General features: G+C 68.3%; 231 protein-coding genes and 1 pseudogene (2 of these 232 cut by a window edge). 117 read left to right on the top strand and 115 right to left on the bottom strand.

What is annotated here, in order from left to right; all coding sequences use genetic code 11:
* Both dapD and DL990_RS08795 read left to right on the top strand, forming a co-directional pair.
* A protein-coding gene (gene dapD, locus DL990_RS08800) for a 2,3,4,5-tetrahydropyridine-2,6-dicarboxylate N-succinyltransferase (RefSeq protein ID WP_125798340.1) crosses the window boundary here: on the top strand, positions 1-778 show its 3' portion. It extends 209 nt beyond the left edge of the window; only the last 778 of its 987 coding nucleotides appear in the window; its start codon lies off the left edge, out of view; it ends in the stop codon at positions 776-778.
* 282 nt (positions 779-1,060) lie between these two features.
* Positions 1,061-2,032: a CHAD domain-containing protein gene (locus DL990_RS08795; RefSeq protein WP_125780835.1), complete on the top strand. Its 972-nt coding sequence runs from the start codon at positions 1,061-1,063 to the stop codon at positions 2,030-2,032.
* Here the strand turns inward: DL990_RS08795 and DL990_RS08790 are convergent.
* Entirely contained in the window at positions 2,008-3,411 is a 1,404-nt protein-coding gene (locus DL990_RS08790; protein ID WP_125798339.1) for an FAD-dependent monooxygenase, read from the bottom strand. The genes DL990_RS08795 and DL990_RS08790 overlap by 25 nt on opposite strands.
* Positions 3,412-3,491: 80 nt before the next feature.
* On the opposite strand from DL990_RS08790, the gene DL990_RS08785 reads away from it, so the two are divergent.
* Entirely contained in the window at positions 3,492-4,100 is a 609-nt protein-coding gene (locus tag DL990_RS08785) for a TetR/AcrR family transcriptional regulator (RefSeq protein WP_125780831.1), read from the top strand.
* Between the two features lie 108 nt (positions 4,101-4,208).
* Here the strand turns inward: DL990_RS08785 and dapC are convergent, their stop codons facing one another.
* The 3 genes from dapC to DL990_RS08770 all read right to left on the bottom strand — a co-directional run bounded on the left by dapC (position 4,209) and on the right by DL990_RS08770 (position 5,919).
* The gene (gene dapC, locus DL990_RS08780) at positions 4,209-5,300 is read right to left on the bottom strand and encodes a succinyldiaminopimelate transaminase (protein ID WP_125780829.1); all 1,092 of its coding nucleotides are present in this window, start codon (positions 5,298-5,300) and stop codon (positions 4,209-4,211) included.
* Complete coding sequence (fdxA, locus tag DL990_RS08775; protein WP_125780827.1) at positions 5,297-5,617, bottom strand: ferredoxin; 321 nt, start codon at positions 5,615-5,617, stop codon at positions 5,297-5,299. Before fdxA ends, dapC begins: the two co-directional genes overlap by 4 nt.
* Before the next feature lie 110 nt (positions 5,618-5,727).
* Positions 5,728-5,919, bottom strand: a complete 192-nt coding sequence (locus tag DL990_RS08770) for a hypothetical protein (protein ID WP_125798338.1) — start codon at positions 5,917-5,919, stop codon at positions 5,728-5,730.
* A gap of 53 nt (positions 5,920-5,972) precedes the next feature.
* On the opposite strand from DL990_RS08770, the gene DL990_RS08765 reads away from it, so the two are divergent.
* From DL990_RS08765 to DL990_RS08735, 7 genes are read left to right on the top strand one after another with little or no spacing between them, the layout of a single operon-like run.
* Positions 5,973-6,707, top strand: coding sequence for an N-acetyltransferase (locus tag DL990_RS08765; protein ID WP_125798485.1), 735 nt, complete (start codon positions 5,973-5,975; stop codon positions 6,705-6,707).
* A complete protein-coding gene (gene cofD, locus DL990_RS08760; protein WP_125798337.1) occupies positions 6,704-7,702 on the top strand; it encodes a 2-phospho-L-lactate transferase in 999 nt (332 codons plus the stop codon). Before DL990_RS08765 ends, cofD begins: the two co-directional genes overlap by 4 nt.
* Before the next feature lie 37 nt (positions 7,703-7,739).
* Entirely contained in the window at positions 7,740-9,077 is a 1,338-nt protein-coding gene (locus DL990_RS08755) for a coenzyme F420-0:L-glutamate ligase (RefSeq protein ID WP_125781170.1), read from the top strand.
* A complete protein-coding gene (locus tag DL990_RS08750) occupies positions 9,074-9,619 on the top strand; it encodes an NUDIX hydrolase (protein ID WP_125780821.1) in 546 nt (181 codons plus the stop codon). The genes DL990_RS08755 and DL990_RS08750 overlap by 4 nt, the downstream gene beginning before the upstream one ends.
* Before the next feature lie 30 nt (positions 9,620-9,649).
* The gene (locus tag DL990_RS08745) at positions 9,650-10,348 is read left to right on the top strand and encodes a hypothetical protein (RefSeq protein WP_125798336.1); all 699 of its coding nucleotides are present in this window, start codon (positions 9,650-9,652) and stop codon (positions 10,346-10,348) included.
* Positions 10,349-10,370: 22 nt separating this feature from the next.
* Entirely contained in the window at positions 10,371-10,721 is a 351-nt protein-coding gene (locus tag DL990_RS08740) for a GntR family transcriptional regulator (protein ID WP_125780817.1), read from the top strand.
* A gap of 51 nt (positions 10,722-10,772) precedes the next feature.
* Entirely contained in the window at positions 10,773-11,009 is a 237-nt protein-coding gene (locus tag DL990_RS08735; protein WP_125798335.1) for a hypothetical protein, read from the top strand.
* Positions 11,010-11,022: 13 nt separating this feature from the next.
* Here the strand turns inward: DL990_RS08735 and DL990_RS08730 are convergent, their stop codons facing one another.
* On the bottom strand, positions 11,023-11,919 hold the full coding sequence (locus DL990_RS08730; RefSeq protein ID WP_125780813.1) for a DNA-3-methyladenine glycosylase: 897 nt from the start codon (positions 11,917-11,919) through the stop codon (positions 11,023-11,025).
* Between the two features lie 74 nt (positions 11,920-11,993).
* Between DL990_RS08730 and DL990_RS08725 the strand changes: the two genes are divergently transcribed.
* Together DL990_RS08725 and DL990_RS08720 are read left to right on the top strand one after the other, a co-directional pair.
* Positions 11,994-12,446: an adenylyltransferase/cytidyltransferase family protein gene (locus tag DL990_RS08725; protein ID WP_125780810.1), complete on the top strand. Its 453-nt coding sequence runs from the start codon at positions 11,994-11,996 to the stop codon at positions 12,444-12,446.
* 212 nt (positions 12,447-12,658) lie between these two features.
* Positions 12,659-13,093, top strand: a complete 435-nt coding sequence (locus DL990_RS08720; protein WP_125798334.1) for a hypothetical protein — start codon at positions 12,659-12,661, stop codon at positions 13,091-13,093.
* 82 nt (positions 13,094-13,175) lie between these two features.
* Here the strand turns inward: DL990_RS08720 and DL990_RS08715 are convergent, their stop codons facing one another.
* The 4 genes from DL990_RS08715 to DL990_RS08700 form a co-directional block, all read right to left on the bottom strand.
* Entirely contained in the window at positions 13,176-14,216 is a 1,041-nt protein-coding gene (locus DL990_RS08715) for a serine hydrolase (RefSeq protein WP_125798333.1), read from the bottom strand.
* Between the two features lie 58 nt (positions 14,217-14,274).
* Positions 14,275-15,138, bottom strand: coding sequence for a glycosyltransferase family 2 protein (locus tag DL990_RS08710; protein ID WP_199746265.1), 864 nt, complete (start codon positions 15,136-15,138; stop codon positions 14,275-14,277).
* A 205-nt stretch (positions 15,139-15,343) separates the two neighbouring features.
* Positions 15,344-16,480 carry a glycosyltransferase family 1 protein gene (locus DL990_RS08705; RefSeq protein ID WP_125798483.1) on the bottom strand — a complete coding sequence of 379 codons (1,137 nt, stop codon included), beginning with the start codon at positions 16,478-16,480 and terminating at the stop codon, positions 15,344-15,346.
* Positions 16,481-16,517: 37 nt separating this feature from the next.
* Positions 16,518-17,606, bottom strand: a complete 1,089-nt coding sequence (locus DL990_RS08700; RefSeq protein WP_125798332.1) for a glycosyltransferase family 1 protein — start codon at positions 17,604-17,606, stop codon at positions 16,518-16,520.
* A 19-nt stretch (positions 17,607-17,625) separates the two neighbouring features.
* Between DL990_RS08700 and DL990_RS08695 the strand changes: the two genes are divergently transcribed.
* The 3 genes from DL990_RS08695 (at position 17,626) to DL990_RS08685 (ending at position 22,346) form a co-directional block, all read left to right on the top strand.
* Positions 17,626-18,552: a glycosyltransferase family 2 protein gene (locus tag DL990_RS08695; RefSeq protein ID WP_125798331.1), complete on the top strand. Its 927-nt coding sequence runs from the start codon at positions 17,626-17,628 to the stop codon at positions 18,550-18,552.
* Positions 18,553-18,751: 199 nt separating this feature from the next.
* The gene (locus DL990_RS08690; RefSeq protein WP_125798330.1) at positions 18,752-21,265 is read left to right on the top strand and encodes a glycosyltransferase; all 2,514 of its coding nucleotides are present in this window, start codon (positions 18,752-18,754) and stop codon (positions 21,263-21,265) included.
* Positions 21,258-22,346 carry a glycosyltransferase family 1 protein gene (locus DL990_RS08685; protein ID WP_125789925.1) on the top strand — a complete coding sequence of 363 codons (1,089 nt, stop codon included), beginning with the start codon at positions 21,258-21,260 and terminating at the stop codon, positions 22,344-22,346. Before DL990_RS08690 ends, DL990_RS08685 begins: the two co-directional genes overlap by 8 nt.
* A 303-nt stretch (positions 22,347-22,649) precedes the next feature.
* On the opposite strand, the gene rfbD is transcribed toward DL990_RS08685, so the two are convergent.
* Positions 22,650-23,531 (bottom strand): dTDP-4-dehydrorhamnose reductase, encoded by an 882-nt coding sequence (gene rfbD, locus DL990_RS08680; protein WP_125798329.1) that lies wholly within the window; start codon positions 23,529-23,531, stop codon positions 22,650-22,652.
* 4 nt (positions 23,532-23,535) lie between these two features.
* Positions 23,536-24,519 (bottom strand): dTDP-glucose 4,6-dehydratase, encoded by a 984-nt coding sequence (rfbB, locus tag DL990_RS08675; protein WP_125789924.1) that lies wholly within the window; start codon positions 24,517-24,519, stop codon positions 23,536-23,538.
* Positions 24,520-24,671: 152 nt separating this feature from the next.
* Here rfbB and DL990_RS08670 point away from each other — a divergent pair, with 152 nt between their 5' ends.
* From DL990_RS08670 to DL990_RS08660, 3 genes are all read left to right on the top strand, one after another.
* On the top strand, positions 24,672-26,204 hold the full coding sequence (locus DL990_RS08670; protein WP_125789923.1) for an LCP family protein: 1,533 nt from the start codon (positions 24,672-24,674) through the stop codon (positions 26,202-26,204).
* 89 nt (positions 26,205-26,293) lie between these two features.
* Positions 26,294-27,619: an LCP family protein gene (locus DL990_RS08665; protein WP_199746264.1), complete on the top strand. Its 1,326-nt coding sequence runs from the start codon at positions 26,294-26,296 to the stop codon at positions 27,617-27,619.
* Positions 27,620-27,629: 10 nt separating this feature from the next.
* Positions 27,630-28,337: a TIGR03089 family protein gene (locus DL990_RS08660; RefSeq protein ID WP_125798328.1), complete on the top strand. Its 708-nt coding sequence runs from the start codon at positions 27,630-27,632 to the stop codon at positions 28,335-28,337.
* Between the two features lie 63 nt (positions 28,338-28,400).
* On the opposite strand, the gene DL990_RS08655 is transcribed toward DL990_RS08660, so the two are convergent.
* Complete coding sequence (locus DL990_RS08655; protein ID WP_125789921.1) at positions 28,401-28,826, bottom strand: DoxX family protein; 426 nt, start codon at positions 28,824-28,826, stop codon at positions 28,401-28,403.
* A 184-nt stretch (positions 28,827-29,010) separates the two neighbouring features.
* On the opposite strand from DL990_RS08655, the gene DL990_RS08650 reads away from it, so the two are divergent.
* The gene (locus tag DL990_RS08650; RefSeq protein WP_125798327.1) at positions 29,011-29,463 is read left to right on the top strand and encodes a hypothetical protein; all 453 of its coding nucleotides are present in this window, start codon (positions 29,011-29,013) and stop codon (positions 29,461-29,463) included.
* On the opposite strand, the gene DL990_RS08645 is transcribed toward DL990_RS08650, so the two are convergent.
* Positions 29,411-29,839: a hypothetical protein gene (locus tag DL990_RS08645; RefSeq protein WP_125789919.1), complete on the bottom strand. Its 429-nt coding sequence runs from the start codon at positions 29,837-29,839 to the stop codon at positions 29,411-29,413. The genes DL990_RS08650 and DL990_RS08645 overlap by 53 nt on opposite strands.
* 136 nt (positions 29,840-29,975) lie before the next feature.
* Between DL990_RS08645 and DL990_RS08640 the strand changes: the two genes are divergently transcribed.
* The 4 genes and pseudogenes from DL990_RS08640 to DL990_RS08625 all read left to right on the top strand — a co-directional run bounded on the left by DL990_RS08640 (position 29,976) and on the right by DL990_RS08625 (position 33,302).
* Positions 29,976-30,233, top strand: a complete 258-nt coding sequence (locus tag DL990_RS08640; RefSeq protein ID WP_199746263.1) for a DUF3027 domain-containing protein — start codon at positions 29,976-29,978, stop codon at positions 30,231-30,233.
* A gap of 702 nt (positions 30,234-30,935) precedes the next feature.
* Positions 30,936-32,066, top strand: a complete 1,131-nt coding sequence (locus tag DL990_RS08635) for a toll/interleukin-1 receptor domain-containing protein (protein WP_125798326.1) — start codon at positions 30,936-30,938, stop codon at positions 32,064-32,066.
* 148 nt (positions 32,067-32,214) lie between these two features.
* A pseudogene (locus tag DL990_RS08630) lies at positions 32,215-32,544 on the top strand (helix-turn-helix domain-containing protein); the annotation flags it as partial.
* A 197-nt stretch (positions 32,545-32,741) separates the two neighbouring features.
* Positions 32,742-33,302: a flavoprotein gene (locus DL990_RS08625; protein WP_125798325.1), complete on the top strand. Its 561-nt coding sequence runs from the start codon at positions 32,742-32,744 to the stop codon at positions 33,300-33,302.
* Between the two features lie 117 nt (positions 33,303-33,419).
* On the opposite strand, the gene DL990_RS08620 is transcribed toward DL990_RS08625, so the two are convergent.
* Positions 33,420-35,054, bottom strand: a complete 1,635-nt coding sequence (locus DL990_RS08620; protein WP_125798324.1) for a P-loop ATPase, Sll1717 family — start codon at positions 35,052-35,054, stop codon at positions 33,420-33,422.
* Positions 35,055-35,432: 378 nt separating this feature from the next.
* Here DL990_RS08620 and DL990_RS08615 point away from each other — a divergent pair, with 378 nt between their 5' ends.
* From DL990_RS08615 to DL990_RS42375, 3 genes are read left to right on the top strand one after another with little or no spacing between them, the layout of a single operon-like run.
* Positions 35,433-35,729 carry a hypothetical protein gene (locus tag DL990_RS08615; protein WP_125798323.1) on the top strand — a complete coding sequence of 99 codons (297 nt, stop codon included), beginning with the start codon at positions 35,433-35,435 and terminating at the stop codon, positions 35,727-35,729.
* A gap of 22 nt (positions 35,730-35,751) precedes the next feature.
* Positions 35,752-36,213, top strand: a complete 462-nt coding sequence (locus DL990_RS08610) for a hypothetical protein (protein WP_125798322.1) — start codon at positions 35,752-35,754, stop codon at positions 36,211-36,213.
* Positions 36,213-36,998: an AMED_5909 family protein gene (locus tag DL990_RS42375; protein WP_370451273.1), complete on the top strand. Its 786-nt coding sequence runs from the start codon at positions 36,213-36,215 to the stop codon at positions 36,996-36,998. The genes DL990_RS08610 and DL990_RS42375 overlap by 1 nt, the downstream gene beginning before the upstream one ends.
* 542 nt (positions 36,999-37,540) lie before the next feature.
* On the opposite strand, the gene DL990_RS08595 is transcribed toward DL990_RS42375, so the two are convergent.
* A complete protein-coding gene (locus tag DL990_RS08595) occupies positions 37,541-38,713 on the bottom strand; it encodes an acyl-CoA dehydrogenase family protein (protein WP_199746262.1) in 1,173 nt (390 codons plus the stop codon).
* Positions 38,714-38,817: 104 nt separating this feature from the next.
* Here DL990_RS08595 and DL990_RS08590 point away from each other — a divergent pair, with 104 nt between their 5' ends.
* A complete protein-coding gene (locus DL990_RS08590; RefSeq protein ID WP_125798319.1) occupies positions 38,818-40,467 on the top strand; it encodes a class I adenylate-forming enzyme family protein in 1,650 nt (549 codons plus the stop codon).
* 29 nt (positions 40,468-40,496) lie between these two features.
* Here the strand turns inward: DL990_RS08590 and DL990_RS08585 are convergent, their stop codons facing one another.
* The 10 genes from DL990_RS08585 to DL990_RS08540 all read right to left on the bottom strand — a co-directional run bounded on the left by DL990_RS08585 (position 40,497) and on the right by DL990_RS08540 (position 48,292).
* A complete protein-coding gene (locus tag DL990_RS08585) occupies positions 40,497-41,117 on the bottom strand; it encodes a DUF3558 domain-containing protein (RefSeq protein WP_125789906.1) in 621 nt (206 codons plus the stop codon).
* Positions 41,101-41,802, bottom strand: a complete 702-nt coding sequence (locus tag DL990_RS08580; protein ID WP_125789905.1) for a hypothetical protein — start codon at positions 41,800-41,802, stop codon at positions 41,101-41,103. Before DL990_RS08580 ends, DL990_RS08585 begins: the two co-directional genes overlap by 17 nt.
* Before the next feature lie 2 nt (positions 41,803-41,804).
* Positions 41,805-42,161: a hypothetical protein gene (locus tag DL990_RS08575; protein ID WP_125789904.1), complete on the bottom strand. Its 357-nt coding sequence runs from the start codon at positions 42,159-42,161 to the stop codon at positions 41,805-41,807.
* The gene (locus DL990_RS08570) at positions 42,158-42,466 is read right to left on the bottom strand and encodes a YbaB/EbfC family nucleoid-associated protein (RefSeq protein WP_125789903.1); all 309 of its coding nucleotides are present in this window, start codon (positions 42,464-42,466) and stop codon (positions 42,158-42,160) included. Before DL990_RS08570 ends, DL990_RS08575 begins: the two co-directional genes overlap by 4 nt.
* A complete protein-coding gene (locus DL990_RS08565) occupies positions 42,463-42,933 on the bottom strand; it encodes a YbaB/EbfC family nucleoid-associated protein (RefSeq protein WP_125789902.1) in 471 nt (156 codons plus the stop codon). Before DL990_RS08565 ends, DL990_RS08570 begins: the two co-directional genes overlap by 4 nt.
* A 138-nt stretch (positions 42,934-43,071) precedes the next feature.
* Positions 43,072-43,569 carry a 5-(carboxyamino)imidazole ribonucleotide mutase gene (gene purE, locus DL990_RS08560; RefSeq protein WP_125789901.1) on the bottom strand — a complete coding sequence of 166 codons (498 nt, stop codon included), beginning with the start codon at positions 43,567-43,569 and terminating at the stop codon, positions 43,072-43,074.
* Positions 43,570-43,582: 13 nt separating this feature from the next.
* Positions 43,583-44,767: a 5-(carboxyamino)imidazole ribonucleotide synthase gene (locus tag DL990_RS08555; RefSeq protein WP_125798318.1), complete on the bottom strand. Its 1,185-nt coding sequence runs from the start codon at positions 44,765-44,767 to the stop codon at positions 43,583-43,585.
* Positions 44,768-44,811: 44 nt separating this feature from the next.
* Positions 44,812-46,017 (bottom strand): glycosyltransferase 87 family protein, encoded by a 1,206-nt coding sequence (locus DL990_RS08550; RefSeq protein WP_125798317.1) that lies wholly within the window; start codon positions 46,015-46,017, stop codon positions 44,812-44,814.
* Positions 45,992-47,338, bottom strand: coding sequence for a glycosyltransferase 87 family protein (locus DL990_RS08545; protein WP_125789898.1), 1,347 nt, complete (start codon positions 47,336-47,338; stop codon positions 45,992-45,994). Before DL990_RS08545 ends, DL990_RS08550 begins: the two co-directional genes overlap by 26 nt.
* 81 nt (positions 47,339-47,419) lie before the next feature.
* Entirely contained in the window at positions 47,420-48,292 is an 873-nt protein-coding gene (locus DL990_RS08540) for a GGDEF domain-containing protein (RefSeq protein WP_125789897.1), read from the bottom strand.
* Between the two features lie 258 nt (positions 48,293-48,550).
* On the opposite strand from DL990_RS08540, the gene DL990_RS08535 reads away from it, so the two are divergent.
* The 8 genes from DL990_RS08535 to DL990_RS08500 all read left to right on the top strand — a co-directional run bounded on the left by DL990_RS08535 (position 48,551) and on the right by DL990_RS08500 (position 56,830).
* On the top strand, positions 48,551-50,791 hold the full coding sequence (locus DL990_RS08535; RefSeq protein WP_125798316.1) for a sigma-70 family RNA polymerase sigma factor: 2,241 nt from the start codon (positions 48,551-48,553) through the stop codon (positions 50,789-50,791).
* 10 nt (positions 50,792-50,801) lie between these two features.
* Positions 50,802-51,302 (top strand): GtrA family protein, encoded by a 501-nt coding sequence (locus DL990_RS08530; RefSeq protein ID WP_125789041.1) that lies wholly within the window; start codon positions 50,802-50,804, stop codon positions 51,300-51,302.
* A 277-nt stretch (positions 51,303-51,579) separates the two neighbouring features.
* Entirely contained in the window at positions 51,580-52,119 is a 540-nt protein-coding gene (locus tag DL990_RS08525) for a GtrA family protein (protein ID WP_125789040.1), read from the top strand.
* Between the two features lie 246 nt (positions 52,120-52,365).
* Positions 52,366-53,724: an MDR family MFS transporter gene (locus DL990_RS08520; RefSeq protein WP_125798315.1), complete on the top strand. Its 1,359-nt coding sequence runs from the start codon at positions 52,366-52,368 to the stop codon at positions 53,722-53,724.
* Between the two features lie 12 nt (positions 53,725-53,736).
* Entirely contained in the window at positions 53,737-54,573 is an 837-nt protein-coding gene (locus tag DL990_RS08515; RefSeq protein WP_125798314.1) for an NAD(P)H-binding protein, read from the top strand.
* Between the two features lie 414 nt (positions 54,574-54,987).
* A complete protein-coding gene (locus tag DL990_RS08510) occupies positions 54,988-55,635 on the top strand; it encodes a response regulator transcription factor (protein ID WP_125798313.1) in 648 nt (215 codons plus the stop codon).
* A gap of 144 nt (positions 55,636-55,779) precedes the next feature.
* Positions 55,780-56,412, top strand: a complete 633-nt coding sequence (locus DL990_RS08505; RefSeq protein ID WP_125789036.1) for a response regulator transcription factor — start codon at positions 55,780-55,782, stop codon at positions 56,410-56,412.
* Between the two features lie 4 nt (positions 56,413-56,416).
* Positions 56,417-56,830, top strand: a complete 414-nt coding sequence (locus DL990_RS08500; protein WP_125789035.1) for a hypothetical protein — start codon at positions 56,417-56,419, stop codon at positions 56,828-56,830.
* Here the strand turns inward: DL990_RS08500 and DL990_RS08495 are convergent.
* From DL990_RS08495 to DL990_RS08485, 3 genes are all read right to left on the bottom strand, one after another.
* Positions 56,808-57,320 (bottom strand): hypothetical protein, encoded by a 513-nt coding sequence (locus tag DL990_RS08495; protein WP_233599218.1) that lies wholly within the window; start codon positions 57,318-57,320, stop codon positions 56,808-56,810. The genes DL990_RS08500 and DL990_RS08495 overlap by 23 nt on opposite strands.
* Before the next feature lie 63 nt (positions 57,321-57,383).
* Positions 57,384-58,667, bottom strand: a complete 1,284-nt coding sequence (locus DL990_RS08490) for an ATP-binding protein (RefSeq protein ID WP_125798312.1) — start codon at positions 58,665-58,667, stop codon at positions 57,384-57,386.
* A 1-nt stretch (position 58,668) separates the two neighbouring features.
* Positions 58,669-59,373, bottom strand: a complete 705-nt coding sequence (locus DL990_RS08485; protein WP_034304815.1) for a response regulator transcription factor — start codon at positions 59,371-59,373, stop codon at positions 58,669-58,671.
* 42 nt (positions 59,374-59,415) lie between these two features.
* On the opposite strand from DL990_RS08485, the gene hisN reads away from it, so the two are divergent.
* Complete coding sequence (hisN, locus tag DL990_RS08480) at positions 59,416-60,201, top strand: histidinol-phosphatase (RefSeq protein WP_125798311.1); 786 nt, start codon at positions 59,416-59,418, stop codon at positions 60,199-60,201.
* A gap of 10 nt (positions 60,202-60,211) precedes the next feature.
* Here hisN and DL990_RS08475 read toward each other — a convergent pair whose 3' ends face one another.
* The 6 genes from DL990_RS08475 to DL990_RS08450 all read right to left on the bottom strand — a co-directional run bounded on the left by DL990_RS08475 (position 60,212) and on the right by DL990_RS08450 (position 64,310).
* Positions 60,212-60,487 carry a hypothetical protein gene (locus DL990_RS08475; protein ID WP_125789032.1) on the bottom strand — a complete coding sequence of 92 codons (276 nt, stop codon included), beginning with the start codon at positions 60,485-60,487 and terminating at the stop codon, positions 60,212-60,214.
* Positions 60,484-61,308, bottom strand: coding sequence for a TNT domain-containing protein (locus tag DL990_RS08470; RefSeq protein WP_125798310.1), 825 nt, complete (start codon positions 61,306-61,308; stop codon positions 60,484-60,486). The genes DL990_RS08475 and DL990_RS08470 overlap by 4 nt, the downstream gene beginning before the upstream one ends.
* Positions 61,309-61,590: 282 nt before the next feature.
* A complete protein-coding gene (locus tag DL990_RS41715; protein WP_233620421.1) occupies positions 61,591-61,791 on the bottom strand; it encodes a hypothetical protein in 201 nt (66 codons plus the stop codon).
* Between the two features lie 79 nt (positions 61,792-61,870).
* Positions 61,871-62,803: a hydroxymethylglutaryl-CoA lyase gene (locus tag DL990_RS08460; RefSeq protein WP_125798309.1), complete on the bottom strand. Its 933-nt coding sequence runs from the start codon at positions 62,801-62,803 to the stop codon at positions 61,871-61,873.
* A complete protein-coding gene (locus DL990_RS08455; RefSeq protein ID WP_125789029.1) occupies positions 62,803-63,387 on the bottom strand; it encodes a PH domain-containing protein in 585 nt (194 codons plus the stop codon). Before DL990_RS08455 ends, DL990_RS08460 begins: the two co-directional genes overlap by 1 nt.
* A 98-nt stretch (positions 63,388-63,485) precedes the next feature.
* A complete protein-coding gene (locus tag DL990_RS08450) occupies positions 63,486-64,310 on the bottom strand; it encodes a biotin--[acetyl-CoA-carboxylase] ligase (RefSeq protein ID WP_125789028.1) in 825 nt (274 codons plus the stop codon).
* Positions 64,311-64,390: 80 nt separating this feature from the next.
* On the opposite strand from DL990_RS08450, the gene DL990_RS08445 reads away from it, so the two are divergent.
* Together DL990_RS08445 and DL990_RS08440 are read left to right on the top strand one after the other, a co-directional pair.
* Entirely contained in the window at positions 64,391-65,506 is a 1,116-nt protein-coding gene (locus DL990_RS08445) for a C40 family peptidase (protein ID WP_199746261.1), read from the top strand.
* Positions 65,507-65,556: 50 nt separating this feature from the next.
* Entirely contained in the window at positions 65,557-66,048 is a 492-nt protein-coding gene (locus tag DL990_RS08440; protein WP_125798308.1) for a hypothetical protein, read from the top strand.
* A 68-nt stretch (positions 66,049-66,116) separates the two neighbouring features.
* On the opposite strand, the gene DL990_RS08435 is transcribed toward DL990_RS08440, so the two are convergent.
* Positions 66,117-66,668, bottom strand: a complete 552-nt coding sequence (locus DL990_RS08435) for a histidine phosphatase family protein (protein ID WP_125798307.1) — start codon at positions 66,666-66,668, stop codon at positions 66,117-66,119.
* Complete coding sequence (locus DL990_RS08430) at positions 66,665-67,495, bottom strand: alpha/beta fold hydrolase (RefSeq protein ID WP_125798306.1); 831 nt, start codon at positions 67,493-67,495, stop codon at positions 66,665-66,667. Before DL990_RS08430 ends, DL990_RS08435 begins: the two co-directional genes overlap by 4 nt.
* A gap of 27 nt (positions 67,496-67,522) precedes the next feature.
* On the opposite strand from DL990_RS08430, the gene DL990_RS08425 reads away from it, so the two are divergent.
* From DL990_RS08425 to DL990_RS08405, 5 genes are all read left to right on the top strand, one after another.
* Positions 67,523-67,918, top strand: a complete 396-nt coding sequence (locus DL990_RS08425) for a nitroreductase/quinone reductase family protein (RefSeq protein WP_125798305.1) — start codon at positions 67,523-67,525, stop codon at positions 67,916-67,918.
* A gap of 41 nt (positions 67,919-67,959) precedes the next feature.
* A complete protein-coding gene (locus DL990_RS08420) occupies positions 67,960-68,355 on the top strand; it encodes a MerR family transcriptional regulator (protein WP_125789024.1) in 396 nt (131 codons plus the stop codon).
* The gene (gene trxA, locus DL990_RS08415; protein ID WP_125798304.1) at positions 68,356-68,691 is read left to right on the top strand and encodes a thioredoxin; all 336 of its coding nucleotides are present in this window, start codon (positions 68,356-68,358) and stop codon (positions 68,689-68,691) included. It abuts the gene before it with no gap.
* 263 nt (positions 68,692-68,954) lie between these two features.
* On the top strand, positions 68,955-69,578 hold the full coding sequence (locus DL990_RS08410) for a LysE/ArgO family amino acid transporter (RefSeq protein ID WP_125798303.1): 624 nt from the start codon (positions 68,955-68,957) through the stop codon (positions 69,576-69,578).
* A 52-nt stretch (positions 69,579-69,630) separates the two neighbouring features.
* On the top strand, positions 69,631-70,065 hold the full coding sequence (locus DL990_RS08405; protein WP_125798302.1) for a VOC family protein: 435 nt from the start codon (positions 69,631-69,633) through the stop codon (positions 70,063-70,065).
* Here the strand turns inward: DL990_RS08405 and DL990_RS08400 are convergent.
* From DL990_RS08400 to DL990_RS08380, 5 genes are all read right to left on the bottom strand, one after another.
* Positions 70,062-71,825, bottom strand: coding sequence for a prolyl oligopeptidase family serine peptidase (locus DL990_RS08400; RefSeq protein WP_125798301.1), 1,764 nt, complete (start codon positions 71,823-71,825; stop codon positions 70,062-70,064). The genes DL990_RS08405 and DL990_RS08400 overlap by 4 nt on opposite strands.
* Before the next feature lie 19 nt (positions 71,826-71,844).
* The gene (locus tag DL990_RS08395) at positions 71,845-72,282 is read right to left on the bottom strand and encodes an SRPBCC family protein (protein ID WP_125789019.1); all 438 of its coding nucleotides are present in this window, start codon (positions 72,280-72,282) and stop codon (positions 71,845-71,847) included.
* Positions 72,279-72,596 carry a helix-turn-helix transcriptional regulator gene (locus tag DL990_RS08390; protein WP_125798480.1) on the bottom strand — a complete coding sequence of 106 codons (318 nt, stop codon included), beginning with the start codon at positions 72,594-72,596 and terminating at the stop codon, positions 72,279-72,281. Before DL990_RS08390 ends, DL990_RS08395 begins: the two co-directional genes overlap by 4 nt.
* 67 nt (positions 72,597-72,663) lie before the next feature.
* Complete coding sequence (locus DL990_RS08385; RefSeq protein ID WP_125798300.1) at positions 72,664-73,371, bottom strand: lysoplasmalogenase family protein; 708 nt, start codon at positions 73,369-73,371, stop codon at positions 72,664-72,666.
* Between the two features lie 52 nt (positions 73,372-73,423).
* Positions 73,424-74,434 carry a GlxA family transcriptional regulator gene (locus DL990_RS08380; protein WP_199746260.1) on the bottom strand — a complete coding sequence of 337 codons (1,011 nt, stop codon included), beginning with the start codon at positions 74,432-74,434 and terminating at the stop codon, positions 73,424-73,426.
* Positions 74,435-74,477: 43 nt separating this feature from the next.
* Between DL990_RS08380 and DL990_RS08375 the strand changes: the two genes are divergently transcribed.
* From DL990_RS08375 to DL990_RS08325, 11 genes are all read left to right on the top strand, one after another.
* Entirely contained in the window at positions 74,478-75,260 is a 783-nt protein-coding gene (locus DL990_RS08375) for an NAD(P)H-dependent oxidoreductase (protein ID WP_125789016.1), read from the top strand.
* Positions 75,261-75,367: 107 nt separating this feature from the next.
* A complete protein-coding gene (locus DL990_RS08370) occupies positions 75,368-76,186 on the top strand; it encodes an SRPBCC family protein (RefSeq protein WP_125798299.1) in 819 nt (272 codons plus the stop codon).
* Positions 76,187-76,254: 68 nt separating this feature from the next.
* Positions 76,255-77,406 carry a sensor histidine kinase gene (locus tag DL990_RS08365; RefSeq protein WP_125798298.1) on the top strand — a complete coding sequence of 384 codons (1,152 nt, stop codon included), beginning with the start codon at positions 76,255-76,257 and terminating at the stop codon, positions 77,404-77,406.
* Positions 77,403-78,068, top strand: coding sequence for a response regulator transcription factor (locus tag DL990_RS08360; RefSeq protein WP_125789013.1), 666 nt, complete (start codon positions 77,403-77,405; stop codon positions 78,066-78,068). The genes DL990_RS08365 and DL990_RS08360 overlap by 4 nt, the downstream gene beginning before the upstream one ends.
* 135 nt (positions 78,069-78,203) lie before the next feature.
* Positions 78,204-79,841, top strand: a complete 1,638-nt coding sequence (locus DL990_RS08355; RefSeq protein WP_125789012.1) for an acyl-CoA carboxylase subunit beta — start codon at positions 78,204-78,206, stop codon at positions 79,839-79,841.
* Complete coding sequence (locus DL990_RS08350) at positions 79,838-80,056, top strand: acyl-CoA carboxylase subunit epsilon (protein ID WP_125789011.1); 219 nt, start codon at positions 79,838-79,840, stop codon at positions 80,054-80,056. Before DL990_RS08355 ends, DL990_RS08350 begins: the two co-directional genes overlap by 4 nt.
* 85 nt (positions 80,057-80,141) lie before the next feature.
* Complete coding sequence (locus DL990_RS08345) at positions 80,142-80,975, top strand: helix-turn-helix transcriptional regulator (RefSeq protein WP_125798297.1); 834 nt, start codon at positions 80,142-80,144, stop codon at positions 80,973-80,975.
* Between the two features lie 197 nt (positions 80,976-81,172).
* Positions 81,173-81,379 (top strand): DUF397 domain-containing protein, encoded by a 207-nt coding sequence (locus DL990_RS08340; protein ID WP_125789009.1) that lies wholly within the window; start codon positions 81,173-81,175, stop codon positions 81,377-81,379.
* On the top strand, positions 81,376-81,696 hold the full coding sequence (locus tag DL990_RS08335; protein ID WP_125789008.1) for a hypothetical protein: 321 nt from the start codon (positions 81,376-81,378) through the stop codon (positions 81,694-81,696). Before DL990_RS08340 ends, DL990_RS08335 begins: the two co-directional genes overlap by 4 nt.
* 171 nt (positions 81,697-81,867) lie before the next feature.
* Positions 81,868-82,494 (top strand): PadR family transcriptional regulator, encoded by a 627-nt coding sequence (locus DL990_RS08330; RefSeq protein ID WP_125789007.1) that lies wholly within the window; start codon positions 81,868-81,870, stop codon positions 82,492-82,494.
* Entirely contained in the window at positions 82,475-84,088 is a 1,614-nt protein-coding gene (locus DL990_RS08325) for a DHA2 family efflux MFS transporter permease subunit (RefSeq protein WP_125798296.1), read from the top strand. Before DL990_RS08330 ends, DL990_RS08325 begins: the two co-directional genes overlap by 20 nt.
* Before the next feature lie 125 nt (positions 84,089-84,213).
* Here DL990_RS08325 and DL990_RS08320 read toward each other — a convergent pair whose 3' ends face one another.
* Positions 84,214-86,019 carry a glycoside hydrolase family 3 protein gene (locus DL990_RS08320; RefSeq protein WP_125798295.1) on the bottom strand — a complete coding sequence of 602 codons (1,806 nt, stop codon included), beginning with the start codon at positions 86,017-86,019 and terminating at the stop codon, positions 84,214-84,216.
* Positions 86,020-86,186: 167 nt separating this feature from the next.
* Here DL990_RS08320 and DL990_RS08315 point away from each other — a divergent pair, with 167 nt between their 5' ends.
* Entirely contained in the window at positions 86,187-86,813 is a 627-nt protein-coding gene (locus DL990_RS08315; protein WP_125798294.1) for a nucleoside triphosphate pyrophosphatase, read from the top strand.
* Positions 86,814-86,913: 100 nt separating this feature from the next.
* The gene (locus DL990_RS08310; RefSeq protein WP_125789003.1) at positions 86,914-88,278 is read left to right on the top strand and encodes a dicarboxylate/amino acid:cation symporter; all 1,365 of its coding nucleotides are present in this window, start codon (positions 86,914-86,916) and stop codon (positions 88,276-88,278) included.
* A 423-nt stretch (positions 88,279-88,701) separates the two neighbouring features.
* Here DL990_RS08310 and DL990_RS08305 read toward each other — a convergent pair whose 3' ends face one another.
* Complete coding sequence (locus DL990_RS08305) at positions 88,702-89,385, bottom strand: hypothetical protein (protein ID WP_125798479.1); 684 nt, start codon at positions 89,383-89,385, stop codon at positions 88,702-88,704.
* A gap of 83 nt (positions 89,386-89,468) precedes the next feature.
* Here DL990_RS08305 and DL990_RS08300 point away from each other — a divergent pair, with 83 nt between their 5' ends.
* The 5 genes from DL990_RS08300 to DL990_RS08280 all read left to right on the top strand — a co-directional run bounded on the left by DL990_RS08300 (position 89,469) and on the right by DL990_RS08280 (position 93,167).
* Positions 89,469-89,753 (top strand): SAV_915 family protein, encoded by a 285-nt coding sequence (locus tag DL990_RS08300; protein WP_125789002.1) that lies wholly within the window; start codon positions 89,469-89,471, stop codon positions 89,751-89,753.
* A gap of 150 nt (positions 89,754-89,903) precedes the next feature.
* The gene (locus DL990_RS08295) at positions 89,904-91,694 is read left to right on the top strand and encodes an acetyl/propionyl/methylcrotonyl-CoA carboxylase subunit alpha (protein WP_125789001.1); all 1,791 of its coding nucleotides are present in this window, start codon (positions 89,904-89,906) and stop codon (positions 91,692-91,694) included.
* Positions 91,695-91,740: 46 nt separating this feature from the next.
* Complete coding sequence (locus tag DL990_RS08290; protein ID WP_125798293.1) at positions 91,741-92,199, top strand: DUF1707 domain-containing protein; 459 nt, start codon at positions 91,741-91,743, stop codon at positions 92,197-92,199.
* Positions 92,200-92,240: 41 nt separating this feature from the next.
* Positions 92,241-92,615, top strand: coding sequence for a DUF1707 domain-containing protein (locus DL990_RS08285; protein WP_125789098.1), 375 nt, complete (start codon positions 92,241-92,243; stop codon positions 92,613-92,615).
* 21 nt (positions 92,616-92,636) lie between these two features.
* The gene (locus DL990_RS08280; RefSeq protein WP_125788999.1) at positions 92,637-93,167 is read left to right on the top strand and encodes a GNAT family N-acetyltransferase; all 531 of its coding nucleotides are present in this window, start codon (positions 92,637-92,639) and stop codon (positions 93,165-93,167) included.
* Positions 93,168-93,315: 148 nt separating this feature from the next.
* Here DL990_RS08280 and DL990_RS08275 read toward each other — a convergent pair whose 3' ends face one another.
* Both DL990_RS08275 and DL990_RS08270 read right to left on the bottom strand, forming a co-directional pair.
* On the bottom strand, positions 93,316-94,779 hold the full coding sequence (locus DL990_RS08275; RefSeq protein WP_125788998.1) for an aldehyde dehydrogenase family protein: 1,464 nt from the start codon (positions 94,777-94,779) through the stop codon (positions 93,316-93,318).
* Positions 94,780-94,876: 97 nt separating this feature from the next.
* Positions 94,877-96,616 (bottom strand): glycerol-3-phosphate dehydrogenase/oxidase, encoded by a 1,740-nt coding sequence (locus DL990_RS08270; protein ID WP_199746259.1) that lies wholly within the window; start codon positions 96,614-96,616, stop codon positions 94,877-94,879.
* Between the two features lie 234 nt (positions 96,617-96,850).
* Here DL990_RS08270 and DL990_RS08265 point away from each other — a divergent pair, with 234 nt between their 5' ends.
* On the top strand, positions 96,851-97,606 hold the full coding sequence (locus DL990_RS08265) for an MIP/aquaporin family protein (RefSeq protein ID WP_199746258.1): 756 nt from the start codon (positions 96,851-96,853) through the stop codon (positions 97,604-97,606).
* A 13-nt stretch (positions 97,607-97,619) separates the two neighbouring features.
* A complete protein-coding gene (gene glpK / locus DL990_RS08260; RefSeq protein WP_125788996.1) occupies positions 97,620-99,134 on the top strand; it encodes a glycerol kinase GlpK in 1,515 nt (504 codons plus the stop codon).
* A 304-nt stretch (positions 99,135-99,438) separates the two neighbouring features.
* Here glpK and DL990_RS08255 read toward each other — a convergent pair whose 3' ends face one another.
* The 4 genes from DL990_RS08255 to DL990_RS08240 all read right to left on the bottom strand — a co-directional run bounded on the left by DL990_RS08255 (position 99,439) and on the right by DL990_RS08240 (position 102,731).
* On the bottom strand, positions 99,439-99,954 hold the full coding sequence (locus DL990_RS08255) for a hypothetical protein (protein ID WP_125798292.1): 516 nt from the start codon (positions 99,952-99,954) through the stop codon (positions 99,439-99,441).
* A gap of 5 nt (positions 99,955-99,959) precedes the next feature.
* Positions 99,960-100,634, bottom strand: a complete 675-nt coding sequence (locus DL990_RS08250) for a class F sortase (RefSeq protein WP_125798291.1) — start codon at positions 100,632-100,634, stop codon at positions 99,960-99,962.
* A gap of 152 nt (positions 100,635-100,786) precedes the next feature.
* Positions 100,787-101,248, bottom strand: a complete 462-nt coding sequence (locus DL990_RS08245) for a hypothetical protein (RefSeq protein WP_370451270.1) — start codon at positions 101,246-101,248, stop codon at positions 100,787-100,789.
* Positions 101,249-101,327: 79 nt separating this feature from the next.
* Positions 101,328-102,731: an NAD(P)H-quinone dehydrogenase gene (locus tag DL990_RS08240; RefSeq protein ID WP_125788993.1), complete on the bottom strand. Its 1,404-nt coding sequence runs from the start codon at positions 102,729-102,731 to the stop codon at positions 101,328-101,330.
* 127 nt (positions 102,732-102,858) lie between these two features.
* Here DL990_RS08240 and DL990_RS08235 point away from each other — a divergent pair, with 127 nt between their 5' ends.
* Entirely contained in the window at positions 102,859-103,311 is a 453-nt protein-coding gene (locus tag DL990_RS08235) for a gamma-glutamylcyclotransferase (protein WP_199746257.1), read from the top strand.
* An 84-nt stretch (positions 103,312-103,395) separates the two neighbouring features.
* Here DL990_RS08235 and DL990_RS08230 read toward each other — a convergent pair whose 3' ends face one another.
* The 6 genes from DL990_RS08230 to DL990_RS08205 form a co-directional block, all read right to left on the bottom strand.
* Positions 103,396-104,295 carry a DUF559 domain-containing protein gene (locus DL990_RS08230; protein WP_125798290.1) on the bottom strand — a complete coding sequence of 300 codons (900 nt, stop codon included), beginning with the start codon at positions 104,293-104,295 and terminating at the stop codon, positions 103,396-103,398.
* Between the two features lie 182 nt (positions 104,296-104,477).
* Positions 104,478-105,776: an amidohydrolase gene (locus DL990_RS08225; protein WP_125788992.1), complete on the bottom strand. Its 1,299-nt coding sequence runs from the start codon at positions 105,774-105,776 to the stop codon at positions 104,478-104,480.
* A 238-nt stretch (positions 105,777-106,014) separates the two neighbouring features.
* On the bottom strand, positions 106,015-106,314 hold the full coding sequence (locus tag DL990_RS08220; RefSeq protein ID WP_125798289.1) for a hypothetical protein: 300 nt from the start codon (positions 106,312-106,314) through the stop codon (positions 106,015-106,017).
* Between the two features lie 57 nt (positions 106,315-106,371).
* Positions 106,372-107,370 carry a methylmalonyl Co-A mutase-associated GTPase MeaB gene (gene meaB, locus DL990_RS08215; RefSeq protein WP_125788990.1) on the bottom strand — a complete coding sequence of 333 codons (999 nt, stop codon included), beginning with the start codon at positions 107,368-107,370 and terminating at the stop codon, positions 106,372-106,374.
* A gap of 3 nt (positions 107,371-107,373) precedes the next feature.
* Entirely contained in the window at positions 107,374-109,542 is a 2,169-nt protein-coding gene (gene scpA, locus DL990_RS08210) for a methylmalonyl-CoA mutase (RefSeq protein WP_125798288.1), read from the bottom strand.
* A complete protein-coding gene (locus DL990_RS08205; RefSeq protein WP_125798287.1) occupies positions 109,542-111,422 on the bottom strand; it encodes a methylmalonyl-CoA mutase family protein in 1,881 nt (626 codons plus the stop codon). The genes scpA and DL990_RS08205 overlap by 1 nt, the downstream gene beginning before the upstream one ends.
* Positions 111,423-111,538: 116 nt before the next feature.
* Between DL990_RS08205 and DL990_RS08200 the strand changes: the two genes are divergently transcribed.
* Both DL990_RS08200 and DL990_RS08195 read left to right on the top strand, forming a co-directional pair.
* Complete coding sequence (locus DL990_RS08200; RefSeq protein ID WP_125798286.1) at positions 111,539-113,299, top strand: serine/threonine-protein kinase; 1,761 nt, start codon at positions 111,539-111,541, stop codon at positions 113,297-113,299.
* Between the two features lie 284 nt (positions 113,300-113,583).
* Positions 113,584-114,327 (top strand): cyclopropane-fatty-acyl-phospholipid synthase family protein, encoded by a 744-nt coding sequence (locus DL990_RS08195; RefSeq protein WP_125798285.1) that lies wholly within the window; start codon positions 113,584-113,586, stop codon positions 114,325-114,327.
* A 69-nt stretch (positions 114,328-114,396) separates the two neighbouring features.
* On the opposite strand, the gene DL990_RS08190 is transcribed toward DL990_RS08195, so the two are convergent.
* Positions 114,397-115,083, bottom strand: a complete 687-nt coding sequence (locus DL990_RS08190) for a MerR family transcriptional regulator (RefSeq protein ID WP_233599216.1) — start codon at positions 115,081-115,083, stop codon at positions 114,397-114,399.
* A 75-nt stretch (positions 115,084-115,158) separates the two neighbouring features.
* Here DL990_RS08190 and DL990_RS08185 point away from each other — a divergent pair, with 75 nt between their 5' ends.
* From DL990_RS08185 to hisS, 11 genes are all read left to right on the top strand, one after another.
* Positions 115,159-116,133: a hypothetical protein gene (locus tag DL990_RS08185; protein WP_125788985.1), complete on the top strand. Its 975-nt coding sequence runs from the start codon at positions 115,159-115,161 to the stop codon at positions 116,131-116,133.
* On the top strand, positions 116,130-116,561 hold the full coding sequence (locus DL990_RS08180; RefSeq protein ID WP_125788984.1) for an ABA4-like family protein: 432 nt from the start codon (positions 116,130-116,132) through the stop codon (positions 116,559-116,561). The genes DL990_RS08185 and DL990_RS08180 overlap by 4 nt, the downstream gene beginning before the upstream one ends.
* Positions 116,554-117,339, top strand: coding sequence for a purine-nucleoside phosphorylase (locus tag DL990_RS08175; protein WP_125798284.1), 786 nt, complete (start codon positions 116,554-116,556; stop codon positions 117,337-117,339). The genes DL990_RS08180 and DL990_RS08175 overlap by 8 nt, the downstream gene beginning before the upstream one ends.
* Positions 117,340-117,525: 186 nt before the next feature.
* On the top strand, positions 117,526-119,172 hold the full coding sequence (locus DL990_RS08165) for a phospho-sugar mutase (RefSeq protein WP_199746256.1): 1,647 nt from the start codon (positions 117,526-117,528) through the stop codon (positions 119,170-119,172).
* A 2-nt stretch (positions 119,173-119,174) separates the two neighbouring features.
* Positions 119,175-119,627, top strand: coding sequence for a flavodoxin family protein (locus DL990_RS08160; RefSeq protein WP_125798282.1), 453 nt, complete (start codon positions 119,175-119,177; stop codon positions 119,625-119,627).
* Between the two features lie 393 nt (positions 119,628-120,020).
* Complete coding sequence (locus DL990_RS08155; RefSeq protein ID WP_125788981.1) at positions 120,021-120,413, top strand: helix-turn-helix domain-containing protein; 393 nt, start codon at positions 120,021-120,023, stop codon at positions 120,411-120,413.
* Positions 120,410-120,931, top strand: coding sequence for a hypothetical protein (locus tag DL990_RS08150; RefSeq protein ID WP_034304696.1), 522 nt, complete (start codon positions 120,410-120,412; stop codon positions 120,929-120,931). The genes DL990_RS08155 and DL990_RS08150 overlap by 4 nt, the downstream gene beginning before the upstream one ends.
* Positions 120,928-122,061, top strand: a complete 1,134-nt coding sequence (locus tag DL990_RS08145) for an MAB_1171c family putative transporter (RefSeq protein WP_125789091.1) — start codon at positions 120,928-120,930, stop codon at positions 122,059-122,061. Before DL990_RS08150 ends, DL990_RS08145 begins: the two co-directional genes overlap by 4 nt.
* Positions 122,058-123,257 (top strand): amidohydrolase family protein, encoded by a 1,200-nt coding sequence (locus DL990_RS08140; protein ID WP_125798281.1) that lies wholly within the window; start codon positions 122,058-122,060, stop codon positions 123,255-123,257. The genes DL990_RS08145 and DL990_RS08140 overlap by 4 nt, the downstream gene beginning before the upstream one ends.
* 199 nt (positions 123,258-123,456) lie before the next feature.
* Positions 123,457-123,846, top strand: a complete 390-nt coding sequence (locus DL990_RS08135) for a hypothetical protein (protein ID WP_125788979.1) — start codon at positions 123,457-123,459, stop codon at positions 123,844-123,846.
* Positions 123,847-123,882: 36 nt separating this feature from the next.
* On the top strand, positions 123,883-125,169 hold the full coding sequence (gene hisS / locus DL990_RS08130) for a histidine--tRNA ligase (protein ID WP_125788978.1): 1,287 nt from the start codon (positions 123,883-123,885) through the stop codon (positions 125,167-125,169).
* A gap of 63 nt (positions 125,170-125,232) precedes the next feature.
* Here the strand turns inward: hisS and DL990_RS08125 are convergent, their stop codons facing one another.
* Genes DL990_RS08125 through DL990_RS08115 form a run of 3 tightly spaced genes read right to left on the bottom strand, consistent with a single transcriptional unit; the run spans position 125,233 to position 127,639 of the window.
* Positions 125,233-126,234 carry an aldo/keto reductase gene (locus DL990_RS08125; RefSeq protein ID WP_125788977.1) on the bottom strand — a complete coding sequence of 334 codons (1,002 nt, stop codon included), beginning with the start codon at positions 126,232-126,234 and terminating at the stop codon, positions 125,233-125,235.
* Positions 126,235-126,257: 23 nt separating this feature from the next.
* Entirely contained in the window at positions 126,258-127,241 is a 984-nt protein-coding gene (locus DL990_RS08120; RefSeq protein WP_199746255.1) for an aldo/keto reductase, read from the bottom strand.
* Positions 127,238-127,639, bottom strand: a complete 402-nt coding sequence (locus tag DL990_RS08115; RefSeq protein WP_007032012.1) for a MerR family transcriptional regulator — start codon at positions 127,637-127,639, stop codon at positions 127,238-127,240. Before DL990_RS08115 ends, DL990_RS08120 begins: the two co-directional genes overlap by 4 nt.
* An 84-nt stretch (positions 127,640-127,723) precedes the next feature.
* Between DL990_RS08115 and DL990_RS08110 the strand changes: the two genes are divergently transcribed.
* Positions 127,724-128,317, top strand: a complete 594-nt coding sequence (locus tag DL990_RS08110) for a TetR/AcrR family transcriptional regulator (RefSeq protein ID WP_125796471.1) — start codon at positions 127,724-127,726, stop codon at positions 128,315-128,317.
* Between the two features lie 39 nt (positions 128,318-128,356).
* Here the strand turns inward: DL990_RS08110 and upp are convergent, their stop codons facing one another.
* On the bottom strand, positions 128,357-128,980 hold the full coding sequence (gene upp, locus DL990_RS08105) for a uracil phosphoribosyltransferase (protein ID WP_037332384.1): 624 nt from the start codon (positions 128,978-128,980) through the stop codon (positions 128,357-128,359).
* 18 nt (positions 128,981-128,998) lie between these two features.
* Entirely contained in the window at positions 128,999-129,442 is a 444-nt protein-coding gene (locus DL990_RS08100; protein ID WP_199746254.1) for a protein-tyrosine phosphatase family protein, read from the bottom strand.
* A 105-nt stretch (positions 129,443-129,547) separates the two neighbouring features.
* Between DL990_RS08100 and DL990_RS08095 the strand changes: the two genes are divergently transcribed.
* From DL990_RS08095 to DL990_RS08075, 5 genes are read left to right on the top strand one after another with little or no spacing between them, the layout of a single operon-like run.
* Positions 129,548-130,156, top strand: coding sequence for a DUF1707 domain-containing protein (locus DL990_RS08095; RefSeq protein ID WP_125789088.1), 609 nt, complete (start codon positions 129,548-129,550; stop codon positions 130,154-130,156).
* A 22-nt stretch (positions 130,157-130,178) separates the two neighbouring features.
* The gene (locus DL990_RS08090) at positions 130,179-131,336 is read left to right on the top strand and encodes a serine hydrolase (RefSeq protein ID WP_125788975.1); all 1,158 of its coding nucleotides are present in this window, start codon (positions 130,179-130,181) and stop codon (positions 131,334-131,336) included.
* A gap of 19 nt (positions 131,337-131,355) precedes the next feature.
* Positions 131,356-132,330 carry a deoxyribose-phosphate aldolase gene (gene deoC, locus DL990_RS08085; protein ID WP_125788974.1) on the top strand — a complete coding sequence of 325 codons (975 nt, stop codon included), beginning with the start codon at positions 131,356-131,358 and terminating at the stop codon, positions 132,328-132,330.
* 3 nt (positions 132,331-132,333) lie between these two features.
* Positions 132,334-133,767, top strand: coding sequence for an aldehyde dehydrogenase family protein (locus DL990_RS08080; protein ID WP_125798280.1), 1,434 nt, complete (start codon positions 132,334-132,336; stop codon positions 133,765-133,767).
* Positions 133,760-134,626, top strand: coding sequence for an aldehyde dehydrogenase family protein (locus DL990_RS08075; RefSeq protein ID WP_125798279.1), 867 nt, complete (start codon positions 133,760-133,762; stop codon positions 134,624-134,626). The genes DL990_RS08080 and DL990_RS08075 overlap by 8 nt, the downstream gene beginning before the upstream one ends.
* A 94-nt stretch (positions 134,627-134,720) precedes the next feature.
* On the opposite strand, the gene DL990_RS08070 is transcribed toward DL990_RS08075, so the two are convergent.
* On the bottom strand, positions 134,721-135,359 hold the full coding sequence (locus tag DL990_RS08070) for a TetR/AcrR family transcriptional regulator (protein WP_125788971.1): 639 nt from the start codon (positions 135,357-135,359) through the stop codon (positions 134,721-134,723).
* Positions 135,360-135,576: 217 nt separating this feature from the next.
* Between DL990_RS08070 and DL990_RS08065 the strand changes: the two genes are divergently transcribed.
* Together DL990_RS08065 and DL990_RS08060 are read left to right on the top strand one after the other, a co-directional pair.
* Positions 135,577-136,791, top strand: a complete 1,215-nt coding sequence (locus tag DL990_RS08065; RefSeq protein WP_125788970.1) for a cytochrome P450 — start codon at positions 135,577-135,579, stop codon at positions 136,789-136,791.
* Between the two features lie 8 nt (positions 136,792-136,799).
* Positions 136,800-136,994, top strand: a complete 195-nt coding sequence (locus tag DL990_RS08060; RefSeq protein ID WP_125788969.1) for a ferredoxin — start codon at positions 136,800-136,802, stop codon at positions 136,992-136,994.
* A gap of 70 nt (positions 136,995-137,064) precedes the next feature.
* Here the strand turns inward: DL990_RS08060 and DL990_RS08055 are convergent, their stop codons facing one another.
* From DL990_RS08055 to DL990_RS08040, 4 genes are read right to left on the bottom strand one after another with little or no spacing between them, the layout of a single operon-like run.
* The gene (locus DL990_RS08055; RefSeq protein WP_125788968.1) at positions 137,065-137,880 is read right to left on the bottom strand and encodes a carbohydrate ABC transporter permease; all 816 of its coding nucleotides are present in this window, start codon (positions 137,878-137,880) and stop codon (positions 137,065-137,067) included.
* Positions 137,877-138,815, bottom strand: a complete 939-nt coding sequence (locus DL990_RS08050) for a carbohydrate ABC transporter permease (RefSeq protein ID WP_125798278.1) — start codon at positions 138,813-138,815, stop codon at positions 137,877-137,879. Before DL990_RS08050 ends, DL990_RS08055 begins: the two co-directional genes overlap by 4 nt.
* Positions 138,815-140,155, bottom strand: coding sequence for a sugar ABC transporter substrate-binding protein (locus DL990_RS08045; RefSeq protein ID WP_125798277.1), 1,341 nt, complete (start codon positions 140,153-140,155; stop codon positions 138,815-138,817). The genes DL990_RS08050 and DL990_RS08045 overlap by 1 nt, the downstream gene beginning before the upstream one ends.
* Positions 140,148-141,152, bottom strand: a complete 1,005-nt coding sequence (locus DL990_RS08040) for a zinc-dependent alcohol dehydrogenase family protein (protein WP_125788965.1) — start codon at positions 141,150-141,152, stop codon at positions 140,148-140,150. The genes DL990_RS08045 and DL990_RS08040 overlap by 8 nt, the downstream gene beginning before the upstream one ends.
* Positions 141,153-141,281: 129 nt before the next feature.
* Here DL990_RS08040 and DL990_RS08035 point away from each other — a divergent pair, with 129 nt between their 5' ends.
* Entirely contained in the window at positions 141,282-142,262 is a 981-nt protein-coding gene (locus tag DL990_RS08035) for a sugar-binding transcriptional regulator (RefSeq protein ID WP_125798276.1), read from the top strand.
* A gap of 69 nt (positions 142,263-142,331) precedes the next feature.
* On the opposite strand, the gene DL990_RS08030 is transcribed toward DL990_RS08035, so the two are convergent.
* On the bottom strand, positions 142,332-142,616 hold the full coding sequence (locus tag DL990_RS08030) for a helix-turn-helix domain-containing protein (protein WP_233620420.1): 285 nt from the start codon (positions 142,614-142,616) through the stop codon (positions 142,332-142,334).
* A gap of 118 nt (positions 142,617-142,734) precedes the next feature.
* Here DL990_RS08030 and DL990_RS08025 point away from each other — a divergent pair, with 118 nt between their 5' ends.
* Together DL990_RS08025 and DL990_RS08020 are read left to right on the top strand one after the other, a co-directional pair.
* A complete protein-coding gene (locus tag DL990_RS08025; protein WP_125798275.1) occupies positions 142,735-143,325 on the top strand; it encodes an NADPH-dependent F420 reductase in 591 nt (196 codons plus the stop codon).
* Between the two features lie 53 nt (positions 143,326-143,378).
* Complete coding sequence (locus tag DL990_RS08020) at positions 143,379-144,014, top strand: hypothetical protein (RefSeq protein WP_125798274.1); 636 nt, start codon at positions 143,379-143,381, stop codon at positions 144,012-144,014.
* Positions 144,015-144,110: 96 nt separating this feature from the next.
* On the opposite strand, the gene DL990_RS08015 is transcribed toward DL990_RS08020, so the two are convergent.
* A complete protein-coding gene (locus tag DL990_RS08015; protein ID WP_125798273.1) occupies positions 144,111-146,615 on the bottom strand; it encodes an RNA helicase in 2,505 nt (834 codons plus the stop codon).
* A gap of 151 nt (positions 146,616-146,766) precedes the next feature.
* Between DL990_RS08015 and DL990_RS08010 the strand changes: the two genes are divergently transcribed.
* Positions 146,767-148,008 (top strand): primosomal protein, encoded by a 1,242-nt coding sequence (locus DL990_RS08010; protein ID WP_125798272.1) that lies wholly within the window; start codon positions 146,767-146,769, stop codon positions 148,006-148,008.
* Positions 148,009-148,068: 60 nt separating this feature from the next.
* Here the strand turns inward: DL990_RS08010 and DL990_RS08005 are convergent, their stop codons facing one another.
* Both DL990_RS08005 and DL990_RS08000 read right to left on the bottom strand, forming a co-directional pair.
* Positions 148,069-149,271 (bottom strand): MFS transporter, encoded by a 1,203-nt coding sequence (locus DL990_RS08005; protein ID WP_125798271.1) that lies wholly within the window; start codon positions 149,269-149,271, stop codon positions 148,069-148,071.
* A gap of 56 nt (positions 149,272-149,327) precedes the next feature.
* A complete protein-coding gene (locus DL990_RS08000; RefSeq protein WP_125798270.1) occupies positions 149,328-150,437 on the bottom strand; it encodes an adenosine deaminase in 1,110 nt (369 codons plus the stop codon).
* Positions 150,438-150,647: 210 nt separating this feature from the next.
* Between DL990_RS08000 and DL990_RS07995 the strand changes: the two genes are divergently transcribed.
* A complete protein-coding gene (locus tag DL990_RS07995; RefSeq protein WP_125788956.1) occupies positions 150,648-151,736 on the top strand; it encodes a PA containing protein in 1,089 nt (362 codons plus the stop codon).
* 389 nt (positions 151,737-152,125) lie between these two features.
* Here the strand turns inward: DL990_RS07995 and DL990_RS07990 are convergent, their stop codons facing one another.
* From DL990_RS07990 to DL990_RS07965, 6 genes are all read right to left on the bottom strand, one after another.
* Positions 152,126-153,406: a thymidine phosphorylase gene (locus DL990_RS07990; RefSeq protein WP_125798269.1), complete on the bottom strand. Its 1,281-nt coding sequence runs from the start codon at positions 153,404-153,406 to the stop codon at positions 152,126-152,128.
* Entirely contained in the window at positions 153,403-153,792 is a 390-nt protein-coding gene (locus DL990_RS07985; RefSeq protein ID WP_125788954.1) for a cytidine deaminase, read from the bottom strand. Before DL990_RS07985 ends, DL990_RS07990 begins: the two co-directional genes overlap by 4 nt.
* 1 nt (position 153,793) lies before the next feature.
* Positions 153,794-155,068, bottom strand: a complete 1,275-nt coding sequence (locus DL990_RS07980) for an ABC transporter permease (RefSeq protein ID WP_199746253.1) — start codon at positions 155,066-155,068, stop codon at positions 153,794-153,796.
* Complete coding sequence (locus DL990_RS07975) at positions 155,065-156,162, bottom strand: ABC transporter permease (RefSeq protein WP_125788953.1); 1,098 nt, start codon at positions 156,160-156,162, stop codon at positions 155,065-155,067. The genes DL990_RS07980 and DL990_RS07975 overlap by 4 nt, the downstream gene beginning before the upstream one ends.
* Entirely contained in the window at positions 156,159-157,736 is a 1,578-nt protein-coding gene (locus tag DL990_RS07970; RefSeq protein ID WP_125788952.1) for an ABC transporter ATP-binding protein, read from the bottom strand. The genes DL990_RS07975 and DL990_RS07970 overlap by 4 nt, the downstream gene beginning before the upstream one ends.
* Before the next feature lie 82 nt (positions 157,737-157,818).
* Entirely contained in the window at positions 157,819-158,958 is a 1,140-nt protein-coding gene (locus tag DL990_RS07965; RefSeq protein ID WP_125788951.1) for a BMP family protein, read from the bottom strand.
* Positions 158,959-159,501: 543 nt separating this feature from the next.
* Here DL990_RS07965 and sdhC point away from each other — a divergent pair.
* From sdhC to DL990_RS07940, 5 genes are all read left to right on the top strand, one after another.
* Positions 159,502-159,945, top strand: a complete 444-nt coding sequence (gene sdhC / locus DL990_RS07960) for a succinate dehydrogenase, cytochrome b556 subunit (protein WP_125788950.1) — start codon at positions 159,502-159,504, stop codon at positions 159,943-159,945.
* Positions 159,946-159,947: 2 nt separating this feature from the next.
* Positions 159,948-160,367: a succinate dehydrogenase hydrophobic membrane anchor subunit gene (locus tag DL990_RS07955; RefSeq protein WP_034304594.1), complete on the top strand. Its 420-nt coding sequence runs from the start codon at positions 159,948-159,950 to the stop codon at positions 160,365-160,367.
* Between the two features lie 28 nt (positions 160,368-160,395).
* Entirely contained in the window at positions 160,396-162,150 is a 1,755-nt protein-coding gene (sdhA, locus tag DL990_RS07950; RefSeq protein WP_125788949.1) for a succinate dehydrogenase flavoprotein subunit, read from the top strand.
* Positions 162,150-162,920, top strand: coding sequence for a succinate dehydrogenase iron-sulfur subunit (locus DL990_RS07945; protein WP_125680091.1), 771 nt, complete (start codon positions 162,150-162,152; stop codon positions 162,918-162,920). Before sdhA ends, DL990_RS07945 begins: the two co-directional genes overlap by 1 nt.
* Positions 162,921-163,087: 167 nt before the next feature.
* Entirely contained in the window at positions 163,088-164,056 is a 969-nt protein-coding gene (locus DL990_RS07940; protein ID WP_125788948.1) for a hypothetical protein, read from the top strand.
* Positions 164,057-164,117: 61 nt separating this feature from the next.
* On the opposite strand, the gene DL990_RS07935 is transcribed toward DL990_RS07940, so the two are convergent.
* Positions 164,118-165,341, bottom strand: coding sequence for a M14 family zinc carboxypeptidase (locus tag DL990_RS07935; protein WP_233599215.1), 1,224 nt, complete (start codon positions 165,339-165,341; stop codon positions 164,118-164,120).
* Between the two features lie 162 nt (positions 165,342-165,503).
* Between DL990_RS07935 and DL990_RS07930 the strand changes: the two genes are divergently transcribed.
* On the top strand, positions 165,504-166,421 hold the full coding sequence (locus DL990_RS07930; protein ID WP_125788946.1) for a DUF4064 domain-containing protein: 918 nt from the start codon (positions 165,504-165,506) through the stop codon (positions 166,419-166,421).
* Positions 166,422-166,742: 321 nt separating this feature from the next.
* Here DL990_RS07930 and DL990_RS07925 read toward each other — a convergent pair whose 3' ends face one another.
* A complete protein-coding gene (locus DL990_RS07925; protein WP_125788945.1) occupies positions 166,743-168,155 on the bottom strand; it encodes a S8 family serine peptidase in 1,413 nt (470 codons plus the stop codon).
* A gap of 79 nt (positions 168,156-168,234) precedes the next feature.
* Entirely contained in the window at positions 168,235-168,489 is a 255-nt protein-coding gene (locus tag DL990_RS07920) for an SCO4848 family membrane protein (protein WP_026467335.1), read from the bottom strand.
* A gap of 43 nt (positions 168,490-168,532) precedes the next feature.
* Here DL990_RS07920 and DL990_RS07915 point away from each other — a divergent pair, with 43 nt between their 5' ends.
* Both DL990_RS07915 and DL990_RS07910 read left to right on the top strand, forming a co-directional pair.
* Positions 168,533-169,771 carry a D-alanyl-D-alanine carboxypeptidase family protein gene (locus DL990_RS07915; RefSeq protein ID WP_199746252.1) on the top strand — a complete coding sequence of 413 codons (1,239 nt, stop codon included), beginning with the start codon at positions 168,533-168,535 and terminating at the stop codon, positions 169,769-169,771.
* 120 nt (positions 169,772-169,891) lie between these two features.
* The gene (locus DL990_RS07910; protein ID WP_125788944.1) at positions 169,892-170,122 is read left to right on the top strand and encodes a hypothetical protein; all 231 of its coding nucleotides are present in this window, start codon (positions 169,892-169,894) and stop codon (positions 170,120-170,122) included.
* A gap of 1 nt (position 170,123) precedes the next feature.
* Here DL990_RS07910 and DL990_RS07905 read toward each other — a convergent pair whose 3' ends face one another.
* Positions 170,124-171,146, bottom strand: coding sequence for a YhjD/YihY/BrkB family envelope integrity protein (locus tag DL990_RS07905; protein WP_125788943.1), 1,023 nt, complete (start codon positions 171,144-171,146; stop codon positions 170,124-170,126).
* A 41-nt stretch (positions 171,147-171,187) separates the two neighbouring features.
* Positions 171,188-172,207, bottom strand: a complete 1,020-nt coding sequence (trpS, locus tag DL990_RS07900; RefSeq protein ID WP_125788942.1) for a tryptophan--tRNA ligase — start codon at positions 172,205-172,207, stop codon at positions 171,188-171,190.
* Between the two features lie 163 nt (positions 172,208-172,370).
* On the opposite strand from trpS, the gene DL990_RS07895 reads away from it, so the two are divergent.
* Complete coding sequence (locus DL990_RS07895; protein ID WP_125788941.1) at positions 172,371-173,117, top strand: trypsin-like serine protease; 747 nt, start codon at positions 172,371-172,373, stop codon at positions 173,115-173,117.
* Positions 173,118-173,621: 504 nt separating this feature from the next.
* Here the strand turns inward: DL990_RS07895 and DL990_RS07885 are convergent.
* Entirely contained in the window at positions 173,622-173,951 is a 330-nt protein-coding gene (locus DL990_RS07885; RefSeq protein ID WP_125798476.1) for a hypothetical protein, read from the bottom strand.
* 398 nt (positions 173,952-174,349) lie between these two features.
* Here DL990_RS07885 and DL990_RS07880 point away from each other — a divergent pair, with 398 nt between their 5' ends.
* Positions 174,350-175,237, top strand: a complete 888-nt coding sequence (locus DL990_RS07880) for a glycoside hydrolase family 19 protein (protein WP_125798268.1) — start codon at positions 174,350-174,352, stop codon at positions 175,235-175,237.
* Between the two features lie 56 nt (positions 175,238-175,293).
* Here DL990_RS07880 and DL990_RS07875 read toward each other — a convergent pair whose 3' ends face one another.
* Positions 175,294-175,797 carry a MarR family winged helix-turn-helix transcriptional regulator gene (locus DL990_RS07875; RefSeq protein WP_125788939.1) on the bottom strand — a complete coding sequence of 168 codons (504 nt, stop codon included), beginning with the start codon at positions 175,795-175,797 and terminating at the stop codon, positions 175,294-175,296.
* A gap of 65 nt (positions 175,798-175,862) precedes the next feature.
* Between DL990_RS07875 and DL990_RS07870 the strand changes: the two genes are divergently transcribed.
* Positions 175,863-176,363 (top strand): cupin domain-containing protein, encoded by a 501-nt coding sequence (locus DL990_RS07870; RefSeq protein ID WP_125798267.1) that lies wholly within the window; start codon positions 175,863-175,865, stop codon positions 176,361-176,363.
* Here DL990_RS07870 and DL990_RS07865 read toward each other — a convergent pair.
* From DL990_RS07865 to DL990_RS07855, 3 genes are all read right to left on the bottom strand, one after another.
* A complete protein-coding gene (locus DL990_RS07865; RefSeq protein WP_125798266.1) occupies positions 176,357-177,223 on the bottom strand; it encodes a hypothetical protein in 867 nt (288 codons plus the stop codon). The genes DL990_RS07870 and DL990_RS07865 overlap by 7 nt on opposite strands.
* A 29-nt stretch (positions 177,224-177,252) precedes the next feature.
* A complete protein-coding gene (locus DL990_RS07860) occupies positions 177,253-177,474 on the bottom strand; it encodes a nucleotidyltransferase family protein (RefSeq protein ID WP_125798265.1) in 222 nt (73 codons plus the stop codon).
* Between the two features lie 88 nt (positions 177,475-177,562).
* Entirely contained in the window at positions 177,563-178,369 is an 807-nt protein-coding gene (locus DL990_RS07855) for an exodeoxyribonuclease III (RefSeq protein ID WP_125788936.1), read from the bottom strand.
* 56 nt (positions 178,370-178,425) lie between these two features.
* Here DL990_RS07855 and DL990_RS07850 point away from each other — a divergent pair, with 56 nt between their 5' ends.
* Complete coding sequence (locus DL990_RS07850; protein WP_125788935.1) at positions 178,426-179,169, top strand: MBL fold metallo-hydrolase; 744 nt, start codon at positions 178,426-178,428, stop codon at positions 179,167-179,169.
* Between the two features lie 105 nt (positions 179,170-179,274).
* On the opposite strand, the gene DL990_RS07845 is transcribed toward DL990_RS07850, so the two are convergent.
* Both DL990_RS07845 and DL990_RS07840 read right to left on the bottom strand, forming a co-directional pair.
* Complete coding sequence (locus tag DL990_RS07845; RefSeq protein WP_125788934.1) at positions 179,275-179,580, bottom strand: SH3 domain-containing protein; 306 nt, start codon at positions 179,578-179,580, stop codon at positions 179,275-179,277.
* Between the two features lie 193 nt (positions 179,581-179,773).
* Positions 179,774-180,997, bottom strand: a complete 1,224-nt coding sequence (locus DL990_RS07840; protein ID WP_034304555.1) for an NADP-dependent isocitrate dehydrogenase — start codon at positions 180,995-180,997, stop codon at positions 179,774-179,776.
* Positions 180,998-181,236: 239 nt separating this feature from the next.
* Here DL990_RS07840 and DL990_RS07835 point away from each other — a divergent pair, with 239 nt between their 5' ends.
* From DL990_RS07835 to DL990_RS07825, 3 genes are all read left to right on the top strand, one after another.
* Positions 181,237-181,749 carry a hypothetical protein gene (locus tag DL990_RS07835; RefSeq protein ID WP_233620419.1) on the top strand — a complete coding sequence of 171 codons (513 nt, stop codon included), beginning with the start codon at positions 181,237-181,239 and terminating at the stop codon, positions 181,747-181,749.
* Positions 181,750-181,831: 82 nt separating this feature from the next.
* On the top strand, positions 181,832-182,422 hold the full coding sequence (locus DL990_RS07830) for a hypothetical protein (protein WP_125788933.1): 591 nt from the start codon (positions 181,832-181,834) through the stop codon (positions 182,420-182,422).
* 21 nt (positions 182,423-182,443) lie between these two features.
* A complete protein-coding gene (locus DL990_RS07825) occupies positions 182,444-183,439 on the top strand; it encodes a DUF2203 family protein (RefSeq protein WP_125788932.1) in 996 nt (331 codons plus the stop codon).
* A 3-nt stretch (positions 183,440-183,442) separates the two neighbouring features.
* Here the strand turns inward: DL990_RS07825 and DL990_RS07820 are convergent, their stop codons facing one another.
* Both DL990_RS07820 and DL990_RS07815 read right to left on the bottom strand, forming a co-directional pair.
* On the bottom strand, positions 183,443-184,300 hold the full coding sequence (locus DL990_RS07820) for a triacylglycerol lipase (protein WP_125788931.1): 858 nt from the start codon (positions 184,298-184,300) through the stop codon (positions 183,443-183,445).
* 110 nt (positions 184,301-184,410) lie between these two features.
* A complete protein-coding gene (locus DL990_RS07815; protein WP_199746251.1) occupies positions 184,411-184,845 on the bottom strand; it encodes an Lrp/AsnC family transcriptional regulator in 435 nt (144 codons plus the stop codon).
* Positions 184,846-184,960: 115 nt separating this feature from the next.
* Here DL990_RS07815 and DL990_RS07810 point away from each other — a divergent pair, with 115 nt between their 5' ends.
* Together DL990_RS07810 and DL990_RS07805 are read left to right on the top strand one after the other, a co-directional pair.
* Positions 184,961-185,800: an NAD-dependent epimerase/dehydratase family protein gene (locus DL990_RS07810; RefSeq protein ID WP_125798264.1), complete on the top strand. Its 840-nt coding sequence runs from the start codon at positions 184,961-184,963 to the stop codon at positions 185,798-185,800.
* A 4-nt stretch (positions 185,801-185,804) separates the two neighbouring features.
* The gene (locus DL990_RS07805; protein WP_125788928.1) at positions 185,805-186,629 is read left to right on the top strand and encodes an aldo/keto reductase; all 825 of its coding nucleotides are present in this window, start codon (positions 185,805-185,807) and stop codon (positions 186,627-186,629) included.
* On the opposite strand, the gene DL990_RS07800 is transcribed toward DL990_RS07805, so the two are convergent.
* Positions 186,630-187,244, bottom strand: coding sequence for a LysE/ArgO family amino acid transporter (locus DL990_RS07800; protein ID WP_125798263.1), 615 nt, complete (start codon positions 187,242-187,244; stop codon positions 186,630-186,632).
* 66 nt (positions 187,245-187,310) lie between these two features.
* Here DL990_RS07800 and DL990_RS07795 point away from each other — a divergent pair, with 66 nt between their 5' ends.
* Together DL990_RS07795 and DL990_RS07790 are read left to right on the top strand one after the other, a co-directional pair.
* The gene (locus DL990_RS07795) at positions 187,311-188,189 is read left to right on the top strand and encodes a LysR family transcriptional regulator ArgP (protein WP_125798262.1); all 879 of its coding nucleotides are present in this window, start codon (positions 187,311-187,313) and stop codon (positions 188,187-188,189) included.
* 38 nt (positions 188,190-188,227) lie between these two features.
* Complete coding sequence (locus tag DL990_RS07790; protein WP_125788925.1) at positions 188,228-188,815, top strand: HhH-GPD-type base excision DNA repair protein; 588 nt, start codon at positions 188,228-188,230, stop codon at positions 188,813-188,815.
* On the opposite strand, the gene DL990_RS07785 is transcribed toward DL990_RS07790, so the two are convergent.
* From DL990_RS07785 to DL990_RS07775, 3 genes are read right to left on the bottom strand one after another with little or no spacing between them, the layout of a single operon-like run.
* Positions 188,816-189,382, bottom strand: coding sequence for a GNAT family N-acetyltransferase (locus DL990_RS07785; RefSeq protein WP_125798261.1), 567 nt, complete (start codon positions 189,380-189,382; stop codon positions 188,816-188,818).
* A gap of 7 nt (positions 189,383-189,389) precedes the next feature.
* The gene (locus DL990_RS07780) at positions 189,390-189,971 is read right to left on the bottom strand and encodes a hypothetical protein (protein ID WP_125798260.1); all 582 of its coding nucleotides are present in this window, start codon (positions 189,969-189,971) and stop codon (positions 189,390-189,392) included.
* On the bottom strand, positions 189,953-190,597 hold the full coding sequence (locus tag DL990_RS07775; protein WP_125798259.1) for a spermidine synthase: 645 nt from the start codon (positions 190,595-190,597) through the stop codon (positions 189,953-189,955). The genes DL990_RS07780 and DL990_RS07775 overlap by 19 nt, the downstream gene beginning before the upstream one ends.
* 128 nt (positions 190,598-190,725) lie before the next feature.
* On the opposite strand from DL990_RS07775, the gene DL990_RS07770 reads away from it, so the two are divergent.
* Positions 190,726-190,914 carry a DUF1918 domain-containing protein gene (locus DL990_RS07770; RefSeq protein ID WP_125788921.1) on the top strand — a complete coding sequence of 63 codons (189 nt, stop codon included), beginning with the start codon at positions 190,726-190,728 and terminating at the stop codon, positions 190,912-190,914.
* Between the two features lie 3 nt (positions 190,915-190,917).
* Here the strand turns inward: DL990_RS07770 and DL990_RS07765 are convergent, their stop codons facing one another.
* Entirely contained in the window at positions 190,918-192,087 is a 1,170-nt protein-coding gene (locus tag DL990_RS07765) for an MFS transporter (protein WP_125798258.1), read from the bottom strand.
* A gap of 196 nt (positions 192,088-192,283) precedes the next feature.
* Between DL990_RS07765 and DL990_RS07760 the strand changes: the two genes are divergently transcribed.
* Positions 192,284-192,601 (top strand): helix-turn-helix transcriptional regulator, encoded by a 318-nt coding sequence (locus tag DL990_RS07760; RefSeq protein WP_125788919.1) that lies wholly within the window; start codon positions 192,284-192,286, stop codon positions 192,599-192,601.
* A gap of 185 nt (positions 192,602-192,786) precedes the next feature.
* Complete coding sequence (locus DL990_RS07755; RefSeq protein ID WP_125798257.1) at positions 192,787-193,959, top strand: MFS transporter; 1,173 nt, start codon at positions 192,787-192,789, stop codon at positions 193,957-193,959.
* A 6-nt stretch (positions 193,960-193,965) separates the two neighbouring features.
* Here DL990_RS07755 and DL990_RS07750 read toward each other — a convergent pair whose 3' ends face one another.
* Positions 193,966-194,265 carry a DUF3017 domain-containing protein gene (locus tag DL990_RS07750; protein WP_125798256.1) on the bottom strand — a complete coding sequence of 100 codons (300 nt, stop codon included), beginning with the start codon at positions 194,263-194,265 and terminating at the stop codon, positions 193,966-193,968.
* Between the two features lie 117 nt (positions 194,266-194,382).
* Between DL990_RS07750 and DL990_RS07745 the strand changes: the two genes are divergently transcribed.
* Complete coding sequence (locus tag DL990_RS07745; RefSeq protein WP_370451265.1) at positions 194,383-197,088, top strand: glycohydrolase toxin TNT-related protein; 2,706 nt, start codon at positions 194,383-194,385, stop codon at positions 197,086-197,088.
* 69 nt (positions 197,089-197,157) lie between these two features.
* On the opposite strand, the gene DL990_RS07740 is transcribed toward DL990_RS07745, so the two are convergent.
* The 7 genes from DL990_RS07740 to DL990_RS07710 all read right to left on the bottom strand — a co-directional run bounded on the left by DL990_RS07740 (position 197,158) and on the right by DL990_RS07710 (position 205,985).
* Complete coding sequence (locus DL990_RS07740; RefSeq protein WP_125788916.1) at positions 197,158-197,745, bottom strand: pentapeptide repeat-containing protein; 588 nt, start codon at positions 197,743-197,745, stop codon at positions 197,158-197,160.
* A 22-nt stretch (positions 197,746-197,767) separates the two neighbouring features.
* Positions 197,768-198,835: a reverse transcriptase family protein gene (locus DL990_RS07735; protein ID WP_255431320.1), complete on the bottom strand. Its 1,068-nt coding sequence runs from the start codon at positions 198,833-198,835 to the stop codon at positions 197,768-197,770.
* A gap of 139 nt (positions 198,836-198,974) precedes the next feature.
* A complete protein-coding gene (locus DL990_RS07730; protein ID WP_125788915.1) occupies positions 198,975-199,457 on the bottom strand; it encodes a VOC family protein in 483 nt (160 codons plus the stop codon).
* A gap of 67 nt (positions 199,458-199,524) precedes the next feature.
* Positions 199,525-200,034, bottom strand: coding sequence for a hemerythrin domain-containing protein (locus tag DL990_RS07725; RefSeq protein ID WP_125798255.1), 510 nt, complete (start codon positions 200,032-200,034; stop codon positions 199,525-199,527).
* 106 nt (positions 200,035-200,140) lie between these two features.
* On the bottom strand, positions 200,141-203,494 hold the full coding sequence (locus DL990_RS07720) for an error-prone DNA polymerase (RefSeq protein WP_125798254.1): 3,354 nt from the start codon (positions 203,492-203,494) through the stop codon (positions 200,141-200,143).
* A 158-nt stretch (positions 203,495-203,652) separates the two neighbouring features.
* Entirely contained in the window at positions 203,653-205,263 is a 1,611-nt protein-coding gene (locus tag DL990_RS07715; protein ID WP_233620418.1) for a DNA polymerase Y family protein, read from the bottom strand.
* Entirely contained in the window at positions 205,260-205,985 is a 726-nt protein-coding gene (locus tag DL990_RS07710) for a hypothetical protein (protein WP_233620417.1), read from the bottom strand. Before DL990_RS07710 ends, DL990_RS07715 begins: the two co-directional genes overlap by 4 nt.
* Positions 205,986-206,162: 177 nt before the next feature.
* Here DL990_RS07710 and DL990_RS07705 point away from each other — a divergent pair, with 177 nt between their 5' ends.
* Positions 206,163-207,002, top strand: a complete 840-nt coding sequence (locus tag DL990_RS07705; protein WP_125798253.1) for a hypothetical protein — start codon at positions 206,163-206,165, stop codon at positions 207,000-207,002.
* A gap of 445 nt (positions 207,003-207,447) precedes the next feature.
* Here DL990_RS07705 and DL990_RS07700 read toward each other — a convergent pair whose 3' ends face one another.
* Positions 207,448-208,794 carry a hypothetical protein gene (locus tag DL990_RS07700; protein ID WP_125798252.1) on the bottom strand — a complete coding sequence of 449 codons (1,347 nt, stop codon included), beginning with the start codon at positions 208,792-208,794 and terminating at the stop codon, positions 207,448-207,450.
* 57 nt (positions 208,795-208,851) lie between these two features.
* Complete coding sequence (locus DL990_RS07695) at positions 208,852-209,379, bottom strand: pyridoxamine 5'-phosphate oxidase family protein (protein WP_125798251.1); 528 nt, start codon at positions 209,377-209,379, stop codon at positions 208,852-208,854.
* A 181-nt stretch (positions 209,380-209,560) separates the two neighbouring features.
* Here DL990_RS07695 and DL990_RS07690 point away from each other — a divergent pair, with 181 nt between their 5' ends.
* Positions 209,561-210,265 (top strand): SRPBCC domain-containing protein, encoded by a 705-nt coding sequence (locus DL990_RS07690; RefSeq protein ID WP_125798250.1) that lies wholly within the window; start codon positions 209,561-209,563, stop codon positions 210,263-210,265.
* Here DL990_RS07690 and DL990_RS07685 read toward each other — a convergent pair.
* From DL990_RS07685 to DL990_RS07645, 9 genes are all read right to left on the bottom strand, one after another.
* Complete coding sequence (locus DL990_RS07685) at positions 210,262-211,026, bottom strand: hypothetical protein (RefSeq protein WP_125798249.1); 765 nt, start codon at positions 211,024-211,026, stop codon at positions 210,262-210,264. The genes DL990_RS07690 and DL990_RS07685 overlap by 4 nt on opposite strands.
* 178 nt (positions 211,027-211,204) lie before the next feature.
* The gene (gene purH / locus DL990_RS07680; RefSeq protein WP_125798248.1) at positions 211,205-212,767 is read right to left on the bottom strand and encodes a bifunctional phosphoribosylaminoimidazolecarboxamide formyltransferase/IMP cyclohydrolase; all 1,563 of its coding nucleotides are present in this window, start codon (positions 212,765-212,767) and stop codon (positions 211,205-211,207) included.
* Positions 212,764-213,381 carry a phosphoribosylglycinamide formyltransferase gene (purN, locus tag DL990_RS07675; protein ID WP_125788906.1) on the bottom strand — a complete coding sequence of 206 codons (618 nt, stop codon included), beginning with the start codon at positions 213,379-213,381 and terminating at the stop codon, positions 212,764-212,766. The genes purH and purN overlap by 4 nt, the downstream gene beginning before the upstream one ends.
* A gap of 76 nt (positions 213,382-213,457) precedes the next feature.
* Positions 213,458-214,948 carry a DUF6350 family protein gene (locus DL990_RS07670; protein WP_125798247.1) on the bottom strand — a complete coding sequence of 497 codons (1,491 nt, stop codon included), beginning with the start codon at positions 214,946-214,948 and terminating at the stop codon, positions 213,458-213,460.
* 143 nt (positions 214,949-215,091) lie between these two features.
* Positions 215,092-215,910, bottom strand: coding sequence for a DUF5336 domain-containing protein (locus DL990_RS07665; protein WP_125798246.1), 819 nt, complete (start codon positions 215,908-215,910; stop codon positions 215,092-215,094).
* 346 nt (positions 215,911-216,256) lie between these two features.
* Positions 216,257-217,144 carry a succinate--CoA ligase subunit alpha gene (gene sucD / locus DL990_RS07660; RefSeq protein ID WP_125788903.1) on the bottom strand — a complete coding sequence of 296 codons (888 nt, stop codon included), beginning with the start codon at positions 217,142-217,144 and terminating at the stop codon, positions 216,257-216,259.
* A 1-nt stretch (position 217,145) separates the two neighbouring features.
* A complete protein-coding gene (gene sucC, locus DL990_RS07655; RefSeq protein ID WP_125788902.1) occupies positions 217,146-218,315 on the bottom strand; it encodes an ADP-forming succinate--CoA ligase subunit beta in 1,170 nt (389 codons plus the stop codon).
* Between the two features lie 117 nt (positions 218,316-218,432).
* A complete protein-coding gene (locus DL990_RS07650; RefSeq protein WP_125788901.1) occupies positions 218,433-218,792 on the bottom strand; it encodes a hypothetical protein in 360 nt (119 codons plus the stop codon).
* A complete protein-coding gene (locus DL990_RS07645) occupies positions 218,789-220,648 on the bottom strand; it encodes a hypothetical protein (protein WP_125798245.1) in 1,860 nt (619 codons plus the stop codon). Before DL990_RS07645 ends, DL990_RS07650 begins: the two co-directional genes overlap by 4 nt.
* A 632-nt stretch (positions 220,649-221,280) precedes the next feature.
* Here DL990_RS07645 and DL990_RS07640 point away from each other — a divergent pair.
* The gene (locus DL990_RS07640; RefSeq protein WP_125788899.1) at positions 221,281-221,967 is read left to right on the top strand and encodes a M23 family metallopeptidase; all 687 of its coding nucleotides are present in this window, start codon (positions 221,281-221,283) and stop codon (positions 221,965-221,967) included.
* Positions 221,968-222,644: 677 nt separating this feature from the next.
* Here DL990_RS07640 and pcrA read toward each other — a convergent pair.
* Positions 222,645-225,062, bottom strand: a complete 2,418-nt coding sequence (gene pcrA, locus DL990_RS07635) for a DNA helicase PcrA (protein ID WP_125798244.1) — start codon at positions 225,060-225,062, stop codon at positions 222,645-222,647.
* A 90-nt stretch (positions 225,063-225,152) separates the two neighbouring features.
* On the opposite strand from pcrA, the gene DL990_RS07630 reads away from it, so the two are divergent.
* Positions 225,153-225,164: the start of a DUF1707 domain-containing protein gene (locus DL990_RS07630; protein ID WP_125798243.1), read on the top strand. It continues 408 nt past the right edge of the window; the window shows 12 of its 420 coding nt (coding positions 1-12); it begins with the start codon at positions 225,153-225,155; the stop codon falls past the right edge of the window.

The raw sequence follows: 225,164 nt of genomic DNA, 5'->3' as shown, positions 1-225,164 counted from the left end.
CACCGACCGCGGTGTCGAGGTCGTCGCGGTCCGCACGACCATCGCCCGCCTCGTCGACGCCCCCGGTGACACGCACGACGTCTACCTGCGTCTTCACCTGCTGTCGCACCGCCTGATCCGGCCGCACGGCGCGAGCCTCGACGGCATGTTCGGTCTGCTGGCGAACGTCGTATGGACCAACTACGGGCCGTGCCCCGTCGAGGGCTTCGAGGCGACCCGGCTGCGGTTGCGGGCGCACGGCAACGTCACCGTCTACAGCGTGGACAAGTTCCCGCGGATGGTGGACTACGTCATGCCGACCGGCGTCCGCCTCGCCGACGCCGACCGCGCCCGCCTCGGCGCGCACCTGGCCAACGGCACCACGGTCATGCACGAGGGCTTCATCAACTTCAACGCCGGCACGCTCGGCGCCTCCATGGTGGAAGGCCGGATCTCGGCGGGCGTGGTGGTCGGCGACGGCTCCGACGTCGGCGGCGGCGCGTCGATCATGGGCACGCTGTCCGGCGGCGGCAAGGAGACCATCTCGATCGGCGAGCGCTGCCTGATCGGCGCGAACGGCGGCGTCGGCATCTCACTCGGCGACGACTCGGTCGTCGAAGCGGGCCTCTACGTCACGGCCGGCACGAAGGTCACCTTCGAGGGCAAGGTCGTGAAGGCGCTGGAGCTGTCCGGCATCTCGGGCGCGGTGTTCCGGCGGAACTCCGGGACCGGCGCCGTCGAGGTCGTCGCGGGCACCGGCGTCGGCATCGAGCTGAACGCGGCCCTGCACGCCAACTGACCTGCGGAAAGAGAGCAAGGGACCTTTGCTGTCGCCCGGGTCTCCCTGGGTGACGCTGGGTGACGCTGGGTGAGCAAGCCCGGGTCACGTGTGCAATGAAAGGCTCCTTCCTTGCGAAATTTGCAAGGAAGGAGCCTTTCATTGCATCGGCAGGGGGCAGGGCGCACGCGCAAAAGAGAGCAAGGGACCTTTGCTCTCACTCTCCCCCGGAGAGCGAGAGCAAAGGTCCCTTGCTTCTCTCACGGCCTGGACCACCTTGCCGGTTCACCTAGAATTCATCTTGTGACAGCCGAGGTCCCGCCGCGCAAGAACGCCCCTTCGACCACTCCGGCCGCGCTCGGGCTCGGTGACCGTCCCGCGCAAGCCGGGCCGGACGATCCGGCGGCCACCCACGTCCGGGTCAAACTCGACGTCGAGGTCCGGGCGCTCCTCACGCACGAACCGGGCACCAAATCCGGCACCGACCCCGAAGACCTGCACCAGATGCGGGTCGCGCTGCGTCGCATGCGGAGCGTCCTCAAGCTCTCGGGCCGCCTCGTCGGCCCGGACGCCGAGCCCGTGCGCGCCGAACTCGGCTGGCTCGGCCAGTCCCTCGGTGACGTCCGCGACTACGACGTCCTGATCGGTCATCTCCGCGAGGTCGTCGCCGAATTCGAGGTGCGCGACCAGCCCGCCGCGCGCCGTCTGGTCTCGATGTTCGTCACCGAACGCGGGGGCGCGAAGCGGCGGCTCACCCGCGCGCTCGCCAGCCCCCGGTATGCCTCGATGCTGCTGGACATCGGCCGTCTCGCCCGGCAGCCCGACGCCGAAGAACCCCGTTCCGGCGCCGAGTCCACCTCCGCGGATCTCGTCGCCGGTCTCGCGAAGCCGCATCGAAAGCTTGCGAAGGCCGTGAAGGCGCTTCCCGCCGATCCCCCGGACGACGACCTTCACGCGCTTCGCATCTACGGCAAGAAACTCCGCTACGCCGCCGAGATGGCCAAGCCCGCAGCGAAGAAGAAGCAAGCGGAGCGGATCCAGCGGCTGATCAAGGCCACGAAGAACTTCCAGACCGTCCTCGGCGACCATCAAGACGCCTGCGTCGCCGCTGATCGCATGCGAGGAGCCTTGGACACGACCGACACCGAACTCGCCTTCATCGCGGGCCGGGTCGCGGAGAAGGAACTTCTGCGCCGCGCCGAGGTCCGTGCCGTGTGGCGCGACGTCTGGGCGGAGGTCGACGAGGCGGCTCAGGCGGTCATCTCGCGGACGTAGCCGTCCGGGCGGATCAGCACCCGCCTCCCGTTTTCGGCTTCATACGCCGCGAAGGCATGCCCGCCGACGTCCTCGAAGTCCACATCGGACAGTGCGCTGCCCGCGGGCAGGATCCGCCGCGCGCCTTCGGGAGCCGGGCCGTCCCCGAACACCAGCACGGTCGCCTGCGGTCCGCGCAGCAGCTCGAACAGCCGGACGGACTTGCCGTTCGCGTCCTTCAGCGGCGCGTCCGGCGCGCGGTCGCCGGGCCGGATCCGGCCGGTCGCCGCGGGTGCGAGCGGACCGCCGCGATACCCGATGTCGAGCTGACGCGTGTTCTCGCCGCGCTCGTGCGCGTCTTCCGAGCCGTTCTTGTACTTCTCGAGGATTTCGGTGCTGATCTTCAGCACTCTCGCGGCGACCCCGCGTCGCTCGGGCTCGTAGCTGTCGAGCAGCTCCGGTGAACCGTCGGCGAGCTTCCAGCCCAGGTTGTATGCGTCCTGGACGCCGGTGTTGAGGCCCTGGCCACCGGTCGGCGGATGGACGTGCGCCGCGTCGCCGGCGAGGAACACGCGGCCGTCCCGGAACCGCGCGGCGAGCCGGATGTTGGGCCGCCACACCGTCGACCAGGCGAGATCGTGCAATCGGACCCCGCCACCGGACAGCTCGTCGAGCCGGAACTGCAACGTCTCCAGCGACGCCTCGACCTGCTCCTCACCCAGCAAGGCGCCGAACTGGAAGTGCGGCACCCCGGGCAGCGGCGTGAGCACGATCCCCGACATCGGATCCTCGGGCTTCGCGAACCAATGCCCGTACGCGCGATCGAGCCCCTCCGCCTGGACGTCGCCCAGCAGCATGCGGATCGATTCGTCGGTGGTGCCCTCGAACGCGATCCCGAGCGCCTTGCGCACGAAGCTCTTCCCGCCGTCCGCGCCGACGAGATGGCCGACCCGCACCCGCTCACCGGGCAGCTCGGCCGTCACGCCGTCGGCGTCCTGCTCGAAACCGAGCAGGGGCGTGCCGAGCTCGACCTGAACGCCGAGCTCGGCGAGCCGGTCCCGCAGGATCCCTTCGGTCCGCGACTGGCCGAGGAAGTGGCCGTTCGGGTACGGCACGTCCGGGGTCGGGTCGCCGAGTTCGGCCATCATCCGCTCGCCGACGACCTCACCGCCCAGGTGGATCCGAATCGGCACGGGTGCCTGCCCGGCGGCCAGCACCGCGTCCAGCACGCCGAGGTCCTCGAAGACCTCCAGCGTGCGCGGTTGCAGGCCGTCTCCGCGCGAGCCCTCGAAGAACGTCTCGGCCTTCTCCACGATCCGCACGCCGACGCCGCGGCGCGCGAGGTCGATGGCCAGCGTGAGCCCGGTCGGCCCGGCTCCCGCGATCAGTATCTCGGTCATCTTCGCCTCCAGTGAATTAGAATTCAGTGAATCTTGATTCAGTGTGGACGTTGCTAGCCTTCCGTGTCAAGGAGGTGCCGATGACGGCGACGAGCCGCAAGGAGAAAGCGGCGGAGACCGAGGCCGCGCTCAAGGACGCGGCGAAGCGCGTCTTCGCGGCGAAGGGGTACCTGAACACCAAGATCACCGACATCACGGCGGAAGCCGGACGCGCGGCGGGCTCGTTCTACAACCACTTCGCGAGCAAGGAGGAGCTGCTCGAAGCGCTCCTCGCGGACCTCGCGGCGGCAAGCGACGTCAACGCGTCCTCGCCGGAGCACAAAGCCGACTTCACCGACCCGGACGCCGTGCGCTGGCACGTCCGCGAGTACTGGAACTTCCATCGCGACAACGCCGCGACGATGCTCGCGCTGCGCCAGGCGGCGATGGTCAGCGACGACTTCGCACGCACCTTCGCGCGCTTCGGCGCCGATCAGGCGGAGGACATCCTCGGCCACCTCGGGTACATCACCGCGGCGGGGATGGAACTACCGGCGTCGGAACGGCTCTCGCTCGCGATGATGGGCGAGCTCGTCAACGGTTTCGCGCACACGTGGCTGCTGGACCCGTCGTCGGTCTCCGAGGAGGAAGCCGTCGAGGCGCTGACGCGGTTCATCTACCGGGGTTTCACCGGTCGCGACGTGCTCTGAAGTCCCCGTCACCGCTTCCGCGCGTGCAATGAAAGGCTCTTTCATTGCAAATTTTGCAATGAAAGAGCCTTTCATTGCACGCCGCACCGGACGCAAACCGCGCCGAAATCAGGAAGTGAGCCGCTCCACGGCCGCGTCGATCCGCTCGTCCGTCGCCGTCAGGGCGATCCGGACGTGCCGCCCGCCGGTCGGCCCGTAGAACGTGCCCGGCGCGGCGAGGATGCCGCGATCGGCGAGCCAGTCGACCGTGTCGAGCGCGGATTCCCCGCGCGTGGACCAGAGATACAGTCCTGCCTCGGAGTGCGAGATCTCGAAACCGCTGTCCAGCAGCGCCTTCCGCAGCACCAGCCGGCGGCGTGCATAGCGTTCCCGTTGCACGGCAAGTGCTTCGTCGTCCTTCAGCGCGGCGACCATGGCCTCCTGCACCGGCCGCGGCATGATCAGCCCGGAATGCTTGCGGATCTCCAGCAGTCCGGCGACGAGCTTCGGGTCACCGGTGACGAATCCGGCGCGGTAGCTGGCGAGGTTCGCGGACTTCGACAGCGAGTGGACGGCCAGCAGGCCGTCGAGTGAGCCGCCGTGCACGGACGGGTGCAGGATCGACACGGGCTCGCTTTCCCAGCCCAGCGCCAGATAACACTCGTCGGAGACCACGACGACATCGCGTTCCCGCGCCCATTCGACGACCTTGCGCAGGTGATCGACACCGAGCACCCGCCCTGTCGGATTGGACGGCGAGTTGATCCACAGCATCGAGGGCCGCTGCGGGCCGAGCGCGAAAGTGCTGTCCGCACGCAGCAGAGACGCACCCGCCAGCAGCACGCCGACCTCGTAGGTCGGGTATGCCACCTCGGGGATGACGACGAGGTCACCGGGGCCGAAGCCCAGTTGCCGCGGCAACGACGCGACCAGTTCCTTCGAACCGATCGTCGGCAGCACAGCCGCCTCGGGAACACCTTCGATGCCGTGCCGCCGCGAAAGCGCGTCGATCGCTGCGGCCCTGAGCTCGGGAATCCCGTGCGTGGTCGGGTACCCCGGGATCTCCGACACGGACGTGAGCGCCGCGCGGATGCTCTCGGGGACCGGGTCCACCGGCGTGCCGATCGACAGGTCGACGATGCCGCCGGGATGCGCCTGGGCCTTCGCCTTGGCTTCGGCGAGGGAGTCCCAGGGGAAATCGGGAAGAGCGACCCGGCTCATTCGCCCTGCGGGGGAAGAGCCTTGATGAAGGCGGGGTCGTGGCTGGTCTTGCCGACCTTGGAGGCGCCACCGGGCGAGCCGAGTTCGTTGAAGAAGTCGACGTTGGCCTTGGTGTAGTCGTTCCACTCGTCGGGGACGTCGTCCTCGTAGTAGATCGCCTCGACTGGGCAGACCGGCTCGCAGGCACCACAGTCGACGCATTCGTCCGGGTGGATGTACAGCATGCGGTCACCCTCGTAGATGCAATCCACGGGGCACTCGTCGATACACGCCTTGTCGAGCACGTCGACGCAGGGCTCGGCGATCACGTAGGTCACTGCGCACTCCTGCTTTATCTCTGCTTCACCAGTCTGCAACGGACATTACGCGCCCACGGGCGCGACCGGCCCGCTTAGGCCACCCTTATTCGTACCCCGGGTACGGGCTTTCAGCGGTCTTTCCGGCGCGGCGGCGGAGTGGCCCTGCTGTCCCCAGTGATGACGAACTTCGGCGCGGCGGGCTTCGCCGCTTCCGTGTCCTTCTCGACGACCTCTTCCGCGCCCAAAGCCCGGTTGAAGCCGTCGGAGATCTCGCGGACCAGGTCTTCGTTGTGCCTGTCGTCCTTGCGCGCGATGCTCATCGGGGTCCCTCCACTGCCTTCCTTGGCACAATCTAACCGTGAACAGTGCGGAAATGCTCGAGCTCACCTGTAGCCGGGCTTGGACTCCCCTGCTGGAGAGCCGGATCGGGGACTGGAGGCTGCGCTGGGCGGACGGGTTCACCGCCAGGGCCAACAGTGCCCTGGCCATCGGCGACCCGGGAAAACCGCTGCCAGACGCCCTGCGGACGGTCTGTGACTTCGCCCACGATCATGCCATCCCACCGGTCGTTCAGGTGATCCAGGACACGTCGCTCGAAGACGCCATCGCCTCCCACGGCTGGGTCCACTATGTGGAACACCGGCCCGCGCACGAGGTTCGCGTGCTGACCGGGCCGCTCTCACGCGGGACCACGGCGGGAGCGGTGATTCTCGACGAACCGACGTCCGGATGGTGGGAGCTGACGGCGGGCGGCCCGGATCCGGCGGAGGCGCCACGGCATGTCCTCGGCACCGGCAAGGTCGGCTTCGGCGTGGTGGAAATCGACGGTGTCACGGCCGGGGCGGTGCGCGGCGCCGTCGTCGGCGAGTGGCTGCACATCGCCCGTTTGGAGGTACGGTCCGAGTTCCGGCGGCGGGGGCTGGCGCGCGGGCTGATGAACGCGGCGGGTGGCTGGGCGGCCGCTCAGGGCACCACCGGCGTCGTGCTGCAGGTCGCGGAGGCGAATTCCGGCGCGCTGAAACTGTACGAAAGCCTGGGCTGTACGGAGCACCACAGGTACCGCTACTGGGCCCCGGCTCCGGGGGCGTGCGAGGATCGCCCGTCGTGAAGGTCGTCATTTTGGTCGGCGGAGTGGGCGGGGCCCGCTTCCTGCTGGGGGTCAAACAAGCACTCGGTCTGCCCGCGATCGGTTCCGCGCCGGAATCGCCGCATGAGGTGACCGCGCTGGTGAACACCGGGGACGACGTGTGGATGCACGGTCTGCGCATCTGCCCGGACCTGGACACCTGCATGTACACGCTCGGCGGGGGGATCGACGAAGAGCGCGGCTGGGGCCATTCCGGGGAGACCTGGACGGTCAAGGAGGAGCTCGCCGCCTATGGCGCCGAGCCGACCTGGTTCGGCTTGGGCGACAAGGACATCGCGACGCATCTGATCCGTTCGCGGATGCTGCGCGCGGGTTATCCGCTCTCGCAGGTCACCGAGGCGCTGTGCGACCGCTGGCAGCCGGGCGTGCGCCTGCTGCCGATGTCGGACGACCGCGTCGAAACGCATGTCGTGATCGACGATCCAGACGATGCGGACCAGCGCAAGGCGATCCACTTCCAGGAGTGGTGGGTGCGCTACCGCGCCGAGCCGAAGGCGCATTCGATCATCGCCGTCGGCGCCGAGGAGGCCAAGCCGGCGCCGGGTGTGCTCGACGCGATCGCGGGCGCCGACATCGTGCTGTTCGCTCCATCCAATCCGGTGGTCTCGGTGGGCACGACGCTCGGCGTCCCGGGAATCCGCGACGCGCTGCGGAAGACGCGGGCAAAGGTCGTCGGTGTCTCGCCGATCATCGGCGGGAAGGCGTTGCGCGGTATGGCCGACGCGTGCCTGAGCGCGATCGGTGTGGAGACCTCGGCCGAGGCCGTCGGACGGCATTACGGTTCCCGCAAGGAATCCCCGGACGGCGTGCTCGACGGCTGGCTGGTCTCCGAAGGTGAAACCGTCGAGGTGCCGGGAGTCGCCGTCCGTGACGTGCCCCTGCTGATGTCCGATGTGGACGCCACGGCGGCCATGGTGCGCGCCGCTTTCGATCTGGCAGGAGTTTCTGTTGCCTGACAAGAATCAGCCGGAGTTTCCCTTGCCTGAAAAGAAGCTGCGTGACCACGCTTCGGCGAAGATCGAGATCCTTCCGGTCGAAGGCCTGCCGGAGTTCCGCCCCGGCGACGACCTGACCGGGGCGATCGTCGAGGCGGCCCCCTGGCTGCGGTCGGGCGATGTCCTGGTCGTGACGAGCAAGATCGTCTCCAAGACCGAGGGCATGCTGATCCGCGTCCCCGCCGACCTGGAAGAGCGCGACGCTGCCCGGCGCAAGCTCGTCGAGGAGGAGTCGGTCCGCGTGATCGCGCGGATCAACCGGACGGTGATCACCGAGAACAAGCTCGGCATCGTGCAAGCCGCCTCCGGGGTGGACGCGTCGAACGTGGCCTCCGGCGAGGTCGCGCTGCTGCCGTCCGATCCGGACGCTTCCGCGCTCGCGCTGCGGAACGGGCTGCGTGAACGGCTGGGCGTCGAGGTCGCCGTCGTGGTCACCGACACGATGGGCCGCGCGTGGCGGGTCGGGCAGATCGACGCCGCGATCGGCGCGTCCGGCCTGCGGGTGCTGCATTCGTACGCGGGCGAGGTCGACAGCCAGGGCAACGAACTCGCGGTCACCGAGGTGGCGATCGCCGACGAACTGGCCGCCGCGGCGGACCTGGTCAAGGGCAAGCTCGGCGGGACACCGGTCGCCGTCGTGCGCGGACTTCGGCTGACCGACGACGGTTCGACCGCCCGCAAACTGCTCCGGCCGACCGATGAGGACCTGTTCCGCCTCGGTACCAACGAAGCCATCGCGCAGGGCCGCCGGGAAGCCGTGCTCGCGCGGCGTTCGATCCGGTCGTTCACCGGCGAACCGGTCGATCCCGAGGTGCTGCGCCGCGCGGTCGGGACGGCGCTCACGGCGCCCGCGCCCCACCACACGAAGCCGGTCCGGTTCGTGTGGCTGCGCGAGGAAGGCTTGCGCCGCAAGCTTCTCGACGCGATGAAGGCGTCGTGGCAGGCCGATCTCGAAGCCGACGACTTCACCGCCGAACAGGTCGCGAAGCGCCTCAGCCGCGGCGACATCCTTTACAACGCGCCCGAAGTCGTGGTGCCGTTCCTCGTCGCCGAGGGCGCGCACACTTACCGCGACGACCGGCGAAACGCTTGTGAGCACACGATGTTCACCGTCGCCGGTGGCGCGGCGGTGCAGGGCCTGCTGGTCGCGCTCGCCGCCGAAGACCTCGGCTCGTGCTGGATCGGTTCGACGATCTTCGCGGCGGACGTCGTGCGCGACGTGCTCGGCTTGGACGAGCGCTGGGAACCGCTCGGCGCGGTCGCGATCGGACATCCCGCCGCGCTCCCGCCCGCGCGCGGCCCAGTCGAACCCGGTGAAGGACTTCTCGAACTGTGACCCTGCACGACGACGTTGTGTCCACTTTGTCCGGTTGGCGACCGGCGGACGCCGCCCAGGAATCCTTGCGCCAGGCCTATCTCGGCTTCCTCGCCGCCCGCGAGGACGTCTGCCGCCGCGAATGCGCGGCCGGGCACATCACCGCGTCGGCCGTCCTTCTCGACGCCGACGCGGAAAACGTGCTGCTCACCCTGCATCCGCGAGTCGGACGCTGGTTGCAGCTCGGCGGGCATTGCGAACCCGGCGACGCGACGCTCGCGGACGCCGCTCTTCGTGAGGCACGCGAGGAATCCGGCATCGACGACCTGGTGATCGAACCGGCCCCGGTGCATCTCGACGTCCACCCGATCACCTGCTCGCTCGGTGTGCCGACGCGGCATTTCGACGTGCGTTTCGTGGTGCGCGCGCCCCGGGGAGCGCAACCGGTCCAAAGCGACGAATCGGACGATCTTCGTTGGTGGCCGGTGGATTCCCTGCCGAAAGGGTCGGAAGATCTCGCCGAACTGATGGAAGCCGCCGTGCCCGTGGCGTCCGGCCGTTAGGGTGTCGGCTGACGTCCTAAAGGGGGAACGATGCTGACGGCGCTGACGCCATACCTCGACCGGGTCCGGGTCCACAGCAGCGGTGACGGTGACGGCTTCGGCTGGTTTCTGCTGATCCTGGCGATCATCGTCATCATCATCGTGGTCGTAGTGATCATCGTGAAGGTCAATCAGGCGAAGAAGCCGCCGATGACGTTCCCCCAGAACCCGAACTTCGGCGGTGGCGGCCCGGCTCCGGGCTTCCCGCCGCCTCCGCCCGGCGGCGGCCCCGCCCCGCAGGGCAACTGGCAGCAGCAGCCCGGTTTCCCGCCGCCTCAGCCCGGTTACGGCCAGGCGCCCGGCTTCCCGCCGCCGCCCGCCCCTGCCGGTTTCGCACCGTCGCCCGCCGGCTTCGCACCGTCGCCCGCAGGCTTCGCGCCGCCTCCCGCGGGTTTCGCACCACCTCCCGGCGCCCCGGCGCCCAATCCGTTCGGCGCGCCCGGCATGGCCCAGCCCGGTTTCCCGCCGCCTCCCCCGCAGGCCGGGCCGCCGATCGACGGCAGCGCGGACCGCACGCAGGTCGTGTCCCCACAGCAGCAGGCGAACGCCGGCGCCGACCGCACCCAGGTCGTGTCGCCCGCGGGCGCCGACCGGACGCAGGTCGTCTCCCCGGCGGGCGGCGGTGACCGGACACAGGTCGTGTCCGGTGGTGCCGGCGACGCCACCCAGGTCGTCCCGCCCCGTCAGTAGTCCCCAGCAGGGAGAGAACCGCATGGTCAGGGTCGACCCGAACTCCTCGGTCCCGCCCTTCGAGCAGGTCCGCATCGCCTACGCGGAGCGGATCAACGAGGGCACCCTGCCCGTCGGGGCGAAACTCCCGACCGTGCGGAAACTCGCCGAAGACCTCGGCATCGCCCCGAACACGGTCGCCAAGGCCTACCGCGAACTCGAAGAAGCGGGCCTGATCGAGACTCGCGGCCGGGCGGGGACGTTCGTCAGCGCCATCGGCGACGAAACCCGCGAACGCGCGAGGCAGGCGGCCGCCGACTACGCCGCGCTGACCAGGAAGCTGGGTCTCGGCCGCGACGAGGCCAAGGCGATCGTCGACGCGGCGCTCGGCTGATCCGCTCCTCGTGACCGGTCACGAAAATCGTCGACCGGTTAACCTCACCGCATGGGAGTCTCCGTGTTGATGCTGCTGATCATCGTCCTGGTCCTCGCCGGTGTCGGCGTCGGCATCTTTTTCCTGGTGAAGGCACTCAACAAGCCGAAGCCCCCGGTGTACCCGCCGCACCAGTACCCGCCGCACCAGTACCCGCACCAGCAGTACCCGCAGCAGCAGTACCCGCAGCAGCCGCCGCAGTACCCGAGCCAGCAGCAGCCCTACCCGCCGCAGGGCTGGGGCAACTGACCGGCAGGCGCGATCACATGGCGCGGTAGTCGCGGAGCTCGATCTTCGGCCCGAACCTGGGGCGGCGGAATCCGGCCGTCGACAGGTAGCGCACGGCACGCTGGCGCTGCGGCGAATACGGCGCCAGCACCTCGGACATCCCGACATCGTCGAGTTTCGTGCCGACGAGCGCGTGCCCGACCATCGACGGGATGTTGTAGTCGCCGAAGCTCACCGCGTCCGGGTCGCCCCAGGCGCGTTGCGCGATCTCCGCCGCGGTCCACACGCCGATGCCGGGCACCTTCCGCAGCCAGGCCCGGCCCTCGACACCCCTCAGCTCGACGGCCTTTTCCAGCCGGGACGCGACACGGGCCGCGGCGATCAGCGTCGTCCGCCGTTTCAGGTCCACCCCGGCGCGGTGCCATTTCCAGTCCACAATGGATCGGATGGCGACGGGTGTCGGCGGCACACGCAGCCGTGCGGGCCCCGGCCCCGGTGCCTGCTCGCCGAACCAGCGGCACAGCTCACCCCATGAGCGCAGCGCCTCCGTGCTGGTCACCTTCTGCTCCAGCACGGCGAGCACCAGGGCGTCCCACACCCGGCCGGTCGAGCCGAGCCGCAGTCCCGGGTTCCGTCGCCGCGCCGACGCGATGACGTCGTGATGCGCGACGAATTCGGAGTCGTCGTCATGCGCGCCCAGCATCGCCGGGACGCCGTGGAGCAGCCTGTCCGCGCCGGGCCCCCAGGCCTCCGCCTCGATCTCGCCGTCGGCGCGCCGCAGCAGCGCGAGCGTGCCCGCGCCGTCCTCGGTGTTGGCGGCCAGCCAGGTGACCCCGGCCTCGGTGCGGACGACGTTGGGCGACCGTGACCCACGGCTCAGCGGACCGAGGACCGTGTCCAGGTCCAGTTCGAAGCCGGGGCGGAACAGCACACGATGAAACTACCCGGCACTCGGCTAGGGTTAGCGGGCCACCTGAAACCGTAAGCCTATGGAGGACACCGACGATGACCGAGCGACCGGCGAAGGCCTCGATCGTCAGCGGGTACTTCAACCCGCTCCACCAGGGCCATCTCGACTTGTTCGAGGACGCGCAGGCACGGTCCGGCTACCTGATCGTCATCGTCAACAACGATCACCAGCAGGTCCTCAAGAAGGGCAGGGTGATCCAGACCGAGGACATCCGGGCCCGGATCGTCCGCGCGCTGCGCATCGTCGACGACGTGTACATCGCCGTCGAGCAGGGGCCGGGCATCAACGAGTCGTTCGACCTGATCCGCGCGGCGTACCCCGACACGGAGCTCGAGTTCTGCAACGGCGGCGACAGGCGCAGCGTCGACGAGCTGCCCGCCGACGAGATCGAGGCCGGAGCACGCAACAACATCGCGTTGCTCTACGGCATCGGCGGCACGGACAAGGCGGACTCCAGCACCCGGATCCTTTCGGACATGGAAGCCTGAGTTCCTCACGGCCTGCCAGGTGCCTGCCAACTTTTGTCGGACGACGTTCGCGGGTCTGCTGACGGCGGCCACTCCCAGGGCCTACCCTGGACATCACACAGTCGGCCCTGAACCCAGAGGGCCCCAGGTCAGTCGGGAGGCCTAGGGGAATGGACCCCCGTGCTCGGGCGGACGCCTTGCTCGCACGCGCAAGCGCGCGTGGAGCCTTCGTCGTGACACCGGACAACGCGACGTCTCCGATGGACTCCGCGAACACCCAGCAGATCCCCCGATCGGTGGTCGCCGAGATCGACCGATCATCGGACCCGGACACGACCACTCAGCTACCGGCTTCGCTGATCGCGGAGAACGACCACCCGCTCGCGGGACCCGAGCCGACGACGCGGCTGGATCTGCCGCCGGCGCGGGGCGAAGGTTCGACTCAGCCGCAGCCTTATCCTCGCCGTCCCGGCACGCAGCCGACCAGACCGCTGCCGCAGGCGACGACCCCGCTCACCCGGCGCCCGCCGGCCGCGCCGGTGCAGAGCCCGGTGATCGAGCGGCCGGAGCCGGAGACCGTCGAGAACGAGGTCGGCGGCCTGGTGCCGACGGTGAAGCAGAACCCTTCGGGACGGTCGAACCTCTCGCGCCGTCTGGACGGGATTTAGCCCTCGACACGTGCAATGAAAGGCCCCTTCATAGCAAAATTTGCTATGAAGGGGCCTTTCATTGCACGCGCGAGGACCGGCCTCAGGAAGCCCGGATCACCCGATCGATCTCCTTGATCGCCGCGCCCCCGCCATACGTGGCGTTCGACAGCATGGCGACGTCCAGCCCCTCGGCCGGATAGTGCCGCATGAGCGAGCAGACGCCGATGTTCCCGCCGTCCTTGTAGTAGTGCCGCACCGAGCCATCCGGCTCCAGGACGAATTCGAGGCCGAAGCCGTACCAGACACCGCTGTTGTGGAGCACCTGCGGCGTGAGGAACTCCTTCGTGCGCGCGGGGCTCAAGAGTCGTTCTTCGCGGATCGCGCGCAGAAGCCGGACGAGGTCGCCGACGGTGCAGTACACACCCCCGTCGGGTGACCCGATCGGCGGGTAACTGAAGATGTTCTGCTTCCAGCCGGTGATCCGCTCGCCGTCGAGGATCGGGTCCCAGCCTTCGGCGACCCTGGGCGCCGGATCACGCCGGTCGAAGAAACCCGAATCGGTCATCTCCGCGCGGTCGAGCACGGTCTCCCGGACGTGGTCGCGATACGGCCTTCCGGTGCACTCCTCGATCACCAGCCCGGCGAGGACGTACCCCGAATTGCAGTACCGGCAACCCTCGCCCGGCGCGAAATTCGGTGCCCTGTAGGCGAAATTGGGCAGATGGTCGCGTGTGTCCACCACCGAGTACACCGGTTTGTCGACCCACAGCGCCTCATAGCTCTCGCCTGCTTCCTCGTCGGCGTCGTCGGCGATCCCGGACGTGTGCGTGAGCAGGTGCCGCGTCGTCGCACCGGGCGCGATCGCCGTGCCGCCGAGGTCGACGATCTCGCCGATCGGGCGATCGAGGTCCAGCCGTCCCTCGTCGGCGAGGCGCAGTGCGGCGATCGCGGTAACGACCTTGGTGATCGACGCGGTGTCATAGCGGATGTCCGGCGCGTTCGGCACCGACCAGCGGCGGCTGGCCAGGCCGTATCCGCGTTCGAACAGTGTCTCGTCGCCGCGCCGGATCAGCACGACCCCGGAGAAGCGATCCTCCCCGGCGCGTTCCGTCAGCCAGGTGTCCAGTTCGGCGAAGTCCATGCACCGACGGTAACGACGGCGGGGAGCGGAGTCGCGCGAGTTCCGGTGGCCGGAACGGCTACTTCCGGCGCGTTTCGAGCTTGAGCCGCAGCGCGAGACCGGCCTTCACCGCGAGCATGACCGGCTTCCACGGGAGACCGCGGTGACGGTCCGCGAGGTAGCGGTACGCGCTTTCGTGGTGCACACGCAGCATCTTCTCCGAAGCCTGCGAAGTCGAATGCCCGCCGATGTGCATGACGCTCGACGAAGGGGCGTACACGTTCAGCCAGCCCGCGCGGGTCAGCCGGTCACCGAGGTCGACGTCCTCGAAGTACATGAAGTAGCGCGTGTCGAATCCGTCGACCGAGTCGAATGCCTCGCGGCGCAACAGCTGGCACGATCCGGAAAGCCAGCCCGCCGTGCGCTCGACCGGGGTGCCGGTCTCCTGCCGGTACTGCCGCGTCCATGGGTTGCCCGGCCAGATCTTGCCGAACGCCGCGTGCCCGATCCCGCGGCCGAACGACGGCAGCAGCCGGGCCGACGGGTAGACCGTGCCGTCGAGGTCGTGGATGAGCGGCCCGAACGCGCCACCGCGCGGCCAGCGCTCGGCCACTTCCAGCAGTGCGTCGAGCGAACCGGGTTCCCATTCGAGGTCCGGGTTCACCACGACGACCCAGCCGTAGCTGTCGTCGAGTTCCGCGACACCCCGGTTGGCGGCCGTGCCGTAGCCGACGTTCTCGCCGATGCTGAGCAGCTTGACGTTCTCCCGGCGGGCGGCCTTCTCCGGGGCGCCGTCCGTGGAGGCGTTGTCGGCGACGACGACCTGGACGTCCCGATCCGTCGCCTTCTCGAGCGTGTCGAGGAACTTCTCGAGGGTTTCGCCGGGGAAGTACGTCACGGTCACGACGGCGATCCCGTCGCCGTAGCTGGGGTGCTCAGTCACGGGGCCATTGTCCACCCGTCACCGAACGCGACCGCGCCGCACCCACCCCGAGGCGATAGCAAAGGTCCCTTGCTCCCCCGCTGCTCCGGAGCGCCGAATCCGGCGGACACGCTCCCAATGTGGCATTGGGGACACTCAGCGACCCCAATGCCACATTGGGAGCATCCGCACGGACGCGGGAGCGGCGGGAGCGGAGCGGGGAGGCTCAGCTCGCCCGCCGCTGCGCATGCCGGTGCCAAGCCTTCGCGTAGGCCTCCCGGTGCCGCTCCGCGGTCGTCGCCCACGAGAACTCCTTCGCCCGCCGAAGCGCGGCTTCGGCCAGCTCGGCCCGCCTCGCGGGAGCGTCGAGCAGCTCCGAGATGGCCGCGGCGACGTCTCCGGCGCCGACTCCGCAGTAGGCGACCGCGTCGCCGCCGACCTCCGGCAGCGAAAGCCGCCGGGTCGTGAGCACGGCCGCGCCGCACGCCATCGCCTCCAGCACCGGCAGCCCGAATCCCTCACCGAGGCTCGGGTACGCGACCAGATCGGAGCCGCCGAGGAAGCCGGCGAGCGTGTCGAACGGCAGGTATCCGGCCCGGATCACGCGCAACCGATGCGGCACAGCGTCGAGGGCGCGTTCGACCTGCGAATCCCAGCCCGGTTGTCCGGCGAGCACCAGCGCCGGCGGGTTCGGCCTGCCGATCACGGCGTGTGCGAAGCCGCGGATCAGCGCGGGCACGTTCTTGCGCGGTTCGAGCGCGCCGAGGAAGGCGACGTACGGCGTCTTCCCCAGTCCGACGGCCTGCCGCGCGGCCTCGATCTCGGCGGGTGAGGGTGGATGGAACCGATCCGGTTCGACGCCGTGGTGGATGATCTCCAGTTCCGAGGTGCGCACCTGGCCGACGCGCTCGAGTTCGGCCGCCGTCGCGATGCTCGGCACGACGCACAGCGTCGCGCGGCGAAGCGCCGTTGCGGTCCAGGCGCGGAAGAAGCGCGCCTTCACCGAAGAGTGCAGGACGGCGTCGGTGAAGAAGGTCGCGTCGTGCAGCGTCACCACCGAAGCGGCCGGGCTGGCCAGCGGCATCGTGTAGTGCGGCGAGTGGACGACGTCGACGGCGAGCCGCCGGACCAGCCGGGGCAGGGTCGCCTGCTCCCAGGTCAGCCGGGCCGTCCTGGTCGAAGTCGACGGCGAGGTCGGCACGATCCGCGCGCCGGGCGCCAGCCGGTCGTACAGCACCGCGTCCCGCGGCTGGCAGACGACGGTGATCCGCGCGCCGTCCTCGTCCAGCGCCGCGACCAGGGAATCCACGTAACGTCCGACGCCACCCCGGTCCGCGGGGACGGCGGTCGCGTCGATCAGCACGCGAGGGTCATCGGTCACCCTAGGAGGGTACGGCTGCTCACCGGCTCCGCGGTGGGGAACCGGGAAACTGATCGCGCTGGTGGAGGCCCCAAACGGCCGAAGCGGCGCGTTGCCAGGTGAACTCACTCGAACGGCTGAGACCACTGTCACGCAGCGCTGCCGCACGCTCCGGGTGGTCGAGTACGTCGCGAAGGGCATCCGCAAGCGCTTGCGCCTCGCCGACGGGGACGGTGACGCCCGCTCCCCCGGCCACCTCGACCAGGGCGGGGACGTCCGAATGCACCACCGGCACCCCGGCCGCCATCGCCTCGATCAGCGGCAGCCCGAAACCCTCCGCCCGGCTCGGCATCGCCAGCACCGACGCGCCCCGCAACGCGAACGCCAGTTCCGCGTCGCTCACCTTCCCCAGCAGCCGGACGTCCGCGCCGTGCTCGCGTGCCAGCGCCGCCGGATCGACCCCGCCCCAGCCTGGCTGACCGGCCAGCACCAGTGGCACCCCGACCCGGCCGGCGGCGTCGATCAGCACGTCGATGCCCTTGCGCGGCTCGATCGTCCCGATCGCGAGCACGTACCGCTCGGGCAGCGCGACCTCGGTGAACGCGGCGGGCGGCCGCACACCGTGCGGGATCACGTGCAGCGGAGCCGAAACCGGAACCAGCCCGGCGAGCTCGTCCGCAATCGCTTGCGTCGGCACGGTCAGCGCGGTCGCCCGCGCCGCCGCTCGCGCGATCATCGCCTTGTGCCACGCGACACCGCGCGGGGTCAGCGTCTCGGGATGCGTCCACGGCACGGTGTCGTGCACCGCGACCGACAGCGTCCGCCCCTTCGGCACGCGGGCGGGCGCGAGCGGCGTCGGCGCGTGGACCGCGTCGCCACCCGGCCACCACGGCAGGCCCAGCTGCCAAGCGGCGATCAGCGCCCGTGGCGGGATCGGCAGCTCACGCGGTCCGTCGACACTCTCGACGACCGCGGCCTCGATGTCGGCATGCCGTGCGACCACGCTCGACACCGTCCAGCCCGGCGGCGCGGTCTCGGCGAGCGCCCGCAGCAATTCGCCGGTGTAGCGGCCTGTCCCGCCGGGGACCGGCGCCAGCAGCTGCTCGGCGAGCACGACCAGTTCGGGCATGGTCTCTATTCTCTCTGGTATGCCCAGCACCACCGTCGTCGTGGTCACCTGGCGCGGCGCGGCGCACATCATCGCCTGCCTCGACGCCCTCGCCGCGCAGTCCCGCCCGCATCGCACCCTGGTCGTCGACAACGCCTCCGACGACGGCACGGCCGCCCTGCTCGCCGCCCATCCGTCGAAGCCCGAGGTGCTCCGGCTGCGGCGCAACACCGGTTACGCGGGCGCCATGGCCGCCGCACTGGACAAAGTGGACACCCCGCTGATGGCGTGGCTGAACGACGACGCCGCGGCGAGCCCGGACTGGCTCGCGACCTGCGAAGACACCCTCGCCAAGGCGCCGCTCGCCGCCGCCGTGAGCGCCCGCCTGACGCTGGCCGATGGGACCGTCCAGTCCACCGGCGTCCGCCTGACCGCCGACGGCCACGGCGCCGACCTGCCGGAACCCGCCGAAGAGGTCTTCGGTTTCTGCGGCGGCGCGGCCGTGCTGAACGTCGAGGCGCTCCGCTCCGTCGGCGGCGTCCCGGCGTCCTACTTCTGCTACTACGAGGACACCGACACCGCGTGGCGGCTCCGGCTGGCGGGCTGGGACGTAGTCGGCGCCGAAGCCGAGGTCACCCATCGGCATGGCGCGAGCACCCGACCGGGTTCGGTCCAGTTCCACCTGTGGAATGAACGCAACCGCCTGCTGACCCTCCTGCGGTGTGCTCCGCGTGAAGTCGCGCTCCGCCAGCTGCTGAAGTTCGCCGCCCTGACCGCGATACTCCCCCTTCGAGGGCTCCGTCACAACAAGAAGGCTGCGGCGCCGAACTTCCGTCCGAGCCTGCGGTGCCGGGTGCTGGGTGCCGTCGCCGCCCGCCTGCCGCGCACACTGCTCGAGCGGCGGGCCATCGGGCGGCGCGCGACACTCGGCCGAGGCGCGGTCTGGGACGCGTGGGCGGGCAATTAAGCTCTGACAGAAGACGGAGATGAAGGTTGAGTCCGAGAAGGGCCCTCACAGGAGCCCGCCCCGGCCGAAGGCCCCGCTTCGCGGTGGCAGGGCGCACCATCACCAGAGGTGGTGGGCAGGCGAACGAGCGCCCTGGCGACGCGAAGCGGTCGCGGGCTCTTCATTGACGCTGCCCCAATCGAGAGCAGGGAGTACGGCTTTGGCGCAGGGGGAAACGCAACCGGTCGTCTCGGTCATCGTGGTGAACTACCGGGGAGCCGCCGACACCGTTACCTGCCTGCGCGCACTCGCCGAACACGATTACCCGAACCTCGAAGTCATCTGCGTCGACAACGCCTCCGGCGGCTCCGACGTCGCCGAGATCAAGGCCGCCGCCCCGGGCGTCAAGCTCGTCGAGTCCCCGGTGAACTCCGGCTTCGCGGGCGGCTGCAACCTCGGCGCGGAGCACGCGACAGGCACCGTGCTCGCCTTCCTCAACAACGACGCCCGCCCTGCTCCCGGCTGGGTGGGCACGGCCGTCGCCGAACTGCGCGCGCAGCCGACGGTCGCCGCGGTGGCCAGCAAGGTCCTCGACTGGGACGGCACCGGCACCGACTTCGTCGACGCGGGCCTGACCTGGTTCGGCATGGGCTACAAACGCCACGCGGGCAGCCCGCTGGCCGATGTCCCCGCCGCCGAACACGAGATCGCCAAGGACGTCCTGTTCGCGACCGGTTCGGCGATGTTCGTCCGCGCCGGGGTGTTCGCCGAACTCGGCGGGTTCGACGAGCGGTTCTTCATGTTCTACGAAGACGTCGACCTCGGCTGGCGGCTGAACCTGCGCGGCTGGCGCGTGCGCTACGTGCCGGATTCGCTGACCTACCACAAGCACCACGCCACTATGTCCACAGTGGACGCTCCGGCCTCCGGCCGCGAGACGTTCCTGCTGGAACGCAACGCCTTGGCCGCGCTGTACAAGAACCTCTCCGACGAGACACTCTCGCGCGCGCTGCCCGCGGCGCTGGCACTGGCCGTCCGCCGGGCGACCGCTCGCGGAGACCTCGACGCCACCCAGCTCGATCTCGCCAAGGGCGTCGGCCCGGCCGAAACCGGTCCGGTCGAAGTGCCGAGGACGACGTTGGCCGGCGTGCTGGCGATCGACCAGTTCGTCGAGCTGCTGCCGTCGCTGGCCGAGTCGCGCGCCGTCGAACAGGCCGCCCGCGTCCGCACAGACGCCGATCTGCTTCCCTTGCTGCGCAAGGCGTTGGAGCCCGCATATCCGCTGCCGCGCTATCTCGCCGCGCACGACATCCTGGTCGAGACGTTCGGCATCGACCCGCTCTTCGGGCAGCGTCGCAAGATCGCGGTGATCACCGGTGACGCGATCACCGAACGGATGGCGGGCCCGGCGATCCGCGCCTGGAACATCTCCGCGACCCTGGCCGCCGAACACGACGTCCATCTGGTGACGGTCAATCCACTCGCCGATCCGCCGCCCGCGCCGTTCCGGGTCAGCGCGGCGACCCGGCGCGAGCTGGAGGCTCCGATCGCGTGGGCGGACATCATCGTCCTGCAGGGCCACGTGCTGGAACTCGCGCCCTCGCTCAAGAAGCAGTACGCGCACAAGATCGTGGTCGCGGATCTGTACGACCCGATGCACCTCGAACTGCTCGAACAGGGCAAGGGCGTTCCCGACGACAAACGCGCGCTCGACCTCATCGGGGTCACCAAGGTCCTCGACGCGCAGCTGGAACGCGGAGACTTCTTCCTCTGTGCCTCGGAGCGTCAGCGGCACTTCTGGCTGGGGCATCTCGCGGCGATGGGCAGGCTCTCGCCGCGGCTGTACGACGCGGACCCGACCACCCAGTCGCTGCTCTCCATCGTCCCGTTCGGCCTCTCGCCCAACGCGCCGGTCCGCACCGGCCCCGGCCTCCGGTCCACTTTGGACGGCATCGGCGAGACCGATCACGTCGTGCTGTGGGCGGGCGGGGTCTACAGCTGGTTCGACCCGCTCACGCTGGTACGGGCGATCGAGCAGCTGCGGCAGCGCCGCGGTGACGTCCGCCTGGTGTTCCTCGGGATGAAGCATCCCAACCCCGAGGTCACCGAGATGGACATCGGCGCGCGCACGATGCTGCTTTCCGACTCGCTCGGGCTCACCGGCAAGCACGTGTTCTTCAACCAGCAGTGGGTGCCGTACGAGGAGCGCCAGAACTGGCTGCTCGACGCGAACTGCGGCGTCACCACGCACTACGAGCACGTCGAGACGACGTTCGCCTTCCGCACCCGCGTGTTGGACTACCTGTGGGCCGGGCTGCCGATCGTCACCACCGACGGTGACTCGTTCGCGGACCTGGTCCGCGAGGAACGGCTCGGCGTCGTCGTCCCCGCCGAGGACGTGGACGCGCTGGCCGACGCGCTGGAAAAGGCGTTGTACGACGAAGAATTCGCCGCGGGCTGCGTCGAGCGGATGGCCGCGGTCGCTCAGCGTTACGCCTGGCCGGAAGCCCTGAAGCCGTTGGTGGAGTTCTGCCGGAACCCGCGGCCCGCCGCGGACCGGCTGCCCGGCTCGGAGGACCTCGTGGTCACCGCACCGGTGCGGGGCAAGGAAATGCTGCGCCGCGACGTCGACCTGATCCGCGAATACCTCGCCGACGGCGGCCCGAAGGAACTCGTGCGGCGCGTCGGCGGCCGCGTGGTCAAGGTCGCCAAGCAAAGGCTCGGCCGTGGCTGACCGCCCCTTGCGCGTCCTGCTCGACGGGACCCCGCTTCTCGGTGCCAGGACGGGTATCGGCCGGTACACGGTCGCACTGTCCGAAGAGCTCGCGTCGATGTCCGAAGTGGACACTCGCGCGGTCGCGTTCACGCTGCGCGGCTGGCGGCGGCTGCGGCACGTGCTCCCGCACGGTGTCCGGGCCCGGGGCATGCCGGTGGCGGCGCGGTTGCTGCGGAAGGCGTGGCTGCGTTCGCAACTGCCGCCGGTGGAACTGTTCGCCGGACCGACTGATGTCGTGCACGGCACCAACTTCGTGTTGCCCGGCCGGTTCCGTGCGGCGGGTGTGGTGACCATCCACGACCTGGCCTTTTTGGACGCTCCCGAGGAACTCGCGCCGAGCGATCACGAACTGCCGCGCCTGGTCCGGCGCGGCGCCCGGCTCGCCGACGCGATCTGCACGCCCACCAACGCCGTCGCCGACCAGGTCGCCGAACGGCTCGACGTGGACCGCGGCAAGATCATCGTCACCCCGCTCGGCGTGAACCCGGCCTGGTTCACCGCGCGCCCGCCGGACAAGGAACGCCGCAAGGAACTCGGCCTTCCTGACAAGTACCTGCTCTTCGCCGGCGCCCCCGGACCCCGCAAGGGCCTGCACTGGCTCCGGCAGGCGCACGAGGCGGCGCCGGATCTGCCGGAACTGGTGTTCGTCGGCCCCGGCTCGTTCGCGGTGGGCTCACGTTCGCGACACGTGGGCTACCTGTCCGACGTGAACCTCCGCCGGGTCGTCGCCGGGGCCAGCGCGCTGGTGCTGCCGTCGCGCGACGAGGGTTTCGGGCTCCCGGTGCTGGAAGCGATGGCGTCGGACGTGCCCGTGGTGTGCACGGACATCCCGGCGCTGCGCGAGGTCGCGGGGAACTGCGCGAGCCTGGTCCCCTACGAGGACGTCGACGGGCTCGTGGAGGCGCTGCGGATCGCCGTCAGCGACCCGCACGCCGTCGCCACTTCGGCCGCGCGCCGCGCCCACGTCGCGAACTTCACCTGGCGCGCCTGCGCCGAACTCACCGTCGCCGCGTACCGCCAGGCCAGCACGAAACACTGACCACAACAGCCCCACGCGTCACTCCAGAGCGAAGCAAGGGACCTTTAGTATCGCTAGCTTTCCTAGCGCCGCTAGCGACCTGGTCCCGTGTTGCGCCCCCAATCACGTGAGTTCGCCTCCTGATCACGCGAGTTCGCTCCTCAATCACACGAGTTCGCCGCCCAATCACGCGTGGTCGACGTGCGGGAAAGGCGAACTCGCGTGACCAGACGGCGAACTCGCGTGATTGAAGACGCAACTCGCGTGATTGGGCGGCGAACTCACGTGACCAGAGGCGAAGCGGCGCCAGGCGGCGAAGCGGCCTCAAGAAGCGAAGTAGGCCTTAAGCGCGTCAGACCAGCCCCGAAGCGGCGTGAGACCTGCCTCGCGCCACGAAGCGTTCGACAGCACGCCGTACGCCGGACGCGCCGCGGGACGCGGGAATTCCGCCGTCGTGCAGGGCTTCACCCGCGCCGGGTCCGCGCCGAGTTCCGCGAAGATCGCGCGCGCGAACCCGCACCACGTCGTCGACCCGCCACCCGTGCAGTGCAGCACCCGTCGCGCAGGCCCGTCGCCGGCGGCAACGCGACCGGCCAGTTCCAGCAGCCCGGCGGCGAGATCGCGGGACCAGGTCGGCGAACCGGTCTGATCGTCCACTACGGACAGTTCATCGCGTTCCTTTTCCAGGCGCGCCATGGTCTTCACGAAGTTCGCTCCGGTCTTGCCATACACCCACGACGTCCGCACGATCCAGGACCGGGCGCCCGACCCGAGAAGCGCGTCCTCCCCCGCCGCCTTCGTCCGGCCGTAGGCGTTGAGCGGCCCCAGCAGATCATCGGTCTCGTACGGCGAAGTCGCGTCACCGGCGAACACGTAGTCCGTGGACACGTGGATGAGCGGCACTCCGCGCGACGAGCACGCCGCGGCGAGCACCCGGGGGCCGTCGGCGTTCACCGCGAACGCCCGCGCCTCATCGGTCTCCGCGGCGTCCACCGCGGTGTAGGCGGCCGCGTTGATCACCACCGGCGTCTTCCCCGCGGCCCGCGCCCGGCCCGCCAGTTCGGTCACCGCGGCGACGACCTGCCCGGTGTCGCACACGTTCAACTCCGACGACGACGGCGTCGAGGCGTCGATGGAGTCCACAGCCAGCGCCGCGATGTCCTGCCCCAGCTGGCCGGATCCGCCCGGTACGAGAATGCTCAGCACGTCGTCACTCTCCCGCACGGTTCTTCAGCGGCTCCCACCACGCCCGGTTTCCGCTGTACCACGCGACCGTGTCGGCCAGACCGTCCTCAAAGGACTTCCGCGGCGCGTACCCGAGCTCCCGCGAGATCTTGGTGATGTCGACGGAGTACCGGCGATCGTGCCCCTTGCGGTCCTCGACCGGCTCGACGCTCTCCCAGTCGGCGCCGACCGCGGTCAGCAGCCGCTCGGTCAGCTCGCGGTTCGTCAGTTCCGTGCCACCACCGATGTTGTAGACCTCGCCCGGCCTGCCGCCGTCGGCGACGAGCTGGATGCCGCGGCAGTGATCGTCCACGTGCAGCCAGTCACGCACGTTGAGCCCGTCGCCGTAGAGCGGGACCTTCTTGCCGTCGAGCAGGTTGGTCACGAAGAGCGGGATGACCTTCTCAGGGAACTGGTACGGACCGTAGTTGTTCGAGCACCTCGTGACACAGACAGGCAATCCGTGCGTACGGAAGAAGGAACGGGCCAGCAGATCGGAGGACGCCTTCGACGCCGAGTACGGCGAATTCGGCTCCAGCGCGTGGTCTTCGTCCCAGGATCCTTCGTCGATCGAGCCGTACACCTCGTCGGTGGACACGTGGACGAACTTCCCGACCTCGGCCTCGAGCGCGGCCTGCAGCAGGGTCTGCGTGCCGAGCACGTTGGTCAGCACGAAGTCGGCCGCGCCGGCGATCGAACGGTCCACATGGGACTCGGCGGCGAAGTGGACGACCAGGTCGATACCCCGCATCAGCTCGCTTACCAGGGCGGCGTCGCAGATGTCGCCCTTTTCGAACCGGTAGCGCGGGTTCTCGCGCACTGGCTCCAGGTTCGCTTCGTTGCCCGCGTAGGTCAGCTTGTCGAGCACGATCAGCTCGGCGTCGGCCAGGCTCGGGTACGCCCCTGTCAGCACCTGCCGGACGTAATGCGAACCGATGAACCCGGCACCCCCGGTGACCAGCACTCGCATGCCGCGATCCTCCCTTTACGACTTCCCTGACCGGCCGAGTGTGTCACGACCGGGGCAACCTTTCACCAGCCTACGGACGTCTAACACAGGGGTCAGTAGAGTTGTCGGCGAGGCACGCAGGTGCCCTGGGGAAGATTCGTGGAGGACCGCACGTGACCGAGTGGCCCGGGCCACCCATTCCGGCGCGCCGTGGCGGCGGTGTCGTGGTGTTCGCCCGCCGTGGGGTGAAGGTCGTGTTCAGCCTGGTCTCGATCACGATCCTGGCGCTGACCTGGTGGGGCTGGCAGTTCATCGGCGACCCGTCGAAGGGCTTCGCGACCACGAACATCTTCGAGGACAACGGCCACCCGCCCGCGAAGCCGCTGGACGGCGCGATCGACATCCTGCTCGTCGGCCAGGACAGCCGCACCGACGCGCAGGGAAACCCGCTGCCGCGCGAGGTCCTCGACATGCTGCACGCCGGTGTTTCCGAGGGCGAACGCCAGACCGACACGATGATCCTGGTGCACATCCCCCAGAACGGTAAGAAGGCGGTCGCGATCTCCTTCCCCCGCGACTCGTGGGTCGAGATCACCGGCGGTTTCGGCAAGCACAAGCTCAACAGCGCGTACGTGTACGCCTACAACGACACGTCGAAGACGCTGCAGCAGCAGGGCAACTCCGATCTCAAGGACGTCGACGCCAAGGCCAAGGACGCCGGCCGCAAGAACCTGATCGCGACGCTGGAGAAGTTCATCGGCAAGCCGAAGATGATCGACCGGTACGCCGAGGTGAACCTGTCGAGCTTCTACGAGATCACCAAGGCGATCGGCGGCGTCGAGGTCTGCCTCAACAACGCGGTCAAGGAGAAGAAGTCCGGCGTGGACCTGCCCGCCGGGAAGTCGACCGTCGAAGGCGTCCAGGCGCTCGCGTTCGTCCGCCAACGCTACGACCTGCAGAACGGCGACCTCGACCGGATCGCGCGGCAGCAGGCCTTCCTGTCGGGGCTGGCGAACAAGGTGCTCTCGTCCGACGTCCTGATCAACCCGGCGAAGATCGCGGACCTGATCGAAGCGGTGAAGAAGTCGGTCGTGCTGTCGGCCGGCTGGGATCTGCCGGAGTTCGCCGCTCAGATGCGTGGGCTGACCAGCGGAAACGTCGAGTTCCACACGATCCCGACGCAGGGCGACGCGACCATCGGCGGCGCCGCCGTGCTCCGGGTGGACCCGGCGCAGGTGCAGGCCGAAATCAGTCGCCTCACCGCCGACGGCGAGACGGCACCCACCTCGGCCCAGCCCACCCTGCCGGGCGCGGAAGCGGTGACCGTCGAACTCTTCGACGGATCCGGCTCCCCCACGTTGGCCACCGAGACCCGGAATCTCTTGCAGGGCAAGGGTTTCAAACTCGCACCCGACACCAAGCTCAGCACCCGCAATTCGACGGTCATCCGGCACGCGCCGGGCGACGAAGCCGCGCTGGCCCTGATCAAGCAGGTCTTCGGCACCGCGGTGCAGGCCGAAGCGGACCGTGACGTCGCGCCCGGCAAGGTGCGGGTGCTGCTCGGCAAGGACTTCAAGGGTGCGACCACGACCACCGCCCCGTCGAAGACGTCGACTCCCTCGAAGCCGGCTCAGCCGCCCTCCAGCGCTCCGCCGGCGCCCACCACGACGCCGATCGTCGCGGGCAATGTGCCCTGCGTCAATTAATGTCCGGGTACTGAGCGTGGCCGACCTCACGGTGGCCTAGCCTTCTCCTACGATCGGACAAGCGGCAGCGCCAGGGGAGGTGAACAGGGATGGGCGACGAGGACAAGGGTGTCAACGAACGTTCTGAGCAGTTGGACGACGAAGAGCCGAAGTCCGAAGAGGACACCAAATCGGACACCGAGAGTGACGAGAAGCCCCGGTTCATCCCGACGCCGTACCCCCGGAATCCGCCGCTCCCCCAGCCGTCCGCCCCGGCCGAAGACGAAGACGGACCGGCCTCGGGTGTGCTCGCCGTACCCGAGCGCCCGCTGCGCCGCGCCGGCCGGATCACCCGCCGGATCGCGCTCGGCCTCGTATCGCTGCTCGCCCTCGGCACGACGGGTTACGCGTACGTCACCAAGGACCAGTTGCAGAACAACGTCCCCACGACGAACGCGCTGAGCAAGGCCGACGATCCCGCCGCACCGCCCGCCGACGACGGCGCGAACGACATCCTTCTCGTCGGCAGCGACGCGCGGACCGACGCGCAGGGCAATCCGCTGCCGCTCAGGGTGCTCAAGGAACTGCGTACCGAGGAGAAGCCGGGCGTCAACACCGACACCATCATCATCCTGCGCATCCCGAAGAACGGCGGGAAGCCGTCCGGTGTCTCGATCCCGCGCGACACCTGGACCGACATCCCCGGCCGTGGTCTCGGCAAGATCAACTCGGCGTATGGCTCCGCGAAGGCCGACTACGCGAACGCGCACCGCGGCGAAGGCGATCAGGCGAAACTCGAACGCGATTCCGATCAGGAAGGCCGCAAGGCACTGGTCCAGACCGTTCAGGATCTGACGAAGATCCGCATCGACCACTACGCCGAGGTCAACCTGCTCGGGTTCTACCTGCTGACCGAGGCGCTGGGCGGCGTCAAGGTCTGCCTGAACCACTCGACCGAGGACAAGGACTCCGGCGCGGACTTCCGGCGCGGCGAACAGACCGTGTCGGGCGGCGAGGCACTTTCGTTCGTGCGACAGCGGAAGAACCTGCCGCGCGGCGATCTCGACCGCATCGTGCGACAGCAGACGTTCCTGTCCTCGGCGCTGAACCAGGTGCTCTCGGCCGGCACGCTGACCAGCCCGTCGACGATGGCGGGCCTGATGGACGTCGTGCGCCGGTCGATCGTCCTGGACGAAGGGCTGGACCTGCTGGAGTTCGCGCAGCAGGCGAAGGGGATCGCGTCCGGCGACCTGACGTTCACGACCATCCCGGTGGTGAACATCAACGGTCGCAGCGCGGACGGTCAGAGCATCGTCGAGATCGATCCCGCCGCCGTGCGGACCTTCGTATCCGGCCTGGTGGGCCGGGGCGGTGGTGGCGGGGCCCCCGGTGCCGCTCCGCTGCTCGCCGCGTCGAGTGTTCCCTGCGTGAACTAGCGTTGGGGGCGTGAGCCTCACCGAACTGCTGCTGCGACCCCTGCTCGGGTCGCCCGCGAAACCGCTGATCACACACTACGACGACAAGCAGGGCAGCCGGGTCGAGCTGTCCGTGGCGACCACGGTGAACTGGGCCGCCAAAACGGCGAACTGGCTGGTCGACGAGTTCGACGTCGAGCCGGGAGACGAGGTCGCCGTCGTGCTGCCGTCGCACTGGCAGACCGCCGGTGTCCTGCTGGGCGCCTGGTGGTGCGGCGCCAGGGTGGTGACGGAGACCGCGGGCGCGCGGGTGGCGTTCGTCGCGCCGGGCGGCGAATCCGACGCGGCCGCGACGGCCGTCGTCTCGCTGCACCCGATGGGCCTCGGGCTGCCCGCCGGTTCCGTACCCGACGGGGCGGTGGACTACGTGACCGAAGCCAGGCTTTCGGGTGACCAGTTCAGCCCGCTGTTCCCCGTACCCGGCGACACTCCCGCACTGGGTTCGTCCACTGTGGACGAAGTTCTCGCCGAAGCTCGTTCCCGCGCTTCGGCGGCGGGTTTGTCCGCGGCGGACCGCGTTCTGTCCACTGTGGAATGGATTGGCGAGGAAGGGATTCTGTCGGGATTCCTGACGCCGCTCGCGGCCGGCGCACATCTGGTCCAGGTCACCGACGCGGATCCGGCCAAACTCGCTGCCCGGCGCGAAGCCGAGCGGACGACCGCGGATCTCCCCTCCTGACGCGCTATGAAAGGACCTTTCCTTGCAAAATTTGCAAGGAAAGGTCCTTTCATAGCAACCGGGTCAGGCGTCCTGGAGCTGCTTCGCCTCACGCTTGCGTCCGAAGAGCACGTGGTCGAGCGACAGCTTGCCGGCGTTGAAGCCGAGCGCCAGCCCGGCGACCGCCAGAACGAGGACGAGTTCGTAACCGCCCTGGCCGGTGAGGCCGTTGTCGAGGTGCACCGAGAGCAGGGCGCCGACGGAGACCACGACGAAGCCGAGGCCCACCAGCGGCGTCAGGAAACCGACGATGAACAAGATCGCGCCCACGATCTCCACCGCGATCGCGAAGATCGCCGCGAGCGTCGGCAGCGGGATTCCGGTCTGCTCGAAGAACTTCGCGGTGCCGTCGATCCCGTTTTCCCACTTCTGCAGGCCGTGTGCGAGGAAGACCACACCGACACCGATCCGGCCGAGCAGGAGGGCGACATCCTTGAAACGAGCGAACATCGGGTATCAGCTTTCTGGTCGGTGAATATTCAACTTACCCGGATCACGGTAGGGCACCGGGTGCCTCGGATGGCACCTCCGGAGCGTGATCGACAGGTACCCGACAGGAAGCGGACCCGGTCGGCGGCATGTCCTCTGTGGAAGGCCGCGGATGTTATCTCCCCCGGACGGCAGAATCCCCTCCGTGGTGGACGAACGGCTGACCGGCCTGTGGTCGGACGAGATCCTGCATCCGGGCAGCGTCGAAACCGTCGACTTGGTGTTCCGCCGCGACGGCATCGGATGGCTCTACTGGGCGAGCTGGAGCACCGAGTTCACGGTGTCCCGCTTCACTTGGTCGACGCCGGGCGAACTGGTCTTGAAGTTTCATCGCACCCTCGGGGGCACGTGGTCGATCGACAACGATGTCACACGGCACGACGTCGAGGCCGACGCGAAGGAAGCGTCGGTGTTCGAGACCGGCTACGCGATCGTGCCCGGCGAGGACCCGTACGGCACCCCGGTGACCCTGCTCTCGCTGGACCGCCCGATGACCGAGCACCTGGCGGGCTCGCGGTTCGCGTGGGTCGAGAAACCGGAATCGCTCAGCGATCCGTCCGCCGATGCTCCGCGGCCAGACCCGTCCAGCCCCCGCTGACGGCCAACACCTCGAGCACTCGCTCGGCCTGCTCGGCGAATCCGGCCAGATCGGCGTGCAGCAACGCGATCCGCTCGGCGTCGAGCGGGACCTCGTCGTCGGCCCACAGCTCGATCACCGTGCTCACGGTCCACACGAGGAACTGGATGATCCGGATGAACTCCTCCGACGGCTCGTCGACGGCCTCGCGGTAGCCCGTCTCGATGTCGTCGCAGGCCGCGACCAGCTCACGCAGCGGCTTGACGACGTCGGCCGCCGTCCCGTCCCACGCGGCCGACGGCCACGTGCGATCCCCGAGTTCGAGCCACAACCGCCAGCCGGCGATCAGCTCGGCCTCGTCGTGCGGTGTCCACGACACCGGAGCGAACCAGAACATCCTTCGAGAGTGACACCGTGCGGCCATGATCGCCGTACTTCCGTGAAGCATCTCACCGAGGGTTAATCGATCGCCTGTGCCAAGGCGCGTCTCTAACCTGACGCCGTGCCCGCCACGAATCCGCCCTGGTCGGGCGATGACGAGAAGTACAACCGCGCCTGCCATGCGCGCTGGCGCGAACGCCTCAATGGAGGAGCGCCCGGGGAGCCTTACCTCCGACGACTGGCACGGCGAGCAATGCGGCGGATGCGTGTTTTGGGTCGCCTTGCACGGCCGGCTCGGCCAGGACTACGGCGCCTGCACCAACGCTCACTCGATCTTCGACGGAATGGTTCGATTCGAGCACGACGGCTGCGCCGCTTTCGCCGGCCGCGGCGACGACTCATTCGGCTGATCCATCGCGCAGGCGTAGGTACATGAAGGCCCCCTTCCTGTAGATCAACTCAACCCTTGAGCAGGGCGCGCGCCATGACCATGCGCTGGATCTGGTTGGTGCCTTCGTAGATCTGGGTGATCTCTCGGCCGGTTTCGGCCGCGCTGGCGATCTTGCCTGAGAACGGCCTCTGAGCTGCAGAAACGTCTCTCGACAGTTCTCGGTGGATCTTGGCCCTACCCGGCGTCTGACGGCCTGTAGACGGCCTGGCGAAACCCTGCCCACACCTCTCCCTTCATCCCGATACGAAGCCAGCACGCGGCCGGTGGCATCGGGTCAAGGCACGCTTTCCAGCCTTGGCGCGGTGTTACCGGCCGTTGTCACGATCAGGCGTCGGGGTGGGGGGAATCGACGACTGCGCGTAACAGGTGGCGATGCATCGTCGACCGGTATTCATTGAGGAGGGCCGACGTTGACTATCGGGACATGTGCGCCGCTGCTGGGTGGCGCTACGCAAGGTGACCCGCTGGCGGCCGCGTCGCCCGGCCGGTGGGCGGAGCGGAGCGGCAGCCCACCGTCTCGGGAACGGCGCGGTCGCCCAGGCGACGGGCTACCTACGCGCCCGGCGCGCCGCCCGGCGGCGCGCCCTTGATCCCATAGAGCCAAGTTCGGCAAGTCGCGTCCGATCGCCCAACTTGAGAGACAACCGTTGGAGGCTATTCAGTGGCAACGCCGCAGGACGACCAGGCAGTAACCCAAGTCTTCGTAAGTTATGCACATGACGACGATGCGGTATTGGACTTCGTAGAAAAGTTTGCCAATGATCTTAAGTACTACGCCTTCGCTGATCACGGACGAGAAATTAAGGTTTTCGTCGACAACCAATCCATCATCTGGGGCGAAGAATGGCGTGCGAAAATCTACGACAGCGTCAAGGGTGCTTCCGCGTTCGTGCCTCTTGTAACAATGAGGTACCTCGCAAGTCCAATGTGCCGCGAAGAGCTTCAGCTCTTTGTCGAGTCGGCGCAAAATTTGGGCGTCAAGGAGCTATTTCTTCCGATTGTTATACTTGGAAACAAGATGATCTCTGAGGATAGCGACAACCTAGCCACCCGCCACGTGGCCAGTCGTCAGTACATTAAACTAAAAGACGCCGTCCTGGATGGAACAACTTCTTCTACGTGGCGAAAGGCGTTAGTTGAGATCGCCAGCAGGCTAGTAGACGGCATTGAACGCGCCGAGGAGCACCTGACACAAGACGCGGAACAGCTCGCCGACGAATCAACTCCAACGAGGACAGGAAGTCCAGACACCAGGCCAGATGACGCACCAGGCTTACTAGAGGTCTACGAAATCGCCGTAGAGAACGTCAACAAGTTCGGACCACTCTTGGCCTCGTTCTCCGCAATCTTGGTCGAATTCAAAGAAAAAGCAGACAAACTTCAAAGGCAGGCTCCAAAAGCAGGTGGCAACATTGACCAGCGAGCACTTCTTCGCTTTGCCAATGATTTTTCACCCAGGGCAGTTGAAGCCGAATCGCTAGCTAACGAACTGGAACTAAGTGCGACTCAAGCAGACCAGAGTCTCCGCGAAGTTCACCGCATGTTATCCCAATATGGTAGCGATCAACAAAAAGAGGAATTTAGCGCAGACGTCAACGGCGCGGTCGAAGCGATGACAATAATCGCAGAGGCGCAGCGCGGGGCAGACGAAGCCTTGAAGCAATCGAGGTCGATTGAAACTCTAAACGTTCCCGTGCGCGCCGCCCTGAAGCCACTGAGAAACGGGTTGAACTCTACAAGTGCAGCTCTAAGGACAATGCTTTCATGGAGAGAACTGGCAGATTTCATGTAATCCAAGAAGAATGAGCAGCTGACTTCGTCTGCCGCTCTCTCCGCTAGTTGGCCCAGAATTGCATATGTCTTGTCGGCGCGACATGAGCGCTCCCACTGTCCTGTACTCGAACCTGCGACCAATCGCGCCTCGCTGTTAGCCTGGCAGTATGCGTGGTGCGGGTGATCAGCTCAGCATCGGGGAGCGTATTGCCTTCTACCGGCGGCGGCGTGGTCTGTCGCAGGCGGTTCTTGCTGACTTGGTGGGCCGTACTGAGGACTGGCTGAGCAAGATCGAGCGTGGTGAACGTGAGATCCGGCGCCTGGATGTGCTGGCTGACGTGGCGCGGGGTCTGCGGGTGACGCTGGGAGATCTCCTCGGCGAACCCGTGCTCATGGAGGACGAGGACAAGAACGACGACGTCCCGGCCATCCGTGACGCCCTGATGGCACCGCGGCGCCTGTCCCGCACCCTGTTCTCCTCGGCCATGTCGCCGGAGCCTGGTCGCGAAGGATGATGAGGCGTTGTCGGCGCTGCTGACGGCGGAGCAGAAGGCGCCGGGGATCGTCCGGCACAGTACAGCGGTGCGGGAGGTCGTGCGGTCGATGTATCGCCGTGCTCCGGCGACGGCTGGTAAGAAGTCCTCGCCCTTGTTGGCGTTGGCTGAGCGCTGCGGCGCGGTGAGGTAGGTCGAGTTTGGCGTCGCGTGTTCTGGGCCTGGTGGGCTCGGGTGCTGGTGGTGTTGAGGACCTTCTTCCGCGCGTCATCCGGCCCCTCCAAGAGGACGGCTGGACGGTCGCGGTGACCTTGACCCCGACGGCGGGGCGCTGGCTGGACGAGAACGGCGGCCGCGCCGAGATCGAGGAGGCCACCGGGTTCCCGGTCCGGGTCGAGCCGCGCTCGCCGGCCGAAACCAGCCTGCATCCGGCCCCGGACTGCTACCTGGTCGCCCCGGCTTCGGCGAACATGGTCGCCAAACTCGCGATGGGCATCGCCGACAATCAAGCACTTACGCAGGTCAACGAGGCCATCGGCACGCTCAACCTGCCGGTCGTGGTCTTCCCGCGCGTGAACGCCGCGCGCGCTCGTCACCCGTCCTGGGACACCCACATCGACGCGCTGCGGCGTGCTGGTGTGCATCTCGTGTACGGCGACGATGTGTGGCCGCTGCATGAACCGCGGAGCGCCCCGGACCGAGAACTGCCCTGGTCGGCAATACTTTCCGCGGTGAACGGAGCAGTACCCCTGCCGCGTTAGCTGATAGAATCCGAGCTACGACACGGACTGCGGTCGGTGCGAGGCTAGAAAACCCGCATCCGACCAGCCAGTCCGTCGCAAGAAAGATGGAAGGCAGGCGACTCCTTCAGCACACGGCTATCTAATATCTAAGGCACGATGAAAAGCGCGGTGCACAAAGTAGAAGCGAGTCGTCTGAATATTACTTCTCTGATCTATAAACAGTGGATCATCTGAATAGAACACAGCGCGCCGCATGTCACTTCTAGAACAGCCTATCAGGCCAACCGTAAAGATGACCTTCAGAAGAGGTTGATAGAGCTCGAACCACTGTGTCTCAGGGCCAGAATTCCACATTACATCAGTTACATCTGTCATCCATCGAATGCCTGTAAATTTGGGCTCCGAGAGGAGAAGCATCGCCGAGTCGAGACGTTCCTGAAGATCCTGCCTGGACATTGCAATAGGGCATTCTCGAAACTTCTCGAAGACCTGATCAATGCCAGGATAGGTTTGCTTCCACTCATCTCGTAGAGCGAGAAGCCTTTTTGACGAGTACGACTGCTCCGCAAAAGATATGTCTGACCAACTAAGACGATCGCTTCCCACACCCAGCGCCAGACACTCGTTCACGAAGGAAATCGCATCGCGCGGCCTCAGCAGAGTCCTGTCCAACATATAGTCCAACGGATTGCCGCGCGCCTTATTTGGATTAGGAAGAAGAGCAGATACTGAGTCTACTTCTAAACCTACCTTCGGAGCGGAAGCCTTTACTCGCTCGTCGAGCATCTCCGCCAAGTCTGCCTTCGTCCACTTCATCAGCAGGACAAGTGCACGGAACTTCTCCTCCTGACCACCTCCTCGACGGCCGAACTGAAGCTCTTGAAAGATGTTGGTGCGCAGGGCCACAAGAACCTTGAGGTGCCGCACGCGCTTAAGGTCAATCACAGTACGAAACAGGCAGCGAATAAGATCATTGGCGATTCTTTCGTCGACCCAGTCTCGATCCAGGTCGTCGATTACGACGTAAGTAAAATGCTGGGGCCGGTTTAGCACCTCGTCATCCAAAACATTAATCATCTTGTTAAGCCTGGCCAATTGAGTATCATTCACAATACGCTGAAAACGATCTACCCTCTCTTCAGTAAACTCACTTGAAGTCTCAAAGCCTTCTTTGCCGCCGACTTTTACGCTGGCGACGCTACCAATTTTCGCTTCGGCAGCCGCTTCCGCATCGATTCTTTCGGTGAACTTCTGCGTAATTTCCCTAACCCGTTGATCCGCTTCCTCCCAGAAACGCCCCTCATACTCATCAAGATAATCGAGTGCGGCTCGCTTTGCTTGGTCACGCCGAACCTTATCGCGAATCTCAGCCAAAAAGCTTTGCTTCGCGGCTTGCGAATTTACTTTGTAGCGGTGTCGAATGATTTCGACCAACAGCACATGCTTCCAGAGAGTAGTCCAGAAATTATCTAGATTGATTTCAAGCGAATCTAAGTACCTAATTGCTTGAAGATTGGTAATATAGGGCAGCGATAGGTCTTCAGGGCTGATTCGAATTACATGGTCCGGGTTCAGTTCCTCAAGCCGCTTTAACGCGGCAGACTTCCCAGAGCCAGTCCTTCCTACCACAAAGCAACGCTTGTCTTCGCGCGAAGATATTACGGCAAAGTCATCCGATTCGTAAAACGCATTGTCAAGGAGAGCATCCGCTTCGGCTTGCTCGCCTCCTAAAGTAAACGTGCTTCGGAGGCGTTGGCGCTTTGCTCCCACGTTTGGTCTCCTCTCATGTGACGCACAACTCAGGGCATCTCTTTGACCTTAGGTCGTGAACACACCCTGGGTTGTTACCAGCGTCGGCGGATCTCCAAAACGACGTGTTCACTACGCCGTTTGCAGGAACGCCACCCGCAAGGCGCATGTCTGCCCTCCTCCAGCCGCGTGGTTGAAATCAAACACAGGAGTGACTGCCAAGCATCCTCGTTGCGCGGCTCCCAGCTACGTGGGTCCCGCTGCCCGACAGGCGACCGCAAATGCCCCCGCTAGTACCTACCCGGACAGTTTGTCCGGGGTGAGGCTCCTCACTGGGTGTCTCCTGTGTCCAGCGCGCCCAATCGGGCTCGCCGAGACCGAGACATCGGGAGAGCACACATGGGCATTCACGTGGTGATTCAGCCCCTCGTCGGCTACGGCGCGGCGGTGGTTTCACCCTCTCCTGGCGTTCGTCAGCTCGTCGCCGGAAGCGAAGAGACCTCCTTCATCGTCCAGGTGCCCGCCCGTATCGGCGGCCTGATGGACACCGCACGGTTCGCGCAGAGTCTCGCGACCGCTGCCAGCGAGTTCAGCGAGTGGTGCGAAACCCAGCACCGCACGCGCTCGCATTCCTCCTCCTTCCATGACCAGTGGTCCGACGCTGCCGATGACGCCGTCACGCGCAAGAACGACTGATCAGACGCACCTAGGAGCAAAAATGGCTATCTACAAGGGTTTCCGGTTCCCCATCGACTTCGACGAGGCGCTCGGACAGGGCTTGGTCATGGTCGGCGAGGTATCGCCCGACAACGAATACCAGTCCCGGGAGGACCGGGCTGCGGGGCGTCCGGCTCGGCAGCGGGTCGACGAGGTGACGGGCAAGCGTCAGTGGAAGGTCACCGTGACCGACCCGGACGAGGTCAAGGCGAAGCGGGCGTCGTTCGAGATCACGTTGCTGGCGGATGTGCAGCCGGTGCCGACGACGTCGGAGGTGCTGCCGGGTATGCGGCCGATCGAGCTGGAGGGCCTGACGGCTGAGCCGAAGGTGGCCGGTCAGGGCGAGTTCAAGTACCAGTCCTACATGTTCCGCGCGACCGGCTTCAAGGCTGCGGCTTCGGGTGGGGCGTCGAAGTCGTCGCGGACCTCGGGCGCTGCCGAGTCGACACCCAAGGCTGCGTGATGCCGGGCGGGGTGCCGGGGAGCCACCGTGTGGCCGTGGTTCCTCCGCACCTGGTCCAGGCGTGGGAGATGGCCTACCGCCACTACAGCGCACTAACGGCCAGGACGACATCCGGCGCTGATGCGTTGGCGGCTCATGACCTGGCCGTCGCCTCGGTGGCGGTGGCGGCGTCCTGGCGGGACCTGGCCGCCCATGGCCAGTTGCCGTGGTGGGTTCTCGCGGCCGTGACGGCTGCGGCAGAAGGTTTCGAGGAGAACGCGCGGTCGTGGGAGATGCGCGCCTACAGCGAGGAAGGGCAGGTCCGTGGCGTTCAACGCGATGTGGAAGCCGGGGCCGCAAGCGGTCGCGGGAATGCAGGGCAATGGTTCGGCGAACCCGGCCTTGGTGATCTACCTGGATCCGGACGGCCTGGCGATCCTGCCGCCGTCCGACCCCGGCCGTGTGGCCGGAGTTCATCCGGCTCCTTCGCCAAATCCGCGACAGCGCGGACGAACTGGCCGTCTTCCTCGACAAGCACAAGGCGGTGCGCGATGACGACCCCGGGCCGGAATGAGCCACAGACATTGGCGGACGCGCACCTGGTCGCCTCGGCTCATCGTCCGAAGCCGGGATCGAATTTGACGACCTGGCTGAAGTTCCATCAGGCCAACGCGCGCATGTACCGGGCCGTGTCCGATGTGGACCGCGCGCACCACCACGAACTCCGCTACTGGGTGGGCTACGAGGAACGCAAGGCGGAGGAGGTGGCCGCGAAGATCCAAGAAGGGAAGTCGCAAGCCAGCTGAAAACTGAATGACAGAGCGAAAACGCACGTGGGGACGTGCGGCGAACAAACTCGTCGGGCGGCCTGGCACCTATGACAACCTGGAGGCCGCATGATCGAGGTGCCAGACCGGCCGAACATCAAACGGGCGAAGTTAGCGCTTCACTCGAAGGCGGAACGCCGAGTCCTTCGAAGCGGTGACGACGGCAGCTACGTCTTCCGGTCGACAGCGAGTGACCGCCAGATAGACGATCCAGACTCGCGTCAGCCCGCGAATACAGACAGTGAGAACGAACGAAAGAGCAAAAAGGTTGGCATTCATTATGGTCTCCAGGCATCGAAGGACGATGCCCGAGATCAAATGCCGACAGGTCGACAGCTCTCCGGCCCCTAAGAGGGCCGTCCCGAGCAGGGCGCAGCGGGCGTTTACAGGGTTAACCATACTCGCGACGGTGCGACGTGCGCCATCGGAATAATGCTCGGGCGGCCTGGTGCCCATGACGGCCTGGAGGCGGCCTGATCATGAGCAGCCAGCGCCGCCCGAACTACCGGATCAAGATCAAATCAGCCCTTGAGCAGGGCGCGCGCCATGACCATGCGCTGGATCTGGTTGGTGCCTTCGTAGATCTGGGTGATCTTCGCGTCGCGCATCATGCGCTCCACGGGGAAGTCGCGGGTGTAGCCCGCGCCGCCGAAGAGCTGCACGGCGTCCGTCGTCACCGACATCGCGATGTCCGACGCGTACGCCTTCGCGGCCGCGGCCATGTAACCGCCGCGCTTGTCGCCGCGTTCGGTCGCCGCGGCGGAGGCGTAGACGAGGTTCCGGGCGGCTTCGATCTTGATGCCCATGTCGGCCAGCATGAACTGGACGCCCTGGAACTCCGAGATCGACTTGCCGAACTGCTTGCGCTCCTTGACGTACGCGATCGACGCGTCGAGTGCGCCCTGCGCGATGCCCAGCGCCTGCGCGCCGATGGTCGGGCGGGTGTGGTCGAGGGTGCGCAGCGCGGTCTTCAGGCCGGTGCCGGGCTCGCCGATGATGCGGTCGGCCGGGATGGTGCAGTTCTCGAAGTGGATCTCGCGGGTCGGCGAGCCCTTGATGCCGAGCTTCCGCTCCTTCGAGCCGACGGTGAAGCCGGGGTCGTCCTTGTGGACGACGAACGCGGAGATGCCGTTGGCCTTCTTCTCGGCGTCGGGGTCGGTCACCGCCATCACGGTGTACCAGGACGATTCACCCGCGTTGGTGATCCAGCACTTGGTGCCGTTGAGCACCCAGTGGTCGCCGTCGAGCTTCGCGCGGGTGCGCATCGACGCGGTGTCCGAGCCGGCTTCGCGCTCCGAAAGCGCGTACGACGCCGACGCCTCGCCGGAGGCGATCGAGGGCAGCACGAGCTTCTTGAGGTCTTCCGACGCCGAAAGGATGATCGGCACCGTGCCCAGCTTGTTCACCGCCGGGATCAGCGACGCCGACGCGTCGACACGCGCGACCTCTTCGATCACGATGCAGGCCGCGATGGCGTCCGCACCCTGGCCGTCGTAGGCCTCGTCGATGTGGACGGCGTTGAAACCCGATTTGACCAGGGCGTTGTACGCCTCGATCGGGTAGCGCTCGTCCTCGTCGACCTCGGCCGCGTACGGCTCGATTTCCTTCTCCGCCAAGGCACGGACCGCGGCCCGCAGCTCTTCGTGCTCCTCGGCAAGCTGGTAAAGACCCGGGCCGTCAGACACCTTCGTCACCTCTTCTAACGCGTTTGAGAGTTCGACCGATGTTAGCGCTCGTTCACATTGTGCGACATCGCGTGCGCTTGTGTCTTTGACCGCAAAGTCCGTACGTTCGAGTGATGCAGCTCACCCCGTTCCCCCGGTCGCTCGAATATCCCGAGGTCCCGGTCGGCTCGGTGCTGGCCGGCGCCGCTGCTCGATGGGGCTCCCGAACCGCCTTCGCCCACGGAGACCAGAGCCTCACCTTCGCCGAGACGTACAGCGCGGCCTGCCGGTTCGCGAACGCCCTGCGCGCGGAGGGCATCGGCCGCGGTGACGTCGTGGCCCTTCACCTGCCGAACTGCCTGGCGTACCCGATCGCGTACTACGGCACGCTGCTCGCGGGCGCCACCTTCAGCCCGGCGAACCCGCTGCTGCCGCCCGACGACCTCGCCTTCCAGCTGGCCGACGCCGGAGCGGTCGCCGCCGTCACCGTCGGCCCGGTCGCGCGCGTACTCGCCGCGGTCCGTGACCGGACGGCGGTCCGGCTGAGCGTCGTCGTTCACCCGCCCGAGGAGGTGAGCGAGAACGAAGTCGAGTTCACGCGGTTCTACGCCGCTCACTCCGACGAGCGGCCGGACGTCGAGATCGACATCCACCGCGACCTCGCCCATCTGGCGTACACCGGCGGCACCACCGGACGATCGAAGGGCGTCTGCCTGCCGCACCGGAACGTCGTGGTCAACAGCCTGCAGAGTTCCTGCTGGCGGCTGGGCGCGATCCCCGCCGTCGACGACTCGGGAGAAGTGATCGTCGACCAGCTCGGCGGTCCGGACGAATGGCCGTCCCGGATCGGCACCGGCGTCGCCCTCAACCTGACGCCGTGGTTCCACGCCATGGGCACCATCGCCGCGCTGAACGTCCCGCTACTCGATGGCGGCACCGTCGTCCTGCACGACCGCTTCGACCCGGCCGCGTACGTGGCCGACGCAGAGCTGCTGCGGGTCACCACCATCGGCGGGGCGCCCGCGCTGTTCGCCGCCCTGCTCGCCTGCCCCGATTTTCACACGGCCGACCTGTCTTCGGTACTGACCATCGGTTCCGGTGCGGCGCCGATGAACCACGAGATGATCCGCGCCCTGCAGAAACGCTTCCCCGGCGTGATCATCACCGAGGGCTATGGCCTCACCGAGGTCACCATGGGCGCCATCATCGCGCCGTCGTATCGCTCCGCCACCCGGAAGGTCGGCTCGGTCGGCCTTCCGCTGCCCGACACCGAGATCAAGATCGTCTCGGCCGAGGGCGGCGAGGATCCGTTGCCCGCGGGCGAAAGCGGCGAGGTGTGCCTGCGCGGCCCGCAGGTGATGACCGGCTACCGCAACCGCACCGAGGAGACCGCGGCCGCGCTCGTCGACGGCTGGCTGCACACCGGCGACATCGGCATCCTCGACGAGGACGGCTATCTGTCCATTGTGGATCGCAAGAAGGACATGCTGCTGTACAAGGGATACAACGTCTTCCCGCGCGAGCTCGAAGAGCTGCTGATCACCCTGCCCGGCGTCTCCGCGGCGGCCGTCGTCGGCAAACCGGACACCGAGGTCGGCGAGCTGCCGGTCGCGTTCGTGGTGCGCAGCGACGAGAACGTCACCGCCGAGCAGCTGCTGGAGGCGGTCGGTGCTCGCGTGCTGCCCTACAAGCGGCTGCGGGCGATCCACTTCGTCGACCAGATCCCGGTTTCGGCCGCCGGGAAGGTGCTCAAACGAGAGCTGCGGAAGCAACTCGCCGAGTGAACCACCGCAAGTAGGTGACTAATCGCGTGTCACCGGCCGCGGAGGTTGCCGATCACCAGCTCCGCGGCCTTGAGCACACCCGCACACCGATCGGTGCCCCAATACTGCGAATCAACCCCGTCTGGAACCATGTAGTCGAACTCGAGAGCCGCGTCGTCCGACACGCCGACCACCATCGCGCACGACTTCATGTCGCCGAACAAGTGGTACTGCGCCGCAGGCAGGCCTTCGATCGACAATTCCCTCCACCCGGAGTATGTGCCCTGATTACTTGCACTGAGCGCCGTCAGTCCGGCAAGGCTTTTTTCTTTCACTGCCGGGATCTGCACACGCAACTGCGGCGCGTCCCGGGTGACCCACGCACACCCCAGCAGAGGAGAATCCGCCCGACTGGGCTTGACCCGATCCGGCGGATCGATGACCAACGCCGCTACATCCTCACGTTTCAGCGAGCCACAAGGGTCTGCCCGAAAAGACGCGAGATCAACAGGTTGCTCGACCGGCGTAACCGGGATCGCGTCTCCTGCCCTGGCAGGCGCCGGCCGCTCCTTGAGCAACGGGTCGGGCTTGCCCGGACCGCACCCGCCTGCGAGCACGACTATCGCGAATACGACGACAGATACGAAACTCACACTATTCCGGGACAGCATCCGGCTCGACCTTCCATTGCTTCTGCTCGTCCATTCCGGAACCTTCGCGAAGGTCAGGAACCTCCACGAAATTCGTCTGGATCTGCACGAGACTGATAGCACCCGCCTTGAAAGCGCCGATTGACTTGAGCGCCTCGTCGAACAGCGAGCTGATCTTTTTGACGAGTTCACCGAGTGCCTCGATAACCGAATCTATGACGTCAGCGAAGGTGAACAGATTCACCCCGGGAATAACAGAAGTCAGAGCGGCTACCAGTGCCTTCAAATCTATCTTGGCAAGCTCTCCGGCACATTCGCCGAGGAGAGTGATCGCCGTACCGTAGGTTTTGATCACCTCGTTCGCGATGCCCGCCATCACTCCGGAAATTCCGGCTACCGCCTCCTGTTCCGACTTGAGCGCATTGGTCACGTTCGCGGCATGCGCGACGAACTGGTCGGCCGCCCGGCCGGTCCAGGTGCCCGCCAACGCCTGCACCGCATCGCCGATGTCGTCGTGCGCGCCTTGGATCGCGGCATTACTTGCAAACCGGAACGCGATCTCTTGAATCCCGACGGCGTTACCGAGAAGCCGCGTTCGAATATCATCGAGCATGCGGAAAACATCCGGACGACCGATAAGCGGAAGCCCGGCGAAATCGCGAATTTTCTGGTCTGCGGCGAGCGGGTATGCCGGCAAATCACTCACGATCATTTCCCGTCTTTCTCGATGTCCTGGAGGCGCTTGTAGTACTCCTCGTCCTGCGCGTCGTAGTAGTCGGCGGCCTTGTCCATGGCGTCCCCAAGCTTGATCAAGCGATCGAAGCCACGAGTGCTCTTTGCCTGCAACTCGGCGATCATCCCGTTGAAGGCTTCGATGATTCCGGCCTCTTCGCCGAGCATGCCGACGTCATGAACATTGAGGCGCAGTCCTTCGATGTCGACATTCGCGAAATCACGGATACGCCCGGCAGCATGAAAGACGTCCTCGGTCGCCCTTCGAAGGGCTTCCGGATACACCTCGTAGCCGGAGCCATTGGAGCCGAGCGGCTCGAACGGGCCGCTCATCGAAAGCCTCCCTTCTCCGCTTCCTCGATCAGTGCGTCACGCCTCGTACGCGCTGCACGCTCGGCATCATTGATCGCGCGCAGGATGTGCCGGGCCAGGCTCGCCGCCGTCTGTGTTTCCACGGCGTCGGGGTTCAAGTCGACCGACCTCAACGAGCCCATCCCGTCCACCGTGACCGTGCCGAGTCCGGTAGGAATATTCCAAGTCAGGATCGCCGCACGACCACTGCTCGCGGCATGCTCGATCGCGGTGACTCTCGTATCGATTTCCTTCGCAAGGTGGTACAGCCTGTCGTGGGTGTTCACCTGTGGCCACCCCGATCGTCGAAGTCCTCATCGGAGAGGAAGTCGACTTGGTCGTAGCTCTCTTCATCGGGCACTTCGCCCCGTGACGCCCGCGCTCTCCGGCTGGCAGTGGACATCTCCACCGGTGGCGTCGGCGGTGGCCGATCCGGACTCCCCGCTCCCCATTCCGACATAGGCGGCGAGGCCGGTTCTTTGCCGATCACGGCCGCAAGCTCCGGGACCGCGGCCGAGTGGGCGGCGCCACGCGCGGCGTGGACAGCCTGCACGATGCTGTTTCCGAGCAGTTGAGGGTGTGCGCGGTTCAGTGCGTTGTCCGAGATCCGCAGATCGACGAGTTCGCCGCGTCCGGTCACCGTCGCGGCCACCGCTTGATCCGCGGACCGTCCGATGTGCACGGTCCCCGTGAGTCGGGCTTCCATGGCCCGCACCCGATCGCGAAACACTCGCGGATCCTGCGGCGCCGTCATGACGGCATCACAAAGCAAAGCATCGTGCTCCCTCCTTCACCACCGGACGGTTCTGACCGGCAGTGCCCGCCTGACACCTTACTGTGACGGCCTACGCCCGCAAGCAAGTTCCAAAGAATCGGAGGAAGTGGAGCAGATTCAGCCTTCGACGCGTTTGCGCAGTGCGGCGTCCTTGTCGAGCACCAGCTGTTCCAGGTCCGCCTGGAACCGCGCCATCTTCGCCTGCAAGCCCTCGTCGGACGCGGCGAGGATGCGCACCGCGAGCAGCCCAGCGTTGCGTGCGCCGCCGACGGAGACCGTCGCGACCGGGACACCGGCGGGCATCTGGACGATCGAGAGCAGCGAGTCCATGCCGTCGAGGTACTTCAGCGGCACCGGCACGCCGATCACCGGCAGCACCGTCGCCGACGCGACCATGCCCGGCAGATGCGCGGCCCCGCCGGCGCCCGCGATGATCACGCGCACACCGCGCGAAGCGGCCGACGTCGCGTAGTCGAGCATCCGCTGCGGGGTGCGATGCGCCGAGTAGACGCCGACCTCGTATTCGACGCCGAACTCGGCCAGCGCCTGCCCGGCCGCTTCCATCGTCGGCCAGTCCGAGTCGCTGCCCATGATCAGGCCAACCTGCGGCGCCATATTCGATTACTCCCTAGTGAATTTCGTAGCCGTCGAGCCAGACGGCGTGGGAAAGCCAGTGCGCGGCGAGCAGCGCGCGGTCGCGCAGCTCCTCCATGCGTTCGCCGACGAGGTTGACGTGGCCGAGTTTGCGGCCGGGACGCTCGCCCTTGCCGTATAGGTGGACACGGATGTCCGGGTACCGCGCGAACAGGTGGTGCAGCCGTTCGTCCGGCCCCATCTCGGGCGCCTCGGGGGCGCCGAGGACGTTCGCCATCACGCAGGCGGGGGCGATCAGGTCGGTCACGCCGAGCGGGTAGTCGAGCACGGCACGCAGGTGCTGCTCGAACTGCGACGTCTTCGAACCGTCCTGGGTCCAGTGCCCGGAGTTGTGCGGGCGCATGGCGAGTTCGTTGACCAGCAGGCCTTCGTCGGTCTCGAACAGCTCGACGGCGAGCAGGCCGGTCACGTTCAGTGTCGCGGCGATCCGCAGCGCCAGGTCCTGCGCCTCCTGCGTGCGCTGGACGCTGAGCCCCGGCGCCGGCGCGAGCACCTCGGTGTTGATCCCGCCGGACTGCACGGTTTCCACCACCGGCCACGCCGCGCCCTGTCCGAACGGCGACCGGGCGACGAGCGCGGACAGTTCGCGCCGCATGACGACCTTTTCCTCGACCAGCAGCGGGGTTCCGGCGTCGAGCAGTTCGGGGACGGTCTCGCGGGCGTGCTGTGCGGTGTCGAGCATCCAGACGCCGCGGCCGTCGTAGCCGCCCTGCGCCGCCTTGAGCACCACCGGCCAGGAGTGCTTGCCACCGAAGGTGATCACGTCGTCCACAGAGGACACTTCAGCGAACGCGGGGCCGGGGATCTCGAGTCCGGCCATCATCTCGCGCATGATGAGCTTGTTCTGCGCCATCGACAACGCGGCCGGATCGGGCCGGATGGTGACGCCTTCCATCGCGAGCGTCAGCAGGTGCTCGCCGGGGACGTGCTCGTGGTCGAAGGGCATCGCGTCGACCTCGGCGGCGAACGAGCGCAGCGCTTCGAGGTCGGTGTGGTGCCCGTGCACGACCTCACCCGCGACGAGGCCGGCGGATTCGTTCTCCCCGGCGGCCAGCACGCGCAGGGACTGGCCGAGGGAGATCGCCGCCTGGTGGGTCATCCTGGCCAGCTGTCCGCCGCCAACCATGCCCACGATCGGAAGACCGGTTCGCTTGTCCACTACTGCCGCACACTCCCGCTCAAAAGCCGATTCCGCGGATGAGATTACTTGGCCGCCACGGCCACGACCTGGGCGGACCCGCGTCGCAGTTCCCTTGCGGCCAGGCCTGTGATGGCGATCGCAGCCGTGAGGACATAGATGTTGCCGAGCAGTGACCAGCCCATCCCCCAGCCGAACTCGGTGTCCCCGCCGTTGGGCACGAACATGATCACCCCGCTCGCGAACAGCACCGCGACCCCCGCGGCCGGAACCCACGATCGGCGGAGGACGAGCAGGACGAGCAGCGGCACCGTCCACACCCAGTGGTGTGACCAGGACACCGGCGAGAGCAACAGCCCGTAGAACGCGGTCACCAGCAGCGCGCCGACGGGATCGCCGCGGCGATGCAGGCGCACGACCAGCCAGACGGCGGGTACGGCGAGGACGGCGGCGATCGCGATGGCCACGGTCAGCGACCACGGCGCGAGTTCCGAAGCGCGGTTCACCAGTCCGTTGAGTGATTGGTTGAAGATCCAGTGCACGGAGCCGACCCGGCTGGGGTCGGTCGCCGACTCCGTCCAGAACCGGACGGCGTCCCCTGGGATCACCGCGAACATCACGGCTTCGAGCGCGACGAACGTGCCGAGGGCCCGCAGCGCGTCCTTCCAGCGGCCGGTGAACAGCAGATGCGGCACGAAGATCAGCGGCGTCAGCTTGATCGCGGCGGAGATCCCGATCAGCACGCCCGCCCAGCGCGAACCACGGGCCGAAAGCACCAGGACGTCGAGGACGATCAACGCCATCAGGATGAGGTTGATCTGCCCGAGGAAGATCGTCTTCCAGACCGGCTCCAGCGCCAGCGCGCCCGCCGTGGCCAGCGGCAGCACCCACCAGCAGGTGATGGGGGCACCGCAGGCGCGGGCGACCACGGAGATCACGACGCTCAGGCAGACCAGGGAGAGCGCGCCCACGACGCCCCAGGTCAGCCCGGCGGGGACGATCGCGAGCGGCAGGAACAGCGGCGCGGCGGCCGGGGTGTAGGTGAACGGCAGCAGTACCCACGGCGGCAGTGTCGTCAGCGCCTCGCGGGTGTAGAGCGGTTCACCCTTCAGCAGGGTGAGGGCACCGGCGCGGTAGACGGCGCTGTCCGCGCCGAGGTGCCATTCCCCCAGCCAGGCGACGACGCCCAGCGCGAGCATCGCCAGTGCGAGCACACCCGCCAGCGCCGCCCCGACGATCCGGGGGTCAGCCGCCTGCCGTGACTTCAGCATGCTTGTCGTCGTCGCTCCGCTTCCGCCGCAGATACCACCAGCGCCCGGCGAGCGCGAGCGCCAATACCAGTGGCATGAGGATGTACGCGCTGCCGAGGATGTTCTCCCACACCTTCCAGTGCAGCTCGACATTCCGGCCGTTCGGCAAGATCAGCAGCACGCAGCTGATGAAGACGAAGAACACCGCGAAGGTGCCGAGCCAGCGTTTCCACGCGGTGGCGGGCGTGGTCTTCGGCAGCCGCGAGACCAGCAGGACGACCAGCGGCGCCACCCACACCCAGTGATGTGTCCAGGAGATCGGCGAGATCAGCAGGATCCAGAACGCCGTCACGAGCATCGCCGCGAGCGCCTGGCCCTTGCGGTGGAAGCGCAGCACCAGCCAGATCGCCGGGATCGCGAGCAGCGCGCCGATCCCCATCGCCGCTTTCGACGCCCAGGGCGCGAGCTCGGTGAAGCGGTTCATCAGCGCGTTCAGCGACTGGTTGCCCGCCCAGTGCACCGGGCCGATGCGGCCGGTGTCGGGCAGCGTGTAGGTCCAGTACCGGGCCGCGTCGTGCGGGATGATCAGGAACATCAGGCCCTGCATCACGACGAAGGTGATGAGCCCGCGGATGGCGTCCATCCGGCGGCCGGTGATGAAGAGATGCCCCAGGAACACGATCGGGGTGAGCTTGACCGCGGCCGCGACGCCGACGAGCACGCCGCCCCAGCGGCTGCCCCTCGCCCCGATGACGAGGATGTCGAGCATGACCAGCGCCATCAGGATGATGTTGATCTGGCCGAGGAAGATCGTGCGCCACACCGGCTCGAGGCCGAGGAAGACCAGGAAGAACGCGATCGTCGAGCGGGCGGGCGAGGCCCACCAGCGGGGGCCGTCGGTCGAGGGCTTCGGCAGTGCGCCGATGGCGATCCGGACGCACAGCGCCAGCGCGAGCAGCGAGACCGCGGTCAGGAGCCCCCAGGCGACCTGCGTCGGGACCAGCGCGAGCGGGATGAACAGCAGCGCGGCGGTCGGCGGGTAGGTGAACGGCAACAGCGCCCACCACGGTTCCACCGGAAGGGTGTTCGCGTCGTACAGCGGGTCGCCGTTCAACAGCGTCTCGGCGCCGGCGCGGTAGACCGCGCTGTCCACGCCGAGCACCCATTCGTGCTGCCAGCCCCAGATACCGAAACCGATCGCGACCAGCGGGATCACCGACAGGATCAGGATCGATCTCGGCCGGACGGACAAGCGGGCGAGCGACCTCCGCAGCGAGAGACGATGCTGCGGGCGGCTCGCCGAAACGTCGCCGTTGGCGTCGGCGGGAACAGTCCGGGTCACGCAAACAGGAAATCATGAACCGGGTCGTGCCTGGTCGACAGGGTCGGCCGTGACCTGGAGAACGTCTTACGCTACCCCGCGTCAGGAGCGCGCGAGACTACCGAGGAGATCGCACGCCAGATCGTAGGTCGCCGGGAGCCGGACGGCCGAGATCTGCGGGCGGCCGGTGTCCCGAAGCTGGGCGTCCACCGAAAGCCGCTCGTTGAGCGCCCTTCGCAACGCGACGCCGGACGAGGCGAGCCGCACGTCCTTCGGGACGAGCACGCCCGCGACGGACGGCCCGATCGAGGCGACGCTTTCCCCACCGTCGAACACCTGCTTCAAGGCGTCCGCGACCAGGATCATCCCGGTCAGCCGGGGCCAGCCGGCGACCGAGCTGAAGTCCATCGACACCACGAGCAGCGTGTGCGCCTCCGAGACCGGCCGTTCGTCACGACGGGCCTGGCGGTACAGCTCGCTCAACCGGGTCCTCAGGTACGCGGCCGTGGGCAGCCCGGTGAGCGGTTCGGTGACCTCGGTGTTCACGAGCTGGTCGGTCGCGACGTCCGCCCACGCCAGCGCCGTCACCCGGAGTAACCGGGAGGGTGTGGAGTCGACATCCGGTTCGAGGAAGCCGTCGACCGCGTCCGGATCGGCGAGCACGGCGTGCAACGCCGCGAGGTCCGCGAGCGTTTCGGCCAGCCCGGCACCCGCGGCGGCCCGTGCCCGGCCCAGCCCCGCGAGGGCGGTCTCCGCCACCTCGGCGGGAGCGACCCGGCCGTTCTTGATCACCGCCGCGCAGACGGCGTCGACCTCGGGGAGGCCCCAGTCACTGGGGAAACGCCAGCCCGCGGCCAGGCTGGCCGTGCGCCAGCGGGCTCGCAGTGCGCGGAGCGTGCGATCTCGTTCGAACCGGTTCCAGGCGGTTTGCCCGTCGGATCCCCCGGACGGCGCACCGGTGGCCGGTACGTCCACTGCCCACCGCCCCTTTCCGTTCCGATCTTTTCGATCTTGCGATCGCTTCACGGTGGGGACGCCGGTCCACGCCGCGCGTGACGGCGTTTTCCAAGGATCTTTCCGAACTCTTCGGTAACCCCGGTGCGGGTGAAGGTGTTGCGCTCTCCGGGTCATCGACGGGGCCGCGAGGTGACGTGCGTCGCCCAGTCCGTCACACTGAGCGGGTTCGGGCGTTTAAGAAAGTAGACCCGCCGAACCAGCAGATGAAGGAGCCCCGTGTCCACCGTTCCCGCCGATCTCTCCGGTAGGAGTGACGCCGAGCTGATCGCCGAGGTGCGTGACGGGAAGATCGCGTCCTACGGAACCCTGTACGAGCGCCACGCCGGCGCGGCGCACAACCTCGCCCGCCAGCTCGCCCGCTCGAGTTCCGAGGCCGACGACCTCGTTTCGGAAGCCTTCGCGAAGGTGCTGGACACGCTGCGCGTCGGCAAAGGCCCCGACGCCGCGTTCCGCGCGTACCTGCTGACCGCGCTCCGGCACACCGCCTACGACAAGACGCGCAAGGACAAGCGCGTCGACCTGAACGAGGACATGTCCGACGTCGGCGGCGCCGTCGGCGAAGCGCTGACGGTCCCCTTCTCCGACACCGCCGTCGCCGGGCTGGAGCGCACGCTCGCCGCGAAGGCGTTCGCCCGGCTGCCCGAGCGGTGGCAGGCGGTGCTGTGGCACACCGAGATCGAGGGGCAGACACCCGCCGAGGTCGCCCCGCTGCTGGGGCTGACCGCGAACGGGGTCTCCGCGCTCGCCTACCGCGCACGTGAAGGTCTGCGGCAGGCTTATCTGCAGGTCCACCTGGCCGAGAACTCCGCCGAACGGTGCCGCGCGAGCGCGGACAAGCTCGGCGCGTGGACCCGCGACGGGTTGTCCAAACGCGAACGTGCCCAGGTCGAGAGCCACCTGGACGAATGCGAGAACTGTCGCGCGCTGGCCGCGGAACTGGCCGACGTCAACACCGGTCTGCGCGGGATCATCGCGCCGATCGTGCTCGGTGGCGCGGCTCTCGGTTATCTGGCGACGACCGGCGCGGGCAAGGCGGGCGCGGTCACCGCGGCCGCGACGGCCGCCGCCGCGGGTTCGAGTTCGGGCGGGGCCGCCGGTGCGGCCGCGGCCGGACCGCGCCAGTTCGCCGGAGTGGCCGGATCGAGCGCGGCCATCGTCGCCGCGGTCGCGGTGGCGCTCGCCGCCGGCGGCGGTACGCAGGAGATCCCGGCGGCCGCGGCGGTCCCGCCGCCCGCCGTCGTCGCACCCGCGCCCACCCCCGGGGCCCCGCCCGTGGTGGTGCCTCCGGCCGTCCCGCCGGCGCAGCAGCCCGTGCCGCCCGCGCAGCAGGTGCCGCCTCCGGCTCCTCCGGCCACACCCCCGGCGCCGACCCCGACGCCCGCCGAGCCGCCCGCGCCGACGCCGGTGATTCCGGCGCCTCCGGTGATGACGGCGTCGACCCCGGCCGGCGGTGTCCAGCTCCAGCCCGGTGAAGAAGCCAGCCTGCCGATCACCGTGCGCAACGACGGGGGATCGAAGTCCGAGCCCGTGGCGGTCTCGCTGAACCTGCCGAAGGGTGTGCGGGCCGTTCCCGCCGCCGGCGGCGGCGCGATGGGCGTCAACGGCTTCCGGCAGCAGGCGCCCGCTCCGATCGCGGTCAGCTGCCCCGGCGGCACCGGCACGGTGACCTGCCGGACCGGTACCGGCCTCGAACCCGGACAGTCCGCGGTGCTGACCTTCCGGCTGCTCGCCGATGAAACGGCCGTGGACGGCAGCGTGGTGACCGGTTCGGTGACGGCGGGCGCGCAGATCAAGGTGTCGGTCGCGGTGAAGGTCAAGGTGCCCGCCCCGCCGGACGGCGTCGACCTGAGTGCCGAGGGCGACGGGCTGTCGGCGTTCCCGTGGAACCACCATCCGCTGATGAAGATCCGGGTGAAGAACACGGGAAAGACGACGAAGCCGGTCACGATCACCATCGACCACCGCGTGTTCTACTCCTGGAGCGCGTACGGCATCCGCTGCACCCCGACCGGCGAAGGCGCGTCGTGCACTTCGCGCGGCTCGCTGGCCCCGGGCCGTGAGGTGGGGCTGCTGGTCCGGTTGAAGGGCCGCCCGGCGGAAAACGTCCCGGTGACGGTGAACGCCACCCTCGGCGTCGCCAAGGCGAAGCCGGTCGCGGTCTACTTCGGCTGCTGGCACCACTGGTGTGACGACAACGCGCTGCTTCCGCCGACCACGGTGCCTTCGCTGCCTTCGATCACTTCGAAGCCTTCGGGCACGCCTGAGACGACGAAGCCGGGGCGGCCAGGGTGGCCTTCTCCGTCGAAGAAGCCTTCGCCGTCAGCGACGCCTTCGGAGCCTGCGAAGCCACAGCCCGCCCCCGCGGAGCCGACCACGACCACGAGCGCGCCGCCGAGGCCGGACAAGACGAAGCCGTCCACTCGCCCCAACGGAGTGGTCGACCGTATTTTCCAGTAGCGTCGCGCGCATGCGGGGGAAGCATCGCGAACTGCTGCGATTCGTCTTGGTCGGGGGCGCGAGTTTCGTCATCACGATGACGATCACCTATGGCCTGAAGTTCACCGTGCTGACCGACAAACCGGTGACCGCGCTGATCATCGGCGTGCTGGTGGCGACCGTTTTTTCGTACGTCGCGAACCGTGAATGGTCCTTTCGCACCCGCGGCGGCCGTGAGCGAGCCCACGAAGCGGCGCTTTTCTTCCTGATCAGCGCGATCGCGCTCGGCCTCAACGCGCTTCCGCAACTGGTTTCGCGGTACGTGTTCGACCTGGAGCAGCCGCATGTCGGGCTGCTGACCCAGGAGATCGCCGACTTCGTCAGCGGTGTGCTCATCGGGACCCTGCTCGGCACGCTGTTTCGCTGGTGGTCGTTCAAGAAGTGGGTCTTCCCGGAGGCCGACGCGCGACCGCGGCTGTTGCGGGGCGGCGGACCGGAGATTTCCGACATTCCCGACGACTCGGCTGCCTGACCGTCACGCGACAGCAAAGGTCCCTTGCTCTCTTTCCGCAGGTCAGCGGACCGAGTGGCAGCAAAGGTCCCTTGCTCCCCCGGGCGGCCGGGCACAAGGGTGGCGTGTTGCGAAAGCCACTTTCGCAACCTTCAACGTTGCGAAAGTGGCTTTCGCAACACCAGCGGCGGCATGGCCGGCGATCAGCCCACGTCACAGAAACGCCCAAAGCGTCATATAACGCACTGTCCATCCCCTCCCGGCCCATTCGACGGGCGAAGCGAATTAGACTGATCCGGTGACCGTGGTCGAATCCGTCCTTTCGAGGACGCCCGAGCCGTTCCGATCCGTGCTGATCAAGCACCGTGAGCTGTTGAAGTTCGCGATCGTGGGCGGCACGACGTTCCTCGTCGACAACGGCGTCTGGTACCTGCTGAAACTCACCGTGCTGGAGTCGAAGCCGACCACGGCGAAGGCGATCGCGATCATCGTCGCGACGATCGTGTCGTACATCCTGAACCGCGAGTGGTCCTTCCGGACCCGAGGCGGCCGCGAGCGGCATCACGAGGCGGCGCTCTTCTTCGTGATCAGCGGGATCGCCGTGGTGGTCAACCTGATCCCGCTCTACACGTCGCGCTACATCTTCGACCTCGAAGTGCCGCATGTGACGCGGTTCGTCCAGGAGTTCGCCGACTTCACGAGCGGGTCGATCATCGGCATGCTCCTGGCGATGTTCTTCCGCTTCTGGGGCTTCAAGAAGTGGGTCTTCCCGGATGAGCTGGGCAAACGCCGCCGGGACAGCGACGAACCGGACGACGACGTCGTTCCCCTCCGCTAAGTACTTGTCAAACGACATGTGATTGTCTAGGGTCATCCATGTCAACGTTCCTTCACTGATGACGCCGGCCGGGTTCGTACGGTCGAGCGGGACGAATCCGAGGTGATCGCCAAGCGCGAAGAGGACCGCATCCGGTTCGGATGACGGTTGAGCCTTTTCCCGTCTTGGCGGGGATCCGGGGCTGCTTTCGAGCACCGCTCCGCGTCCCTCGCGTTCCCTCGTTTCTTCCAGTGAACGGATCTTTTCTTGAGCACCGCTCTCGGCGCGCCTCCGCGCGCCCGAAACACCCTTGCCCTCGTCGGGCTCTTCGCCGCCGTGTTCCTGGCGATGCTCGACGCCCAGGTCGTCGCGACCGCGCTACCGCGCATGGTCGGCGAACTCGGCGGCGCGACGTCGTTCGCCTGGGTCACCACCGCCTACCTGCTGGCGGGCAGCGTCAGCGCGCCCGTCTACGGAAAACTCGGTGACCTCTTCGGCCGCAAGCGCGTCGTGCTCGTCGCGATCGCGTTGTTCGTCCTCGGCTCCCTCGCCTGCGCGCTCGCGCCGACGATGCCGCTGCTGATCGCCGCCCGCGTCCTGCAGGGCGTCGGCTCCGGCGGCCTGTTCGTCGCGGTCGCCGCGATCATCGGCGAACTGTTCCCGGGTCGCGAAGGCGCCCGCTACTTCGCCTGGTTCTCGATCTGTTTCGCCGGGTCCTCGCTGGCGGGCCCGGTCGTCGGCGGCGTCCTGACCGACCTCGCCGGCTGGCGATCGATCTTCGGGGTCAACGTGCCGATCGGGGTGGTCGCGTTCGGCATCGTCGCGCGATTCCTGCGGCTCGAACGACGCCGCAAGACCGCGCCGTTCGACTTCGCGGGCATCGTCGTGCTGTCCGGCGCGATCGTCGGCTTGACCCTGGCGACGCCGCTTTCGGCGTCGATCGGCGCCGTACTGCTCGTCGCCTTCCTGGTCATCGAACGCCGGGCGGCCGAACCGATCATCCCGCTCCGGCTCTTCCGCGCCAGGATGTTCAGCCTGAGCGTCCTGGCCAGTGCGGCGGCCGGGTTCGTCTTCCTGGGCTCGGTCAACTACCTGGCGCTCTTCCTGCAGACCGCGGGCGGCGCCGGACCTTCGGAAGCCGGACTCCTGCTGCTGCCCATGACCCTCGCGGTCGCCGCGTCGTCGATGGTCGCGGGCCGGATCATCGCCAAGACCGGCGCCTACCGCTGGGCGCCGATCCTCAGCATGACCCTCGGCCTCGCCGCCGCCCTCGCCATGTCCACAATGGACGAAACGACGCCGCTGCCGCTCGTCGTCGCCTATCTCGTCCTGTTCGGCGCGGCGGCCGGGCTCAACATGCAGATGCTTTCCATGGCGGCCCAGCAGGACGTCGCCCGGACCGATCTCGGCGCCGTTTCGGCGACCGTCGGTTTCCTGCGTTCACTCGGCACCACGGCCGGGTTGACCGTCTTCGGCGCGGTGTTCACGCAGGCGTTCACCGACGACAGTCCCGCCGGATACGCGTCCGCGCTCGGCGGCGTGTTCCGGGCAATGGTCCCCGCACTGGCCATCGGACTCGCCGCTTCCCTCTTCCTGCCGCGCGTTTCCTTGCGGCGCAACCACTAAAGGAGTCTTTCGATGATCCTCGTACTCGGTTCCACCGGCAAAATCGGCCGCGAACTGGTTCCCGCCCTGCTGGACAAGGGCGCCCGCGTGCGTGCCCTGACACGCGACCCCGCCCGCGCCAGGATCGATCCGCGTGCCGAGGTCGCCGCCGGCGATCTCGACGCCTTCGACCCGGCACTGCTCGATGGCGTCGACCGCGTGTTCGTCCTGACCTCCGGGCACGGTTCGGACCCGCTCGCCCAGGAACGCACCGTGCTCGAGGCCGCCACCGGTGTCGCGCACGTCGTCAAACTCTCCACCACCGGAGTCCACTTCGGACAGACCGACCCGATCTCCCTCTTGCACGCCGAGGCCGAACAGGCCGTGCGCGAAGCCGGGCCGGCCTGGACGATCCTGCGACCCGGCACCTTCATGGACAACCGGTTCGCGTGGCTGCACGCCGTCCGCGGCGACGGGGTCATCCGCGTCCCCGAGGGCGATCCGTCGTCCGCGCTGGTGCACGCCCGCGACATCGCCGAAGTCGCCGCGACCGTGCTGACCAGCGACGGGCACGCGGGCAGGACGTACCCGATCACCGGCGGCGAAGCGCTCACGACGCGGCGGCAGGTCGAAATCCTCGGCGACGCGCTCGGGCGGCGGCTGACGTACGTCGAAGAGCCCGAAGCCGATTCTCGGGCTCGGATGCTCGGGTACGGCTGGCCCGCTTCCGCGGTCGACGGGATGTTCGAGCTCAAACGGCAGTCCGCCGGGAATGAGGAGATCGTGTTCGACACCGTGCGCGAACTGCTCGACCGGGCGCCGCTGACGTTCGCCGACTGGGCCCGCGAGCACGCCGCCGCCTTCGCCTGACCTGCGGAAAGGGAGCAAGGGACCTTTGCTGTCGCCTGGCTCTTGAGTCCGTGAAGGCCTCCTTCCCTACCTTCAGAGTAGGGAAGGAGGCCTTCACGGTCACGCGTGCAATGAAAGGCTCCTTCCTTGCAAATTTTGCAAGGAAGGAGCCTTTCATTGCATCGGCGGCGAGCGGGAGGTACGGGCGGGAGGGACAGGCGCGAGAGCAAGGGACCTTTGCTACCACCCGCCCGCGACTCCTTCGCGTACTTGTGACCCAACACTGCGCCGAAAGGGTTAATGGGTTGGGCGTATCCCGGCGATACGCGACACTCATCAGGCGTTTAATTCTCGCCGGTCCGCTGTCCGGACCACGCGTTGTCCACGTCCGGCCCTCTCGCTAACGTGCCGCGTCGGGGAGACAGGGGGAACCAGATGAACGAACGCCTTAGCGTGCTCGTGGTCGACGACCATCCGTTGTTCCGGTTCGGGGTCTGCACGCTGCTCGCCAACGAGCCGCGGATCGACGTGGTCGGCGAGGCCGCGAGCGGCGCGCACGCGATCAGCGCGGCGAGCGCCCTCGCGCCCGACGTCGTGGTCATGGATCTGCATCTGCCCGACATCAGCGGCGCCGAAGCGACCCGGCACATCGTCGCCGAACGGCCCGGCGTCGGGGTGCTGATGCTGACGATGGCGGACGAAAGCGAATCGGTTTTCTCCGCGATGCGTGCCGGAGCCCGCGGATATCTGCTCAAAGACGCCGAGCCCGACGAAATCATCCGTGCCGTTCACGCCGTCGCGAGGCGCGAAGCGATCTTCGGGCCCGACATCGCGACGCGGGTTCTCGGCTTCTTCAACCACACTCAGCCGAGTACGGACACGGTGTTCCCGGAACTGACCGTCCGCGAACGAGAGGTCCTTTCGCTCATCGCGGGCGGGCACAGCAACACCGCCATCGCCAGCACCTTGTGTCTCAGCCCGAAGACCGTGCGGAACCACATTTCCAACGTCTTCAGCAAACTCCACGTCGCCGACCGCGCCGAAGCCATCGTGCGCGCCCGCGAAGCCGGGCTGGGTCGTTGAAAAGCGGAATTTGAAAACCCCGATAAGGGCGGCTTTTCGGGCAATGTCGGGACCGGAGTCCCATGCGCCCGGGACACCTCACCCGGCAGGGTGAGCAGTGCGAGGGGTGGGACCCTCGCACCGTTCGAGGGGAATGGGAATCACATGTTCGAACCGAACCGGACGCCAGTGGTCGTCCGCGCCACCGATCCGATTTTGCACAACGGCGTCTGCATGACGCTCCGCTCCCGTGACGATGTCTGGCTGGTGGACGGGGAGACCGCCGACCCGACGATGGTGGCCCTCCTGGTCACCGACCGCCTCGACGAGGCGATGACGCAGCTGCTGTCCGCACTGCATCACCAGGGGTTCACCCGCATCGTGCTCGTCGCGGGTGAAGTCGACGACAACGAGATCCTCAGCGCCATCGAGCACGGCGTCTGCGCGGTCGCCCGCCGTTCCGAGGCGGGCGCCGACGTCCTGGTCCGGCTGATCAAGGCGGCCGCGGCCGGGGAAGGCGCGTTGCCGCCCGACCTGCTCGGCAGGTTGCTGCACCGGGTCTCACGGCTGCAACGCCAGGTGCTGCAGCCGCGCGGCCTGCAATTCGGTGGCATGAGCAGCCGGGAGACCGAGGTGCTCAAACTGGTCGCGTCGGGGTTCTCGACGCAGGAGATCGCCGATCAGCTCTGCTACTCACAGCGCACGGTGAAGAGCATCCTGCACGACGTGACCAACCGGTTCCAGCTCCGGAACCGCTCGCACGCGGTGGCGTACGCACTGCGTGAGGGATTGATCTGACCCCGTGATCACCCAGGTCGACGAGGCGTTGTGCCTGCTCATCGCGCCTCATCTGCCGGAGGGGACGGTGGTCCGGCTGGATCCGCCGAAACCCACCTGGCAGACCGAGACGCGGGTGTCGAGCGTCGATCTGTTCCTCTTCGCCCTGCACGGCGCCGGCCCGGGAACCGGCGCCGTGCGGGCGAAGCGGTGCGAACTGTCCTATTTGGTCACGGCGCGGGCGGACAAGGTCCGGGACGAGCACACCTTGCTCGGCCGGTCGTTGCGGGCGCTGCTCGGGGCCGAGTTCCTCATGGTCGGCGAGCAGCCGTTGCGGATGGCTCTCGGGGAGACCGATCCGACCGGGCTGTGGGTCAGCCTCGGTCTGCCCGCCAGGGCGGCCTTCGTCGTCACGGTCACGGCGGAGTACCGAGACTGAGCAGCGAGGACCGCCGCAGGACCACTCCGCCGATGGACGCCAGCTGCCCGCCGAAGAGTTCGGCCCATTCGGCGGCCGTTCCGGGCGGCCCGCAGTCACCCGCCCGGCCGGCCCACCCCGCGCGGACTTCGAGCCGGTAACCGATCATCCCGGTCAACGTCAGCCCGTTCCGGCTGGCGCCGACCCCGCACCTGCCCCGGTAGAGCCGGCTGTCCGGCGGCTGGAACACCGCGCTCTCCTGGATGAACCGGTGGCCCGCCGCTCCGGTGACGGTCGCGACCGAGGTATCGATCCCGCTGACGAACAGCCCCTTCGAGAGCAGGTCCAGCGCTTCGGCCTCCATCCGTTCCACCACGCCGGGCGGTTTGCGGCACGCGTACAGAGCGCCGTCGAAGGACAACCGCACGGAGATCGCCACCTTGCCGATCTCCAGGGTCGCCGCGGCCACCGGACTCACCGGTGGGCGGTACCGGAACGCCGTCGCACGCACCCCCCGACGGTAGGTCGGCGCGCTTCCTCGGCATCGCCCGATCGGGAGATCCTTCGGGAGGTCTTAGCGCGGGACCCGCTCGGCCGGCCAGCGCACTTCGGCCACATCGCCCGGCCGGGGCACCTTCAGGAAGAGACTGAACACCGCCGGCTGCTTGCTCGACAGCTCCAGCCGTCCCCCGTCGGCCTCGATGAGCGCGCGGGCGAGCGCGAGCCCGACACCGGTCGAGCCGCCACCGGAGAAGCCGCGTTCGAAGATGTGCGGCGCCAGCTCGTCGGGCACGCCCGAGCCGGTGTCGGCGACTTCGATGACGACGGTGCCCTCGGTGTCGCCACGCCGCGCGGCGAGCGTGACCGTACCCGCGCCGTGGCGGAGCGCGTTGTCGAGCAGGACGCCGACGACCTCGCGCAACCGGCCCGGCGTCGCCCTCGCCCTCAGCCCGTCGGTGACCCGGATCCGCAGATGCCTGCCTTCGGCGCGAAGCAGCTGTCGCCACTCTTCGGAGACCTCGGGAAGCACTTCCTGCAGGCTGACCGGCTCCGCGACCACCTCCCGCGCCGCCCGCGCGGCGGCCAGCAGCTCGTCGAGGGCCTCGGCGAGCCGGTCCGCCTGTTCCTGCGCGGCCTTCGCCTCGTCGACGACGTCCTGGTCGGGGTAGACGGTGAGTGGTTCGAGCCGCAGCTGCAACGCGGTCAACCGGCTCCGCAGCTGGTGGGAGACATCGCCGACGAGCTGGCGTTCCCGCTGGACGAGCTGCGCGAGCGCCGAACCGGACGCGTCGAGCGCTTCGGCGACCATGTCGAGCTCGCCGACGCCGTAGCGCTTGGGATCCGGCCGGAAGTCGCCGCCGCCGAGTTTGACCGCGCGATCCGCGACGTGTCTCAGCGGTTTCGCGAGCCTTCGCGCGGTCACCGTCGCGACCACCGTTCCGGTGCCCACCGACAGCACGACCAGCAACAGCACGAGCAGCGTCACCTGAGTCTGGCGAGTGCGCATCGGCCCGGCGGGCACGGCCAGCTCGACCTCGCCGTGCAACGCGATCGGCGCCCGCTCGGACACCACGTCCGAACCGGGGTCGGAGCCGTACCGCTTCTCGATCTGCCCCTGCGCGCGGACGGTCAGCAAACCGCCCTGCGGGACGGCGACCCGGACGAGGTCGAGGTTGATCGGCTGGCCGACGGCGATCTCGTTGTCCAGTGTCGCCGCGATCCCGCGGGCCGAGGAAGCAAGGTTCTCGCGGTTGAGGTTCTCGACCAGCTGCCAGGCGGTGATCCCCAGCGGGATGCCCAGCACCGCCGCGGTGACCGCGACGGCGAGCAGGATCGCCAGCAGGATGCGACGGCGCATGCTATTCCGCGTTGAAGCGGAAGCCGACGCCGCGGACCGTGGCGATCCGCCGTTCGCCGTCGCCGTTCCCGCCGGGTTTACCCGCTCGACCGGCGGCTTCGTCGGCCGCGATCGCGAGCTTCCGCCTGAGCCACGACATGTGCATGTCGAGGGTCTTCGAGGTCTTCGATTCGAGGTCGTTCCACACCTCGGCGAGGATCTCGTCGCGGCTGACCACCTGGCCCGCGCGGCTCATCAGCACCCGGAGCAGCTCGAACTCCTTGTTCGCCAGCTGCACCTCGTGCAGGTCCACGGTGACCATCCGGGCACCGAGGTCCATCCGCACTCCCCCGGCTTCGAGCACGTCGGGGGCCCGGCGGCGGAGCAGCGCCCGGATGCGGGCCAGCAGTTCGGCGAGCCGGAACGGCTTGGCGACGTAGTCGTCCGCGCCGGCGTCGAGCCCGACCACGAAGTCGACCTCGTCGGTGCGCGCGGTGAGCATCAGCACCGGCACCTCGGTGCCGCTGGCGCGCAGGCGGCGGCACACCTCGAGCCCGTCCATTCCGGGCAGGCCGAGATCGAGGACCAGCAGGTCCACCCGATCGCTCTCGGTCGCGTCGAGAGCGGCGGGACCGTCGCCGACGACACGCACGTCATACCCCTCCCGCTGGAGTGCGCGGGAAAGCGGATCGGCGATGGCCGGGTCGTCCTCGGCGAGTAGCACCATGCTCACCTGGCCAACTCTACGACTGCCGGGCGTGAAAGCATCGTGACCGTGCCTGGCTACGAGAATGATCTGGAACTCGCCACCCGGCTGGCCGACGCCGCCGACGCCATCACCACCGCCCGGTTCCGCGCGCTCGACCTGGCCGTGGAGCGCAAACCCGACCGGACGCCGGTGACCGACGCCGACACCGCCGTCGAAGACGCCATCCGCGCGATCCTCGCCACGGACCGGCCGGAAGACGCGGTGCTCGGCGAGGAACGCGGCGGCACCGCGGCGACCGGCCGCGCCTGGGTGCTCGACCCGATCGACGGGACCAAGAACTTCCTGCGCGGCGTCCCGGTCTGGGCGACGCTGATCGCGCTGGTCGAAGACGGCGACCCCGTCGTGGGCATGATCAGCGCGCCCCTGCTCGGCCGCCGCTGGTGGGCCGCCACCGGCGACGGTGCCTGGATGAGCGACTCCGCCGGTGAGCGCCGCATCTCGGTGTCGAAGGTCGCGTCCCTCGAAGACGCGTATCTGTCCACAACGGACCTGAACTCGTGGTCGGAGTACCACTCACGCGAGAAGTACCTCGACCTCGTCGACGCGTGCTGGGAAAGCCGCGCTTTCGGCGATTTCTGGCACCACTGCCTGGTCGCCGAGGGCGCGCTCGACGTCACCGCGGAATGCATCGTGAACCCGTGGGACGTCGCGGCTGCCCAGGTGCTGGTCACCGAAGCCGGTGGCCGGTTCAGCGACCTCGACGGTGAGGCGCGCTACGACAACGGCTCGGCGCTTTCGACGAACGGCCTGGTCCACGACGAGGTCTTGGCGATCCTGAAGCGCTGAACGCGCGGAGTCACTGCGCCCCGGGCAGCAGGCCGACCGCGCCGCGCGCGACCTGAGACCAGGCGAGGCGGCCGAAGAGGTAGTGGCAGGCGACCTGTTCGCTGGTGAACCGCGCCCAGTCGTACCGGTTGCCCTGCTCACGCCAGAAGACCTCCCAGGCTGGCTCGGCGTCTTCTTCCTCGGTGCGCATGAGGCACCAGGCGTTGTCCGTCTCCGCGCCGACCGAGACCACCTCGGCGGGCACACCCAGCGCGGCCAGCCACCGCAAGATCGTCCCCGTGTTCACCGAACCTCCCCCGTGACGTCCGCCAGGAAGCCCAGCGTGACGAGTTCATCGGCGCCCAGCACCGCGCGAAAGCGCACCCCGCCGCCCGGCTGGCCGAACCATTCGGCGGTCACCGACCGCCAGACCGGCAGCGGCCGGACGACGCGGTAACGCCGGTACGTGGTGACCTGGTCTGACGGCAGCGAGCGCATCGGGAACAGGGTCCCGTCCTCTTCGAACACCCGGCCGTGCTGATCCCCGAAGCGGTCGAGATGAGTGCCGGCTTCGAGCATCGTCGGCGTCGCAGGATCGATGCCGCCCTCGGGAAAGAGCTCGGCGGGCGGCCACAGATAACCGTCTTCTCCGGCGAAGCGCGCCGTCCAGTCCTCTTGGGACGCTCCGCCCCACGGGTCGTGTCCCCTGGTCAACGCCGGCGGGGGCACGACGGCCGGAGTCGTCGGCGATCGCCGGAAGCCGCTGCTGACGTGCGACAACGCGTCCAGATCGTCCAGCACGTCCGCTTCGGGGTGATCCTGCGGGCCGGAACCGCCTTCGGGGAGCGGCAACTGGCGCGCGGGTTTCCCCATCGCGACCGGCAGATGCCCGATGGGGAACATGTGCACGAGGAACAGCGCGATCACGCTCTCCCGTTCGGTCCGCAAAGCCCCCATGGGCGGCGGGGCGACGGGCCGGGGCGGGAACGGCACCCGCAGCGGCGCCATCGCGGGCGGCCACGGCGAAGGCGCGTACGGAGCGCGCGCCCCGTGCGGCGGTGTCGGGGCGTCGTCGTACTGGACGGGCAGCCGGATCGGGCCCGTTCCGGCCTCGCTCGGATCGGTCACCGCACCTCCCCCAAGGAATCGAACCCCACCGGTGACGGGGGGAGGCAGCGGACAGGACGCGTTACGACCTTAGCGCCGACCGGCGTTCTCGTCGGCGGATACCCGAAAGCGCATCAAGGCCCGCGCGGGCGGGCGACGTTCGACGAGGGCGAAACCCGCCTTCGTGAACGTGCTCACCGTGCCGTGGTACGGATCCGCTCCCGGCCGCGAAGTCGACCGCGGCCTTCAGCAGGGCGACGGAAACCCCTTGACGACGGCTCTTCCTGCCGATGTAGAAGCACGTCACCGACCAGACCCCGGTCTGGTCGCCAGCCGGGGGTTGTCCAGCCGGGGCGGGACGGCGACCCAGCCGACCGGCTCGTCGTCGGCCAAGGCCAGCAGCCCCAACGGTTTCCCGGCGGCAACCTCGCCGCGCACGTATGCCTTGCGGCCGTCCTTGCCCGCCTGTTCGAACTCGGGACCGGTCAGCCGGAGAAGGCGCACCAGCAGCCGCCCTGCACTCCGCCGGGCCCGGACAACCGCTCGAAAAGCGGCCAGGTCTCGTCCGTGAGTTCGGCGAACCTCATCCGGCGAGTGCGTTGACCACCCGGGACGGGCTCGGCCTGCCCAGCTTCCCTGCCATCCACTTGCTCGTCGCCACCAGCGCGTCGAGGTCGACGCCGGTTTCGACGCCGAGACCGTCGAGCATCCACACGAGGTCTTCGGTGGCGAGGTTCCCGGTGGCCGATTCGGCGTACGGGCAGCCACCGAGCCCGCCGGCCGAAGAGTCCACAGTGGACACACCGCAGCGCAGGGCCGCCAGCGTGTTCGCGAGTGCCTGGCCGTAGGTGTCGTGGAAATGGACGGCCAGCGCGTCGACATCGGCGAACTGCCCGATCAGCGCCTCGACCTGGCCCGCGGTGGCGACGCCGATGGTGTCCCCGAGCGAGAGCTGCGAGCAGCCCAGGTCCAGGAGCCGCTTACCCACTCCGGCGACCTGCGAGGCCGGGACGGCGCCCTCCCACGGGTCGCCGAAGCACATCGACACGTAGCCGCGGACGTCGAGACCTTCGGCCCGCGCCCGGGTGACGACCGGCTCGAACATCGCGAACTGGTCGTCCACCGTCGAGTTGAGGTTCTTCTCGGCGAAGGTCTCGGTGGCGCTGGCGAAGATCGCGATCTGCGAGACGCCGGCCTCCAGCGCCCTGTCCAGCCCGCGCTCGTTCGGGACGAGCACCGGATACCGGACGCCCTCGCGCTTTTCGAGCCCGGCCAAGAGCTGCTCGGCGTCGGCCAGCTGCGGCACCCATTTCGGGCTCACGAAACTGGTCGCCTCGAGCGTGGTCAGCCCGGCACCGGCGAGCCTGTCCAGGAATTCGAGTTTGACCTCGACCGGGACGATCGACTTCTCGTTCTGGAGGCCGTCACGCGGACCGACCTCCCAGATCGTCACCCGTTCCGGCAACGCGGCGGCCGACGGGACGCGGTCGGGCAGCCCCAGCTCTCGCGTGCCCATCAACGCCGCCGGTTTCCGCGCGGCGGGGGCCCTTGCGGCGGCAGGGGTTCGGTCTGCTGCGGCGCGCCGGCGGCAGGCGGCGCGAAGTCGTCGTACGGGTTGTCGTTGACTTCGCGGTAGATCACCGTGTGCACGCGCTCGACCTTGGGGATGTCGTCGAACTTCAGCGGTTCGTCCGAAGCGGACTCGATCACCAGCGTGCCGCAGCCGAACACGCGGTCCAGCAGGCCGTGCTCGAACTGGACGCTGTTGATCCGCGACAACGGGATGTCGATCCCGGTCCGCTTGAGCACGCCTTCACGGGCGATCAGCCGATCCGTGGTCACGATGAAATGCGTGGTGCGCCAGCGGACGAACGGAGCGAGGAAGAGCCATACGACGAGACCGAGCCCGACCGCGGCGATCGCGATCTCCGAGATCAGGTCCCACGGGGCCGTCGCCTCCCTCGCGATCACAGCCAGCCAGATACCCACGCCGAGCGTGACGATCAGCGCGAGGAACGGGAAGATCAGCATCTTGAAATGCGGGTGACTGTGCACCACGACGTGCTCGTTTTCGCTGAGCAAATCGTCCGGATAGGCCACGACGGACGCTCCCAAAAGTATGTTCGGCGCTGGTGAGCTCACCGTACCGGCGAACGGTCCCGGTGGAAGAGGAGACGCCGGAAATCGAGACGCACGGATCAGGCCCCGGCCTGCCGGACGTGCACGACGTCGCCGGCGAACACCGTGTACCGCTCACCACCGGGAACGTCGACCTGGAGCTGGCCGGCGGGATCGATGTCGGCGGCACGGCCGGTCAGCGCCGAGCCGTCGGGCAGCTGGACCTCGACATCCTGGCCGAGCGTGGCGCAATGCCGCCGGTAGTCCCCGAGCAGACCGGCCTCGGCCAGCGACCCGCCGGCGAGCCGCCAACGGCGTTCGAGCTCGTCGAAACCGGTGAGCAGCCGCGTGGCGATCTCGGCGCGATCGGTCTCCGTCGCCCCCTGCTCGGCCAGCGAGGTCGCGGGCAGGCCACCGGGCCCGGCCGGAACGTTCTCGCCGAGCGGCAGCACGTTCAGGCCGATGCCGAGGACCACGGTGGTCTCGTCACCGGCGGCGGCCTCCGCCAGGATGCCCGCGCATTTCGCGCGCCCGGGACCGGCCAAGACGTCGTTCGGCCACTTGAGGACGGCGTCGACACCCACGCTCGCGGCGACCTCCCGGACCGCGAGACCCGCGACCACGGAAAGTGAACCCAAATTGCTGAACGGAACCCCGTCCGGCCGCAGCAGCACACTGACGTAGAGGCCGGATCCCTTCGGCGAGGACCACTGCCTGGCGCGGCGGCCGACGCCGGCCGTCTGCTCCTCGGCGATCAGCACGGTGCGGTCTTCGGCCCCCTTCGCGGCGGCTTCCCGCAGGTCGGCGTTGGTGGACCCGGTGCTCGCCACGACCTGGATCGCGGCGTACCGGCCGGACAGCGCGGCACTCAGACGCCCGGCGTCGAGCGCTCCCGTCTCACTCATTCGTCCAGAATATGAGAGTCCCCCTAACGTGCAAGGCGTTCGCTCGTTACGCAGAGGTGGTCTCCAATAACCTGGACGGCGTGACCGAGCCCGATTCCGCCCCGAGCGCGCCCGAAAACAGCAAGAAGAAGTCGTGGGCGCACGGCGCGGCGATGCGCGGCCTGGTCGCTCTCCCGCTGGTCGCGGGGCTCGCGACGGCGGGCTGGCTGCTCGCCGGCGGCAACGATCCGGCACCGGCCGACGGCAACCAACCGGTCCCGGTACCGGCCGCCAAACAGGATCCGGCCACCGTCGGCGGCGGCGCGGGTCCCTCGGTCCTCGAAGTCAGCGCACCGGTCAAGGCCCAAGAGACACCGAAGGGCGTCCGGCCGCTCGAAGAGTGGGCGGCGAAACTGGCCGGGCCGCTCGACATCCCGGCGAAGTCGCTCATCGGCTACGCGAACGGTGAACTGGCGCTGCGCGGCGAGCAGCCGAACTGCCACCTGTCGTGGGTCACCCTGGCCGGAGTCGGCGCGGCGAGCTCGAACCACGGACGCGGCGGCGACAACCCCCTCGGCCTGTCGGCACAGCAGTGGAAGAAGCACGGCGCGTCGATCCCCGGGATCACGAAACCCGCGCTCACCGACCCCGACTCCGCGTCGGTCGCCGCAGGCCGCGCACTGTGCGCTTCCGGCACCGACCTCGGCGGCGGCAACGGCTGGTGGAAGGCGATCGCCGGCTACCAAGGCGGCAAGGGCAACGAGGCCGAACTGTTCCGCCAGCGGGTCCTGGGCAACGCGCAGCTCTACGCGACCCTGTCCCTCGACCCGGCGCGATCCGGCAGCCCCGCCGTGAAGGCGACGCGGTTCGCCCTCGGCCAGCTGGGCCTCCCGTACGTGTGGGGCGGCAACGGACCGGACGCCGGCGCGGCGGGCTTCGACTGCTCCGGACTGACCAAGGCGTCCTACGACGAAGCCGGAGTCCCGCTCCCGCGGACCGCGGACAGCCAGTTCCGGGCGCTGCCGCAGGTGCCCGGCGAACCGAAACTCGGCGATCTCGTGTTCTACGGCAACCCGGCGACACGGATCCATCACGTCGGGCTGTACCTCGGGAACGGCCTGATGATCAACGCGCCCACCCAGGGCCAGGCGATCCAGATCCACACGTACCACTCGAAGGGCGACGACTACACCGGCGCCGGACGGCCCGCGGCCTGAACCGGCCAAACCACCCTCTGGCCCCGGCACCGGCGGTTACCTTGGCGCCCATGCGTTCGATCGAGTTCCGCAGGATCTCCGACGTGACAAGGCGATCGGCCAAGGAGAGAACGACAGCCGCGCTCGAGCTGCTGATCGATGGCGTCTCCTTCCTGGAACTGGTGCGCCGGGCCGAACTTCCCGGCGCGCTCGCGGAACAGCGGGAGCTCGCCGAGGAGTTCGCGCCGGAACCCGCACCCTTGCTCGCCGGGGATTACGGCCCCGTGACCAGTTGCTCCGCCGAGCATCTTCTCGGGGAAACACCGGATGACGTTCCGCATGGCGTCGAAGACGACGAACACCTGCTGCTGGGGTGCTCGTGCGGCATCGTCGAATGCTGGGCGTTGGTGGTGAAGATAGCGACCGACGACGAGACGGTGACTTGGTCGGGGCTTCGCAATACGTACCGGGAATGGAATTACGACGCCATCGGTGTACTGACGTTCTCGCGGCAGCAGTACGAAGAGGCGCTGCACGCCGCCTTCGGTGCTGTGGGCTCATGAGTGTTTTGGGGAGGTGTGTGGAAATAGAGACGTTGAGTGTCCCTATTTCCCCACACCGTCACGTTCGGTTATCGCTCGCTGGTGCGCCCTGGATGGATTTTGAGCCGGTGGACGGCGGGCATCGGCATGTCCCGGGAGAACGGCCAGTCGATCCCCGGCCTGATCCCGGCCAGCAGCCGAGATACGAAGGTCCCGTGACTGCCCACCAGTACGACACCGCCGTCATGCTCTTCGGCGAGCCGATCGACGGCGGCCATCGCACGCACCGTCAGCTGCCGCAGGCTCTCGGCGTCCGGCCGCACGAAATCCGGATCGGCCCAGCTGCGCTCGTAGTGCGCGGCGTAGTCCGGTGTCGGTTCCAGGCCCGAGTCCCACTCACGTAACTCCCAGCGGGTGGTGACCTCGAGTCCGGCCCTTCTGGCCGCGGGCGCGACCGTGGCGGCCGCTCGCCGGTACGGACTCGACACGACCGCCGTCGGGTTCATCGCGACGAGCTCGTGCGCGAGCTGTTCCGCGGCCGCCACGCCCGCCGCGGTCAAGGGTCGGTCCGGGTCTTCGGGCTTTCCCGGCGAAGGCGGAACGGACTCGGCGTGCCGGACGAGCACGATGTCGCAGCTCACGGGCGCTCGGCCAGCCACTCGAGCGCGGCCTCCCCGTGGCGAAGAACCGAAATGTGCCCCTCCTCGGGAAAAGTGCGCGACTCGGCCGCGGCGCACTGCCGGGCCAGCCACTCGCCGTGCGCGAGCGGCGCGATCCGGTCCGCGCCGCCGTGCAGGAGCAGCACCGGGGTTTTGACGTCGGACGGCTGGAAGCCCCATGGCGCGACGTACGCGAGATCGTCGTCGATCAGTCCGCCGGGGCCGCCCTCGACCGCGGGGCCGACGACATCGAGGAACCATTTCCAGTCACCGGCAAGGGCCGCGTGGTCCGAGGCGGTGAACATCTCGGCGTCGTATTCGGCCGACGCCTCGTAGTCCGCCTTTGCCTCCCGCCCCGCCAAGGCGGCCGTCAGCGAGCCCACTCCTGCCGCACTCATGCCCGCGAAGTAGTCCAGGCCGTCGGCGTCGTACGGGGCCATGCTCGCGACGGCGACCATCGCCGAGACCCGTTCCGGCAGCAGAGCCGCGCAGGCGAACGCGTGCGGTCCGCCACCGGAATGCCCGAAGACCGCGAACCGCTCGATCCCCAGTGCATCGGCGACCTTCTCGACGTCCGACGCCGCCGACGCGACGTCTCGGCCGGGGCGCGGCGACGAGCCGCCGTAACCGGGCCGGTCGTAGGAGACCCACCTCAGCCCGAGTCGCTCGGCGGCCGCGAACAGCGGGGCAGGCGGGGCGCCGACGTTCGGGGTGCCGTGGTGCCAGAAGACCACCGGGCCGGCTCCGCCGGTGTCGTACGTGTGCAAGGTGGTCCCGTCCCCCAGGTCCACGTCGGACTCGTTCACCATGGCCCGAGCGTAGGGCACCCTGGAACCATGTCCCGCTATCACGAGATCAAGCACCGGGTGGCCACGACCTTCCAGCGCCACGTCGGCAACCCGATCCTCGTCCGCCTGCCGAACCAGCCGGTCCTGGAGACCACCGGCCGCAAGTCCGGGGTGCCCCGGCAGACGCCGATCGGGGGCCGCAGGGTGGGCCGCTCGTTCTGGATCGTCTCCGAGTTCGGGGAGAAATCGCAGTACGTCCGCAACATCCAGGCCGATCCGCGCGTCCGGGTCCGGCTCAAGGGCCGGTGGCACGCCGGCACGGCGCTCCTGCTCCCCGACGACGACCCCCGCGCCCGGCTGAAGACCCTGCCCACGGTCAACAGCGCCGCCGTGCGGGCGATCGGCACGAACCTCCTCACCATCCGCGTCGATCTCGACGACTGAACGTTTGCCTTGACGCCAAGGGCAAGGTTTACGCTCGGACCATGCGGATCGGCGAGCTCGCCGCGCGCACCGGGACCACCACGCGCGCGCTGCGTTTCTATGAGTCACAAGGGCTTCTCGACGCACGGCGCGCGTCGAACGGCTACCGGGAGTACGACGAGGACGACTACCGCCTGGTGCACGAGATCCTGACCCTGCAAGCGGTCGGGCTCAGCCTCGAGGACACCAGGCCGTTCGTCGAATGCCTGCGCGCCGGGCACGAGACCGGCGACTCGTGCGCCGATTCGATCGAGGTCTACCAACGCAAACTCGCCGAGGTGGACGCCTGTCTTGCCAGGCTCAACGACGTGCGGGACAGCCTGCTGACCAAACTGGCGGGCGCGTTGAAAACGCCGCCGGGACCGTGCGTCGTCGTGCCGCGAACCGAGGAGGCCTGAATGTCCCTTTCCGTCGTCACCGACGAAACCTTCCAAGAACTCGTCCTCGACCAGGACAAGCCCGTCCTGGTGGACTTCTGGGCGCAATGGTGCCCGCCCTGCCACATGATCGCGCCGGTACTCGCGGAAATCGCCGAGGAGCGTGCCGGCGCACTGCTCATCCGCAAGCTCAACTCCGACGAGAACCCGCTCACGGCAAGGAACTATCAGGTCATGTCCTTGCCGACGCTGATCCTCTTCCGCGGCGGGAGTCCGGTGTGGACGACCGTCGGCGCCCGGCCGAAGGCCAAGTTGCTGGCCGATCTGGACGCCGTTCTGGAGCCCGCCCACTCGTGAGTGGCAGGGACGGTTGAGGGGTAAGGCGAAGGTGGCGTGGCCGGTGCCGGGGGTCGTGAGTGGCGATTCGGGTTCTAACCCGAATCGCCACTCACGAGGCCCATCGCGAACCGGCCGTTAATTGTGTTGCGCGCCGGGCCGTCCGTTCGCATCCTTCACCACATGACATCGACCCGCACCTTCCTGTCCCCGTCCTCCGTCGTCCGACGGGTGCGGGTGCAGCAGCAGGCCGGGTCCTGGCGGAGGCCGACACCAGTCCTGCCGTGAGCGCCGCGCTCGTCGCGGGCCTGCTCGCCGGGTATGGCATCGCCATCCCGGTGGGCGCGGTCGCGACCTATCTGGTGGTACTGACAGCACGGGCAGGGCTCAAGATCGGCGCGTACGCCGCCTTGGGAGTCGCCACGGCCGACGGGCTGTACGCCCTGATCGCGGTCCTCGGTGGCGGCAGCCTGATCCCGATCATCGAGCCGATCGCCGAACCGTTGCGCTGGGTTTCGGTGGCGGTGCTGCTCGGGCTGGCCGTCCACATCGGACTCACCGGGATCCGGAACTTTCGCGCCTCCGCCAAAGCAGAGGTGAGCCAGCCGGTCGCGATCGGCCCGGCGAAGGCGTACGTGAGCCTGCTCGGGATCACGCTGCTGAACCCGACGACGGTGGTCTACTTCGCGGCGCTCGTACTCGGCAGCGAGGACATGGCCGCGGCGAGCGGGGCGGAGCACGTGGTCTTCGTGCTCGCGGCGTTCGCCGCTTCGGCCAGCTGGCAACTGTTCCTCGCGGGCGGCGGAGCCGTCCTCGGCAAGGCGTTGACCGGACGCCGTGGACGGCTGGTGACCGCGCTGGCGTCCAGTGCGCTCATCACCGTGCTCGGCCTCCGTCTCCTTTGGTGATCGCCGGCAATCCAGGACCGTAGTTGTCCGCATCGGTTGCGAGGCTGCCCCCATGACCGAAACCAAGGAACGCCTCGCCTCCCTCCACTCCTACCTCGCCTATCACGATGCCCCGAAGGCGCTTCGCTGGCTCGAACGCGCCTTCGGGTTCGAGACCACCATGGAGTTCGCCGACGACAAAGGGTTGATCCAGCACTCGGAGCTGCGGCTCGGCGGCGTCGGGATCATCGTGTTCAGCGCAGAAGAGGACTACGACCGCCCGGCCCGCAAGGGCGAGACGGTCGGCCACGGCCTCTACGTGAGCCTTCCGACGCAAGAGGCCGTGGACGCCGTCTTCGCTTCCGCCGTCGAAGCCGGCGCGACTCCGGTCTGGAATCCGGAGAACACCGAATGGGGCAATTACCGCTGCCGCGTCGACGATCTCGAAGGCTACGAATGGACTTTCGGCACGCACATCCCCGGCGAACCGCAGACCGATTGGAGCTAAAGCAACCGCGCGAACCACTCGCGAGTCCGGCGGAGCAGGTCCAGCTGGTGATCACGTCCGCGGAGCGAATGCCCTTCACCGGGATACACGACGAGGTCGTGTTCGACGCCGAAGTGGCGTAGCGCGCGGTGGAAGAATTCCGCCTGGGACAAGGGGACGTTCGTGTCTGCCGCACCGTGCACGATCAGCACGGGGGTCTCGATCTTCGACGCGAAGGAGATCGGGCTGAGCTGATCGTGCCGGTGCGGGCCTGCCCCTTCCCAGCCGATACTCCCGCTGTGCGCGGATTCCACCAGCGGACCGAGTTCACCGGTCGCGGCGAGCATTCCCCAGTCACAGATCCCGGCGACCATCAGCGCCGCCTCGAACCGGCGGGTCTGCCCGACGGCCCAGGCCGTCATATATCCGCCGTGACTCCCGCCTACGATCCCGAGCCGCTCCGGATCGGCCACCCCTTCGGCGATGAGGAGGTCGATCCCGGTCTCGATATCGCTCCATTCCTCCATGCCTACCCGTCCCGCGACGGAAGCGGCGAATTCATGCCCATGGCCTTGTCCCCCACGGGGATTCGGCAGGAAGACGGCGTGCCCTGCCAGGGTCAGCCACTGCGCGGACGGGTACCAGTTGAGCATGAAGCGGTCCGCGTGCCGGTCGTACGGTCCGCCGTGAACCCGCGTGACCAGCGAGAAAGGCCCGTCGGCCCGGGTCTTTCCCGGCGGCAGGACGAGCAGGCCGTCCAACGCGAGGCCGTCGGACGCCTTGTAGGCCAACCGTTCCTGGGAGCCCCACGAAATCCCGGCGAACTCCGGCGCCGTGTCGCTGACTCGCGTCAACGCCCCACCCACCGGTCCACAATGGACATCCTTCGGCCGGTACGCGGTACTCAGCACGGTGACCACGATCTCGCCGTTCGAGGCGAGCGCGTCGGCTTGCCCGCGCCAGAACGACACTTCGCCGCCGCCGAGCCGATGGAGGGCCGAGTCGAGCCCGTCGGCGACGAGCACCAGCGGAGCACCGGAATCGACCTGCGCGAGCTTGACCGGGCAGGTCGATTCCTCGGTCAGGTTCCGATGTTCCCCGGTTTCCACGGAAACGTCGAAGACCGCCCGACCACCCACCGGTTCCGGGTTCCCGAGGTACGCGATGTGCCAGCCGTCCTCGTCCCGCCACCAAACCGGGCCGGCGGCTTCGAACGCGACCCGGCCGAGATCACGCCGCTCACCGGTTTCCAGGTCCAGCAAGGAAAGCCGGGGTTCGAGCCCGCCGGGGTCGACTTCCGGCGTCGGCCAGGTGACGACGGCGAGCGCTTTGTCGTCCTGGCGGCAGGCGACGTCGACGACGTGGTCTTCGATCAGCGTCGTGATCTCGCCGGTTCGAGGGTCGAAGCTCCGCAGCCGCGCCGGGCGAAGACTCTCACTCCAGACCCAGACGGCCGGAGCGGGCGTCTCGTCTTCGGCGATGAACACGATCCTGTCGCGCAGCGGAAGGAATCCGGTGATCTCACTCCCCCAGGCGAACAGCTCCTCGTCCCGCGAACAGACACGGCCGTCCCGGAGGAAATAGAGGGCATCCGCGGACCACCGGGGTGAGGATCCTTCGGCCAGCTTCCGCGGCTTTTCGCTGCCGTCCACAGCGGCGAGCCAGATCTCGGGGACGCCTTTCGCGATGGTCGAGACCTGGTAGGCCACCCATTTCCCGTCGGGGGAAAGCGCGGGTTCCGACGGGAAATGGCTGTCGACGATCAGCTCAGCGGTCAGCATGTCCCCATCCTGCCGGAAATCATCGCGACAGTGTTTTGCCCAGTTTGTCGAGCCAGTCGCCCGTTCCCTGTTCCCGCCAGCTCGGTTCTTCGTGCCCGTCAAGGAAGGTGCCCTGCTCGATCAGCGTCAGCCGTGTTCCGTCCGCCTCGGCTTCGAGCAGCACCGTCGTGACCGACACGGTCGCCAGAACGTCGTTCGCGGAGAGTGTGCCCGCGTAGACGATCCGCTCGTTCTCGGCGATGTCCTCGTAGCGCGCTTCGAAGACCATCCGCTTCCCGTCATCGGGAGGACCGCTGGTGACCTCCTGGCCGCCGACACGGAAGTCCAAGGAATGCCCGCCGCCCGGCACGGTGAACCAGCCCGCTTTCGCGGCGGGATCGGACCAGGCGGCGAAAACGCGTTCCGGCGACACCGGATAGACGCGTTCGAGGGTGAAAGTGGCGTGTTTGACGGTCATGACCGTTTCCCTTCATCGGAGTTCAGAAAGCCACCAAGGCGATCGAGCCGGTGTTCCCAGCCGGTGCGCTGCTCGCCGAGCCAGTCCTCGGCCATCCGCAGGCCGTCCGGTTCGAGGTGGCAGGTGCGGACGCGACCCGCCTTTTCCGACCGGACCAGCCCGCCGGCTTCGAGCACCTGGAGGTGCTGCATCACGGCGGGCAACGACATCGACAACGGCTGCGCGAGCTCCCCCACCGAGGCGGGCCCCCGGGTGAGGCGCTCGATCATTTCGCGGCGCGTCCCGTCGGAAAGCGCCTTGAACACCTGATCCATCTGTTGGTTAGGCACATGCTTAACTATGCACCCATGCCGAGCAATAGTCAAGTATCTGCTTAACTTTCTACTTCTCCGCGGTCATGCCCTCTACGAGCAGCCACTGGGAGGCCAGATACGAGGTCAGCACGAAGGTTTCGAGATTGGCCCGCACCCGCTCACTGGTCACGAAGTTGCGGCGGATCAGGATCGCCAGATCCGACGCGGAGAACAGCAGCGCGCCGGCGGCGATCCAGGTCCGGCGATCACCCGACGGGACCACCATCCCGCCCGCGACCTTGGACTTCGGCGCCAAGGCCGGGTCGGCCGCGAGGGTCGACGTCGTGCTCAGCAGGCCTCCGTAGACCGAAAGCACCGAAGACACCGGAGACGGCTTCGGGAGCGTCATCGCGACGGCGGCCGCAGCCCACGCCCCGAGCCGGGGCGTCGCGGTCGCGGCACGCGGACGTGCGCCGCGGCGCCACAGGAACGCGGAGTACAGCACCTGCATCACGCCGAACGACGTCGCGCCCTTGATCAGCTCACGGTCCTCATGCGACCGGCCCATGAAGTGGTCGCCCGCGCCTGCCGCGACCAAGGCGGCGACGAGCAGCCCCTTCTCCCCTGGTGCAAGCGTTTGTGCCCGGGCGACGCGAGCCGCGAGCACGGGGACCGCGGCCGGTTTCGTCACCAGTTGCAACCGCCGGTTGCCTGTCCTGGCGGAGTACACCGTGCCGATCGCGGCGGCGCCGAACAGGATCCGTTCGGCGAGCTTGAGGGCCTTCGCTGTTGACACTGACCACCTCCGGAACTTATTTCTGGGTAAGTTACCAGGCAGTCAGCCGTTTCTAGACGGCTTCGCGGAAGGTACTCCGGTACGCGCTCGGCGAGACACCCAACGCGGCCTGGAGATGCTGCCGCAGCGACGCGGCCGTGCCGAACCCCGCCTCGGCCGCGACCTTGTCCACCGGCAGGTCGGTTTCTTCGAGCAGCTGACGGGCCCGTTCGATCCGTTGCTGGGTCAGCCACTGCAGCGCCGAAATCCCGACTTCGTCGCGGAACCGCCGTGTGAACGTCCTCGTGCTCATCGCCTCTTTCGCCGCCAGCTCGCGCAGCGTCAGCGGCCGGTCGAGGTTCTCCAGCGCCCAGGCCCGCGCCGCCGCCGTCGACGAGGACTGCGGTTCCGGCACCGGACGCCGGATGAACTGCGCCTGCCCGCCCTCGCGATGCGGCGAGACGACCGTGCCGCGCGCGACCTCGTTCGCGACCGCGGCGCCGTGATCACATCGGATCATGTGCAGGCAGAGGTCGATCCCGGACGCGACACCCGCCGCGGTCAGGACGTTCCCGTCGTCGGTGTAGAGCACGTTGGGATCGAGGTCGACCTTCGGGAACTTCGCCTGGAAATCCAGCGCCGAACGCCAGTGCGTGGTCGCCTTCCGGCCGTCGAGCAGTCCGGCGGCGGCGAGCACGAAGGCACCCGTGCAGATCGACGCGATTCTCGCCTCCGGCCGGATCAGCTCCAGCGCCCGCGCGAGCGGCTCGGTGAGGTCGTGCCCCGACGGTTCGTATTCGGTGGACGAGGCCGGGATGACGACGGTGTCGGCCTCGGCCAGCACCTCCGGGCCGAGCGGGACCGAGATGGCGACATCGGCGTCGGTCCGGATCTGGCCGGGTTCCGGCGTGCAGGTGACGACTTCGTAGAGCGGCTCGCCGTCGGCCGATTTGGCCGTGCCGAAGAGCCGGATGACGATGCCCAGCTCCATCACCAGCATTCCGTGCCGGACCAGCACGGCGACCCGATGACGGCCGGGATACCCGAAAAAGCCCATGGCCTGATTCTTGCACATGTTGGCCATCGGGCCACTCGCGTCGACCGCCGGGCCGCGCGACGGTGGACACATGAACGTGTTGTGGATCTTCGCCCATCCGGAACCCCGCTCCCTCGGCGGCTCACTGCGTGACGAAGGCGTGCGCACCCTTCGCGCGCAGGGCGCCGACGTCCGGGAATCCGACCTGTACGCGATGAAGTGGAAGGCCGTCGTCGACGCCGACGACTTCGGCCGGGCCGCTTCCACAGACCGGCTCGTCGTCGGCTCGACGTCGAAGAACGCCTTCGAGACCGGCGAACTCGGCGAAGACATCCGCGCCGAGCACGAGAAACTGGCATGGGCGGACACGGTGATCGTCCAGTTCCCGCTGTGGTGGTACGGGATGCCCGCGATCCTCAAGGGCTGGTTCGACCGCGTTTTCGTCAAGGGTTTCGCTTACGGCGTGCAACGCCCCGACGGCCGGACGTCGCGCTATGGCGAAGGGGTGCTGGCCGGAAAGCGCGCCATGGTCCTGCTGACCGCGGGCGCGCCGGAAGCCACCATCGGACCGCGCGGCGTGAACGGCGAGATCAACGACGTGTTGTTCCCGCTACAGCACGGAACCCTTTGGTACGCCGGGATGTCCGTCCTCCCTCCGCTCACGGTCTGCGGCGCCGACCGCGTTTCTCCCGAGCAGTACGAGGCCGCCGCCGAGACACTGCGCGAACGGCTTCGAACACTGTCCACTCGCGACCCGATCCCGTTCCGCTCCCAGAACGGCGGCGACTACGACGAGAACCTCGTCCTGCGCGACGACCTCGCTCCCGGCCGGGGCGGCATCGGCGTCCACGTCTCCAGGCCGGAACTCGCGTGATTGAAGGCGGAACTCCGTGTTACGGCTCCAATCACGCGAGTTCCGTCCCGGTTGACCCTGTATTACGTCGCGGTTATATTCCCCTTGAGGCACATTAGGAGGTAACCGTGAACCCTCGCGCCCGGTTGGAAACCGTCGGAGAGCGCCCAGCGCTGCGGATCGAACGCCGTCTCGCGCATCGGCCGGAGCGCGTCTGGCGGGCGATCACCGAACCGTCGGCGCTCGCGAAGTGGTTCCCCGCGGCGGTCGCCGTCGACCTGCGACCGGGCGGGACCATCGAGTTCACTTTCGAAGGCGAAGAGACTCCGACAGCGGGCGAGGTGCTCGAAGCCGACGAGCCTCGCGTGTTCGCGTTCAGCTGGAACGACGACGTGCTGCGCTGGGAGATCACTCCGGCGGGCGACGGCAGCCGTCTGCTGTTCACCCATACGTTCGGCCGGGGTGAACCCGCGATCGCCAGGATCGCGGCGGGCCGCACGGCCGCCGGCTGGGACAGCTGCCTCGTCGCGCTCACCGCCCTGCTCGACGGCGAGGACCACGAGCCGCCGCAGGACTGGGTCGGCCCCATCGAGGCCTACATCGAGGAGTTCGGGCTCGCCGACGGCGAAGTACTGGAAACCGGCGAGGGCAAGGTGATCCGCTTCCGCCGCGACCTGATCTGGAAACCGCTCGACGACGTCTGGCCACTTCTCACGCACGAAAAGGCGTCGGGCACGGTCATCCGCGAAGAACCGCCGCGGCTGCTGGAGCTCTCCCTGCCGCGCGGCGGCGTCGTGCGCTGGGAGTTCAGCCATTCCGAACTCGACGGCACCATGGTGGAGCTGACGCAGACCGTCCCGGACGGACAGGACGATGTCGTGCCCGAGGCGCTGCGAAGCTGGCGCGAGAAGCTGAAGGAGTTCTTCGCGTCGGCTCACGGAGGCTGATCTCCACCCTGGGGATGACCTCCGCCGGACGGACGCGCACCCGCCACCCGTCCGGCTAAGTTCGCCGTATGAAACAGCCGTCGGCGCTCCCGCAGCGGGTGGCGTACCTGATCGACGCGCTTCTCGCGGTGGTCCTCGTCGTGGCCGTCGGCGGGAACCTCGCCGCGCGGACCTGGACGTTCCTCATCGCCATCCCGATGTGGCTCGCCTGGGCGACGGTCGCCGCCAGCGGCATCGCGATCGCGTTGCGGCGCCACCGGCCCTTGGTCGCCTACGGCCTCGGCCTCGGCAGCCTGATCCCGGCCCTGCTCGCCGGCAACGGGCTTGGCCCGGCCGCGCTCCTGGCCACCGCGTGCGCCCTGTACACCGTGGCGCTGGAACATCCGCGGCCCCGCTCGCTGATCGCGATGGGGCTCGGCCTGGTCGTCGTCATGATCTTCGAGTTCCTGCGGCTCGGGCCGAACACGATCGCGTCGACGGCCTTCGCGGGCGGCGGGGTGGCGGGCTCGTGGGCGCTGGGCTGGATGACGCGGCAACGGCGCGCGAATCTGGCCCAGCTCGCCGATACCCAGGCTGATCAGGCGGTTTCCGACGAACGGCTGCGCATCGCGCGCGAAATGCACGACGTCGTCGCGCACAGCATGAGCCTGATCGCGGTCAAGGCGGCCGTCGGCAACCACGTCGCGAAGGAACAGCCCGAAGAAGCCCGCGAAGCGTTGCGGGTCATCGAACTCACCAGCCGCGAAACCCTCGTCGAACTCCGGCGGATGCTCGGCGTCCTCCGCTCGGGTGACGGGACGCCCGAAGCGGCGCTCGGGCCCGCGCCGAAACTCGCCGATCTGCGGACCCTCGCCGAACGGGCCGGACAGGCCGGGGTGCGCGTCGAGTTGTCCGGCGAGGCGGTGGACGACCTCCCCGAAGGCGTCGCGCTTTCGGTCTACCGCATCACCCAGGAGGCGGTGACCAACGTCGTGAAGCACGCGGGCCCGTCGGCCTGCCGGGTCACGATCACCGAAGGCCCCGGCGAGGTCAGCGTCGAAATCGTCGACGACGGGCGCGGTGAAGGCTCGCCGTCGACCGGCGGCGGGCACGGTTTGATCGGCATGCGCGAACGCGTCGCCGTCTACGGTGGTGACTTCGAAGCGGGCCCGCTGCCCGCCGGGGGCTTCCGGGTGTTCGCGCGGCTGCCGTACGCCGCCAAGGAAGTGGGGACACGATGATCCGCGTACTGATCGCCGACGACCAGGCGTTGCTGCGCGGCAGTTTCCGCGTGCTCGTCGACAGCGCGCCGGACCTCGAAGTCGTCGGGGAGGCGAGCGACGGCGTGGAGGCGGCGGAACTGGCCGAGAAGGAACGCCCCGACGTCGTGCTGATGGACGTCCGCATGCCGGAGCTGGACGGGATCGAAGCGACCCGGCGGATCTGCGCGTCGGCCGCCACCGAAGGCGTCCACGTGCTGATGCTGACGACCTTCGACCTCGACGCCTACGTCTATTCGGCCCTGCGCGCGGGTGCCAGCGGATTCCTGCTGAAGGACACCCCGCCCGCCGAACTGCTGACCGCGATCCGAGTCGTCGCGGCGGGCGAAGGGCTGCTCGCCCCTTCGATCACGCGAAGGCTCATCGCCGAATTCGCCCGGCTGCCCGAACCGGGCCAGCGCGTCGCGGCGTCGCTGGACAACATCACCACCCGCGAACGCGAGGTCCTCGGCCTGATCGCGCGCGGCCTGTCGAACGACGAGATCGCCGGAACCCTGCACCTCGGGCTGGCGACGGTGAAGACGCATATCGGCCATCTCCTGCACAAACTCGCGGCACGCGACCGGGCGCAGCTCGTGATCGCGGCCTACGAGTCCGGCCTGGTGCGCGCCTCCGTCCAGTGAGCAGGTGGGTCCCCGTGGTCGTGAGTGGCGATTCGGGTTAGAACCCGAATCGCCACTCACGACCACCGCCCGGCCCCAAAAGACGTTGCCTACGCCACACGCGAAGTGACCGTCGAGTAGCTAGGCTGCGGTTTCATGAGCAGTGCGACGGAGCCGCTCGGGACGCCGCCCGAGGACGAACCGGACATCCACACGACGGCCGGCAAGCTGGCCGACCTGTACCGCCGGTATGACGAGGCGGTGCACGCGGGTTCCGCGAGGGCGGTGGAGAAACAGCACGCCAAGGGCAAGAAGACCGCTCGCGAGCGGATCGACCTGCTACTGGACGAAGGCTCGTTCGTCGAACTCGACGAGCTGGCGAAGCACCGCTCGGTGAACTTCGGCCAGGAGAAGAACCGGCCCTACGGCGACGGCGTCGTCACCGGCTACGGCACCGTCGACGGCCGCCCGGTGTGCGTGTTCAGCCAGGACGTCACCGTCTTCGGCGGTTCACTCGGCGAGGTGTACGGCGAGAAGATCGTCAAGGTGATGGACCTGGCGATCAAGACCGGCCGTCCGATCGTCGGCATCAACGAAGGCGGCGGCGCGCGGATCCAGGAAGGCGTCGTCTCGCTCGGGCTGTACGGCGAGATCTTCAACCGCAACGTCAAGGCGTCCGGCGTCATCCCGCAGATCTCGCTGATCATGGGCGCCAACGCGGGCGGGCACGTCTACTCCCCCGCGCTGACCGACTTCGTGGTGATGGTCGACAAGACCTCCCACATGTTCATCACCGGCCCCGACGTCGTGAAGACCGTGACCGGCGAAGAGGTCTCCTTCGAGGAGCTCGGCGGCGGGCGCACGCACAACACCCGTTCGGGCGTCGCGCACTACCTCGGTTCCGACGACGAGGACGCCATCGCGTACGTGAAGGAACTGCTCGCGTTCCTCCCGGCGAACAACCTGTCCGAAGCGCCGCTGTTCGAGACCGACTCGGCGCCCGGCGGGTTCTTCGACGACGTCACCGACACCGACCGCGAGCTCGACACGCTGATCCCGGATTCGCCGAACCAGCCGTACGACATGCACGAGGTCATCAACCGCGTCGTCGACGACGGCGACTTCCTCGAGGTGCACGAACTGTTCGCGCCCAACATCCTGGTCGGCTTCGGCCGGGTGAACGGGCGCAGCGTCGGCATCGTGGCGAACCAGCCGACCCAGTTCGCTGGCTGCCTCGACATCGACGCGTCCGAGAAGGCCGCGCGGTTCGTGCGCACCTGCGACGCGTTCAACATCCCGGTGCTGACCTTCGTCGACGTCCCCGGCTTCCTGCCCGGCACCGACCAGGAGTGGAACGGCATCATCCGGCGCGGCGCGAAGCTGATCTACGCCTACGCCGAAGCGACCGTCCCGCTCGTCACCGTCATCACCCGCAAGGCGTACGGCGGCGCGTACGACGTCATGGGGTCGAAGCACCTCGGCGCGGACATCAACCTGGCGTGGCCGACGGCGCAGGTCGCGGTCATGGGCGCGCAGGGCGCGGCGAACATCGTGCACCGCAAGACACTCGCCGCGGCCGCCGCCGACGGCAAGGACGTCGACGCGCTGCGCGCCGAGCTGATCCAGGAGTACGAGGACACGCTCCTGAACCCGTACGCGGCGGCCGAGCGCGGTTACGTCGACTCGGTGATCGTGCCCGCGCACACCCGCGGCCACATCGCGAAGGCGCTGTCGCTGCTCCAAGGCAAGCGGGAAAGCCTGCCGCCCAAGAAGCACGGGAACATCCCGCTGTGAGCACGCCCGAAACCCCGCTGCTGAAGGTCGTCCGCGGCAATCCGGACGACGCCGAACTCGCCGCGCTGACCGCCGTGGTCGCGGCGGCGGCCGGCGCGCGGGCGCCGGAACCGGCGCCGAAACGGGATTCGTGGTGGGCGGACAAGGCTTCGCTCGTGCGGGCCCCGCTCGCCCCCGGTGAAGGCGCTTGGCGGGCTTCGGCGCTTCCTCGCTGACACGGCCCGTCTGACGGCGCGGATCCGGTTTCCGCGGACTATGGTGACAGTCCTGCCGACCGGATCCGCCCTCAGAAAGCCGTGCGTGACGAACCAGGATCAGCTGTCCACCGAGTTGCGCCGTCTGCGCAAAGCCGCCGGGTTGTCCGGTACCGAAGCGGCCAGGCTCACCGGTCTCAGTCAGTCGAAGGTCTCGCGCGTCGAAACCGGCGCGTTCATGCCGACGGAGGACCAGGTCGTCGCGCTGTGCCGGGCGTACCGCGCACCCGCGAAGGTCCGGCGGGCGCTGGTCGCGATCACGCGGGACCTTCGCGAAGAGGCGTCGTCGGCCCGCGTCGTCCTCCAGCGCGGTGCCTGGCGGATGCAGCAGCGCATCGGCAAGATCGAGACGGCGTCCGCGCGCATCCGCAGTTTCCAGCCGACCATCGTGTTCGGCCTGCTCCAGACCCGCGACTACATCACCGCGCTGTTCGACGATTCCCTGCCGTCGGACGAACGCGACCAGACCGTCGAGGCCCGGCTGGAACGCCAGCGGATCCTCGACTCGAGCCGTGACTTCCACTTCGTGCTCACCGAAGGCGCCCTGCGCTGGAACATGGGCGGCGCGGCGACCATGCTCGCTCAGCTCGGCCACCTCATCGAGGTGTCCCGCCGCGGCCGGGTGCGGCTCGGCGTCATCCCGTGGACCACGCCGGTGTCGGTCGCCGTGCTCCACGGTTTCGACATCTACGACTCGCGCGCGGTGCTCCTCGGGACGCAGACGGCCACGGCGCTCGTCACGGACGAACGCGAAGTCGCCGACTACGAGAAGAACTTCGCCGAAGTCGAGCGCTACGCCACTTATGGCGATGTCGCCTGCTCGCATCTGACGCGGATCGCGGCCGATTACCGACAGCTCGCGGTCGAACCACTTCGGTGACCTAAGACCCTTTGCGCTATGCACTCCGAGAGTGCATCGTGAGTAAAGCAGCTGTCGGTGAAGGCCCACTTTCGTGCGCCGAACGCGATCACCGAAGCCGTTCACCGACCAGCGGGCACAGATCACCCGATCTCGCCAACTTTGCTGCCGCGCAACCCGTCTACTTGCCGAAACAGTCACTGGGGAAAGGGCCTCCGATGACCACCTGGCACGAGAACATGACCGGCTGGCACAAGTCGACCTACACGCACTGGGAAGAGAACGCCTGCGTCGAGGTCGGCGCCGCGCCCGGCCTGGTCGGCATCCGGGACACCAAACAGTGGGCGATGCCGGACGAGACCCGGCCCATCCTGGTGCTGCCGTCCGAGTCCTTCGCCGCGCTCCTCGAGCACCTTGGCCGATGAACGACGTCGCCGAGCCGTACATGGTCCACCATCCACGGGAGATGGCGGGCCAGCTGATCAACGGCAACTGGATCGTCGCGCGCTGGGAACACCTCGGTGAGGACGAGGACCTGGACCGCTGGACGGCCGTCCTCCGCGAGTACTGCGCGGAGCTGGACGTCGATCCGTACGTCATCAACATCCCGCGGAAGAGCCTGACCATCGTCTTCAACGGCGCGCTCCCCGCGCCGACGTTCGAACAGCTGGAGAATTCGATCGCGGCCATCGAGTACCACCGCTTCCTCGAACGCGAAATCGGCCCGAGACCGCTGAACTGACCCGCGAGTTACGCCTCCAGACACACGAGTTACGCCTCCAAGCACGCGAGTTACGCCTCCAGCCACGCGAGTCACGCCTCCAAGCACGCGAACCCCGTACTTGAGCCCGGCCGCGCCCTGCCATATAGTCCACTCGGAATAATCAGTACGGAATCTTCCGAGAGGATCATCATGGCCGCGAAGCTCACCCCGCTCGCCATGGCGGTGCTGGAACTCCTTCACGAACGGCCCATGCATCCGTACGAGATGGCGCAGCTGATGAAGGAGCGCTACGTCAGCACGCGCGTCAAAGTGAAGGCCGGCTCGCTCTATCACACGGTCGACCGCCTGGCGGAGAACGGTTTCGTCGAGATCGTCGAGACACAGCGGGACGGGAAACGCCCCGAGCGCACCCTGTACGCGATGACGGAGGCCGGTCGCGACGAGTTCGTCGACCGGGCGCAGGACATGCTGGCCACGCCCGCCGAGGAGTACCCCGAGTACCTCAGCGCGCTCGCCGTCATCGACGAACTCGGCCCGGAAATGACGCTCACCCAGCTCAAACACCGCGTGCTGCGGCTACAGGCCGCCATCGCTTCCGATCAGGTCGTGCTCGAAAACCTGGTCAAGGAGCACAAGCTCCCCGAGGTCTACTGGCTCGACTGGTCCTATGCCACCGCGCGGCGCGCCTTCGAGCTCGAGTGGACCCAGAAGCTGATCGAGGACCTCGAATCCGGTCGCATCGGGTTCCAGGGTCACTGCACGCCGCACCTCAACCTGGTCACCGAGGACGACACCGATGAACGCAAGACAAGCTAACCCGTGGGCGGCGCTTTCCGCGCTGTGCCTGGGTTTCTTCATGATCCTGCTGGACACCACGATCGTTTCGACCGCGATTCCCGCGATGCTGCGCGAACTCGGCGCCGGGCTGAACGCGATCGTCTGGGTGATCAGCGTCTATCTGCTCACCTACGCGGTGCCGATGCTGTTCGCCAGCCGCCTCGGCGACCGCTTCGGCCCGAAACGCGTCTACCTGACCGGGCTCGTGGTGTTCACCTTGGCCTCGCTGTGGTGCGGCCTGTCCGGTTCGGTGGAGATGCTGATCGCGGCCCGCGCGGTGCAGGGACTCGGGGCCGCTTTGATGACGCCGCAGACGCTGGCGTTCATCAGCCACCTGTTCCCGCCGTCGAAACGCGGCCCCGCGATGGGACTCTGGAGCGGTGTCGCCGGCATCGCGGCCATCACCGGACCGCTGCTCGGCGGCGTGCTCGTCGACCACCTCGGCTGGGAATGGATCTTCTTCGTCAATCTGCCGGTCGGCGTGGTCGCGTTCGCGCTGGCGCTGCTCAAGGTGCCGGACTGGCAGCCGAAACACTCGCATTCCTTCGACGTTCCCGGGATCCTGCTGTCCGGCGCAGGCTTGTTCTTGGTCGTCTACGGCGTCCAAAATGGGCAGCACTACGAGTGGGGCCGCGTGTTCGGGCCGATCACCGTATTCGAGATCATCGGCGCCGGCGTCGCACTGCTGGTCGCTTTTGTGCTGTGGCAACGGTTCAACCGCAAGGAACCGTTGCTGCCGCTGAGTGTCTTCGCGAACCGCAACTTCTCGGCCGGGGCGCTGACCGCGGTCACCGTCGGCTTCGCGATGACCGGCATGTTCCTGCCGCTGGTGATCTACATCCAGGCCGTACTCGGCGAATCACCGACGATGTCCGGGTTGCTGTTCGCGCCGATGTCCTTGCTGGCTGGCATGATCGGCCCGTTCGTCGGCCGCGCTTCGGACAAGGTCAACGGCAAGTTCCTGCTGATCATCGGACTGGCGGCGCTGGCCGTGGGGCTGGGCCTGGTGGCGCTGATCGCGCGGGCGGGAGCGAACGCGTGGACGCTCACCCCGGCGCTGCTGGTGGCCGGCCTCGGAATCGGGTTCATCTTCGCGCCGATGGGCAACCTGGCGATGAGTTCGGTCGAACCGCGGCTCGTCGGGACCGCGTCGGGCATCTTCAACACCGCCCGCCAGGTCGGCGGCGTACTCGGCAGCGCCGCCGTCGGCGTGCTGCTGCAGGCGCGGATCAGCGCTTCGATCGCCGACGAGGCGGCGTCGGCCGCGAGCGCGTTGCCGGAGCAGTATCGGGCGCCGTTCGCGGAAGGCGTCGCGAAGGCCGCGGAGTCGACCGGGGAGTTCGGTTCTTCCGGGCCGACGGCGTTCCCCGGCCTGCCTTCCGGCGTCGCCGAGCAGGCGCAACGACTTGCGCTCGACGCCGTCCACAGTGGACTTACCGACGCGGCGCGGGTGACACTGCTGCTCCCGGCCGCGGTACTGGTGCTGGGCGTGCTCGCGGCGCTCACCATGCGCCGCCCCGCTCCGCGGGCGCCTCGCTCCCCCGTCCTGGAACCCGCCGCCAGCGCCGCCTGACCGGCCCCGCAATTCGTCACCTACTTGCGTGAGCAGCCCCGCCACCGATGCAATGAACGGTCCTTTCCTTGCAAAATTTGCAAGGAAAGGACCGTTCCTCTCATCCGCGGGAGGGCGGAAGCTACCTACCGGCGGTACCGCAGGCCGTAGCCGTACGGGTACAGCGCCTTCTTGCCGTCGCCGACGTTCACCGGTTCCTGCGCCGCACTGGTCGGCCAGCTGAACGTCAGCTTCCCGGTCGGGTTGTAGTCGCCGTAAAGGACATCGGCGACGCCGGCGCCTTCGCTGCCAGGGAGCCAAGCGGCGAGAAGCCCGTCGAACCGCGGCAGTTGCGGAGCGATGTCGAGCGGGCGCCCGGACACGGTCACCACGACGACCGGGACCCCGGTGCTCTTCAGTTTGGCGATCGTGGCGAGGTCTTCCGCGTCGAGTCCGAAGCCGTTCGGACGGTCTCCCTGTCCTTCGGCGTACGGCGTTTCGCCCACCACGGCGACGGCGACCCGGTAGCTGCCGTCGATTCCGTTACCCGCACGGTCATAGGTCACCGTGGTTCCCTTCCCCGCCCCCGACTTGATGCCGTCGAGGATGGTCGTGCCCGGGATCACCGGGCCGCTCTGGCCTTGCCAGGTGAGCGTCCAGCCGCCCGCCTGGTTACCGATGTCGTTCGCGTTCTTGCCCGCGACGAAGATCTTGTTGTTCTTCTTCGCCAGTGGCAGCACACCGTCGTTCTTCAGCAGTACCTGGGATTCGCGGACGGCCTGCCGGGCCAGTTCGCGATGTTCCTTGCTGCCGAACGTTTTCTGGAGCGAACGGTCGGTGTACGGGCGCTCGAACAGGCCGAGCTTGAACTTCTCCGCCAGGATGCGGCGGTTCGCGTCGTCGATCCGGTCGCGTGAGACACGGCCCGCCTCGACTTCGGCCTTGAGATAGGCGATGAACTGCGGCGCGTCCCACGGGACCATGAACATGTCGATGCCCGCGTTGACCGAGAGCCGCACCTCTTCGGGAGTGAAGCCTTCCTTGCCGTCGATCTGGTTGATCGCGTTGTAGTCCGAGATCACCAGGCCGGAGAACCGGAGTTCCTTCTTGAGGACGTCGGTGATGAGGTACTTCTCGGCGTGCATGCGCACACCTTGGAAACTGGAGAACGAGATCATCACCGAACCGACGCCGCGGTCGATCGCCTCGCGGAACGGCGGCAGGTGGATCTGGCGCAGTTCGCGTTCGCTGATCACGGTGTCGCCCTGGTCGATGCCGTTCGCCGTGCCGCCGTCGCCGACGTAGTGCTTCGCCGTCGCGAGCACCGATCCCGGTTTCTCGCCGAGCCTGCGCCCTTGAAGGCCGGTGATGGCCGACGCGTTGGCGATGGCGTCGCGCGGGGATTCGCCGAAGGATTCGTAGGTCCGGCCCCAGCGATCGTCACGGGCGACGCACAGGCACGGCGAAAAGTCCCACTGCGGACCGGTTCCGGCGACTTCCAGCGCTGTCGCACGGCCGATCTTCTCGACCAGGCGCGGATTGTTGGCCGCGCCGAGGCCGATGTTGTGCGGGAAGATCGTCGCGCCGTAGACGTTGTTGTGGCCGTGCACGGCGTCGACGCCGTAGAGCGTGGGGATGCCGAGCGGCGTCGAAATCGCCGCCTTCTGGTACGAGTCGACCATGTCGGCCCACCCGTTCGGCGTGTTGCTGGCGGGCACCGAGCCACCGCCGGAGAGCAAGGACCCCAGTTTGAGCGCGGCGGCCTGATCGGGCGTGACCGCGCCGCGTTCGGCCTGGGTCATCTGGCCGATCTTGTCGTCGAGGCTCATCCGCTTGAGCAGGTCGTTCACCCGTGCGGAGGTCGAAGCGTGGGGATTCTTGTAGACCGGCCCGGGGGCGGCGGACGCCATCGGCGCCAGGGCCGAACCGGCCAGGAGCAGTCCTGCGAGCACTGTGGTTTGCGTCGTGCGAAGCGATCTTCTGACGCGGAGGCGGGACGGCATTGGTTCCTCCGTAGCTCGAACAATCCATATGTTGCGCGCCACAACAAACTAGCTCCACGTTCGGGTGTTCCAGGTCACAATTAGGCAACGGCAAGCCGTCGAGTACCTTCCTCCAGGTGCGTTTCGTCCTCGCTTCCCAGTCCCCCGCCCGCCTCGGCGTCCTGCGTTCCGCCGGCTTCGACCCGAGCGTCGTCGTCTCCGGCGTCGACGAGGACGCCGTCGCCGCGTCCCTGACCGATCCGGCGCCGGAGGAGCTGGTCCGCGCGCTCGCCGCCGCGAAGGCCGAAGCGGTTTTCGAGGCACTCGGCGGCCACACCGACATGGTCATCGTGGGCTGCGATTCGATGCTGTCGATCAACGGCGAGATGGTCGGGAAGCCGATCACGCCGGAGGCCGCGCGCGAGCGATGGGCGTCGATGGCGGGCAAGACCGGTGAACTTCTCACCGGCCACGCGATCATCCGCATCGAGGACGGCGTGAGGACGAAGGAAGCCTCCGGGACCGAAGGCACCACTGTTCGCTTCGGCACGCCGTCACAAGAAGAGATCGAGGCCTACATCGCGTCCGGCGAACCGCTTCAGGTGGCGGGCGGTTTCACCTTGGACGGGCTCGGCGGCTGGTTCATCGAGGGCATCGACGGCGATTTCTCGAGCGTCATCGGCATCAGCCTGCCGCTGACGCGACGCTTGCTGACCGAAGTCGGCGTCAGCGTCATCGACCTGTGGACCCGTCCCGCATCCTGAGACGACTCCCACACGATCGGGTGATCCGGAAGAGTCCTGCCTCGCCGAACGTTCTTCACGTTCGGGAAATCAGGAAACTTTCACGCACCGGAGTCGCCCCGTGTCTTTCATTCGGACCTACACAAGGCCAAAGGTCTTCGCGGCGGCGGTCCTCGGCTCGCTAGTCGTGGGCGCCCTGCTCGGCGTGCTCGCCAGGACGACCGAGGCGAGCTGGCTGACCGACCTGCTCGACCAGATCGGCACGATCTTCACAACGCTGCTGCAGATCGCGGTGATCCCGCTGGTCTTCACGGCGATCGTGGTCGGCATCAACAGCCTGCGCAACCTCGGCGGCGGCAAGAAGGCCGCGCGGCTGGGCGGCAAGACCGTGCTGTGGTTCGCGATCACCTCGTTCATCGCGTCGCTGATCGGCATCGCCGTCGCGAAGCTGTTCAACCCGGGCAGCGGCGGCCTCGGCGAAGGTGTCGCCGCGACCGCGAAGAACGCCGACAAGGCCACCAAGAGCGTCGACAACTGGGGCTCCTGGAGCGCCTTCGTCGAAGGCTTCCTGCCGAAGAACTTCTTCACCGCCTTCACCGAGGGTGAAACACTTCAGGTGCTGTTCCTCGCGGTGCTGATCGGTGCGGCGGCCTACAGCCTCGGCGACAAGGCCAAACCGTTCGTCGACTTCACCACGAGCGTTTTCGAGATCATCCAGCGCTACCTCGGCTGGGTCGTGCGGCTCGCCCCGATCGGCATCATCGGCCTGATCGGCGCCGCGGTCTCGAACTACGGTGACGCCCTGTTCCGGCCGCTGTTGTCCACCACTCTCGCGGTGTACGTCGGCTGCTTGCTGGTGCTGTTCGTGGTCTACCCGATCCTGCTGCAGTTCGTGGCGAAGGTCAGCCCGCTGACGTTCTTCTCGAAGGCCGGCACGGCGATCCAGTTCGCGTTCGCTTCGCAGTCTTCAGGCGCGACGCTGCCCCTGACCCGGCAGTCCGCCGTGAACCTGGGCGTCCAGCCCGCGTACGCCGCCTTCGCGACTCCGCTGGGCAGCGCCACGAAGATGGACGGCTGCGCCGCGGTGTTCCCCGCGATCGGCGCCATCTTCATCGCGAACCTGTCCGGCGTTTCGCTGAACATCTGGCAGTACGCCGGCATCGTCGTGGTCGCCGTGCTCGGCGCGCTGGCCACCGCGGGCACCACCGGCTGGCTGACCGCGCTGACCCTGACCACCGCGTTCATCGGGCTCGACGCGCAGCAGGTGGCGCTCGGGATCGCGCTGATCTACTCGGTGAACCCGATCATGGACATGATGCGGACCGCGACCAACGTCGCGGGCCAGATCGTCGTGCCGGTGGTCGTCGCCCGCAGCGAAGGCCTGCTGGACGACGACGTGCTCAACTCGCCGACGGACCCTTCGCCCACCTCCGACGGCGAAGCGGCTACTACCTCTGCGAAGGCGCCTGCTGCTGCGGGCGCTTGAGGTTCTTTAAGTACATGAAGGCCCCCTTCCTTGCGCCTGGCGCAAGGAAGGGGGCCTTCATGTACTTAGACGCAGGGTTCCGGCAAGTCGCAAAACCGCTGGTCAAGTGAGTGCTGGAGCCGCGGGGCGAGCTTGTCTCGGCGACCTGGCGCCTCCTCGACTGTCCACAGGGGACAGTTCCGGGATGACAGTGCCCGATTCGGGTGTTTTGCGGAGGGACCGCTGTGACGTGTGGGGGTGCCGGGGTCACCGAGGCGATCCGACGGTCCGTAAAGGCCTCCTTGAGGGACCAGGAGGCCCTTCACGGACTTCTGGGCTCCACAAGCCAGTTACTCAGGCAAGCTCAGCAACACCAGCAAGGGACCTTTGCTATCACTTCTCTCGACATTGAGAGAAGTGATAGCAAAGGTCCCTTGCTCCCTTTCAGGGGCAAGCCCGCAGGTCCGCCTTGGTGAGCCGGACGTCCGGCCACCCCCGCAGCTCCGAAGGCGCGGTGTACCGCCGCGTGCAGCCCACCGAACCGCGGGCGACGTCGTAGACCTCGGCGAGCACCGGCGCCGCCTGACAGCGGGCCGAACCGGATTGCGCGCCGGGGCACTCGTGCCGCACGACGATGACGTCCGCGATCCCGTCGGCGGTCACGTCGTTCAGGGCGACCGTCCCGGCGTCGGAGAAGTACGGCTTCCCGGTGTCCCGCCAGATCCCGCCGCGCGCGACGAACAATTCGCCCGCCGAGCCGCCGCCCACTTCGCCGCGCACCAGACAGACCGGCGTCGCGCCGTCGACGCAGCGCAAAGAATCACCCTTGAGGGTGACCCCCATGTCGTTGACGATCAGCGGGTACACCGTGTCCGCGCCGATCCGGACCACGCCCTGCTTCCCCGCGTCGTCGGCCAGCAGCACGACGGGAAGCCCGCCGACGGTCATCGCGCCGATCTCCCGGCAGGCCGAGTCGCCGCAGTTGACCCTGGGCGCGGTCGAGGCGCCGTCGGAAACAGGAGGCACGCCGGAGCCTCCGGCGGGCATCGGTGCGGCCGGGCGGAGCAGGATCACGGCCACGATCACGCCCGCCGTCACCACCACCGCCAGCAGCGCGGTGAACAGCACGGATCGCGGCGCCCGCGCTTCCTGAGTCCGCATATCCGAGAGCGTAAGTGATCTAGCGCAGAGTGCACGGCTATGTTGTTCCCGTGACGAACCCCGGACTGCCCAACGCCCTGTTCCTTCCCACGGCGAAAAAGCCGAAGGACTTCACGAGCGCCGAGATCGAACTTCGCACGACCAAGGACGGCCGGACGGCGTTGATCGCCTTCAGCACCGTGCAGCGCCTTGTCGAGTGCTGCGGCCCGCATCAGCCGTGGGCGCTGGTCAAGTCCGAGCACCTCGGGCGGGTCCACCAGGCCCAGCCGTACGACCTGATCGTGCTCGACTCCGACCTTCCGGAAGAACTGCGGCACCGCGAAGCGCTGGTGTAAAGCCTGATAGAAGAACCGGACCGACCTGTCGCGCTGATATAAACAGGGGCAACTAGGTGGCCTTGCTCTCACTAATCGGGGTGGGAATTTCCGTAAACTGCTGCGGAGCCGCATCGGGGCGGCCCGACGTGCGAACGCAGGAGGTACGGCGTGACCGAGCAGGCCGGCACAGGTGGTCCGGTGACCAAGATCCTGATCGCGAACCGCGGGGAAATCGCGGTACGGGTGATCAGGGCGGCGAAGGACGCCGGGCTGACCAGCGTGGCCGTCTACGCCGATCCGGATCGTGACGCACCCCATGTCCGCCTCGCCGACGAGGCCTTCGCCCTCGGCGGCACCACCGCCGCCGAGAGCTACCTCGTCTTCGACAAGCTGCTCGACGCCGCCAAGCGGTCGGGCGCGGACTCCGTCCACCCCGGCTACGGGTTCCTCTCCGAGAACGCGGACTTCGCGCAGGCCGTGATCGACGCGGGGCTGACTTGGATCGGCCCGAGCCCGCAGTCCATTCGCGATCTCGGCGACAAGGTCACCGCGCGCCACATCGCGCTGCGCGCCGGAGCCCCGCTCGTGCCCGGCACGAAGGACCCTGTCGCGAACGCCGACGAGATCATCGCCTTCGCCGACGAGCACGGCCTGCCCGTCGCGATCAAGGCGGCGTTCGGCGGCGGCGGCCGCGGGCTGAAGGTCGCCCGCACCCGCGAGGAGATCCCGGAGCTCTTCGAATCCGCGACGCGTGAGGCGATCTCCGCCTTCGGCCGCGGCGAATGCTTCGTCGAGCGCTACCTGGACAAGCCGCGCCATGTCGAAGCCCAGGTCCTCGCCGACCAGCACGGCAACGCCATCGTCGTCGGCACCCGGGACTGCTCGTTGCAGCGCCGCCACCAGAAGCTGGTCGAAGAGGCACCCGCGCCGTATCTGACCGACGACCAGCGCAAGCGCATCCACGAGTCCGCGAAGGCGATCTGCAAGGAAGCCGGTTACTACGGCGCCGGGACCGTCGAGTACCTCGTCGCGGTCGACGGCACGATCTCGTTCCTCGAGGTCAACACGCGGCTCCAGGTCGAACACCCGGTGTCCGAGGAGACCACGGGCCTCGACCTCGTGCGCGAGATGTTCCGCATCGCGCGCGGCGAGAAGCTGCGCATCACCGAGGATCCGGAACCGCGCGGCCACTCGATCGAATTCCGCATCAACGGCGAGGACGCCGGCCGCGGGTTCCTGCCCGCGCCCGGCACCGTGACGAAGTTCGTCGCGCCCAGCGGTCCCGGAGTCCGGGTCGACTCGGGTGTCGAATCCGGCAGCGTCATCGGCGGCCAGTTCGACTCGATGCTCGCGAAGCTGATCGTCACCGGCTCGGACCGGCAGAACGCGCTCGAGCGCAGCCGCCGCGCGCTGGCCGAGATGGTCGCCGACGGGATGGCGACGGTCCTGCCGTTCCACCGGGTGATCGTGAACGACCCGGCCTTCGTCGGCGACGAGAACGGTTTCAGCGTGCACACCCGCTGGATCGAGACCGAGTTCGACAACCGGATCGAGCCCTTCGTGGCACCGGAAGCGGCCGAGGCCGAGGAAGAGCAGCCTCGCCAGAACGTCGTCGTCGAGGTCGGCGGCCGCCGTCTCGAAGTGTCGCTTCCCGGCGGTTTCTCGCTCGACGCCGGTGGCGGCGGGACGGCCGTGAAGGCCAAGCCGCGCAAGCGCGCGGGCGGCACCAAGGCCGCGGTGAGCGGCGACGCGGTCACCGCGCCGATGCAGGGCACCATCGTCAAGGTCGCCGTCGAAGAGGGCCAGCAGGTCGAAGCGGGCGAGCTGGTCGTCGTGCTCGAAGCGATGAAGATGGAGAACCCGGTCACCGCGCACAAAGCGGGCACCGTGACCGGTCTTTCGGTCGAGGTCGGCGCGGCGGTCACCCAGGGAACCCAGCTGTTCGAGCTGAAAGACTGACGATTGTCGTGGTTGACGGGGCCTCGCTCGGCCTACCATCGAAAAGGTGAGCGAGGTTCCGTCTCCGCGGCTGCGGATCAGTGATCAGGATCGTGAGTCCGCGCTGACCGCGCTCGGCGAGCACATGAGCGTGGGCCGGATCGACATCGACGAGTTCGGCGAGCGGTCCGCACAGGTCACCGCAGCCAAGACCCGCGGCGAACTGTCCGGGATCTTCGCGGACCTGCCCGAACCACATCCGCTTCTCGACGCGCCCAAGGTCGCCGTGAGCGAACCGGAGAAACCGGCGTGGGCGGACATCCCGCCGATGCAACGGATCATGGGCGCGCTCCTGCCGATCCTGTTCATCGCCTCCATCGCGCTCATCGTCACCACCGGTGTCACCTGGTGGTTCATCCTCGTCCCGATCGGGATCAGCGCCGTCGGCGAAGGCATCTGGGGCAAGGGCTGGGACAACGCGCACAAGAAGCTCGGGAAACAACGTCGGCGGGAACTGGACGGCTGATCCGCCCGTAGACTCGGGTCGTGAGTGCCGAGAGACCGGACATGCGGCTGAGCGACGCCGAACGCCAAGACGCGCTCGAAGCGCTGGAAGAACATGTCCGCACCGGCAGACTCGACCTCGACGAGTTCGGTTCGCGGTCGGCGAAGGTCAGCGCCGCGCGGATGGTGAGTGATCTCGAACCGCTGTTCACGGACCTGCCCTCGCCCCGGCCCGGCGCGCTGCTCCCCCTGCCGCCGATGCCCGGTGTGGCGCAGGCGTCCGCGAAGAACGACGCTCCGCCGTCGAAATGGCTGACGGCCAGCGCCGTGCCGATCGCGGCGGCGGTCGCGATCGCGCTGTTCTTCTTCACCCGGGGGACGTTCCTGGTCTTCCTGCTGCCGCTGGCGGTCGCGCTGATCATGAGCCGCCGTCGCTGAAGGGCCGGTTACCCTCGAAGGGTGGAACCGGTGGAGATCAACGCAGGCGAGTACTACCTGCGGCAGCTGCGGGCGGACAAGGCACTCGACGACCGTCCGGCGCTGGTCGCGGCCTTCGCCGACCCGACGCATCGCAAGTACGTCCTGAACTACCGTTTGCGGGATCTGGACGAGGCGACCGAGTACGTCGCGTTGCGCACGGCCCAGTGGGCCGGTGACGAACGCTGTTCCTGGGCGGTGGCCGAGCCGACGACCGGCGAGTTGCTGGGCGAGGTCGGCCTGCGGGATCTCGATTTCGACGCCGCGTACGCGGAGGCGTCGGTCTGGGTGCGTGCGGCGTCCAGGGGCAAGGGCGTCGCGAGCACCGCGCTCAACGCGGCCCTGCGCTTCGGTTTCGGCGGGCTCGGCCTGCGCGAGGTCAGTTACCGCTACGAGGAGACGAACGAGGTTTCCGCCTTGGTCGCCCGCAAATGCGGGTTCACCCTGGTCGGGCCCGAACTGGAACCGGCCCCGACCGGGGAACGCCTCATCCGCTGGCGCCGCACCGCCTGACCCTTCCCGCAATTCGTCACCTACTTGCGACATCACCCGCAATCCGTCACCTACTTGCGTGGGCGCTTACCGGCGCCGGACCTCGATCGGGCGCAAGTAGGTGACGAATTGCGGGCGGTCAGCAAGTAGGTGACGAATTGCGAGGGGGTCAGAAGGGGTAGGTGGGCGGCGGGTTGCGGACGGTGACCCAGCGTGTCTCGGTGAAGGCCTCGATGTTCGCCGCAGCGCCGCCGAAACGGCTCCCGGTGCCCGAAGCGGCGACGCCACCGAAGGGGCTGTTCGCCTCATCGCTGACGGTCTGGTCGTTGATGTGCACGATCCCGGTCGGGACGCGGTCGGCCAGCTCCAGTCCTTTGAGGACATCGCGAGTGACGATCCCCAGCGAGAGCCCGTATTCGCTCGCCGTGGCGAGGCGGATGGCCTCCTCGGCGTCGGAGAACCGCACGACCGGCGCGACCGGGCCGAAGATCTCTTCGGCGACCGCGGGCGCCGTCGGCGGCACGTCGGCGAGCACCGTCGCGGAGTAGAACAGCCGGTCGTATTCGGCGCCGGCGGCGACCCGCGCCCCCGCCGCGACACTGGACGTGACCAGCTCGTGGATCTTGTCCCGCTGTCCGGCGTCGATGATCGGCCCGAGCGCGACCTCGTCCAGCGCCGGGTCGCCCACCCGCAACGCGGCCGCCTTCGCCGCCAGCCGCTCGACGAAGTCGTCGTAGAGCCGCTCGTGCACGAGGTGCCGCCCGGTGGTCATGCAGATCTGGCCCTGGTGGAAGAAGGAGCCGAACGCGGCGACACCGGCGGCTTCGTCGACGTCCGCGTCGTCGAGCACGATGAGCGCCGAGTTCCCGCCCAGTTCCAGATGTGCCCGCTTCAGGTGCTTTCCGGCGAGTTCGCCGACCTTGCGCCCGGCTCCGGTCGACCCGGTGAACGAGATGACCCGCACCGCCGGATGCGTCACCAGCGTCTCGCCGACGTCCGCGCCGCCCGGCAGCATCTGCAGCACGCCCGGCGGCAGACCGGCTTCCTCGAAGATCCGGGCGAGGACCACGCCACCGGTGACGGCGGTGCGCGGATCCGGCTTGAGGATGACCGCGTTTCCCAGCGCGAGCGCCGGGGCGACCGAACGGATGCCCAGGATGATCGGCATGTTGAACGGCGAGATCACCGCGACGACCCCGGCCGGGACGCGGCGCGCCATCGAAAGCCGCGGCTCCTCACTCGGCAGGAGTTCGCCGTACGGACGGCCGGGCAGGGCCGCCGCCTCGTAGCACTCCTGCTCGGCGACGTGCAGCGAAAAGCCCGCGACTCCCGGCACCGCGCCGACCTCGCGGATGTTCCACCAGCGGATCTCGTCGGCGTACTCGGACCACAGCCGAGCGGCTTTGCGCAGGACGGCGGCACGCTGGACGTGCGGTGTCGCGGCCCAGGCCCGCTGCGCCTCGGCCGCGGTCTCGGCCGCTTTCGCGGCGTCCTCGGCCGAGGCGATCCCCACGCTTCCCAGCACCGCACCGGTCGCGGGCTCCATGACGTCACGGACGCCACCGGACCCTGGCACCCAGGAACCCCCGGCGAAGATCCGGTCCGTCCACGTCGACGAGTCGAGAAACACCACAAGGCCGCCTTCCGTATCGGGACGGCCGACGCTATGCCAGATTCACCTGATCAGGCAACGATCCCTGCGCGCGTGGCATACGACTCGGCAGCAGGGGTCAACTCACCGGTTCGATGATCCCGGACCGCGCTTCCGGCGCGGCCGAACGCAACGCGTCGGCGGCCTCGTCGCTCGGCTGCGACTGCGACTTCCGTTCCGCGTCGACCCGCGCCTTGTACACCTCGACCTCGCGCTTCTCCTCGTCCTTCGACCAGCCGAGGACCTCGCCCACCAACGTGGCGACCTGCGCCGCGCAGTCGACACCGCGGTGCGCGTACTCGATCGAGATCCGCGTCCGGCGCGCGAGCACGTCTTCCAGGTGAAGCGCGCCCTCGTGGCTGGCCGCGTAGACGACCTCGACGCCGAGGTAGTCCGGAGCATGCTCCAGCGGCTTCAACAGCTCCGGCCGTCCTTCGCCGAGCGCGAGGACCTCGTGCACCATCGAGCCGTACCGGTCGAGCAGATGCCGGACGCGGTACGGGTGCAGCCCGTGCTCGCTCGCCAGATGGTCGGCCTGGTTCACCAGCGCGTGGTACCCGTCGGCGCCCAGCAGCGGCACCTTGTCCGTGATGGACGACTGCGGCCTGCCGGGAAGGTCGACGGCCGCGGCGTCGACGGCGTCGGCCGCCATCACCCGGTACGTCGTGTACTTCCCGCCCGCGATCGCGACCAGTCCCGGGGCGACCCGGGCGACCGCGTGTTCACGCGAAAGCTTCGACGTCTCTTCGCTTTCCCCTGCCAGCAAAGGCCGGAGTCCCGCGTAGACGCCTTCGATGTCGTCGTGCGTCAGCGGGGTCGCGAGCACGGTGTTGACGTGTTCGAGGAGGTAGTCGATGTCGTGCTTCGTCGCGGCGGGATGCGCGAGATCGAGGTTCCAGTCGGTGTCGGTGGTCCCGACGATCCAGTGGTTGCGCCACGGGATCACGAACAGCACGGACTTCTCGGTGCGCAGGATCATGCCCGATTCCGAGACGATCCGGTCGCGCGGGACGACGATGTGCACACCCTTGCTCGCCCGCACGCGGAACCGGCCGCGGCCGCCGGAAAGGCGCTGCAGTTCGTCGGTCCAGACGCCGGTGCAGTTGACCACCGCGGAGGCGTGGATCTCGGTCTCGCGGCCGTCCTCGACGTCGCGCACGCGGACACCGGAAATACGGTCGGCCTCGCGAAGGAAACCGACCACCTGGGTGGAGGTGCGCACCACGGCGCCGTAGTGCGCGGCGGTGCGGGCGACGGTCATCGTGTGCCGCGCGTCGTCGGATTGCGCGTCGTAGTAACGGATCCCGCCGATCAACGCGGACCGCTTCAGCGCCGGGACCATCCGCAGCGCGCCCGCGCGGCTCAGGTGTTTCTGGCCGGGGACCGACCGCGCGCCGCCCATCGTGTCGTACATCAGCAGGCCGGCCGCGGTGTACGGACGCTCCCAGATCCGGTGGGTCAGCGGATACAGGAAGCTGACCGGCTTCACCAGATGGGGGGCGATCGTCGTCAGCATCAGTTCGCGTTCGCGCAGGGCTTCCCGCACCAGACCGAATTCCAGCTGTTCGAGGTACCGGAGCCCGCCGTGGAAGAGCTTGCTGGACCGGCTCGACGTCCCCGAAGCGAGGTCGCGCGCTTCGACGAGGGCGACCCGCAGGCCGCGTGTGGCGGCGTCGAGCGCCGTGCCCGCCCCGACCACTCCGCCGCCGATGACGACGAGGTCGAACTTGTCCTCACCCAGTCGCTGCCAAGACTCTTCCCGCTTGAGCGGTCCCAGCCTGGCGGGGCTGTTTTCGGCTTCGCGCTGAGAGCTTGCCACGTGACATTCCTCCTTGTGCCGCTGTGGCTCCAGCATCGCACGATCGGCCGCGACCGGTCCGTTATGCGGGTGACACGTGTGGCGTAACCCTCGTCGATCTTGGAAAGATTGGTTCCCACGATGCCTGGAAGGAACAAATACGCGACGGTAACGTGCCACGGACGTGGGTCGGCAAGGGCGCCGTAGCACACCGTGTTCGACCCTGCGCGGAATGTCCAAAGTGGAGGTCAAGCGGTGAGTGTGGGAGCCATCTTCGTCTGGGAGCTGCTGGGAACGGCGGTCCTGATCCTGTTGGGTAACGGCGTGGTCGCCAACCACGTGTTGCGCAAGAACAACGGCCACAACGGTGGCGTCGTGATGATCACCTTCGGGTGGGCGTTCGCGGTCTTCGCCGGTGCCAGCATCGCCGCGCCCAGCGGCGCGCACCTCAACCCCGCGGTGACACTGGGTCTCGCCATCGCGGACAAGACGAAGTGGGCGGACGTCCCGATCTACTTCGCCGGGCAGATGGTCGGCGCGATCCTCGGCGCCGTGCTCTGCTGGGCCGCCTACAAACTCCAGTTCGACGACCATCCGCAACGCGACGAGACGCTCGGCATCTTCTCGACCGCGCCGCAGATCCCGAACAAGGCGTGGAACCTCGTCACCGAGATCATCGGCACCTTCGTGCTGGTCGCGTGGATCCTGCTCAGCCCGGTCTACGCCAACGCCACGGGCGAAGGCGGCACGCCGAACTTCGGCAACTCCGCGCTCGGCTACGCGGGTGTAGCGTTCGTCGTGCTGGTCATCGGCCAGTCCCTCGGTGGCCCGACCGGTTACGCCATCAACCCGGCCCGAGACCTCGGCCCCCGTATCGCGTACGCGTTCCTGCTGCCGATCAAGAACAAGGCCAACCCGAACTGGGGTTACTCCTGGATCCCGGTCGCCGGCCCGCTGGTCGGCGGTGCGCTGGCCGCCCTCCTCTTCCTCGCCGTCCACAACCTGACCTGAGACTGGAGCTTCGATGACTTCGTACGTAGCCGCGATCGACCAGGGCACCACGTCGACTCGCTGCATGATCTTCGACCACTCCGGGCGGGTGGTCGCCGTCGACCAGCGGGAACACGAGCAGATCTTCCCGAAGGCGGGCTGGGTCGAGCACAACGCCGAAGAGATCTGGGAGAACACGCGGGCCGTCGCCGCGGGCGCGCTGGCCAAGGGTGACCTGGTCGCGGGCGACATCGTCGCGGTCGGTATCACCAACCAGCGCGAGACCACGCTGGTCTGGGACCGCACCACCGGCAAACCGGTGTACAACGCGATCGTCTGGCAGGACACCCGCACGGACAAGATCGTCAGCGACCTGGGGGCGCTGGGCGGCGGACAGGAGCGCTACCGCGCGAAGGTGGGCCTGCCGCTGGCGACCTACTTCTCCGGGCCGAAGATCAAGTGGATCCTCGACAACGTCGAGGGCGCCCGCGCGAAGGCCGAGGCCGGTGACCTCATCTTCGGCAACATGGACACCTGGGTGCTGTGGAACATGACCGGCGGGGTCGACGGCGGCGTGCACGTCACCGACCCGACCAACGCGTCGCGGACCATGCTGATGGACCTCGACACGCTGGCATGGGACGCCGGGATCGCCGAAGAGATGACGGTCCCGCTGTCGATGCTGCCGGAGATCCGGTCGTCCTCGGAGACCTACGGCAAGGTCCGCGAGAAGGGCGCGCTGGCCGGGGTCCCGATCTCGGGCATCCTCGGCGACCAGCAGGCGGCGACCTTCGGGCAGGCCTGCCTTTCGCCGGGTGAAGCGAAGAACACCTACGGCACCGGCAACTTCATGCTGCTCAACACGGGCACCGAGAAGGTCATGTCGGACAACGGATTGCTCACCACGGTCTGCTACAAGATCGGCTCGAACGACACGGTGTACGCGCTCGAAGGATCGATCGCGGTCACCGGTTCGCTCGTGCAGTGGCTGCGCGACAACCTCGGCCTGATCGGCTCCGCGGCCGAAGTCGAGCAGCACGCCCGCACCGTCGAGGACAACGGTGGCGCGTACTTCGTGCCGGCGTTCTCGGGCCTCTTCGCGCCGTACTGGCGCTCCGACGCCCGCGGCGCGATCGTCGGCCTCACCCGGTTCGTCAACAAGGGCCACATTTCCCGGGCGGTCCTGGAGGCGACCGCGTTCCAGTCGCGCGAGGTCATCGACGCGATGAACGCCGACTCCGGTGTCCCGCTGAAGTCGCTGAAGGTCGACGGCGGCATGGTCGTCAACGAACTGCTCATGCAGTTCCAGGCCGACATCCTCGGCGTGCCGGTGATCCGTCCGGTGGTCAACGAGACCACCGCGCTCGGCGCCGCCTACGCGGCCGGTCTCGCGGTGGGCTTCTGGGAGAGCGAAGACGACATCCGCAACAACTGGGCGCAGGACAAGCAGTGGGACCCGTCGATGGACGAGGCACGCCGCGAATCCGAGTACCGCAACTGGAAGAAGGCCGTCACGAAGACCTTCGACTGGGTCGACGACGAGGGCTGATCCCGAGGGGCCAGTGTCGCTCCTGCGTACGCGTTCTCCTGGTAGTGAAGGAGGCTTTCGCTACCGTCAGATGTGATCCCTGGTGACAGCGAGACGGCTGCGACCTCGGCGGCCAGTCGCGAAGTACATGAAGGCCCCCTTCCTTGCGCTAGACGCAAGGAAGGGGGCCTTCATGTACTTCGGCAAGGCGTGACTCGCGTGCTTGGGGAAGTAACTCGGGAGTGCGGAGTCTCAACACGCGGTGTCGCGTCACCCAGCCCGCCGTCTCGCCCCGAGACACGACACGTTTTCCTTACCTCTCAACTCACGCCCCGCCACCGGTCTGCGGCGCCCCCACCGGAATCCTCGAAACCTGCCGCCGCCCGGCCGCGGGCACCGCATTCGGCGGCGTCACCTTCGTCGGCTTGGCCGACGGAGACGGGGGCAGCGTCGGGGTCGGGGTCTTGACCGGCGCGACTTCGACGTTGATCGTCACCGTCGTCGTCTTGCAGGTCGCCTTGACCGCGTAGAAACCCGGCTTCGCCTTGTCGCTGATATGCGCGACCGTGCCGAGGATCACCGGATCCTCCGAGGTCACCTCGAAGGTCCCGATCCGGTCCAGCACCATCGACTTCACCTCGCCGAAGTCGTCCTTCGCGCAGCCGACCGAGACCAGGACGTCCTCCCCCGCCGTCGATTTCGACGGTGAGACGGCGACGAACGGGTACTGCGTGGGCGGCGGGGTGAAGGTCGTGGTCGGCGGGACGTCGTCCTGCGCGTACGCGACGGCAGGGGCGGCCAAGGCCACGCCGCACGCCACCACCAAGGCGGACCTGATCATGGAACTCACCTCGCGATCAACCGGGCGAAAACGATGATGTTGTCGAGATAGTTGTGCGACGCCTTGTCGAAGACCCCGCCGCAGGTGATGAGCCTCAGCTCCGGCTCGGTGGTGTCGCCGTAGACCGCGTCGGTGGGGAACTTGTCCTTCGCCACCCGCTCGACCTTCGTGACCGCGAACTCGGCCGTCTTGCCGTCCTTCCGGGCGATCGAGACCTTGTCGCCGGGCGCCAGCTCCTTCAGCCGGAAGAAGATGCCCTTCTGCTTGTTCCCGTCCACGTGCCCGAGGATCACCGAAGGCCCGACCTCCCCCGGGGTCGGCCCGTGCACGTACCAGCCCGCCTGCATCGGCTGGGTGATCGGCGGGACTTCGACGGTGTTGTCCGCGTTGAGCCCCAGCGGGACCAGGCTGGACTTCGCCTCGATCTTCGGCACGTCGATCGAGAGCGGATCGACCTTGGGCAGCCCCTCGGCGACGGCCCCGCCCGCGGGCTCCGGCCCGGTCTCCGGCGCCGCACTCGGCTGCGTCGAGGTCTCGGCCTGCGCTGTGACCTGCGGCGGAGCGGCCTGTCCGGTCTCCCCCGGCCCGGACAGGACGATCGCCAGCGTCGCCAGGACGGCCAGCAGGACGACAGCGAGCACCAACGGCGCACGTCGTCCTCGCCACCACGTCGACTTCATGTTCACCCCTCACGGAACCGGCGCGGGAGCGACGGAACCGGTCCCGGCCCCCAGAACAGGACCGGCTCGTCGTTCACCCCCACGACTGCCAGACGCCGGGCGCGGCCGGACGGTTGCCCGCCAAGGTCACGAAATCATCGCGATGAGGAGGATCAGGACGCCATGCTGCCGTCGCCGGCCTGGGCGGCACCGGCGGGCACCGCGCCGACCTGCCTGGAAGGAACCGAAAACGTTGCCGTATAAGACTTTCCATTGCAGTTGACGGTCAGCGGGTAGCTGCCGGGGACGGTGCCCTCCTTGAGGGTGACCTCGGCACTGATGTTCGCCGGGACCCCGATGAGCGGGCCGTAGTCATACTTCCCGATGCTCAGCACCGGCGAAGCGAACGTCGTCGACTTCGGCGCCTTCAGACCGTCGCCGGGGCATTGGGCCAGCGCCACGTTGGAGTCGCCGTGCACGTACTTGTTGACGAGCCCGAGTTCGTAGGCGGTGTCGTCGTTGAGCTGCACCCTGACACCGGGATCCGCCTCGGGTTGCTGAGCGAAACCGGCCGACGAACCCGCCAGCACCGCCGCACCGATCGCCACCATCCCGGCGAGAACCCTGCGAACCACGAAAACCCCTAGCTGTCAACGAAACACCGACACGCGCTAGACGCGGACATCCCCGCGAGGGTTGCTTCGACGGCGGAGATCAGTCCAAGTCGTCGTGGCGCATGAGCTGGCGGCCCGCCTCGGTGATCGACCCCGACAGCGACGGGTACACCGAAAATGTCAGTGCCAGGTGTTCCACTGTGAGCTGGTTCTGGACGGCGAGCGCGATGGGAAGGATGAGTTCGCTCGCCGTCGGCGCCACGACCACCCCACCGACGACCACGCCGGTGGCGGGGCGGCAGAACAACTTCACGAAACCGCGTCGCAAGCCTTCCATCTTCGCGCGGGCGTTCGTCGCGAGCGGGAGCATGATGGTGCGGGCGGGCACCTCACCCGAGTCGATCGCCTGCTGGCTGATGCCGACGGTCGCGATCTCGGGATGGGTGAACACGTTCGCGGCGACGGTCTTGAGCTTGATCGGCGCGACACCCTCGCCGAGCGCGTGCCACATCGCGATGCGGCCCTGCATGCTGGCCACGGAAGCGAGCATGAGCACCCCGGTGCAGTCGCCGGCGGCGTAGATCCCGGGCGCGCTGGTGCGGGAAACACGGTCGACGCCGATGAAGCCGCCGGGGCCGGGCTCGATGCCGACCTTCTCCAGGCCGATGTCGGTGGTGTTGGGCACCGAACCGACGGTCATCAGCGCGTGGCTGGCTTCGATCACGCGGCCGTCGGAGAGGTGGATCTCGACGCCCTTTTCGGTGCGCACGACCTTGTCGGCGCGGGCCTGCTTGACGACCGTGGTGCCGCGCTGCGAGAAGACCTCTTCGAGCACGGCGGCGGCGTCGGCGTCCTCGTGCGGGAGCACGCGGTCGCGGCTGGACACGACGGTGACCTTGACACCCATCTCGGTGTAGGCCGAGGCGAATTCGGCGCCGGTGACACCCGAACCGATGACGGCCAGGTGCTCGGGCAGCTCGCGCAGGTCGTAGAGCTGACGCCAGTCGAGGATGCGTTCGCCGTCCGGCACCGCGCCGGGCAGCACACGCGGGGTGGCGCCGGTCGAGATGAGGACGACGTCGGCGTCGAGCACTTGCGTCGAGCCGTCGGGGGCGGTGACGGCGACCTTGTGCGTGGCGAGCCCGGCCTCGTCGTCGTCGAAGCGGGCCTGGCCGATGACGACGCGGACGCCCTCGCGCTGGACGCGGGCGCGGATGTCGGCGGACTGCGCGAGCGCGAGGCCCTTCACCCGGCCGTGGACGGTCGGCAGGTCGACGCTGGTGTCGGCCATGTCGGTGTTGATGCCGAGCTCGCGGAGGTCGTGCATGTTCGCGAGGGCGCCGGAGGAGGCGATGAACGTCTTCGACGGGACGCAGTCGTAGAGCACGCACGCGCCGCCGAGACCGTCGCGTTCGACGATGGTGACGTCGGCTCCGTGCTGGGCCGCGACCAGTGCCGCTTCGTAACCGGCGGGGCCTCCGCCCATGATCACGATCTTGGTCACTGGTCTCCTCCTCGCTGCGGTGTCTGTGACTGCGTTTACCGTACGCGGGCGACCGCTGGGCGGATTGAGTGGCCGGACACGGCATGTGCGTCCAGCCGGGTGACCGCCGGGTCGCTAGGCTGTGGCCGTGCCGTTGTATGCCGCGTATGGATCCAATATGGAGCCCGCCCAGATGCTGGAGCGCGCTCCGCACTCGCCCATGGCCGGCACCGGCTGGCTGGAGGGCTGGAGACTGACCTTCGGCGGCGAGGACATCGGCTGGGAAGGCGCGCTGGCGACCATCGTCGAAGACCCTGGCTCCCGGGTCTTCGTGGTGCTGTACGACGTCACGTCGCTGGACGAGGACGGCCTCGACCGCTGGGAAGGCGGCGAGCTGGGCATCCACAACAAGATCCGGCTGCGCGTGCAGACCATGGAAGGGTCCGTCCTGGCCTGGTTGTACGTCCTGGACGGCTACGAGGGCGGCCTCCCTTCGGCGCGCTACCTCGGCGTGCTGGCCGACGCCGCCGAAGCCGCGGGCGCCCCCGCCGACTACGTCGACGCACTCCGCACCCGCCCCTGCCAGGGCATCTCCGGCTGATCCCGCGAGTTACGCCCCCAATCACGCGAATCGCGCCTCCAATCACGCGAGTTACGCCCCCAATCACGTGAATCGCGCCTCCAATCACGCGAGTCGCGCCGTACGACGCCCGAACGCGCCGTGCAACTCAGCCAGCAACCGTCGTGGATCCCGCAGATCAGCCGCTGTCGCGCGGATCGTGATCCACCCGCGCGCCGCCATCCGAGCGTCCCGCTCCGCGTCATAGTCTCGCCTGCCCTCATGAGCGGCGTAGCCGTCGTACTCCAGGGCGATCCGCACCTCAGGCCACGCGAGGTCGAGCACGTACAGCTTCCGCCCGTCGATGGTGGCGACCTCGTACTGGGCGACCGGTACCGGCAGCCCGGCCTCCACGACGATCAAGCGAAGAATGCTCTCCGGCGGCGATTCGGCCTCGCCCGTAGCGAGGGCGAGCAGCATCTGTGCCCTGTGGATACCTCGTCGGTCGTGGCGGTCGAGAATGCGATCTCGGACGTTGGCGTGCAGGACTACTCGGTGGTCCGGCGCGAGGTTGTGCAACGCCTCTTCGAGCGCGGCGAACGCTGTTCGCTTGTCGCCGTCGCAGAGGTGGTCGGCCAGGGCGCGGTCCAACGGGAACACCGGAAGTCCGTCCAGTTCGAGTACATCGGCCGGGTGGAATTCCGCCCTGTGCACCACCAGCCCAGGCCTCGACTGGACTCGTCTCGAGTAGGGAACGGTCAGGTGGACGACCGTGCTGTCGGCAGCCGAAATCCCATGCAGGGCAAGAGAAGTCGCGCCGGAAAGCACTGCTGGTGGTCCGACCGCGAGCAGTGCCGCCTGTGCCAGGCACGGCAACTCCAGCAGATCCGCGGCATGGACGATCACGCCTCGCCACGGCTGAGCCAGCACACCGGACGCCAGCCCTTCGAGGACGGCTCGCCGCCCCAAGATCTTGTCGGCCTCGCTACGCAAGGCCGCCCCATGAAGTCCTCCCCAGTTGATCATGCCTTCGAGAATCGAGGACTGGGCAGACCTTGGGAAGGGGCTGTATCCAGAGCTGTGGATAACTCGACCAAGCTGTGGACAACTCTGTGCACGGGTGTTCGGTCCCGATAGGACCGAACACCCGTGCACAGAGACGTAACTCGCGTGATTGAAGCCGTAACTCGCGTGATTGGAGGCGTAACTCAGGCCAGGGTGGCCAGGGCGGTGTGGACCAGCGTGCGGACACCGCACAGGAGTGAACGCTCGTCGAGGACGAAGGTCGGGCGGTGGATGTCGGCCATCGGGCCTTCACCGGACCAAACGCCGAGGCGCGCGAAGGCGCCCTGGACGTGCTCCAGGTACCACCCGAAGTCCTCGCCACCGGACGACTGCTCGGTCCCGGCCACGGCGGCCTCGCCCAGCGCGGCTTCGACACCGGCACGCATCAGCAGGTGCGACTCCGGGTCGGAGACGACCGGCGGGACGCCGCGGCGGTAGTCGAGGGAGAACCCGACGCCGGTCGGCGCGAGCAGCGACTCCACCGAAGACGCGACGAGCGGCTCCAGCATCGTCCAGACCTCATGGTCCGCCGTCCGGAGGGTGCCGCGCAGCACCCCGTCCTGCGGGACCGCGTTGGCGGCCTGCCCGGCGTGCACCGCGCCCCAGACCAGCACGGTCCCGGATCGCGGGTCGACGCGCCGCGAGAGGACCGCGGGCAGCGACGTGATCACGGTGCCCAGCGCGTGCACCAGGTCCGCGGTCAGATGCGGCCGCGAGGTGTGCCCGCCCGGCGAAGTGAGCCGCAGCTCGATGAGATCGGCGGCGGAGGTCAGCGCGCCTTCGCGCAGACCGACCTTGCCGACCTCGAGCCGCGGGTCGCAGTGCAGCCCGTAGATCCGCTCGACGCCTTCCATCGCGCCGGCGGCGATCATGTCCAGCGCGCCGCCGGGCATGACCTCCTCGGCGGGCTGGAAGATCAGCCGCACGCGCCCCGGCAGCTCCGGCGCGCCCGCCAGGGCCCGCGCCGCGCCAAGCAGGATCGCGGTGTGCGCGTCGTGCCCGCACATATGCGCGGCGCCTTCGGTCTTGGAGGCGTACGGGAGGCCGGTGGCCTCGGTCAGCGGCAAGGCGTCCATGTCGGCGCGCAGTGCGACGCAGCGGTCTCCGCTGCCGATGTCGCAGACCACGCCGGTGCCCGTGGGGAGCACCCATGGCTTGAGCCCGACCGCGCGGAGCAGGGACATGACCATTTCGGTCGTGGCGAACTCGTGGCGGGAGAGTTCCGGGTGCGCGTGGATGTGCCGACGCCACGCGAGGACGTCGGTGGCGTTCGCGCGGAGCCAGTCGTCAAGCCAGAAAGGGCCGCGTCCGGCACCCAGATCATGCACAGGTGCCATGCTGACGCCGGCCTCGGAGATCAGCGCGGTGGGCGCCTCTATAGGGGCAACGACGCGACCCTCGGGGTCGCCTGGAATGTCCGGACGTGAATCGAGCACCGTCACGCCGCACCTCCTCCCGCAACACAGTTGCCTTCGTCTACCACCGTACGAGTGGTCGCTGAAGGCACGCTGGGTGCCGATCGATCTGTGATACGCATTTGCGATAGATCGTGCACCATGCAGATGACAAGCCGCTCGTCGAGTGATCGAGCCGGAGATGGCCGGTAGTGGATCTGCGTTGAACGGCTACGGGAATTCGGCCCGGGCTAAGCGGAGAGTCCTTCTACTTACCGGTCGCGGTTCAGGACTTCTTCTTCTTGGAACGGGCGCGGCGGCCGAGGACGACCAGGCCGAGCAAGATGGCCGCGGCGACGCCCGCGATGATCTTGTTCTTGGTCTCCTGACTGTTGGCCTTGTCGGTCTCGGCGGGGTCGAGCACCGGCCCGGGGGGCGCCTGCCGCGGCACCTCGTGCACCGCCGCCGCCTGCGCGATCACCGGCGCGGGCGCCTGGATCTCCACGGCCTGCGCGACAGGCGCGCAGACGACCAGCCCGGCGGCGACGAGTCCGGCAAGCTGCCCGAGACGAGACCTTTTCGGCATGACTCCCTTTCGACGGCGTGGCGCGAATCCGATTCTGCACTCTGCCGGGTTCCCGCGTCAGCCGCCACGCGGAGGACCGGAGAACGCCTCCAGAATCCGTTGCGCGGCCAGTGTCGGGGTCAGTTCACCGTTCCGGACCGCCCGTTCGACGTCCGGGACGACCGCTCGCACGTCCGGATGCGCGGCGAGCCTGCCGAGCAGCTGTTCGCGGACCATCGACCAGGTCCACTCCACCTGCTGCCGCCGTCGCCGGGTGTCGAGTTCCCCCGACGCGGTCAATACGTCACGGTGACGGCCGATTTCGGCCCACACCTCGTCCAGTCCGACGTCGGTGAGCGCGCTGCAGGTCAGCACCGGCGGGGTCCATTCGGCGTCCCGCCCGTAGATCATCCGCAACGCGCCGGCGAGTTCGCGGGCAGCGCGTTTCGCGTCGCGTTCGTGGTCACCGTCGGCCTTGTTGACCGCGATGACGTCGGCCAGTTCGAGGACGCCCTTCTTGATGCCCTGCAGCTGGTCGCCGGTGCGGGCGAGGGTCAGGAACAGGAAGTGGTCGACCATGTTCGCCACGGTCACCTCGGACTGCCCGACGCCGACGGTCTCGACCAGCACGATGTCGTATCCGGCCGCTTCCATCAGCACGATCGTTTCGCGGGTCGCCCGAGCGACACCGCCGAGAGTGCCCGAAGTCGGCGAAGGGCGGATGAACGCCTTCGGGTCCACCGCGAGCCGCGCCATCCGGGTCTTGTCGCCCAGGATCGAGCCGCCGGTCCGCGTCGACGACGGGTCGACGGCCAGCACGGCGACCTTGTGCCCGGCCTCCGTGAGATCCGTGCCGAGCTGGTCGATGAAAGTCGACTTGCCGACACCGGGGACGCCGGTGATGCCGACGCGCCGCGCGCCGCCCGCGTGCGGGAGCAGCTCGACCAGCAGTTCCTGCGCCTGCGCCCGGTGGTCCTCGCGGTTCGACTCGACGAGCGTGATCGCCCGCGACAGCAGGCCGCGGTCACCCGCGAGGACGCCCTTGGCCAGCGCTCCGACGTCGATCTTGCGCGGCAAGTTTCACGACTCCTGGGCGGTCAGCTGTCCGATGAGGTCGATCGCCGCTTCGGCGATCACCGTGCCGGGGCCGAAGGCCGCCGCCGCGCCCGCCGCGCGCAGCTCTTCGTAGTCCTGCGGCGGGATGACGCCGCCGACCACGACGATGATGTCCTCGCGGCCCTGTTCGGCGAGTTCCGCGCGCAAGGCGGGGACCAGCGAAAGGTGCCCCGCCGCCAGCGACGAAACGCCGATGACGTGCACGTCCGCTTCGATCGCCTGCCGCGCGACCTCGCCGGGGGTGGAGAACAGCGGGCCGACGTCGACGTCGAAACCGATGTCGGCGAAGCCGGTCGCGATCACCTTTTGGCCGCGGTCGTGGCCGTCCTGGCCCATTTTCGCGACCAGGATCCGGGGACGACGGCCTTCTTCCTCGGCGAACTTCTCGACGAGCTCGCGCGCCTGCTCGACGTTCTCGGCCTTGCCGACCTCCTCGCGGTACACACCGGAGATGGTACGAATCTGGCCGGAGTGGCGCCCCCAGATCCTCTCCAGCGAGTCGGAGATCTCGCCGACCGTGGCCTTCGCCCTGGCGGCGTCGATGGCGAGCGCGAGCAGGTTGCCGTCGGCCTTGGCGCCGGCGGTGAGCCGCCGAAGCGCGTCCTGCGTGGCGTCCTCGTCGCGTTCTTCGCGCAGCCGACGCAGTTTCTCCAGCTGCTGCGCGCGCACGCCGGCGTTGTCGACCTTGAGCACGTCGATCTGTTCGTCGTCGGTGACTTGGTACTTGTTCACGCCGATCACGGGCTGGCGGCCGGAGTCGATCCGCGCCTGGGTCCGCGCGGCGGCCTCCTCGATGCGTAGCTTGGGGATGCCGGCGTCGATCGCCTTCGCCATCCCGCCCGCCTGCTCGACCTCGGTGATGTGGGCCCAGGCCTTGCGCGCGAGGTCGTAGGTCAGCTTCTCGACGAACGCGCTTCCGCCCCACGGGTCGATGACGCGCGTGGTGCCGGATTCCTGTTGCAGCAGCAGCTGCGTGTTCCGCGCGATGCGGGCGGAGAAGTCGGTCGGCAGCGCGAGCGCCTCGTCGAGGGCGTTGGTGTGCAACGACTGCGTGTGCCCCTGGGTCGCGGCCATCGCCTCGACACAGGTGCGGACGACGTTGTTGTAGACGTCCTGCGCGGTCAGCGACCAGCCGGACGTCTGCGAGTGGGTCCGCAGGCTCAAAGACTTGGAACTCTTGGGTTCGAAGCCCTTCACGAGCTTCGCCCACAGGAGGCGTGCCGCGCGGAGCTTCGCGACCTCCATGAAGAAGTTCATCCCGATCGCCCAGAAGAAGGACAGGCGCGGGGCGAACTTGTCGACGTCCAGCCCGGCCTCGACGCCGGATCGGAGGTACTCGACGCCGTCCGCGAGCGTGTACGCCAGCTCCAGATCGGCGGTCGCCCCGGCCTCCTGCATGTGGTAGCCGGAGATGGAGATCGAGTTGTACTTCGGCATGTTCCGCGAGGTGAACGAGAAGATGTCCGAAATGATCCGCATCGACGGCTGCGGCGGGTAGATGTAGGTGTTGCGGACCATGAACTCCTTGAGGATGTCGTTCTGGATGGTCCCGGCCAGTTTGTCCGGCGTGACACCCTGTTCCTCGGCCGCGACGACGTACAGCGCGAGCACCGGCAGGACGGCGCCGTTCATGGTCATCGAGACGCTCATCTTGTCGAGCGGGATGCCGTCGAAGAGCTGGCGCATGTCGTAGATCGAGTCGATCGCGACACCCGCCATGCCGACGTCACCGGCGACGCGCGGGTGATCGGAGTCGTAACCGCGGTGTGTCGCGAGGTCGAAGGCGACCGAGAGACCCTTCTGCCCGGCAGCGAGGTTCCGGCGGTAGAAGGCGTTCGACTCCTCGGCGGTGGAGAAACCCGCGTACTGGCGGATGGTCCACGGCTGGTTGACGTACATCGTCGGGTACGGGCCGCGCAGATACGGCGCGATGCCAGGATAGGTGCCGAGGAAGTCCACTCCGGACAGATCGTCGGCGGTGTAGACCGGCTTGACGCCGATGCCTTCCGGCGTCTCCCACGCGAGCGCGTCGGGGCCCTTTCCGGTGGCGGCGTGCAGCGCTTCGGTCCACTGAGGACGGTCGCCCGGCTCGGGAGAACCGAGGTCGATTCCGGCGAAGTTCGGGATGGTCATCACTGCACTCCGAGCTCGTTCAACGTGCCGGTCAGGATTTCCAGGGCGTCGCAGCCCGTGAAGAGGAAGCCCGAGACGTCCGGGTGGTCGCCGGGTTTCCCGGCGAGAAGCACCGACGTGGCGCCCGCTTCCTTCAATGCCTTCGCGACGCTGTCGGCTTCCTCCGCGTAGGAAGTGTTGCTTCCGCAGAGGCAGGCGATCTTCGTTCCGCTGGCCCGGAACTCCGCGATGACGCCGTCGATGTCCTCGGGGGCACCGGGGTTCACGGCCTCGATCCCGCCCGCTTGGAACAGGTTCGCCGCGAAACTCGCCCGCGCGGTGTGCGCCGCGACCGGGCCGAGCGTGGCGAGGAAGACGCGGGGACGGTTCGGATGCGCGTCCGACCGGTCCCGCAGGGCCTCGAACGCCTCGGCGTACCGGTGCCGGGGCAGACCGCCGTCCGGCAGGTCTTCGACGGCGTCGCGGACGACGGTTTTCTCCGTCAGGTTGGGGAATTCGCTGACGCCGGTGATCGGATCGCGACGGGTCGCGATCCGCTTCGACCGCTTCTCCCAGGTCTCGGCCAGCCGTGTGGCGAGCGCACCGGAGGCCAGTTCCGCCTCGATACCACCTGCCGCCTCGATGGCGGTGAACTCGCGCCACGCGGCCTTGGCCAGGTCTTCGGTGAGGTTCTCGACGTACCAGGAGCCGCCCGCCGGATCGATGACACCGGCCAGTTTGGACTCCTCCAGCAGCACGGCGTGCGTGTTGCGCGCGATCCGCGCGGAGAACGCGTCCGGCTGGCCGATCGCGGCGTCGAACGGGAGCACGGTGATCGCGTCCGCGCCGCCGACCCCGGCGCCGAAACAGGCGAGCGTGGTGCGCAGCATGTTCACCCACGGGTCGCGCTGGGTCAGCATCGCGGGCGAGGTGACCGCGTGCTGCCGCATGCCCGTTCCCTTGCCGCCGGACACTTCGGTGACCCGGGACCACAGGCGCCGCGCGGCGCGGAACTTGGCGATCGTGAGGAACTGGTCGGCGGTGGCGGCGAGCCGGAATTCGAGCTGCCCGGCCGCGGTGTCGACGTCCAGCCCCGCTTCGGTCAGCGCCCGCAGGTACGCGACGCCGGCGGCGATGGTCGCGCCGAGCTCCTGCGCGTCGGAGCCGCCCGCCTCGTGGAACGGCAGGCCGTCGGCGACGATCGTCCGCACCTTCGGGTGACTGACGGCGACCCGCGCCGCCAAGTCCGCGGCGGGAGCGAGCGGCCGCGGCGAACCGGTGCGCGCGGTCGACCCGATCGGGTCGGCGCCGAGGGTCGCGGTGACCGCGCTCGCCGGGATCTCACGTTCGGCGAAGAGGGCGAGCAACTCGTTCGCAGCGGCTTCGTACTCTTCGCCCGCGTCGAGCGTGACGGGTGCGAGGTCGACGTACACCTCGTTCAGCGCGTCACCAAGATCGGCGACGGGGACGCCGGTCGCTCCGGCGCGCAGCCAGATCGAGCTGACACCGCCTTCGAGATCGGCGAGGATCGCGGCGTTCGTGGCCTTCGCGTCCCGGCGCGCGTACCGGGCACGGATGTCCCAGCCGGTCGTCACCGCGCCCTCGGGCCGCGCACTTCTCACGAACGGCGGAAGGCCGGGGAAACCCGTTCCGTCGACGGCGTCCTCGGCGGTGTAGAGCGGCCGGATCTCCAGGCCGTCATACGTCCGGGTGACGAGCTTGCTTTCGGGCAGGCCGTCGAAGGACTCGTCGATGGCGCCGCTCTTGCGCAGCACGCCGGCGACGAGTTCCCGCCACTGGTCCCGGCTCGCTTCCGGGAACTCCGCGGCGAGCTTCAACTCTTCGGGCGCGTCGGGCTCGCCGGGGGTCGGCACTGACTCCGTCTCGGCCACATCCGTCATAACCAACGATGCTAACGGCCCTCAACAGCGCTTACCTGTGACGCTAGTCGCGCCTGTTCACTCCGACAGGGCACGGCGCATAGGTCCGTCACGCGGGCATACGCCACAATTGGGCCGTGCCGTCCGACACCACCGAGCCCAGCGAGAGTCCCGGCGACGAGAAGCGTGTAGTCGCCGGGCGATATCGGTTGCGCTCGGTCATCGGATCAGGGTCGATGGGTACGGTCTGGTCGGCCTACGACGAATTCCTGCACCGTCCGGTCGCGGTCAAAGAGGTCCGCCTCCCGCCCGGCGTCCCGGCCTCGCAGGCCGACGAACTGCGCGAACGGACCCTGCGCGAAGCCCGCGCGATCGCCGTCCTGAGTCACCCGAACGTGATCATCCTGCACGACGTCGCGCGCGAGAACGACGAACCGTTCGTGGTCATGGAGCTGCTGCCGTCGCGCAGCCTCGCGCACATCCTGCGCGACCACGGGGCGCTGACGGTCGAGCAGGCGGCGGCGGTCGGTACCGCGGTGGCGTCCGCGCTCGAAGCCGCGCACGCCGCCGGGATCACCCACCGTGACGTCAAACCGGGGAACGTCCTGGTCGCGGGGGACGGCCGCATCAAGCTCACCGACTTCGGCATCGCGCGCAACGTCTCCGAAGCCACCATGACCCGCACGGGGATGATGCTGGGCTCCCCCGCCTACATCGCGCCCGAGGTGGCCTCCGGCGGCGCCGTCGTTCCCGCCGCCGACCTGTGGGGGCTCGGCGCGACGCTGTTCGCCGCCATCGAGGGCTCGCCGCCCTACGACGCCGACGGCGACCCGCTCGAAACGGTCGGGAAGGTCGTCAACGGGAAGGTGCCGAAGCCCGGACCCGGTCCGCTGGCCGACGTGATCGGCGCGCTCATGAAGAAGGAGCCGTCGAAGCGGATCACGCTGCGCGAGGTGCGGCGCCGCCTGTACCCGTTGCAGGCCAAGACACTCATCGACCTCTTCCCCGCGGAGCTGTTCCACACGCCCGACGGCAGGAAGACCACCGCGCATCTGGACGCGACCGACACCCAGGTGCTCAAGCCGGTCAAGCCGGAAAAGCCGGGCGAGGGCACGAGTTCGGAACTCGCCGCCGACCCCGGTCCGCTGCCGTTCCTGAACCAGCCCGCCGCGGCACCGGCATCCCCGGCCGAACTCCCGCCGATGCCGACCGTCACCCCGCCGCAGCCTCGCACGCCGGGCCGGTCCCCTGCCGCCACCGTGGTGCTGGTGCTCGCGTCGATCGTGCTCTTCCTGCTGGCCGCGCTCGGCGGGTTCGTGCTGGCCAGGACCGCCGGCGGGCAGGACCTGCGGCCGCCGGAGAAGGTGCAGCAGGGCGACACCATCGTCACTCAGCCGCCGCCGAAACTGATCACGCAGCAGGGTGACGCCAGCACGGTGAACGGCCTCAAGGGCGGCCGGTTCAGCATCGGTGTCCCGGAGGGCTGGCAGAAGTTCGTCGCCCCGCACGTCACCAAGGGTGTGCCGAGCACCGTGGTGCAGTACGTCTCGCCCGACGGCCGCCAGGTCATCCGGATCGAGCGGCTGAGCGGTTTCCTGGCCGACAGCCCGCCGCCCGCCTACTTCAGCTGGCTGAAGAGCCAGCATCCGGAGATCGCCCCCATCGGCGGGCCGGCCACCGTCCCCGGCCGGGGTGACGGCAGCCAGCGGTACACCTACCGGACGACCGAGCGCGCCCCCGGCAACAGGGACTCCGTGACCCGCACGACGTACATGGACCTGTTCGGCGGCGGCGCGGACCTCTGGATCCTCTCGGTGACCTCGACGATCGAGCAGGAGAACTCCGCGAAGACGGGGATCTTCGAGCCCGTGGCGCTGTCCCTCATCGTCGACGGCTGAATCCCACCATCGTCCATTGTGGACACGCCGTCCGGATAAGAGATTGCGTGTCTGCTTCCCAGCTGGCTAGGGTTCGGCCGGCTGCGACAGGGCAGGCCCATCGTCGATGAGGAGGTGTGCAGCACATGCGCACAAGTGTGAAGCCGTCGAACCCGACGTTCGTCCTCTCACGACGGAGCCGGATCGCCCCGCGCCATCACCTCGCCGATCGATACTGACCCACGGGATCGTCGGGCCGGAGCGACGGCCACCGCGTGAGCCTTTGCCATCGAAAGGCTTCACCCTTGAACCGTGAACAGATCTCCCGTATCGCCCACACCGATCACCCGATCAAGTCGCCGCTCGACGACGCTTCGGTCGATCGACTCCTCGACCGAGGGCTTCCCAGGGGCGACGAGCACGTCCTCGACCTCGGTTGCGGCAGCGCGGAATGGCTTTTGCGCGCCCTCGCCACGCGGCCGCACCTGCTCGCCGAAGGCGTGGACGTCTCCGAGGACGCCTTGGCACAGGCGCGCCACGCGGCGAACGATCGCGGCGTCGCGGACCGCCTCGTCCTCCACCACCAGGATGCCGCCGGCTTCGTCTCGGCCCGGCGATTCGACCTGGTGATCAGCGTCGGGGCCACCCACGCTTTCGGCGGTCTGCTCCCTACCCTGGCCGCGGCCCGGCGGCATCTCGCCCCCGGCGGCCGTGTCCTGATCGGGGAAGGATTCTGGGATCGGACCCCGACCACCGAGGCCGTCGAAATGCTGGGTGAGTTCACCGACCTCGCCACCACAGTGGACCGTGTGGTCGCCGACGGGTGGACGCCGGTCCACGGCCATGTCAGCGCCCGCCACGAGCTGGACGCCTACGAATGGGCGTGCTGGGGGTCGCTGGCCGCGTGGGCACTCGACCGTCCCGCCGACCCGGACAGCGCGGAAGCGCTCTCGACGGCGAGCACTCGCCGGACCGAGTGGTTGCGCGTCTACCGGGACACCTGGGGTTTCGTGTCCCTGGTCCTCGGTCGTACGCCCGGCCAAGGCTGAATCGGCACGCCGCTGAAACCGCCCACCGGTCCGAAGCCGGACCGGTGGGCGGGTCACGGACTCCTTCGATCACTCGCCTTCGTCGGCCTGCGCGGCGAAGTACGCCTTCGAGGCACGCTGCTGTGCCAGCCTGCGCAGCACCGAAAGCAGCCTGTCGCCGAGAACGGTCTCCACGACGGCGATCTCGATGATCTGCTCGAGCGACTCGATCCCGGCGATCCCTTCCAGGTCCAGATCGGCGATCCGGTCGGCGATCTCGGCGTAGTCGTCGAGTTTGTCGAGATACCAGCCGTGCCCGACCTCGCGGATCGCGCACAGGACGCCGACCAGGGCCTGGACGACCAGGTCGTCGTCCTTCTTGCAGGGCCAGCCGCGGCGTTCGGTGAGGTCACGGACCGTGGCGAGCGCCCATTCCCTGGCTTCGTCGTCGACGACCTGCCGGGAGGTGGTGATGCCCTGCTGGGCGATGCCGAGGACGTGGTGGGGGCTCGCTTCCCCGGTGTCGACCTCGGCGAGCACCTCGCCGACCGTCGCGAGCGAAAGGCCGCCGACGTCCATCAGCGCCCTGATCAGCTTGATCCGCTGGACGTGCCCGTCGTCGTACTTCGCCTGGTTGGGGCTGGTCCGCTCGCCCGGCGGGACCAGCCCTTCCCGCAGGTAGTACTTGATCGTGGCGACCGGGACCCCGGCTTTTTCGCTCAGTTCGGCCATCCGCACGCGTGCCTGCTCCGATCTCGGGGACGGTTCCAGGGTCATCCCTGAAGATTCCTCAGGATGGATAGTTTAGCTTCCCGTAACGGAGAGCTTGACTATCCATTCCTGGAGGGATCCATGACCATCTTGACCGATCTCCGCGAGAGAACCCGCACCTGGCATCGGGGTTCCTATCGCCTGGCCCAGGCCTTCGCCGTGATCACCGTGCTGTGCGTACTCGCCATGCTGATCGACCAGCGGACGCTGAACGGCGCGCCGCTCTGGGCGAAGCCGTTCAAATTCGCCGTCACCGCCGTCCTGTACTTCTTCACCTGGAGCTGGCTGGTCTCACTGCTGCCCAAGTTCCGGCGCACCGCGAACTGGCTGGCGAACGCGCTCGTCGTGATCTTCGCGGCCGAGTACGCACTGGTGATCTTCCAGGCCGTCCGCGTCCGCGCGAGCCACTTCAACAACGCGACCCCGCTGGACAACACGATCTTCCAGGTCATGGGCGGAATGATCGCCATGCTGTGGATGGTCAACCTCGTACTGACGATCGCGGTCATGTTCGTCCGGCTCCCCGACCGCGCGACGGCGTGGGCGGCCAGGATCGGCGCGATCCTCGGCATGATCGGGATTTCGCTGGCGACGCTGATGAGCGGTCCCACCCCGGACCAGCAGGCGCTGCTCGACGCGACCGGCCAGTCCGCGATGATCGGCGCGCATACCGTCGGCCTCCCCGACGGCGGCCCCGGCCTGCCGATCGTCGGCTGGAGCACGGTCGGCGGCGACCTGCGGATCCCGCATTTCCTCGGCCTGCACGGCCTCCAGGCGCTCCCGCTGCTCGCGCTCGCCCTGGGCGTCCTGGCCGCGCGCTACCCGCGGCTTCGCGACGACGTCCTCAGGCTGCGGCTCGTGGTGATCGCCGGCGTCGGCTACGCGGGCCTTCTCGCGCTGCTGACCTGGCAGGCACTGCGCGGCCAGTCGATCGTCTCCCCCGACTCCCAGACGCTGACCGCCTTCGCCCTGCTCGTGGCCGGTGTCGCCTTTAGCGGGCTGATCGCGATCGGGCGGCCTTCGAGGGACCGGGAGCCGGAGGACTCGCTGCGATGAGCGTCGAGACGCTGTTCACCTGGACCTTCCCGCTGGCGACACCGTTCTGGCTGCTGATGATCTTCCTGCCGGGCTGGTCGTGGACCCGCCGGATCATGTCCTCGCCGTGGACACCGCTGCTGCCACTGATCCCGTACTTCGTGCTCGCCCTCACGCATCTCGGCGAACTCTGGACGGCGGTCAGCCGACCGGATCTCGACGTGCTCAGCGCGTTCACCGGCACGCCGTACGGGGCGGCCGCGATCTGGGCCCATCTGATCGCCTTCGACCTGTTCATCGCCCGCTGGATGTACCTCGAATCCCGCGAGCACCGGATCCATCCGCTGGTGACCGGCCCGATCCTGGCGCTCACGATCTTCCTGTCCCCGTTCGGGCTGGTGGCGTTCCTGCTCGTGCGAACCGTCCGGATACGCTCGTCGCATGAGTGAGAACGAGGTCGCGGCGGCCGCCGCCATCGCCGAGCGCACCGGCGTCGAGAAGCACGACATCGCCGTCGTGCTCGGTTCGGGCTGGCGCCCGGCGGCGGACGTCATCGGGGAGCCCGAGGCGGAGATCCCGCTGGGCGAACTGCCCGGATTCGTCGCACCGGGCGCGGTCGGGCACGGGGGAACCGTCCGGTCGGTCCGCGTCGGCGAGAAGCGCGCACTGATCCTGCTGGGCCGCACGCATTTCTACGAGGGCAAGGGCATCGACCCGGTCGTGCACAACGTGCGCACCGCCGCGGCGGCGGGCGCCAGGACGGTGCTGCTGACCAACGCCGCGGGCGGTCTGCGCGAGGGCTTCCGTGTCGGACAGCCGGTGCTGATCTCCGACCACCTGAACCTGACCGCGCGTTCGCCGATCGTCGGCGCGAACTTCGTCGACCTGACGGATCTCTACTCGAAGCGGCTGCGCGATATCGCGCGCGAAATCGACGCTTCGCTGGAAGAGGGTGTCTACGCGGGGCTGACTGGACCGCATTTCGAGACGCCGGCGGAAATCCACATGCTGCGGACGCTCGGCGCCGACCTCGTCGGCATGTCGACGGTGCTGGAGGCCATCGCCGCCCGCGCCGCCGGGGTCGAGGTGTTCGGGCTTTCGCTGGTGACCAACCTGGCGGCCGGGATGACCGGGGAGCCGCTGAACCACGAAGAGGTCCTCGAAGCGGGCCGCCAGTCGGCCACCCGTATGGGCACCTTGCTCAGGGAACTCGTCGCCCGCGCCTGAGAAGTGTCATGAAAGGGTCGTTCAGGACATTTTTCGTCCTGAACGACCCTTTCATGACATCCGGAGAACTGATCCGCCCCCCTGCGGCAGCGACGGCGAGCGGCAGCAGGGGATAGCGGTGACCATGACTCACCAGAGAAGTGAAGATCAATCGCACCCTCTCCAACGGGCCCGTAGGCTGACTCGGTGACGACTTCCTTGACCTCGGATCTCCGGGATCGGGCCTTCCGCTGGATCGCCGACGATCCGGACGACGATTCCCGCGTCGAACTGCAGAACATCCTCGCCCGCGCGATGGGTGGCGAAGCCGGCGCGACGGACGAACTCGCGGACCGGATGGCCGGTCCGCTCGAATTCGGCACCGCCGGGCTGCGCGGCCCGGTGCGCGCGGGCCCCAACGGGATGAACGTCGCGGTCGTCACGCGGACGACGGCCGGGGTCGCGGCCTGGCTGACCGCGCAAGGACATCCGGGTGGGGTCGTGGTGGTCGGCCGCGACGCGCGGCACGGTTCGGAGGCCTTCGCCAAGGCCGCGGCCGAGGTGCTGACGGCCGCCGGGTTCGCGGTGAAGGTACTGCCCGGTCCGCTGCCGACGCCGGTGCTCGCGTTCGCCGTACCGGAACTCGGCGCGGTCGCGGGGATCCAGATCACCGCGTCGCACAATCCGCCCGCTGACAACGGTTACAAGCTTTACGACGCGTCGGGTGGCCAGATCGTGCCGCCGTCGGACGGTCAGATCGAGCGGGCCATCGAAGCCGCTCTCCCGGCGATCAGCGTGCCGCGCGAGCCGGGCGCCGAGGTGCTGGGCGACGAACTCCGCGACGCGTACCTCGCGAAGGTCGCGCTTCTGCCGCGCGGCCCGGAGCGCGAAGTCAAGGTCGCCGCGACGGCGTTGCACGGCGTCGGCGCGGACACCCTGCGTGCGGCGTTCGAGCGTGCCGGTTTCGGCGATCTCCACGTGGTGGCGGAGCAGGCCACGCCGGATCCCGACTTCCCGACGGTCGCCTTCCCGAATCCGGAGGAACCGGGCGCGACGGACCTTTTGCTGGCGCTGGCGTCCGAAGTGGACGCCGATCTGGCCGTCGCGCTCGACCCCGACGCCGACCGCTGCGCGCTGGGCGTGCGCGAGCGGGACGGTTCGTGGCGGATGCTGCGCGGCGACGAAACCGGTGCGCTGCTCGGCTGGCACGTTCTGTCCACTGTAGACAGCACAGAGGATGCCGACCCGTTGGTCGCCACGACGATCGTGTCGTCGTCGATGCTCGGCGAGATCGCGAAGGAATTCGGAGCGCGCTACGCGGAGACGTTGACCGGGTTCAAGTGGCTGGTCCGCGCGGGCGAAGGCCTCGTGTTCGCCTACGAAGAGGCGCTCGGCCTCTGCGTGAACCCCGGTTTCGTACGCGACAAGGACGGCATCTCCGCCGCCGTGTTCGCCGCGGGACTGGCCGCTTCCCTGCGCGCGGCGGGCCGCGGGCCGCTGGACGTCCTCGACGAACTGGCCGTGAAGCACGGGGTCCACGTGACGGATCAGGTCTCGCTGCGGGTCACCGATCTCTCGGTGCGGGAGCGGCTGATGGCCGGCCTGCGCGCCGCTCCCCCGGCGTCGCTGGGCGGCACCGATGTCACGATGGAGGATCTGCTGCCCGACGCCGACGTCCTCCGCCTGACCGGCGAAGGCCTGCGCGTCGTCATCAGGCCGTCCGGAACCGAGCCGAAACTGAAGGCGTATCTCCAGGTGAAGGAACCGGTGTCCGGCGATCTCGCCGAGGCACACACCGCGGCGGACGCGCGGCTGGCCACGCTCCGGGCCGACATCGAGTCCCGGCTGGCCTGACCATGCCGAGGTTGCTGATCGTCCACCACACGCCGTCGCCCTCGACGCAGGCGATGTTCGAAGCCGTGCTCTCCGGCGCGAACCATCCGGACATCGAGGGCGTCGACGTGGTCCGCCGCGCGGCGTTGGGCACGACCGTGCCCGACGTCCTCGAGGCCGATGGCTACCTGCTCGGCACCCCGGCGAATCTCGGTTACATGTCCGGTGCGCTGAAGCATTTCTTCGACACCGTCTATTACCCGTGCCTGGATTCCACGCGGGGACGGCCGTTCGGCTTCTTCGTGCACGGCAACAACGACACCTCGGGCACCGTGCGCGGAATCGAGAGCATCACCACCGGACTCGGCTGGGAGAGCGCGGCGTCTCCGGTGCTCGTCACCGGAGAACCGGGCAAAGCGGATTTGGAAGCCTGTTTCGAACTGGGCGGCACCCTGGCCGCCACCCTGATGCCCTGATCCCTCCACGCAATTCGTCACCTACTTGCGACAGCGTTCAGCGCAAGTAGGTGACGAATTGCCCCGGAAAAGTAAGGGGCCTGTCACCGGAAGCCCTGGGGGTCGACCTCCGGCAACAGGCCTAGGCCAAGGGTTCGCCGTGATGGCGATCAACCTTGGCTGCCTCAGCGTACTACATCCGGCACGATCTTGTGCACCCGCCCGGAAAAACGCCTCTCACTCCGGTGTCCGTGCACCCCCAGGGCACGGATTCCGGAGCAAGAGGCCGGGACGCGGTACGAAACCGCTTGACAACTGTAAACCACTGCATACATAGGCTGTCAACAGCTGCGGACAGGTCGAATCGCGTTACACTCCCACTACGGAACGGGACCTTGGAACGGATGGGGGGTCATGTCGCCGTACCAGACCTTCGCCCAGAAACTGAGCGCGCTGATCGATTCGGCGCGCGCGAACGAAGGCGCCCCGCACAGCTATCGCGAGCTGTCCGCGGCCATCGATCGCGCCGGCGGGCCCACCATGTCGCCCGCGTACCTTCAGCAGCTCGCCACTGGCAAACGCGTCAATCCGAAGATCCACTACGTCGAGGCGCTGGCGAGACTGTTCGGGGTCCCGATCACCTACTTCTTCGAAGATCAGGAACCGCAACCCGTCGGAGAGGCGAAGCTCATGGCCATGCGCGCGCAGGAGCTCTCCCCGCAAGGCCGTCGTCAGGTCATGGACCTGCTGGAACTCGTCGAACGGTACGAACGCGCCGAACGCGACCAGCCGGGCGAAAGCCGATGAAGGAACGGGAACTCCGCAAACGCTGCCGCAAGATGCTGAACAAGCTCGACATCGAACCACCGCTCGACGTCGGCGTGCTCTGCGAACGGCTCGGCGAGCAGCGGGGCAGGCCGATCCGGCTGATGCCGTATCCGCTGGAGGTGCCGGGCCCCTTCGGCTGCTGGATCGCCACCGGTTCGGCGGATTACATCTTCTTCCAGCAGGAGACCACGAAGTCCCATCAGGACCACATCATCCTGCACGAACTCGGGCATATGCTCGCCGATCACCATCCCGGCGGCGACGCCGAACCCGCCGATTTCCTGCGCGGCCCGGCCACCGGCTTGGACAGCGACGCGGTACACCGGGCTTTACGCCGCACCTCCTACGATGAGGCGCACGAATGGGAAGCCGAGACCGTGGCGACCATCATCCTGGAATGGGCGTCGGTCTTGAACTACACGATTCCCCGTCGCGCCGACGACGATGACGTCCGCCGTGTCCAAGGCGCGCTGGGCGACCATCAAGGGTGGCTGTGAACTCGCTGTTCTCCCCTCTCAACGTCGTGGCGATGGTGCTGTTCGCGACCGCGCTCGCCTGGCGGATCTACCAGACGTACCGGGCGCCCCGGCTGCTGCCGAACTGGGCGATCACGATCACGATCGTCTGTGTCGCCGGCTCCTTCCTCGCCCAGCAGAAGGTGATCTCCGGCTGGCTGGACGAGCTGACCGGCAAAGGCACCGGACGCCTGGTCAACAACATCCTGCTCGCCATCGGGGTCTGCGCGCTGTTGATCGTGTTCCTCGGTTCCGCGCTGGGGCCGCGGAGGCCGGGGCGGGTGCTGTTCGAGCTGATCCCGCTGTCCGGCGCGATCGCGCTGATGCTGGTCGCGATGGCCTTCACCCCGCCGGAGGTGCGAGGACTCGCGCTGAGCCCGAAGCTCGTGCATGTGCCCGGGGTGGCGCTGTTCTACCTTGGCGCCGGGATCTACCTGATCTACGGCCTCGCCGCCTGCGCCTGGTGGATCTTCCGGTACATCCGCACCGCGGACCGCCATCTGAAGACCGGGCTGAAACTCAGTGCGGCCGGGCTGATCTGCCTTTCGGTCGGCAGTGTCTTCCGCGCGCTGTACATCGTGATCGCGTGGGCGTTCGGGCCGTCGATCCCGCTTCTGCTCACCGTCGCCGTCCCGCTGGTGCTCCTCGGGATCGTGCTCTTCCTCGCCGGGATCACCTATCCGGGCGTCCGCGCGCGGTTCGCCGCGCTGCGACGCCGCCGCCAGCACCGGCGACACCACGACGAGCTCACCCCGTTGTGGACCGCGCTGGCCGGGATCTACCCGAACATCGTGCTGCGGACCACGCCTCAGGGACGGTGGGAGCGGTGGCGTCCGCGCACCGTCCATCGCCGGTACTACCGCCGCGTGATCGAGATCCGGGACGGGCTTGTCCAGCTGAGTCCCTATCTGGAAACCGATCTGACCGCGCTCGCCGCCGACGATCCCCGCGCGGCCGCGGCCGCGCTGAAGACGGCGATCGCGAGGCAGTCCGCGGGCGAGGAGACCGACGGGCGGGCGAAACTCGTGCTGCCCGGCGGCGCCGCGGACATCGAATCCGACGTGCGGCCGCTGCTCGCCCTGTCCGCCGCCGTCTCCGGGAGCGAAGCATGACAGCGCAGTTGCTGGTGACGGCGAGCCGGATCCTGCCTCGCCCGAGCACGCCGCTAGAAGACGGCGCCGTGCTCGTCGAGGGCGACCGGATCCTCGCGGCGGGTCTTCGCGCCGAAGTCGCCCCGCGGGCGGCACCGGGCGCCGAACGGCTCGACTTCCCCGGCGCGACCTTGCTGCCCGGACTGTTCAACGCCCACGTGCACCTGGCGTTCGACGCCACCCGCGAGATGCTGCCGAACTTCCTGGCGAGCGATGGCGAAGCGCTGCGCGCAGGCGCCAAGGACCGCTTGGGGCAGCTGCTGCGCAGCGGCGTCACGACGGTGCGGGACCTCGGGGATCGCGACGCGCTGGGCGCGCGGGTCCGCGCGGAGCTCGAAGCCGAAGGCACCGCCGCCCCGCGGCTGTTGACCGCGGGATCGCCGTTGACCGTCCTCAAAGGACACTGCCATTTCTTCGGCGGCGAGGTCGCGGACGACGACGCGATCCGGGCCATGATCGACGCCAACGCGGCCGCCGGCGCGGACGTGATCAAGGTGATGGCCAGCGGCGGCCAGATCACCGAGGGCGGCGCGGACATGTGGGAGTCGCAGTTCGACGTCCGGGCGCTGCGCGTGATCGTCGAGCACGCGGCACGCCACGGGCTTCCGGTCGCGGCGCACGCCCACGGCGCCGACGCGATCGAGGCGTCGGTGGAGGCGGGCGTCCGCACGATCGAGCACTGCACCTGGATGACCGGGCCGCAGCGGCAGGACAGGCGCGAAGACGTCGCCAAGCGGATGGCGGCCGAGGGCATCGCGGCGTGTTCGACGAGCAGCCGCAACTGGCGGATGCTGGCCGAGCGCATGGGCGAGGAGCTCGCGAAGACCGTCTACGGCCGGCTGTCCTGGCTGGAGGAGCTGGGCGTCCCGCTCCTGGCGGGGACGGACGCCGGGCTGCCCGGTTCGGTCTTCGACGACCCCGTCGGCGCTCTCGAACTCTATGAATGGCTCGGTTTCGGACGGCGCCGGATCCTCGAGATCGCGACCGAGGACAGCGCCGCCGGCGTCGGCGTCGGCGACGTGACCGGGCGGCTCGCTCCGGGCCTGAGCGCCGACGTCCTGGTGGTCGACGGCGATCCGCTCGCCGATCTTTCCGCACTCCGGAACGTCCGCCTTGTCCTTGCGCGCGGGTTGGTCGTGAGCGGCGTTTCGGGTTAGAGCCAACCGCGTCGCGGCGTGATCGAAGGCGTAACTCGCGTGATCCGGCACGTAACTCGCGTGATTGGAGGCCGCACTCGAGAGTTACGCCTCTGATCACGCGAGTTACGGCTTCAATCACGCGAGTTCCGTGCCGCGTCACCGTGAGTGGGACGCCAAGTTTGGTGACAGCGTTTTAAAACAGTGTTACTGTTGCCTCATGGAAGGACCGATCAGACTGTTCACGGTCATCGCGCTCGTTTCACTGCCGACCGTGATGTACGGCGGTTACGCGCTGATGGGCGTCCTGCGCGACAAGAAACTGACCGAACACCAGCGCGGGATGTTCCGCGCCGGGCACGCGCACGCCGGCGTCCTGCTGGTACTGGCACTCGTCGCGCTGCAGATCCTCGCGCGGACCGGACTCCCGGACACCGCGCTGTGGATCGTGTGCTTCCTGCTGCTGTTCGGCGTGCTCGCCCAGTCAGGCGGCTTCTTCCTGCACTTGGCGCCGGGTAAAGGCAAGCTCGGCGGCAGGGTCACCAGCGTCGGAGCGGTCCTGCTCGGGGCGGCGATCCTGACCACCGCGTACGGCGTGGCCTTCCCCTGACAAAAGCGGTGGAAACGGCTCGTTAAGCTTGCTGACGTGCCTGAATACCTGCCGACAGCCCCCGCCAAGGGGACCCGCGACTTCCTGCCCGCCGAGATGTCCGTCCGGACGCAGGTGTTCGGTCATCTCTACGACGTGCTCGAACTGCGGGGCTTCCTCCGCTACGACGGGCCGATCCTCGAACCCGCCGAGATCTACGAGCGGAAGTCCGGGCAGGAGATCGCGGACCAGCAGCTGTACACGCTGACCACCAAGGGCGGCGAGCGGCTGGCGCTGCGCCCGGAGATGACGCCGTCGGTCGCCAGGATGATCGCGGGCAACGCGAAGTCGCTGCAGTTCCCGGTGCGCTGGTACAGCCACCCGAACTGCCACCGCTACGAGCGGCCGCAGCGTGGCCGGGTCCGCGAGCACTGGCAGATCAACGCGGACATCTTCGGTTCGGACAGCGCGAACTGCGAGATCGAGATCTTCGAGCTCGTCCACGACATGATGAGCGCGCTCGGGGCGACCCCGGACATGTTCCAGGTGCGGGCCAACGACCGGAACCTGCTCTCGTCCGCGCTCACCGACATCGTCGGCGTGACCGCGGAGCAGCTCCCGCAGGTGTTCACCCTGGTGGACCGCTGGGAGAAGTCGGACCGCACGAAGCTGAGCGACACCGCGGCCGAGGCGGGCCTGACCGAGAAGCAGTTCGAGAAGCTGACCGAGATCCTGTCGTCCGGCGCGGCTTTGCTCGACGAGCTGCCGGAACAGGTCAAGGAGAACTCGAACCTGGTCAAGGTGCTCAACAGCGGTGCCGCGGACCTGGTCAAGTTCGACCCGATGATCGTGCGCGGGCTCGCGTACTACACGTCGACCGTGTTCGAGGTCTTCGACACCTCGCCGGAGAACCGCCGGGCCCTTTTCGGTGGCGGCCGGTACAGCGACCTGGCTTCGCTGTTCACGTCGCAGCAGATCCCCGGGATCGGCTTCGGCATGGGTGACGTGACGCTGATCGACTTCCTGGACACCCACGGCCTCACCCCGAAGCCGCGCAGTGAGGTCGATGTCGTGGTGATCCCGGTGGTCGAAGAGCTCACGGACGCCTCGCGCGAGGTCGCGGGACGGCTGCGGAAGGCCGGTCTGCGCACGTCCACGCCCGTCGAACTCCGCAAGCTGGGCAAGGAGCTCACCCGGGCCGACAAGGCCGGGGCGCGGGCCGTGGTGATCGTCGGCCAGGAGGACTGGGACGCCGGGAACGTGACCGTCCGCGGTCTCGCGACCCGCGAACAGCAGACCGTGGCCGTCGACGGCGTGGTCTCGGCGGTCACGTCTTTAGTCTGACAGAGCCCTGCTCTGACAACGACAAAGCCGGCGCCCTTCGATCGGGCGCCGGCTTTGTCGTGTTCAGCGGGACAACAGGCGCATGGCCGCTTCGGGGTAGCGCTCCCCCGCGACCGCGTCGGCCGGGACCGCCTTCTCGATCGCCGCCACGTCTTCGGCGGTCAGCTTCAGACCGACGGACGCGACGTTCTCCTCGAGGTACTTGCGCCGCTTGGTGCCCGGGATCGGCACGACGTCCTCGCCTTGGGCCTGCACCCAGGCCAGCGCGAGCTGTCCGGCGGTGACGCCCTTCTGCTCGGCCAGCGCGCGCAACGCCTCGACCATCGCCAGATTCCGCTCCAGGTTGCCTTCGGCGAAGCGCGGCTGCGTCGTCTGACGGAAGTCACCGTCCGCGAAGTCCTCTTTGGACTTGAAGCGGCCGGTGAGGAAACCGCGGCCCAGCGGGGAATACGGCACCAGCCCGATGCCGAGCTCTCGGCAGACCGGGACGACCTCGTTCTCGATGTCGCGCGACCACAGCGACCACTCGGTCTGCACGGCCGTCACCGGATGCACGGCGTGCGCCCGCCGGATCGTCTCCGGACCGGCTTCTGACAACCCGATGTGCCGGATCTTGCCCTGTTCGACCAGCGACGACAGCGCGCCCGCGGTCTCCTCGATCGGCACCTCCGGGTCGACGCGGTGCTGGTAGTAGAGGTCGATGTGATCGACGTTCAGCCGCCGCAGCGACGCCTCGACCTGTTGGCGCACATAGAATTCGTCACCCCGGATCCCGCGCTTCGAGGGATCCTCCTCGTCGCGCACGATGCCGAACTTGGTCGCCAGCACGACCTGGTCCCGCTTGCCCGCCAGCGCGCGGCCGACCAGTTCCTCGTTGCGGCCGAAGCCGTACATGTCGGCGGTGTCGATCAGGGTGACGCCCAGTTCGATCGCGCGGTGGATCGTCGCGATCGATTCGGCGTCGTCACCTTGGCCGTAGAACTCGCTCATGCCCATGCAGCCGAGCCCCTGCGCGCCGACTTCCAGCGTGCCGAGCCTGCGGGTGGGCAGCATTGAACCCGTCATGATCTCTCGCAATTCTTTCGGTGTTACTTGCCGGCGGCGCGGGCGAGCCGCTCGGGATAACGCTCACCGGCGATCGCCTCGGCGGGCGCGGCCTTTTCGATGGCTTCGATGTCCACTTCGGACAGTTCCAGCTCCGCCGCGGCGGCGTTCTCTTCGAGGTACTTGCGCCGCTTGGTGCCCGGGATCGGCACGACGTCGTCACCCTGGGCCTGCACCCAGGCCAGCGCGAGCTGTCCGGCGGTGACGCCCTTCTGCTCGGCCAGCGCGCGCAACGCCTCGACGATCGCCATGTTGCGCTCGAAGTTGCCCTCGGCGAACCGGGGCAGCCCGCGGCGCATGTCGTCCGCCGGAAGGTCCTTCACCGACGTCACGCTGCCGGTGAGGAAACCGCGGCCCAGCGGCGAGAACGGCACGACGCCGATGCCCAGCTCGCGAACGGTCGAGAGGATCTCGCCTTCGATACCGCGGGTCCACAGGGACCACTCGCTCTGCAGCGCCGTCACCGGGTGGACGGCGTGTGCGCGGCGGATCGTCTCGGCACCGGCCTCGGAGATCCCGGCATAGCGGATCTTCCCCTCCTGGACCAACTCCGCGAGCGCGCCCCAGGTCTCTTCGATCGGCGTGTTCGGGTCGACGCGGTGCTGGTAGAAGAGATCGATGTGGTCGACGTTCAGCCGTCGAAGCGACTCTTCGCAGCTCTGCCTGACGTACGCCGCGTCGCCACGAGCGGACATCCCGCCGTCCTTGTCCCAGACGATGCCGAACTTGGTCGCCAGCACGACCTGGTCCCGCTTGCCCGCGATCGCGCGGCCGACCAGCTCCTCGTTCGCTCCGGCGCCGTAGACGTTCGCGGTGTCGAGCAACGTCACCCCCAGTTCGAGGGCCCGGTGGACGGTGGCGATCGACTCCGTGTCGTCGTCGCGGACGCCGTAGGCCTGGCTCATCCCCATGCAGCCGAGCCCCTGCGCCCCGACCTCCAGGCCGCCGAGCCTCCTGGTGCTGATCACGCTGAAATTCCCTCCACGGTGGCTCCGGTGCCGAGCACCTTGCGCTCCACCTGGTCGTAGTGGTCGATCTTGTAGTCGAGGATGTCGAGGCACGTCTGCAACTCGGCGATCCGGTCGGCGACCGATTTGCGCTGGTCGACCAGGATCGCCTTGCGCCGCCCCGCGCTGGCCGCCCCGTGGTGGCGCAGGGAGGCGTACTCCCGCATCCGCTTGATGGGCATGCCGGTCAGGCGCAGCTTGGTCAGGAACCCCAGCCACCCGAGGTCGTCGTCGGTGTAGGCGCGGCGCCCCGCGGCGTCCCGCGCCGGGGGCTCGACGAGTTTGATGCGCTCGTAGTACCGGAGAGTGTCGATGGACAGTCCGCTACGTCGCGCGGCTTCCGCTATCGAGTAGCTCATGCGAACGACACTACGACCTGGAGTGCACTCCAGGTCAACTCCGAATCCGAGCGATTGATAACAGCGTTGCGTTACCCTGGGCGCATGCCCCGCCCCAGGACACACGACGAGAATCTCCGGCTGAAACTACTGGACCGCGCCGGCGAACTCATCTCGGCCGACGGCCCGAAGGCACTGAGCCTCCGCAAACTGGCCGCAGACGTCGGCACGTCCACCACCGCGGTCTATTCACTCTTCGGCGGGAAAACGGACCTCGTCGGCGCCCTCTTCGCCGAGGGCTTCCGGCGTTTCGGCCGCCGGATGTCCCGGGTCACCCTGAGCGGCGATCCGATCGAGGACCTCGTCCGGCTCGGCGTCGCGTACCGGGAAAGCGCGCTGGCCGACCCGCATCTTTACGCGATCATGTTCACGAAGTCGGTGCCGGGTTTCGAGCCGGTGGAAGAGACCTCCGAGCAGGCTCGCGCCACGATGGCGCCGCTGGAGGAGACGATCCGCAAAGCCATCGCCGACGGCGTCTTCCTCGACCTGCCGCCCGAGGTCGTCACCGTGGCGTGCTGGGGCTTCGTGCACGGACTGGTGTCGCTGGAGCTGAACGGGAACCTGCCGGAGAAGTTCACCGTGAGCACCGCTTACGAGACCGCGCTGCGGGCGAACGCCTCCGGCTGGCTGCGCCGGTGACCGGATCGCGTTTAGCGGGCTGAACGCGATCCGGCGGCGTCAGACGGCCCCGTACTGCCGGTCGCCCGCGTCCCCGAGGCCCGGCACGATGAAGCCGGAATCGTTCAGCCGCTCGTCGATGCTCGCGGTCACCACCCGCAGCGGCAGCCCCGTCTTCTCCAGGTGCTCGATGCCCTCGGGCGCGGCGAGCGCGCAGATCGCGGTGACGTCGGTGGCGCCCCGGTCGGTGAGCAGCCGGATCGTGTATTCCATCGAGCCGCCGGTCGCGAGCATCGGGTCGAGCACCATCACCGGCCGGTCGGCGAGCGATTCGGGCAGCGACTCGAGGTACGGCGTCGGCTTGAGCGTCTCTTCGTCGCGGGCGAGGCCGACGAAACCCATTTGGGCGTCCGGGATCAGCTTGTGCGCCTGATCCGCCATCCCGAGCCCGGCACGCAAGACCGGCACCAGCAGCGGCGGGCTCGCCAGCGCGTAGCCGTCGGTGCGCGCCACCGGCGTGTGGATCCGCTCGATCCGCACGGGCATGTCGCGCGTGGCTTCGTAGACCAGCATGACGGTCAGTTCGTGCAGCGCCGCGCGGAAGGCGGCGCTGTCGGTGCGCGCGTCGCGCATGGTGGAGAGCCTGGCCTTGGCCAGCGGGTGATCAACGACGTGCACATCCATGCCGGTCAATTTAGCCCGTCAGGCCTGCCGCGCGAACCAGCCGACCCAGCGGCGCTGCCACGGCGTCTCCACCGAACGCTTGTCGTGGTTGGCCCGCGCCCACGCCACCGCCTCTTCGGCGCTCAGCCCGGAAAGGGTGGCGAGACAGGACAACACCGTGCCGGTCCGCCCCACTCCGCCGTAACAGGCGACCTCTACGGCTTCGCCCGCCGCCGCCCGGGTGTGCAGATCGACGATCCGGCGCCGCGCGTCCGCCCAGTCCGTCGGCAGCAGGAAGTCGGGCCAGCGGATCCACGCCCGCTCCCAGTCCATTTTGTGATCGTGCTTCCGGCGCAGCTTCGCGCCGCCCAAATACAGGCCGAAATCCGGCGAAGGCCCCTCTGGCCAGGGGCGGCCCAGGCCCCGTCCGCGTACTTCGACCCCGTCCGGCAGCTCCACGGCGCCGGGTAGCGAGTTCCCCATCAACGGAGGATGCCACTGTCGACCATAAGATGGACGCTTGCCCCTTCCGTCGGCGCTAGGCTCCTCCAGGTGAGTGAAGAGCCGGCCCTGCCGGGCCCCGAACAAATGCGCATCTCCGACGCCGACCGTGAGCAGGTCGCGCAGGTGCTGCACGCGGCGATGTCCGAAGGGCGCATCACCATCAACGAGCTGGAAGAACGGCTCACCATCGTGTACGCGGCCAAGACCGTCGGCGACCTCAAGCCGGTCACCGCGGATCTGCCGCAGTCCCGTTCGGCGATCCAGCCGTCGGCGTCGCGCGCGCTCGGCCTGCCCGACGATCGCATCGGCGGGCATCCGGGCTCCGGCGCGTCGATCGCCGTCATGTCCGGCGCGTCACGCAAGGGCAGCTGGGTCGTCCCGCCGCAGCACAACAGTTTCGCGTTCTGGGGCGGCGCCGAACTCGATCTGCGGTACGCGCGGTTCGCCGAGAAGCATTCGACGATCACCGCGGTCGCGATCATGGGCGGGATCGACATCATCGTGCCCGACGACATCAACGTGGACGTCACCGGAATCGGCTTCATGGGTGCCTTCGAACTGGAGGACCGCGCCGGGACTCCCCCGGCGCCGCCGACCGCGCCGACGGTGAAGATCACCGGCCTGGCGTTCTGGGGTGGCGTCGTCGTGAAGCGGAAACCGCGTAAAAAGGACGTACCCGAACTGGACGCCTGACCTGAACTGGGGGGTTCGTCACATGCGCCGAAGTTTCGTCGCGATCGCTTGTGCCGCACTGCTTTCCGTCACCGCCTTCCCGGCGGTGGCCGCTGAGAAGACCGATCCGCGTCAAGCCGCGATGGACGCGGCGGTCGCCGCGGGCATCCCCGGCATGGTCGCCGTGTCCGACGGATTCCGCGGTGTCAGCGGTGTCGCGAACATCGACCGGCCGGGCAAGCCCGACGCGTCGGGCCGTTGGCGGATCGCGAGTGTGTCGAAGGTGTTCGTCGCGACACTGGTCCTGCAACTAGTGGCCGAAAAGCGCGTCGGGCTGGACGAGCCCGTGGAGCGCTACCTGCCAGGGCTGCTGCCGTATCCGGAGCCGATCACCGTCCGCCAGTTGCTGCAGCACACCAGCGGCCTCCCGCGCGATCTGGCTCCCGAGGATTCCTGGGCGACGGGGCCGGAGATCGACACCGAACGCTTCGAGCACTTCGACAGCGACGACCAGATCCGCCTGAGCGTGACGAAGCAGCCATTGCAGTTCAAGCCCGGGACGAGCTGGGCGTACTCCAACACCGGCTACAACGTCCTCGCCCTGCTGGTCGAGAAGACCACGCGGAAGCCGCTGGAACGCGCGCTCGCCGAGCGCGTCACCGGGCCGCTGCACCTGCGCGACACGTCGCTGCCCCGCGACTTCCCGTTCCTGATCGGCGCGGCCGCCCGCGGCTACGAGCAGCTGTACGACGCGCCGCGCGGCCTCACCGACGTCACCACCTACAACTACTCGCGCTACTACGGCGCGGGCGGCATGGTGTCTTCGGGCAAGGACCTCAACCGCTTCTTCGAGGCCCTGCTCGGCGGCCGTCTGCTGCCCGCGGACCTGCTCGCGCAGATGAAGAAGACGGTTCCCGCCGGCGGCATGGAGTACGGCCTCGGCCTGATGAAGGTCAACCTCAAGAGCGCGGGTATCTGCGCCGAAGACGTCACCGTCTGGGGTCACGGCGGCGACCTGCCCGGCTTCGCCACCCTCAGCTTCCGTGACGAGTCCGGCAAGAACATCTCCACGCTGGCCACCGTCGACCTCACCGCGTCGCCTGAGGCCGCGCTCAAGCGTCAGCTGCCGATGGTCAGCGAGTTCTGCGCGCCGGTGATCCCGGCCAAGGCCGCCGCCCAGGCCCCGGTGCCCAGCTTGTAGGCCGCCTACACTCACCCGTATGACAGCTACGACCAGCTCGTCAGCGGCGACGGCCACCCCGTCGCCGCTGGCGGACGCGACTCGCGACGAGGCGAGCCTGCGCCGGTTCCTGCACGGGCTGCCTGGTGTCGACCAGGTCGGCGTCGAGCAGCGGGCGGCGGGCCTCGGCACGCGCAGCATCAAGAAGGCCGCCAAGCTCTGGGCGATCGACACCGCCATTTCGATGGTCGACCTGACGACCCTCGAAGGCGCCGACACCCGGGGCAAGGTCCGCGCGCTCGCCGCGAAGGCCATGCGGCCGGATCCGGAACGCCCGGACACCCCGCGGGTCGCGGCCGTGTGCGTGTACCCGGACATGGTCGAGACGGCTGTCGAGGCGCTTCGCGGCACCGGCATCCACGTCGCGAGTGTCGCCACCGGCTTCCCGGCCGGCCGCACGAGCCGTGAGATCAAGCTGGCCGACACCAAGATCGCCGTCGACGCCGGAGCCGCCGAGATCGACATGGTGATCGATCGCGGCGCCTTCCTGGAAGGCCGCTATCTGGAGGTCTTCGAGGAGATCCAGGCCATCAAGGCCGCCTGTGGCGGCGCTCACCTGAAGGTCATCCTCGAAACCGGTGAGCTGGCCACCTACGACAACGTCCGCCGCGCGTCCTGGCTCGCGCTGCTGGCGGGCGGCGACTTCATCAAGACCTCCACCGGCAAGGTGTCGCCCGCCGCGACCCTGCCGGTCACCCACGTGATGCTGCAGGCCGTCCGCGACTGGTTCGTCCAGACCGGTGAACTGCGCGGCGTCAAACCCGCCGGTGGCATCCGGACGACCAAGGACGCGATCAAGTACCTGGTCGCGGTGCACGAGGTCGCCGGCGAGCAGTGGCTGACCCCGGATCTGTTCCGGTTCGGGGCGTCCAGCCTGCTCAACGACCTCCTGCTGCAGCGCCGCACCCAGGCCGACGGCCACTACAGCGGTCCCGACTACGTGACGGTGGACTGATCCATGGGCATCTTCGAGTACGCGCCCGCGCCCGAATCGCGCGACCTCGCGAACCTCAAACCGCATTACCGGCCGTTCGTGAACGGCGAATTCGTCGACGGCTCGGGTGAGCCGCTCAAGACGATCAACCCGGCCACCGAAGAGGTGCTCGCCGAGGTCGGCACCGCGTCGGTGTCCGATGTGGACACCGCGGTGAAGGCCGCGCGCAAGGCGTACACAGGCGTCTGGTCCAAGATGCCGGGCTCCGAACGCGCCAAGTACCTGTTCCGCATCGCGCGCCTGATCCAGGAACGGTCGCGGGAGCTGGCCGTACTGGAAAGCCTCGACAACGGCAAGCCGATCAAGGAATCGCGGGATTCCGACGTGCCGACGGCCGCCGCGCACTTCTTCTACCACGCGGGCTGGGCCGACAAGCTCGACTACGCGGGCTACGGCCCGAACCCGAAGCCGCTCGGCGTCGCGGGCCAGGTCATCCCGTGGAACTTCCCCTTGCTGATGCTGGCGTGGAAGATCGCGCCCGCGCTGGCCACCGGCAACACCGTGGTGCTCAAGCCGGCGGAGACCACGCCGCTGACCGCGCTGGTGTTCGCGGAGATCTGCCAGCAGGCCGAACTCCCGCCCGGTGTGGTGAACATCCTGCCCGGCGCCGGGGACATCGGCGCCGCGCTGGTGGGCCACGGCGACGTGAACAAGGTCGCCTTCACCGGATCGACCGAGGTCGGCAAGGCCATCCAGCGCCAGATCGCGGGCACCGCGAAGAAGCTGACGCTGGAGTTGGGCGGCAAGGCGGCGAACGTCGTCTTCGATGACGCTCCGCTGGACCAGGCCGTCGAGGGGATCGTCAACGGGATCTTCTTCAACCAGGGCCACGTCTGCTGCGCGGGCTCGCGTCTGCTGGTGCAGGAGTCCATCGCGGAAGAGGTGCTCGAAAAGCTCCGCTACCGCGTCTCGACGCTGCGGCTGGGCGACCCGCTGGACAAGAACACCGACATCGGGGCGATCAACTCCGCCGAGCAGCTCGCGAAGATCAAGGGCCTCGTGGAGTCCGGCGACACCGAGGGCGCGCAGCGCTGGACCAGCCCGTGCCCGGTGCCGGAACGCGGTTTCTTCTTCGCTCCCACCGTGTTCTCCGACGTGCAGCAGTCGATGCGCATCGCCCGCGAGGAGATCTTCGGGCCGGTGCTTTCGGTGCTGACCTTCCGCACGCCGGACGAGGCCGTCATCAAGGCGAACAACACGCCGTACGGGCTCTCCGCCGGAATCTGGACCGAGAAGGGTTCGCGCATTCTCTGGATGGCGAACCAGCTCCGGGCCGGCGTCGTCTGGGCCAACACGTTCAACCGCTTCGATCCCGCCGCGCCGTTCGGCGGCTACCAGGAGTCGGGTTTCGGCCGCGAAGGCGGACGCACCGGACTGGAGGCCTACCTCGATGTCTGACCGTATTTCGGTGGCGAAGACCTACAAGCTCTACATCGGCGGCAAGTTCCCCCGCTCGGAATCCGGCCGCGTGTATCCGGTCACCGACACCAAGGGCAAGTTCCTGGCGAACGCCTCGCACGCTTCCCGCAAGGACGTCCGCGACGCGGTTTCCGCCGCCCGCAAGGCTTTCGGCGGCTGGTCGGCGGCGACCGCGTACAACCGTGGCCAGGTGCTGTACCGGGTCGCGGAGATGCTGGAAGGCCGCCGCGAGCAGTTCGTCGCGGAGGTCGCCGCGTCCGAAGGCGTCGCGGCCAAGAAGGCACAGTCCCTTGTGGACGCTTCGATCGACCGCTGGGTCTGGTACGCGGGCTGGACGGACAAGATCGCGACCGTGCTCGGCGGGGCGAACCCGGTCGCCGGTCCGTACTTCTCCTTCACCGTCCCGGAACCGACCGGGGTGGTCGGTGTGCTGGCACCGCAGCGGTCGTCGTTGCTCGGCCTGGTGAGCGTGCTCGCGCCGGTGCTGGCGACGGGTTCGACGGCCGTGGTGGTCTCCAGTGCGGACCGGCCGCTGCCCGCGATCACGCTTTCGGAGGTGCTGGCGACGTCCGACCTGCCCGGCGGGGTCGCGAACATCCTGACCGGCCGCGCGTCGGAGCTGGGTTCGTGGCTGGCCTCGCACGGGGACGTCAACGCCCTCGACCCGACGGGCGCGGAGCCGTCCGCGCGGGCGGACCTGGCACGCGAGGCCGCGGGCACCGTGAAGCGTGTCCTGACCGTCCCGGACGTCGAGCCGGACTGGACCGCCGACGCCGACATCGCGCGGCTGCGGCGGTACCTGGAAGCGAAGACCGTCTGGCACCCGCTGGGCGTCTAGCTTGAAGCGCGTGAAGGCCCCCTTCCCTCGGCTGAGCCGAGGGAAGGGGGCCTTCACGTTCCTCCGCAATTAGTCATCTAGATGCGCAGGGGGCTCACGTGTCCAGGTCGGCGCCGGTCAGCGGCCGTCCCGGCAGCGGCTCGTTCTCGCCGACGGCCCGCAAGCCGTCGATCATGATCCCGATGCAGCGCCGGGTCGCCAACCGCGCGACCTCTTCGCCCTTGCCCGGCATCTGCCGCAGCAACGTCGCGAACAGGATCGCGACGTCACCGGTGGCGACGTCCGCCCGGAGCCTCCCCTCCGCCTGCGCGCCCCGGACGAAAGCGTCCATCACCAGGACCAGTTCGTCACGCAGGGCCTTGATCGCGGGGTCACTCTTCAGGATCACCAGCGCCCGTGGCGACACCATCGCGAGCTGGATGCTCAGCTGAAGCTCCATCGACTGGTGCAGGAGCCGGATCAGGGCGTCCCAATCGGAGGCTTCCTGGTCCCTCGCGGCTTTCGCGTCCCTCAGGACCCGGTCGAAGTTGTCGACGGCGACCGCCCGGATCAACGCGTCCCGGTCCGGGAATCGCCGGTAGAGGGTGCCGACGCCGACGCCCGCCGAGCGCGCGATCTCCTCCATCGGGACCTCGGCGCCCTGTGCGGCGAAGATGGCTCTCGCGGCGGCCAGGATCTGATCCCGGTTCCGGCGCGCGTCGGCGCGCAAGCGGGTCTCGGGGTCGGCAGTCATGATCCTCGCCTCTCGAAGGGTCCTTCAGGGCCGTGATTCTCGCACGTAAGGGCGTTCCCTTCACGCCTCCCGGGAAACCACTCCTTCGCGAGTGGACGACCTGTCTCCACTTGAGTACCTTGGTGTCATAAGCGGAATAAAACCATCCGCATACGTTTTGGGGTCCCCTGTCCGAAATCGCCCGAGCCCACCCGACACCTGGGGAAGGACAACCCGAATGACTGACGTCGAGGAAACCACCGCGACCCTGCCACTGGCCCGGAAATGCCCGTTTTCGCCGCCGCCCGAATACGAGACGCTTCGCGCGGAAAGTCCGATTTCCCGGGTCGGTCTGCCGTCCGGCCAAACGGCTTGGGCACTCACCCGGCTCGAAGACATCCGCGAAATGCTGAGCAGCCCGCATTTCAGCTCCGACCGGCAGAGCGAGTCGTTCCCACTGATGGTCGAGCGGCAGATCCGCCGCGAGGACAAGCCGTTCCGCCCGTCCCTCATCGCGATGGACCCGCCGGAGCACAGCCAAGCCCGGCGTGACGTGGTCGGGGAATTCACCGTCAAGCGTATGAAGGCGCTCCAGCCTCGAATCCAGCAGATCGTCGACCAGCACATCGACGCCCTGCTCGCGGGCCCCAAACCCGCCGATCTCGTCCAGGCGTTTTCCCTGCCGGTCCCGTCACTGGTGATCTGCGAACTGCTCGGCGTCCCCTATTCGGACCACGAGTTCTTCCAGTCGTGCAGTTCCAAGATGCTCAGCCGGGAAGTCACCGCCGAAGAACGGATGACCGCGTTCGAGCAGCTCGAGAACTATCTCGACGAACTCGTCACCAAAAAGGAAGCGAACGCCACCGAGGAAGACCTCCTCGGCCGCCAGATCCTGAAGCAGCGGGAATCGGGCGACGCCGATCACGGCGAACTCGTCGGGCTGGCGTTCCTGCTGCTCATCGCCGGTCACGAGACGACGGCGAACATGATCTCGCTGGGCACGGTGACCCTGCTGGAGAATCCCGATCAGCTGGCGAAGATCAAGGCGGACCCTGGCAAGACCCTCGCCGCGATCGAGGAACTCTTGCGGGTCTTCACGATCGCGGAGACGGCGACGTCACGCTTCGCCACGGCGGACGTCGAGATCGGCGGAACGCTCATCCGCGCGGGTGAGGGCGTCGTCGGCCTGAGCAACGCGGGCAACCACGATCCGGACGGCTTCGAGAATCCGGACACCTTCGACATCGAACGCGGCGCGCGGCATCACGTCGCCTTCGGATTCGGTGTGCACCAGTGTCTTGGCCAGAACTTGGCGAGGTTGGAACTCCAGATCGTGTTCGATACGTTGTTCCGGCGAGTGCCGGGCATCCGGATCGCCGTTCCGGTCGACGAACTGCAGTTCAAGCACGATTCGACGATCTACGGCCTCCACGCCCTTCCGGTCACCTGGTAGGAGGAGCCATGAAGATCATCGCGGACACCGGGAAGTGTGTGGGCGCGGGCCAGTGCGTGCTCACCGACCCCGATCTGTTCGACCAGAGCGAAGACGACGGGACGGTCATCGTGCTGAACGCCGAGCCCGAAGGCGATGAGGCAGAGGAGAACGCGCGGACGGCCGTGCACATCTGTCCTGGGCAGGCATTGTCACTCGCGTAGGGGTGGGGGTCGTGAGTGGCGTTTCGGGTTCTAACCCGAAACGCCACTCACGACCACCTGGCCCGAAGCCCTACTTGACCGCGCCCATCGACAGCCCCCGCACCAGGTGATTCTGTGCGATCCAGCCGACGATCATCACCGGCAGTGACGCGAGCAGCGCGGCCGCGGACAGCTGCGCCCAGTACAGGCCCTCGCTGGTGATGAACCCGACGAGGAACACCGGCACCGTCCCGGCCCGCGCGGCGGTGAGGTTGACCGAGTAGAAGAACTCGGTCCACGAGAAGATCACGCAGATCAGGGCGGTCGCGGCCACCCCGGGCGCGACCACCGGCATGATCACCTTCCGGAGCAGGATCGGCAGCGTCGCGCCGTCGATCCGGGCCGCCTCGATCATCTCGTGCGGCACCTCCAGGAAGAACGACCGCATCATCCAGATGGCCAGCGGCAGGTTCATCGAGGTGTACAGGATGATCAGCGCCCACACGTTGTCCAGCAGCTGGGTGTTCTGCGAGATCACGTACAGCGGGATGATCGCCGCCACGATCGGCAGCATCTTCGTCGACAGGAAGAAGCCGAGCGCGTTGCTCGTCCCCTTCACCGGCGCCAGCGACAGCGCGTACGCCGCCGGGATCCCCAGCAGCAGCACGAAAAGCGTCGAAACGACGGTCACGAACGCCGAATTCGACAGGTACGGCAGGAAACCGCGTTCGAGTACGCCGGCGAACTGGTCGAGCGTCGGGGTGAAGAACAGTCGCGGCGGATCGGTGTAGGCGTCGGCCTCCTGTTTGAAGGCCGTAAGGATCATCCACAGCAACGGGAACACGAACAGGATCGCGATCACCCAGGTCGCGACCGTCAGCGCGCCCGGCCCGAAGCGGCTTTTCATTTCGCGCCTCCCTGTACCGAGAACGTGCGGAACATCAGCCGCAGCGCGAAGGTCGCGACGATCATCGTCAGGATCACGACGATGACGCCCATCGCGGACGACTGCCCGATGTCGAAGCCTTGGAACGCCCGTTGATAGATGTAGAACGGCAGGTTCGTGCTGGCCGTCCCCGGACCTCCTTGTGTCATCAGGAAGATCGCGTCGAAGCTGTTCACGATGTAGATCGCGCCCAGCAGCGTCGCCAGCTGCAGGAACCGGCTCAGATGCGGCAGCGTGATGGCGGTGAACGTCCGCCAGCGGCCGGCACCGTCGACCGACGCGGCCTCCAGCACGTCCTTCGGCTGGCTCTGCAACCCGGCCAGGATCAGCAGCATCATGAACGGCGTCCACTGCCAGACGACCTGGGCCATCACCGCGGCCAGCGGGAACTCCGAAAGCCAGTCGACGTCGGTGCCGAAGACGAAGTGCAGTAACCCGTAGGTCGGGTCGAACATCGTCGTCTTCCACAGCAGCGCACCCGCCGCGGGCAGGATCAGGAACGGCGTGATCAGCAGGGTCCGGACCACACCGCGGCCGAGGAACTTGCGGTCCAGCAGGATCGCCAGCCCCAGGCCGAGCAGCAGCGAGAAGAGCACGCACACGACCGTCAGCACCACGGTGTTCAGCAGCGCCCCGAGGAATGTCGAATCGGCGAAGACGTCGATGTAGTTCTGCAGCCCGACGAAATGCCGCGAGCCCGGCCGCACCAGGTTCCACGACTGGAACGAGTAGAACACCGTCAGCACGAACGGCAACTGCGTCACCGCGACGACGAACAGCAAGGCGGGCAACAACGGCAGCCGTCGTTTGAACGGCGTATCGGTGCCACGCTTCGGAGCCGTCGCCTTCTTGGCGTGGGCGGGCTCGGGGCGGGCAGGAGCGGAGATCGTGGACATCACTGCGCCTCCTGATACGACTTGCCGACGGTCTGCGCGTACTCCTGCGACTGCTTGAGTGCTTCGTCCACGGTGATCTGGCCCGCGATCGCCGCCGAAAGCTGCTGGCTCACGCGGGTACCGAGGTCCTGGAACTCGGGGATGCCGACGAACTGGATCCCGGGGTAGGGCACCGGATTCGCCATCGCCTTCCGCTGGTCGGCATCCGCGATGCCGTCCAGTGTCGGCTGCGCGTAGGCCTTGGCTGCCTCGCGATACTGGGGGATGTCGTAGGTCGACTTGCGTACGCCCGGCGGGACGCGGTTCCAGTCGCCGAATTCCTGGGCGACCCGCTGCACGTAGGCCTTGTCGGTCATCCAGGACATGAACTTGAAGGCGGCATCCTTGTCTTTCGCCACCTTCGGGATCGCCAGCGCCCAGGTGTAGAGCCAGCCGCTCGCTTGCGTCTTTTCCACCGGAGCCGGGGCGTAGCCGGATTTCCCGACGACCTTGCTCGCCGACGGGTCCTCGTTCGTGCCCGCCATGACCGTGGCGTCGTACCACATGGCGGCCTGGCCTTGGGTGTACCGCGTGCCGCATTCGGAGAAGCCCGCGCTCGACGCGCCGACCTCGCCGTGGTTCCGCACGAGGTTCACGTAGAAGTCGGCGGCGGCCTTGAATTCGGGGCTGGTCAGCTTGGCGTTCCAGTCCTTGTCGAACCACTGCGCGCCGAAGGTGTTGGCGACCGTGGTGAACGGCGCGAGGCTCTCGCCCCAGCCGGGCTTGCCGCGCAGGCAGATCCCGGCGACGCCCTTGGCCTTGTCGTCAAGCTTCGCGGCGAACTCGGCGATCTGCGTCCATGTCGGCTTGGGGGGCATGGTGAGCCCGGCCTGCTCGAACAGATCCTTCCGGTAGGCCAGGAAGGACGACTCGCCGTAGAACGGCACCGCGTAGAGCGATCCGTTGTGAGACAAGGACTCTTTGATGCTCGGGATGAAGTCGTCCGCGTCGTAGGAGGGGTTCGCCGCGATATGCGGTTCGAGGTTCTCCAGCCAGCCGTTCGCGGCCCACTGCGGCGCCTCGTAGTTGCTGATCATGACGACGTCGAATTCGCCGCCCTCGGTGGCCGTCGACGCGGTGATCTTCGCGCGTGCCTGGTTTTCCGGCAGGGACACGAATTTGAGGGTGACGCCGGGGTTCGCCTTCTCGAACTCGCCGGAAAGCTCGATGGCGTCCTTCATCTGCGGGTTCGCGACGATCGCGACGACGAGCGTCCGGTCGCCGGTCCCGAGCGCGCCCGCACCGGCGCAACCGGTGAGGGTGAGCAGGAGAACCGCGAGCAGAGCGGCTGCTTTACGCACTTTCGCCTCCCGGTATGACCTGCACCTTCAGGCCGGCGCCGCTGCGCATGAGGGCGAGCGCGTCGGGGTACTGCTCCAGCGGCAAGGTGTCGGTGAGCAGCGCGGCGGTGTCGACGGCGCCGTCGGCGACCAGGTCGAGCGCGGCACCGAAGCTGTTCATGACGGCCATCGAGCCGACGACGGTGATCTCGTCGTTGTAGATCCGGAACGGCGAAAGCGCGACGCGCGCTTCGGCGGGCGCGACCCCGAAGACCAGCAACCGACCTCCGCGTTGAAGCGAGTCGAAAGCGGCTTCGATGGCGGGCGCGGCGCCGGTGCAATCCGCGGCGGCGTCGAACTTCTCGTCGTCGAGATCCTTCACGTCACCGGCGACCGCGGCCGCGCCGAGGTCCATGGCACGGCCGAGCCGTGAGGTGTTGCGGTCGACCACCGTGACGTGGGCGCCCGCGCGCTGCAGCAACTGCTGCATGATCAGCCCCATCGTGCCCGCGCCGACGACGAGGAACCGCTCCCCCGCCTCGACGCCGATCCGGCGCACACCGTGCACGGCACAGGAGACCGGCTCGACGAGGGCGCCCTGTTCCCAGGTCATCGTGTCCGGCATGCGGTAGCAGTTCGCGGAGGGAACGGCGACGTACTCGGCGAAGGCGCCGTTCACGGTGTCGCCGGTCGCGTTCCAGTTCTCGCAGAGGTTGCCGCGGCCGGACCGGCAGGGCTTGCAGTAACCGCAGAACAGCGACGGGTCGACGGCCACCCGGTCGCCGATCTTCCAGCCACCCGGCACGTCGGCGCCGAGTTCGACGATCTCGCCTGCGAACTCGTGGCCGGGGACGATCGGATACGGCGTCGGCGGGAAGTGCCCGTCGGCGATGTGGAGGTCGGTCCCGCAGATCCCGCAGGCACCCACCTTGACGACGACCTGGCGATCCCCCGGTTTCGGATCGGGTACCTCACCGACCCTGATCTCCCCGGGCTTGTCCACGATCGCGGCACGCATGCCAGCTCCTCTTCTCTCCGCTCAAATGAGCGGGACGGGCTTATGCTTCGAACTGCATGTCCAGGCATGGTGAACTTTTCCCTGGTGTTACGTCAACCTTTCGTGCAGATTTCGCGTTATGATGCTCATATGAGCGCGAAGAAGCAGGTCCTGGGCTTGGTGGAGGCGCTACGCCTGGCCGCGGTGGCCCGGCGGTTCTACGACCAGGGAGCCTCGAAGCTCGAGATCGCCGACGAGTTCGGCATCAGCCGGTTCAAGGTCGCGCGAATGCTCGACACAGCCAGGGAAAGCGGCATCGTCAAGGTCGAATTCCACCTGCCCGCGCCGGTCGACCTCGTGCTGTCCGAAGAGATCCGCTCCGCGTACCGGCTGGACCGCGTCCTAGTGCTCGAACGAGCGCCGGAGCCGGAGTCCCGCGAAGTGGCCCGACGGAAGATCGGCACTCTCACGGCTCAGCTCCTGGCCGAAATCGTCACTCCCGGCGACGTTCTCGGCCTCTCCTGGGCACGTTCCGTGAACGCGATGACCGACGCGATCCAGTCGCTGCCGAAGTGCCCGGTCGTGCAACTGTGCGGGGTGCAGGCGGGCATGGACATGCGGGACCGATCGGTGGAGACGGTCAGCCGCGTCGCCTCCGTCTCCGGCGGGCAGGCGTACCCGATCTTCGGCCCGCTCGTCCTCCCCGACCGCCGCACCACCGAGACGCTGCGCAGGCAGCCCGGGATCGCGGAGACGTTCGGGCAGTTCAAAAACCTGACCAAGGCCGTCGTCAGCATCGGCGCGTGGAAGCCCGAGGAATCGACCGTCTACGACGCTCTCGACGAAGCCGAGCGCAGCGCCATAGCGAAACGCGGTGCCAAAGCAGAAGTCTCGGCGCGGCTGTTCGACGCCGACGGCACCCCGATGTCCACCGGACTGGCCCACCACGTGCTCGCCATCAGCGCCGAGGAACTGCTCGCCGTCCCCGAAGTGATCGCGTTGGGTTACACGGAACCGAAAGCCGAAGCGATCGACGCCGTCCTGCGCTCCGGCATGGTCTCGACGCTGATCACCGACGCCGCCGCGGCCATCCCCCTCCTCAAGCTGGCCGAGGCCCGCCCGCCCACCTAGCCGCACCCACGCGAGTTACGCCTCCAAACACGCGAGTTACGCCTTCAATCACGCGAGATCCGTCTGCAATCACGCGAGATCGCGTAACCGGGTCGCCTCGTCCTGCGCCGCCATCACGTCGTCGCCGTGCCTGAACGCCCACTCCCCGAAGGCTTCGATGGGTGCGAGCAGCGTGGCTCCGAGGTCCGTCAGCGAGTACTCGACCTTCGCCGTCCGGCCGCAGTCGCGCCTGCCGACCAGGCCGTTGAACTCCAGCCGCCGGACGGTCTCCGTGAGCACCTTCGTACTGATCCCGCCGAGCCGTCGCCGCAGTTCGGCCGGCCGCAGCGGCCCGTCGCGCAGGGCCCACAACACGACCGGGTTCCACACGGCAATCGGCGAGGAAGACGTCGTTCATCGGACCTCCGGTAACCAATCGGTACCCGCACGGCTTTCTACGGTCATGGGGTAACTCGATCTTAGGGAGCGGCACATGCGTATCGGTATCTTCGGCGCGGGCGGGATGGCGGAGGCGCTCGGCGGCCAGTGGGCCAGGGCCGGGCACGAGGTGATGGTCGCCGCCCGCGACCGGGCCAAGGCCGCCAGGATCTCCCCGCGAGTGGGGACCTGGGAGGAGACAGCCCGCGCCAGTGACGTGATCCTGCTCGCCGTTCCCGCCGCGTCGGTGACGGAAGTCCTTGCCGTCGCTGGAGATCTCGCCGGGAAGGTCTTGATCGACTGCACCAACGCCGTCGGCCCGGGCGCCTCGCTCACGGTCGCCGACCAGGCCGCCCGGATCGCCGCAGCCGCACCGGACGCGCACGTGGTCAAGGCGTTCAACCTGTGCCACGTGGACGTCTGGCGGATGACTCCGCCGGTGTTCGGCGGCCGTCCGCTGGCGGTGCCGATCTGCGGCGACAAGGTCGGCGAAGTGAGCGAACTGGTCCGCGACCTCGGGTGCACTCCCCTGGTCGCGGGCGGCCTCGACCGGGCGGCGCTCATGGAGGCGACGATGGCGTTCATGGTCGGGCTCTGGTTCGACGGACACGACGCCCAGGCCTGCTTCCCGCCCCTTCCGGTGTGATTTCAGGGTCGTCCCCGATGTGCCGGCCGGACAGGCGAGCGAGCCTGTGCGACATGGGGACGAAGACGTGGCGGCAGCTGACCGTGTGGCTGCACGTCATCACGTCGGTGGGCTGGATGGGGCAGGCCTTGGCGCTGTTCACCCTCCTGACGATCAGCCGCACGAGCGAGGACGGCGCGATCCGCGTCGCCGCGACGTCCATGGCGCACGAGATCGACTCGTTCCTGCTGGCGCCGCTCGCCAACGCGTCGGCCTTCACCGGCTTCATGCTCGCCGCGGCGACGGCCTGGGGTTTCACCCGGCATTGGTGGGTGCTGGCGAAGTTCGCGATCACGCTCGTCCAGCTCTATGCCGGGATCTTCCTGCTGTCCGGCGCTTTGCAGGATTCCGTGGTGGCGGCGCGGGCCGGTGGGCCGGCACCGGTGGCGCTCGTGGCCGGGACCGCGCTGATGGCGAGCGCGCTCGCGTTCCAGGCGTGGCTTTCGGTGGCGAAACCGTGGGGCAAGGTCCGCTCCGGCGGGAAGCTGCCGACCGCGCCGACGTGGGTGTTCGTCGCCGCGGTCCTCGCGCCGCTCACCGACATCACGGTGGGCTTGATGCTCGGCTATCCGTTGCCCGCGCTGTCGCTGATCGTGCTGATCGTGCAGCTAGTGCGGCGCCGGCGACTGCTCGCTGTCCCGAGTCCGTGAAAGCCTCGTTTCACGCACGCGCGTGCTAGGAAAGGACCGTTCCTTGCAAATTTTGCAAGGAACGGTCCTTTCCTAGCACGGGTAAGCGGCCGAAGTTCAGAGCTGGTCCACCGCCGTGATCCGGATGACCGCCGAGCCCGCCTCGTCCGAAGCCGCCAGGTCGACCTCGGCGCTGATGCCCCAGTCGTGGTCGCCCGCCGGATCGTCGAAGATCTGCCGCACCCGCCAGATCTCCGTCTCCTGCTCGATGATCAGCAGCTTGGGCCCGCGCGCGTCCGGCCCGATGCCGAGGGTTTCGTGCTCGTCGAAGTAGTCCTCGATGGCGTCTTCCCACGCGTCGGCGTCCCAACCCGAAGCGGCGTCCAGATCGCCGAGCGTCCCGTAGGCCCGCCGCGACGCCAGCTCCACCCGACGGAAGAGCTCGTTCCTCACCAGGACACGGAAGGCCCGCTCGTTCCGCGTGACCGCGGGCGGCTCGGACGGCGGCCGCACCGAAACGGGACCCTCCTCTTCGGGGTGCCGCAAGGCTTCCCACTCGTCCAGGAGGCTGGAGTCGACCTGGCGCACCAGTTCGCCCAGCCATTCGATGAGGTCCTGCAACCCCTCGGTCTTGGCCTCGTCGGGGACCGTGTGCCGCAGCGAGTCGTAGGTGTCGGTGAGGTACCGCAGCACCAGCCCTTCCGAACGGGCGAGCTGGTAGAAACCGATGTACTCCACGAAGTTCATCGCACGCTCGTACATGTCGCGCACGACGGACTTCGGCTTGAGCTCGTAGTCCTCGACCCACGGATGCCCTTGCCGGTAGCGGGAATACGCCGCCTCCAGCAGTTCTTCGAGCGGCTTCGGGTACGTGACGTTCTCGAGCAGTTCCATCCGCTCGTCGTATTCGATGCCCTCGGCCTTCATCGCCTGGACGGCCTCGCCGCGCGCCTTGAACTGCTGCTGCGACAACACCGGCCGCGGATTGTCCACAGTGGATTCCACAATGGACACGACGTCGAGCGGATAGGACGGCGACTCGACGTCGAGGAGCTCGATCGCGGCCAGCGCGAACGGCGAAAGCGGCTGGTTCAGCGCGAAGTCGAACTGCAGGTCCACGGTGAGCCGCACGATGCGGCCCTGCTCGTCGGGCTCGTCGAGCCGTTCCACGACGCCCGCCGCGAGCAGCGCGCGGTAGATCGCGATCGCGCGCAGGATCAGTTTCCGCTGGGCGGGACGGTCGGAATGGTTGTCCTCCAGCAGATGCCGCATCGAGTCGAACGCGTTGCCCGGCCGGGAGACGACGTTCAGCAACATCGAGTGGCTGACCTGGAAACTCGACGTCAGCGGCTCCGGCTCGGCCGCGATCAGCCGGTCGAAGGTGCTCTCCGTCCAGTTGACGAACCCTTCCGGCGCCTTCTTGCGGACGATCTTCTTTTTCTTCTTGGGATCGTCGCCCGCCTTCTCCAGCGCCTTGGCGTTTTCGACGACGTGGTCTGGTGCCTGTACGACGACGTAGCCGTCGGTGTCGTACCCGGCACGGCCGGCGCGGCCGGCGATCTGGTGGAACTCACGCGCCTTGAGATGCCGCTGCCGCACGCCGTCGTACTTCGTCAGCGCCGAGAAGACCACTGTGCGGATAGGTACGTTGATGCCGACGCCGAGGGTGTCGGTCCCGCAGATCACCTTCAGCAGCCCGGCTTGCGCGAGCTGCTCGACCAGGCGCCGGTACTTCGGCAGCATGCCGGCGTGGTGCACGCCGATACCGTGCCGGACCAGCCGCGACAGCGTCTTCCCGAACCCCGCCGAGAACCGGAAGCCGCCGAGCATCTCGGCGATGGCCTCCTTCTCCGCCTTCGAGGTGACGTTGATGCTCATCAGCGTCTGCGCGCGTTCGATCGCCGCCGCCTGTGAGAAGTGCACGACGTACACCGGGGACTGACCGCCGTGGAGCAGCTCGGACATCGTCTCGTGCAACGGCGTCAGCGCGTAGCGGAAGGTCAGCGGCACCGGCCGCTCCACCGAGGTGACCACCGCGGTCGGACGGCCCGTCCGGCGGGTGAGGTCCTTCTCGAAGAACGAGACGTCGCCCAGCGTCGCCGACATCAGCACGAACTGGGCGTTCGGCAGCTCCAGCAGCGGCACCTGCCAGGCCCAGCCGCGATCCGGCTCCGAATAGAAGTGGAACTCGTCCGCGATGACCCGCCCGACCGGCGCGTCGGCGCCGAACCGCAACGCCATGTTCGCCAGGATTTCCGCCGTGCAGCAGATGATCGGCGCGTCGGCGTTCACCGCCGAGTCGCCGGTCATCATGCCGACGTTCTCGGCGCCGAAGATCTCGATGAGCTGGAAGAACTTCTCCGAGACGAGCGCCTTGATCGGCGCCGTGTAGTAGCTGCGGCGGCCGTGCGCGAGCGCGGTGAAGTGCGCCCCGACGGCGACCAGGCTCTTTCCCGAGCCCGTCGGCGTCGACAGGATCAGGTTCGCCCCGGAGACCACTTCGATGATGGCCTCTTCCTGTGCCGGGTACAGCTCGAGCCCGCGCTCGGCCGTCCAGGTGGAGAAGGCTTCGAACAGCGAGTCGGGGTCGGGACGCGCAGGCAGGAGGTCTGTAAGTGTCATCAGAGGACCTATCGTGCCATCCGTTGGTCGCTTCTTGCCCAGGGGTGATCGCGCCCTCCGCCGGAAACCCGTAGGCTTCGCGTTACCGCGCACCTATCGGGCAAGCATCACCCGGTCGCGCACACAGGCGGTAATCCGAGAGGGCTTAGGAATGGCACAGGACATCATCCCGATCGAACTCGGCCTGCCTCAGGGTGACGTCGTCACCCTCTGGGCGCCGCGCTGGCGGGAAGACGGCGAGGAGTGGGAAGCCTTCCTCGGCGACGAGGAAGACCTGTACGCCTTCCCGGACGCGGCGCATCTCGCGGCCTTCGTTCGGACATCCGAGCAGCACGACCTGCTCGACCACCCGGCGTGGGAGGTCGTGCCCGCGCTGAACGTGCCCGAGCTGATCCCGGACGACGACCACACCTACGACCTGGTGGGCGTCCCCGAGCTGGTCGCCGACAAGCCGGACCAGTGGACGCTCGGCGAGCTGGCCGAGATCATCGGCATCGTGCGTTCGCTCGCGGACGTGTGCGAGCTCGACGAGGTCCACGAAGTCCTCGACGCGCACGAGAGCTTCTCGCTGCTGGATCAGGGCACGCTGCCCTTCTCCGGCCGCGACGGCGAGCGTCTCTGGGCGGACCTGTCGCAGGCGGTCTCCGAGAAGTGGGACACCGTCCTCGACGCGATCGACGGCCTGGTGACCGCTCCCGACGTCGACGAGAAGGTGCTGGAGCAGACGGCGGAGGAGCTCGCGACCTTCCTCGCGGAGTCCGCCGAAGCCGAAGCGGCCGCCGCCGACGAGGACCTCGTGGACGATGACGACGAGGACGCGGAAGACGACGAGCCCGTCGGTTTCTGGGGCGAGGTCGGCATCGACCCGATCAAGATCATCACCTCCGGCGCCGAGTACTACACACTGCGCTGCTACCTCGACGACAAGCCGATCTTCCTCGGCAGCGAAGGCGAGATCGACGTCTTCACCTCCGAGAAGGCCCTCATCCGCGCGATCGCGGACGGCAAGGACCTGGCGGACAACGACCTCTCCCAAGTGTCCACTTGGGACGAGGTGGCCACGAAGGCCACCGCGGGCGAGCTCGAAATCGACGTCGACACCGAGAACACCTACGTGTTGAACGGGATCGCCGACGACATCGCCGAAGGCCCCGAAGCGATCGACCCGACCCAGCTGGAGCTGGCCGTCGAGCTGATCACCGACGCCGCCGAATGGGCCGAGGACGACAGCGTCGAGACCGCGCTGGCGTCCAACGAAAGCCTCGGCTGGCTGGTGTCGTTCGTACTGCGGCCGGACCCCTCGCGGCTCGAGCCGAGCGCTCCGTTCGACGCAGAGCAGTCCGAGTGGCGCAAGCTCGTCGAGACCTTCGAGAACCGGCTCACGGTCGTCTGATCCTTCCACGGGACGCTATGAAAGGTCCCTTCATTGCAAAATTTGCAATGAAGGGACCTTTCATAGCGCTTGGGGGCTCTCGTGCTTGACGGGCACCAGGGCGATGGCCAGTACCGGGAAGACCGCGGCCACGCAGAATGCCAGGGCGTATCGGCTGTCACCGATCACGAGACCCAGCAGCGGCGGCGTGAGTGCCGCGGCGATGTTCTGTCCGGTGTTCTGCGTGCCCATCGCCCGCCCTGCCCACGCGAGCCCGGCCATCTCCGCCGACGCGGTGAACCCGAGCCCGTTGTCCGACACGGTGATCACCGCGGCCAGCACGAGCGCGAGCAGCACCAGCCACGGCCACGTCGCGTCCCCGAGCGCGACCAGCAGCATCACCCCGGCACTCGCGATCGCCAGCTGCCGCATCGGCCGCAGCCTGCTGCCGGCGCGGTCGGACCAGTAACCCGACGCGATCCTGCCCAGCGCGCCGAGGATCTGGACGGCGCCGACGAACCAGCCCGCGGACGCGGCCGCCCAGCCGTGCATGGTCACCAGATACACGGGAGTGAAGGCGGAAACCGTGAACTGCGGGACGACGAGCAACGCGCTCGCGCCGTGAACCCGCCACAACGCCGGCTTCCGGTACGGCGACGGCGGCTTCTCCCGCTTGCCCGCTTCGACCTTCGGACGCGGCGGATCCACCAGCAGCCAGGCGACGAGGAGCGCGACGGCGATCGCGGTCAGCGCGGGCAGCAGGAGCGAGACCTGGAATCCCCAGCGATCCGCGAGCGGCGGGAGACCGAAGGCGGCGACGCCCACCCCGAGCGGCTGGGCCATCTGGCGGATGCCCATCGCGAGGCCCCGTTCGGCCGGACCGAACCAGCCGAGGACGGCCCGGCCGCTCGCGGCGTTCACTGACGCGGTGCTCGCACCGGCGAGCAGGAACACCCCAAAGAGGATCCCGAGCGAGTGGTCGCCGACGGCCGCGTACACGAGGAGTAACCCCGAGACGCCGAGTCCGAGGGCCATTACCAAACGCTCTCCGTAACGGTCCGCGGCCGCACCCCACAAGATCAAGGTGAACAGCAGGCCAAGACTCGGCGCCGCGACCACGGTTCCCGCTTCGGCGAGCGTCAATCCCTCCGCACGCTGCATGGTCGGCACCAGGAACGGGAGCCCATAGAGGAACGAACAGCTCGCGGTCTGTGCGGCGAGGCCGAGCGCGAGGATGAGCCAGCGTCGTTTTCCGCCGACCCCCACGTCCACGACCTGCGTCATCACGACCACCGTTTCACTATCTGAGAATGTTCTCCTACATAGTGAACGATAGTTGTCTATGCTAACGAACGCAAGGACGCGTAGCCCGGCTTGATGACCGTGTTGATGATGTCGAGCCGCTGGTCGAAATCGAGGAAGGCGGATTTCATCGCATTGATCGTGAACCACTCGAGATCGGCCACCCCGTAGCCGAACGCGTCGCTCAGTGCCGCGAATTCGCTGGTCATCGAGCAGCCGCTCATCAGCCGGTTGTCGGTGTTGACGGTGACCCGGAACCGCAGCCTGGCGAGCAGGCCGAAGGGATGTTCGCCGATCGAGCGCGCCGCTCCCGTCTGGACATTGGACGTGGGGCAGATCTCCAGCGGGATCCGGCGGTCGCGGACGTAGGCGGCCAACCGTCCCAAATGGACCGTGCCGTCACTGTCGGTCTTGATGTCCTCGACGATGCGGACCCCGTGGCCGAGCCGCTCGGCACCGCAATGCTGAATCGCCTCCCAAATGGACGGCAGCCCGAACGCCTCCCCGGCATGAATGGTGAAATGCGCATTATTCGTCCGCAGAAACTCGAATGCGTCGAGATTTCTGGTAGGCGGAAATCCGTCTTCCGGTCCGGCGATGTCGAACCCGACCACGCCGGCGTCGCGGTAGCGGACGGCGAGACCGGCGATCTCGAGCGCCCTGGCGTGCTGGCGCATCGCGCAGAGCAACGTCCCGACGCGGATCCGGCCGCCGCCTTCCGCCACTCTCCGTTCACCTTCGGCGAATCCGGCCTGAATGGCCTCGACCACCGCATCGAGTGACAGCCCGCGTTCGACGAAGAGTTCGGGGGCATACCGCACCTCGGCGTAGACGACCCCGTCGGCCGCGAGGTCTTCCACCGCCTCGGCGGCCACTCTGACCAGCGCTTCCTCGGTCTGCATGACACCGCAGGTATGCGCGAACGTCTCAAGGTACGAGACGAGGGAGCCGGAATCGGCGGCGTCGCGGAACCATCGGCCGAGTTCGGCGGGATCGCTGGCCGGCAGGGCCGTGTACCCGGTCTGCTCGGCCAGTTCGGCGACCGTGGCGGGACGCAATCCGCCGTCCAGGTGGTCGTGGAGGAGAACCTTCGGAGCGCGGGCCAGTACCGCCTCCGGGATGCTTGGTCTGCTGCTTTCAGAGGACATACGTAACGGTAACCAGCCTGTCATTCCCCTACATGGTGGTAACTCGTACGCTCTGGTTAACCCTCGGCTTTGTCGATCACGAGCTGAATCGGCCATCAGGGTCAGAGCTCGACATTGTCCGATACCCGGGGGCCATACGCAGAGCAATTTCGCAATGGATAAGCTTGCCGTCACGTCCCTCCCATTTCCCCGCCCACGAAGGACACCGCAGTGACCACTGACAACCACATTGCAGCCCCGTCCTTCGACCGGATGCGCAACATGCTGGTGCGCGCGGCCGAAGTGCGTGAGAGCGAACAGCAGCAGATCTTCGACGCGCTCGACGACATCTACGCACGTCTGGCCCCGGTCGACTCGCTCGGCGCGGTGCGCAAGCGGCTCTCGGAGATGCCCGACCGCACCGAGACGAGCGTGCTCGCCGAACGTCTCGACGAGACCATGTCGCGGCTCGAAGCGCAGGACACCGCGATCGCCGCGCTGACCCGCGCCGTCGAGAGCATCGTCGACAAGCTGGCGAAGCCGTTCGCTCAGCTCGACGGCCGCCTCGACGGCATGGCCGCGCGCCTCGAAGGCGTCGGGGGCCGGATGGACGGGCTCGAGGACAAGCTCCAGAACATCCACCGCCGTCTCGACGAACTCGGCGCGCACCTCGACAAACAGGACGTGAAGACCGACGCGCTGCCTCAGTCGGTGATCGGCCCGGTGCGCGAGCGCGTCGAGCAGGCCGAGTCGACCCTGCGGGACCGCGTCGACACCGTCGACCGCGAACTGCGCACCCGCGTCGAGAACCTCGACAAGGCGACCAAGGAAAGCCTCACCGCGAACACCGAGGCGCTGAAGACCGCGCTGACCGAGACCGGCGAGATGATCGACGCTTCGGACCGCCTCGACGGCCTCGGCGACCGCCTCGAAAAGGTCACCTCGCGCCTCGACCACCTGGCCGAGCGCCTCGACAAGGTCGAGGACGGCTTCACCGGCCGCCTCGGCGACCTCGACGGCTCGATCCGCTCCGGCCTGTCGAAGGTCGAGAGCACGCTGCAGAAGCAGCCGGACACCGACTCTGTCGACACGCTGGTGCGCAAGAGCAACGACGAGTCCGTACGCCGCATCGGCGGCCAGCTGGACGAGGCCATGGCGACCTTCGCGGAGCTGATGCTCGGCGGTGGCCCGGCCGTGCAGCAGATCTCCCCGCCGCCGCCCGCCCCGCGTCAGCCGCGTCGCAGCTCGCGCAACGGCCGCGCGCCCAAGGCGGCCGACGCCAAGGCCAAGGCCGACGGCACCGACGAGACCACCGACTGATCCGCTTGTAGCGCGTGGAGGCCCCCTTCCCTCGGCCCAGGTCTGAGTGACCAGCCGAGGGAAGGGGGCCTTCACGCTTCTCTGGTCTCTTCGTGCTCGGGCACCGACCTGCGTTTAGCCCCCTGATCGCGATCCGCCGGGCCCTCTCCGCAATTCGTCATCTGGTTGCGGCAGAGCCAACCGCGACGAGGCCACGCGTCCGCCGGTGCCCCACTTGGACGGCCGAGCTGGACGGCCGACGTCGGTGCCCCCAATGTGGCATTGGGGACACCGAGCGTCCCCAATGCCACATTGGGGGCGCTCGCTCCCGGCAAGACCCTCCGCAATTCGGCACCTGGTTGCGCTAGTTGCGCGTGCAACTACCGCAACCAGATGACGAATTGCGTGGGTCAGGGCCGCACGGTCTCCAGGACGAGCGGAGCGGAGGCCGGGGCCTCCGAGGAGACGGCGTAGGCGTCAGCGAGCGCAGCGAGAGCCGAAGGAACAGCGTCCGGCGTATCGGTGTGCAGCTCCAGTAGCGGCTGCCCGGCCGAAACCTCGTCGCCCGGCTTCGCCAGGCACAGCACGCCGGCCGCGGCCTGCACCGGATCCTCCTTGCGCGCCCGCCCGGCCCCGAGCCGCCAAGCGGCGACTCCGACCGAATAAGCGTCCAAACGCGACAAAACCCCATCGGCGGGCGCCGAGACGACGTGGACGTGCTCAGGTCGCGGCAAAGGAGCGTCCGGATCCCCGCCCTGCGCGGCGATCATCCGGCACCACGTCTCGTAGGCCTTCCCCGACGCGAGCACCGCCGCCGGGTCCACATCGGACAATCCCGCCAGCGCCAGCATCTCCCTGGCCAAAGCCACGGTCAGCTCGACGACGTCGGCCGGGCCGCCGCCGCGCAGCACCTCGACCGACTCCGCGACCTCGATCGCGTTGCCGACGGCGTATCCCAACGGCACGTTCATGTCCGTGATCAGCGCAGTCGTCGCGACGCCGTGCGCGGTCCCGATCTCCACCAGGGTCCGCGCGAGTTCACGAGCCTGCGGAAGCGTCTTCATGAACGCGCCCGAGCCGGTCTTCACGTCGAGGACGAGCCCGGCCGAACCTTCCGCGATCTTCTTGCTCATGATCGAGCTCGCGATCAGCGGGATCGACTCCACCGTCGAGGTCACGTCCCGCAGCGCGTACAGCTTCTTGTCGGCCGGAGCCAGCCCGGAGGTGGCCGCGCAGACCACCGCGCCGACCTCGTCGAGCTGCCGGATGATCTCCGATGTCGACAAAGCGGCACGCCAACCGGGGATCGACTCCAGTTTGTCGAGTGTCCCGCCGGTGTGCCCGAGCCCGCGTCCGGACAGCTGCGGCACGGCCGCCCCGCAGGCCGCGACGAGCGGCGCCAGCGGAAGCGTGATCTTGTCGCCGACCCCGCCCGTCGAATGCTTGTCGATGGTCGGGCGGCTGACCTTCAGGTCGAGCCGCTCCCCCGACGAGATCATCGCGCCGGTCCAGCGCGCGATCTCGCCGGAATCCATGCCCCGCAGGAAGATGGCCATCGCGAGCGCGGCCATCTGCTCCTCGGCGATGTCGCCGCGTGTGTACGCGTCGATCGTCCAGTCGATCTGCTCGTCGGTGAGCCGTCCGCCGTCCCGCTTCGCGCGGATGACGTCGACAGCGGCGAACGCGCTCATGGCAGGTCGTCCGGCCCGAACGCGTCCGGCAGCACCGCGGACATCGGCAGGATGCCGCTGGGAGTGTCCACCAGGCACTCCGCACCACCGTGCTCGAACAGGATCTGACGGCAGCGCCCGCACGGCATCAGGAGATCACCGGCGCCACTGCGGCAGGCGACGGCGACCAGTTTGCCGCCGCCGGTCAGCCGCAGTTGCCCCGCCATCGTGCATTCCGCGCACATTCCCAAGCCGTACGAAGCGTTTTCGACGTTGCAGCCGACGACGATCCGGCCGTCGTCCACCACTCCCGCGACGCCGACGTGCAGGCCCGAGTACGGCGCGTACGCCGACTTCGCAGCCTCGACGGCTTGCGCCCGCAAGGCTTCCCAGTCGTACTCCGCCATGTCAGTCCTCACCTCGCCGATAGGTGGCGCCGATCGCCTTGGGCGGCCGCAGCCGCTGCGAAGCCACCGCCAGCACGATCAGCGTCACGAAGTGCGCGGTGTACGGGATGAGGTCGCTGGGCAGGTCGTCGTTGGTCCAGTAGATCGCGTACAGCGCGACGGCGCCGACGACACCGAGCGCGGAAGCGATCCACTGACGGCGGAACAACTGCACCGCCACGATCACGGCAAGCAGGATCACCGCGCCGTACAGCAGCGCGAGCACCGCGGTGCCGCCACCGGCGAGCTGGAGGCCGTCCGCGTAACCGAACAGCGCCGCGCCGCCGAGCAGGCCGCCCGGCCGCCAGTTTCCGAAGATCATCGCCGCGAGGCCGATGTACCCGCGGTTGTTGGTCTGGTTCTCCAGGTAGTCCGCACCGCCGGCGAGCAGCACGAGCGACGCGCCACCCATTCCGGCGAGCCCGCCGGAGATGATCATGGCGATGTACTTGTGCAGGTAGACCTTCACGCCGAGGGACTCGGCCGCGACCGGGTTCTCACCACAGGACCGCAGCCGCAGGCCGAACCGCGTCCGCCACAGCACGAGGTAGCTGATCGGGACCAGCGCGATCGCGATCATCGTCAGCGGCGCGACCTCGGTGACCAGGCCGTTGAGGATGCCGGCGAGGTCGGAGACGAAGACGCGCTGCATCTTCTCCAGATCCGAAAGCCAGTCCGAGAGGAACGTCGCCGAATAGGTGTCGAACTTCGGGACCGGCGGCGACTGACGCGGGTTCCCCGAAAGCGGGGTGAACACCAGGTTCGCCAGGTACTTCGCGACTCCGAGACCGAGCAGGTTGATCGCCACACCGGAGACGATGTGGTTGACGTTGAAGGTCACCGTCGCGACGGCGTGCAGCAACCCGCCGAGCGCGCCGAACACCACTGCCGCCAGCAATCCGGCCCAGACGCCGCCGTAGAACGCGCCCCAGGCGGCACCCCAGGTGCCGAGGATCATCATGCCTTCGAGGCCGATGTTGATCACGCCGGCGCGTTCGGCCCAGAGGCCGCCGAGTGCGCAGAGCAGGATCGGCAGCGCCAGCCTCAGCGCGGTGTGCGCGGTGTTGGTCGAGGTCAGCGTGTTGACGCCGGTGGCGTACGACGCGATCGCGAGCACACCGACGGCCAGCAACCCCCAGATCGCACCCTTGAGCCAGCCGGGAATGCGGCGCTTCGGCGGCTTCACCGGCATGGTGGTCCCGCCCGTGTTGGGCGACAGAACGTCCGCGGTGGTCACACCGCACCTCCCTCGGAAACGCTCGATCCCTTGCGGCCGTTGCCTGCCAGCGCGCGACCGACGCGACGCTGTTCGGCGGCCAGGTCCGCGCGGCGCACGATCTCGTACGCGATGACGACCGACAGCACGATCACGCCCTGCATGATCGTGGCGATCTCTTTGGACACGTTGATCTGTTCGAGCGACACCGCGGACCGGTCGAGGAACGCCCACAGCAGGGCGCCCAGCGCGATGCCCGCCGGGTGGTTGCGGCCGAGCAGAGCGACCGCGATACCGGTGAAGCCGTACATCTGGGTCGAAGTGATGCCGTAGCTGAAGTCGCGGCCGAGCAGTTCGGGCATCGCGACCAGGCCGGCGACGCCACCGGAAAGCAGCATCGCGATCAGCGTCATCTTCTTGGCGTTCACCCCGCCGGCGGCGGCCGCCGTCGTCGATTCGCCCGAGGCCTTGAGCTCGAAGCCGAACCGGGTCCGGTTGAGCATGAACCAGTAGGCCCCGCCGATCAGCGCCGCGATGAACACGAAGCCGAACAGCTCACCCGAAAGGATCGGGATACCCGGGATCCGGCCCGTCTCGGCGATCTCGCGGGTGGCGATGTTGTTGCCGGTCTGCACGCCGAACTGGTCCGCGTTGACCAGGAACGCCACGATGCCGCCGACGATCGCGTTCAGCATGATCGTCGAGATGACCTCGGAAACGCCTCGGGTCACCTTCAGCACGGCCGGGATGGCCGCGTACAGCATGCCGCTGGCCACCGCGACGACCAGGATCGCCAGCACGTGGATCACCGGCGGCAGTTGCAGCGCCCCGCCGATGATGGCGGTGACGATGGCGGCGAACCGGTACTGGCCCTCGACACCGATGTTGAAGAGGTTCATCTGGAAGCCGATGGCCACCGCGAGCCCGGACAGGTAGTAGACCGTCGCGAGGTTCACCGTGTCGACGGCCGTCGAGCCCTTGAAGAGCTGGCCGACCATCGTGCCGTAGGCCTGGAGCGGGTCCGCGCCCGAGATGATCAGCGCGATGGCCGTCAGGATGACCGCGAAAACGATCGCGAGCAGAGGCGGAAGCAGCCTCGTACGCCAGGAACTCACGATGCACCTTCTTCGGAGTCTTCGGAGGCACCCGTCATCGCGGAGCCCAGTTCCTGCGGGGTCACGGTCGCGGGGTCGGCCTCGCCGACCAGTCGTCCGCGCAGCATGACCTGAATGGTGTCGGAAAGCCCGATCAGTTCGTCGAGGTCGGCCGAAACCAGCAGCACGGCCAGCCCGGCCGCACGGGCCTGGCGGATCTGCTCCCAGATCAGCGCCTGCGCGCCGACGTCGACACCACGCGTCGGATGCGACGCGATCAGCAGCACCGGATCGCCGGAAAGCTCACGCCCGACGATCAGCTTCTGCTGGTTGCCACCGGAAAGCGCGGCTGCGGGGACGTCGATGCCCGGCGTGCGGACGTCGTATTGCGCGACGATGCGGCGGGTGTCCTCACGCGCGCCGACGATGTCGAGCAACTGTCCTTTCGCGACCGGCTCGCGGGTCTGGTAGCCGAGGATCCGGTTGACCCACAAGGGTTGCGTGAGCAGGAGGCTGTGCCGCGTGCGGTCTTCGGCGATGTACCCGATCCCGGCCTCGCGACGGGCGAGCGTCCCCAGTTTGTGCAGTTCGACGACCCGGCCGTCGACCTCGGTCAGTTCGATCCGGCCGCCGCCCTTGCGCATGCCCATGATCGTCTCGACGAGTTCGGTCTGGCCGTTGCCCTCGACACCGGCGATCCCGAGCACCTCACCCGCGTGCACGGTGAAGGAGATGTGGTCGAGCACGTTGCGCTCGGAACCCTCGACGCTCAGGCACACGTCGTCCAGGCGGAGGACAGGCCGATCGGTCACAGTGGACTCGCGGGTCTCCGGGCTGGGGAGCTCCGAACCGACCATCATCTCGGCCAGCTGCCGCGACGTGATCGTCTTCGGATCCGCCGTGCCGACGGTGGTGCCACGCCGGATCACGGTGACCGTGTCGGCGATCGCGCGCACCTCGTCGAGCTTGTGCGAGATGAAGATGAAGGTGAATCCGTCCTTCTGCATGGCGCGGACGGTCTCGAACAGCGCGTCGACCTCCTGCGGCACGAGCACCGCGGTGGGCTCGTCGAGGATGATGATCCGCGCCCCGCGGTAGAGGACCTTGACGATCTCCACGCGCTGGCGGTCGGCGACGCCGAGCTCTTCCAGCAGCGCGTCCGGGCGGGCGCGCAGGCCGACGCGTTCGGCGAGTTCCGCCAGCTTCGCCCTCGCCGCGCGGCCGATGCCGTGCAGGTTCTCCGCGCCGAGGAAGACGTTCTCCCCGACGGTGAGGTTGTCGGCCAGCATGAAGTGCTGGTGGACCATCCCGATCCCGGTCTTGATGGCGTCCTGCGGGTTGCGCAGTTTCACCGGTTCGCCGTTGATCGCGATGTCGCCCTCGTCCGGCTGTTGCATGCCGTAGAGGATCTTCATCAGGGTCGATTTGCCCGCGCCGTTCTCGCCGCAGACAGCGTGCACCTCGCCCTTGGTGACGGTGAGGTTGACGTCGGAGTTGGCAACGACACCGGGGAACCGCTTCGTGATCCCGGTCAGCTGCACGGCCGGTTCACCCCGGTCGGGGGCGTCGGTGACCTCGGCCTGGGGAGCGCTCATGGAAAAGCCATCCAGTTCTGGGAGTTAAACAGGTGAGGGCTCGGAAGGGGTTACCCTCCCGAGCCCCGCTGCCTGGTGGAGCTTACTTCTGCGGCTTGTCCGAGACGGTGATCGCCCCGGAGACGATCTGCGCCTTGTAGCCGTCGAGGACGTCCTTGATGTCGTCGACCTTGCCACCGGAGGTGGCGTAGCCGATGCCGTCGACCTTGAGGTCGAACCGCTTCGGCAGCGTCGTCAGGTCGCCCTTCGCCAGCGCGCGCAGGTAGTCGAACACTGCCACGTCGACGCGCTTGAGCATCGAGGTGATGATCACGTCCTTCGACGCCTCGACCGTCTTCTGGTTGTACTGGTCGGAGTCGACGCCGATGGCCATGGCGTTGTTGGACTTCGCGGCCTCGAACACGCCCTTACCGGAGGCTCCGGCGGCGTGGTAGATCACGTCCGCGCCCTTGGCGATCTGCGCGGCGGCCTTCACGTTGCCCTTCGCCGGGTCCTGGAACCCGGAGAAGTCACCGGCCGGGGTGAGGTACTCGTCCTCGATCTTGGCCTTGCTCGAAGCGGCCTTCACGCCCTGGAGGAAGCCGGCCTCGAACTTCTGGATCAGCGGCGTGTTCACACCACCGACGAAGCCGACGTGACACTTCTTCGACTTGTAGGCGGCGGCGACACCGGCCAGGAACGAACCCTGCTCCTCGGCGAAGACGAGCGAGGTGACGTTCGGCGCCTTGACGGAGTCGTCGTCGACGATCGCGAACTGGGTGTTCGGGTACTTCGGCGCGATGGCGCCGACGGCCTTGGCGTAGGCGAAGCCGACCGCGATGATCGGGCTGAAGCCCTGCGTAGCGAGCTGGTCGAGACGCTGCGACTTAGCGGCCTCGTCCTCAGTCGCGGCGGCGGTGCTCTCGGTGACCGTGGTGACGCCGAGCTCGGCCTTCGCCTTGTCGGTACCGGCGGCGGCGGAGTCGTTGAAGGACGCGTCGCCACGACCGCCGACGTCGAAGGCCAGCGCGACCTTGAGCTTGCTGCCGTCGACCTTCTCACCGGATTGGCTGGTGCTGGTCGAGGCGGCCGCCGCGGCGGGCGGCTTCGGCGCCGTCACGCAGCTGGCGGACTGATCCCCAGAGCCCGCGTTGTTGTTGTTCCCCGCACCTGAATCCTTCGCGCATCCGGCCAGTACCAGAGCACCGGCCATGGCGGCGGCGGCCAGCGCGGTTCCACGCATGCGACGCAACGTGTGTCTCCCTCCCCGCTGATCCAGCGGATGGTCCGAAGAAACGACCCGGCGACAGTGCCGGGTTCGACCGAGAGACGGTACCTAACGGCTGCTTAGCCGCCATAGGAAAGGCACGCTACGTAACACAAACGTTTACTCATGAGTCGTACGCGCGACGAACGGAGTACGCACGGTGATCACAACGGAGTAATCGCAGGCAGCACCCGGCCCCCAGGCCGCGAGAAGGACCCAAGATCGTCACGCACCGTTCAGAGCGCCCCACGACACCCCCTCCCGTCCACAGTGGACGAACCGGTGAGTTACCGGCCCGCGTCACCCGATCGGGCAGCGGCCTCGATGTCTGGTCCATCACACAGAGGAACCCGGAGGTGAGCCCACCGTGAGGTGCGGGTCTAGCATCCTTTTCATCCACGCTCGATGACCATGATCTCGGCACCGTCGCCGGAGCCGTCCCCAGGTGGACGTCCCGGCGGCAGGCGCGGAAACCAGCGGTCAGCGGGCCCAAGCCATGACGTTGGAGGCCGTTCACCGATGTCCACCACGGCTAGCACCGCCACCGAGGCGGCCGCGAGCGATCGGGCGGGTGCCTCACGCCGACAGGGGACCTTCTACCGGGGCGACCCCGGCATGTGGTCCTGGGTGCTGCATCGCATCACCGGCGTAGCCACCTTCTTCTTCCTCTTCGTACACGTGCTCGACACCGCGCTCGTGCGTGTGTCGCCCGACACGTACAACGAGGTCATCGAGACCTACAAGACCCCGATAGTCAACCTGCTCGAGGTCGGCCTCGTCGGCGCGGTGCTGTTCCACGCGCTCAACGGCATCCGGGTCATGCTGGTCGACTTCTGGGAGAAGGGACCGAAGTTCCAGAAGCCGATGCTCTGGACGATCCTGGCCATCTGGGTCGTGGTGATGATTCCCGGTGCCTACTTCATGTTGAAGCGCACCATCGAAGTTATGTTCGGGGGGCACTGACCATGGCGACCGAAGTTCTCGCACTCGACAAGCCGCGTTCGCCGAAGCGCCCCGCTGCCCGCCGCAGCAACTTCGAGCTCTACAGCTGGCTGTTCATGCGCATCTCGGGCCTCGCCCTGATCGTGCTGGTGCTCGGCCACCTGTTCATCATGAACATCCTCGACGGCGGCGTGCACCGCATCAACTGGGGTTTCGTCGCCGGCCGCTGGGCCTCGCCGTTCTGGCAGTTCTGGGACCTGTCGATGCTGTGGCTCGCCGAGATCCACGGCGGCAACGGGCTGCGCACGATCATCGACGACTACGCCCGCAAGGACAGCACCCGGTTCTGGCTGAAGATCGTGCTCTACGTCTCGATGGTGCTGATCCTCGCCGTCGGCACGATGGTGATCTTCACCTTCGATCCCGGCATCTCGGCCAACTGACGCCCCACCACAGGTAAGCGGAGTCCTCATGCAGTTCCACAAGTACGACGTGGTGATCGTCGGCGCCGGTGGCGCCGGGATGCGCGCGGCCATCGAATCCGGCCAGCGTGCCCGCACCGCGGTCCTCACCAAGCTCTACCCGACGCGTTCGCACACCGGCGCCGCCCAGGGCGGCATGTGCGCCGCGCTGGCGAACGTCGAAGAGGACAACTGGGAGTGGCACACCTTCGACACGATCAAGGGTGGCGACTACCTGGTCGACCAGGACGCCGCCGAGATCATGGCGAAGGAAGCCATCGACGCGGTCCTCGACCTCGAGAAGATGGGCCTGCCGTTCAACCGGACGCCCGAGGGCAAGATCGACCAGCGCCGCTTCGGCGGGCACACCCGTGACCACGGCAAGGCCGCGGTGCGCCGCGCCTGCTACGCCGCGGACCGCACCGGGCACATGATCCTGCAGACGCTGTACCAGAACTGCGTCAAGCACGGCACCGAGTTCTTCAACGAGTTCTACGTGCTCGACCTGGTGCTGACCCCGGACGAGAACGGCAACCCGGCCGCTTCCGGCGTCGTCGCCTACGAGCTGGCGACCGGCGAACTGCACGTCTTCCAGGCGAAGTCGATCGTGTTCGCCACCGGCGGCGCGGGCAAGATCTTCAAGACGACGTCGAACGCGCACACCCTCACCGGTGACGGCCTCGGCATCATCTTCCGCAAGGGCCTGCCGCTGGAGGACATGGAGTTCTTCCAGTTCCACCCGACAGGTCTCGCCGGGCTCGGCATCCTCATCTCCGAGGCCGTGCGCGGTGAGGGCGGCATCCTCCGCAACGCCGACGGCGAGCGGTTCATGGAGCGCTACGCCCCCACCATCAAGGACCTCGCGCCGCGTGACATCGTCGCCCGGTCGATGGTGCAGGAAGTGCTGCAGGGCCGCGGCTGCGGGCCGAACAAGGACTACGTCGTCCTCGACGTCACGCACATCCCGGAAGAGACGCTGAACGCGAAACTCCCGGACATCATGGAGTTCTCGCGGACGTACCTGGGTGTCGACCCGGTCACCGAACCGGTGCCGGTGTTCCCGACCTGCCACTACGTGATGGGCGGCATCCCGACCAACATCCACGGCGAGGCGTTGCGGGACAACGAGAACGTCATCCCCGGCCTGTACGCCGCGGGCGAGGTCGCGTGCGTGTCCGTGCACGGCTCGAACCGGCTGGGCACCAACTCGCTGCTGGACATCAACGTCTTCGGCCGTCGTGCCGGCATCGCCGCCGCCGAGTACGCGCTGGCGCACGACTTCGTCGAGCTGCCGGAGAACCCGACCACCGTCGTGGAAGAGCAGCTCTCGGGCCTGCTCTCGGAGCACGGTGACGAGCGCGTCGCCGACATCCGCACCGAGCTGCAGCGGACGATGGACTCGCACGCCTCCGTGTACCGCACTGAGGACACGCTCAAGCAGGCGCTGACCGACGTGCAGGCTCTGAAGGAGCGGTACGGGCGGATCACCGTGTCGGACAAGGGGAAGCGGTACAACACCGATGTCCTCGAAGCCGTCGAGCTGGGCTTCCTGCTCGAACTCGCCGAGGTCCTGGTCGTCGGCGCCCTGGCGCGCAAGGAATCCCGCGGCGGGCACGCGCGCGAGGACTACCCGACCCGCGACGACACGAACTTCATGCGGCACACCATGGCCTACAAGCAGGGTTCTGAGCTGTCCGCCGACATCCGACTGGACTACAAGCCGGTGACCTTCACCCGCTACGAACCGATGGAGCGGAAGTACTGATGACCACGGCCACCCCCGAGAAGTCGGAGGCCGTGTCCTCCGACCACACGCCGATCACCGTCACACTGAAGATCCTCCGGTTCAACCCCGAAGTCGACACCGAGCCGCACTGGGAGTCCTACGACGTCCCCGCGCAGCGCACCGACCGGCTGCTGAACCTGCTCTTCTACGTGAAGGACTACATCGACGGGACGTTCTCGTTCCGTCGCTCGTGCGCGCACGGCGTCTGCGGTTCCGACGCGATGCAGATCAACGGCATCAACCGGCTGGCGTGCAAGGTCCTGATGAAGGACCTGCTGTCGCAGGACGGCAAGAAGACGACCATCACGATCGCGCCGATCAAGGGTCTGACCACGCTCAAGGACCTTTACGTCGACATGGACCCGTTCTTCGAGGCGTACAAGGCTGTGAAGCCGTACCTCATCGCGTACGGGAACGAGCCCACGCGCGAGCGGATCCAGTCGCAGGCCGACCGCGACCGGTTCGACGACACGACCAAGTGCATCCTGTGCGCCTGCTGCACGTCCTCGTGCCCGGTGTACTGGAACGACGGCTCGTACTTCGGCCCGGCCGCGATCGTCAACGCGCACCGGTTCATCTTCGACTCGCGTGACGAAGGCGCCGAAGAACGGCTCGACATCCTGAACGACTCCGAGGGTGTCTGGCGCTGCCGGACGACGTTCAACTGCACCGACGCTTGCCCGCGCGGCATCCAGGTCACGAAGGCCATTCAGGAAGTGAAGCGCGCTCTGCTCTTCAAGCGCGTCTGACGCTTCCTCGCTTCTGCGCAAGTCCGTGAAGGCCTCCTTGAGGGACTCAGAGTCCCTCAAGGAGGCCTTCACGGACTTCTGGGGTAGTTATCCACAAGACCTGGGTTATCCACAGGCTGGTGAAGTGCGTCTGGTGAAAGCGGTCCAAGCCGGTTCACGCTGTGGTCATGAACAAACGCGGCAGATGGGCCGAGCATCCCGAACTACTCCAGCAGCGAAGCCGACACGGCGTCATCAAGGCCACGACCTTGGAATCGCTCGACATGAGCAGCAAGGTCATTTACCGAAGATGCCTGCCCGGCGGTCCCTGGCAACGCTTGCTACCGGGGATCATTCTCCTGCACCCGGCTGCTCCGACAGTCGAAGAACGGGTGATCGGCGCGCTGATGCATGCAGGCCCACGCGCGCTCGTGACCGGAGCGGAGGCATGCCGCCGACACGGTCTTCGCCCTCGCGAGTTACCGCCGGACGACGACGTCCACGTCCTCATCCCCCATGAACACAAGGTCCGCAGCGCTGAATTCGTGACCGTCGAGCGAACCCATCGCCTGCCGGAGCCGCGGATCCGCGAAGGTATCCCTTTGGTTCCACTAGTTCGCGCGACCACGGACACGTGCCGGCGCCTGCGGGCGGTGGAGCCCGTCGGCCGTCTGCTCGTCGAGGCGATTCAGCGCGGCCACTGCTCGCCCGATGCGTTGGCCCACGAATTGAATACGGGCTCGAAGCGAGGTACGGCGATTCCGCGCCGAATTCTGAGTGAGTGGAAGGACCTCTACTCGGTCGCAGAGGCGCGGGCGAAGATCCTGAGCCGCAGCCTCACTGTTCAGCCGAGCCATTGGAATCCGGAGATCTGTGACAGTCGTGGCGGCTACATCGGCCGCCCTGACGCGTGGTGGGACGATGTGGCGCTCGCTTGGGAGATCGATTCGTTCGACTTTCACTTCTACCGCGACGACTACCGGCGCACCGTCGTGCGCAATACCCGCTACGCCACCGCTGGGATCACCGTCGTCCAGACTTTGCCCTCGCGGCTGCTGACGGATCCCGCCGGAGTTCTAGCCGAACTGGAAGCGGCTCGTCTCGCCGCATCGGCCCGTCCACGCCCACCCGTCAACCTGGCCTCCCGTGCCGCATGACGGTCCGTGAAGGCCTCCTTGAGGGACCCTGGGTCCCTCAAGGAGGCCTTCACGGACAGAGCTACTCCAGCGCCCGAGCGAGTGCGGCGGCGGAGGAGTCGGCGGTCCCGGGCAGCAGGTCGAAAGCCTCCGGGTCGATGTAGTCGACAGCGCCCGTGCTCACGTCCCGCAGCATGTTGTACAGCCCGGCCATCACGGCACGCGTGAAGTGCTCGCGATGCTGCTGCCCCAGCGTCTGCGTCTGCCCGCGCACCTCGAACAGCACCGTTCCAGTCCCGTTCAGGGCGAACGAACACCGGGCCTGCCCCGGCAGATCGCGATCGGCACCGTGCGGATACCGCGCCCCGACGAACCCGCGCGACGTCATCCCGTTGAACGCGCTGATCGCCAGCTGCCGCGATTCGTCCTTTGTGTACACATCGCGGTACTTCGCGTACTTCTGGCCGGGCTCGAAGAACTTGTCGGGCAGCGGCGGGTAGTCGATGCCGACGTCGAGGAGCCGGTTGGTGCCTTCCTGCCGCACGCACGCGCCCTGATGGTGCAGATCGACGTAGACGTCGGGGACCTTTCCCCGCTGAGCGGTCAACCCGGTGTACACCGAACGCAGCGCCCGCGCCTCGGGCGTGATGAACCAGCCCGGCTGATCCGGCGCGCCGGGGAAGTCCTCCGCGCGCGGGACGTAGTTCAGGTCCGGGTTGAAGTCGCGGTTGACGTCGAATCCCGGCCGTTTCCGGTAGTCGTCGCCCTGGAGGACGTCGCTGAGGTAGTTCCAGGCGGGCGGCCGGTCCTTGAGCTGCGGGAACTTCCGCTGCACTTCGGCCCATGACAGGTCGTTGCCGCGCCGGTCGAGTTCGGCGCCGTCCGGGTTCAGCTTCGGGACCGCGACGAAGGTGATGGTCTTCCGCAGCCGCTCGGCGTCCCGCGATTCCGACGTGCCGAGGTAGTCGAGGATGCGCAACAGCGCGTCGGTGCCGGTCTTCTCGTTCCCGTGGATCTCACTGGAGACCACGAAGACCTTCGGGCCGGTCCCGACGGTCGCCTGGTGGATCACCCGCCCCCGATTGGACCGCCCGACCTCCTTGACCGCCACCCGCCCCTTGCTCACGCGCTCGAGCCTGCCGAGTTCGCGGACCATCTCGCGATAGTCGGTGAACTCGTTGATGGGCAACTCCCGTGGCTCCTCGCTGCAGGGTGCCACCGGAGCGGCCACCGCCGCCGGCGTGCTGACAAGCGGGAGCATCGCCAGCCCCACCACCACGGGAACCAACCGACCGAACACCGACATCGTGAACTCCCCACTGTCGAAGGTGTTCACAACGTAACCAGCGGGACCCCGATCGCGAATCCGACGAAAGGCGCTTCACCGCCAAGAGAGCCGTTGGAAACGGTGCGTGACTGAGATAGTCTGGAGAGTCACCAAGCCGGGTGATCGAGGGGCGGCGAGGCGATGACGGCAGGTTCGGAGCTGCGTGCGCTCCTTTCGCAGCGATTCCTACCTTTGATCGCGGAAATCGAAGAACTCGTTTACAAACACGGTTACATCCGTGTCTTCGGCGGCACGGTCACGATGCTGGGGTTTGTCGGCCTGCTCGGCCAGGTACTCGGCATCGCCTGGCTCAGAACGGTTTTCGCCACCGCCGCCGGCGTCTTGTTCGTTTTGGCCGCACTGGTTTCGTTCGCGGGAACGCAACGACAACGCAACAAACTCGTCAACGTGGAGAACATTCTTCACGACTACGCCGACAGTATGCACACGGATTCACCGATCGTCCTCCGCGAGTGGCGGCAGGAAACCATCGTCGAGAACAACGGTGACGTCTACTGCAAACGCAACATGATCCTCAACGCCGCGTCGGACGGTAAGCCGAGATACGTTTCGCTGAAGATGACCTACTACGGGATGACTCCCCTGACCGCCAGGGCGAAACGGCGCATCTCGTGCAAGGCGTACCACGCGAGACCGGAAAGCGCGTCCGAACGCACGCGGGCGAAGGCCACGTCAGTCTGGAAGAACTCGAAGACCGGTAAACCGCGGCTCGACATCTATGTCCACTTGGGAAACCGTGTCGCGGACGGCGACCTCGTGACCGTCGAGTGGTGGTGGCCGAAGATGTCGGCGGATCTGATGAGCGGTGCGGAGCCGGAGGAGTTCGACGTGGTCTTCGACAAGCAGGTCTGCAAGTTCACCCACCGCGTCGTCTTCCGCAACGTCCCGAACCCCGCGTCTCTCACCGTGCGCAATCAGGGCGCACGGAATTTCAAGAAGAAGGTGCGGAACAACGACGTGATAGTCGAGTTCTCCGCTCGCGAGCCCCAGTTGAGCCAGCGGATGGGCTTCGTCGCGGACTACACGCGTAACGGCTGACGCTCCGGCACGGGTGAAAGCTCGACCTCATGCCGGAGCCAGGCGATGGGCTAGTTGCCGCCCGTCTCAGAACCGCCGGTCATCATGTATCCATTCGCGAGGTCGAACCTGACATCCCCATCGAGCGATGTGGAGGTGGGCACCTTAACGCAGGCCGATCGAGATGCGCGCAGTGCGTCACTCCATTGAGTTTCACTCACGAGCTTACCCCGTTCGGACAGGGTCAATACCGAAAAACCCGGCACGTGATCGGGCGGTCACCGAACGAAGAAAACGGGGCCCGCCCGCGAAACGCGGACGGGCCCCGGCAACCGAAAAGATCTACTTCACCGCGTCCAGCGCGTTGACGCGGCCGTGCCCGTAGTACGAGTTGTCCTTCGCCGGACCTTCACAGACCGGTGCGGCGGTGCCGCACTCGACCGCGTCGGCCTGGTGCTCCAGCAGCCAGGTCAGCAGCCGCGGCGGAGCGTGGCGGTAGCGGGACGCCAGCAGCGCGGCGACACCGGCGACGTGCGGGGACGCCATCGAGGTGCCGCATTTGGCGCCGTAGCCGCCGTTGAAGATGGTCGACAGCGGGCAGCCCACACCCTGGCCGGCGGGCGGCAGCTGGGCGCGGTCGCCGCCGGGGGCGGTGACCGAAACGTCGTCACCGTAGTTGCTGTACGACGACTTCGTGCCCGCGTAGCCGATGGCCGAGACGTTGACGACACCGTCGATGGCCTTGGGCAGGATGCCGCAGCTCTCGTCGATGGGGTGGGGGCGGTTCGGGTCGGTGGTCTGCTTGTCCGGGTCGAAGCCGCTGTTGCCGGCGGCGGCGACGTTCAGGACACCACGACCGGTCGAGTAGGCCACCGCGCGGCGGACGGCCTCGAACGCGGCCGCGTCGCCCGGCTCCTTCGAGCAGTAGAACATGCCCGGGTCGATGTAGTAGCTGTTGTTCGTGACCGGGAAGCGGTGCTTCGCGGCCCACATGAACCCGCACACCGCGGCCTCGGGGAGGATCAGGCCGTCGTCGTTCACGACCTTGACCGACGCCAGCTTGACGCCGGGCGCGACGCCGGTGAAGCCGCGCGCGGTGTCCTTGCCCGCGATCGTCCCGGCGACGTGCGTGCCGTGGTCGGAGTTCGTCGGAGCCCAGGCGGCGGGCGTGGTGTCGGGCGCGCCGGAGTTGCAGCCCGCGGACGTCTTCGGGTCCAGAGCGTCCTTCAGCCCGGGGTGGGTGGGCTCGATGCCCGAGTCCAGTACGCCGACGGTGACCGAGCGGCTGCCACCGGAGACCTTGTTCGCCTCGGGAGCCTGGATCGCCCGCATGTCCCACTGCTGGGCCGACAGGTCCTCTTCGACGGCGACGCTGGTGGTCTCTTCGTTTTCCTTGGTGTCGACCACCGCGGAGCGGGTCGAACGGGACGAGGCCGCCGGCGGGAACGCCACGTCACGGCCGCCCGAGTAGGCGCGGAAGACGCCGATCTTCGCCTGGAAGTCGGCATTGCGCGAGGTCGCGACCGCGACCCCGATCTCCGGGTAGTAGGCCACCTTCTCGCCGCACTTCGCGCGCAGCTCGCTGTCGACCTTGCGCTCCGGGGTACGCGGGTCGTAAAGCACCACGTAGTTGAACGGCGCGCTCGCCGTGTCGCACTGCGGCGCGGGCGCGGCACTCGCCGACGGGGCCGCGAACACGCTTCCCGCCGCCGCCGCGACGAGCGCGGGGACGAGCAGACGTCTGATCCGGGACATTCAACCTCCATGATTCGGTGAGGTGAACGTTAGGGAGCCGACGCCGGGCCCACCACCGTCAAAAGGACGACAAACCCGATCAGGCGTCAGCCTTTTCCGCGTCCCGTGACTTGGCGCCACGAAGCGTGCGCAGACCGATCAGGCCGATGATGGTGCCGAGCACGAACGAGACGACCGTCAGCACCGCGTGCACGATGAAGTAGGCGGTCGGCGAGCCGTCGGCGGCCCAGGCGCGGTCGCTGTCCCAGAGATTCTTGGCGAACGTGATCCAGATGATCCACGACCACACGCCGAAACCCAGCAGGAACATCGAAGTACCTCGCGAAATGCGCATGCCCCTGAGTATGCAGCGAGCCTGGCGACGCTACATTGCTCGGGTGCACAGCGCTATCTCCCGGTCGCTCATGGTCCTCGTTTCCGGTGTGCTCGCCCTCGCGGTGACGCCGGTGGCCACAGCCGTTCCGAAGCCACCAGCCCAGGCGCAGCCGTGCGCGAACAAGACGACGCCTCCCGCGCCGATCGACACCTCCGAGAAACCGCGCCCCGGGGAGGCCGCGCCGGAGCCGTTGCCGGTCCCGCCGGTCCCGGTGGGGGGCGACCGGATGGCCGAATGCGGGATCGTGCTGCCGAAGCGCGCGCTGAACCCGCCCGAGGGAAGCACCGCCGCGTCCTGGGTGCTGCAGGACCTCGAAACCGGCGACGTCATCGCCGCGAAGGACCCGCACGCCCGTCAGCGGCCGGCGTCGCTGATCAAGGTCCTGCTCGGGCTGGTGGTGGTCACCGAACTGCCGCCGAACAAGGTCGTCGTGCCGACCAAGGAGGACGCCGAGCAGGAGTGCACCTGCATGGGCATCGCCGCGGGCGGTCAGTACACAGTGGACCAGCTGCTGCACGGACTGCTGATGCACTCGGGGAACGACGCGGCGCACGCACTCTCCACCGTGCTCGGCGGCGTGGACGCGACCCTCGCGAAGATGAACGCGCTGGCCACCCGCATCGGCGCCACGGACACCCGGGCCGCGACACCGTCCGGACTCGACGGCCCCGGCATGTCGACCTCCGCCTACGACATGAGCCTGATCTTCCACCACGCGATGAAGAACCCCGAATTCGCGAAGGTGGTCAAGACCAAGAGCTTCGAAATCCCGCCAACCGCGGGAAAACCGGTCATCACGATTTACAACGACAACAAACTCCTCGGTAGCTATCCCGGATTCACCGGCGGAAAGACCGGATTCACCGACGACGCGCGCCACACCTACGCCGGCAGCGCGCTCCGGAACGGTCACCGGGTCGGGATCGTGATGCTCCGCGCCGAGCAGCGCCCGACGCGGGTCACCGAACAGGCCGCGAAGCTCCTCGATTACGGCATCGCGCTGCGCGAGGCCAAGGCCGAATCGGTGGGGCGCATCGAATACCGGCCGGCGGCCGCGGTGGAAGCGGATCCGGCCAATGCCGTGCCGAACGCCGACGGCGCGTCCAACAGTGGCGCGGCGGCCGCGGCGGAAGACCCGTTCGGGGTGACGGGCTGGATCATCACGCTGGCCGTCTTCCTGATCATCGTGGCGTCGTTCGTCGTCGGTCACCAGCGCAGGAAGGCCATGGCGGGCGAGTAGCCGAAACCGGCGGACAGCGGCCGCCTCGGCCGCTACCCTTCGGTCTCCACTCGTGAACCGTTCGGGGGACGGCCGCGGGTGTCCCCTATTTCACGTACTCGTTTCCGAGGTGTCCTTTTCATGCAAAGACTCGCGTTCCTGTTCATCCTGCTCGGTTTCGGCTCGGTCGCGATGACCTACACCGACCGTCAGTTCGTCCTGCTGATGTGGGCGGAGGACTACCAGCCGGTGCTCGGCATCGTCGTCGGCGTTCTCGGCGTGGCCCTGCTCGTCGCGGGCCTCGTCCGGAACAAGAAGGCCGCGCAGGCACAGCCCGTCGCGCAGCAGGCTCCGCAGGAGCCCGCCCGGTAGGTCAGGACTTTCGGCGGCCGAACCAGCCCAAGAGCGCGCCGGTCGCGAAAGCCCCGCCGACGGCACCGAGTCCCGGCCCCTGCTGAACGGTCACCCTCGGGTGGATCAGCACCGGGGCCGGCGGCTCGATGACCGTCTTCAAGTTCTCCGTCGCCGTCGCCGTCCACGCGGTGACGAACAGCAGGAACCGCGAAACCAGGTTCGCGAACACGAGCAGGCCGATCACCGGGCCGAACAACGCGAACGCCGGTGATTTCGTGACGCTACCGAGGTAAAAGGTCGCCGCTTGCTGGAGCACGATGAACCCGACCGAGGCGAAGACCGCGCCCTTGACGGCGCTGCGCAACGCGACGTGTTCACGAGGCAACCTCGCGATGACCCACAGGAACACCAGCGTGTTCGCGAGCAGACCGAGCAGAATCGTCGCGACCTTCAGCAGGAACACGGCCCAGCCCTGCTTTTCCAGGCCGACGAGTTCGAGCAGTAACCGCCCGACGCCGCTGCCCGCCGCGGTGAGACCGAACGAGACCACCAGCGCGAGGCCGAGACCGACGAGGGACAGCAGATCCTTGATGGTCGTCGAAACCAGCGGGAGCTTCTGCTTTTCCTGCCCCCACTGTGCGGTCAGCGCGTCACGCAGGTTCGACATCCAGCCGACGCCGGAGTACAGCGCGAGCAGCAGACCGAACACGCCGATACCGCCGCCGGAGTCCAGCGCCGCCTTGATGATGCTGCCGACCAGATCGCTGAGACCCTCCGGGACCGACTTCTTGATGCCGTCGACGAGCTGGTTCGTCACCACCTGATCGCCCGCGAGCACGATCTTGATGATCGCGAACGCGACCATCAAGATCGGGATCACCGAAAGCACGCTGAAGTAGGTGATGGCGGCGGCGTAGTGGTTGCCGTAGCGCTCGGTGAACGCGTCGTTCGCCCGGATGAGGTGATCGAGCCAGCCGTACTTCCGCCTCAACCGCGGTAACAGCTTGTCCTCTTCCGGCTTCGCGCCGTCATCTTTCGCCACCTTGAAACGCTAACCACGCGGCGGCGACCGCGCAGCGCGAATCAGCCTGCCGGGGGAAGGAACCCGATGTTCTCGTAGACGTTGCGCAAAGTCACCGAAGCGACTTCCCTTGCCCGTTGCGCGCCGAGGGCCAACGCCTTGTCGAGCTCGGTGACGTCGTCCAAGTAGGACTGGACGCGCTCCTGCACCGGCGTCACCCACTCGACGAACGCCTCCGCGACCCCCTTCTTCAGATCGCCGTACCCCTTGCCCTCGTAGGCGTTCTGGAGTTCGGCGACCGGCTGGTCGGTCAGCGCCGAAAGGATCGTCAGCAGGTTCGAGACGCCCGGCTTGTTCTCGGTGTCGAAGACGATCTCGCGGCCCGTGTCGGTGACCGCCGAGCGCACCTTCTTCGCCGACTTCTTCGGGTCTTCGAGCAACTCGATGAGGCCGTTGCCGGTCGACGAGGACTTGCTCATCTTCGCGGTCGGGTCCTGCAGGTCGTAGATCTTCGCCGTGTCCTTGACGATATGCGGCTCCGGCACGGTGAACGTCTTGCCGTAGCGGTTGTTGAACCGCTGCGCGAGGTTGCGCGTCAGCTCCAGGTGCTGCCGCTGGTCCTCGCCGACGGGGACTTCGTTCGCCTGGTACAGCAGGATGTCCGCGGCCTGCAGAACCGGGTACGTGAACAGGCCGACGCTGGCGCGATCCGTGCCCTGCTTCGCGGCCTTGTCCTTGAACTGCGTCATCCGGCTCGCTTCGCCGAACCCGGTCTGGCACTCCAGCACCCACCCCAGCTGGGCGTGCTCTGGCACCTGGCTCTGGACGAACAGCGCGCTGCGGGCCGGGTCGACGCCGAGCGCGAGCAACTGCGCGGCCGAGCGGCGAGTGCGGTCGCGCAGCACCTTCGGATCCTGCTCGACGGTGATCGCGTGCAGATCGACGACCATGTAGAAGGTGTCGTGGGTGTCCTGCAGCCGCACCCATTGCCGCAGCGCACCCAGGTAGTTGCCAAGGTGGAACGAGTCGGCGGTCGGCTGGATCCCGGAGAGCACACGCGGGCGCTTCAGTTCGTCGGACACGCCCGGATTCTCTCAGGCCACCTCTCGGCGGGTCATCCGGCCTCACCCCGGCCGAACGGTCTAAACGGTTAAACGCCACATACTTCCGACGGTTCTGAGCACGGTGCCCGATTCCTAGCGTTCATGGCACCGGATCTTCCGGCCACACCGAAGGAGAACCCAGATGAAGGCACGATCCCTACTGATGGGCTTGGCCATGGCGGCTGCGGCCGTCTTCTCGCTTTCCGGCGTCGCGGCGGCCGCCGAGCCCACCGGAGGCGTCCAGCCGAACATCGTCGGCGGCGGCAACGCGACCCAGGTCTACTCGTTCATGGCGTCCCAGCAGTCGAGCAGCGGCGGGCACCAATGTGGTGGCTCACTGATCAGCTCGACCTGGGTGGTCACCGCGGCGCACTGTGGCACGCCGTACCAGGTGCGGGTCGGCACCACGAACCGCACCAGCGGCGGCACCGTCGCCCGCGTGGCCCAGCGCATCGCCCACCCGAGCGCCGACCTGGCGCTGCTGCGTCTCTCGACGGCGGTGTCGCAGGCGCCGGTCACGATCGCCGCTTCGTCCGGGGCCGTTGGCACCGCGACGCGGATCATCGGCTGGGGCCAGACCTGCCCCATCCGCGGTGGCTGTGGCGCTCCGATCAACCTCCAGGAGCTGAACACCTCGATCGTCGCCGACACCCGGTGCAGCGGCATCAACGGCGCCAGCGAGATCTGCACCAACAACCCCAACGGCAACTCGGGTGCCTGCTACGGCGACTCCGGCGGCCCGCAGGTGAAGCAGGTCAACGGTGTCTGGCAGCTGGTCGGCGCCACCAGCCGCGCGGGGAACAACAGCAGCACCTGCGCGACCGGGCCGTCGATCTACGTGGACGTCCCCTACTTCCGCAGCTGGATCCGCACCAACTCCGGAGTCTGATCCGGTTCCCGCGTCGCCCCACCGTCCCCGGGGGCGACGCGGGCCCAGCCGGTTCAGCAACGAACCGTGCGGAAGCTCGAACAGCCGCTCCAGCAGCGCGACCGCCTTCAGGGAGTCGCACCGCTCGGGGCGGCTTCTTCCGGTCCGCCAGTAGCTCAAGGTCGCGACACTGACCCGGACGCCCTGCCGGGCGAGCCGATGCCGGATCCGGTCGAGGCCGAGACCGCTGTCCGTGATCGCCCGGTCCAGAGCGAGCGGGAAGGGGTCACCGGGCCGGCTGCGACGCCGCGTCACCGTCATGGACCTGAGCGTGGCGATCAGCGGGCGGCTAAACAATCCGGGCGGGACTAGGTGTACCTACCCAAGAAATCCGCCGCGTCGCCTTTAGCGGGCTAAACGCGATCCGGGCCGACCTGACGCCCTGGCGACTTTAGCGGGCTAAACGCGATCCGGGGCGCGTCGCCTTTAGCGGGCTAAACGCGATCTGGCCCGGGAAGACGCGGGTCAGGGGCGCTGCTGGCGGGTGAGGCCGCCGTCCGCGAGCACGGCCTCGGCCATCGCGGCGACGTGCGGGGCGGCCGGCTGGGCCGGGGCCACGGGAGCGGGGGCGACGGCGGCCGCACGCGCCTTCCGGCGCTGGCGGAACACACCGAAGGCCATACCGACGATGCCGAGCGCGACGGCGATCAAGCCGACCGGGCCGAGAAGACCGAACGCCATCTCCGAGCGCGACGCCGACTCCGCGGCCGACGCCGGACCGGCGCCCGCGACGAGCAGCGCGACCGGGATCGCGATGACCGCCGCGGCCCTGGCCGAGGGCAGGGCCGATCGCATCAGGAGATGAACTGGGTTCCGCACCGGAGTGCCTCCCGTGACGTGACTTTGCCGAACCGGAACGCTAACCCGAACGAGTGAGCATTTCCAGGCTGCTGGTCAAAAAACTACCGAGCGTGTCAAGACCTGTCGGTTCTGATCAACTCGGGGCACGAGACTAGCCCCCCACAGGGGGGATCTTTCGAGCACCCCTCTTCTCAGAGTTGTCGCCGCCGGAGCCGGTTTCTGACAAAACCGGACAGCGTTACGCCATTCGGCTGTCACGACGGGGCCGAACAGGCACGATCCGACTTCCCCAGGTTGGTTTCTTGCGCGCAATGGTCTATACCTGTTGGCCATACCCCTTAAAAGGTATAGACCAATCCCCTGCATGGTCCCCTCGTACGAAGGAGCCACCGATGTCTCTTCGACGTATTCTCGCGGCGGTCGCCGCCACCTTCGCCGCCACCACGGTCGCCGTGGTGGTCCCGGCCCAGTCCGCCTCCGCCGCGGACTGCGTGGCGCCGTGGAACGCGAGCTCGGTCTACTGGGGCGGCAACACCGCCTCCCACAACGGGCACAACTGGTCCGCGAAGTGGTGGACACAGAACGAAACGCCCGGTAGCGCGCAGGTCTGGGCCGATCAAGGCGCCTGCGGCGGCGGGACGACCAACCCGCCGAACCCGTCCGGCTTCGTGGTCAGCGAGGCCCAGTTCAACCAGATGTTCCCGAGCCGGAACCCCTTCTACACCTACAACGGCCTGGTCACCGCCCTCAGCGCGTACCCGGCCTTCGCCGGCACGGGCAGCGACACCGTGAAGAAACAGGAAGCGGCCGCCTTCCTGGCGAACGTCAGCCACGAGACCGGCGGCCTCGTCCACATCGTCGAACAGAACGAGGCCAACTACCCGCACTACTGCGACACGAGCCAGTCCTACGGCTGCCCCGCGGGCAACGCCGCGTACTACGGCCGCGGCCCGATCCAGCTGAGCTGGAACTTCAACTACAAGGCCGCCGGCGACGCGCTGGGCCTGCCGCTGCTGACCAACCCGTGGCTGGTGCAGAACGACGCGGCGGTCGCCTGGAAGACCGGCATCTGGTACTGGATGACCCAGAACGGCCCGGGCACGATGACCCCGCACAACGCGATGGTCAACAGCCGCGGTTTCGGTGAGACCATCCGCAGCATCAACGGAAGCATCGAGTGCAACGGCGGCAACCCGGCCCAGGTGCAGAGCCGCGTGAACAAGTACCAGCAGTTCACCGGGATCCTCGGCGTCAGCCCCGGGGGCAACCTGTACTGCTGATCCATTCAGGGAACCGAAGGGGCCTTTCGCCGCATCTGACGCGGCGACAGGCCCCTTCAGTGTTCGTCGAGAGACACCAGCAGGCGGCGCAGCGCGGCGTCCAGGACACCGAGGTCCTCACCCAGCGGCGACAGGAGCTTCGCGACGTTCGCCGTGTGCTCGGTCATCGCGGCATCGACGACTTCGAATCCGCGCTCGGTCAGCGTGACCCGGAAGCTGCGCCGGTCTTCGGGGTCCAGCGCCCGCTCGACCAGCCCCGCCGCCTCGAGCCGGTCGATGCGGCTGGTCATCCCGGCCCTGGACATCATCAGCGTCGCGGACAGCTCGGACGGGATCAGCGTGTACGGCTTCCCGGACCGCCTGAGCGCCGCGAGCACGTCGAACTCCCCTTGCTTCAGGCCGTGTTTCGCGAACACCGCTTCCACCATCGGCGTGGTCAGCATCGCCACCCGGCCGAGGCGCCCGGCGACCCCGATCGCCGTCAAGTCCAATTCCGGCCGCTCGCGCCGCCAGGCGCCGACCACCGCGTCGATCGCGTCCACGTTTCGCTCTTCACTCACGGACGCAGTCTATTCGACGGGAGATAGTTTGACAGCGAACTATCAGCGATGAAACTATCTCTTCCATGACTCAACGCGTCGAAACCCGCGAACCCGTCCTCGTCCGCGCCGCCGAAGCCGAGACCGTCGGCACGGCCCCCACCCTCGTCACCCTGCTCGCCGACGTCTCGACCACAGGCGGAGTCATGAGCAGTGCGAGAACACAACTGGGCGTCGGCGCCGATGGAGCGGCGCCGCACTATCACACCGGCTCCTCCGAGATGTTCTTCATGCTCGACGGAAAGCTCGAAGTCCTTGCGGGGGAAGAGATCGTCACCGTCGCCAAGGGTGACATGCTCGTCGTCCCACCGCTGACCACACACGCTTTCCGTGCGGCCGCGGACTCGCCCGCGGACGTCCTGATCGTGTTCATCCCCGGCGTCGAACGGTTCGGCTACTTCCGCCTACTGGAAAAGGTCGGGCACGGCGAAGCGACCGTCCAGGATCTCTTGGACAGCCAGGAAAAGTTCGACAACCACTTCGTCGAAAGTCCAGTGTGGACGGAGAGCGCGAAGGCCCGTCAGTAACCGCGCGGCGGGTAACCCGGCGGCGGATACCCGGGTTGCGGGTAGTGCGGCGGCGGATATCCCGGTTGTTGCGGCGGATACGGCGGCGGGCCGTACTGCGGCGGGGGCGGATACTGCTGCGGATACCCGGGATTCTGCGGCGGATACGGCTGGTGCGGGTACTGGGGTTGTTGCGGGTACTGGGGTTGCGGTTGTGGTGGCGGCGGGGCGGCGGGCTGTCGGCCGCCGAGGTGGAACGGCAGGAGCGACACCAGTTGCGCGAGTTTGCCGAGCGTCGCGAGGATCTCGTCCGGCTTGGTCCGGCCGAACGTCGGATTCTCGACGTAGACCAATTCCGGGCCAACCAGCGACCAGGTGTGCAGCTTCGAGGACCGCATCGTGGCGGCCACTTGCGGAGTCAGCACTCCGATCGCGATGTTCGGGTCGGTGTCGATGAGCTTGTACCAGCGGTTGAACTTCCGGTCCGCCGTGGCGGGCTCGGGGTACTGCTCGACGTCCCAGGCGGACTCGATGCTCGACACGATCTGGAAGTTCGGCATCGGCGCGGGCAGCGTGACCACCCAGACCGTGTCGATCGAGATCGTGTCGAGCTCGTTGACCTTCTTGTTGGTCCATCGCGTGTGCACGCTCGTGACCGTCGGGCGGCGGTGGTAGTCGAAGACGCTGAACCGCAGCCCCTGATACGCGCCGCTCAGTGCGCCGAACGCGATCCGCTTGTCCCCGCGCTGGTTGAACGGCAGCACGGTCCACCGCTCCAGGAGGTTCGGCGCGTCCGGGCTGAACTCCCACCCGTACTGGCCGGACATGGCGTAGCGCTCGGCGTTCGTCGCCTCGATACGCCTGGCCTCGTTCGTTTCCATCGCAACCCCCGGATTCTCGTGCGCGCAGGTTATCCGGAGTCCGGCGCGTGGTCGCCTTCCTTCAGGTCGAAGTAGTTCCCGAAGTAGTCGAACCCGGGCCCCGCGTCGAACTCGACGAGCACGTCGACATCGCTGGACCGCAGGTCGAACCTGTCACTCACAGCCGAGCCGAACAGATCGAGGCGGCGCACTGAGCGCGCTCGGCAAAGCTCCTCGATCTCACGTTTCTTGAGTTCGATCGACTCGCGCATGATCGCCGCCTCTTGAGCATGATCGTGCCTGACCGGATCCCGAAGGTCACGGTGAAGGCCATGACTTCCGGGGTCGCCGGCCGATCCCTCAGTTCCTGTAGGTCGCCGTCACCGGCGCGTGGTCGGACCAACGCTGGTCGTAGGACTCGGCGCGCTCGACCACGACCGAAGTACACCGCTCGGCAAGGCCGGGGGTGGCGATCTGGCAGTCGATGCGCCAGCCCGAGTCGTTGTCGAACGCCTTCCCGCGGTACGACCACCACGTGTACGGACCGGGGCCTTCCGGATCGAGCTTGCGCTGCACGTCGACATACCCGGCCTCGGTGAACACGCGGCCGAGCCACTCCCGCTCCTCCGGCAGGAAGCCCGAGCTCTTCTGGTTGCCGCGCCAGTTCTTCAGGTCGGTCTTGTCGTAGGCGATGTTCCAGTCACCCACGACGACGACCTCACGGCCGCCTGCCGCCGCCTTGGCGCGCAGGTCGACGAGGTACGGCAGGAACGCCGCCATGAAGCGCTCCTTCTCGTCCTGGCGCGGGGTGCCGACGTCGCCGCTGGGCAGGTACAGGCTCGCGACCACGACGTTCGGCAGGTGGATCTCGGCGTACCGGCCGCTGTCCTCGAATTCGGGCTCGCCGAACCCGATGCGGACCTCTTCCGGCTCGGCCCGGCTGAAGAGCATGACGCCGTTGCGCCCCTTCTGCACCGACGGCGCGTGCACCACGTGCCAGCCTTCGGGCGCGGCGGCACCGGCCGGAAGCTCCTTGAGCTCGGCCCGGACCTCTTGGCAGGCGACGACGTCGGCCTTCGTCGAGCCCAGCCACTCGACGAAGCCTTTTTTCGCGGCGGCACGGAGGCCGTTGACATTCACAGTGGAGACGGTCAGCACCCGTCGCACGCTACCCGGGGGGTCCGACAGAACCGGCACGGCGTGCGCTCTGCGAGACTGCCCGTATGAGCGAGTTGACCGTGCTGGGCAGCTGTGGCGCCTGGCCGGAACCGGGTCGGGCCTGCGCCGGCTTCCTCCTGGTCCACGAGGGTTTCAAGGTCGTACTCGACCTCGGTTACGGCGCCGCGTCACGGCTGTTCGAACACTGCCCCGGCGGCCGGGTCGACGCGGTGGTGGTGACGCATGAACATCCCGATCACTGCGCCGACGTGAGCGCGCTCGGACGTGCCCGCGCCTACGGGCTGCCGGACGAGCCGAGGATCCCGCTGCACTGCACGCCGGGCACGGTGCGGCGACTCGAAGCGATGGAACCGCGACCGCATCCGACGACGATCTTCGACGTGTACGAACTTGGCACGCCGCGCGAGGTCGGACCGTTCCGGATGACCACGTTCCTGCTGCCGCACCATGTGCCGAACCACGGCGTCCGGCTGACCGCGCCTGGGCTCACCGTCGCCTACACCGGCGACAGCGGGCCGAGCCCGATCCTGGCGGAACTGGCGCGCGACGCCGACCTGCTCATCGCGGACGCCACGCTGCAGGGCCCTTCTCCCGACGCGACGCCACGCCTGGTGTCGACGGCGGGCGAGGCCGGGTACTGGGCCGAGCGCGCGGGTGCCCGGCGGCTGCTGCTGACCCACTTCTGGCCGGGCTCCGACCGCGAGGTCTCGGTGGCCGAAGCGCGGAAGGAGTTCAGCGGCGAGGTGCTGGCGGCCGAGGAAGGCGCCCACTTGCGTTTAGCGGGCTAACCGCGATCCCGCAGGTCAGGGCGCCGAGTCGCCTTTAGCGGGCTAACCGCGATCCCCCAGGTCACCGGCCTGTCGCCTTTAGCGGGCTAAACGCGAAGCCGCAGGTCACGGGCCGCATTTGGCGCCTTCGACCGGGGGCGCGAACTCGGCGGAGACCCATTTGCCCTCGGCGATCTTGCGGAAGCCGTTCTCGACCACCGGCTGCGCGTCGATCTTCGCGTCCTTGACGTACTTGCCGACGATCTTCTGCCCGCCGGGGGCGTCGCGCGCGTTGAGCACGTCGGCCGTCACCACGACCTGGCATCCGGCCGGGCTGGACGCGCTGGACTCCCTGTCCTGTCCCGAGATGGCGACGACGACGATGAGCGCCAGTCCGCCGCCGATGAACAAGACCGGTTTCGAGATGGCCATGATGGTCACTCCTCGAACAAGGGAATCGTTTTCTGTCCGGTCCAGAGTGGCAGAAGCCGGGGCGGTCGCCCAGATCCCGGATTGCCAACCACCCGGAGGCGCCAACCGGCCGGCGGGCCTACTACCCACCGTCACAAGTGCACGAAGGCCCCCTTCCGGCGAGGGAAGGGGGCCTTCACGTACTAGGCGGAACTCAGCCCTGGGCGATCTTCTTGGCCAGGTTGGCGTCCAGCGTCGCGAGGAACTCCTCGGTGGTCTGGAATGCCTGGTCCTTGCTGATCAGCAGCGCGAGGTCCTTGGTCATCTTGCCGCTCTCGACGGTCTCGACGACGACCTGCTCCAGCTTGTTCGCGAACCCGATCAGCTCCGGGTTCGAGTCCAGCTTGCCGCGGTGCTCGAGGCCCCGGGTCCACGCGTAGATGGACGCGATCGGGTTGGTCGAGGTCGGCTTGCCCTGCTGGTGCTGGCGGTAGTGCCGGGTCACGGTGCCGTGCGCGGCCTCGGCCTCGACGGTCTTGCCGTCCGGGGTGCGCAGCACCGACGTCATCAGGCCCAGCGAGCCGAAGCCCTGCGCGACCGTGTCGGACTGGACGTCACCGTCGTAGTTCTTGCAGGCCCAGACGTAGCCGCCCTCCCACTTCATCGCCGCGGCGACCATGTCGTCGATCAGGCGGTGCTCGTAGGAGATGCCCTTGGCGTCGAAGTCGGCCTTGAACTCGGCCTGGTAGATCTCCTCGAACACGTCCTTGAACATGCCGTCGTAGGCCTTGAGGATGGTGTTCTTGGTCGACATGTAGACCGGGTACTCACGGTCGAGGCCGTACTGCAGCGAGGCGCGCGCGAAGTCCTCGATGGACTTGCGGTAGTTGTACATGCCCATGGCGACACCGCCGCCCTCGGGGAACTTCGCGACCTCGAACTCCATCGGCTCGGAGCCGTCGTCCGGGGTGTAGCTGATGGTCAGTGTGCCGGGACCGGGGACCTTGAAGTTGGTCGCCTTGTACTGGTCACCGTGCGCGTGACGGCCGATGATGATCGGCTTGGTCCAGCCGGGCACCAGGCGCGGGATGTTCTGGATGACGATCGGCTCGCGGAAGATCACGCCGCCGAGGATGTTGCGGATCGTGCCGTTGGGCGAGAGCCACATCTTCTTCAGGCCGAACTCTTCGACGCGCGCCTCGTCCGGCGTGATCGTGGCGCACTTGACGCCGACGCCGTGCTTCTTGATCGCGTTGGCCGAGTCGACGGTGACCTGGTCGTCGGTGCGATCCCGCTCCTCGATACCCAGGTCGTAGTACTCCAGGTTCACGTCAAGGTACGGGTGGATCAGCCTGTCCTTGATGAACTGCCAAATGATGCGGGTCATCTCATCGCCGTCGAGCTCGACGACGGTGCCCTGGACCTTGATCTTGGCCATGAGCAGCGGTGCTCCTTCCGCGGATCTTCGCGTTCTTCTTCAGTCTCTCCGGTAGCGGTACAAGCGTACTGCTTAACGGTCCTGGATGGTTCCAGTAGTGGTCGGTATCAAGTCTCCACGAGGCCGTTGTGACCGACGTCACCCGGTCGAACGACGGCCATCCGGCCGTCACGGAACCGCGCGGGCCGCGACATCATCGAACAAAACTCCTCTGCCGGCCCACCGGAAAGGGCGCTCCCATGACGAACAACCCCTACGCCGTGCCCCCGTACGAGCAGCCTCAGGCACCGGAGCCCTACGGCGCCCAGCCTAGGCAGGCGAGCCGGGCCGTGCCGCGCGTGCTCAGCGCGCTCGGCGGAGTGCTGCTGACACCCGTCGCTCTCGGCCTGGTGATCTACAGCGGCTCACAGCTGCAGCGCAGTCTCGCGCAGTACCTGTCCGTCGGTGAAGACCCGCTCAGCCTGTTCTTGCTGGTCCTCGGCGGCGTGCTGCTGATCGGCGTCGCGCTACTCGGGGCGCTGTCCGGGATCGGGCCCATGGTGGGCGGCCTGATGTGGGGCGTGCTGCCGGGACTGACGTTCCTGCTGAGCCCCCAAGACATCATGAGGCTCACCTACGACGTGACCGGGGCGAGCCTCGGGACGGGCCTGGTGACCTGGCTGGTGATGGGTGCCCTGTTCGCGAGCGGTTTCCTGCTCATCGGGTCCGGCCTGGTCGGCACCCTCTCGCGGCGCCGCCCGAATCGCGTTTAGCGGGCTAAACGCGCTCCGCGGAGATCGAAGTGAACCGAAGGGGGCTGACGTCCGTAGTCCGTTTAAGGGAGGTGACCCGCCCATGTCATCGCACCGGTACGTAGCGGAGTACGACGACGAGGACTACCAGGAGTACGGCGAGTACGAGCAGGAACCGAAGGACCCGCGGAGGCCGTACCAGGACGTCGAGTCGTATGAACCGTACGAGCCGCCCTTCGACGACGACCTGGGCGTCGAAGACCCGCGCGCGGGTCGAGGCGTGCGTCGCGTCCTCAGTGGCGCGGGCGGTCTGATCCTGACGCCGGTCGCCCTCGGCCTGTTGTCTTGGGGCGGTCTGCGGCAGCAGATGCTCGTCCAGGCGACGCTCAGCACCCAGCGAGACGTCTTGAGCATCGGCCTGCTCGTGGGCGGCGGACTCCTGTTGCTGGCGGTCGGGCTGCTCGGCGCGCTCTCGGCGACCGGCCCGATCCTCGGCGGTCTCGTCTGGGGCGTCGCGCCGGGCGTGGCGACCATCGCCGTCCCGGAATGGGGCTTCCGCCTGGTGAAGTACCTGCCGCAGAACGACGTCACCTACGGCGTCACGAGCTGGCTCTTCATCGGCGGCCTGCTCGCGACGGGCTTCCTCCTGATCGGCGCGGGCCTCGCGTCGAGACTCGCCCGGCGGCGCCGCTGAGCGGGCTGGGACCATCGGCGGATGGGTTTGTTCACCGTTCCCGAAGCCCGCGCCGAGCTCGCCCGGCTACGCCCCGTGCTCGACGAGCTTGTCCGTCTTCGCGCCGACGCGGCCGAACTCGCCGCGTCCCTGCGCCCCGGCGGCCGGGCGACCACGCTCGGCGGGATGCCGGAGTGGAAGGCCGCGCAGGCCCGGTTGGACGACTTGATGACGACTGTCCAGCGGACGGGCGCGGAGCTGAAGGGGTTCGCCCCGCTCCTGATCGACTTCCCTGCCGAACTCGACGGCGTCGACGTCCTGCTGTGCTGGCTCGAAGGCGACTCGGAGTTGTGCTGGTATCACCGCGTCGACCTGGGTTTCGCCGGCAGGCGCCGCCTCCCGGATAGGGTCGCCGCCGTGAGCGAGGAGATCGCGGCCGGGCTGTTCGACGGCATCGCCGCGCACTACGACGAAGACACTTTTCACGGCCTGGTCGCCGACGCGCTCGTCGACGGCCTCGGCCTTATGGCGCCCGGACGCGTTCTCGACGTCGCGACCGGTACGGGGGTGGCCGCGTTCGCCGCGCTGCGCCTGGAGCCGGGCGAAGTGCTCGCGATCGACATCTCGCCGGGCATGATCGCCCAGGCCGAGAAGAAGGCGGCGACGCACGATCCCGGCAGGCTCATCACCTGGCAGGTCGCCTCGGCGGTTCCGTCGCCGGTGGAGGACGAAGGCGCGGATGCCGTCCTGTGCGCGTCTTCGCTGCATTTCCTCGGCGCGGCCGCGCTCCGCGACTGGCTGCGGGCGCTGCGCCCGGGTGGCAGGGTGGCTTTCAGTCTGCCGCTCGCGTCGGCGTTCCGGCCGTCTGAGGCGTTCGCCGCCATCGTCCCCACCGACCTGAAGCTGCCGGAAACCGAGGACGAGGCGGCGGAACTGGCCTCCGAAGCGGGTTTCACCGAGGTGACCGTGAAACGCGTCGACGTCGAAACGCCGGACCGGATCCGGTCGGTGTTCGTGGTGCACGCGACCAGGCCCTGAGGCCTACAGCGGCACGAAGAACGGCACGCACTTCGGCGCGGGGGCGCCTTCCGGGTCGAGCGCCTTGAGGATCAAGCTCGTCACGTTCGGGTCGATCGCCTGGCTCAGATGCCCGGAAATGTCCGCGCCGCAGTGGTCCTGCAGCACGATGTCGGTTGTGCCCGGTTCGTCGAGCACCCCGCTGGTGTACGGCGTGACCACTCGATCGTGGCGGCTCACGATGCTCGTGTACGTCGGCCCCGGCACGCTCACGCCACCGCGGGCGAGGTCGTCGAGGAAGTCCGACGGCGCGAGGTATTCGCGGCACGCCCCGCAGACGCCGTCGGCGAGCAGATCGAGGCCGGGCAGCGAAAGCACGGTCCTGGCGAGTCCGGAAAGGCCGTTCAGCGTCGTGCCCTTGAAGTTGGAACCGAACCCGACGAAATGCTTCACCTTCTCCGCGCCTCCCTCGAATTTGAGGTAGTACGCGGGCATCGTCGTGCCCTCGGAATGCCCGACGATGTCGACCTTGTCGGCGCCGGTGCTCGCCCGCACCCGGTCCACGAACGCGCCGAATTCGACGGCGCTCTTCCGCATGGAGCCGAGCCCGCCGAACAACTGTCCACCCAGGACGGTGGTGCCGTAGGTCAGCGAATAGACGCAATAGCCGGCGTCCTTGAGTTTCGGCGCGTGATGGAACCAGTTGGTCGTCGCGTTGCCGCCGAGGCCGTGCGCCAGCACGACGGGCTCGGGATGGCTCGCGCTGGGCTTGCACGACCAGTCGTTCCAGCCGCTCGACGGCGCCGCGCTCGCCACCGCCGGGACGGCGATCGTGAACGTCAAGGCCGCGACAAGCGTGGTGAGGATCCTTCTGGCCCGCATCCCTGCCTCCGGTTACTCGTCAGTATGTGCGCTACGAGTCATCATGCGTCACAAACCGGCAGGCAGAACCAGGACAGCGACCAGACTTATCCGGCCCACCTTGTGCCGAATCACAAGGGCAGGAGGACGCGCCGCTCGATCGGACTGGACATGACGATCGACGTCGTCGTGGCACCCAGCGTGGACAGATCCTCCAGAAGGTCTTCCAGGTGCGTGGTGTCGCGTACGGCGATCTTGAGGATCCAGCAGTCCTCCCCCACCACGTGGTGCAGTTCGAGGATCTCCGGCCGGTCCATGAGCTTCCGGGTGCGCGGATGCCGGACGGTGAACCCGCTGTGCGGCGCCATCCGCACGAACGCCCGCAGCCCGAGTCCGATCCCGGACGGCGAGACGAGCGCCGCGTAGCCGGTGATCGTGCCGTCGGCTTCGAGCCGTTTGACGCGCTCGCCGACAGCGGCGGGACTCAGCGAAACGCGGCGCCCGAGCTCGCTCAGGGTGATGCGGCCTTCCTCCTGGAGGAGTTCAAGGAGTCGCCTGTCGATCACGTCCAGTGAGCTTTCAGTGAAACCGCGATTCGGCCGAGATTCTTTCAGCGATTCCGCCGATTCACCCATGTTCTCCCCTTCAAACGCCCGGATCGCCACCGTAACACTGGTGGACATGAAGAAAGTGCTCGTTCTGGGTGGAAGCCGGTACTTCGGCCGCGAGGTGGTCGAGCGGCTGCGCGACGGAGGACTGGACGTCACCGTCCTCAACCGCGGCTCCACGCCGACGCCCTCCGGCGTCGCCCACCTGATCGCCGACCGCGACGACGAAGGCGGGCTGAAGGCCGCGCTCGGTTCGCGTTCTTTCGACGTCGTGCTGGACCAGGTCTGCTACACCCCGGTCCAGGCGGCGATCGCGCGGCGGGTCATCCGCGCGGGCCGGTACGTGATGACGTCCACGATCGAGGTCTACGACCAGGTCCGGACGGAGACCCCGATGGCCGAAACGCTGGTCGCACCCGTGCCGGTCGACCTCGGGGCACCTTCGTACGACTATGGCGAAGGCAAGCGGCAGGCCGAGGCGGTCTTCGCGGCGGGAGACACGCCGTTCGCTTCGGTGCGGGTCGCGCACGTCCTCGGTGGCGACGATTTCACCGGACGGCTACGGCACTACGTCGAACGGCTGGACGCGGGGGATGCCGTGGACATCCACGCGAAACCGCGGCCGTCGACGTTCATCCACGCGCGCGAGATCGCCGACTTCCTGACCTGGACAGTGCTCGCGGACTTCACGGGACCGATCAACGCCGGTTCGCACGGCGAGCTTTCCGCCGTGGACATCGCCCGTGCGATCTCGGTCGAGCCCCGGTTCCGGGCCGTCGATCGGGACGCCTCGCCGTTCTCCTTCGACCGGTACGCGGTCCTGGACACCTCGCGTGCGACCGGCCTCGGCTTTTCGTTCTCCACCACCACCGATTGGCTCGACGAAGCCGTCGAAAACGCCAGAAAGGCTTGAGCACATGCGTTACCGCAGCATCGGAGACGTCGAGGTCAGCGCGATCGGGCTGGGCGCGATGCCGCTGTCGATCGAGGGCCGACCGGACCGCGACCGCGCGATCGCCACGATCCACGCCGCGCTCGACGCCGGTGTCACGCTGATCGACACGGCCGACTCCTACCACTGGCACGCGGGTGAAACCGGGCACAACGAGGTGCTGATCGCCGAAGCGCTGGCAGCCCACAGCGGCTCGGACGCGGTGCTCGTCGCGACCAAGGGCGGCCGCGGCCGTCCCGGTGACGGCTCGTGGACCGTCACCGGGACACCCGCGCACCTCAAGAACGCCTGCGAGGGCTCGCTGAAACGGCTCGGCGTCGACACGATCGGGCTCTACCAGCTGCACAAACCCGACGAGAACGTGCCGTGGGCGGAATCCGTCGGCGCGATCAAGGAGCTGGCCGACGAAGGCAAGATCCGGCTCGCCGGACTGTCCAATGTGTCCAGTGCACAGATACTGGAAGCGCGGGAAATCCTCGGCGGGACGCTGGTTTCGGTGCAGAACGAGCACGCGCCCGCGCAGCTTTCGCACGAACCGGAACTGGCCCTGTGCACCGAACTCGGGCTCGCCTATCTGCCGTGGGGCCCGCTCCGAGGGATCGGCGGGGAGTTCCTTTCCGTTGCCGAAGAGCTCGGGGTCAGCCCGCAACAGGTGTGCCTTGCCTGGCTGCTCGCGAAGTCGCCGTCGATGATCGCGATCCCCGGCTCGACGAGGCCGGCGACGATCCGGGACTCGGCGGCCGCGGCCGATCTCGTGCTCACCGCCGAAGATCTCGCCCGGCTGCCGTGATCAGGCGCTGACCACCAGCGTCACGCCAAGGGCGATCATCGTCGCGGCGACCAGGCCGTCCAGCATCCGCCACGACGACGGCTTGCGGAAGAACCCGCTGAGCAGCCGCGCGCCGAAACCGAGCGCGAGGAACCAGAGCACGCTGGCCGACACCGCACCCACGCCGAACGCCCACCGGTCGCTGCCGTGTCCGGCCGCGACGGCGCCGAGCAGGAGGAGGGTGTCGAGGTAGACATGCGGATTCAGCCAGGTGATCGCCAGCGTGGTCAGCACGATGCGGCGCAGCGATCCGCCGGTCTCCGGACCACCGGTTTCCAGCGCCGCCGGCTTGAACGCGCGACGGGCCGCGAGAGCGCCGTAGCAGAGCAGGAAAGCGCCGCCGACCAGGGCGACGATCGTCAACGCTTCGGGTGACGTCCCCACCAGCGCGCCGACCCCGCCGACGCCGAGGCTCACCAGGATGGCGTCCGAGAAGATGCAGATCAGCACCACGACGAGTACTGCTTCGCGCCGAATGCCCTGACGCAGCACGAAGGCGTTCTGCGCGCCGATCGCGACGATGAGGGCCATGGTCGCGCCGAATCCGGCGACCGCGCTGAACAGAACGTCTCCCATGCCGACAACAGTAGAAATCCCAGCGTCAACAGTACAGCTAAAGATTCTTACGTAACATTAGCGCTCATGACGACAGATCTGCCCCTCGACCTGGTGCGCACGCTGCTGGCCGCCGCCGACGAAGGCACCTTCGACGCGGCGGCCTCGGCGCTGCACGTGACGCCGTCGGCGATCAGCCAGCGCGTCAAGGCGCTCGAACAGCGCACCGGCCGGGTCCTGCTGATCCGCACGAAACCGGTGCGCCTGACCGAATCCGGGCAGGCGGTGGTGCGGTTCGGCCGTCAGCTGGCGTTGCTGGAGGCCGACACGCGGGCGGAACTCGGCCTGACCGCGGGCGACGAACCGGTCCGGCTGCCGATCGCGGTGAACGCCGATTCGCTGGCGACGTGGTTCCTCCCGGCACTCACCCGGGTGCCGCCCGAGCAGAAGATCTGCTTCGAACTGCACCGTGAGGATCAGGACCACACCACGACCCTGCTGCGGGAGGGGCTGGTGATGGCGGCGGTGACGTCGTCACCCGATCCGGTCGCCGGGTGTTCGGTGCACCGGCTCGGGCACATGCGCTACCTGGCCGTCGTGAGCCCGGCCCTCGGCACGGATCTCGACCTCGCCGAAGCACCTGCCGTCGTCTTCGACCGGCGTGACGACCTCCAGGACCGCTTCGCCCGCGAGCGCGGCACGATTGCGAGCCCGCTGCGGCACTACGTTCCCTCTTCCGAAGGATTCTTCGACGCCGTCGCGGCCGGGATGGGCTGGGGCATGGTGCCGCTCGCGCAGATCGGCGACCGCCTGCGGGACGGCACGTTCGCCTGTCTCGACCCGGATCACCCGATCGACGTGCCGCTGTTCTGGCAGCAGTGGAAACTCGACTCGCCCGCGCTGGCGGCGGTGTCGGCCGCCATCACCACCGCGGCCGCCGACCTGCTGGTCGATCCGCACGGATGAGGGCGCGCGCGGCGGCCCGGTCGTGAGATCCTTGGCGCATGACGCGCGCATTGCACCTGGTCGGGGACGAGGAAGCGGACCGGCTGCTGACCGAAGACCCGTTCGCCCTGCTCGTCGGGATGCTCCTCGACCAGCAGTTCCCGATGGAACACGCGTTCCGCGGCCCGCAGAAGATCGCGGACCGGATGGACGGTTTCGACATCAAGAAGATCCACGCGATGGACACCGAAACCTTCGTCGAGCTCTGCGTGGTCCCGCCCGCGATCCACCGCTACGGCGGTTCGATGGCCCGGCGGGTGAAGGACCTCGCGGAGCACGTCGTCGAACACTACGACGGCGACGCAGCCGGGATCTGGACCGCCGGGCGCCCCAAACCGGACGGCCCCGAGGTCCTCAAGCGGCTCAAGGCGTTGCCCGGTTTCGGCGACCAGAAGGCCTCGATCTTCCTCGCGTTGCTCGGCAAGCAGCTCGGCGTGCAGCCCAAGGGCTGGCGCGCGGCCACCGGCTCGTACGGCGACCGCGGCTCACGGCGTTCGATCGCCGACGTCGTGGACGCGAAAACCCTCGGCGAGGTGCGAGCGTTCAAGAAGGCGGCGAAGGCCGCTGCCAAGGCTCCCGCGAAGTAGCTACTTCTTCGCGGCTCCCGGCCACGGCCCCGGCGTCTCGGCGGGCAGTTCCGCCTGCTCGACTTCGGTGCGGAACAGCCGGAAGCCGCGTGCCTGGTAGTTCTTGAGCGCGGCCGGGCCGTCCGTGGTGCAGGTGTGGACCGTGACGCGGCGCGTCGTCGCCTTGCCCGGCCAGCGCTCCGCGAGTGCCCACGCCTCCCGCAGCGCGACGGTCAGCAAGTGCCCGCCGATGCCCTTCCCGACGAAGGAAGACATCAGGCCGAAGTACGCGAGTTCCACTTCGCCGTCGACAGCGCCGTCGAGTTCGAAGTAGCCGCACGGCGTCCCCTGCGCGTACGCCACCCAGGTCTCGACGCCCGGCCTGTCCAGCCACTCGGTCCACCGCGTCCAGGTCCACCCGAGCCTGTCGATCCAGAACCAGTCGCCGCCGACGGCGGTGTAGAGATAGCGGTTCAGCTCCGGGCTGACCAGCTCGGAGCGGGTGACCGTCACCGGGACGGCAGGCGGTTTCGCCGCGCTCAGGTCGTCCGGCGAGGTCTGTTCGAGGTGCCAGGTGGTGATCTCCATTCGGCGATCATTTCAGCCAGACCCGCAGCGGCCCCAGAGCCGTGTAACCGTTGCGGAGAGCGGCGTCGAGATCGTCACCGCGTTCGTAGCCGGTGATCGGCAGCCCGGGGAAGTTCGCCGCGACGGCCGAGGTCGCGCCGCGCCATGCGTCGTCGGGATCGCCGTGAGTGTACAAATTGGACAGTCCGGCGAGGTCGCCGTCCCGGTTGGCGGTCACGCTGGAGACGCCGTCGGACCACACCGCGACGGACGGATCGTCGAACCGGTCGTCGACGCGGCACCAGCCCGGCTCGAGCGGCACCTGTGCCGTACGGGTGATCCATGTGGCCTCGAAGAGCACCTCGAAGCCCGCTTGCGAAAGATCCAGGCAGGCGAAGCTGTCCTTGACCGAACAGCCCGGCGAGGTGTCGATCCCGTCCAGCACCTCCGACACGGTCACGTCCGGTGTCAGGGTCACCGCGTCCGGGTACAACGGCGGCGTCCGGTGTGCCGACTTCCAGACGTGGGCCGTGAAAGTACCCGTTCGGCACACCACGTCGCACCAGCGCGCGTTGACCCGCGCCGCGTCCGCTACACCCGCGCGAACCACAGTACGTCCGGTTCTCCTTGCGGCACCGGGATCTTCAGCTCCCGCACCTCACCGAACCGCGACCGCAGCCGCTTCGCGAACGACGGCACCGACTCGGCGCTCCACACTCCGAGCACGCCGCCGGGCCGCAGCCGCGCGGCGAGCATGTCGAGTCCGTCGTCCAGATACAGCTTCGCGTTGCCGTCGGTGACCGTCCACTCAGGACCGTTGTCGATGTCGAGGCACAGCGCGTCGAACCGCTCTTCCGTACGGCGCAACCACTTCACCAGATCGGCCTCGACAACGGTGACCCGTTCGTCGGACAGTGCGTCGCCATGGACGTCCTTCAGCGGGCCCTCGCGGTTCCACTTGATCACGGCAGGCTCGCGCTCGACGACCACGATCTCGCCGACACCGGGATGGTCGAGCGCGGCGCGCAGCGAATAGCCGACACCCAGGCCGCCGATCAGCATTCGCGCCTTGCCCGGCACCAGATCGGCCGCCACCGAGACGAGCAACCGTTCGGATTCACCGTTCCGGGTGTCCATCAGGAAGACGCCGTTGGCGATGACCTCGAAATCTTCTCCGGCCCGGCGGAGCACCAGTTCGCCGCTCTTCCCGGCCACCTTGTCGAGTACGTCGGTCATCCGGGCAGCCTATCGACGACGATCACAGCGGGCCCGCGGATTTCCCTTTCGCACTCGACCGATCGTGGCGGGCACCTGTACGAACCCCTCCGACACTCCTAACCTTGAAGTGTCGGAGGTGATTTCTCATGCAGGCGACCGTCGGAGACGAGATCCACGTGCACGGACGCACGGTCGGCTCGGCCGAGCGACACGGCGAAATCCTCGAGGTACGCGGAGAACACGGTGCCCCGCCGTATCTCGTCCGATTCGCGGACGGGCACGAAGGGCTGGTGTTCCCCGGCCCCGACTGCGAAGTCCAGACTCGCGCCGAATAGGCGTCACTCGGCCAGCGCGGGCTGCTTCACGCGGCTCCGCCAGCCCGCCACGACCACGGCCGCGCCGATCGCGGTCAGTATCGCCGCGATCTCGGGCAGCAAGAGGGGTCCGCCGCCGCTGAGCACGGCTCCCCCGACGAGGCCGGAGAGGCCGACGCCGAGATAGATCGCGGACGCGTTGAGCGAGAGGACGAGCCCGGCGTTCTGGCGGGAGAGCTCGATCAGCCGGTGCTGGATCGGCGGGTTGACCGACCAGGTGGCCAGTCCCCAGAGGAAGAGGACGACGGCCGCGCCCGCGACGGTGGTCGCCACCAGCGGCAACAGCGCGAGCACGACGGTGATCCCGCCGAACACGACCAGCAGTGGTCCCCTGGCGCCCCACCGGTCGGCCGCACGACCGCCGAGGACGTTGCCGAGCGCGCCGCCCGCGCCGTAGACGAACAGCAGCAGGCTGACCGTCGTGCCGTGGACGCCCGCCGTGGCGGACAGGACCGGCGAGATGAAGGTGTAGACGGAGAACGCGGCGAGGCAGCCGAGCACGGTCGCGCCGAGCATGGCGAGTACGCGCGGGTCCTTCGCGACGGTGAACCGTTCGGCCAGCCGGACCGGTGGCGGCGCCGGGACCGCGGGCAAGACCAGCCGCACCGCGAAGGCGCCGAGGAGTGAGAAGACCGCGACAAGCGCGAAGACGGCCTGGTAACCGACGCTCTGCGAAAGGACACTGCCGAGCGGAACGCCCAGGATCGTCGCGACGGTCAGCCCGCCGAAGACGAGCGCGACCGCCCGGCCCCGGCGTTCCGGGGAGGTGAGGTCGGCGGCGACGGCACTCGCCGCCGGCGTGAAGACCGCCGCGCCGATCGCGGTGACCACGCGCGCGAGGAGCAGGGTCACGTAGCCGGGCGCGAGGGCGGCGAGTGCGTTGCCGATGGCCGTGACGACGAGCGCGGCGACCAGGAGCGTGCGCCGTTCCCAGCGGCCCGTGACGGCGGCGAACAACGGCGAACCGACCGCGTACGCGATGGCGAAGGCGGTGACCAGCTGCGCGGCGGCCGTCTCGGAGACCCCGAGCTCGCCGGTCAGCGCGGGCAGCAGCCCGGCGACGACGTATCCGCTGGTGCCGACCGCGAAGGTGCCTAGCGCCAGCACCGCGGTCCTGGGTGGTGCGAAGGTCATGACTCCCCAGCTCCAGACCTCACAAATCGCGTTTAGCCCGCTAAAGGCGATCCGGGCCCGGGGGCGCCTGGCCGGTGCCAGATCGCGTTCAGCCCGCGAAAGTCGACTTGGGGTCGTTGTTCGATGGTTGTCGTAGTTCGATGGTGACCGTACTACGAACTCGCGGAAAGTTCGAGGGGCGTCGTACTATGGACGGATGGCCACGACGACCACCCAGTACGTCTATCCCGGACAGGACGAGATCCGGATCGAGGCAGTCCTCGCCGCGCTCGCGGATCCGGTCCGGCTCGACATGGTCCGCCAGCTGGCCGAATCCGGCACCGAGATCTCGTGCAGCGGTTTCGACGTCGCCGTGACCAAGTCCACACTCACCCATCACCTGCGCACCCTGCGCGAAGCGGGCATCATCATGGGCCGCCAGCAGGGCACCGCCCGCTACAACTCCTTGCGCCGCAACGATCTCGACGAGCTGTTCCCCGGCCTGCTCCAGGGAGTGCTCGCCGCGCGCCGCTGAGGGTGGGCAGCCTCACCCGAAACCGGGATGACAAAGGCCCCCTCGATCGGTTGAACTGGACGAAGGACAGCGGTGCCGCACGCGCTGTCTTCTTTTGTGTCCGAGACCTAAATCGATTCAGCTCCCCGTCCGCGACGCTGGGCGAGTAATCGTTTACCTCAAGTACGACCCCCGGAAGGAGAGCCGTGCCCGTCGCGCTGCTCGCGCTCGCCATCGGTGCCTTCGGCATCGGGACCACCGAATTCGTCATGATGGGCGTGCTGCCCGAAGCCGCCGCCGATTTCGGCGTGTCGATCCCGTCCGCCGGCTACCTCATCTCCGGCTACGCCCTCGGCGGCGTCGTCGGCGCCCCGCTGCTCACCGCCGCCGCGGTCCGGCTGCCGCGCAAGACGATGCTGCTGGCGATGATGGGCCTGTTCACCCTCGGCAACGCCCTCTTCGCGCTCTCGCCGAACCAGGAGTTCGGCGTCGCCTTCCGCTTCCTCGCCGGCCTGCCGCACGGCGCGTTCTTCGGCGCCGGCGCGGTCGTCGCGTCCAGCCTGGCCAAGCCGGGCGAACGCGCGAAGGCCGTCTCGATGATGTTCATGGGCCTGACGCTGGCCAACGTCGTCGGCGTGCCGCTCGGGACGCTGCTCGGCCAGAAGGTCGGCTGGCGCGCGACCTTCGGTGTGGTGGCCGTGATCGGCCTGCTCGCCATGGCCGCGATCGCGAAACTGGTCCCCCACCAGGGAAAACCGGTCGAGCCGTCGCTGCGTGGCGAACTCGGCGCCTTCCGCCGCCCGCAGGTGTGGCTCGCGCTCGCGATCGTCACCTTCGGCCTCGGCGGCGTGTTCGCCTGCCTGTCCTACATCGCGCCGATGCTGACCGACGTCACCGGCTACTCGCCGTCGCACGTCACCCTGCTGCTCTCGCTGGCCGGGGTCGGCATGACGATCGGCAACTACCTCGGCGGCAGGCTCGCCGACAAGGCGCTGATGCCGAGCCTCTACGTCTCGCTGATCGCGCTCGCTTCGGTACTGGCGATCTTCACCTTCACCGCGAACGGCAAGGTCGGCGCGGCGGTGACGATCTTCTTCGTCGGCCTCGCCGGGTTCATGATCGGCCCGATGATGCAGGCCCGGATCATGGAGAAGGCTGGCGGGACGCCGTCGCTGGTCTCCGCGGCCGTGCAGTCGGCGTTCAACATCGCGAACTCCATCGGCGCCTACCTTGGCGGACTGGTGATCGCGGGCGGCCTCGGCCTGGTCGCACCCAACTGGGTCGGCGCGTCGCTGGCCGTCCTGGGGCTCTCCCTGGCCGTGGTGTCCGGCAGCCTGGATCGCCGCGAAGCCCGGCTCAGCCCCGCCATGGCCTCCTGAGCCGACTCAGGACAGGGGCCCGCCGGTGATCGTGAACGCGATGAACAGGATCAAGACGGAGAGCGCGCCGTAGGTCAGGACGTCGACCGGCTTGCCCCGGATGGCCAGCAGCCCGGCCTTCGCCTCGGGCAGGGCCGCCCGGAGCAGGCCGGCGAGCAGCAGCGCACCGCCGATCAGCGCGGCGCCCTGCCGCCAGTGGTACTGGCCGATCCGCAAGGCGGCGACGGCCACCACCAGCATCACCACCAGGAACGGCAGGTGATGGAGCAGTGCCCCACGGTCACGCCGCTGTCCGGTCACGGCCATCAGTCCTCGTCCTTCAGGGTCTCGGGGGCAGATCGGTTCACGCCGTCAGTATCCCGGGTGAGTGAGCCGACACCAGGTCAGGGCGTCTTCTGGATTGTCAATAGCGGCAAAACCCACATGCGGGGTGCACGCGAGCGCGGATACGGTCAAAATGTGACCGTGGCACAACCGACGACTCAGCTGAACGCGACCGAGCAGGACACCCTGGTCAAACAGATCGGCCTCGCCCTGCTGCGGGCCGCGCCGCGCGACTGGCGGAAGGTGACCGCCGAGTACCGAGCCGTCGGCAGGTACCACGAGATGACCGGCGAGATCATCACCGAGGACGGCACCGCGCACGAGTGGGTCGCGACGCATGACATCGCGACACTGTTCGGCAGGCTCCGCGCCGGGATGTATCGCGACGGCCGTGGCACCTGGTTCAACGCCCGCTACCAGCTCGATCACCCGTCCAGTTACAACCTCGAGTACAACCGCGACGAGCCCCAATGGCGCCTCGCGCCGCCTCCGCAGGCGCTGTCCGACGAACTGCGCATGTTCCCCCGCTCCGAGGAGAACGTGCCCGAATGGCTGATCCGGCGCATGTCCGGCCTCGGCCCCGAGCAGCCCGGGCCGCATTTCCGCATCGCCCGCATCTTCGACACCATCGGCCCGGCCGGGCGTCCGGTGATCAACCGGCCCGACCTGGAGATCGAGGAGCAGGACAGGCTGCTCGAGTACCTCGACCGCGCACCGCTGGTGGTCACCGAGCGCGGCTATGACATCGACAGGCTCGCGCAGACCCCCGAGGCCACCGTCCCGGTCGCCTTCCACAGCGACGGGCAGTGGATCTGGCCCGCCGCTGTGAACTTCTACCTGCGCGAGTACGGCGTCTCACCGGAACTCGACCTGATCGACCACGTCCGGCAGAACGATTTCACGCTGCCCGAGGTCGACGCCCCGACGCTGCAGGCCGCGGCGGGGTACCTCACCCGGGGGAATCAGCCCCCGCAGCAGCGTCCCCACGGCCCGGGTGGGCCGGGTGGCCCCAACGGCATGCCCGCGGGCCCACCTCCGCAGGGCCCGCCGCAGAACGGCCCGGTGCCGCCTCAGCAGGCCAACCAGGGCGCTCCCGGACAGCCCGGCCCCGGCCCGAACCAGCCCGCTCAGCCGCCCGTCCCGCCGCCGCATCAGCAGGGCCCGGATCAGGCGTCCGCCGCCGCGGCTGCCGCGGCACCGGTCGCGGCGGCCGCCGCCGTCCCCGCCGCCGAGTCCACCGTTCCCGATCAGGCCGAGCAGGCCCAGCGGTACGAAGAGGACTACGACACCCAGGACTACCAGGCGCAGGACTTCCACGAGGCCGCCGCCGAGCAGCAGTACGAAGGCCGCTACGAAGACCCGTACGCGCACGACCAGGCGCAGTTCCACGAGTCCGAACAGGACGTGTACACCGACGAGGAACGGCAGGACGAGGCGTCGCATCAGCGCGCCGAACCCGCGCCGGAACCGCAGGTCGCCGACCCGGAGGCCACCACGTACGCGCGGCCCGCGCAGGTCGACGCCTACGAGCCGCCGCCCCTCGTGGAAGAGCAGGACGCGTACGCCCGGCAGGAAGAGGACCAGCCGTACGCGCCGCCCGAGGAGGAGACGACCACCGGTTACACGCCGGTCGAGCAGGCCGACGCCGGCCCTGAGCTGCCCCTCCTCACGCACGACGCGGAGCCGGACTTGCCCCCGCCGTCGGATAACGAGGTCACGCAGGTCGACGCCCCGGCGCCGGTGCTCGTGCCCGTGTCCCGCCCCGAGCCCGAGCCGCGGCGCGAGGAAGCCCCGCGCCGCGCGGCACCGGAGCGGCCGCGTCGCGCCGAGCACCCCGTGCCGGTGCTGAACGAACTGCAGGCGAAGTTCGACGACCTCGACGTGCCCGAGGACGTCTACCGCATCGGCTCCCCCACCGACCACGGCTGGAGTGTCGAGCAGGTCGACGGCGGCGGCTGGCGGGTCGGCTGGTACGACGGGAAGCTGGCCAACCCGGCCGTGTTCGGCGACGCCGAGGACGCGGCCGCGTTCATGCTCGGCAAGGTCCTGCTGAACCCGAACGGCGCTCCGCCGCCCGAGGAAGAGCCCGCCGTCGAAGAGCGGCCGGTCGAGGAGCAGGCTCCGGCGCCGCCCGTGCTGGCGACGCTCTCCCCCGAGATCGCGACCGGTTCGCATCCGGTGCCGCCGCGGGAGTCGATCCCGGCACAGGAACAGACGGCGTTCACGACGGCCGAGGAACTGCTCGGCGACGATGTGGACGACGAGCCCGCCCCCGCGCCGGTCCCGCCCGCACCCCCGGTGCGGCCGAACCCGGTGCTGGCGAGCCCGCCGCCCGCGCCACCGCGGCGCGAACCGCCGGTGACGCCGCCTCCGCCGCCGCCGATGCGACGCGAGGAACCGGCCCGCCCGCCCGCCGCGGCGAACGCCGCCGGGGCGCCCGACGCCAAGCAGAACTGGCCGATCTCGCCGCTCAACGGCGAGCCGCCGCTGACGCTGTTCCGCGGCAAGGAGCTGCGTGAGCTGCCCGCGGGCAGCGAGCTGGACCGCTTCGGTGGCCCGAACGGCAACCTGACCTACGCGGCCGGGACGCCGTTCGAGGAGCGCTCGCTCGTGCCGGAGTGGGTGAACCGGCCGTACCACGTGTACCGCGTGCAGCGTCCGCTCGAAGCGCTCGCCGGTGTCGCGATCCCGTGGTTCAACCAGCCCGGTGGCGGTTCGGCGTACCTGCTGCCGGCGTCCATCGAGGAGCTGCTCGCCGAGGGCGACCTCATCGAGCTGGACCCGGGCGAACCGCCGATCGACTAGTCCGTTCTGCAATGAAAGGTCCTTTCCTCGCAAATTTTGCGAGGAAAGGACCTTTCATTGCACGTGGGGTCAGTGGATGACGAGGCCGTGCGCGGCGGCGTAGGCGACCGCGGTCTCGGTGTCCACGTGGACACCGGCGAGGTTCGCCTGCACCAGCCCGTTGGCGTCGAGCCGTGCGCCACGCAGATCGGCACCTTCGAGTTTCGCGCCCGCCAGCCGGGCACCGGTGAGATCCGCACCTCGCAGGTCGGCGCCGGTCAGATCCGCTTCGAGCAGGTTCGCCTCACGCAGTCGCAGGCCACTGAGGTCCACTTTGGACAGACGAGCCTTGCTGAGCGAGACCAGCGAGAGATCGCATTCGGTGAAGGCGACCTTCTGGAACCGGCAGTCCACAAAGGACGATCCGAGCATCGAACAGGAGCTCCACCGCGTGCTCGCGAGCACACTGCGATCGAAGGTGCACGACCGGAACGCCGACGCCTCGTGGCGCGAGCCCTCGAAGTCGACCTTGGTGAAGTCGCACTGGTCGAAGGTGCAGCCCTGGGTGCGCAGCCCTCGCAGGTCGGCTTCGGTGAAATCACAGCCGACGAAACTGCGTTTTTCCCACCACTGCTCGGAAAGAACGGCTTCTCGGTAGTCCTCCGCAGTCTCGATCACCCGTCCAGGATCGCATACCCGCTCACGTCCAGGTGATCCCGTCGAACAAGTCCCGCAGCTTCGCCGCCCGCGCCGGGGACGACGCGGCGATCCAGCCGATCCGGCCGAGCAGGTGAGCCCGGAAGTCCGGATGCGCGGTCCGGTTCTGCTCCTCCGGGCCGGTTCGGACGCAGTTGTGCAGCAGTGCGCGCAGGGCGTCGTAGTCGGCGCGCGTCGCGGCGGGCGCGCTGTTGACCACCAGGCCCGCGACCCGTTGCCGCTGGTGCGCTCCGGCGATCGAGGTCTTGTCGTCTCGCAGCCGGAAGCCCTCGCCGGTCACGATCCGCCGGACACCGGGCAGCAACCGGTGCAGCGGCAGGGAATCCCCGGAGAACGCCAGATCGTCGGCGTATCGCGTGTAGGCGGCGCCCAGTACACGCGCGAGACCGTCGAGCCGCCGGTCGAGCTGGTGCGTGACCGCGTTCGCGACCGAAGGCGACGACGGCGCGCCCTGCGGAAGATGCGTGGCCGCCAGATTGTTCAGCAGCCGCACGCGCGCCGGACCCCGCCGCCCCTCGGGCGCGGTGGCGAGGACATCGGGCGGAACGGCCGTGGTGAGCACACCCGCCAGCGCCTCCGCCACGGCGGGCGGATACCCCGCGAGGGCGAGCAGCGCCGAGATCCGGCGCGCGGACACCGTCGGGAAGAACCCTTCGAGGTCCATCCTGACCACGGTTTCCCGCCCGGCGTGCGGCGCGGCGCAGGACATCGCCGAACGTCCGCGCCGGAACCCGTGCGCCGCCTCGTGCACCGGCAGCGCCTCGACGACGTGCCGCACGATCCGGCGTTGCAGTTCGGCGATCCGCGGCTTCGGCCGCTCGATGAGCCGCACACCGCCCGAAGCGGTCGGGATCCAGCGGTAGGTGTAGTGCCGGATCGGCTCGGCCGCACGCCTGTTCCAGCCCTTCGCGTCGGCGAACCACGAGAGTTCGCCGGGCGTCAGGTCGAGGGCGGCGGCGCAGTCGTCGAAGGTCGCCCAACGGGTCACCTGGAATCGCCAGACCGGCATGGGTTCGAGGAGCGACGCGGAGGTGACTCTTTCTCCTGTCATCCGCGCGGACTCGCACGCGAAGCATGCCGCGCTCGCGCGGGGCGCCTTGTCTCGCTGTCTTCGTACTCCCCGGGGTTGCCCCGGAGTGGGTGGCGATCCACCGGCTCACCTCCGCGTCGCTATCGCCACCCTACCGACTTCAGGGACTTGGAATGATCTCCGTGCCGGAGACGTAGCGCATGGCCTCGATGAACTTCGGGTCGTTCATCCGGCGTTCCATCTCCGGGAAGTCGAGGTCGACCAGCCGGGTCTGGATCCACCACAGGTTGCCGAACGGGTCACGGACCCGGCCGACACGGTCGCCGAAGAAGAGTTCGGTCTGCCTCGTCACCTCTTCGGCGCCCGCCTCGATGGCCCGGCGCTGCGTCTCCACGCTGTCCTCGACGTAGAGCCGCAGATACGCCGGGGTGCCGACCCAGTCGTCACGCGAGTCGAACAGCATGACGACCGAGTCGCCGATCCGGACCTCCGCGTGCCCGATCTTCCCGCCTTCGACGTACACCGGTTCACCGATCGGCTCCGCGTCGAAGACCCGCTTCAAGAAGTCGATCACGCTCGCGGTGTCGCGCGAGATGATCCACGGGGTGACCGTGTGGTAGCCGTCGGGGATCGGGTTGCTCATCGGAGTTCTCCTCGGTCGTGGTGTGCGATGAGAAGAACGCTAGAGCCCGTATAGGACAGATCGTGTCCTAATGCGTTTTCAGCAGGAAAGGCGGCTTCGACTCCTGCCACTCCGGCATGTCCAGCGAGTTGAGCACCTCGACGATCCGCTTCTCCTCGTACCGGAAATGCGTCTCCATGATCGCCGTGAGCCCGTCCAGTTCCCGTTGGACGTCAAGGATCTCGGCCTGACTCGACCAGGGGCCGACGCCGGCGACCAGCTCCTCGATCCGTTCGATGATCCCGGTCATGACCTCGTGGTCGTGCGCGAGCTCTTCGAGCGACGGCCGCAATTCGGGGAATTTCTCCGCCAGCACAAGGAAGGCGCCGCCGTCCTCGCCGGTGTGATGCCTGGTCAGCGCCGAGCAGAAGGTGAGGCAATGAGCCCGGAGATCGCGCAGCCGCTCGGCGCGCCCGGCCGCTACCGACTCGAGGTCGTCATGCAGCCTGGCCAGCTCTTTACGCAGCCAGTTGTGAACCTGAACGAGTTGATTTCCGAACGCCGTCAACCGGCCGTTCGATGAAGAAGGGGTTTCCATGATTTCCCATGGTCCGACGCCTCCGCGCCCACGGCGGTCTCTTTGCCGGGTGCACTGCGACGTTGATCGAACTACAGCACAGTCCCCGGATGATCGTCAAGAGTGCTCAGTGGAAATCACGGGACTTGGCGGTGATCCGCAACGGCAGGTGGCGGATCTGTTCGGCGAGGACGTTCACCACCTCGCCGGTGCGCTCGACCACGCCGCGGATCAGCAGCGCGGGACTGCCGCGGGCGACCCGGTGATAGCGCTGCCACACCCCCATCGTGCAGATGATGTTGATCATCCCCGTCTCGTCTTCGAGGTTCAGGAAGGTGACGCCGCCCGCGGTCGCCGGCCGCTGGCGATGGGTCACCGCGCCCCCGGTCAGCACCCGGGTGCCGTGCGGGACCTCGCGCAGGCCCGCCGCCGTGATGACGCCGAGCTCGTCGAGGTGCTCGCGGATGAACTGGGTCGGGAAGCTGTCCGGCGACACCCCGGTTGCCCAGACGTCCGCGGCCGCGACGTCGATTTCGTCCATGCCGGGCAACATCGGCGCCTTGACCCCGGTGGTGAGCCCTGGCAGTTTCTCCAGGCTTTCGTCGGCGACCGCACCCGCCGCCCAGAGCGCGCTCCGCCTGGTCTCACCGAAACAACCGAACGCGCCTGCCGCCGCCAGCGCCTCGACCTGCGGTTTGGTCAGCCGTACACGCCGGGCGACCTCGGCCAGGTCCGCGAAGGGGCCGTCGCGTTCCCGTTCCTCGACGATCTTCTTCGCCAGGCTCTCGCCGATCATCCGCACGGTGGACAGCCCGCCTCGCACGGCGAGCAGCTTTCCCTCTTCAGGCAACGGTTCCAGCGTCGCGTGCGGGAGGCTCGCGTTGATGTCCGGGCCGAGCACCCGCACCCCGTGCCGCCGCGCGTCGGCGACCAGCGACTGCGGCGAATAGAACCCCATCGGCTGCGCGCGCAGCAAACCCGCCAGGAACGCGTCCGGGTGGTAGTACTTGAAGTACGCGCTCGCGAACACCAGCAAGGCGAAACTCAGCGCGTGACTCTCCGGGAAACCGAAGTTCGCGAACGCCTTGAGCTTGCCGAAGATCTTCTCGGCGAGCTCTCCCCCGATGTCGTTCTTCGCGGCGCCTTCGAGGAAACGTCGTTTGAGCCGTTCCATCTTCTGTTCGGAACGTTTGGACCCCATGGCGTGTCGCAGCCGATCCGCCTCCGCCGGGGTGAAATCGGCGACGTCGAGGGCGATCTGCATCATCTGTTCCTGGAACAACGGCACGCCGAGGGTTTTTTCCAGCGCGTTGACCAGTTTCGGATGGTCGAAATCCCATTTCTCCTGGCCGTTCTTGCGCCGGATGTAGGGATGCACCGAACCACCCTGGATGGGTCCGGGCCGGATGAGCGCGACCTCGACGGCCAGATCGTAGAACTTCTTGGGGCGCAAGCGAGGCAGGGTGGCCAGCTGCGCACGGCTCTCCACCTGGAAGACGCCGATCGCGTCGGCGCGGCAGAGCATTTCGTAGACGTTCTGATCCTTGAGATCCAATTCGGAGATGTCGACCTCTTCCCCTTTGTGGTCACGGACTAGGTCGATCATATAATGCAGGGCCGACAACATTCCGAGGCCGAGCAGATCGAATTTGACCAGCCCAGCCGCGGCGCAGTCCTCCTTCTCCCACTGCACGACACTGCGGTTCTCCATCCGGGCCCATTCGATCGGGACGACCTCGCTCACCGGCTGCTCGCAGATCACCATCCCGCCGGAATGGATACCCAGATGCCGCGGGAAGTCTTCGAGCGCGCAGGCGAGTTCCACGACCTCCTCGGGGATGTCGTGATCGTGGTCCTTTTCCGTGGCGCGCAACGCACCCCAGCGGTCGATCTGCTTGCTCCACGCGTCCTGCTGGCCGGGCGAGTACCCCAGCGCCCGCGCCGCGTCACGGACCGCGGACCGGGCCCGGTAGGTGATCACGTTCGCCACCTGCGCGGTGTTCAGCCGCCCGTATTTCTCGTAGACGTACTGGATCGCCTCCTCACGGCGGTCGGATTCGATGTCGAGGTCGATGTCCGGGTAGCCGTCGCGATCCGGGGCGAGGAACCGTTCGAAGAGCAGGCCGTAGCGCACGGCGTCGACCTTGGTGATGCCGAGCGCGTAGCAGACCGCCGAGTTCGCGGCCGATCCCCGGCCCTGGCAGAGGATCTTGTTGTCCCGGCAGAACCGCACGATGTCCCAGACGATCAGGAAGTAGCCGGGAAAACCCAGTTCTTCGATGACCTCCAGTTCGTGGTCGATCAGCTTCCTGGCCTTTTCGCGGTACTCCTCGTCCTTGTTCTTCTCGTGCTCCTCCGCGCCTTTCCTGGTGAGGTACCGCAAGTAGGACGCTTCGGTATGCCCCTCCGGAACGTCGAACGGCGGCAGCTTCGGCTCGATGTGGTGGAGTTCGAACGCGCACTCCCGGCCGAGCAGCGCCGCCCGCTGCACCGCACCCGGATACCGCTCGAAGATCTCGGCCATCTCCTCCCCCGACCGCAGGAACGCCGTTCCCGCGGCGGGCAGCCAGCCCTCCATGTCCTCCATGCCTCGCCGGGCGCGGATGGCGCTGAGCGCGTCGGCGAGCGGGGCCCGCTCCGGCCGGGCGTAGTGCGCGGCCGTGGTCGCCACCGTCGGGAGCCCGAACTCCTTGGCCATTTCGCTCAACAGGTCGTTGTGCGTGCTGTCCAAGGGAAGGCTGTGGTCGATGAGCTCGACATAGACGTTTTCGCGGCCGAAGCAGTCGATGAGTTCCTTCAGTCTCTCGACGGCCGCGGCGGGGCCTCCGGTGACGAGTGCCTTGCGCACCGAGCCCTTACGGCAGCCGGTGAGCACGACGCACTTCCCGCGGACCTCTTCGGCGACCGCGCGCAGGTCGTAAACCGGCCTGCCCTTCTCCGCCCTTTCCTTCGGGGACAACGACTGCCTGTCGAAGCCGTACAGCTGACCGGCGGTGATCGCCCGGTTCAGGCTCAGGTAGCCGTCCTGTTGTTTGGCCAGCAAGAGCAGGTGCTCGCCCTCGGGATCGGCGAACCCGTTCTGCGGCCCGGACAGGCCGAAACTGAGCTCCGTGCCGAAGACGGTGTGCACACCCAGCTCCCGCGCCGCTTCGGCGAACCGCACCACGCCGTACATGCCGTCGTGATCGGTGAGCGCGATCGCGTCCAGGCCCAGCCGCGCGGCCTCCTCCACCAGTTCCTCGGGATGGCTCGCCCCGTCGAGGAAGCTGAAGTTCGAATGGCAGTGCAGTTCGGCGTACGGCACCCGGCGCGCGGTGGCCCCGTCGTCGTCGCCGATCAGCCCGGACAGGTCCGCGGGCGGCTGATAGCCCTCACGTTTGGCACTCCACGCGGGGCTGTCGCCGCCGTCACCGGGCGGGACCTCGCCGGCGAGCTCGCGGGCGAGGTCCTTCCACGGCCGCGGAGGGTTGTTCCAGCCCATCGGTCACCGATTCTCTGTCGAGCTTCTCGGCGCGGGGACGAACACTTCCACGCGCGGCACACACGCCGCCCATGCGGTGTCCAACTCGGCACGCTGTACCGGGATGGCCGGTTCCTCCAGCCAGCGTCGCACCAGCCGCGTGTACTCCTCGTCCATGTTCAGTCGTACTTCCCTTCCAGTGTCCACATCGGATTCTTGTGGTGTTCGAAGCGGAGCAGCACCGCCTCCTCGGCGTCGGCCCCGTCGGCCAGCAGCACCTGCAACCGCATCCGGGTCCCCGACCGCGCGTGCCCCGCCCCGGCCCGGACACCGACGAACCACGGCCCGGCCCAGGCGATGACCTCGCGCGGCTCACCGCCCTCGAAACTCACGAGGAACGGCGCGGCGCTGACCCGGCGCCGCGCGGTGATCTCCACGGCGCGCCCGTTCTCGTCCAGCACCTGAGCGGGAACCGGCGGGACGAACACCGTGGCCGGAGAGGGCGACGGGAGCCTCCCTGCCCAGTTCGCGTCCGCCTGCGCCGACTTCTCCCGCCTGTCGCCCCACGGCACCAGCCGGACCCGCTCGGCGGGATCGCGGCCGCCGTCGAGCACCGCGGTGAAGACGCTCTCCGGGCCGAGCAGGCCCTGCACCCGCACCAGCGCGCGGCCTGCACGCTCACCGGACAGGACTTCGTCCTCTGTGGACGGACGCAGCACGCCCGACGCACCGGTCTGCCACAACCCGAGCTGCAGCGACCGTCCTTCGACGGTCTCCTCCGGCTCCAGCCGCAGCCGCACGACGCCGGAATTGGGGCGATCCTTGGCTTTCAGCCAGCCTTCGAACTGCCAGCGCACCCTGTCCGCGACCCCGAGCGGGGTCAGCGGTTCGGCGCACCGCCATACCCGGCCGAGTTGCTCACCGGTCTCGGTCGTCGCGTAGATGCCGAGCCGGGTGCAAGCCAGCCCGTGCGCGGCGAGCCCGGCGTGGAACCGTTCGCCGAGCCCTTTCGCCACGAACGCGGCGGCGTCGTTCCGGTCGATCGGCGGGTCGAACGCCTTCGCCAGCGAGAGCTCCGGCGGAGGACGTCGGCGCGACGGCGGACGTTCGGAACGTCCTCGTGCCAGCCGGTGCGCGAGCACGCCCTCTGTCCCGAAGCGCGCGGAGACGTCGCTTTCTTCGAGCTCCGCGAAGGCGCCCAGCGTGCGAAGGCCGAGCTGCTTAAGCAAGGTGACCAGCTCGGTCCGGCCGGCTTCAGGCTGGTCCAGTTCACGGATGGGCAGCGGAGCCAGGAATTCCGCCGTCCCACCGGGCTCGACCAGCGTCGAACGACGGGCGGCGAGCGTCGCGGCGAACAGGCCGTCGGCGACGCCGACCTGGCTTTCCACCCCCGCCGCCACGGACACCTCGTCCACCAGCCGTTCCAGGAGGCCGTGTTCACCGCCGAAGTACCCGGCCGCGCCGTCGACCGGAACGGCGACGATCCCGGGGCGCACCACCTCGACACCGACGGCCAGCTCCTCCACCGCCCGTGCGACGGACTCGAAGAGCCGGGCGTCACGGCCGTCGTCCTCACCGAAGACCGCCAGCTCCGGGCAGCAGGACTGGGCCTCGCGCCGCCGCATCCCGCGACGGACTCCGTATCCCCTGGCCACCGCGGTGCACGCGACCACGCGGTTCGCCGAGAAGACCGCGGCCGGGCGGCCGACGGGTTCACCCGCGACGGCCGCGGCGGCGACCGCCGGCCAGTCCGGGCACCACAGCACCAGCATGCGCACAGGCGGGTTCATGCCGTCCCCCACCTGGTCGCGGGGAAGTCGGCACGCTCGACTTCACCCTCGCCGGTGAACCGCAGCAAGGCCGACATCGGCCGGGCGGCCGCACCCCGGCCACCGGCCCGCACCTCGACCTCACGGGCGCGCAGATGACCCGCGCCCCCGCCGTCGAAGCCGGTCCAGCTCGAGCGACGGCAGCTCAGCTCGACCTCCGCACCGGGCCAGGACCCCAGCGAAAGCAGGACCGAACCACGGTTACGCGCGCGGGCGGACAGCCGCCTCGCCACGTCGGGCCGGGCCAGCCCCGGACCGACGACCACGAGATCGAAGCCGTCGAGCAGGGCCGCGGTCACCGCCGGGAACTCGGCACCGGGGCGGGGGACCAGCGCCAGCCTGCCCACCTCGACCCCGAGTTCCGCGGCGGCGACCACCCCGAGCGCGGGCAGGCCGACCGCGACCGCCCACGCACCGCCGGCGGTCGCGGCGGCCAGCAGGGTGAGCATCAGTGACGTGGACCCCAGCACCGAAACGGTGCTCCCGCGCCGGAGCCCCGCGGCGGGCAACAGACCGGACAACGCCGGGGACACCGGGAGCACCCTTCCCGTCGTCCTCGCGTGTTCGGCCGCGGAAGCCACGCCACTGGCCGTGCTCACTCCTGGCAAAGCCGCCAGCCTCGCCAACGGCAAGGCCCGTGCCTCGACCACCTCCGCTGTCAACGGACCCGCCTCCCACGACATCTGGACCGTCCTTTGTGGACGGCACCGGACGCGCCACGGGGAAGGCGGCACTTCGAACGCTTGTTCGATGACTCCAGTAGACCGGGTGGCGCAGCGGTTGTCAAGCGAGCCGGGAACGATCACCGGACCTGTCACGTCCGATACCGGGAATCCCCTTGTCAGGAAAGGAACCCCGCAGTGGACGACGCTTGGCCCGAGACGGTGAACGGCTGGGAACTCGCCAGGGAAGGCCATATCGAGAACTACCGCAAACGCCTGGCCAACCAGATCACGGTCACCGCGATCTGGGAGAACGGCACCGGGCGGGGCCAGCTGGACGCCCGCACCGAGCCATTGGGCGGCGGACGGACCCTGACCAGCAGCCGCAAGGACTTCCGGGACAAGGAGGCGTTCTGGACCGCCGCGACCTGTGTGCTGGAGATGGCCGCGAACCTGCCGTCGCTGGGCTGGGGCACGAGCCCGGCGGACTCGGCTCTGGCCGGGACCGTGGCAGGCATGGTCGAAGCGGAACCCGGCACCAAGGGCTACCCGGAAGCAGAACTGACGTTCACGTTGACCGACGGGCACACCGTGACCCTGTTCATGACCGACGAGCAGGCCTTCGACCTGAGCAACGCCATCTCACGGCTCGACCACCACGTGTGGTCCGAAGAACGCGAAGACGACGAAGAAGATGAAGACGAGGAGGACGAAGAGGACGACGACGACTTTGATGACGACGAGCCCGTTGTCGAAGAGGTGCCCGAGGTCGGCGAAGTCCGCTCCGGCCCGGACACCGGGCACGACCTGGTCACCCTGCTGGATGACCGGTTCGGGGTCACCGAGGACGATCTGCTGGCGCACGTCGACTGGTCCGCGCTCATCGTGGTGGGGGAACCCGCGGTGAACTCCCTCATCGAACGAGGGGACGAACTGACCGCCGCGGTCGCTCCGCGGTGGTATCCGGTCGTCGCGGACCGGCCCGGCGAACGCTGGGTCGTCCTGAAGCGCACGGGTCTGCACTACCACGGGGAGTGAGAAGCCTCGTGGGCCGCAGGTCCGTGAAGGCCTCCTTGGGGCACCGCATTTGCTTACCCACTACTCGGGGCTCGCGCTCTGAGATCCCCTTGGTCGTCGTGTGGCCTTAGGCGTGACACGCGTGATTGGAAGCGGAACTCGCGTGATTGGAAGCGGAACTCACGGCGGACCCGGTCACGGGCGAGATCGGCCTCCAATCACGCGAGTTCCGCGTTTGAACACGCGAGTTCCGCCTTCAATCACGCGCGACGTCCATCGGCCTGGTGGTGACATCACCTCACGACCCACCCGCCAACCCGCAGGTCAGACGTAGGCACACAAATGAAGGACTCCTTGAGGGACTCTGGGTCCCTCAAGGAGGCCTTCACGGGCCGGAGAGTGCCGCGACCCATACGCCACCTTCGCCTTACCCCTCGATAACCCGGCCACTCAGGACACCGGACGGTCAGGCCACGCGAGGAAGCGGCGCCGGGTGGTACCGCCGGAAACCGGACGCGGCAGTGCCCCCTTCACCGTGCAGCCAGTCATAGAGGAAACGGAACTCCGGGCCGAACCGGTTCGCCTCGGCGTTCAGCCGATCCGGCGACGTCGACGGCCAGCGGCCGCTCTCGACGCGGTCCCGCAGCACGCGCAACGCCGTCAGTTCCTCCGCGGCGGTGTGCTGGCAGTGACCGCCCCGGTTCACGAACAGTTGCCGGATCCGCTCGGAATCGACGCGGTCGCCATAGGTCCGCTCGTGTTCGGGGGCGACGCCGTCGCCGATCGGGTGCAGTGTGACGACGGGCCGGTGACCGTGTCCGGTCGGCGTCCCGACGCGGGCGAGCCACCGGGCGGCGGCGTTGTCGGCCTTCACCCGGGGCGCGGCGGCGAGCGCGGCCAGATCGGCGCCGAGATCCAGGCCGGCGTCACGGTAGGCCTGGGTCACGAGATCGCGTTCACTGGACCGGGCGAGCAGGCCGCGGTAATCCACTCCGGTGTTCCCGGTCGGGTTCCCGCCTGCCTGTGTCTCCACATCGACCCGGTGAGCACCCCAGGAGAACTGGTCGTAGACCGCCAGGACGAACTCCGTCTGCTGACGAATCTGCGCGGCGACGTCTGCGGAACGGGGGCGGTGTGCCGTCGACCAGCCGGGGACGTCGGCGAACGCGTTGGCGAGGGCGAGCCGCGCCCGTCCATCGGGTGATTCCAACGCCTTCGCGACCACCTGATGAGCTTTCGCGAGGTTCGCCCCCGGGTCGGCGATGCGGACGACCTCCAGTTCGGGCGCCAGCAGCGTCCGGACCGTGAACCCCAGATCGAGTGCCTGGGCGAACAACGCGGAACCGCCCGCGACGGGACCGCACATCGCCAGCGTGCCGTCGATCCGGTGCGGGAGCCGCTCGGCCAGCAGGACCGAGTTGAGCCCGCCGCCGGAGGCTCCCCAGGTGAGCACCTGCGCCGGTCGGCCGATGGTGCGGTCGAACCAGGACAGCAGCGCGGTCTGATCGTGCACTGCTTCGCGGGCCGAAAAGCCGATCGGCTTGCTGTAGAGCGACGCGGCCAGCGCGTACCCCTCGCCGAGGAGAACGGGTTTCGCCTCCGCCCGGTTGGCGAGTTCGATCTCCTCGGGAACATGGCCCGGCGGATAGATCCCGTGGTTGTACAGCAACAACTTGCCGTTCCAGTTCGCTGGCACCTCGACCCGGTATCGGGCACCCTCGATCACTCCGGTGTGCACACGGACGTCGTCCGCGGCGATGGCGGGCGCGCCGGTGACGATCAGCGCGGCGGCCAGGATTCCTGTCAACGTCATGGCGAAATGCTGACAGCGCGAGACTTCGCGGGAATCCGTCGAGACGCGGCTTCTCCCCTACGCTTCCTGGCGTACGAGCTCCCCCGCCAGCTCGCTCTGACGCGCTGCCTGCCGGCGCAGGAGCTCTTCGACGGCGGAGGGAAGGGTGGTCTCGAAGTCGATGAGCTTGACCCAGGTCGGGGTCACCACGACGCGGACCATGCTGTCGTAGAGCGACCGCACGTTCGCCTCCCACTCGACACGCTGCTCGGACGTCATCTCGTAGGTGCCGTTCCACTGCATGTACTCGTCGGGGATGCCGTCGACGTGGTCCAGTTCGACGGTGCCGCGGATGAGCAGGATCTTCGGCGGGTGGGATTCGGTGTCGATCGTCAGTGCGACGGCGGGATTGCGGCGAAGCGCCGGCAACTTCTGCGCGTTCGTCGGGGTGCACAGGACGATCTCCTTGCCGTTCCAGTGGATGCCGATCGGGATCGACCGCGGCGTGCCGTCGAGCGCGGTGTAGGCCAGCCGGGCCAGGTCGCGGGCCAAGAGCTCCTGGCTGAGCGGGCGGTTCAGGATCTCGTCGATCGTGCTCTGCTGCATGTCGCTCTCCTCGGGTCGCCGCCTTCGCGGACACACCAGGGACGCCGCCGTCACCCAGGCCTCGACACTCTCGGATGTGACCTGCGTCACGTCGACTTTAGCGGGCTAAACGCGATCCGTTTGTCGAAACGGCCCCCGGCCAGGCGTCGCTCTCTTGAAGGCATACGAGAGAGGAACAGCCATGACGAAGGAATCCGAGGTCCGCTTCGAGGGCTTCCTGCCCACCACGCCCGCCGACACCTGGGCCGCGATCACCACGGGCAGCGGCGGCTGGCTCTGGCCGATCCGGTACGAACCCCGCGACGGCGGCGCCGAGTCCGGCCTCACCCCGAACGGCGGCATGGTGACCGTCTGGAAGCCGTCACAGCACTTCGTCACCTACGCCGAAGACGAGAACGGCTGGTTCAACACGCTCGAGTACATCCTCGAACCGAAGGACGGCGGCACATACCTGCGCTTCGAGCACACCACGGTCCTCGACGACTGGGACGTCGAATACGACGCGTGCGAGCAGCACACGTCGTTCTACTACCACTCGCTGGGCGAGTACCTGACGCACTTCAACCGACGTCAGGCGAAGTACTTCAATGCCGACGCGCCCGAAGCGTCCAAGGCTCCGGAAGCGTTCGAGGCCGTGCGGGCGGCCGTCGGCGCGACGGCCGTCGGCGACCGGGTGTACCTCGAAGTTCCCGGCGTCGAAGGCGTCGTCGACTACCTGACGCCGGCCTTCATCGGCGTCCGGACCGAAGACGCGCTGTACCGCTTCTACGGCCGGAACGTCTGGGGCTGGTCTGTCGGCATCGGGCACCACCTGTTCGCCGAAGACGCCGACGCGGACAAGGCCGAGGAGGCGTGGACAGCCTGGCTGAACGGCCTGTACGGCTAGCGGGGCAGTTTCTTCGCGATCTCGGCGCCGACGGACTTCGCCGCTTCGGCGGACTCTGCCGGCGGGATCGGCGAGTTCGTGAAGAACCCCTTGTCCCAGCCCTTGTAGGTGACGATGACGACGTACACGCCCTGGGAGTACCGCAGCTCGGCGCCGCTGAAGGCGCTGTCGGTGTCCAGGGTGACGAGGACCGCCTTCTCCCCGATGCCCTGCACCTGCTGCTGACGCTCGGACGGCGCGGCCGACCCGGCGGACGACTCCGCCGCGCGCTTCTCGGCGTCCGGCCCCTCGTGGCGGTACACCATGATCTGGAGGGAACGGTCGTGGACGTTGTCGCTCTCCGGCGGCAGCCAGGAACAGCCGTACTGCTTGATGACGGTCTTGCCCGCTTTGATCTCGTTCTCGCGGACGCCTTGGTAGCTGGTGGTGACCGTCTTGTTCAGGACCTCCGGGGAGACCTGGCACTCGGCGGGCGGCTGCTGCGAGACCGGCGCCTTGCCGACCGACGAGTAGTACTCCGACGCGAAGATTCCGCCGGGGATGCCGAGCCCGAGCAGGACGACGCCGCCCACGATCAGGCCGACGATCAGCCCGGTCTTTTTCTTCTTGGGAGGCTGCCCGTAGCCAGGCGGGCCGTAACCGGGAGGCGGTCCGTAGCCGGGCTGGGGCGGGCCGCCGTAACCCGGCTGCTGTCCGTAGCCCTGCCCAGGTGGCGGGCCGAAACCCGGTCCCTGGCCGTACCCCTGCGGTGGCTGGTGCACCGATCCTCCCCTACCGATTCACGTACGTCCGGATCGCGTTCAGCGGGCTAAACGCGATCCGCGGCCAGCATGGCACGACGGCCGCGGCCGGGCACCGGAAACGTCCCCGGATCGCGATTAGGGGGCTGAACGCAAGTCCGGGCCGGATCGCGTTCAGCCCGCTAAAGGCGAGTCGGCGTCAGTGGGCGAAGTGGCGCGTGCCGGTCAGGTACAGGGTGACCCCGGCTGCCTCGGCGGCGGCGATGACCTCGGCGTCGCGGATCGAGCCGCCCGGCTGGACGACGGCGCGGACGCCGGCCTCGAGCAGGACCTCGAGTCCGTCCGGGAACGGGAAGAAGGCGTCCGAAGCGGCGACGGAACCCTTCGCCCGGTCGCCCGCCCGCGAGACCGCGAGCCGTGAGGAGTCGACCCGGTTGACCTGGCCCATGCCGACACCGACGGTCGCGCCGTCGTTCGCCAGCAGGATCGCGTTCGACTTCACCGCGCGCAGCGAACGCCACGCGAACTCGAGGTCGGCCAGCGTCCGCTCGTCGGCGGGCGCGCCGGTGGCCAGCGTCCAGTTCGCCGGGTCGTCGCCCTCGGCGGCGATCGTGTCGACGGTCTGCACCAGCACGCCGCCGGAGATCGGCCGGAACTCGATCGGATCCGGCGACGTGATCGCGGGCAGCTTCAGCAGTCGCACGTTCTTCTTGCGCTGCAGGATCTCCAGCGCCTCGGCGTCGAAGTCCGGCGCCAGGACGACCTCGGTGAACACCTCGGAGATCTGCTCGGCGGCCTCGCGGCTCACCGGCCGGTTGGTCGCGATCACCCCGCCGTAGGCCGAAACCGGGTCGCACGCGTGCGCCTTCCGGTGTGCCTCGGCGATGTCCTCGCCGACGGCGATCCCGCACGGGTTGGCGTGCTTGATGATCGCGACGGCCGGGGCCTCGAAGTCGTAGGCGGCGCGGCGCGCGGCGTCGGTGTCGACGTAGTTGTTGTACGACATGGCCTTGCCGTGCAGCTGTTCCGCGTGCGCGAGACCCGGCCGCCAGTGCTTGTACAGCGCGGCCTTCTGGTGCGGGTTCTCGCCGTAGCGCAGCACGTCGCCGCGTTCCCACGAAGCGCCGGTGAAGTCCGGGAAGCCGGAATCGTCCGCGGGCGCGTAGACATTGGCGAACCACGAGGCGACGGCGGTGTCGTACGCCGCGGTGTGCGCGTAGGCCTGCGCGGCGAGCCGCTTGCGATCGGCCAGCTCGAAACCACCGGCGGCGACGCGGTCCAGCACCCACTCGTAGCGTGAAGGGTCGACCACGACGGCGACGCTGTTGTGGTTCTTCGCCGCGGCACGCACCATCGCCGGGCCACCGATGTCGATGTTCTCGACACAGTCCTCCGGGCTCGCGCCCGAGGCGACGGTCTGCGTGAACGGGTACAGGTTGACCACGAGCAGGTCGAACGGCGCGATGTCGAGCTGCTTGAGCTGCTCGACGTGCTCCGGGCGCTCGCGGTCGGCGAGCAGGCCCGCGTGCACGCGCGGGTGCAGCGTCTTGACCCGGCCGTCGAGGGACTCCGGGAACCCGGTGACCTGCTCGACCGGCGTCACCGGCACCCCGGCGTTCGCGATGACCTTCGCCGTTCCGCCGGTCGACACGATCTCGACACCGGCCGCGTGCAGCCCGGTGGCGAGTTCGAGCAGGCCTGCCTTGTCGGAGACGCCGATCAGCGCGCGCCGGACGGGACGCTGTCCCTGTGCGGTACTCACGAAAACCTCACCTTTCGTCCCTCGACCGCGCACCCGCTCCGGCCGAGCTTTTCGATCGTTTCCACCAGGAGCCTGCGTTCCACGGCCTTGATCCGCTCGTGCAGGACGTCTTCGTCGTCGTCGGGCTCCACGATCACCGGCTCCTGCGCGATGATCGGCCCGGTGTCGACTCCGGCGTCGACGAAATGCACCGTCGACCCGGTGACCTTGACGGCCATCGCCAGCGCGTCGGCCACGGCGTGCGCGCCGGGGAACGACGGCAGCAACGCCGGATGCGTGTTGATCACGCGGCCGGGGAACCGCGCGAGGAATTCGGCGCCGAGGATCTTCATGAACCCCGCCGAGACGACCAGGTCCGGCTGGTAGGCGGCGACGGCTTCGGTGATCGCCTTGTCCCACGCGGCGCGGTCCGGATGGTCGGCCATCCGCACGATGAACGACGGCACGCCCGCGCGTTCGGCACGGGTGAGCGCCGCGATCCCGGCGCGGTCCGCTCCGACGGCGACCACCTTCGCCGGGAAGTTCGGTTTTTCGACCGCGTCGAGCACGGCCTGCAGCAGCGTGCCGGAACCGGACGCGAGGACGACGAGCTTCACCGGAGTGGGCAGGTCCAACCGACTAGCCAGAACGGGCTCCTTGCCACGGCGGTACGCACTCGGGCGTACGGCGCTTCACCTGGTCGCGACAACCCTAACGGTCGTCGCCGGGGGCGCTTTCGTCGCCGGACCCGTCGGTGGACTCGGTCACAGCGTCGTCGACGGCACCGTCCTGCTCGGGCTCGGTTTCGGGCTCGGTTTCGGGCTCTGGTTCAGGCTCGGTTCCGGGCTCTGGTTCCGCCGGGGTCTCGTCGACGTCCTCCGCCAATTCTTCGACCTCTTCGGCTTCTTCGCCCGCTTCGGCTTCGGTTTCCTCTGCGAGTTCGTCGTCTTCGGGCTCGACGGCTTCTTCTTCGACTTCGGCGATGTCCTCGGGTTCACCCGGCGGTTCGGGAGCCTCGTGCGGTCCGGCGAAGAACGCGACGAACCCGCCGGGGACGACGATCCAGCAGAACGCGATCACCGACGCGACCCCGACCGGCACGCTGACCGGGTCGAACGGCCCGTCACCGAGCCTTCCGCCGGACAGGGTCCCGAGGATGACGCAACCGAACGCGACGAGGGCGCCCGCGACGGCGACCGCCCGCATCCGCAGCATGGGGTCTTCGTCGATCGCGCGGATCCGCCAGCCGACCAGCGCACCGACCAGCGCGGGCAGGAGCAGCAACGCCGGCCACCAGACCGCGTGGTGCGACGGGATCCCCGCCAGCACCGGCACCCCTGGCAGCTTGCCTTCCTGGTAGCCGAACATGCCGACGGTCACCGAGCCGATCGAGAAGCCCGGCCCGGTGGTGAACGACAGCGCGGCGACGACCGCGTTCGGCAGGTAGGCCACGGAGAGCACGAACATGCCGAGGCTCGCGCCGAAACCCGGCTCGAACAGACTGTCCATAGTGGACCAAGAAAGCGCGGTGGCCGCGGTGAACACCACCGCGCCACAGGCGATCAACGCGGCGAGGCCGAGCGCACCCGCCCGCAGGCCGTGGACGGCGACCGGGTCGAACCGGTCCCGCACCGCGGCCGGAAGCCCGCAGATCCTGGCGATTCCCGCGACGGCGGCGAGCCCGGCGAGGAGCCCCGGCACGCAGAACGCGGTCAGCGAGTTCACCCCGATCGGCGATCCGCCGGCCATCAGGGCGATGAACACACCGAACAACGCGTGCGCCCCGGCTATCACCGTCACCACCGGGACAGCGTCCGCCGGAGTCCGTCCGCCGAGGCGACGGGCGGCGCGCGCGGCCGTCCTCGCCACGAGCCATCCGACGACGAGGGTCGGCAGCAGCGGCAGCACGCCGAGCGGATGACCGCCGAGTTCGAGTTCCACCTGCCACGAAGCGAGCCAGCCCGGGCCGGCGGCGAGCAGCGCTCCGGTGGCGGAGAACCGGGACCGGTCGGCGGCGAACGACACCACGGCGAGGACGGCCGCGACGGCGGTATAGGAAGAAAGCAGGGGCGCGCAAGCCGCGGCGAGCAACACACGAACCCGCTTCGCCCTGGACACCTCCGGCTCGGGGACGAGGTCGCTCACCGGCTCTTCGCCCGGCGGGCGTTCGTCGCGGGTGAGCAGCTTCATGATCCGCACCATGACATCCGGACTGGGCCGTCCGGGTGAGGCACGCCGCCACCGGACAGCGCACGTGGCCCAACCCACCCGGTCGGGTAACCCGGAAAAACGAAAACACCCGCTGTGACACGGAGAGTCACAGCGGGTGTTTCGCGTTCGGAAGATCAGCTCTGCTGGCCGAAACCACCGGGTGGCGTGCCCGGGTTCTGGCCTGACTCCGACGACGAGGAGGACGGCGGCTGCTGGAAGAACTGGCCCTGCTGCGGCGCGTACGTCGTGGCCTGCTGACCCGGCGGCTGCGTGACCGGCGGCTGGAACCCGCCCGGCTGTGAGAACGGGCCGGACGGCTCGCCCTGCTGCTGCCCCTGCTGGCCCGCGCCGGGGAACGGCTGGACCTGAGTGGCGGCCGGGCCCTGCTGACCCTGCTGGCCGAACGGACCCTGCGGGCCCTGCTGCGGGAACTGCTGGCTGTACGGGGCCTGCGGCGCCTGCTGCTGCGGCTTCGCGGCGGGCAGCTTGATGACGTCGTGCTCGAACAGCAGCGCGGCGACCGCGACCAGCATCTGCAGGATGCCGAGGATCAGCACCACGGTGAGGATGCCGGGGACCGAGACCTCCTCGCGACCGCTCCCGTAGCCGATGATCAGGTCCAGTGCGCCGAACGCGCCGAGGACGCTGAACAACGCGGCGAACGGCAGCGTCTTCGGGCCACGCGGCAGCGCGTGCAGGCCCGCGAGCAGACCGCTGACCAGGAGGAAGACCGAGACCTGCCCGGCGGCGTCGGCCTCGTCGGAGAAACCGATGAAGAACTGCACCAGGCCGAGGACGGCGACGGCGAGCGCGAGCAGCAGCGCCAGGTTCAGCGGGGGAGCCTGCGACGGCGCCTGCTGCTGCGGAAAGGCTCCCGAGCCGGGGTGGGACTGAGGGGGTTGCTGGCCGCCACCCTGCTGGGGGTAGCCGGGCCCACCGCTGGGATAGGACATCCGAATGCTCTCCTGTCGTTCGACCGGCACCCCGGGGCGCGCGGGACTCCCGGGACAAACGAGGCGGCTGTGATGCTCGAACGCTAGCGCACACGCGGTCACCCCACGCCTCGGGCTCTGAGACGTCTGTACACCCGGTCGGGTTCCGTGCGGAACCCCTCCGCGACGACCGGATCGCGATTAGGGGGCTAAAGGCGACCCCGCCGCCGGATCGCGTTTAGCCCGCTAAAGGCGATCCGGGGCGCGCGTCGCCTTTAGCGGGCTAAACGCGATCCGGGCGTAAAGAGGCGGGCCGGGCACCGGTGAGGTGCCCGGCCCGCCGGGGAAAGCTTCAGTCTCCGAAGGATCAGAGGCTGTTGTACAGCTCGCGCGCCAGGACGGCGGTCTCGCTCGGGGTCTTCCCGACCTTGACACCGGCGGCCTCGAGGGCCTCCTTCTTGGCGGCGGCCGTGCCGGAGGAGCCGGAGACGATGGCGCCGGCGTGGCCCATGGTCTTGCCCTCGGGCGCGGTGAAGCCCGCGACGTAGCCGACGACCGGCTTCGTCACGTTGTCCTTGATGTAGGCCGCGGCACGCTCTTCGGCGTCGCCGCCGATCTCGCCGATCATCACGATGACCTTGGTCTCGGGGTCGGCCTCGAACGCCTCGAGGGCGTCGATGTGCGTCGTGCCGATGATCGGGTCGCCGCCGATGCCGACACCGGTCGAGAAACCGATGTCACGCAGCTCGTACATCATCTGGTAGGTCAGCGTGCCGGACTTCGACACGAGGCCGATCGGGCCGGCACCGGTGATGTCGGCCGGGATGATGCCCGCGTTCGACTTGCCGGGGCTGATCACGCCGGGGCAGTTCGGCCCGATGATGCGGGTCTTGTTGCCCGTCGCGACCGCGTGCGCCCAGAAGTAGGCCGAGTCGTGCACCGGGATGCCCTCGGTGATCACCACGGCGAGCGGGATCTCGGCGTCGATCGCCTCGATGACCGCGTCCTTGGCGAACTTCGGCGGCACGAAGATGACCGACACGTCGGCGCCGGTCTCCTTGATGGCCTCCTCGACCGTGCCGAACACGGTGAGGTCCTTGCCCTCGATGGAGACGGTCTGGCCGGCCTTGCGGGAGTTGACGCCACCCACGATGTTCGTGCCGGACTTCAGCATCTTGGTCGCGTGCTTCATGCCCTCGGAGCCGGTGAGCCCCTGGACGATGACCTTGCTGTTCTCGTTGATGAAGATCGACATCTCACGCACCTGCCGCGGCGAGCTCGGCGGCCTTGTCGGCCGCGTTGTCCATTGTGTCCACCACGGTGACCAGCGGGTGGTTCGCGTCGGCGAGGATCTGGCGACCCTCGACGACGTTGTTGCCGTCCAGCCGCACGACGAGCGGCTTGGTGGCCTCGTCACCCAGGATCTTCAGCGCCTCGACGATGCCGTTCGCGACCGCGTCGCAAGCGGTGATGCCACCGAAGACGTTGACGAAGACGCTCTTCACGTCGGTGTCGTTGAGGATGACGTCCAGACCGGCCGCCATGACCTCGGCCGACGCGCCGCCACCGATGTCGAGGAAGTTGGCGGGCTTGACGCCGCCGTGCTTCTCGCCCGCGTACGCCACGACGTCCAGCGTGGACATCACGAGGCCCGCGCCGTTGCCGATGATGCCGACCTCGCCGTCGAGCTTGACGTAGTTGAGGTCCTTCGCCTTAGCCTTGGCCTCGAGCGGGTTCTCCGCGTCCTTGTCGACCAGTGCCTCGTGGCCCGGCTGACGGAAGGAGGCGTTCTCGTCGAGGGTGACCTTGCCGTCGAGGGCGATGATCTTGTCCTGCGGGTCACGGACCAGCGGGTTGACCTCGACCAGGGTCGCGTCCTCGGAGACGAAGGTCTCCCAGAGCTTCACGACGACGTCGGCGGCTTCGTCGACGACCTTCTCCGGGAACTTGCCCGCGGTCAGGATCTCGACGGCCTTCGCCTTGTCGACACCGATGATCGCGTCGACCGGGATCTTCGCGAGCGCTTCGGGACGCTCGACGGCCAGCTGCTCGATCTCCACGCCGCCTTCGGCGGAAGCCATCGCGAGGAAGGTGCGGTTCGCACGGTCCAGCAGGAAGGAGAAGTAGTACTCCTCGGAAATGTCCGAGGCTTCGGCCACCAGCACGCGACGCGTGATGTGGCCCTTGATGTCCAGGCCGAGGATCGCCTCGGCCTTCTCGGCGGCCTCATCCGGCGTCTGGGCCAGCTTGACGCCGCCCGCCTTGCCGCGGCCGCCGGTCTTGACCTGGGCCTTGATGACGACCTGGTTGCCGATCTTCTCGGCGGTGGCCTTGGCTTCTTCGGGGGTATTTGCCACGGCACCCGGCAGAACCGGTACTCCGTGGGCGGCGAAGAGATCCCTCGCCTGGTATTCGTAGAGGTCCACTACTCCAGTCTCCTGACGACACGCCACTGTGGTGGTCCGTTTCCGGACCGCGCTGTCGGACCAGTCGAGGTTAGCGACCTGCGTAGAAGCAGGGCACTCCGCACCTGGTGAAGTCGGTCACCGTACGCGGTCAGACGGTGTTTCCACGGTGTGAGACCGCACACCGGAGACCCAGTTCGCCGCCTCTTCCAGGCTTTCGAAGGCGTTTTCGAACCCGCTCGGACCGTTACCGACCGCGAAGAGGAGAACGCCGGGAAGCGTTTCGGCGAGCCCTTCCGGTTCACTCTCGCCACGTAGGACGCCGAGGATGTCCGGATCCTCCTGTTCGACCGTCCGGACCACTTGTTCGACGGTGTCGAGACGCCCGGCGTAGACGACCTCCACCCCGTCGTCGCGCAGCGCCCTCCCGAGCGCGACCGCCGAACCGTCCGGAACGTCGAACTCGGCCAGCACGATCCGAAGGAGGCGGCGCGTCATCCGGTCCGCCGCGCACCCGCTACGGCCATTCCGGCCGCGACGAGGGAGACGAGGGCGCCGCCCAGTGCGAGCCAGAACCCGATCCCCGCCGACGAGCCGTCGTACTCCGAGCCGACGAGCGGCAGTTCCGCCGCACGCAGCCCGAGTAGCAGCGCGGCACCGGCCAGGGCGGACGCCGCCGCGACCGGCCGCGAGCGCACGACGAGCGCGTACAGGCCGAGCAAGACCGCGAGCGCGCCGAGCAGGCCCCACGACGCCGCGCCGAAGTTCGACCACAGACCGGGGGCGGTGTAGCCGGGCGCGGTGAACACCGGGGTGCCGAACGCGGCGATCGCCAGGACCGCCGCCGCGACGACCGGGGTCAGCACGGTGCCGTTCGCCCGCGAACCGTCCAGCCCACTGTCGGTCGAGGCATCGACGGCATCGTCAGCGTCATCGGTGATATCGCGTTCCACGACGCCGGTGACCACCGCGGCGAGCGCGGCAACGGCCGCCAGCACGAGCGCGATGAACGTCCACGTGACGCCGGGGCCCGCCGAGAAGCCGACCTTGTCCGGCGACGGCACCGGGAGGTCGACCCCGAACAGCGCCGGGTCCACCGCCTTGTCCTCGGTCACGGACAAGGCCGCGCCGAGCACGGCCGCGCCCGCGAGAACCACCCCCGCCCACGTCGCCGCGACGACTCCCCTGGCGAACGCCGAGAGCCGCGGCACGAAGACGAACAGCGCGGGTACGGCGAGCACGACGGCGGCACCGAGCAGCAGCCAGCGCGCCGGCGTCTCGGGGACGGGCGTCGGACCGTTGGCCTTCAGGACCGGGGCCAGCGCACCCGCGACCGCCGCGGCGGCGGCGAGCAGCGCCAGGCCGCCGGTGGCCAGCCGCCACCAGAACAGTCCTGGCAGCCTTGCCTCGCCGGCGAGGTCACCGGTGACGGCATCGTCTGCTTCCGCGACGTCGAACCGGGTGAAGGCCAGCCCGACCAGCGCCAGACCCGCGACGGTCACCACCACCGAACCCGGCGCGACCGAGAGCCGGTCCACGACCAGCCCCGCGACCACCGCCGGGACCCCGACCGCGAGTGACGCCAGCCCGGCTCCGGCGAACCCGCCCTTGCCGACTCCCGCCGAAGGCGAACTCACGGCCACGAGCACGGTCAACGGAAGCATCGCCGCGATCAGCAGGTACCCGGCCATCGCGACCGTCGGACCCTCGAAGGCGTTCTTGGCCAGGAGATACGCGTTTCCCGAACCGAGGGGTGCGAGCAGCAGGCCGAGCCAGCCCGCCACGCCGAGCACGGGCCCGAGCAGCCGCCAGCGGCGCCGTCCGTCGAGTTCACCCGCCAGTTCCGCCTCGTCACGTGCGGTCCCGGCGGCGAACGCCCCGGCGGCGAGGGTGAGCAGGTGGCCCACCACCAGCGGCCACAGCCCCGGCCCGGCCGGAGGCAGCGCGAGCAGCCTGTCGGCGAGGAACAGTTCCGGACGTGCGGCGAGGGACCCGTCCGCGAGCAGCTGCAGGTCCAGCAGCAGCCGCCCGGGCGCGAGCGCGGTGAGCCCGAGCACCAGCCCGGCCGTGAGCCCGGCGCGCCCGGTGAACAGGGCGTAGAGCACGGCCACCGCGGGCGCCAAGGCCAGCACGACCAGCAGCGGACCGGCGGTGAAACCAGGCGAACCACCCTGGATGACGGGCAACAGTGCGCCGGCGGCCAGCGCGACCGCACCGGCCGACACCAGCCCCGCCGACAGCAGGAGCGCTCGCGGGCGGGAGCCCGGTTCGCTCCGGAGAAGTTCGGCGGACGCGGTACCGGGGACGGCTTGCCCGGCGGAGTCGCCGCCAGGGTGCCGTGAGCGCGAAGTCATCGACGGCGACGCTAGCAAGCCCGGGTCGGCCGGGCCCGGCAGCAGGGGCGCCGCAGGTCTCACCGGCGTTCGACCAGACCACTGAAGACAAGCTGATGACGAGCTGGAGAGAGGCGCAGGCGAGGCGTGGAAGCGGCCTACTCCGGGTAAACCTCCTTCAACACCGTCGGGCAACCGCTTATTTCCCTCGTTTGCCCCCTTTCCGGCCCTTCGGTACCCCCGAACGGCCCCATGATCCTGTAACGCAAGTCACACGGTTGTGAGTAAACCTGGTTTAACTTTGGGTAATCCTCACTGGACAACGGCCACATCGCCGTCGCCCGATCGGCCGAGAGCGCCGTCAGATCTTGCTGTCCGGGGTGCCGCTTCGTTACTGTCCCGGGGTCCCCATTACAGTCAGATCACGAATGAGAGCACCGAACGAACCACCCCCGAGGTCGTTCACCGGGTTCCCCCGCCCGGGCTCTTGATCCGACTCCCCGAACATGGAAGGCCCCGTCTTGGCTTCACACCGCTCCCCCGGCGGCCAAGCTCCTTCCCCGGCGCTCGAGAACGCACTCGATGGTGCGGTCGTTCGCGTCCGGGGCTCGCACCGCCTGTCGCCCCCGTCCTCGGCCCTTCGCGGTCGTGTCGTGGTCGCAGCCGTCGCTGCCGGCGCCTTCGCGGCCGCCGCTGCCGGGCAGACCCTGAAGTCCGTTTCGGAATCCTCCGACGCCGCCGTCACCCCCCTGGCCAGCACCCAGGACGCGAGCGCCTCGTTCGCCCTCGGCGGTGGAGCCGGTGGTGGCGCCCCCGAACTGCTGCCGACGAGCCAGTCGACGAACGCCTCCGCCGAAGCCCAGAAGCTTTCGGAGAACAACAGCATCACCCAGGCCCGCGTCAAGCGTGAGGCCGAAGCGGCCCGCAAGGCCGAAGAAGAGGCCAAGCGGCCCAAGACCTGCATGCCGACCAAGGGCTCCTTCACCTCGGGCTTCGGCGCCCGGTGGGGTACGAGCCACCTCGGCATCGACCTCGCGGCCCCGATCGGCACGCCGATCGTCGCGGCTTCCGACGGCACGGTCATCGAGGCCGGCCCCGCCAGCGGTTTCGGTCTCTGGGTCAAGGTCCAGCTCGCCGACGGCACCGTCCACGTCTACGGCCACATGAACTCGTTCTCCGTCCGCGAAGGCCAGAAGGTCAAGTGCGGCGAGGAGATCGCCGAGGTCGGCAACCGTGGCCAGAGCACCGGCCCGCACCTGCACTTCGAGGTGTGGCAGAACGGCACGAAGAAGATCGACCCGCGCCCGTGGCTCGCCGCCCGTGGCGTGAGCGTCGGCTGACCGGAATTCCTTCCCCTTCACCACACCGGTGACACCGCCCGCGGCAAGGGCGCGCCGGGCAACGACGCTCTGGCGCGCCTTCAGGGCCTCCGCTTCCCCTTTCGAGGACACCGGTTTCAAGGACACCGGGAAGCGTCGCAGGCCATCGGGCCCGGAGCATGTGTGGTCTTTCGGGCTCTCAAAGCCCTCAAGCGACGCCGTCGGGCAGCTTTCGGACGAAGTACCCCACAGCGATCTGCCATACCGTGCAGAGACCGGCCGGGCGCCGTGCGAGCGGCCGCCATCCGGCGAAAAGTCCCCGGGAAAGAGTTCGGTACCCGGCTGGCCGCGGCCCGAACAGCCATCGCCGCGCGTGCCCGCATACGACACACCGTCCGGCCCCGTCCGGTTCGTGCGTCCGCAGTAACGCGCGCCAAGCCGCGACCAGCCTGAGCACTTCCGGCGGTTCCGGACCCCGATCCGTCCCCGCCCCTTCTTCAACACCCCGCAAGTACTCGAGTACCCCACTCGAGAGAACCCCAAACAAGACCCCGTCCACACCGTGCGCCCCCTCCTCCTGAACGGGGCACACCGGCACTTCCAGCCTACCCCAGCGCATCGAACTCGTGTTCGATGGCACAGGTATACGGGAGGGGTCCGACAGTTTTCGTACGCGGTGAAGAAACCGCAGGTCAGAGCTAGAGTTTGACCATCGGGACACTGCCGATGAGCATCAGCCGGACCTTGCCCGCGGCGCCGAAGTCGATCGTCGCCGTGGCACGCGGGCCCACACCGTCGCAGGCGATGACGGTCCCCAGCCCGTACTTGTCGTGACTGACCCGGTCGCCGATGTCGAGTTTGAGCGCGACGGTTTCCTTCCAGCCCTTGCCGAACGGACTCGTGCCCGTCGACCTCGACGGCGAGGCGCCACCGCCACCGCGGCTGCCCCAGGTCGTCGCGGCGCGCGGCGAACCACCCGACGAACCGAAACCACCGGAGGACGAGGAAGGCGCGAGCCTGCGCCAATCGACCAGCTCGGCGGGGAGCTCATCGAGGAACCGCGAAGCCGGGTTCATCTGCGGCTGGCCCCACGCGGAGCGCACCATCGAACGGGAGACGTAAAGCCTCTTCCTCGCCCGCGTGATCGCGACGTAGGCGAGCCGGCGCTCCTCGGCCAGTTCCGTCGGGTCACCGAGCGCACGCATATGCGGGAAGATTCCGTCTTCCCAGCCCGTGCCGAAGACGACCGGGTATTCGAGACCCTTCGCGGTGTGCACGGTCATCAGCGTGACCACGCCCGCGTCGTGCCCGTCACCGTCATCGCCACCGTCGGCCGCGGGGATCGAATCCGCGTCGGCCACCAGCGAAACGCGCTCCAGGAACGCGGGCAGCGAGCCCGGCTCCGGCACTCCGGGGTCCACGGCCTCGATTTCGGGGAGTTCACCATCCGGACCGGCGACCTCGGCGGTGAACTCGGTGAATTCCCGCGCCACGGTGACGAGTTCCGTCAGGTTCTCCACCCGCGACGCGTCCTGCGGGTCGTCGGACTCTTCGAGTTCCGCGCGGTAGCCCGTGCGTTCCAGGACCGCTTCGAGGATGTCGGCGACTTCGGCGCCGCTCTCGACGACCTCGCCGAGTTCGTCCATCAACTCGACGAAACCGGTGATCGCCTTGGCGGAGCGCGGGTTCAGCAGCGGCACCTCGCCGTTGACGGCGCCGCGCAGCGCCTGCGCGAACGAGATGCGCTCGCGCTCGGCATACGTCGCGATGACCGCTTCGGCGCGGTCGCCGATGCCGCGTTTGGGAACGTTGAGGATCCGGCGCAGGCTGACCGTGTCCTCCGGGTTCGCCAGCACCCGCAGGTACGCGAGCATGTCGCGGACTTCGCGCCGTTCGTAGAACCGCACGCCGCCGACGACCTTGTACGGCAGGCCGAGGCGGATGAAGATCTCTTCGAAGACACGCGACTGGTTGTTGGTGCGATAGAAGACCGCGACGTCGGAGTAGTCCGCTTCGCCCTTGTCCGCCAGCGCGTCGATCTCGCCCGCGACGAACGCCGCTTCGTCGTGCTCGTTGTCCGCGACGTAGCCGACGATCTTCTCGCCGTCACCGGAATCGGTCCACAGCCGCTTCGCGCGCCTGTTCGGGTTTCGCGCGATGACCGCGTTCGCCGCGTTCAGGATCGTCTGGGTCGAGCGGTAGTTCTGCTCCAGCAACACCGTCCGCGCGTTCGGGAAGTCGCGTTCGAATTCCTCGATGTTGCGGATGGTCGCCCCGCGGAAGGCGTAGATCGACTGGTCCGCGTCACCCACGACGCACAGTTCGGCGGGCTCGATCCCGGCCTCGTTCGCCTCGGTGCCGACCAGTTCGCGGATCAGCGTGTACTGCGCGTGGTTCGTGTCCTGGTACTCGTCGACCAGCACGTGCCGGAACCGCCGCCGGTAGTACTCGGCGACGTCCGGATACGTCTGCAGGAGTTCGACCGTCCGCATGATGAGGTCGTCGAAGTCGAAGGCGTTGGCCTGGTTCAGCCGCCGCTGGTACTCGACGTAGACCTCGGCGACGCGGCGTTCGAGGTCGTTGCCCGCGTCGGCGACCGCCGTCTCCGGAACGATCAGCTCGTTCTTGAGGTTCGAGATGTGCACGGCCAGCGTGCGCGCCGCGTACCGCTTCGGGTCGATGTCGAGATCGCGGGCGACAAGGGTGATGAGCCGCTTCGTGTCGTCCGAGTCGTAGATCGAGAAACTCGACGACATCTCCAGCGTTTTGGCCTCACGCCGCAGGATCCGCACGCACATGGAGTGGAACGTCGACACCCACATGGCGTTCGCGCGGCGGCCGACGAGGTCGCTCACCCGCTCCCGCATCTCCGCGGCCGCCTTGTTGGTGAACGTGATCGCCATGACCTGGCCGGGGTGCACGTCCCGTTCGGCCAGCAGGTACGCGATCCGGCGGGTCAGCACCCGGGTCTTGCCGGAACCCGCGCCCGCGACGACCAGCAGCGGCGAGCCCGCGTGGGTCACGGCTTCGCGCTGTGCCGGGTTCAGGTCGTCGAGCAGGTCCGCGTGCCGGGGCTTGGCCGGACCGTCCGCTGGGAGATCGAAGAGGGTGTTCATCGCCGGTCCACGCTACAGCGCCGGGCGTAGGCGGTGTTGCCGCCTGCCGTCCGACGCGCGGACGGTGTTCGCGGCGGAGGATCGGATGCCATGGACACCAAC

The sequence above is a fragment of the Amycolatopsis sp. WAC 01416 genome, assembly GCF_003947485.1.
Classification (GTDB): Bacteria; Actinomycetota; Actinomycetes; order Mycobacteriales; family Pseudonocardiaceae; genus Amycolatopsis.
This window is presented reverse-complemented; position numbering and strand designations above follow the sequence as displayed.

Excerpts from the sequence above, each read along its gene's own strand:
- DL990_RS08790 (WP_125798339.1), bottom strand. The coding sequence starts at position 3,411 with ATGACCGAGATACTGATCGCGGGAGCCGGGCCGACCGGGCTCACGCTG.
- DL990_RS08785 (WP_125780831.1), top strand. The coding sequence starts at position 3,492 with ATGACGGCGACGAGCCGCAAGGAGAAAGCGGCGGAGACCGAGGCCGCG.
- dapC (WP_125780829.1), bottom strand. The coding sequence starts at position 5,300 with ATGAGCCGGGTCGCTCTTCCCGATTTCCCCTGGGACTCCCTCGCCGAA.
- DL990_RS08770 (WP_125798338.1), bottom strand. The coding sequence starts at position 5,919 with ATGAGCATCGCGCGCAAGGACGACAGGCACAACGAAGACCTGGTCCGC.
- DL990_RS08765 (WP_125798485.1), top strand. The coding sequence starts at position 5,973 with ATGCTCGAGCTCACCTGTAGCCGGGCTTGGACTCCCCTGCTGGAGAGC.
- DL990_RS08745 (WP_125798336.1), top strand. The coding sequence starts at position 9,650 with ATGCTGACGGCGCTGACGCCATACCTCGACCGGGTCCGGGTCCACAGC.
- DL990_RS08740 (WP_125780817.1), top strand. The coding sequence starts at position 10,371 with ATGGTCAGGGTCGACCCGAACTCCTCGGTCCCGCCCTTCGAGCAGGTC.
- DL990_RS08735 (WP_125798335.1), top strand. The coding sequence starts at position 10,773 with ATGGGAGTCTCCGTGTTGATGCTGCTGATCATCGTCCTGGTCCTCGCC.
- DL990_RS08725 (WP_125780810.1), top strand. The coding sequence starts at position 11,994 with ATGACCGAGCGACCGGCGAAGGCCTCGATCGTCAGCGGGTACTTCAAC.
- DL990_RS08715 (WP_125798333.1), bottom strand. The coding sequence starts at position 14,216 with ATGGACTTCGCCGAACTGGACACCTGGCTGACGGAACGCGCCGGGGAG.
- DL990_RS08700 (WP_125798332.1), bottom strand. The coding sequence starts at position 17,606 with ATGCCCGAACTGGTCGTGCTCGCCGAGCAGCTGCTGGCGCCGGTCCCC.
- DL990_RS08695 (WP_125798331.1), top strand. The coding sequence starts at position 17,626 with ATGCCCAGCACCACCGTCGTCGTGGTCACCTGGCGCGGCGCGGCGCAC.
- rfbB (WP_125789924.1), bottom strand. The coding sequence starts at position 24,519 with ATGCGAGTGCTGGTCACCGGGGGTGCCGGGTTCATCGGTTCGCATTAC.
- DL990_RS08665 (WP_199746264.1), top strand. The coding sequence starts at position 26,294 with ATGGGCGACGAGGACAAGGGTGTCAACGAACGTTCTGAGCAGTTGGAC.
- DL990_RS08655 (WP_125789921.1), bottom strand. The coding sequence starts at position 28,826 with ATGTTCGCTCGTTTCAAGGATGTCGCCCTCCTGCTCGGCCGGATCGGT.
- DL990_RS08645 (WP_125789919.1), bottom strand. The coding sequence starts at position 29,839 with ATGTTCTGGTTCGCTCCGGTGTCGTGGACACCGCACGACGAGGCCGAG.
- DL990_RS08640 (WP_199746263.1), top strand. The coding sequence starts at position 29,976 with ATGACGAGAAGTACAACCGCGCCTGCCATGCGCGCTGGCGCGAACGCC.
- DL990_RS08615 (WP_125798323.1), top strand. The coding sequence starts at position 35,433 with ATGGGCATTCACGTGGTGATTCAGCCCCTCGTCGGCTACGGCGCGGCG.
- DL990_RS08610 (WP_125798322.1), top strand. The coding sequence starts at position 35,752 with ATGGCTATCTACAAGGGTTTCCGGTTCCCCATCGACTTCGACGAGGCG.
- DL990_RS42375 (WP_370451273.1), top strand. The coding sequence starts at position 36,213 with ATGCCGGGCGGGGTGCCGGGGAGCCACCGTGTGGCCGTGGTTCCTCCG.
- DL990_RS08590 (WP_125798319.1), top strand. The coding sequence starts at position 38,818 with ATGCAGCTCACCCCGTTCCCCCGGTCGCTCGAATATCCCGAGGTCCCG.
- DL990_RS08585 (WP_125789906.1), bottom strand. The coding sequence starts at position 41,117 with ATGCTGTCCCGGAATAGTGTGAGTTTCGTATCTGTCGTCGTATTCGCG.
- DL990_RS08575 (WP_125789904.1), bottom strand. The coding sequence starts at position 42,161 with ATGAGCGGCCCGTTCGAGCCGCTCGGCTCCAATGGCTCCGGCTACGAG.
- DL990_RS08565 (WP_125789902.1), bottom strand. The coding sequence starts at position 42,933 with ATGACGGCGCCGCAGGATCCGCGAGTGTTTCGCGATCGGGTGCGGGCC.
- purE (WP_125789901.1), bottom strand. The coding sequence starts at position 43,569 with ATGGCGCCGCAGGTTGGCCTGATCATGGGCAGCGACTCGGACTGGCCG.
- DL990_RS08550 (WP_125798317.1), bottom strand. The coding sequence starts at position 46,017 with ATGCTGAAGTCACGGCAGGCGGCTGACCCCCGGATCGTCGGGGCGGCG.
- DL990_RS08530 (WP_125789041.1), top strand. The coding sequence starts at position 50,802 with ATGCGGGGGAAGCATCGCGAACTGCTGCGATTCGTCTTGGTCGGGGGC.
- DL990_RS08515 (WP_125798314.1), top strand. The coding sequence starts at position 53,737 with ATGATCCTCGTACTCGGTTCCACCGGCAAAATCGGCCGCGAACTGGTT.
- DL990_RS08510 (WP_125798313.1), top strand. The coding sequence starts at position 54,988 with ATGAACGAACGCCTTAGCGTGCTCGTGGTCGACGACCATCCGTTGTTC.
- DL990_RS08505 (WP_125789036.1), top strand. The coding sequence starts at position 55,780 with ATGTTCGAACCGAACCGGACGCCAGTGGTCGTCCGCGCCACCGATCCG.
- DL990_RS08490 (WP_125798312.1), bottom strand. The coding sequence starts at position 58,667 with ATGCGCCGTCGCATCCTGCTGGCGATCCTGCTCGCCGTCGCGGTCACC.
- DL990_RS08485 (WP_034304815.1), bottom strand. The coding sequence starts at position 59,373 with ATGGTGCTACTCGCCGAGGACGACCCGGCCATCGCCGATCCGCTTTCC.
- DL990_RS08460 (WP_125798309.1), bottom strand. The coding sequence starts at position 62,803 with ATGGGCACGCGAGAGCTGGGGCTGCCCGACCGCGTCCCGTCGGCCGCC.
- DL990_RS08450 (WP_125789028.1), bottom strand. The coding sequence starts at position 64,310 with ATGAGTGAGACGGGAGCGCTCGACGCCGGGCGTCTGAGTGCCGCGCTG.
- DL990_RS08440 (WP_125798308.1), top strand. The coding sequence starts at position 65,557 with ATGCGTTCGATCGAGTTCCGCAGGATCTCCGACGTGACAAGGCGATCG.
- DL990_RS08430 (WP_125798306.1), bottom strand. The coding sequence starts at position 67,495 with ATGGTGAACGAGTCCGACGTGGACCTGGGGGACGGGACCACCTTGCAC.
- DL990_RS08425 (WP_125798305.1), top strand. The coding sequence starts at position 67,523 with ATGTCCCGCTATCACGAGATCAAGCACCGGGTGGCCACGACCTTCCAG.
- DL990_RS08420 (WP_125789024.1), top strand. The coding sequence starts at position 67,960 with ATGCGGATCGGCGAGCTCGCCGCGCGCACCGGGACCACCACGCGCGCG.
- trxA (WP_125798304.1), top strand. The coding sequence starts at position 68,356 with ATGTCCCTTTCCGTCGTCACCGACGAAACCTTCCAAGAACTCGTCCTC.
- DL990_RS08405 (WP_125798302.1), top strand. The coding sequence starts at position 69,631 with ATGACCGAAACCAAGGAACGCCTCGCCTCCCTCCACTCCTACCTCGCC.
- DL990_RS08400 (WP_125798301.1), bottom strand. The coding sequence starts at position 71,825 with ATGCTGACCGCTGAGCTGATCGTCGACAGCCATTTCCCGTCGGAACCC.
- DL990_RS08395 (WP_125789019.1), bottom strand. The coding sequence starts at position 72,282 with ATGACCGTCAAACACGCCACTTTCACCCTCGAACGCGTCTATCCGGTG.
- DL990_RS08390 (WP_125798480.1), bottom strand. The coding sequence starts at position 72,596 with ATGGATCAGGTGTTCAAGGCGCTTTCCGACGGGACGCGCCGCGAAATG.
- DL990_RS08380 (WP_199746260.1), bottom strand. The coding sequence starts at position 74,434 with ATGGCCAACATGTGCAAGAATCAGGCCATGGGCTTTTTCGGGTATCCC.
- DL990_RS08375 (WP_125789016.1), top strand. The coding sequence starts at position 74,478 with ATGAACGTGTTGTGGATCTTCGCCCATCCGGAACCCCGCTCCCTCGGC.
- DL990_RS08365 (WP_125798298.1), top strand. The coding sequence starts at position 76,255 with ATGAAACAGCCGTCGGCGCTCCCGCAGCGGGTGGCGTACCTGATCGAC.
- DL990_RS08360 (WP_125789013.1), top strand. The coding sequence starts at position 77,403 with ATGATCCGCGTACTGATCGCCGACGACCAGGCGTTGCTGCGCGGCAGT.
- DL990_RS08355 (WP_125789012.1), top strand. The coding sequence starts at position 78,204 with ATGAGCAGTGCGACGGAGCCGCTCGGGACGCCGCCCGAGGACGAACCG.
- DL990_RS08340 (WP_125789009.1), top strand. The coding sequence starts at position 81,173 with ATGACCACCTGGCACGAGAACATGACCGGCTGGCACAAGTCGACCTAC.
- DL990_RS08335 (WP_125789008.1), top strand. The coding sequence starts at position 81,376 with ATGAACGACGTCGCCGAGCCGTACATGGTCCACCATCCACGGGAGATG.
- DL990_RS08330 (WP_125789007.1), top strand. The coding sequence starts at position 81,868 with ATGGCCGCGAAGCTCACCCCGCTCGCCATGGCGGTGCTGGAACTCCTT.
- DL990_RS08325 (WP_125798296.1), top strand. The coding sequence starts at position 82,475 with ATGAACGCAAGACAAGCTAACCCGTGGGCGGCGCTTTCCGCGCTGTGC.
- DL990_RS08285 (WP_125789098.1), top strand. The coding sequence starts at position 92,241 with ATGCGGCTGAGCGACGCCGAACGCCAAGACGCGCTCGAAGCGCTGGAA.
- glpK (WP_125788996.1), top strand. The coding sequence starts at position 97,620 with ATGACTTCGTACGTAGCCGCGATCGACCAGGGCACCACGTCGACTCGC.
- DL990_RS08255 (WP_125798292.1), bottom strand. The coding sequence starts at position 99,954 with ATGATCAGGTCCGCCTTGGTGGTGGCGTGCGGCGTGGCCTTGGCCGCC.
- DL990_RS08250 (WP_125798291.1), bottom strand. The coding sequence starts at position 100,634 with ATGAAGTCGACGTGGTGGCGAGGACGACGTGCGCCGTTGGTGCTCGCT.
- DL990_RS08230 (WP_125798290.1), bottom strand. The coding sequence starts at position 104,295 with ATGATCAACTGGGGAGGACTTCATGGGGCGGCCTTGCGTAGCGAGGCC.
- DL990_RS08220 (WP_125798289.1), bottom strand. The coding sequence starts at position 106,314 with ATGCCGAAAAGGTCTCGTCTCGGGCAGCTTGCCGGACTCGTCGCCGCC.
- scpA (WP_125798288.1), bottom strand. The coding sequence starts at position 109,542 with ATGACCATCCCGAACTTCGCCGGAATCGACCTCGGTTCTCCCGAGCCG.
- DL990_RS08205 (WP_125798287.1), bottom strand. The coding sequence starts at position 111,422 with ATGACGGATGTGGCCGAGACGGAGTCAGTGCCGACCCCCGGCGAGCCC.
- DL990_RS08190 (WP_233599216.1), bottom strand. The coding sequence starts at position 115,083 with ATGACCCTGGAACCGTCCCCGAGATCGGAGCAGGCACGCGTGCGGATG.
- DL990_RS08185 (WP_125788985.1), top strand. The coding sequence starts at position 115,159 with ATGACCATCTTGACCGATCTCCGCGAGAGAACCCGCACCTGGCATCGG.
- DL990_RS08180 (WP_125788984.1), top strand. The coding sequence starts at position 116,130 with ATGAGCGTCGAGACGCTGTTCACCTGGACCTTCCCGCTGGCGACACCG.
- DL990_RS08175 (WP_125798284.1), top strand. The coding sequence starts at position 116,554 with ATGAGTGAGAACGAGGTCGCGGCGGCCGCCGCCATCGCCGAGCGCACC.
- DL990_RS08160 (WP_125798282.1), top strand. The coding sequence starts at position 119,175 with ATGCCGAGGTTGCTGATCGTCCACCACACGCCGTCGCCCTCGACGCAG.
- DL990_RS08155 (WP_125788981.1), top strand. The coding sequence starts at position 120,021 with ATGTCGCCGTACCAGACCTTCGCCCAGAAACTGAGCGCGCTGATCGAT.
- DL990_RS08150 (WP_034304696.1), top strand. The coding sequence starts at position 120,410 with ATGAAGGAACGGGAACTCCGCAAACGCTGCCGCAAGATGCTGAACAAG.
- DL990_RS08140 (WP_125798281.1), top strand. The coding sequence starts at position 122,058 with ATGACAGCGCAGTTGCTGGTGACGGCGAGCCGGATCCTGCCTCGCCCG.
- DL990_RS08135 (WP_125788979.1), top strand. The coding sequence starts at position 123,457 with ATGGAAGGACCGATCAGACTGTTCACGGTCATCGCGCTCGTTTCACTG.
- DL990_RS08125 (WP_125788977.1), bottom strand. The coding sequence starts at position 126,234 with ATGACGGGTTCAATGCTGCCCACCCGCAGGCTCGGCACGCTGGAAGTC.
- DL990_RS08115 (WP_007032012.1), bottom strand. The coding sequence starts at position 127,639 with ATGAGCTACTCGATAGCGGAAGCCGCGCGACGTAGCGGACTGTCCATC.
- DL990_RS08110 (WP_125796471.1), top strand. The coding sequence starts at position 127,724 with ATGCCCCGCCCCAGGACACACGACGAGAATCTCCGGCTGAAACTACTG.
- upp (WP_037332384.1), bottom strand. The coding sequence starts at position 128,980 with ATGGATGTGCACGTCGTTGATCACCCGCTGGCCAAGGCCAGGCTCTCC.
- DL990_RS08100 (WP_199746254.1), bottom strand. The coding sequence starts at position 129,442 with ATGGGGAACTCGCTACCCGGCGCCGTGGAGCTGCCGGACGGGGTCGAA.
- DL990_RS08095 (WP_125789088.1), top strand. The coding sequence starts at position 129,548 with ATGCGCATCTCCGACGCCGACCGTGAGCAGGTCGCGCAGGTGCTGCAC.
- DL990_RS08090 (WP_125788975.1), top strand. The coding sequence starts at position 130,179 with ATGCGCCGAAGTTTCGTCGCGATCGCTTGTGCCGCACTGCTTTCCGTC.
- deoC (WP_125788974.1), top strand. The coding sequence starts at position 131,356 with ATGACAGCTACGACCAGCTCGTCAGCGGCGACGGCCACCCCGTCGCCG.
- DL990_RS08080 (WP_125798280.1), top strand. The coding sequence starts at position 132,334 with ATGGGCATCTTCGAGTACGCGCCCGCGCCCGAATCGCGCGACCTCGCG.
- DL990_RS08075 (WP_125798279.1), top strand. The coding sequence starts at position 133,760 with ATGTCTGACCGTATTTCGGTGGCGAAGACCTACAAGCTCTACATCGGC.
- DL990_RS08070 (WP_125788971.1), bottom strand. The coding sequence starts at position 135,359 with ATGACTGCCGACCCCGAGACCCGCTTGCGCGCCGACGCGCGCCGGAAC.
- DL990_RS08065 (WP_125788970.1), top strand. The coding sequence starts at position 135,577 with ATGACTGACGTCGAGGAAACCACCGCGACCCTGCCACTGGCCCGGAAA.
- DL990_RS08060 (WP_125788969.1), top strand. The coding sequence starts at position 136,800 with ATGAAGATCATCGCGGACACCGGGAAGTGTGTGGGCGCGGGCCAGTGC.
- DL990_RS08055 (WP_125788968.1), bottom strand. The coding sequence starts at position 137,880 with ATGAAAAGCCGCTTCGGGCCGGGCGCGCTGACGGTCGCGACCTGGGTG.
- DL990_RS08050 (WP_125798278.1), bottom strand. The coding sequence starts at position 138,815 with ATGTCCACGATCTCCGCTCCTGCCCGCCCCGAGCCCGCCCACGCCAAG.
- DL990_RS08040 (WP_125788965.1), bottom strand. The coding sequence starts at position 141,152 with ATGCGTGCCGCGATCGTGGACAAGCCCGGGGAGATCAGGGTCGGTGAG.
- DL990_RS08035 (WP_125798276.1), top strand. The coding sequence starts at position 141,282 with ATGAGCGCGAAGAAGCAGGTCCTGGGCTTGGTGGAGGCGCTACGCCTG.
- DL990_RS08025 (WP_125798275.1), top strand. The coding sequence starts at position 142,735 with ATGCGTATCGGTATCTTCGGCGCGGGCGGGATGGCGGAGGCGCTCGGC.
- DL990_RS08020 (WP_125798274.1), top strand. The coding sequence starts at position 143,379 with ATGGGGACGAAGACGTGGCGGCAGCTGACCGTGTGGCTGCACGTCATC.
- DL990_RS08015 (WP_125798273.1), bottom strand. The coding sequence starts at position 146,615 with ATGACACTTACAGACCTCCTGCCTGCGCGTCCCGACCCCGACTCGCTG.
- DL990_RS08010 (WP_125798272.1), top strand. The coding sequence starts at position 146,767 with ATGGCACAGGACATCATCCCGATCGAACTCGGCCTGCCTCAGGGTGAC.
- DL990_RS08005 (WP_125798271.1), bottom strand. The coding sequence starts at position 149,271 with ATGACGCAGGTCGTGGACGTGGGGGTCGGCGGAAAACGACGCTGGCTC.
- DL990_RS08000 (WP_125798270.1), bottom strand. The coding sequence starts at position 150,437 with ATGTCCTCTGAAAGCAGCAGACCAAGCATCCCGGAGGCGGTACTGGCC.
- DL990_RS07990 (WP_125798269.1), bottom strand. The coding sequence starts at position 153,406 with ATGAGCGCGTTCGCCGCTGTCGACGTCATCCGCGCGAAGCGGGACGGC.
- DL990_RS07985 (WP_125788954.1), bottom strand. The coding sequence starts at position 153,792 with ATGGCGGAGTACGACTGGGAAGCCTTGCGGGCGCAAGCCGTCGAGGCT.
- DL990_RS07970 (WP_125788952.1), bottom strand. The coding sequence starts at position 157,736 with ATGAGCGCTCCCCAGGCCGAGGTCACCGACGCCCCCGACCGGGGTGAA.
- DL990_RS07965 (WP_125788951.1), bottom strand. The coding sequence starts at position 158,958 with ATGCGTGGAACCGCGCTGGCCGCCGCCGCCATGGCCGGTGCTCTGGTA.
- sdhC (WP_125788950.1), top strand. The coding sequence starts at position 159,502 with ATGTCCACCACGGCTAGCACCGCCACCGAGGCGGCCGCGAGCGATCGG.
- DL990_RS07955 (WP_034304594.1), top strand. The coding sequence starts at position 159,948 with ATGGCGACCGAAGTTCTCGCACTCGACAAGCCGCGTTCGCCGAAGCGC.
- sdhA (WP_125788949.1), top strand. The coding sequence starts at position 160,396 with ATGCAGTTCCACAAGTACGACGTGGTGATCGTCGGCGCCGGTGGCGCC.
- DL990_RS07945 (WP_125680091.1), top strand. The coding sequence starts at position 162,150 with ATGACCACGGCCACCCCCGAGAAGTCGGAGGCCGTGTCCTCCGACCAC.
- DL990_RS07940 (WP_125788948.1), top strand. The coding sequence starts at position 163,088 with ATGAACAAACGCGGCAGATGGGCCGAGCATCCCGAACTACTCCAGCAG.
- DL990_RS07935 (WP_233599215.1), bottom strand. The coding sequence starts at position 165,341 with ATGTCGGTGTTCGGTCGGTTGGTTCCCGTGGTGGTGGGGCTGGCGATG.
- DL990_RS07930 (WP_125788946.1), top strand. The coding sequence starts at position 165,504 with ATGACGGCAGGTTCGGAGCTGCGTGCGCTCCTTTCGCAGCGATTCCTA.
- DL990_RS07925 (WP_125788945.1), bottom strand. The coding sequence starts at position 168,155 with ATGTCCCGGATCAGACGTCTGCTCGTCCCCGCGCTCGTCGCGGCGGCG.
- DL990_RS07920 (WP_026467335.1), bottom strand. The coding sequence starts at position 168,489 with ATGCGCATTTCGCGAGGTACTTCGATGTTCCTGCTGGGTTTCGGCGTG.
- DL990_RS07910 (WP_125788944.1), top strand. The coding sequence starts at position 169,892 with ATGCAAAGACTCGCGTTCCTGTTCATCCTGCTCGGTTTCGGCTCGGTC.
- DL990_RS07895 (WP_125788941.1), top strand. The coding sequence starts at position 172,371 with ATGAAGGCACGATCCCTACTGATGGGCTTGGCCATGGCGGCTGCGGCC.
- DL990_RS07885 (WP_125798476.1), bottom strand. The coding sequence starts at position 173,951 with ATGCGATCGGCCCTGCCCTCGGCCAGGGCCGCGGCGGTCATCGCGATC.
- DL990_RS07880 (WP_125798268.1), top strand. The coding sequence starts at position 174,350 with ATGTCTCTTCGACGTATTCTCGCGGCGGTCGCCGCCACCTTCGCCGCC.
- DL990_RS07870 (WP_125798267.1), top strand. The coding sequence starts at position 175,863 with ATGACTCAACGCGTCGAAACCCGCGAACCCGTCCTCGTCCGCGCCGCC.
- DL990_RS07865 (WP_125798266.1), bottom strand. The coding sequence starts at position 177,223 with ATGGAAACGAACGAGGCCAGGCGTATCGAGGCGACGAACGCCGAGCGC.
- DL990_RS07860 (WP_125798265.1), bottom strand. The coding sequence starts at position 177,474 with ATGCGCGAGTCGATCGAACTCAAGAAACGTGAGATCGAGGAGCTTTGC.
- DL990_RS07850 (WP_125788935.1), top strand. The coding sequence starts at position 178,426 with ATGAGCGAGTTGACCGTGCTGGGCAGCTGTGGCGCCTGGCCGGAACCG.
- DL990_RS07845 (WP_125788934.1), bottom strand. The coding sequence starts at position 179,580 with ATGGCCATCTCGAAACCGGTCTTGTTCATCGGCGGCGGACTGGCGCTC.
- DL990_RS07840 (WP_034304555.1), bottom strand. The coding sequence starts at position 180,997 with ATGGCCAAGATCAAGGTCCAGGGCACCGTCGTCGAGCTCGACGGCGAT.
- DL990_RS07835 (WP_233620419.1), top strand. The coding sequence starts at position 181,237 with ATGACGAACAACCCCTACGCCGTGCCCCCGTACGAGCAGCCTCAGGCA.
- DL990_RS07830 (WP_125788933.1), top strand. The coding sequence starts at position 181,832 with ATGTCATCGCACCGGTACGTAGCGGAGTACGACGACGAGGACTACCAG.
- DL990_RS07825 (WP_125788932.1), top strand. The coding sequence starts at position 182,444 with ATGGGTTTGTTCACCGTTCCCGAAGCCCGCGCCGAGCTCGCCCGGCTA.
- DL990_RS07820 (WP_125788931.1), bottom strand. The coding sequence starts at position 184,300 with ATGCGGGCCAGAAGGATCCTCACCACGCTTGTCGCGGCCTTGACGTTC.
- DL990_RS07810 (WP_125798264.1), top strand. The coding sequence starts at position 184,961 with ATGAAGAAAGTGCTCGTTCTGGGTGGAAGCCGGTACTTCGGCCGCGAG.
- DL990_RS07805 (WP_125788928.1), top strand. The coding sequence starts at position 185,805 with ATGCGTTACCGCAGCATCGGAGACGTCGAGGTCAGCGCGATCGGGCTG.
- DL990_RS07800 (WP_125798263.1), bottom strand. The coding sequence starts at position 187,244 with ATGGGAGACGTTCTGTTCAGCGCGGTCGCCGGATTCGGCGCGACCATG.
- DL990_RS07795 (WP_125798262.1), top strand. The coding sequence starts at position 187,311 with ATGACGACAGATCTGCCCCTCGACCTGGTGCGCACGCTGCTGGCCGCC.
- DL990_RS07790 (WP_125788925.1), top strand. The coding sequence starts at position 188,228 with ATGACGCGCGCATTGCACCTGGTCGGGGACGAGGAAGCGGACCGGCTG.
- DL990_RS07785 (WP_125798261.1), bottom strand. The coding sequence starts at position 189,382 with ATGGAGATCACCACCTGGCACCTCGAACAGACCTCGCCGGACGACCTG.
- DL990_RS07775 (WP_125798259.1), bottom strand. The coding sequence starts at position 190,597 with ATGACCGACGTACTCGACAAGGTGGCCGGGAAGAGCGGCGAACTGGTG.
- DL990_RS07770 (WP_125788921.1), top strand. The coding sequence starts at position 190,726 with ATGCAGGCGACCGTCGGAGACGAGATCCACGTGCACGGACGCACGGTC.
- DL990_RS07765 (WP_125798258.1), bottom strand. The coding sequence starts at position 192,087 with ATGACCTTCGCACCACCCAGGACCGCGGTGCTGGCGCTAGGCACCTTC.
- DL990_RS07760 (WP_125788919.1), top strand. The coding sequence starts at position 192,284 with ATGGCCACGACGACCACCCAGTACGTCTATCCCGGACAGGACGAGATC.
- DL990_RS07750 (WP_125798256.1), bottom strand. The coding sequence starts at position 194,265 with ATGGCCGTGACCGGACAGCGGCGTGACCGTGGGGCACTGCTCCATCAC.
- DL990_RS07745 (WP_370451265.1), top strand. The coding sequence starts at position 194,383 with ATGCGGGGTGCACGCGAGCGCGGATACGGTCAAAATGTGACCGTGGCA.
- DL990_RS07735 (WP_255431320.1), bottom strand. The coding sequence starts at position 198,835 with ATGACAGGAGAAAGAGTCACCTCCGCGTCGCTCCTCGAACCCATGCCG.
- DL990_RS07730 (WP_125788915.1), bottom strand. The coding sequence starts at position 199,457 with ATGAGCAACCCGATCCCCGACGGCTACCACACGGTCACCCCGTGGATC.
- DL990_RS07725 (WP_125798255.1), bottom strand. The coding sequence starts at position 200,034 with ATGGAAACCCCTTCTTCATCGAACGGCCGGTTGACGGCGTTCGGAAAT.
- DL990_RS07720 (WP_125798254.1), bottom strand. The coding sequence starts at position 203,494 with ATGGGCTGGAACAACCCTCCGCGGCCGTGGAAGGACCTCGCCCGCGAG.
- DL990_RS07715 (WP_233620418.1), bottom strand. The coding sequence starts at position 205,263 with ATGAACCCGCCTGTGCGCATGCTGGTGCTGTGGTGCCCGGACTGGCCG.
- DL990_RS07710 (WP_233620417.1), bottom strand. The coding sequence starts at position 205,985 with ATGTCGTGGGAGGCGGGTCCGTTGACAGCGGAGGTGGTCGAGGCACGG.
- DL990_RS07700 (WP_125798252.1), bottom strand. The coding sequence starts at position 208,794 with ATGACGTTGACAGGAATCCTGGCCGCCGCGCTGATCGTCACCGGCGCG.
- DL990_RS07695 (WP_125798251.1), bottom strand. The coding sequence starts at position 209,379 with ATGCAGCAGAGCACGATCGACGAGATCCTGAACCGCCCGCTCAGCCAG.
- DL990_RS07690 (WP_125798250.1), top strand. The coding sequence starts at position 209,561 with ATGACGAAGGAATCCGAGGTCCGCTTCGAGGGCTTCCTGCCCACCACG.
- DL990_RS07670 (WP_125798247.1), bottom strand. The coding sequence starts at position 214,948 with ATGGTGCGGATCATGAAGCTGCTCACCCGCGACGAACGCCCGCCGGGC.
- DL990_RS07665 (WP_125798246.1), bottom strand. The coding sequence starts at position 215,910 with ATGTCCTATCCCAGCGGTGGGCCCGGCTACCCCCAGCAGGGTGGCGGC.
- sucD (WP_125788903.1), bottom strand. The coding sequence starts at position 217,144 with ATGTCGATCTTCATCAACGAGAACAGCAAGGTCATCGTCCAGGGGCTC.
- DL990_RS07650 (WP_125788901.1), bottom strand. The coding sequence starts at position 218,792 with ATGACGCGCCGCCTCCTTCGGATCGTGCTGGCCGAGTTCGACGTTCCG.
- DL990_RS07645 (WP_125798245.1), bottom strand. The coding sequence starts at position 220,648 with ATGACTTCGCGCTCACGGCACCCTGGCGGCGACTCCGCCGGGCAAGCC.
- pcrA (WP_125798244.1), bottom strand. The coding sequence starts at position 225,062 with ATGAACACCCTCTTCGATCTCCCAGCGGACGGTCCGGCCAAGCCCCGG.